The 227,371-nt window shown below is 59.0% G+C and carries 213 protein-coding genes, 3 tRNA genes and 6 pseudogenes (1 of these 222 running past the window's edge); 104 read left to right on the forward strand and 118 right to left on the reverse strand.

What is annotated here, in order from left to right:
* From ubiB to AC1ROI_RS08875, 9 genes and pseudogenes are all read left to right on the forward strand, one after another.
* Positions 1-317: the final stretch of a ubiquinone biosynthesis regulatory protein kinase UbiB gene (gene ubiB, locus AC1ROI_RS08835; RefSeq protein ID WP_010464476.1), read on the forward strand. The gene continues 1,288 nt to the left of window position 1, outside the view; 317 of the gene's 1,605 nt are visible here — the last part of the coding sequence; its start codon lies beyond the left edge, outside the window; it ends in the stop codon at positions 315-317.
* An 81-nt stretch (positions 318-398) separates the two neighbouring features.
* A complete protein-coding gene (gene hisI / locus AC1ROI_RS08840) occupies positions 399-800 on the forward strand; it encodes a phosphoribosyl-AMP cyclohydrolase (RefSeq protein ID WP_010464478.1) in 402 nt (133 codons plus the stop codon).
* Positions 793-1,125: a phosphoribosyl-ATP diphosphatase gene (locus AC1ROI_RS08845; protein ID WP_008047820.1), complete on the forward strand. Its 333-nt coding sequence runs from the start codon at positions 793-795 to the stop codon at positions 1,123-1,125. The genes hisI and AC1ROI_RS08845 overlap by 8 nt, the downstream gene beginning before the upstream one ends.
* Positions 1,126-1,150: 25 nt before the next feature.
* Positions 1,151-1,429: a twin-arginine translocase TatA/TatE family subunit gene (locus AC1ROI_RS08850; RefSeq protein WP_010464483.1), complete on the forward strand. Its 279-nt coding sequence runs from the start codon at positions 1,151-1,153 to the stop codon at positions 1,427-1,429.
* A gap of 10 nt (positions 1,430-1,439) precedes the next feature.
* Positions 1,440-1,889 (forward strand): Sec-independent protein translocase protein TatB, encoded by a 450-nt coding sequence (gene tatB, locus AC1ROI_RS08855; protein WP_077747609.1) that lies wholly within the window; start codon positions 1,440-1,442, stop codon positions 1,887-1,889.
* Positions 1,886-2,692 carry a twin-arginine translocase subunit TatC gene (gene tatC, locus AC1ROI_RS08860; RefSeq protein ID WP_010464487.1) on the forward strand — a complete coding sequence of 269 codons (807 nt, stop codon included), beginning with the start codon at positions 1,886-1,888 and terminating at the stop codon, positions 2,690-2,692. Before tatB ends, tatC begins: the two co-directional genes overlap by 4 nt.
* Positions 2,689-3,396 (forward strand): 16S rRNA (uracil(1498)-N(3))-methyltransferase, encoded by a 708-nt coding sequence (locus tag AC1ROI_RS08865; protein ID WP_010464490.1) that lies wholly within the window; start codon positions 2,689-2,691, stop codon positions 3,394-3,396. Before tatC ends, AC1ROI_RS08865 begins: the two co-directional genes overlap by 4 nt.
* A gap of 367 nt (positions 3,397-3,763) precedes the next feature.
* Positions 3,764-4,645: pseudogene (locus tag AC1ROI_RS08870) on the forward strand (methyl-accepting chemotaxis protein); the annotation flags it as partial.
* Positions 4,646-4,846: 201 nt separating this feature from the next.
* Complete coding sequence (locus tag AC1ROI_RS08875) at positions 4,847-5,551, forward strand: methyl-accepting chemotaxis protein (protein ID WP_371918554.1); 705 nt, start codon at positions 4,847-4,849, stop codon at positions 5,549-5,551.
* Positions 5,552-5,677: 126 nt separating this feature from the next.
* On the opposite strand, the pseudogene AC1ROI_RS08880 reads toward AC1ROI_RS08875, so the two are convergent.
* The 18 genes and pseudogenes from AC1ROI_RS08880 to hutC all read right to left on the reverse strand — a co-directional run.
* Positions 5,678-5,845, reverse strand: a pseudogene (locus AC1ROI_RS08880) (peptide ABC transporter ATP-binding protein); the annotation flags it as partial.
* Between the two features lie 84 nt (positions 5,846-5,929).
* Positions 5,930-8,500, reverse strand: coding sequence for a glucans biosynthesis glucosyltransferase MdoH (gene mdoH / locus AC1ROI_RS08885; protein WP_010464496.1), 2,571 nt, complete (start codon positions 8,498-8,500; stop codon positions 5,930-5,932).
* Entirely contained in the window at positions 8,493-10,322 is a 1,830-nt protein-coding gene (locus tag AC1ROI_RS08890; RefSeq protein ID WP_102593475.1) for a glucan biosynthesis protein, read from the reverse strand. The genes mdoH and AC1ROI_RS08890 overlap by 8 nt, the downstream gene beginning before the upstream one ends.
* Before the next feature lie 276 nt (positions 10,323-10,598).
* Positions 10,599-11,036 (reverse strand): D-aminoacyl-tRNA deacylase, encoded by a 438-nt coding sequence (gene dtd, locus AC1ROI_RS08895; protein ID WP_010464499.1) that lies wholly within the window; start codon positions 11,034-11,036, stop codon positions 10,599-10,601.
* Positions 11,033-12,004, reverse strand: coding sequence for a prolyl aminopeptidase (pip, locus tag AC1ROI_RS08900; RefSeq protein ID WP_010464501.1), 972 nt, complete (start codon positions 12,002-12,004; stop codon positions 11,033-11,035). Before pip ends, dtd begins: the two co-directional genes overlap by 4 nt.
* 105 nt (positions 12,005-12,109) lie before the next feature.
* The gene (locus AC1ROI_RS08905; protein ID WP_102593474.1) at positions 12,110-13,027 is read right to left on the reverse strand and encodes an alpha/beta hydrolase; all 918 of its coding nucleotides are present in this window, start codon (positions 13,025-13,027) and stop codon (positions 12,110-12,112) included.
* A gap of 137 nt (positions 13,028-13,164) precedes the next feature.
* A complete protein-coding gene (locus tag AC1ROI_RS08910) occupies positions 13,165-14,121 on the reverse strand; it encodes a choline ABC transporter substrate-binding protein (protein WP_077747605.1) in 957 nt (318 codons plus the stop codon).
* 310 nt (positions 14,122-14,431) lie between these two features.
* Entirely contained in the window at positions 14,432-15,235 is an 804-nt protein-coding gene (gene hutG, locus AC1ROI_RS08915; protein ID WP_102593473.1) for an N-formylglutamate deformylase, read from the reverse strand.
* Positions 15,236-15,245: 10 nt separating this feature from the next.
* A complete protein-coding gene (hutI, locus tag AC1ROI_RS08920; protein WP_102593472.1) occupies positions 15,246-16,451 on the reverse strand; it encodes an imidazolonepropionase in 1,206 nt (401 codons plus the stop codon).
* Positions 16,452-16,583: 132 nt separating this feature from the next.
* Positions 16,584-18,116: a histidine ammonia-lyase gene (gene hutH / locus AC1ROI_RS08925; protein WP_102593471.1), complete on the reverse strand. Its 1,533-nt coding sequence runs from the start codon at positions 18,114-18,116 to the stop codon at positions 16,584-16,586.
* A 120-nt stretch (positions 18,117-18,236) separates the two neighbouring features.
* A complete protein-coding gene (gene hutH / locus AC1ROI_RS08930; RefSeq protein ID WP_102593470.1) occupies positions 18,237-19,760 on the reverse strand; it encodes a histidine ammonia-lyase in 1,524 nt (507 codons plus the stop codon).
* A gap of 167 nt (positions 19,761-19,927) precedes the next feature.
* Complete coding sequence (locus AC1ROI_RS08935; RefSeq protein ID WP_010464516.1) at positions 19,928-20,758, reverse strand: quaternary amine ABC transporter ATP-binding protein; 831 nt, start codon at positions 20,756-20,758, stop codon at positions 19,928-19,930.
* A complete protein-coding gene (locus AC1ROI_RS08940; protein WP_010464518.1) occupies positions 20,755-21,606 on the reverse strand; it encodes an ABC transporter permease in 852 nt (283 codons plus the stop codon). The genes AC1ROI_RS08935 and AC1ROI_RS08940 overlap by 4 nt, the downstream gene beginning before the upstream one ends.
* Before the next feature lie 70 nt (positions 21,607-21,676).
* The gene (locus AC1ROI_RS08945) at positions 21,677-22,645 is read right to left on the reverse strand and encodes an ABC transporter substrate-binding protein (protein ID WP_010464521.1); all 969 of its coding nucleotides are present in this window, start codon (positions 22,643-22,645) and stop codon (positions 21,677-21,679) included.
* Positions 22,646-22,714: 69 nt separating this feature from the next.
* Complete coding sequence (locus tag AC1ROI_RS08950; RefSeq protein ID WP_010464523.1) at positions 22,715-24,187, reverse strand: purine-cytosine permease family protein; 1,473 nt, start codon at positions 24,185-24,187, stop codon at positions 22,715-22,717.
* Between the two features lie 107 nt (positions 24,188-24,294).
* Positions 24,295-25,983 carry a urocanate hydratase gene (hutU, locus tag AC1ROI_RS08955; RefSeq protein ID WP_010464525.1) on the reverse strand — a complete coding sequence of 563 codons (1,689 nt, stop codon included), beginning with the start codon at positions 25,981-25,983 and terminating at the stop codon, positions 24,295-24,297.
* 399 nt (positions 25,984-26,382) lie between these two features.
* The gene (locus AC1ROI_RS08960) at positions 26,383-26,952 is read right to left on the reverse strand and encodes a HutD/Ves family protein (RefSeq protein ID WP_010464527.1); all 570 of its coding nucleotides are present in this window, start codon (positions 26,950-26,952) and stop codon (positions 26,383-26,385) included.
* On the reverse strand, positions 26,949-27,659 hold the full coding sequence (gene hutC / locus AC1ROI_RS08965) for a histidine utilization transcriptional repressor HutC (protein ID WP_154505298.1): 711 nt from the start codon (positions 27,657-27,659) through the stop codon (positions 26,949-26,951). Before hutC ends, AC1ROI_RS08960 begins: the two co-directional genes overlap by 4 nt.
* Before the next feature lie 146 nt (positions 27,660-27,805).
* Here hutC and AC1ROI_RS08970 point away from each other — a divergent pair, with 146 nt between their 5' ends.
* Entirely contained in the window at positions 27,806-29,170 is a 1,365-nt protein-coding gene (locus AC1ROI_RS08970) for a formimidoylglutamate deiminase (protein ID WP_102593469.1), read from the forward strand.
* A gap of 119 nt (positions 29,171-29,289) precedes the next feature.
* Here the strand turns inward: AC1ROI_RS08970 and AC1ROI_RS08975 are convergent, their stop codons facing one another.
* Positions 29,290-29,859 (reverse strand): lipocalin family protein, encoded by a 570-nt coding sequence (locus AC1ROI_RS08975; protein ID WP_010464533.1) that lies wholly within the window; start codon positions 29,857-29,859, stop codon positions 29,290-29,292.
* Positions 29,860-29,890: 31 nt separating this feature from the next.
* Complete coding sequence (locus AC1ROI_RS08980; RefSeq protein WP_010464535.1) at positions 29,891-30,145, reverse strand: hypothetical protein; 255 nt, start codon at positions 30,143-30,145, stop codon at positions 29,891-29,893.
* A 297-nt stretch (positions 30,146-30,442) separates the two neighbouring features.
* Between AC1ROI_RS08980 and AC1ROI_RS08985 the strand changes: the two are divergent.
* Positions 30,443-31,465: pseudogene (locus AC1ROI_RS08985) on the forward strand (HAMP domain-containing protein); the annotation flags it as partial.
* Positions 31,466-31,558: 93 nt separating this feature from the next.
* Complete coding sequence (locus AC1ROI_RS08990) at positions 31,559-32,323, forward strand: methyl-accepting chemotaxis protein (RefSeq protein WP_371857857.1); 765 nt, start codon at positions 31,559-31,561, stop codon at positions 32,321-32,323.
* A 116-nt stretch (positions 32,324-32,439) separates the two neighbouring features.
* Here AC1ROI_RS08990 and AC1ROI_RS08995 read toward each other — a convergent pair whose 3' ends face one another.
* The 5 genes from AC1ROI_RS08995 to AC1ROI_RS09015 form a co-directional block, all read right to left on the reverse strand.
* Entirely contained in the window at positions 32,440-33,042 is a 603-nt protein-coding gene (locus AC1ROI_RS08995; RefSeq protein ID WP_102593467.1) for a DUF924 family protein, read from the reverse strand.
* A 3-nt stretch (positions 33,043-33,045) separates the two neighbouring features.
* Positions 33,046-34,056 carry a class 1 fructose-bisphosphatase gene (locus tag AC1ROI_RS09000; protein WP_010464542.1) on the reverse strand — a complete coding sequence of 337 codons (1,011 nt, stop codon included), beginning with the start codon at positions 34,054-34,056 and terminating at the stop codon, positions 33,046-33,048.
* Between the two features lie 249 nt (positions 34,057-34,305).
* The gene (locus tag AC1ROI_RS09005; RefSeq protein ID WP_102593466.1) at positions 34,306-35,679 is read right to left on the reverse strand and encodes a DUF3999 domain-containing protein; all 1,374 of its coding nucleotides are present in this window, start codon (positions 35,677-35,679) and stop codon (positions 34,306-34,308) included.
* Positions 35,676-39,275 (reverse strand): DUF2339 domain-containing protein, encoded by a 3,600-nt coding sequence (locus tag AC1ROI_RS09010; protein WP_102593465.1) that lies wholly within the window; start codon positions 39,273-39,275, stop codon positions 35,676-35,678. The genes AC1ROI_RS09005 and AC1ROI_RS09010 overlap by 4 nt, the downstream gene beginning before the upstream one ends.
* Before the next feature lie 271 nt (positions 39,276-39,546).
* Positions 39,547-41,997 carry a glycogen/starch/alpha-glucan phosphorylase gene (locus AC1ROI_RS09015; protein ID WP_077747594.1) on the reverse strand — a complete coding sequence of 817 codons (2,451 nt, stop codon included), beginning with the start codon at positions 41,995-41,997 and terminating at the stop codon, positions 39,547-39,549.
* 259 nt (positions 41,998-42,256) lie between these two features.
* Between AC1ROI_RS09015 and AC1ROI_RS09020 the strand changes: the two genes are divergently transcribed.
* Complete coding sequence (locus tag AC1ROI_RS09020; protein WP_102593477.1) at positions 42,257-42,697, forward strand: YkgJ family cysteine cluster protein; 441 nt, start codon at positions 42,257-42,259, stop codon at positions 42,695-42,697.
* 209 nt (positions 42,698-42,906) lie between these two features.
* On the opposite strand, the gene typA is transcribed toward AC1ROI_RS09020, so the two are convergent.
* Together typA and thiI are read right to left on the reverse strand one after the other, a co-directional pair.
* A complete protein-coding gene (typA, locus tag AC1ROI_RS09025; protein ID WP_010464551.1) occupies positions 42,907-44,727 on the reverse strand; it encodes a translational GTPase TypA in 1,821 nt (606 codons plus the stop codon).
* A 139-nt stretch (positions 44,728-44,866) separates the two neighbouring features.
* Positions 44,867-46,321, reverse strand: a complete 1,455-nt coding sequence (gene thiI, locus AC1ROI_RS09030; RefSeq protein ID WP_042932446.1) for a tRNA uracil 4-sulfurtransferase ThiI — start codon at positions 46,319-46,321, stop codon at positions 44,867-44,869.
* Positions 46,322-46,651: 330 nt separating this feature from the next.
* On the opposite strand from thiI, the gene glnA reads away from it, so the two are divergent.
* From glnA to ntrC, 6 genes are all read left to right on the forward strand, one after another.
* Positions 46,652-48,058 carry a glutamate--ammonia ligase gene (glnA, locus tag AC1ROI_RS09035; protein ID WP_010464555.1) on the forward strand — a complete coding sequence of 469 codons (1,407 nt, stop codon included), beginning with the start codon at positions 46,652-46,654 and terminating at the stop codon, positions 48,056-48,058.
* A gap of 61 nt (positions 48,059-48,119) precedes the next feature.
* Positions 48,120-48,383 carry a hypothetical protein gene (locus AC1ROI_RS09040; protein ID WP_146014236.1) on the forward strand — a complete coding sequence of 88 codons (264 nt, stop codon included), beginning with the start codon at positions 48,120-48,122 and terminating at the stop codon, positions 48,381-48,383.
* Positions 48,362-48,871 carry a DUF4124 domain-containing protein gene (locus AC1ROI_RS09045; RefSeq protein WP_102593464.1) on the forward strand — a complete coding sequence of 170 codons (510 nt, stop codon included), beginning with the start codon at positions 48,362-48,364 and terminating at the stop codon, positions 48,869-48,871. The genes AC1ROI_RS09040 and AC1ROI_RS09045 overlap by 22 nt, the downstream gene beginning before the upstream one ends.
* Positions 48,868-49,488: a DUF4124 domain-containing protein gene (locus AC1ROI_RS09050; RefSeq protein ID WP_102593463.1), complete on the forward strand. Its 621-nt coding sequence runs from the start codon at positions 48,868-48,870 to the stop codon at positions 49,486-49,488. The genes AC1ROI_RS09045 and AC1ROI_RS09050 overlap by 4 nt, the downstream gene beginning before the upstream one ends.
* A gap of 231 nt (positions 49,489-49,719) precedes the next feature.
* A complete protein-coding gene (gene glnL / locus AC1ROI_RS09055) occupies positions 49,720-50,805 on the forward strand; it encodes a nitrogen regulation protein NR(II) (RefSeq protein WP_010464561.1) in 1,086 nt (361 codons plus the stop codon).
* The gene (gene ntrC / locus AC1ROI_RS09060) at positions 50,802-52,238 is read left to right on the forward strand and encodes a nitrogen regulation protein NR(I) (protein ID WP_010464563.1); all 1,437 of its coding nucleotides are present in this window, start codon (positions 50,802-50,804) and stop codon (positions 52,236-52,238) included. Before glnL ends, ntrC begins: the two co-directional genes overlap by 4 nt.
* 540 nt (positions 52,239-52,778) lie before the next feature.
* Here the strand turns inward: ntrC and AC1ROI_RS09065 are convergent.
* Positions 52,779-53,219: a hypothetical protein gene (locus AC1ROI_RS09065; RefSeq protein WP_010464565.1), complete on the reverse strand. Its 441-nt coding sequence runs from the start codon at positions 53,217-53,219 to the stop codon at positions 52,779-52,781.
* On the opposite strand from AC1ROI_RS09065, the gene AC1ROI_RS09070 reads away from it, so the two are divergent.
* A complete protein-coding gene (locus AC1ROI_RS09070; RefSeq protein WP_007949025.1) occupies positions 53,218-53,673 on the forward strand; it encodes a tRNA (cytidine(34)-2'-O)-methyltransferase in 456 nt (151 codons plus the stop codon). The two genes, AC1ROI_RS09065 and AC1ROI_RS09070, sit on opposite strands and share 2 nt — an antisense overlap.
* 122 nt (positions 53,674-53,795) lie before the next feature.
* Here AC1ROI_RS09070 and secB read toward each other — a convergent pair whose 3' ends face one another.
* From secB to AC1ROI_RS09085, 3 genes are read right to left on the reverse strand one after another with little or no spacing between them, the layout of a single operon-like run.
* On the reverse strand, positions 53,796-54,281 hold the full coding sequence (gene secB / locus AC1ROI_RS09075; protein WP_007949026.1) for a protein-export chaperone SecB: 486 nt from the start codon (positions 54,279-54,281) through the stop codon (positions 53,796-53,798).
* Positions 54,282-54,322: 41 nt separating this feature from the next.
* Entirely contained in the window at positions 54,323-54,577 is a 255-nt protein-coding gene (gene grxC, locus AC1ROI_RS09080) for a glutaredoxin 3 (RefSeq protein WP_010464569.1), read from the reverse strand.
* Position 54,578: 1 nt separating this feature from the next.
* Positions 54,579-54,992, reverse strand: a complete 414-nt coding sequence (locus tag AC1ROI_RS09085) for a rhodanese-like domain-containing protein (RefSeq protein ID WP_010464571.1) — start codon at positions 54,990-54,992, stop codon at positions 54,579-54,581.
* 153 nt (positions 54,993-55,145) lie between these two features.
* On the opposite strand from AC1ROI_RS09085, the gene gpmI reads away from it, so the two are divergent.
* The 4 genes from gpmI to AC1ROI_RS09105 all read left to right on the forward strand — a co-directional run bounded on the left by gpmI (position 55,146) and on the right by AC1ROI_RS09105 (position 60,338).
* A complete protein-coding gene (gpmI, locus tag AC1ROI_RS09090; RefSeq protein WP_102593462.1) occupies positions 55,146-56,675 on the forward strand; it encodes a 2,3-bisphosphoglycerate-independent phosphoglycerate mutase in 1,530 nt (509 codons plus the stop codon).
* Between the two features lie 241 nt (positions 56,676-56,916).
* Complete coding sequence (locus AC1ROI_RS09095) at positions 56,917-58,209, forward strand: murein hydrolase activator EnvC family protein (protein ID WP_010464574.1); 1,293 nt, start codon at positions 56,917-56,919, stop codon at positions 58,207-58,209.
* Between the two features lie 31 nt (positions 58,210-58,240).
* Positions 58,241-59,560 (forward strand): S41 family peptidase, encoded by a 1,320-nt coding sequence (locus AC1ROI_RS09100; protein WP_010464576.1) that lies wholly within the window; start codon positions 58,241-58,243, stop codon positions 59,558-59,560.
* Position 59,561: 1 nt separating this feature from the next.
* Positions 59,562-60,338, forward strand: a complete 777-nt coding sequence (locus AC1ROI_RS09105) for a divergent polysaccharide deacetylase family protein (protein ID WP_077747589.1) — start codon at positions 59,562-59,564, stop codon at positions 60,336-60,338.
* Between the two features lie 116 nt (positions 60,339-60,454).
* Here AC1ROI_RS09105 and AC1ROI_RS09110 read toward each other — a convergent pair whose 3' ends face one another.
* The 7 genes from AC1ROI_RS09110 to AC1ROI_RS09140 form a co-directional block, all read right to left on the reverse strand.
* Positions 60,455-61,210 carry a substrate-binding periplasmic protein gene (locus AC1ROI_RS09110; protein ID WP_010464581.1) on the reverse strand — a complete coding sequence of 252 codons (756 nt, stop codon included), beginning with the start codon at positions 61,208-61,210 and terminating at the stop codon, positions 60,455-60,457.
* 78 nt (positions 61,211-61,288) lie between these two features.
* On the reverse strand, positions 61,289-62,059 hold the full coding sequence (gene hisF / locus AC1ROI_RS09115; RefSeq protein WP_007972752.1) for an imidazole glycerol phosphate synthase subunit HisF: 771 nt from the start codon (positions 62,057-62,059) through the stop codon (positions 61,289-61,291).
* Positions 62,060-62,068: 9 nt separating this feature from the next.
* Positions 62,069-62,806 (reverse strand): 1-(5-phosphoribosyl)-5-[(5-phosphoribosylamino)methylideneamino]imidazole-4-carboxamide isomerase, encoded by a 738-nt coding sequence (gene hisA / locus AC1ROI_RS09120; RefSeq protein WP_010464588.1) that lies wholly within the window; start codon positions 62,804-62,806, stop codon positions 62,069-62,071.
* Between the two features lie 103 nt (positions 62,807-62,909).
* Complete coding sequence (locus AC1ROI_RS09125) at positions 62,910-63,167, reverse strand: DUF2164 domain-containing protein (protein ID WP_010464590.1); 258 nt, start codon at positions 63,165-63,167, stop codon at positions 62,910-62,912.
* Positions 63,168-63,806 carry an imidazole glycerol phosphate synthase subunit HisH gene (gene hisH / locus AC1ROI_RS09130; protein WP_010464592.1) on the reverse strand — a complete coding sequence of 213 codons (639 nt, stop codon included), beginning with the start codon at positions 63,804-63,806 and terminating at the stop codon, positions 63,168-63,170.
* Positions 63,806-64,399, reverse strand: a complete 594-nt coding sequence (gene hisB / locus AC1ROI_RS09135; protein WP_003218037.1) for an imidazoleglycerol-phosphate dehydratase HisB — start codon at positions 64,397-64,399, stop codon at positions 63,806-63,808. The genes hisH and hisB overlap by 1 nt, the downstream gene beginning before the upstream one ends.
* 264 nt (positions 64,400-64,663) lie before the next feature.
* Complete coding sequence (locus AC1ROI_RS09140; RefSeq protein WP_010464600.1) at positions 64,664-66,328, reverse strand: OFA family MFS transporter; 1,665 nt, start codon at positions 66,326-66,328, stop codon at positions 64,664-64,666.
* Between the two features lie 224 nt (positions 66,329-66,552).
* Here AC1ROI_RS09140 and AC1ROI_RS09145 point away from each other — a divergent pair, with 224 nt between their 5' ends.
* The 6 genes from AC1ROI_RS09145 to AC1ROI_RS09170 all read left to right on the forward strand — a co-directional run bounded on the left by AC1ROI_RS09145 (position 66,553) and on the right by AC1ROI_RS09170 (position 71,573).
* Entirely contained in the window at positions 66,553-66,957 is a 405-nt protein-coding gene (locus AC1ROI_RS09145; protein WP_010464602.1) for an acetyl-CoA sensor PanZ family protein, read from the forward strand.
* Positions 66,958-67,035: 78 nt separating this feature from the next.
* A complete protein-coding gene (locus AC1ROI_RS09150; protein ID WP_102593461.1) occupies positions 67,036-69,267 on the forward strand; it encodes an AsmA family protein in 2,232 nt (743 codons plus the stop codon).
* A complete protein-coding gene (gene mutY, locus AC1ROI_RS09155) occupies positions 69,264-70,331 on the forward strand; it encodes an A/G-specific adenine glycosylase (RefSeq protein WP_077747586.1) in 1,068 nt (355 codons plus the stop codon). The genes AC1ROI_RS09150 and mutY overlap by 4 nt, the downstream gene beginning before the upstream one ends.
* Positions 70,328-70,600 (forward strand): oxidative damage protection protein, encoded by a 273-nt coding sequence (locus tag AC1ROI_RS09160; protein ID WP_010464608.1) that lies wholly within the window; start codon positions 70,328-70,330, stop codon positions 70,598-70,600. The genes mutY and AC1ROI_RS09160 overlap by 4 nt, the downstream gene beginning before the upstream one ends.
* Positions 70,601-70,703: 103 nt before the next feature.
* Positions 70,704-70,779 (forward strand) — tRNA-Phe (locus AC1ROI_RS09165).
* A gap of 332 nt (positions 70,780-71,111) precedes the next feature.
* Positions 71,112-71,573, forward strand: coding sequence for a DUF4234 domain-containing protein (locus AC1ROI_RS09170; protein WP_010464610.1), 462 nt, complete (start codon positions 71,112-71,114; stop codon positions 71,571-71,573).
* Positions 71,574-71,610: 37 nt separating this feature from the next.
* Here AC1ROI_RS09170 and AC1ROI_RS09175 read toward each other — a convergent pair whose 3' ends face one another.
* Positions 71,611-72,060: a hypothetical protein gene (locus tag AC1ROI_RS09175; protein WP_102593460.1), complete on the reverse strand. Its 450-nt coding sequence runs from the start codon at positions 72,058-72,060 to the stop codon at positions 71,611-71,613.
* Between the two features lie 262 nt (positions 72,061-72,322).
* Between AC1ROI_RS09175 and AC1ROI_RS09180 the strand changes: the two genes are divergently transcribed.
* The 6 genes from AC1ROI_RS09180 (at position 72,323) to vapC (ending at position 76,151) form a co-directional block, all read left to right on the forward strand.
* A complete protein-coding gene (locus tag AC1ROI_RS09180) occupies positions 72,323-73,378 on the forward strand; it encodes a PDDEXK nuclease domain-containing protein (protein ID WP_102593459.1) in 1,056 nt (351 codons plus the stop codon).
* Between the two features lie 72 nt (positions 73,379-73,450).
* On the forward strand, positions 73,451-74,425 hold the full coding sequence (locus AC1ROI_RS09185; RefSeq protein ID WP_102593458.1) for an alpha/beta hydrolase family protein: 975 nt from the start codon (positions 73,451-73,453) through the stop codon (positions 74,423-74,425).
* A 37-nt stretch (positions 74,426-74,462) separates the two neighbouring features.
* Positions 74,463-74,879, forward strand: a complete 417-nt coding sequence (locus AC1ROI_RS09190; protein ID WP_010464618.1) for a hypothetical protein — start codon at positions 74,463-74,465, stop codon at positions 74,877-74,879.
* A 5-nt stretch (positions 74,880-74,884) separates the two neighbouring features.
* Positions 74,885-75,337 (forward strand): hypothetical protein, encoded by a 453-nt coding sequence (locus AC1ROI_RS09195; protein WP_010464620.1) that lies wholly within the window; start codon positions 74,885-74,887, stop codon positions 75,335-75,337.
* Between the two features lie 176 nt (positions 75,338-75,513).
* Positions 75,514-75,744, forward strand: a complete 231-nt coding sequence (gene vapB, locus AC1ROI_RS09200) for a type II toxin-antitoxin system VapB family antitoxin (RefSeq protein WP_083375253.1) — start codon at positions 75,514-75,516, stop codon at positions 75,742-75,744.
* Positions 75,744-76,151, forward strand: coding sequence for a type II toxin-antitoxin system tRNA(fMet)-specific endonuclease VapC (gene vapC / locus AC1ROI_RS09205; RefSeq protein ID WP_010464625.1), 408 nt, complete (start codon positions 75,744-75,746; stop codon positions 76,149-76,151). The genes vapB and vapC overlap by 1 nt, the downstream gene beginning before the upstream one ends.
* Positions 76,152-76,230: 79 nt before the next feature.
* Here vapC and AC1ROI_RS09210 read toward each other — a convergent pair whose 3' ends face one another.
* Positions 76,231-76,557, reverse strand: coding sequence for a hypothetical protein (locus AC1ROI_RS09210; RefSeq protein WP_010464627.1), 327 nt, complete (start codon positions 76,555-76,557; stop codon positions 76,231-76,233).
* A 345-nt stretch (positions 76,558-76,902) separates the two neighbouring features.
* Positions 76,903-78,294 carry a GABA permease gene (gabP, locus tag AC1ROI_RS09215; protein ID WP_077747581.1) on the reverse strand — a complete coding sequence of 464 codons (1,392 nt, stop codon included), beginning with the start codon at positions 78,292-78,294 and terminating at the stop codon, positions 76,903-76,905.
* 553 nt (positions 78,295-78,847) lie between these two features.
* Here gabP and AC1ROI_RS09220 point away from each other — a divergent pair.
* The 10 genes from AC1ROI_RS09220 to AC1ROI_RS09265 all read left to right on the forward strand — a co-directional run bounded on the left by AC1ROI_RS09220 (position 78,848) and on the right by AC1ROI_RS09265 (position 88,040).
* Entirely contained in the window at positions 78,848-79,621 is a 774-nt protein-coding gene (locus AC1ROI_RS09220; protein WP_007897462.1) for an ABC transporter ATP-binding protein, read from the forward strand.
* A 13-nt stretch (positions 79,622-79,634) separates the two neighbouring features.
* Entirely contained in the window at positions 79,635-80,381 is a 747-nt protein-coding gene (locus tag AC1ROI_RS09225; RefSeq protein ID WP_102593457.1) for an ABC transporter substrate-binding protein, read from the forward strand.
* A gap of 78 nt (positions 80,382-80,459) precedes the next feature.
* On the forward strand, positions 80,460-81,155 hold the full coding sequence (locus tag AC1ROI_RS09230; RefSeq protein ID WP_010464638.1) for an ABC transporter permease: 696 nt from the start codon (positions 80,460-80,462) through the stop codon (positions 81,153-81,155).
* Positions 81,152-81,841 (forward strand): ABC transporter permease, encoded by a 690-nt coding sequence (locus tag AC1ROI_RS09235; protein WP_010464640.1) that lies wholly within the window; start codon positions 81,152-81,154, stop codon positions 81,839-81,841. Before AC1ROI_RS09230 ends, AC1ROI_RS09235 begins: the two co-directional genes overlap by 4 nt.
* On the forward strand, positions 81,822-83,051 hold the full coding sequence (locus AC1ROI_RS09240; protein ID WP_102593456.1) for a methyltransferase: 1,230 nt from the start codon (positions 81,822-81,824) through the stop codon (positions 83,049-83,051). Before AC1ROI_RS09235 ends, AC1ROI_RS09240 begins: the two co-directional genes overlap by 20 nt.
* Positions 83,052-83,394: 343 nt before the next feature.
* Entirely contained in the window at positions 83,395-84,219 is an 825-nt protein-coding gene (locus AC1ROI_RS09245) for an FkbM family methyltransferase (protein ID WP_102593455.1), read from the forward strand.
* 78 nt (positions 84,220-84,297) lie between these two features.
* A tRNA-Thr gene (locus AC1ROI_RS09250) sits at positions 84,298-84,373 on the forward strand.
* Between the two features lie 165 nt (positions 84,374-84,538).
* Entirely contained in the window at positions 84,539-85,864 is a 1,326-nt protein-coding gene (locus AC1ROI_RS09255) for a tyrosine-type recombinase/integrase (protein ID WP_102593454.1), read from the forward strand.
* Positions 85,865-86,766: 902 nt separating this feature from the next.
* Positions 86,767-87,747, forward strand: coding sequence for an integrase domain-containing protein (locus AC1ROI_RS09260; RefSeq protein ID WP_102593452.1), 981 nt, complete (start codon positions 86,767-86,769; stop codon positions 87,745-87,747).
* The gene (locus AC1ROI_RS09265; protein WP_102593451.1) at positions 87,744-88,040 is read left to right on the forward strand and encodes a hypothetical protein; all 297 of its coding nucleotides are present in this window, start codon (positions 87,744-87,746) and stop codon (positions 88,038-88,040) included. Before AC1ROI_RS09260 ends, AC1ROI_RS09265 begins: the two co-directional genes overlap by 4 nt.
* Positions 88,041-88,095: 55 nt before the next feature.
* Here AC1ROI_RS09265 and AC1ROI_RS09270 read toward each other — a convergent pair whose 3' ends face one another.
* From AC1ROI_RS09270 to AC1ROI_RS09290, 5 genes are all read right to left on the reverse strand, one after another.
* The gene (locus AC1ROI_RS09270; protein WP_146012938.1) at positions 88,096-89,073 is read right to left on the reverse strand and encodes a hypothetical protein; all 978 of its coding nucleotides are present in this window, start codon (positions 89,071-89,073) and stop codon (positions 88,096-88,098) included.
* The gene (locus AC1ROI_RS09275) at positions 89,074-90,078 is read right to left on the reverse strand and encodes a DGQHR domain-containing protein (protein WP_102593450.1); all 1,005 of its coding nucleotides are present in this window, start codon (positions 90,076-90,078) and stop codon (positions 89,074-89,076) included.
* A 692-nt stretch (positions 90,079-90,770) separates the two neighbouring features.
* The gene (locus tag AC1ROI_RS09280) at positions 90,771-91,169 is read right to left on the reverse strand and encodes a hypothetical protein (protein ID WP_102593449.1); all 399 of its coding nucleotides are present in this window, start codon (positions 91,167-91,169) and stop codon (positions 90,771-90,773) included.
* Entirely contained in the window at positions 91,169-91,726 is a 558-nt protein-coding gene (locus AC1ROI_RS09285; protein ID WP_256580096.1) for a Panacea domain-containing protein, read from the reverse strand. Before AC1ROI_RS09285 ends, AC1ROI_RS09280 begins: the two co-directional genes overlap by 1 nt.
* A 633-nt stretch (positions 91,727-92,359) precedes the next feature.
* A complete protein-coding gene (locus tag AC1ROI_RS09290; protein ID WP_102593448.1) occupies positions 92,360-92,590 on the reverse strand; it encodes a hypothetical protein in 231 nt (76 codons plus the stop codon).
* Between the two features lie 634 nt (positions 92,591-93,224).
* Between AC1ROI_RS09290 and AC1ROI_RS09295 the strand changes: the two genes are divergently transcribed.
* Positions 93,225-94,919 carry a GmrSD restriction endonuclease domain-containing protein gene (locus AC1ROI_RS09295; RefSeq protein ID WP_256580095.1) on the forward strand — a complete coding sequence of 565 codons (1,695 nt, stop codon included), beginning with the start codon at positions 93,225-93,227 and terminating at the stop codon, positions 94,917-94,919.
* A gap of 518 nt (positions 94,920-95,437) precedes the next feature.
* Positions 95,438-95,644 carry a hypothetical protein gene (locus AC1ROI_RS09300; RefSeq protein ID WP_027922195.1) on the forward strand — a complete coding sequence of 69 codons (207 nt, stop codon included), beginning with the start codon at positions 95,438-95,440 and terminating at the stop codon, positions 95,642-95,644.
* A gap of 152 nt (positions 95,645-95,796) precedes the next feature.
* Here the strand turns inward: AC1ROI_RS09300 and AC1ROI_RS09305 are convergent, their stop codons facing one another.
* The 6 genes from AC1ROI_RS09305 to AC1ROI_RS09330 all read right to left on the reverse strand — a co-directional run bounded on the left by AC1ROI_RS09305 (position 95,797) and on the right by AC1ROI_RS09330 (position 99,905).
* Entirely contained in the window at positions 95,797-96,639 is an 843-nt protein-coding gene (locus AC1ROI_RS09305; RefSeq protein WP_102593445.1) for an oxidoreductase, read from the reverse strand.
* Between the two features lie 66 nt (positions 96,640-96,705).
* Positions 96,706-97,416 (reverse strand): SDR family NAD(P)-dependent oxidoreductase, encoded by a 711-nt coding sequence (locus AC1ROI_RS09310; RefSeq protein ID WP_077747532.1) that lies wholly within the window; start codon positions 97,414-97,416, stop codon positions 96,706-96,708.
* A gap of 43 nt (positions 97,417-97,459) precedes the next feature.
* On the reverse strand, positions 97,460-98,116 hold the full coding sequence (locus tag AC1ROI_RS09315; protein WP_010464653.1) for a DsbA family oxidoreductase: 657 nt from the start codon (positions 98,114-98,116) through the stop codon (positions 97,460-97,462).
* Complete coding sequence (locus AC1ROI_RS09320; RefSeq protein WP_010464654.1) at positions 98,113-98,334, reverse strand: tautomerase family protein; 222 nt, start codon at positions 98,332-98,334, stop codon at positions 98,113-98,115. The genes AC1ROI_RS09315 and AC1ROI_RS09320 overlap by 4 nt, the downstream gene beginning before the upstream one ends.
* Positions 98,335-98,745: 411 nt before the next feature.
* Positions 98,746-98,973 carry a hypothetical protein gene (locus tag AC1ROI_RS09325; protein WP_102593444.1) on the reverse strand — a complete coding sequence of 76 codons (228 nt, stop codon included), beginning with the start codon at positions 98,971-98,973 and terminating at the stop codon, positions 98,746-98,748.
* The gene (locus tag AC1ROI_RS09330; RefSeq protein ID WP_102616816.1) at positions 98,970-99,905 is read right to left on the reverse strand and encodes a GAF domain-containing protein; all 936 of its coding nucleotides are present in this window, start codon (positions 99,903-99,905) and stop codon (positions 98,970-98,972) included. Before AC1ROI_RS09330 ends, AC1ROI_RS09325 begins: the two co-directional genes overlap by 4 nt.
* 539 nt (positions 99,906-100,444) lie before the next feature.
* On the opposite strand from AC1ROI_RS09330, the gene AC1ROI_RS09335 reads away from it, so the two are divergent.
* The gene (locus AC1ROI_RS09335; RefSeq protein ID WP_010464659.1) at positions 100,445-100,741 is read left to right on the forward strand and encodes a DUF3077 domain-containing protein; all 297 of its coding nucleotides are present in this window, start codon (positions 100,445-100,447) and stop codon (positions 100,739-100,741) included.
* Between the two features lie 144 nt (positions 100,742-100,885).
* On the opposite strand, the gene AC1ROI_RS09340 is transcribed toward AC1ROI_RS09335, so the two are convergent.
* Genes AC1ROI_RS09340 through AC1ROI_RS09355 form a run of 4 tightly spaced genes read right to left on the reverse strand, consistent with a single transcriptional unit; the run spans position 100,886 to position 105,018 of the window.
* The gene (locus tag AC1ROI_RS09340; RefSeq protein WP_102593443.1) at positions 100,886-101,665 is read right to left on the reverse strand and encodes a DeoR/GlpR family DNA-binding transcription regulator; all 780 of its coding nucleotides are present in this window, start codon (positions 101,663-101,665) and stop codon (positions 100,886-100,888) included.
* A gap of 55 nt (positions 101,666-101,720) precedes the next feature.
* Entirely contained in the window at positions 101,721-102,722 is a 1,002-nt protein-coding gene (gene pdxA / locus AC1ROI_RS09345) for a 4-hydroxythreonine-4-phosphate dehydrogenase PdxA (protein ID WP_102593442.1), read from the reverse strand.
* A gap of 5 nt (positions 102,723-102,727) precedes the next feature.
* Positions 102,728-104,008 carry a four-carbon acid sugar kinase family protein gene (locus AC1ROI_RS09350; protein WP_102593441.1) on the reverse strand — a complete coding sequence of 427 codons (1,281 nt, stop codon included), beginning with the start codon at positions 104,006-104,008 and terminating at the stop codon, positions 102,728-102,730.
* The gene (locus tag AC1ROI_RS09355; RefSeq protein ID WP_077747522.1) at positions 104,005-105,018 is read right to left on the reverse strand and encodes a 2-keto-3-deoxygluconate permease; all 1,014 of its coding nucleotides are present in this window, start codon (positions 105,016-105,018) and stop codon (positions 104,005-104,007) included. The genes AC1ROI_RS09350 and AC1ROI_RS09355 overlap by 4 nt, the downstream gene beginning before the upstream one ends.
* 476 nt (positions 105,019-105,494) lie before the next feature.
* On the opposite strand from AC1ROI_RS09355, the gene AC1ROI_RS09360 reads away from it, so the two are divergent.
* A complete protein-coding gene (locus tag AC1ROI_RS09360; protein ID WP_042932449.1) occupies positions 105,495-106,421 on the forward strand; it encodes a LysR family transcriptional regulator in 927 nt (308 codons plus the stop codon).
* On the opposite strand, the gene AC1ROI_RS09365 is transcribed toward AC1ROI_RS09360, so the two are convergent.
* The 6 genes from AC1ROI_RS09365 to AC1ROI_RS09390 all read right to left on the reverse strand — a co-directional run bounded on the left by AC1ROI_RS09365 (position 106,338) and on the right by AC1ROI_RS09390 (position 110,922).
* On the reverse strand, positions 106,338-106,655 hold the full coding sequence (locus AC1ROI_RS09365) for an AzlD domain-containing protein (protein WP_010464672.1): 318 nt from the start codon (positions 106,653-106,655) through the stop codon (positions 106,338-106,340). The genes AC1ROI_RS09360 and AC1ROI_RS09365 overlap by 84 nt on opposite strands.
* Positions 106,634-107,350: an AzlC family ABC transporter permease gene (locus AC1ROI_RS09370; RefSeq protein ID WP_010464674.1), complete on the reverse strand. Its 717-nt coding sequence runs from the start codon at positions 107,348-107,350 to the stop codon at positions 106,634-106,636. Before AC1ROI_RS09370 ends, AC1ROI_RS09365 begins: the two co-directional genes overlap by 22 nt.
* The gene (locus tag AC1ROI_RS09375; protein ID WP_169857613.1) at positions 107,347-107,760 is read right to left on the reverse strand and encodes a GNAT family N-acetyltransferase; all 414 of its coding nucleotides are present in this window, start codon (positions 107,758-107,760) and stop codon (positions 107,347-107,349) included. The genes AC1ROI_RS09370 and AC1ROI_RS09375 overlap by 4 nt, the downstream gene beginning before the upstream one ends.
* A gap of 46 nt (positions 107,761-107,806) precedes the next feature.
* On the reverse strand, positions 107,807-108,556 hold the full coding sequence (locus tag AC1ROI_RS09380) for a 2OG-Fe dioxygenase family protein (RefSeq protein WP_102593439.1): 750 nt from the start codon (positions 108,554-108,556) through the stop codon (positions 107,807-107,809).
* 231 nt (positions 108,557-108,787) lie between these two features.
* Positions 108,788-110,074, reverse strand: a complete 1,287-nt coding sequence (locus AC1ROI_RS09385; protein WP_010464680.1) for an OprD family porin — start codon at positions 110,072-110,074, stop codon at positions 108,788-108,790.
* A 233-nt stretch (positions 110,075-110,307) separates the two neighbouring features.
* Entirely contained in the window at positions 110,308-110,922 is a 615-nt protein-coding gene (locus AC1ROI_RS09390) for a DsbA family protein (protein WP_102593438.1), read from the reverse strand.
* 254 nt (positions 110,923-111,176) lie between these two features.
* Between AC1ROI_RS09390 and AC1ROI_RS09395 the strand changes: the two genes are divergently transcribed.
* Positions 111,177-113,270 (forward strand): TonB-dependent receptor, encoded by a 2,094-nt coding sequence (locus AC1ROI_RS09395; RefSeq protein ID WP_083375265.1) that lies wholly within the window; start codon positions 111,177-111,179, stop codon positions 113,268-113,270.
* A 206-nt stretch (positions 113,271-113,476) separates the two neighbouring features.
* On the opposite strand, the gene AC1ROI_RS09400 is transcribed toward AC1ROI_RS09395, so the two are convergent.
* From AC1ROI_RS09400 to AC1ROI_RS09415, 4 genes are all read right to left on the reverse strand, one after another.
* Positions 113,477-113,689: a hypothetical protein gene (locus AC1ROI_RS09400; protein ID WP_010464685.1), complete on the reverse strand. Its 213-nt coding sequence runs from the start codon at positions 113,687-113,689 to the stop codon at positions 113,477-113,479.
* A 245-nt stretch (positions 113,690-113,934) separates the two neighbouring features.
* The gene (gene aguA, locus AC1ROI_RS09405; protein WP_077747519.1) at positions 113,935-115,041 is read right to left on the reverse strand and encodes an agmatine deiminase; all 1,107 of its coding nucleotides are present in this window, start codon (positions 115,039-115,041) and stop codon (positions 113,935-113,937) included.
* 4 nt (positions 115,042-115,045) lie between these two features.
* Positions 115,046-115,924, reverse strand: coding sequence for an N-carbamoylputrescine amidase (gene aguB / locus AC1ROI_RS09410; RefSeq protein WP_102593437.1), 879 nt, complete (start codon positions 115,922-115,924; stop codon positions 115,046-115,048).
* A gap of 296 nt (positions 115,925-116,220) precedes the next feature.
* Complete coding sequence (locus AC1ROI_RS09415) at positions 116,221-119,133, reverse strand: aminotransferase (RefSeq protein WP_102593436.1); 2,913 nt, start codon at positions 119,131-119,133, stop codon at positions 116,221-116,223.
* Positions 119,134-119,309: 176 nt separating this feature from the next.
* On the opposite strand from AC1ROI_RS09415, the gene rfbB reads away from it, so the two are divergent.
* The 7 genes from rfbB to AC1ROI_RS09450 are packed head-to-tail and all read left to right on the forward strand — an operon-like array spanning position 119,310 to position 126,404.
* Positions 119,310-120,392: a dTDP-glucose 4,6-dehydratase gene (rfbB, locus tag AC1ROI_RS09420; RefSeq protein ID WP_102593435.1), complete on the forward strand. Its 1,083-nt coding sequence runs from the start codon at positions 119,310-119,312 to the stop codon at positions 120,390-120,392.
* Complete coding sequence (gene rfbA, locus AC1ROI_RS09425; protein ID WP_042932450.1) at positions 120,389-121,264, forward strand: glucose-1-phosphate thymidylyltransferase RfbA; 876 nt, start codon at positions 120,389-120,391, stop codon at positions 121,262-121,264. Before rfbB ends, rfbA begins: the two co-directional genes overlap by 4 nt.
* A complete protein-coding gene (gene rfbC, locus AC1ROI_RS09430) occupies positions 121,261-121,806 on the forward strand; it encodes a dTDP-4-dehydrorhamnose 3,5-epimerase (protein ID WP_102593434.1) in 546 nt (181 codons plus the stop codon). The genes rfbA and rfbC overlap by 4 nt, the downstream gene beginning before the upstream one ends.
* Complete coding sequence (rfbD, locus tag AC1ROI_RS09435) at positions 121,803-122,672, forward strand: dTDP-4-dehydrorhamnose reductase (protein WP_102593433.1); 870 nt, start codon at positions 121,803-121,805, stop codon at positions 122,670-122,672. The genes rfbC and rfbD overlap by 4 nt, the downstream gene beginning before the upstream one ends.
* Before the next feature lie 36 nt (positions 122,673-122,708).
* The gene (locus AC1ROI_RS09440) at positions 122,709-124,517 is read left to right on the forward strand and encodes a sensor histidine kinase (RefSeq protein WP_010464701.1); all 1,809 of its coding nucleotides are present in this window, start codon (positions 122,709-122,711) and stop codon (positions 124,515-124,517) included.
* Complete coding sequence (locus AC1ROI_RS09445; protein ID WP_102593432.1) at positions 124,514-125,908, forward strand: sigma-54-dependent transcriptional regulator; 1,395 nt, start codon at positions 124,514-124,516, stop codon at positions 125,906-125,908. Before AC1ROI_RS09440 ends, AC1ROI_RS09445 begins: the two co-directional genes overlap by 4 nt.
* A 40-nt stretch (positions 125,909-125,948) precedes the next feature.
* Positions 125,949-126,404, forward strand: coding sequence for a YiiD C-terminal domain-containing protein (locus AC1ROI_RS09450; protein WP_010464706.1), 456 nt, complete (start codon positions 125,949-125,951; stop codon positions 126,402-126,404).
* A 170-nt stretch (positions 126,405-126,574) separates the two neighbouring features.
* On the opposite strand, the gene cysQ is transcribed toward AC1ROI_RS09450, so the two are convergent.
* Positions 126,575-127,402, reverse strand: a complete 828-nt coding sequence (gene cysQ, locus AC1ROI_RS09455; protein ID WP_010464708.1) for a 3'(2'),5'-bisphosphate nucleotidase CysQ — start codon at positions 127,400-127,402, stop codon at positions 126,575-126,577.
* Positions 127,399-127,965 carry an ADP compounds hydrolase NudE gene (gene nudE, locus AC1ROI_RS09460; RefSeq protein WP_010464710.1) on the reverse strand — a complete coding sequence of 189 codons (567 nt, stop codon included), beginning with the start codon at positions 127,963-127,965 and terminating at the stop codon, positions 127,399-127,401. Before nudE ends, cysQ begins: the two co-directional genes overlap by 4 nt.
* 90 nt (positions 127,966-128,055) lie before the next feature.
* On the opposite strand from nudE, the gene yrfG reads away from it, so the two are divergent.
* Positions 128,056-128,718: a GMP/IMP nucleotidase gene (gene yrfG, locus AC1ROI_RS09465; RefSeq protein WP_010464712.1), complete on the forward strand. Its 663-nt coding sequence runs from the start codon at positions 128,056-128,058 to the stop codon at positions 128,716-128,718.
* 139 nt (positions 128,719-128,857) lie between these two features.
* Here yrfG and lysM read toward each other — a convergent pair whose 3' ends face one another.
* On the reverse strand, positions 128,858-129,298 hold the full coding sequence (gene lysM / locus AC1ROI_RS09470; protein WP_102593431.1) for a peptidoglycan-binding protein LysM: 441 nt from the start codon (positions 129,296-129,298) through the stop codon (positions 128,858-128,860).
* 137 nt (positions 129,299-129,435) lie between these two features.
* On the opposite strand from lysM, the gene AC1ROI_RS09475 reads away from it, so the two are divergent.
* From AC1ROI_RS09475 to AC1ROI_RS09490, 4 genes are all read left to right on the forward strand, one after another.
* The gene (locus tag AC1ROI_RS09475) at positions 129,436-130,323 is read left to right on the forward strand and encodes a LysR family transcriptional regulator (RefSeq protein WP_102593430.1); all 888 of its coding nucleotides are present in this window, start codon (positions 129,436-129,438) and stop codon (positions 130,321-130,323) included.
* A 93-nt stretch (positions 130,324-130,416) separates the two neighbouring features.
* Complete coding sequence (gene fdhD / locus AC1ROI_RS09480; protein ID WP_077747511.1) at positions 130,417-131,256, forward strand: formate dehydrogenase accessory sulfurtransferase FdhD; 840 nt, start codon at positions 130,417-130,419, stop codon at positions 131,254-131,256.
* Positions 131,253-133,601 carry an FdhF/YdeP family oxidoreductase gene (locus AC1ROI_RS09485; RefSeq protein WP_102593429.1) on the forward strand — a complete coding sequence of 783 codons (2,349 nt, stop codon included), beginning with the start codon at positions 131,253-131,255 and terminating at the stop codon, positions 133,599-133,601. Before fdhD ends, AC1ROI_RS09485 begins: the two co-directional genes overlap by 4 nt.
* Positions 133,602-133,959: 358 nt before the next feature.
* Positions 133,960-134,448 (forward strand): glycine zipper domain-containing protein, encoded by a 489-nt coding sequence (locus AC1ROI_RS09490; RefSeq protein ID WP_010464721.1) that lies wholly within the window; start codon positions 133,960-133,962, stop codon positions 134,446-134,448.
* Positions 134,449-134,516: 68 nt separating this feature from the next.
* Here the strand turns inward: AC1ROI_RS09490 and AC1ROI_RS09495 are convergent, their stop codons facing one another.
* From AC1ROI_RS09495 to AC1ROI_RS09510, 4 genes are all read right to left on the reverse strand, one after another.
* Positions 134,517-134,948, reverse strand: coding sequence for an acyl-CoA thioesterase (locus AC1ROI_RS09495; RefSeq protein ID WP_102593428.1), 432 nt, complete (start codon positions 134,946-134,948; stop codon positions 134,517-134,519).
* Positions 134,949-135,121: 173 nt separating this feature from the next.
* Positions 135,122-136,348 carry a 3-hydroxyacyl-CoA dehydrogenase gene (locus AC1ROI_RS09500; RefSeq protein WP_102593427.1) on the reverse strand — a complete coding sequence of 409 codons (1,227 nt, stop codon included), beginning with the start codon at positions 136,346-136,348 and terminating at the stop codon, positions 135,122-135,124.
* A 231-nt stretch (positions 136,349-136,579) separates the two neighbouring features.
* Positions 136,580-138,514, reverse strand: coding sequence for a RecQ family ATP-dependent DNA helicase (locus AC1ROI_RS09505; protein ID WP_102593426.1), 1,935 nt, complete (start codon positions 138,512-138,514; stop codon positions 136,580-136,582).
* A gap of 259 nt (positions 138,515-138,773) precedes the next feature.
* On the reverse strand, positions 138,774-139,277 hold the full coding sequence (locus tag AC1ROI_RS09510; RefSeq protein ID WP_102593425.1) for a polysaccharide deacetylase: 504 nt from the start codon (positions 139,275-139,277) through the stop codon (positions 138,774-138,776).
* A 270-nt stretch (positions 139,278-139,547) separates the two neighbouring features.
* On the opposite strand from AC1ROI_RS09510, the gene AC1ROI_RS09515 reads away from it, so the two are divergent.
* The 5 genes and pseudogenes from AC1ROI_RS09515 (at position 139,548) to AC1ROI_RS09535 (ending at position 142,513) form a co-directional block, all read left to right on the forward strand.
* The gene (locus tag AC1ROI_RS09515; RefSeq protein WP_083375276.1) at positions 139,548-139,811 is read left to right on the forward strand and encodes a hypothetical protein; all 264 of its coding nucleotides are present in this window, start codon (positions 139,548-139,550) and stop codon (positions 139,809-139,811) included.
* An 88-nt stretch (positions 139,812-139,899) separates the two neighbouring features.
* A complete protein-coding gene (locus tag AC1ROI_RS09520; protein ID WP_102593424.1) occupies positions 139,900-141,027 on the forward strand; it encodes a hypothetical protein in 1,128 nt (375 codons plus the stop codon).
* A 446-nt stretch (positions 141,028-141,473) separates the two neighbouring features.
* The gene (locus tag AC1ROI_RS09525; RefSeq protein ID WP_010464752.1) at positions 141,474-141,773 is read left to right on the forward strand and encodes a hypothetical protein; all 300 of its coding nucleotides are present in this window, start codon (positions 141,474-141,476) and stop codon (positions 141,771-141,773) included.
* 129 nt (positions 141,774-141,902) lie between these two features.
* Positions 141,903-142,058 (forward strand): annotated as a pseudogene (locus AC1ROI_RS09530) (YhfG family protein); the annotation flags it as partial.
* Positions 142,059-142,147: 89 nt separating this feature from the next.
* Positions 142,148-142,513, forward strand: coding sequence for a DUF1493 family protein (locus AC1ROI_RS09535; protein ID WP_077747503.1), 366 nt, complete (start codon positions 142,148-142,150; stop codon positions 142,511-142,513).
* 130 nt (positions 142,514-142,643) lie between these two features.
* Here the strand turns inward: AC1ROI_RS09535 and AC1ROI_RS09540 are convergent, their stop codons facing one another.
* Positions 142,644-144,185 (reverse strand): phosphoenolpyruvate carboxykinase, encoded by a 1,542-nt coding sequence (locus AC1ROI_RS09540; protein WP_077747502.1) that lies wholly within the window; start codon positions 144,183-144,185, stop codon positions 142,644-142,646.
* A gap of 182 nt (positions 144,186-144,367) precedes the next feature.
* Positions 144,368-145,270, reverse strand: a complete 903-nt coding sequence (gene hslO / locus AC1ROI_RS09545; RefSeq protein WP_083375279.1) for an Hsp33 family molecular chaperone HslO — start codon at positions 145,268-145,270, stop codon at positions 144,368-144,370.
* Positions 145,271-145,372: 102 nt separating this feature from the next.
* Between hslO and AC1ROI_RS09550 the strand changes: the two are divergent.
* Positions 145,373-145,591: pseudogene (locus AC1ROI_RS09550) on the forward strand (phosphatase PAP2 family protein); the annotation flags it as partial.
* Between the two features lie 173 nt (positions 145,592-145,764).
* Here AC1ROI_RS09550 and AC1ROI_RS09555 read toward each other — a convergent pair.
* Positions 145,765-146,172 (reverse strand): RNA-binding S4 domain-containing protein, encoded by a 408-nt coding sequence (locus AC1ROI_RS09555; protein WP_077747501.1) that lies wholly within the window; start codon positions 146,170-146,172, stop codon positions 145,765-145,767.
* Positions 146,173-146,288: 116 nt separating this feature from the next.
* Between AC1ROI_RS09555 and rimA the strand changes: the two genes are divergently transcribed.
* From rimA to rimK, 3 genes are read left to right on the forward strand one after another with little or no spacing between them, the layout of a single operon-like run.
* On the forward strand, positions 146,289-147,068 hold the full coding sequence (gene rimA / locus AC1ROI_RS09560; protein WP_102593423.1) for a S6 modification regulatory phosphodiesterase RimA: 780 nt from the start codon (positions 146,289-146,291) through the stop codon (positions 147,066-147,068).
* A gap of 17 nt (positions 147,069-147,085) precedes the next feature.
* The gene (gene rimB, locus AC1ROI_RS09565; protein WP_010464766.1) at positions 147,086-147,565 is read left to right on the forward strand and encodes a retropepsin-like aspartic endopeptidase RimB; all 480 of its coding nucleotides are present in this window, start codon (positions 147,086-147,088) and stop codon (positions 147,563-147,565) included.
* The gene (rimK, locus tag AC1ROI_RS09570; protein WP_007949201.1) at positions 147,562-148,467 is read left to right on the forward strand and encodes a 30S ribosomal protein S6--L-glutamate ligase; all 906 of its coding nucleotides are present in this window, start codon (positions 147,562-147,564) and stop codon (positions 148,465-148,467) included. Before rimB ends, rimK begins: the two co-directional genes overlap by 4 nt.
* A 131-nt stretch (positions 148,468-148,598) precedes the next feature.
* Here rimK and AC1ROI_RS09575 read toward each other — a convergent pair whose 3' ends face one another.
* Both AC1ROI_RS09575 and ompR read right to left on the reverse strand, forming a co-directional pair.
* Positions 148,599-149,912, reverse strand: a complete 1,314-nt coding sequence (locus AC1ROI_RS09575; RefSeq protein ID WP_010464772.1) for an ATP-binding protein — start codon at positions 149,910-149,912, stop codon at positions 148,599-148,601.
* Between the two features lie 101 nt (positions 149,913-150,013).
* Positions 150,014-150,754 carry an osmolarity response regulator transcription factor OmpR gene (gene ompR / locus AC1ROI_RS09580; RefSeq protein WP_010464774.1) on the reverse strand — a complete coding sequence of 247 codons (741 nt, stop codon included), beginning with the start codon at positions 150,752-150,754 and terminating at the stop codon, positions 150,014-150,016.
* Positions 150,755-151,114: 360 nt separating this feature from the next.
* Here ompR and AC1ROI_RS09585 point away from each other — a divergent pair, with 360 nt between their 5' ends.
* The 7 genes from AC1ROI_RS09585 (at position 151,115) to tauD (ending at position 159,529) form a co-directional block, all read left to right on the forward strand.
* Entirely contained in the window at positions 151,115-153,439 is a 2,325-nt protein-coding gene (locus AC1ROI_RS09585) for a Tex family protein (protein WP_010464777.1), read from the forward strand.
* Positions 153,439-153,822, forward strand: coding sequence for a PaaI family thioesterase (locus AC1ROI_RS09590; protein WP_010464779.1), 384 nt, complete (start codon positions 153,439-153,441; stop codon positions 153,820-153,822). The genes AC1ROI_RS09585 and AC1ROI_RS09590 overlap by 1 nt, the downstream gene beginning before the upstream one ends.
* A 280-nt stretch (positions 153,823-154,102) precedes the next feature.
* Positions 154,103-155,686, forward strand: coding sequence for a glutamate--cysteine ligase (gene gshA, locus AC1ROI_RS09595; protein ID WP_010464781.1), 1,584 nt, complete (start codon positions 154,103-154,105; stop codon positions 155,684-155,686).
* A gap of 242 nt (positions 155,687-155,928) precedes the next feature.
* On the forward strand, positions 155,929-156,906 hold the full coding sequence (gene tauA / locus AC1ROI_RS09600) for a taurine ABC transporter substrate-binding protein (protein ID WP_010464783.1): 978 nt from the start codon (positions 155,929-155,931) through the stop codon (positions 156,904-156,906).
* A gap of 16 nt (positions 156,907-156,922) precedes the next feature.
* Positions 156,923-157,717, forward strand: a complete 795-nt coding sequence (gene tauB / locus AC1ROI_RS09605; protein WP_102593422.1) for a taurine ABC transporter ATP-binding subunit — start codon at positions 156,923-156,925, stop codon at positions 157,715-157,717.
* The gene (gene tauC / locus AC1ROI_RS09610; RefSeq protein WP_010464786.1) at positions 157,714-158,547 is read left to right on the forward strand and encodes a taurine ABC transporter permease TauC; all 834 of its coding nucleotides are present in this window, start codon (positions 157,714-157,716) and stop codon (positions 158,545-158,547) included. The genes tauB and tauC overlap by 4 nt, the downstream gene beginning before the upstream one ends.
* A 139-nt stretch (positions 158,548-158,686) precedes the next feature.
* Positions 158,687-159,529, forward strand: coding sequence for a taurine dioxygenase (gene tauD / locus AC1ROI_RS09615; protein WP_102593421.1), 843 nt, complete (start codon positions 158,687-158,689; stop codon positions 159,527-159,529).
* Between the two features lie 144 nt (positions 159,530-159,673).
* On the opposite strand, the gene mgrA is transcribed toward tauD, so the two are convergent.
* The gene (gene mgrA, locus AC1ROI_RS09620; protein ID WP_102593420.1) at positions 159,674-160,711 is read right to left on the reverse strand and encodes an L-glyceraldehyde 3-phosphate reductase; all 1,038 of its coding nucleotides are present in this window, start codon (positions 160,709-160,711) and stop codon (positions 159,674-159,676) included.
* Between the two features lie 163 nt (positions 160,712-160,874).
* Positions 160,875-161,765, reverse strand: coding sequence for a LysR family transcriptional regulator (locus AC1ROI_RS09625; RefSeq protein ID WP_077747495.1), 891 nt, complete (start codon positions 161,763-161,765; stop codon positions 160,875-160,877).
* Positions 161,766-161,889: 124 nt separating this feature from the next.
* Between AC1ROI_RS09625 and AC1ROI_RS09630 the strand changes: the two genes are divergently transcribed.
* Both AC1ROI_RS09630 and AC1ROI_RS09635 read left to right on the forward strand, forming a co-directional pair.
* Entirely contained in the window at positions 161,890-162,630 is a 741-nt protein-coding gene (locus AC1ROI_RS09630; RefSeq protein WP_083375285.1) for an SDR family oxidoreductase, read from the forward strand.
* A gap of 63 nt (positions 162,631-162,693) precedes the next feature.
* Positions 162,694-162,954 (forward strand): hypothetical protein, encoded by a 261-nt coding sequence (locus tag AC1ROI_RS09635; RefSeq protein ID WP_083375286.1) that lies wholly within the window; start codon positions 162,694-162,696, stop codon positions 162,952-162,954.
* An 18-nt stretch (positions 162,955-162,972) separates the two neighbouring features.
* On the opposite strand, the gene betT is transcribed toward AC1ROI_RS09635, so the two are convergent.
* Positions 162,973-164,928, reverse strand: coding sequence for a choline transporter BetT (gene betT / locus AC1ROI_RS09640; protein WP_167362289.1), 1,956 nt, complete (start codon positions 164,926-164,928; stop codon positions 162,973-162,975).
* Between the two features lie 426 nt (positions 164,929-165,354).
* Complete coding sequence (gene epsC / locus AC1ROI_RS09645) at positions 165,355-166,281, reverse strand: serine O-acetyltransferase EpsC (protein ID WP_010464798.1); 927 nt, start codon at positions 166,279-166,281, stop codon at positions 165,355-165,357.
* A 190-nt stretch (positions 166,282-166,471) separates the two neighbouring features.
* Between epsC and AC1ROI_RS09650 the strand changes: the two genes are divergently transcribed.
* The 12 genes from AC1ROI_RS09650 (at position 166,472) to AC1ROI_RS09705 (ending at position 179,140) form a co-directional block, all read left to right on the forward strand.
* Positions 166,472-167,470 (forward strand): D-cysteine desulfhydrase, encoded by a 999-nt coding sequence (locus AC1ROI_RS09650; RefSeq protein WP_102593419.1) that lies wholly within the window; start codon positions 166,472-166,474, stop codon positions 167,468-167,470.
* 350 nt (positions 167,471-167,820) lie between these two features.
* Complete coding sequence (gene tcyJ / locus AC1ROI_RS09655) at positions 167,821-168,621, forward strand: cystine ABC transporter substrate-binding protein (RefSeq protein WP_010464802.1); 801 nt, start codon at positions 167,821-167,823, stop codon at positions 168,619-168,621.
* On the forward strand, positions 168,621-169,286 hold the full coding sequence (tcyL, locus tag AC1ROI_RS09660; protein WP_010464804.1) for a cystine ABC transporter permease: 666 nt from the start codon (positions 168,621-168,623) through the stop codon (positions 169,284-169,286). Before tcyJ ends, tcyL begins: the two co-directional genes overlap by 1 nt.
* Positions 169,287-169,290: 4 nt before the next feature.
* Positions 169,291-170,046, forward strand: coding sequence for an L-cystine ABC transporter ATP-binding protein TcyN (gene tcyN / locus AC1ROI_RS09665; protein WP_102593418.1), 756 nt, complete (start codon positions 169,291-169,293; stop codon positions 170,044-170,046).
* Between the two features lie 491 nt (positions 170,047-170,537).
* Entirely contained in the window at positions 170,538-171,302 is a 765-nt protein-coding gene (locus AC1ROI_RS09670) for a hypothetical protein (protein WP_102593417.1), read from the forward strand.
* 323 nt (positions 171,303-171,625) lie between these two features.
* Positions 171,626-172,867, forward strand: a complete 1,242-nt coding sequence (locus AC1ROI_RS09675; protein ID WP_102595591.1) for an SfnB family sulfur acquisition oxidoreductase — start codon at positions 171,626-171,628, stop codon at positions 172,865-172,867.
* Between the two features lie 23 nt (positions 172,868-172,890).
* Positions 172,891-174,084 (forward strand): SfnB family sulfur acquisition oxidoreductase, encoded by a 1,194-nt coding sequence (locus AC1ROI_RS09680; protein WP_102595592.1) that lies wholly within the window; start codon positions 172,891-172,893, stop codon positions 174,082-174,084.
* Positions 174,084-175,442: an LLM class flavin-dependent oxidoreductase gene (locus AC1ROI_RS09685; protein ID WP_083375291.1), complete on the forward strand. Its 1,359-nt coding sequence runs from the start codon at positions 174,084-174,086 to the stop codon at positions 175,440-175,442. The genes AC1ROI_RS09680 and AC1ROI_RS09685 overlap by 1 nt, the downstream gene beginning before the upstream one ends.
* A gap of 143 nt (positions 175,443-175,585) precedes the next feature.
* Positions 175,586-176,395 carry a MetQ/NlpA family ABC transporter substrate-binding protein gene (locus AC1ROI_RS09690; protein WP_102595593.1) on the forward strand — a complete coding sequence of 270 codons (810 nt, stop codon included), beginning with the start codon at positions 175,586-175,588 and terminating at the stop codon, positions 176,393-176,395.
* Between the two features lie 2 nt (positions 176,396-176,397).
* Positions 176,398-177,519 (forward strand): methionine ABC transporter ATP-binding protein, encoded by a 1,122-nt coding sequence (locus tag AC1ROI_RS09695; protein ID WP_102595594.1) that lies wholly within the window; start codon positions 176,398-176,400, stop codon positions 177,517-177,519.
* On the forward strand, positions 177,509-178,153 hold the full coding sequence (locus AC1ROI_RS09700) for a methionine ABC transporter permease (protein WP_077747487.1): 645 nt from the start codon (positions 177,509-177,511) through the stop codon (positions 178,151-178,153). Before AC1ROI_RS09695 ends, AC1ROI_RS09700 begins: the two co-directional genes overlap by 11 nt.
* A gap of 357 nt (positions 178,154-178,510) precedes the next feature.
* Positions 178,511-179,140, forward strand: a complete 630-nt coding sequence (locus AC1ROI_RS09705) for a class I SAM-dependent methyltransferase (RefSeq protein WP_010464822.1) — start codon at positions 178,511-178,513, stop codon at positions 179,138-179,140.
* A gap of 114 nt (positions 179,141-179,254) precedes the next feature.
* Here AC1ROI_RS09705 and AC1ROI_RS09710 read toward each other — a convergent pair whose 3' ends face one another.
* From AC1ROI_RS09710 to AC1ROI_RS09740, 7 genes are all read right to left on the reverse strand, one after another.
* Positions 179,255-182,308, reverse strand: a complete 3,054-nt coding sequence (locus AC1ROI_RS09710; RefSeq protein WP_010464825.1) for an efflux RND transporter permease subunit — start codon at positions 182,306-182,308, stop codon at positions 179,255-179,257.
* Positions 182,305-183,372 carry an efflux RND transporter periplasmic adaptor subunit gene (locus AC1ROI_RS09715; protein WP_010464827.1) on the reverse strand — a complete coding sequence of 356 codons (1,068 nt, stop codon included), beginning with the start codon at positions 183,370-183,372 and terminating at the stop codon, positions 182,305-182,307. The genes AC1ROI_RS09710 and AC1ROI_RS09715 overlap by 4 nt, the downstream gene beginning before the upstream one ends.
* The gene (locus tag AC1ROI_RS09720) at positions 183,369-184,472 is read right to left on the reverse strand and encodes an efflux RND transporter periplasmic adaptor subunit (RefSeq protein ID WP_083375297.1); all 1,104 of its coding nucleotides are present in this window, start codon (positions 184,470-184,472) and stop codon (positions 183,369-183,371) included. Before AC1ROI_RS09720 ends, AC1ROI_RS09715 begins: the two co-directional genes overlap by 4 nt.
* Positions 184,473-185,157: 685 nt before the next feature.
* Positions 185,158-185,940: a MetQ/NlpA family ABC transporter substrate-binding protein gene (locus tag AC1ROI_RS09725; protein ID WP_010464830.1), complete on the reverse strand. Its 783-nt coding sequence runs from the start codon at positions 185,938-185,940 to the stop codon at positions 185,158-185,160.
* Between the two features lie 174 nt (positions 185,941-186,114).
* Positions 186,115-187,047 carry a sigma 54-interacting transcriptional regulator gene (locus AC1ROI_RS09730; protein ID WP_102595595.1) on the reverse strand — a complete coding sequence of 311 codons (933 nt, stop codon included), beginning with the start codon at positions 187,045-187,047 and terminating at the stop codon, positions 186,115-186,117.
* A gap of 59 nt (positions 187,048-187,106) precedes the next feature.
* Positions 187,107-187,688 carry an alpha/beta hydrolase gene (locus AC1ROI_RS09735; protein WP_010464834.1) on the reverse strand — a complete coding sequence of 194 codons (582 nt, stop codon included), beginning with the start codon at positions 187,686-187,688 and terminating at the stop codon, positions 187,107-187,109.
* Between the two features lie 385 nt (positions 187,689-188,073).
* Positions 188,074-189,147 carry a fatty acid desaturase gene (locus AC1ROI_RS09740; RefSeq protein WP_102595596.1) on the reverse strand — a complete coding sequence of 358 codons (1,074 nt, stop codon included), beginning with the start codon at positions 189,145-189,147 and terminating at the stop codon, positions 188,074-188,076.
* A gap of 100 nt (positions 189,148-189,247) precedes the next feature.
* Between AC1ROI_RS09740 and AC1ROI_RS09745 the strand changes: the two genes are divergently transcribed.
* Positions 189,248-190,252, forward strand: coding sequence for an AraC family transcriptional regulator (locus tag AC1ROI_RS09745; protein ID WP_010464838.1), 1,005 nt, complete (start codon positions 189,248-189,250; stop codon positions 190,250-190,252).
* A gap of 156 nt (positions 190,253-190,408) precedes the next feature.
* Here AC1ROI_RS09745 and AC1ROI_RS09750 read toward each other — a convergent pair whose 3' ends face one another.
* Positions 190,409-190,774 carry a response regulator gene (locus tag AC1ROI_RS09750; protein ID WP_102595597.1) on the reverse strand — a complete coding sequence of 122 codons (366 nt, stop codon included), beginning with the start codon at positions 190,772-190,774 and terminating at the stop codon, positions 190,409-190,411.
* A 70-nt stretch (positions 190,775-190,844) separates the two neighbouring features.
* Positions 190,845-191,531, reverse strand: a complete 687-nt coding sequence (locus AC1ROI_RS09755) for a Crp/Fnr family transcriptional regulator (RefSeq protein ID WP_102595598.1) — start codon at positions 191,529-191,531, stop codon at positions 190,845-190,847.
* 84 nt (positions 191,532-191,615) lie between these two features.
* Between AC1ROI_RS09755 and AC1ROI_RS09760 the strand changes: the two genes are divergently transcribed.
* Positions 191,616-192,134, forward strand: coding sequence for an Mpo1 family 2-hydroxy fatty acid dioxygenase (locus tag AC1ROI_RS09760; protein ID WP_102616876.1), 519 nt, complete (start codon positions 191,616-191,618; stop codon positions 192,132-192,134).
* Positions 192,135-192,226: 92 nt separating this feature from the next.
* Here the strand turns inward: AC1ROI_RS09760 and AC1ROI_RS09765 are convergent, their stop codons facing one another.
* From AC1ROI_RS09765 to dibA, 6 genes are all read right to left on the reverse strand, one after another.
* Complete coding sequence (locus AC1ROI_RS09765; protein ID WP_010464846.1) at positions 192,227-193,216, reverse strand: sulfate/molybdate ABC transporter ATP-binding protein; 990 nt, start codon at positions 193,214-193,216, stop codon at positions 192,227-192,229.
* A 3-nt stretch (positions 193,217-193,219) separates the two neighbouring features.
* The gene (gene cysW / locus AC1ROI_RS09770) at positions 193,220-194,089 is read right to left on the reverse strand and encodes a sulfate ABC transporter permease subunit CysW (protein WP_010464848.1); all 870 of its coding nucleotides are present in this window, start codon (positions 194,087-194,089) and stop codon (positions 193,220-193,222) included.
* Positions 194,090-194,101: 12 nt separating this feature from the next.
* Positions 194,102-194,920, reverse strand: a complete 819-nt coding sequence (gene cysT / locus AC1ROI_RS09775) for a sulfate ABC transporter permease subunit CysT (RefSeq protein WP_007899634.1) — start codon at positions 194,918-194,920, stop codon at positions 194,102-194,104.
* 69 nt (positions 194,921-194,989) lie between these two features.
* Complete coding sequence (locus AC1ROI_RS09780; protein ID WP_102595056.1) at positions 194,990-196,003, reverse strand: sulfate ABC transporter substrate-binding protein; 1,014 nt, start codon at positions 196,001-196,003, stop codon at positions 194,990-194,992.
* 75 nt (positions 196,004-196,078) lie between these two features.
* Positions 196,079-196,261, reverse strand: coding sequence for a sulfur starvation response protein OscA (gene oscA / locus AC1ROI_RS09785; RefSeq protein ID WP_102595055.1), 183 nt, complete (start codon positions 196,259-196,261; stop codon positions 196,079-196,081).
* A gap of 206 nt (positions 196,262-196,467) precedes the next feature.
* The gene (gene dibA, locus AC1ROI_RS09790) at positions 196,468-198,387 is read right to left on the reverse strand and encodes a phosphodiesterase DibA (RefSeq protein WP_102595054.1); all 1,920 of its coding nucleotides are present in this window, start codon (positions 198,385-198,387) and stop codon (positions 196,468-196,470) included.
* 146 nt (positions 198,388-198,533) lie between these two features.
* On the opposite strand from dibA, the gene desA reads away from it, so the two are divergent.
* Entirely contained in the window at positions 198,534-199,718 is a 1,185-nt protein-coding gene (desA, locus tag AC1ROI_RS09795; RefSeq protein WP_010464859.1) for a delta-9 fatty acid desaturase DesA, read from the forward strand.
* Between the two features lie 255 nt (positions 199,719-199,973).
* Positions 199,974-200,963, forward strand: coding sequence for a GGDEF domain-containing protein (locus AC1ROI_RS09800; RefSeq protein ID WP_102595053.1), 990 nt, complete (start codon positions 199,974-199,976; stop codon positions 200,961-200,963).
* 71 nt (positions 200,964-201,034) lie between these two features.
* Here AC1ROI_RS09800 and AC1ROI_RS09805 read toward each other — a convergent pair whose 3' ends face one another.
* The 3 genes from AC1ROI_RS09805 to gabD all read right to left on the reverse strand — a co-directional run bounded on the left by AC1ROI_RS09805 (position 201,035) and on the right by gabD (position 205,290).
* The gene (locus AC1ROI_RS09805) at positions 201,035-202,249 is read right to left on the reverse strand and encodes a response regulator (protein ID WP_077747475.1); all 1,215 of its coding nucleotides are present in this window, start codon (positions 202,247-202,249) and stop codon (positions 201,035-201,037) included.
* A 135-nt stretch (positions 202,250-202,384) separates the two neighbouring features.
* Positions 202,385-203,662 (reverse strand): 4-aminobutyrate--2-oxoglutarate transaminase, encoded by a 1,278-nt coding sequence (gabT, locus tag AC1ROI_RS09810; protein ID WP_010464866.1) that lies wholly within the window; start codon positions 203,660-203,662, stop codon positions 202,385-202,387.
* A gap of 185 nt (positions 203,663-203,847) precedes the next feature.
* Positions 203,848-205,290, reverse strand: coding sequence for an NADP-dependent succinate-semialdehyde dehydrogenase (gene gabD, locus AC1ROI_RS09815; RefSeq protein WP_010464868.1), 1,443 nt, complete (start codon positions 205,288-205,290; stop codon positions 203,848-203,850).
* Between the two features lie 349 nt (positions 205,291-205,639).
* Here gabD and AC1ROI_RS09820 point away from each other — a divergent pair.
* Positions 205,640-205,716, forward strand: a tRNA-Arg gene (locus AC1ROI_RS09820).
* Between the two features lie 179 nt (positions 205,717-205,895).
* Positions 205,896-206,048, forward strand: a pseudogene (locus AC1ROI_RS09825) (integrase arm-type DNA-binding domain-containing protein); the annotation flags it as partial.
* Positions 206,049-206,353: 305 nt separating this feature from the next.
* Here AC1ROI_RS09825 and AC1ROI_RS09830 read toward each other — a convergent pair.
* From AC1ROI_RS09830 to AC1ROI_RS09840, 3 genes are read right to left on the reverse strand one after another with little or no spacing between them, the layout of a single operon-like run.
* Complete coding sequence (locus AC1ROI_RS09830) at positions 206,354-206,920, reverse strand: hypothetical protein (RefSeq protein ID WP_146012972.1); 567 nt, start codon at positions 206,918-206,920, stop codon at positions 206,354-206,356.
* Positions 206,921-206,926: 6 nt separating this feature from the next.
* Complete coding sequence (locus tag AC1ROI_RS09835; protein WP_102595052.1) at positions 206,927-207,571, reverse strand: hypothetical protein; 645 nt, start codon at positions 207,569-207,571, stop codon at positions 206,927-206,929.
* A complete protein-coding gene (locus AC1ROI_RS09840) occupies positions 207,568-208,398 on the reverse strand; it encodes a TIGR04255 family protein (protein WP_102595051.1) in 831 nt (276 codons plus the stop codon). The genes AC1ROI_RS09835 and AC1ROI_RS09840 overlap by 4 nt, the downstream gene beginning before the upstream one ends.
* A 1,151-nt stretch (positions 208,399-209,549) precedes the next feature.
* Between AC1ROI_RS09840 and AC1ROI_RS09845 the strand changes: the two genes are divergently transcribed.
* Together AC1ROI_RS09845 and AC1ROI_RS09850 are read left to right on the forward strand one after the other, a co-directional pair.
* Entirely contained in the window at positions 209,550-210,476 is a 927-nt protein-coding gene (locus AC1ROI_RS09845) for a hypothetical protein (RefSeq protein WP_102595050.1), read from the forward strand.
* A gap of 68 nt (positions 210,477-210,544) precedes the next feature.
* Complete coding sequence (locus AC1ROI_RS09850; RefSeq protein ID WP_102595049.1) at positions 210,545-211,123, forward strand: HNH endonuclease; 579 nt, start codon at positions 210,545-210,547, stop codon at positions 211,121-211,123.
* Between the two features lie 306 nt (positions 211,124-211,429).
* On the opposite strand, the gene AC1ROI_RS09855 is transcribed toward AC1ROI_RS09850, so the two are convergent.
* The 5 genes from AC1ROI_RS09855 to AC1ROI_RS09875 all read right to left on the reverse strand — a co-directional run bounded on the left by AC1ROI_RS09855 (position 211,430) and on the right by AC1ROI_RS09875 (position 215,237).
* Positions 211,430-211,696, reverse strand: coding sequence for a hypothetical protein (locus tag AC1ROI_RS09855; RefSeq protein WP_154502514.1), 267 nt, complete (start codon positions 211,694-211,696; stop codon positions 211,430-211,432).
* Between the two features lie 20 nt (positions 211,697-211,716).
* Positions 211,717-212,319 carry a hypothetical protein gene (locus tag AC1ROI_RS09860; RefSeq protein ID WP_102595048.1) on the reverse strand — a complete coding sequence of 201 codons (603 nt, stop codon included), beginning with the start codon at positions 212,317-212,319 and terminating at the stop codon, positions 211,717-211,719.
* The gene (locus AC1ROI_RS09865; RefSeq protein WP_102595047.1) at positions 212,316-212,882 is read right to left on the reverse strand and encodes an RNA polymerase sigma factor; all 567 of its coding nucleotides are present in this window, start codon (positions 212,880-212,882) and stop codon (positions 212,316-212,318) included. Before AC1ROI_RS09865 ends, AC1ROI_RS09860 begins: the two co-directional genes overlap by 4 nt.
* A 1-nt stretch (position 212,883) precedes the next feature.
* The gene (locus tag AC1ROI_RS09870; protein WP_102595046.1) at positions 212,884-214,587 is read right to left on the reverse strand and encodes a vWA domain-containing protein; all 1,704 of its coding nucleotides are present in this window, start codon (positions 214,585-214,587) and stop codon (positions 212,884-212,886) included.
* Between the two features lie 89 nt (positions 214,588-214,676).
* Positions 214,677-215,237 (reverse strand): YbhB/YbcL family Raf kinase inhibitor-like protein, encoded by a 561-nt coding sequence (locus AC1ROI_RS09875; RefSeq protein WP_010464881.1) that lies wholly within the window; start codon positions 215,235-215,237, stop codon positions 214,677-214,679.
* Positions 215,238-215,376: 139 nt separating this feature from the next.
* On the opposite strand from AC1ROI_RS09875, the gene AC1ROI_RS09880 reads away from it, so the two are divergent.
* Positions 215,377-216,906 carry an FAD-dependent oxidoreductase gene (locus AC1ROI_RS09880; protein WP_102595045.1) on the forward strand — a complete coding sequence of 510 codons (1,530 nt, stop codon included), beginning with the start codon at positions 215,377-215,379 and terminating at the stop codon, positions 216,904-216,906.
* A gap of 75 nt (positions 216,907-216,981) precedes the next feature.
* On the opposite strand, the gene AC1ROI_RS09885 is transcribed toward AC1ROI_RS09880, so the two are convergent.
* The 10 genes from AC1ROI_RS09885 to AC1ROI_RS09930 all read right to left on the reverse strand — a co-directional run bounded on the left by AC1ROI_RS09885 (position 216,982) and on the right by AC1ROI_RS09930 (position 225,792).
* Positions 216,982-218,487: a YdgA family protein gene (locus AC1ROI_RS09885; protein WP_102595044.1), complete on the reverse strand. Its 1,506-nt coding sequence runs from the start codon at positions 218,485-218,487 to the stop codon at positions 216,982-216,984.
* A 284-nt stretch (positions 218,488-218,771) separates the two neighbouring features.
* Positions 218,772-219,407, reverse strand: a complete 636-nt coding sequence (locus AC1ROI_RS09890; protein ID WP_083375310.1) for an NADH:ubiquinone oxidoreductase subunit N — start codon at positions 219,405-219,407, stop codon at positions 218,772-218,774.
* Between the two features lie 81 nt (positions 219,408-219,488).
* On the reverse strand, positions 219,489-220,937 hold the full coding sequence (locus tag AC1ROI_RS09895; RefSeq protein WP_102595043.1) for an efflux transporter outer membrane subunit: 1,449 nt from the start codon (positions 220,935-220,937) through the stop codon (positions 219,489-219,491).
* Positions 220,934-221,821: an efflux RND transporter periplasmic adaptor subunit gene (locus AC1ROI_RS09900; RefSeq protein ID WP_010464891.1), complete on the reverse strand. Its 888-nt coding sequence runs from the start codon at positions 221,819-221,821 to the stop codon at positions 220,934-220,936. The genes AC1ROI_RS09895 and AC1ROI_RS09900 overlap by 4 nt, the downstream gene beginning before the upstream one ends.
* Positions 221,818-222,027, reverse strand: coding sequence for a DUF1656 domain-containing protein (locus tag AC1ROI_RS09905; RefSeq protein WP_010464893.1), 210 nt, complete (start codon positions 222,025-222,027; stop codon positions 221,818-221,820). Before AC1ROI_RS09905 ends, AC1ROI_RS09900 begins: the two co-directional genes overlap by 4 nt.
* On the reverse strand, positions 222,024-224,096 hold the full coding sequence (locus AC1ROI_RS09910; RefSeq protein WP_077747464.1) for an FUSC family protein: 2,073 nt from the start codon (positions 224,094-224,096) through the stop codon (positions 222,024-222,026). The genes AC1ROI_RS09905 and AC1ROI_RS09910 overlap by 4 nt, the downstream gene beginning before the upstream one ends.
* Complete coding sequence (locus AC1ROI_RS09915; protein WP_010464897.1) at positions 224,093-224,521, reverse strand: MarR family winged helix-turn-helix transcriptional regulator; 429 nt, start codon at positions 224,519-224,521, stop codon at positions 224,093-224,095. The genes AC1ROI_RS09910 and AC1ROI_RS09915 overlap by 4 nt, the downstream gene beginning before the upstream one ends.
* Before the next feature lie 135 nt (positions 224,522-224,656).
* A complete protein-coding gene (locus AC1ROI_RS09920; protein WP_256580107.1) occupies positions 224,657-224,785 on the reverse strand; it encodes a hypothetical protein in 129 nt (42 codons plus the stop codon).
* 161 nt (positions 224,786-224,946) lie between these two features.
* Positions 224,947-225,192 carry a DUF2789 domain-containing protein gene (locus AC1ROI_RS09925; protein ID WP_010464900.1) on the reverse strand — a complete coding sequence of 82 codons (246 nt, stop codon included), beginning with the start codon at positions 225,190-225,192 and terminating at the stop codon, positions 224,947-224,949.
* A gap of 138 nt (positions 225,193-225,330) precedes the next feature.
* The gene (locus tag AC1ROI_RS09930) at positions 225,331-225,792 is read right to left on the reverse strand and encodes an aminoacyl-tRNA deacylase (RefSeq protein ID WP_010464901.1); all 462 of its coding nucleotides are present in this window, start codon (positions 225,790-225,792) and stop codon (positions 225,331-225,333) included.
* A 199-nt stretch (positions 225,793-225,991) separates the two neighbouring features.
* Here AC1ROI_RS09930 and AC1ROI_RS09935 point away from each other — a divergent pair, with 199 nt between their 5' ends.
* Positions 225,992-226,525, forward strand: coding sequence for an NfeD family protein (locus AC1ROI_RS09935; RefSeq protein ID WP_010464902.1), 534 nt, complete (start codon positions 225,992-225,994; stop codon positions 226,523-226,525).
* Between the two features lie 2 nt (positions 226,526-226,527).
* Positions 226,528-227,286, forward strand: a complete 759-nt coding sequence (locus AC1ROI_RS09940) for a slipin family protein (RefSeq protein WP_010464903.1) — start codon at positions 226,528-226,530, stop codon at positions 227,284-227,286.
* The last annotated feature ends 85 nt before the right edge of the window (positions 227,287-227,371 follow it).

A 227,371-nucleotide genomic window follows, 5' to 3' on the forward strand; every position in this document is an offset into this window, starting at 1 on the left:
AGCCATTCCTCGAACGCTGGATGCGTGAGCGCGTCAGCCCCAAAGCCTTGCTCGGCAACGTGCAGAGCCAGTTCGAACAGATTCCGCACCTGGCCAACATGGCCCGTGACCTGCTCGAACGCATGTCCCAGCCCCACGCCAACGATCCGCCGCCACCGTGGCACAAGCGCAAGGACGACTGGTTCCTGCGCCTGCTCGGCTGCGCTCACCTGGCGGGCGGCGCCATTCTGCTGGCCGGCGGGCCATTGAGCGATATGGGTCATTGGCCGGCCGGAATCATGGTGGCCGTCGGTTTGTATCTGGTCGTTCGCCGATAGCCAGCGCCCCCGCACGCTGGCACACTGTTTGAACGCTTGGGTTCTGCTCATGAAGTGTGGAACCCGCTGTCGGAGTCGAAGATGAAAAACTGGCTGGACGAGATCAAGTGGGACGCAGACGGCCTGGTGCCGGCGATTGCCCAGGATCACAAGACCGGGCGCGTCCTGATGATGGCCTGGATGAACCGCGAATCACTGGAACTGAGCGCTGCCGAGAACCGTGCCATTTACTGGTCACGTTCCCGTGGCAAGCTGTGGCGCAAGGGCGAGGAGTCCGGCCACGTGCAAACGCTGCATGAGATGCGCCTGGACTGTGACGCCGACGTGATCATCCTGATGGTCGAGCAGATCGGCGACATTGCTTGCCATACCGGTCGGCAGAGCTGCTTCTACCGCGTCTTCGAGAACGGCGACTGGAAAACCGTCGATCCCGTGCTCAAGGACCCGCACGCCATTTATTCCGCAGGACACAGCCATGAGTGACACCCTGACCCGTCTGGCCGAGGTGCTGGAAGAGCGCAAAGGCGCTGCCGCTGACAGCTCGTATGTCGCCAGCCTGTACCACAAGGGCTTGAACAAGATTCTGGAAAAAGTCGGCGAAGAGTCGGTCGAAACCATCATTGCCGCCAAGGATGCCGCCATCAGCGGCGACTGCAGCGATGTGATCTACGAGACCGCCGACCTGTGGTTCCACAGCATGGTCATGCTCGCCCAACTGGGGCAGCATCCACAGGCTGTACTCGATGAACTGGACCGTCGTTTCGGTCTGTCCGGACACGCCGAGAAAGCCTCGCGCCCGTCCGCCTGAACAACTATTAGAGAGGAGCAGCAACATGGGCATTTTTGACTGGAAACACTGGATCGTCATCCTGGTTGTTGTCGTGCTGGTGTTCGGCACCAAGAAACTGAAAAACCTCGGTACAGACGTGGGCGAGTCGATCAAGGGTTTCAAGAAAGCCATGAACGATGACGAGAAACCGGCCGATCCTACCGTGACTCCGGCGCAACCGGTTCCACCTGTTCAGCCACAGACCACGCAGTCCGTGAACCAGCCGCACACCATCGACGTGCAGGCGCAAAAAGTCGAAGAGCCGATCCGCAAAGACGTGTGAGCACTGACTAATGTTTGGTATCAGCTTCTCTGAACTGCTGCTCGTCGGCCTCGTCGCCCTGCTAGTGCTGGGCCCCGAGCGCCTGCCGGGCGCTGCGCGCACCGCCGGCCTGTGGGTCGGTCGCCTGAAGCGCAGCTTCAACGCGATCAAACAGGAAGTTGAACGTGAAATCGGTGCCGACGAGATTCGTCGGCAACTGCACAACGAGCACATCCTGTCGCTGGAACAGGAGGCGCGGAAGATTTTCACGCCGACCCAGCAGGAGGCCACGCCCGTTCAGCCTGTTGAACCGATCGCGGAGCAAACGATTCATGCCCCCGCCGCCGAGCCAGCACCTGTCGTCGCCGTAGAAGCACCTGCACCCGTTGTTGCAACGCCACCGGTTGAACCTGCCACGCCTGCGGCTGCGCCTGTTGCGCCGGCCCCTCATGACCCAACACTGGCGCCGCGAGCCCCATGAGCGATCTTCCTGAAAACGACCAGCACATGCCGCTGGTTTCGCACCTCACCGAGTTGCGTACCCGCCTGCTGCGTTGCGTAGCGGCGATCTTCATCATCTTCGCCGGGTTGTTCGCCTTCACCCAGCAGATCTATACCTTCGTTTCGACGCCGCTGCGCCAGTATTTGCCCGTGGGCGCAACGATGATCGCCACCGACGTGTCGTCGCCGTTCCTGACGCCATTGAAGCTGACCATGATGGTCTCGCTGTTCCTGGCAATCCCGGTGATCCTGCATCAGATCTGGGGCTTCATCGCGCCGGGCCTGTACAAGCATGAGAAGCGCATCGCCGTGCCGTTGCTGGTGTCCAGCATCATGCTGTTCTATGCCGGCATGGCATTCGCCTATTACCTGGTGTTCCCGCTGATCTTCAAATTCTTCGCCGCCGCCACCCCGGCCGGCGTGGAAATGATGACTGACATCAGCAGCTACCTCGACTTCGTCATGACGCTATTCTTTGCCTTCGGCGTGGCGTTCGAGATCCCGGTGGCTGTGGTGCTGCTGGTATGGATCGGCGTGGTCGACGTCAAATACCTGAAGAAAATCCGCCCCTACGTGATCATCGGCTGCTTCGTGGTCGGCATGATCCTGACACCACCGGACATCTTCTCGCAGACGCTGTTGGCTGTACCGATGTGGCTGCTGTTCGAGATCGGCATCCTGTTCGGCGGTCTGATCAGCAAGCGCGGCGATCATCCAGACGATCAGCCGGACAACCAGCCGGCAGACGATCACAACGACCAGCCGCCAGCGACCCAGCCGTGAACCTGCTGCTCCTCGAAGAGGCCGATTTCATTGCGGCCGACCGGGTGATCCTGCGTGATCGCCGGTTGACGCACATGCAGGAAGTCCACCGCTGTGAAGTGGGTGACAGCATGCGCGTCGGGCGTATCGGCGGCCTGATGGGTGCGGCCGAAGTTCTGCGCCTGGACGCTGATGAAGCCGAATTGCGCGTCACCCTTGACCAGCCGCCGCCGACCAAGCTGCCCCTGACACTGATATTGGCCCTGCCACGGCCGAAAATGCTGCGCAGGGTGTTTCAGACCGTGGCGGCCATGGGTGTGCCACGAATCATCCTGGTGAACAGCTATCGCGTCGAGAAGAGCTTCTGGCAGACGCCGTTTCTGGAACCTGAAGCGATTCGCGAGCAATTGATCCTCGGCCTGGAACAGGCCCGGGACAGCGTGCTGCCGGAAATCGTCATCGAGAAGCGCTTCAAGCCGTTCGTCGAAGATCGGCTGCCGGCCATTTCTCAAGGCACCCTCGGCCTGGTGGGTCACCCGGGCAATTACCCGCCCTGCCCTCGCGGCCTGAATGAACCGGTGACCCTGGCCATCGGCCCCGAAGGTGGCTGGATCCCTTACGAAATCGACCTGCTGGCCAAGTCTGGCCTGCAACCGGTACAACTCGGCGAGCGCATCCTGCGCGTCGAAACCGCCGTCACCGCCCTGCTCGCCCGCCTCTTTTAAGATCAAGCACGGTCACTGTGGCGAGGGAGCTTGCTCCCGTTTGGGCGCGCCGCGGCCACCGCTTTATTCCTGCAAAACCATCTCAGCCTGATTTGCGACTGCTTCGCCGCCGAACGGGAGCAAGCTCCCTCGCCACAGGGATTTACTCGACCTGAATACCGCGCTGCACCTACAGATTCCCGGCCGCCGGCCGATACAGCTCCCATAAAACCAATTTGTAGTCCGAGGGAGTAGCAGCATGTACCGTTGGCTAACCGAGAGTCTGGGAAACGTAAGCGTCAATCGCAAACTGGGGATCGGTTTCGGTCTGGTGCTGCTGCTGACGCTGCTGATCACCTTCACCGCCTGGACCGGCCTGACGGGCGTGATGAGCCGGGGCGACAAGCTGGGGTTCATTGCCAGCCTCAACGACCAGACCAAAGACCTGCGCCTGGCCCGTCTGGACTACGAAATGCGCCGAGGCGAACAAGGCCCGGGCGCCGTCAACGATCTGTTGAGCCAACTCGACACGGGCCTGCAAACCGCACGCAAATTGATCGAACAGCCTGCTGATGCGGCGATGATCGACCAGCAATTGGCCGCCGTCAGCCAGTACAAGCAAGCCTTCATCGCGATGACCCAGGCCGGCGCCAACCGCGAAGACGCCCGCAGCAAACTGGGCGCGACCGCCGATAACGCCGTGGCCCGCGTCGCTGAAGTCGAAAAGTCCATGCTGCAAGGCGACAGCGTCGCCGACTTCAACAGCGTGATCGACCTGAGCAAACTGATTCAGCAGGCACGCTTCCAGGTGCGCGGCTACACCTACAGCGGCAAGACCGAGGCCGAGCAACCTGCACTGGACGCCATCGACAACGCTCTGAAGAACCTCGAAAGCCTGCCCTCCAAACTGCCGGAACAGCACATTGCCAACCTGCAGCAGGCCAGCGATTCGCTCAAGGCCTATCGCGCCGCCGTCAGCCAGTTCCGCGACTCGCAAGTGGCCAGCGCCGCCGCCCTCAAGCGCATGGCCGCGCAAGGCGATATCTTGCTCGACGTCAGCAAAAAACTCACCGTGTCACAAACCATCGTCCGCGACACCGACGCCGCACACGCCAAGAACCTGCTGCTGATGGCTACCGTTCTGGCCCTGGCGTTTGGCTTGCTGGCGGCATGGGCGATCACTCGCCAGATCGTGGTTCCGCTGAACCAGACCCTCAAAGTCGCCGAACGCGTGGCGGCTGGTGACCTGACGCAAAACCTTGTTTCCGAACGTCGCGACGAATTGGGCCAGCTCCAGCGTGCCATGCAGAACATGACTCTGGGCCTGCGCGAACTGATCGGCGGTATCAGCGATGGCGTAACGCAAATCGCCAGCGCCGCCGAAGAACTGTCCGCCGTCACCGAACAGACCAGCGCCGGGGTCAACAGCCAGAAGGTCGAGACCGATCAGGTGGCCACGGCGATGAACGAAATGACGGCCACCGTGCAGGAAGTCGCGCGAAACGCCGAAGAAGCCTCCGAAGCCGCCGTCGCCGCCGATCAGCAGGCCCGCGAAGGTGACAAAGTGGTCGGAGAGGCCATCGCTCAGATCGAGCGCCTGGCCCTTGAGGTCGGCAATTCCACAGCGGCCATGGGTGATCTGAAACGCGAGAGCGACAAGATCGGCAGCGTGCTGGACGTGATCAAGTCCGTGGCCCAACAAACCAACCTTTTGGCCCTCAACGCCGCGATTGAAGCCGCCCGTGCCGGTGAGGCCGGACGTGGTTTCGCGGTGGTCGCCGACGAGGTGCGCAGCCTGGCCCAGCGCACTCAGAAGTCCACCGAGGAAATCGAAGAGCTGATCGTCGGCCTGCAAACCGGCACCCAGCAAGTGGCGACCATCATGGACAACAGCCGCAGCCTGACCGACAGCAGCGTCGAACTGACCCGCCGCGCCGGTAGCTCGCTGGAAAGCATCACCCGCACGGTGTCGGCGATTCAGTCGATGAACCAGCAGATTGCCGCCGCTGCCGAGCAGCAAACCGCAGTGGCCGAGGAGATCAACCGGAGCGTGCTGAACGTGCGCGATGTGTCCGAGCAGACCTCGGCAGCCAGTGAAGAGACCGCGGCGTCCAGCGTCGAGCTGGCGCGCCTTGGGACGCATCTGCAGATGCTGGTGGGCAGGTTCAAGGTTTGAAACCGAGGTGATGCCTTCGCGGGCAAGCCTCGCGCCTACAGGACTTTGCGTATCGCTCGATTGAGCCACGACACAATACTGTAGGCGCGAGGCTTGCCCGCGAAGGCGTCACGACAGGCGCTAAAGCTACAAAACCTGGCACAAGAAGGCCTGCGCCCGCGGATCCTTCGGCGCATCGAAGAACTCGGCCGGCGAGGCATCTTCCAGCAATTTGCCGTGATCGAAGAACAGCACTCGATCCGCGACTTCCCGTGCAAAGCCCATCTCGTGGGTGACGCAGACCATGGTCATGCCTCCGTTTGCATAAGGGTTTAAGCAGGAATTGTTGCTCTAACGATCAGCAGCGCAAAAAAAACCCCGCTTTCGCGGGGTTTCTCGTCAGGCCAACTGAGGCTGCGCACTCAGTGGTTTGAGCGGTAGCAGCGGCGCATGGGGATCGGCTTTCACCGATTTGCGCCAGGCCGCCAGCCACTCGGGATGGCCTTCATTCCAGATCTGCTCATGCAAGCGAGCCAATGCCACCGGGTCGCTCAGCAATTGCACACGCTCATTGTTGTTCAGGCCGTCAGGCCCGACTTTCAATGCGTGACGCACCCGCTCGATGCGCAACCATTCGATCGGCTCGGCCTGACCGTGACGCGAGGTCGCCAGCGAGCACGCCAAGGCGTTCTGCTGTGGATCGACCACCGCACGGATGAAACCGTCGTTCAGTGCATGCCAACGGTTTTCGTGGGTGTACTGATCGGTTGCCAGCAACGCCTGCGGCGGATTGTATTCCTCAGGGATCAGGAACAGGCTTTCGTCACGGGACTTGAGGCCCAGGCCGACACGACTGGAAATCACCGATACCGGGATCGACAGCATCAACGAACCGACGATCGGCACCAGCCACCACAGGAAGCTCGGGTTCAGCCAGACCACCAGCAGGGCCCAGAAGAAGCCCAGCAAGGTTTGCGGACCGTGGCGCTTGACCGCTTCGCTCCATGGCGTGGAGTCGTCGTCACGTTGTGGCGAATTCCAGGTCGCGGCCCAGCCGAGGAACGCGGCGAGGACGAAACGGGTGTGGAAAATCATCCGCACCGGCGCCAGCAGCATGGAGAACAGCATCTCCAGCAGCATCGACAAGGTCACCTTGAACTTGCCACCGAACTCTTTCGCGCCCTTGGCCCAGATCAGGATGATGCTCAACAGCTTCGGCAGGAACAACAGCACAATCGTCGTCGAGAACAGCGCAATTGCTTTGTCCGGGTGCCATTGCGGCCACAGCGGATAGAGCTGACGCGGCTCAAGGAAGTACTGCGGTTCCATCAAGGTGTTGACCGCCAGCAGCGCCGTCGACAACACCAGGAAGAAGAACCATAACGGCGCCGACAGGTAAGACATCACGCCGGTCAGGAATACCGCACGGTGAACCGGGTGCATGCCCTTGACCAGGAACAGGCGGAAGTTCATCAGGTTACCGTGGCACCAGCGACGGTCACGCTTGAGTTCGTCCAGCAGGTTCGGCGGCAGTTCTTCGTAGCTGCCCGGCAAATCGTAGGCAATCCACACGCCCCAGCCGGCACGGCGCATCAGCGCAGCTTCGACGAAGTCGTGGGACAGAATCGCACCGGCAAAAGCACCTTTACCCGGCAACGGCGCCAAGGCGCAGTGCTCGATGAACGGCTTCATGCGGATGATCGCGTTGTGGCCCCAGTAGTGGGATTCACCCAACTGCCAGAAGTGCAGGCCGGCGGTGAACAACGGACCGTACACGCGGGTAGCAAACTGCTGCATACGCGCATAAAGGGTGTCCATGCCCGACGCACGCGGCGCGGTCTGGATGATCCCGGCGTCCGGCGTGGCTTCCATCAAGCGCACCAGGCTGGTCAGGCAGTCACCGCTCATCACGGAGTCCGCGTCGAGCACGACCATGTACTTGTAGTCACCGCCCCAGCGACGGCAGAAGTCGTCGAGGTTGCCGCTTTTACGTTTCACACGACGGCGACGACGGCGATAGAAAATCTTGCCGAAACCCTTGGCTTCACGGCAGACGTCCAGCCAGGCTTGCTGCTCGGCCACGCAGATGTCCGCGTCATTACTGTCACTGAGGACGAAGAAGTCGAAGCGATCCAGGTCACCCGTGGCTGCAACCGACTCGAAGGTCGCACGCAAACCGGCAAACACCCGTGGCACGTCTTCGTTGCAGATCGGCATCACCAGTGCAGTGCGCGCGTCCTTGGCAATCGGCTCGTTGCCGGCGCTTTTACCGGAGATCCGGTATTTGTCGTGGCCAGTGAGCAATTCGAGGAAGCCCATCAGCGCCGTCCAGAAACCGGCTGACACCCAGCAGAACAGAATCCCGAACAGAATCAGAATGCTGGTTTGCAGCGCATACGGCAGCACTTGCGTGACGGTTTTCAGGATCGGTTGGTGCAGAACCTCGTTCAGGTCGACGAACGACCAGCCCTGGTACGGCATGATGCCTTTCATGTACCAGCCGGCGACGATGGTCTGGCCAAGCATCAGGACCAGCAGAATGTAACGGCGGATCGAACCGACGGTGCGCCAGCGAGCCGCCGGCAGCACATTCTCGTCCTTCGGCGGGGCCGGGGGATTGGTGCGACCGGTCAGACGCCGCCAGCCACGCACCAGAATGTTGGTGCGCCACGGCTCCGGCACGACTTTGGTCCGACGGATCGGCGGGGTGGCCTTGAGGCAAACCCGACCACTGGCGTCGACCGCCAGCATTTCCGCTTCTTCCAGTTCTTCAGCAGTGCTCAGGGTCAGGCGACGGCCCACCGAGGCTTGGGCAGCCTCGGTCGGAGCGTCGAACGTCGAAGACGACAGGCGTTGGTGCAATTCGCTGAAGGACTGGCAGCCCGCGAGTTCCGCGCGCTGCTGGTCGGTCATCGGTAGATGCGCCAGATACTCGGCAAGAGTCTCTGGCTGTAGTTGAGAATTACTCATCGGCAGGCAACTGGTAGCTCCAGGTCTCGGTCAGGACTTCTTGCGTCGCTGCCGATTCCGGTGTGGCTGGGGCCGCGTCCGCAGCAACAGGCTGCTTGGCGTCTTTGTTGTCCTTGTCCTTTTCCTTGGTATCGGCAACTGGCTTGGCGTCAGCCTGCTTGGCTTCGGCTTGCTTGGCGTCCTTGGCTTCCTTGTCCGCCTTCTCTTGTTGCTTGGCGGCCACTTTATCGGCCTTGGCAACCGAAGAGTTGGAGACTGGCAGCGAGTTCTTGGAGAGGTCGCCCGGCACGATGTTCTCGACCAGTGCCGCACGCATCTCGGTAGGCTTGCCCGGATCCTTGATTTTCATCCGCAGGGTCAGGCGCCAGCCCTTGGTTTCAGGGTTGTAACGCACGCTGTTTTCGACCAGCTCGGCATTGTCGCCCACGCTGACCTGGCTGCGAACGTCCGCGGTTTCCGGCAGTGCTGCCAGGGACGGACCTTCGAAGTCCACCAGATAGGCAACGCTGCCATCCGGCTGACGGATCAGGTTGGACTGTTTCACGTCACCCGTGGAACGCAGGGTCTGTTGGACCCAGGCGCTGTCCGGTGCGTGAAGGGCTGCTTCGTCGATGGTCCAGTGCATGCGATAGGCGACGTCCAGCGGCTGACCAGGCTCAGGCAGCTTTTCCGGGCTCCAGAACGCAACGATATTGTCGTTGGTTTCGTCGGCAGTCGGAATCTCTACCAGATCGACGGAACCCTTGCCCCAATCGCCTTTTGGTTCGATCCAGGCACTTGGGCGCTTGTCGTAGCGGTCGTCGAGGTCTTCATAGTGGCTGAAGTCGCGGCCACGTTGCAGCAAGCCGAAACCACGCGGGTTTTCGATCGAGTAGTTGCTCACGGCCAAGTGTTTTGGATTATTCAGTGGACGCCAGATCCATTCGCCGTTGCCGGCATGAATCGACAGACCGCTGGAATCGTGCAGTTCACGACGGTAGTTCAGCACTTTCGACGGCTGGTTGGCGCCGAACAGGAACATGCTGGTCAGCGGCGCAACGCCGAGCTTGGTGACCTTGTCACGCAGGAACATGCGGGCCTTGACGTCGACAATGGTGTCGCTGCCAGGACGCAGGGTCAGACGATAAGCACCGGTGGCACGTGGCGAATCCAGCAGCGCGAAGATCACCAGGTGTTTGTCACCCGGTTTTGGCCGTTGAATCCAGAATTCGGTGAAGCGCGGGAATTCTTCGCCGGACGGTAATGCGGTATCGATGGCCATGCCGCGAGCGGACAAGCCATAGGTGTGACCCTTGCCGACAACGCGGAAGTAGCTCGCGCCGAGCATGGTCATGATTTCGTCTTGCTTGTCGGCCTTGTTGATCGGGTAAAGCACTCGGAAACCGGCATAACCCAGTTGTTCGGTAGCTTTAGGATCGAACTTCACATCGCCGAAATCGAAACGAGTTGGGTCGTATTTGATCTCTTCGACGGTGTTAGCCGTGATTTCGTTGATTTTCACCGGCGTGTCGAAGTGCATGCCCTGGTGATAGAACGAAAGCTTGAACGGGGTTTTCTGATCGGCCCACTCGGCTTTTTCAGTGCGGAAACGAATTTTTTGATAGTCCGCGAATTTCATTTCGCGGAATTCGTTCGGCAGGTTACTGCGCGGGGCTTCGTATTTTTGTCCGGCCAGCTCTTTCGCCTTGACCGATACATCCTCCAGATTGAATGCCCAAATCTGGCCGGCGCTGAGCAGGCAGAGCAGTGCTGAGCCCGCTACCAGAGCGCTTCGGAACCGTTTGGCAGTCAATTTTGGTGCATTACAGGGACTAACAATCACGAGCAACCCTCGCCGAAAACAGATCAAAAAACCAACGGCCAGCTATCTATATGCCAGGTTGGCGAGCATTGTTCCGACTCCTATGGGGCTAAATGATTCCCCAACAGGTCTCGGACAAGTCTCTACCTAAGTCAAAATGGACCAACGAACGCTGATCCCCGTAGCGCGCGATTATCTAGTAGGCCGCGTTACAACGCATCAGGGGTAACAAAGTATTTATCGCGAAAAACCCCTGTTTTCAGTCGAAAAGCCCTGAAAAACATGTTTCAAGTGCTTTCACGTCTGTAACAGGAAGGTGACCGGGCCATCGTTGACCAGGTGCACCTGCATATCCGCGCCGAATCTACCTGATGCCACAGTGCCATGCACCTGTTTCGCTTTGCTTAATAAATAGTCGAAAAGCTCCTCGCCCAGGGCTGGAGGGGCAGCGGTCGAAAAACTCGGGCGCAACCCGCTCTTGGTGTCTGCGGCCAGGGTGAACTGCGAGACCAGCAGCAACCCGCCGCCTACATCCGCCAAAGACAGATTCATCTTGCCCTCGGCGTCACTGAATACTCGATAGTTAAGCAGTTTATGCAGAAGTTTGTCGGCGCTGGCACGAGTATCCTCGGGCTCTACCGCCACCAGCACCAATAATCCCTGATCGACCGCCCCCACCACCTCCCCCGCTACCTCGACTCGCGCGCCATGCACGCGTTGCAGCAGGCCTTTCATGCTTCTTCGGGCGGCAGGTCGAGCAGGCGGCGAGCCATCTGCCCGGCGGCACGCACCAGTGCATCGGTGATGCCCGGCTCGGACGCGGCGTGGCCGGCGTCGCGGATCACCTGGAGTTCACTGTTCGGCCAGGCCTGATGCAGTTCCCAGGCGTTGTCCAGTGGGCAGATCACGTCATAACGACCGTGGACGATCACGCCAGGCAAATGGGCGATCTTGCCCATGTCGCGAATCAGCTGGTTCGGCTCGAGGAAGGCATTGTTGGTGAAGTAGTGACATTCGATACGTGCGATGGACAATGCGCGCTGCGGCTCGGAGAAGCGATCGACCACCAGCGGATTCGGACGCAAGGTCGCGGTCCGGCCTTCCCAGGTGGACCAGGCCTTGGCCGCATGCATCTGGGCGATCTGATCGTTGCCGGTCAGGCGCTTGTGGAAAGCGCTGAGCAAGTCGCCGCGCTCATCCAATGGAATCGGCGCGACATAGTCCTGCCAGTAATCAGGGAACAGACGGCTGGCGCCACACTGGTAGAACCACTCGATTTCCTGCGGCCGGCAGAGAAAAATCCCGCGCAGGATCAGACCGTGTACACGCTCCGGGTGGGTTTGCGCGTAGGCCAGCGCCAGGGTCGAGCCCCAAGAGCCGCCAAACAGCACCCATTTTTCGATGCCCAGGTGTTTGCGAATGCGCTCAAGGTCGGCGACCAGATCCCAGGTGGTGTTGTTTTCAAGACTGGCGTGGGGCGTGGAGCGCCCGCAACCGCGCTGGTCGAAGGTCACGATGCGGTACATGTTCGGATCAAAGTACCGTCGACTCTGGGCATCACACCCGGCACCGGGGCCGCCGTGGATGAACACCACCGGCAAACCTTCCGGTGAACCGCTTTCGTCGACATACAGGGTGTGAGTTTCATCGACGGCCAGATCGTGCCGGGCGTGGGGTTTGATCTGCGGGTACAAAGTCTGCATTGCGCGCTCCGTAAGGGGTCGAGGTCATCCCTGGGGGGACTTCTATTATTCTGCCGTCCGGCATCATAAACCCGAATTACGCCAATGAGCATGCCCCTTGCAGCGTCATAACCTGTCAGCCAAAAACCCGAGCAGCGTTTCATACAGCAAGTCGACCTCGGCGACCTGGCCCCGGGCCCGCAAACAGCCATGAACCAGCCCTTCTCCATAGTAAAGCGTGGTGGGCACACCCGCGGCCTGGAGATGCTCGGCATAGAGCACGCCGTCATCGCGCAGCGGGTCGAATTGCGCCACGGCAATCAATGCCGGCGGCAGCCCGCCGAAGTGTCCGGCGAGCAACGGCATCGCATAGGCGCCCGGCTGTCGGGTGCCGCGCAAGTACAGGGCGTGATAACAATCCACATCACTGCTGGCGAGCAATGGCGCGTCGATGCATTCGCTGCGCGACGGCAACGAGCGATCACCGCCCAGCCCCGGATAGATCAAGACCTGCGCCGCCGGGACCGGCTCGCCCGCATCCCGCAGCGCCAGACACAACGCAGCAGCCAGATTGCCACCGGCGCTGTCCCCCGCCACCAGCGTTCGTCCGGGATCAAGCCGAAAAGGTCCGCTTCGCAGCGCGCGCCAGACACCCAGGCAATCATTGAACGCCGCCGGAAAAGGATGTTCCGGTGCCAATCGGTAATCGACCGCGATCACCAGTACGCCGAGTGTCGACGCCAGTTCGGCGCAGATGAAATCGTGGGATTCCAGATCCCCTACCACCCAACCACCGCCATGCAGATACACGATGCACGGTCCACCGCCGGTCGGAGGTGAAACCGGCGGCTGATAAGACCGCACCGGCACGCCGGCCAACTCGAAATCGACCACGTAGAGCCCGGCGGGACGTGGCGGAGTGAACGCCCGGCACATCGCGCTGTAGGCCTGGCGCAAACCGTCGAGGCTGCTGTCGGTGCTGTTGAAGCTGACGGTTTTCTCGACGAATGCCGACATTTGTTCAGAAATCGGGTAAGGCTTCATGGGTCTGGTGCCCGTTCAGGAGATGGGGCCAACCCCTGTGAGAGCGAGCCCCGCTCGCGAAAGCGGAGTGTCAGTCAACATTGATGTCGACTGACACTCCGTCTTCGCGAACAGGCTCGCTCCCACAGGTTTTGCGTTTAGGGCTTCAAGCTGGCCAAAACGGTCGCCGCGCCCTCCTTGCCCTCAAAGCTGGTCACACCGGCCAGCCAGCGCTGAAGGTCTTCGGGATGATCACGCAGCCATTGCCGGGCAACGTCCTGAGGCGTCTTGCGCTCCATGATCGGCACCATCAACTGGCTTTCCTGAGCGGCGGTGAAAGTCAGGTTCTCCAGCAAACGGTTCACGTTCGGGCAACGTTCGGCATAGTCCGGGGACGTCACAGTCGAGACCGTCGCTGCGCCTTCGTTGGGGCCATAAACGTCTTCGCTGCCGGTCAGGTAGGCGATTTTCATGTTGATGTTCATGGGGTGCGGGGTCCAACCGACGAACACCACGAACTCCTTACGGTTCACCGCCCGCTGAACGGCCGCGAGCATGCCGGCCTCACCGGACTCGATCAGCTTGAAGTCTTTCAAGCCGAAGTGATTGGTCTCGATCATGGTTTTGATCGTGGTGTTGGCGCCACTGCCGGGCTCGATGCCATAGATCTTGCCGCCGAGCTTGTCTTTGAACTTGGCGATGTCGGCGAAGGTTTTCAGCCCGGCGTCCGCAACGTACTGAGGCACCGCGAGCGTTGCCTGCGCGTCGGCCAGGCTCGGCTTATCCAGGACCTTCACTTGTTTGGCATCAAGGAACGGCGCGATGTTCTTGTCCATCGCCGGTTTCCAGTAACCGAGGAAGATATCGAGGCGTTTGTCGCGGATGCCGGCAAAGATGATTTGCTGCACGGCGCTGGTTTGCTTGCTTTCGTAGCCGAGGCCGTTGAGCAATACGTCAGCCATGCCGCTGGTGGCGATCACGTCGGTCCAGTTGACCACGCCCATGCGCACGGCCTTGCAGGACGCGTCGTCACTGGCCAGGACGCTAGTGCTCAGAAGAGCGGTGCCGCAGAGGATTGAGAGACAGCGGGTGAACAAACCTTTGGTGCTTGTCATAGAGAGCGTTCTCGTGCGGCAGATTATTGTGAGGGCCGGTGTCTTCTTGCACCGTGACCAGCACATTACGCAGCGTGGAGAGGGTAAAAGCGAACTGTAGCGACCGAGATTTGCACGGTGGCGACCGTTCCACTCAGGTAGCGAGACCAACCCCACCCTGTGGCGAGGGAGCTTGCTCCCGCTGAGTTGCGAAGCAGTCCCCAACCCATTCAACCGAGTTTAATCAGAACACCCGACTCGCCGGGTTTACGAGGGCTTCACCGCCGAGCGGGAGCAAGCGCCCTCGCCACAAAAGCGCGCTCCCACAGGGTTATGCGTTGTAGTGCTTTTGGCCCCAGGCCAGCAGGCCTTGCAGCAATTCCTTGAGCACACCCTGCGTCGGCGCCGCGAGGTCCGGGCGATAGCGAAACGGCTCAAACTCTTCCATGTACGTGCACTGCCCTAGTTCCAGTTGCACCGCATGAATGTTTTCGGCCGGGTTGCCGTAATGCCGGGTGATGTGGCCGCCCTTGAAGCGACCGTTCAGCACGTGGCTGTAATCGGTGTGCCTGGCGCAGATCGCTTCCAGCTGAGTGGCCAACTGTGGATCGCAACTGGCGCCGTTGAAGGTGCCGAGGTTGAAGTCCGGCAGCTTGCCGTCGAACAGGTGCGGGATGATCGAGCGGATCGAATGCGCATCGAACAGCAGCGCGTAGCCGAACTCGGCTTTGAGTCGCGCCAGTTCGTTCTGCAGGGTGGTGTGATACGGCGTCCACACCTGCTCCAGATACGTCGCTCGTTCCGCCGCCGACGGTTCCATCCCTTCACGGAACAACGGAATACCGTCGAACAGCGTCGCCGGATACAGACCGGTGGTGGCGCCGACATACAGCGGCTTGTCGTCAGACGGACGGTTCAAGTCGATGACGAAGCGCGAGTACTCGGCAGCCAATGTACTGGCGCCCAGTTCGGCAGCGAACTCATAAAGTTGTGGAATGTGCCAGTCCGTGTCCGGCAGGCTGCGCGCATCGGGGATCAACCCGGCTTCCACCGCCGGAGTCAGGCGCAGGCCGGCGTGGGGCATGCTGATCAGCAGCGGCACGCGACCTTGTTTGAAGTTCAGAACCTTATCCACAACTGCTCTCCTAAACGCTCGTTTCGACGCCGTGACGCACGACGCGTTTTTCCAGGTCACCGCCCAGCCAGTACGACAGATCGGCGGGACGATCGATTTGCCAGGCGACGAAATCCGCGACCTTGCCGGCTTCCAGCGAACCGTGAGTGTCAGCCATGCCCAGCGCGGTGGCGGCATGAATGGTCGCGCCCGCCAAGGCTTCTTCCGGGGTCATGCGGAAACAGGTGCAGGCCATGTTCAGCATCAAGCGCAACGACAGCGCCGGTGACGTGCCGGGGTTGAGGTCGCTGGCGATGGCGATTTTCACGCCGTGTTTGCGCAGGGCATCCATCGGTGGCAACTGGGTTTCACGCAGGAAGTAAAACGCACCGGGTAGCAGCACCGCGACGGTGCCGGATCTGGCCATGGCGATGGCGTCGTCTTCGGTCATGAATTCCAGGTGATCGGCCGACAGAGCGTGGTAACGCGCCGCCAGGCTCGAACCGTGCAGCGACGACAATTGCTCGGCGTGCAGCTTCACCGGCAGACCCAGTTCTTGTGCGGTGATGAACACCCGCTCGACCTGTGCCGGCGAAAAGGCCAGGTATTCGCAGAACGCGTCCACCGCATCCACCAACCCTTCGGCGGCCAGGGCCGGGAGCATTTCAGCGCAGATGTGATCGATGTAGTCGTCGGCGCGATCCGCATATTCCGGTGGCAACGCATGAGCGGCGAGGCACGTGCTGCGCACGCTGACCGGCAGTTCGGCGCCGAGACGACGGATGACTCGCAGGATCTTGCGTTCACTGGCCAGGTCGAGGCCGTAGCCGGATTTCATTTCGACCGTGGTCACGCCGTCGCGCATCAGGCTTTTCAGACGCTTGGCGGCGCTGGCGAACAGCTCATCTTCGGTCGCTGCACGGGTGGCGCGCACGGTGCTGGCGATGCCGCCACCGGCTGCTGCAATTTCCGCGTAGCTGACACCTTTCAGGCGCTGTTCGAATTCACCGCTGCGGTTACCGCCGAACACCGTGTGGGTGTGGCAGTCGATCAGGCCCGGGGTGACCCAGGCCCCTTTCAAATCATTGACCGCCGGGTACTCACCCGACGGCAGCTCACTGCGCGGGCCGACCCACTCAATGTGCGCACCGGACGTCACGATGGCCGCATCCTCGATGATCGAGTAGACGCCTTGCGCCATGGTTGCGACGTGGCAGTGTTGCCAGAGAGTTTTCATCCCGAGTTCCTCGTCTTTGATCGTTCCCAAGCTCCACGTGGGAATGCCTCTAGGGACGCTCTGCGTCCAGTGACGCGAAGCGTCACGAGCGGCATTCCCACGCAGAGCGTGGGAACGATCGGTGGGTGGGGGTTAAAGGCTCGGCAAAACCCTGGCCGTCACCAGTTCATTCAGGCAACGCGTGGCCAACAACTCAGTCGCCGCATTGATGTCCGGCGCAAAGAAGCGGTCCTTCTCATAGAACGGCACTTCTTTACGCAGAATCCCACGGGCGTTTTCCAGCTTCGCCGAAGTCTTCAGACCTTCACGCAAATCCAGCCCCTGAACCGCCGCCAACCATTCCACCGCCAACACACCGCGCGTGTTTTCAGCCATTTCCCACAAGCGCTTGCCGGCAGCCGGTGCCATCGATACGTGATCTTCCTGGTTCGCGGAAGTCGGCAGGCTGTCCACCGAATGCGGATGGGACAACGCCTTGTTCTCGCTAGCCAGTGCCGCCGCAGTCACCTGGGCGATCATGAAACCGGAGTTCACCCCGCCATTGGCCACCAGGAACGGCGGCAGTTGCGACATGTGCTTGTCCATCATCAGCGAGATGCGACGTTCGCTCAGGGAACCGATTTCAGCGATAGCCAGGGCCATGTTGTCAGCGGCCATGGCCACCGGTTCGGCGTGGAAGTTACCGCCGGAGATCACGTCGCCTTCAGCGGCGAAGACCAGAGGGTTATCGGAAACGGCGTTGGCTTCGACGGCCAGCACTTCGGCCGCCTGACGGAACTGAGTCAGGCAGGCGCCCATGACTTGCGGCTGGCAGCGCAGGGAGTACGGGTCCTGGACCTTTTCGCAGTTCTGGTGCGAGTCGGACACTTCACTGCGCTCGCCCAGCAGATCACGGTAGGCGGCAGCGGCGTCGATCTGGCCTTTCTGGCCACGGGCGGCGTGGATGCGTGCGTCGAACGGCGAACGCGAACCCAGCACGGCTTCGACCGTCAGGGCACCAATCGCCACGGCACCGGCGAACAGATCTTCGCCTTCGAACAGACCGCGCAGCGCATAAGCGGTCGACACCTGAGTGCCGTTGAGCAGCGCCAGGCCTTCTTTCGCCGCCAGGGTCAGCGGCGTCAGGCCGGCGACTTTCAGTGCTTCAGTCGCTTCCATCCACTCGCCTTTGTAGCGGGCCTTGCCTTCACCCAGCAACACCAGGGACATGTGCGCCAAAGGCGCCAAATCGCCGGACGCACCGACTGAACCTTTCAATGGAATGTGCGGGTAAACCTCGGCGTTGATCAGTGCGATCAACGCGTCAATCACGACGCGGCGAATGCCGGAGAAACCACGGCTCAGGCTGTTGACCTTGAGCACCATGACCAACCGCACCAGCGCGTCGCTGATCGGCTCGCCGACACCGGCGGCATGGGACAGCACCAGCGAGCGCTGCAGGTTTTCCAGGTCTTCGCTGGCGATGCGGGTCGAAGCCAGCAGGCCAAAACCGGTGTTGATGCCGTAGGCGGTGCGGTTCTCGGCGAGGATCTGTTCCACGCAGGCAACGCTGGCTTCGATCTGCTTTGATGCACTGTTGTCGAGGGTGATTTTGACCGGCTGCTGATAGATATCACGCAGTTGGGCAAGGCTCAGTTGGCCGGGAATCAAATTTAGCGCAGTCACTTTTATTCTCCTTTTGAGAGTCTTTTTGTTAACTAACCAGACGCTCCGGAAATGTCCGTTGTCCGTCGCTTCCCGCCTCGTGGGGGGCTGGCGCCTTGGCACGCTGGTTTGATGTAGGAATCAGTTGAGGTTCGGCAAAGCCTTATGCAGCAAAATCGGATCTTTCAACACGCCGGCAGCGGCGGCGATGTCCGGCGCCAGCCAGCGGTCCTGGTCGTAGGCCGGGACGCGTTCACGCAGCAGACGCCAAGCGGCATCGGTGCCTGCGCCAAAACGCTGTTCCTTGAGAAATTCAAACGCCTGGGCCGCCAGCAGGTACTCGATGGCGAGGATCTGCGTGCAGTTTTCCAAGGCACGATGCAGCTTCAGCGCCGCGTTGGTACCCATGCTCAAGTGGTCTTCCTGCAAGCCCGAGGTAACGTAGTTGTCGAGCACGGCCGGTTGCGCCAATTGGCGATTTTCCGCGCACAGCGACGCGGCGACGTACTGGACAATCATCATCCCGGAGTTCACCCCGGGGTTGGCCACCAGAAACGCTGGCAGGCCGCTGACGTGCGGGTTGATCAAGCGGTCCAGGCGACGCTCGGCGATGGAGCCGATTTCGGCCATGGCGATGGCCAGCAAGTCCGCCGCCAGCGCGACCGATTGGCCATGCGGGTTGGCTTGGGACATGACACGGAAGTTGTCTGGCGTACCCAGCAGCAACGGGTTGTCGGTGCAGCCGTTGAGTTCGGTTTCGATCTGGCGGATCGCGTGCGCCAGTTGATCCCGTGCAGCACCGTGGACTTGCGGGATTGAACGGATGCTCAGCGCATCCTGCGTGCGAATGCCTTTGCTCGATGCAATCACTTCACTGCCATCCAGCAACGCTCGCAGATTGATGCCGACCTGCTGCATGCCCGGATGCGCTTTGAGCGCGATGATCTCGGCATCGAACGCCGCGATCTGGCCACGCTGGGCTTCGAAGCTCATGGCGCCGATCACGTCGGCCCATTGCACCAGACGCGTCGCATCGGCAATCGCCAGACAGCTGAGGCCGGACATGCACGGCGTGCCGTTGACCAGGCACAAGCCATCTTTGGCACCCAACTGAACCGGTTGCAGACCTTCTTCGGCCAGGGCTTGCTGGGCGGTAACGATCTGCCCGCGATAACTGACATTGCCGACACCCAACAGCGCGATGCTGATATGGGCCATGTGGGTCAGGTAACCGACCGAACCCTGGGACGGCACTTGCGGGGTGATGCCGCGATTGAGCAGTGCCAGGAGGGCTTCGACCACCCGGCGATGAATGCCGGATTTGCCATGGCTGTAATTCAGGATCGCTGCGCAGAGAATTGCACGGGTCTGCTCGTCGGCCAGCGGAGCGCCAACGCCACAAGCGTGGCTGAGCAAGGTGTTGCGCGACAACTGGCTCAGTTGTTCGTCTTTGAGCGAGACGTTGCACAACGCACCCAGGCCCGTGTTGACGCCATACGCTCGCTCGCCGCTGGCGACGATGCGCTGAACGATCGCCTGGGCATTCTCGATCCGCGCCCAGGCCTGGGCCGACAGCTCAAGCTGAGCGCCATGACGGGCGACGGCAACCACATCCTGCCAACGCAACGGGGCGTCGGCGATAACGATTTTTTCAGCCTGGGACATCTTTGACCTCTTGCGTAAAACCTGAATATTGTTGCGGCTCTACCGGCCTCTTCGCGGGCAAGCCTCGCTCCTACAGGATTCAGGTTTGCCGTCCAATGCAGGAACGACACAAAACCTGTAGGAGCGAGGCTTGCCCGCGAAGGGGTCAGCACAACCGCCGCAAACCTTTAAACCACCGCCGCCCGACGCTGGACGAACCGGTCCACATACTCATCCGCCGGCGAATGCAGGATCTCTCTCGGCGTGCCCACCTGAATCAGGCGGCCGTCCTTGAGGATCGCGATGCGGTTACCTATGCGCACGGCCTCATCGAGGTCGTGGGTGATAAAGACGATGGTCTTGTGCAGGGTCTTTTGCAGTTCCAGCAACTGGTCCTGCATCTCCGCGCGGATCAACGGATCGAGCGCACTGAAGGCCTCGTCCATCAGGATGATGTCGGTGTCTGCCGCCAGGGCGCGAGCCAGGCCAACACGCTGACGCATGCCGCCCGAGAGCTGGTGCGGGTATTTGTTTTCGTAGCCTTTCAGGCCCACGGTATTGATCCAGTGCAGCGCACGCTCGGAGCACATTTGCTTGCTCTCGCCACGCACTTTCAGGCCGTAGGCGACATTGTCGATCACGGTCTTGTGCGGCAGCAGGCCGAAGCTCTGGAACACCATGCTGATCTTGTGCCGGCGAAATTCGCGCAGGGCTTCCATGTCGTATTGCAGGATGTCCACGCCGTCCACCAGGATCGCGCCGCTGGTGGGGTCGATCAGGCGGTTGAAGTGGCGCACCAGGGTCGATTTGCCGGAACCCGAAAGGCCCATGATCACGAAGATTTCGCCGGTGCCGATGCTCAACGACAAGTCGTTCACGCCGACCACGCAGCCGGTTTCGGCCAGCACCTGATCCTTGGTTTTGCCCTGGCCAATCATGCCCAGCGCGTCCTTGGAGCGGTTGCCGAAAATCTTGAAGACGTTTTTGACTTCGATTTTGCTCACGGTTGCGTCGTTCATTTGCTCACCTCATGCCGTGGCCGACCATACGCCTGAGTAATGCGGTCGATGACCACTGCCAGAATCACGATCGCCAGACCGGCTTCCAGGCCACGTCCGACGTTGAGGGTCTGAATCCCCACTAACACGTCTTCACCCAAGCCACGGGCGCCAATCATCGAGGCAATCACCACCATCGACAGGGCCATCATGGTGGTCTGGTTGATCCCGGCCATGATGCTCGGCAGGGCCAGCGGCAGTTGCACGCCAAACAATTGTTGCCAGCGGTTGGCACCGAAGGCGTTGATCGCTTCCATCACTTCACCGTCCACCTGGCGGATGCCCAGGTCGGTCAGGCGGATCAGCGGTGGCGCGGCGTAGATCACGGTAGCGAAAATCGCCGGCACCTTGCCCAGGCCGAACAGCATCAGCACCGGGATCAGGTACACGAAACTCGGCATGGTCTGCATGATGTCCAGCAACGGCATCAGCACCGAACGCAGGCGATTGCTGCGTGCCGAGAGAATGCCCAGCGGGATGCCGATCAACACCGAAATGACCGTGGCCACCATCATCAGCGCCAGGGTCTGCATTAGCTTGTCCCAGAGGCCGACCGCACCCACCAGGAACAGCAGGCCGACGATGACTGCCGTGGTCACCACTTTACGAGTCGCGTGCCAGGCAACGCCCGCCACGATGGCCAGCATCAGCCACCAGGGCGCCGCACGCAGCAACCCTTCAAGATTGACGATGGCCCACAACAGGGTGTCGGAGATATGCCGGAACACATCGCCGTAGTTGGTGACCAGCGAATCGACCCAACCGTTGACCCAGTCGGCGATGGAAAAGGTAAAGCTTTCGGGAAACATAAGAGACTCTCAATCAAGGGGTTGCGATCAAGCACCCGACTGCCGTTGCCGACAGTCGGAGAGGCTCAACCTACAAGGCCGCGTCGATTTTCTTGGCTGCGTCTTCGCTTACCCATGCGTGCCAGACTTCAGGATGTTCCTTCAAGAAGATCTTGGCCAGTTTTGGCGACTCGATCCGCTCTTTGGCCATGCGCCCGAGGTTCTGGTTGAGCAGGTCGATCGGCAGGTTGACCTTTTCCAGCACCGCCACTAGTTCCGGGGCTTGCTCGTGGAACGTCTTGGACAGGCCGACCTTGATGGTCACTTCCTTGTTCACGCCTGGTTTCTCTTCAAGTTTGACCAAGTCAACCTGGCCCATCAGCGGGGTGGGCGACCAGTAGTAGAACAGGATCGGCTCGCCACGCTTGTAGCTCGACAGCACCGCAGCATCCAGCGCCGGGCCGGTGCCCGGACGGAAGTTGGTGTAGGTGCTTTCCAGGCCGTAGCTTTTCAGCATTTCGCTGTTGTCGAGTTCACAGGTCCAGCCGGCCGGGCAGTTGTAGAAACGGCCCTTGGAAGGCTCTTCCTGGTCCTTGAACACGGCGGCGTATTTACCCAGGTCGGCGATTGCTTTCAGGTCCGGGGCCTTGGGCTCCAGCTTGCGCTTGGCGTCGCCTTCGATCACGTAGCGCGGCACGTACCAGCCTTCGATTGCGCCAACGACCGGAGCGCCGACACCGACAACCTTGCCGGCCTTCTCGGCCTTGTTCCAGACTTCGCTGCGGCCAACCCACTCTTCGGCAAACACTTGAATGTCGTTGCTGCTCAGGGCGTTTTCCATGGTGATGGAGTTGCCCGGCAGGCTGTCGGTCTTACAGTCGTAGCCCTTCTCCAACACGATTTGCATCACGTCGGTCAGCAGCATGCCGCTTTCCCAGTTCAGGCCGGCGAACTTCACCGGTTTGCCCGACTCGCACCAACCGGCAGCCTGAGTGGCGCCGGCGCTGGCGAGCAGGCCCATGGACAGCAATGTGGTCAGCAGGGTCTTGTTCGATTTCATTGTAGTGACGCTCCTAATCATGAATTGGCTTACGGCAGTCAAGAGGCATCCAGCCCTGTCCACGTCCAATCAGGCCTGCGCCGCAGCGCGACCAGCCCCACTTGTTTTTTGTTGTACAACGCTGTCCTGCTCAACCGGCAGAATCAGGTGATCGGGTACCGAGCCGTGCCATTTTTTCGCACAGACGTAGTACAGGGCTGCGGGAAGCACCAGACCGATGATCCAGGAAATATCCACACCACCCAGGGTTTCCACCAGCGGACCGGTATAGAACTTGGTGGCGATGAACGGCAGTTGTACCAGCACACCGAAGACATAGATGCTGATGCCGAGTGGGTTCCAACGGCCATAGCGACCCTTCGGATCGGCCAGCGCCGGCACGTCATAGCGCTCGCGAGTGATGCAGTAGTAGTCCACCAGGTTGATCGCACTCCATGGCGTAAAGAACGCCAGCAGGAACAGGATGAAGGACTTGAACGCACCGAGGAACGAGTGCTGACCGAGCAACGCGATCAGGGTGGCGGTACCGACGATGAACAGCACGAACACCAGACGTTGCAAGCGCGATACCTGCAGGTGACCGCGGAAACCGCTGATGATGGTCGCAATGCACATGAAGCTGCCGTAGGAGTTCAGCGTGGAGATGGTGACCTTGCCGAACGCGATGCTGAAATACAGCAGCGCAGCGGTGGCACCGGTGCCGCCCAGACCCACGATATAGGCCACTTCGTGGCCGGCGAATTGTCCGTTGGCCGAAGCGGCGGCAAACACGCCGAGGATCATCGCCACCTGTGCACCAATCACCGAACCCGCGCCAGCGGCGAAAAAGGTTTTCACCGAGGAAGTCTTGCTCGGCAGGTAGCGCGAGTAGTCAGCCACGTAAGGACCGAAGGCGATCTGCCAGGATGCCGCGAGGGACACCGCAAGCAGGAAGCTGCTCCAGCTGAAGTGGCGGATTTGCAGGAGTGCACCCACATCAGTCTGGCTCATCAGACGACTGAACAGATAAACAAAGGCAATCACGCCGATGACGCTGGCGACACGGCCGATGAAATGAATCACCCGATAACCGAGCACCGTGACCAGCACGATGACACTGGCGAAGATGAGGATGCCGACGCTGTCGCTGACGCCAAACAACTGGCCCAGCGCCTGGCCGGAAAGCACGGTTCCCGTTGCGGTGAAGCCCAGGTACATCAGGCAGACCAGCACGATTGGGATGGCCGCACCATAAACGCCGAACTGTACGCGGCTGGAGATCATCTGCGGCAGGCCAAGTTTTGGCCCTTGCGCTGCATGCAACGCCATCACGCCACCGCCCAGCAGTTGACCGATCAGCAGACCGATCAGCGACCAGAACACATCACCGCCCAGCACCACGGCGAGCGCCCCGGTGACAATCGCGGTGATCTGCAGGTTGGCACCCATCCACAGGGTGAACTGGCTTAACAGACGACCGTGTCTTTCCGCTTCCGGGATGTAGTCGATCGAACGTGTCTCGATCAACGGTTTACTGCCTGCACGATCGTCATTAACAGCCATTGTTCAACCTCTGTGGATTGTTTGTCGGTGTTGGTGATCCCTGTAGGAGCGAGCAATGCGGGGCGCCGCATCGCTCCTACAGGTTTTGCATCAGGCCAAAGCCTGTTTTATTTGCCGGTAATCATCGGCAGGTTCAGCCCTTGTTCCTTGGCGCAGTCGATCGCGATCTGGTAACCGGCATCGGCGTGACGCATGACACCGGTGGCCGGGTCGTTGTGCAGGACGCGAGCGATACGCTCGGCCGCTTCGTCAGTACCGTCGCAGACAATCACCATGCCCGAGTGCTGGGAGAAGCCCATGCCGACGCCGCCGCCGTGGTGCAGGGAAACCCAGGTCGCGCCGCTCGCGGTGTTGAGCAGGGCGTTGAGCAGTGGCCAGTCGGACACGGCGTCGGAGCCATCCTGCATCGATTCGGTTTCGCGGTTCGGGCTGGCGACCGAACCGGAGTCCAGGTGGTCGCGACCGATCACGATTGGCGCGGACAACTCGCCGCTGCGCACCATTTCGTTGAACGCCAGACCCAGCTTGGCGCGCTGGCCCAGGCCAACCCAGCAGATTCGGGCCGGCAGACCCTGGAAGCTGATGCGCTCGCGGGCCATGTCCAGCCAGTTGTGCAGGTGGGCGTCGTCCGGGATCAGCTCTTTAACCTTCGCGTCGGTCTTGTAGATGTCTTCAGCGTTACCCGACAGTGCAGCCCAACGGAATGGACCGATGCCGCGGCAGAACAGCGGACGGATGTAAGCCGGTACAAAACCCGGGAAGTCGAATGCGTTCTCGACGCCTTCTTCTTGCGCCATCTGACGGATGTTGTTGCCGTAGTCGAAGGTCGGAATACCCATCTTCTGGAATTCGAGCATCGCTTTTACGTGCACGGCCATCGATTGCTTGGCGGCTTTGACCACGGCAGCAGGCTCGGTCTTGGCGCGAGCGCGGTACTCTTCCCAGGTCCAGCCGGCCGGCAGGTAACCGTTGAGCGGGTCGTGGGCGCTGGTCTGGTCGGTGACCATGTCCGGGCGCACGCCGCGCTTGACCAGTTCCGGCAGGATTTCTGCCGCGTTACCCAGCAGCGCGATGGAAATCGCCTTGCCTTCCTTGGTGTACTTGGCGATGCGGGCCAGCGCGTCGTCGAGGTCGGTGGCTTGTTCATCGACATAACGGCTGTTCAGGCGGAAATCGATGCTCACCTGCTGGCATTCGATGTTCAGCGAGCAAGCACCGGCCAGGGTTGCAGCCAGAGGCTGAGCGCCACCCATGCCGCCGAGGCCTGCGGTCAGGACCCAACGACCTTTCAGGTCATCGTTGTAATGTTGGCGACCGGCTTCGACGAAGGTTTCGTAAGTGCCCTGGACGATGCCCTGGCTGCCGATGTAAATCCAGCTGCCGGCGGTCATCTGGCCGTACATGGCCAGGCCTTTGGCGTCGAGTTCGTTGAAGTGCTCCCAGCTCGCCCAGTGTGGCACCAGGTTGGAGTTGGCAATCAGCACGCGCGGAGCATTGGTGTGTGTCTTGAACACGCCGACCGGCTTGCCGGATTGCACCAGCAGGGTCTCGTCGTCATTCAGGTTGGTCAGGCTTTCGACGATCTTGTCGTAGCATTCCCAGTTACGCGCCGCACGACCGATACCACCGTAAACCACCAGTTCTTTAGGGTTCTCGGCAACTTCCGGGTCGAGGTTGTTCATCAGCATGCGCAGCGGTGCTTCGGTCAGCCAGCTCTTGGCGGTCAGCTTGTTACCGCGGGCGGCACGGATTTCAACATCACGGTATTTAGTAGGTTTCTGGGTATTGTCAGTCACGAAAAAGACTCCTCAGCGATCAATCCAAACCAACCCTGGCGGTGGGTAAGCCAGCCTGTGCGCACTGTTGCGCCACAAGCGAATCAGTGGACGTTGCGAGGAGTCTCGGTCGACTCATACGCATACGTCTTTACTTGTACATACAAGCATATGCAATCAAGCGGCCAACTTGTTGGAAGGGCGTTCAAGAAAAGTTTTAAACGGGCTGGAACGCGCCTGGATCAAGGGTTCTGGCAACGATGAAATTTTTCGGGGGATTTTGCGAGGGGGGGGGTGACTGCTGTTACTTGGGCATGGTTTTGCGCCACGCTGGGGCGTTCGGTAACAAAGTGGTGCGCAGTTTCGAATCAGTTGATCGCTCCCAAGCTCTGCGTGGGAACGATCAGTGGTGGTATTGGATCAGCGTGCAGTCAGCTCGATCACACAGCACGGGCCGTTACTGGAAACTTCCAGCAGGCCGGTGTTACCACCGAGTTGCAGGCAATCATGGCGACCGAGTTGCGAGGCGCTGTTGCCGACCTTCACGACAAGCTCGTCAGTGACACTAAATATGAGCACGGTGCCAGCCGAGCTGAAAAACTGCTGCTCACCGGCCAGCCACTGCAACCGCGCGTAGTAACGCTGGGGCGCATAAATCAGGTTGAAGTCGCGAATCGGCCCGCCCAGCAAGGTGCAGGTCACGTGGCTTTCGCCGCTGAACGCAAAAGGCTCCAACGGTAACAATGGAGGCGTGTCCTGGCCGTCAACCCGCAAGGTCATACCGTCGCCTTGCAACACGGTGATCACCCGCTCATAGCCGGCGAACGTCGAGAATCCGCCGGACTCGCCGATATCGGCAATCGACAGGCGCCAGCCGAAGCCGTCAAGCCCGGTCCCCGCATCGCGGGTGATTTCTTCGGTGCTGCCACCGCCGTTTTTCCACGGCATTCGCGGGTAATCTTTTGCGCGTAGAACCTTCGTTACATTCATTTATGAAACCGACCTTCCAGACGATGACGGGAACCAGGGTGGATCAAACGGGCGGCGGTTACCGGCTGGCGGCCGGACCAGGTGCGGCGACGAATCAGCAGGCACGGCTCGCCCTTTTCAATCTGCAGCAATTTGCACTCTGAGGCCTCGGCCAGAATCGCCTCGACCACGTGCTCGCCTTCGGTCAGCGGCGCGACCTGGTTCAGATAGGCGTAAGGCGTTTGCAGGGTGAAGTCCTGCTTGAGGTAGTCCGGCGCCACCAGCGCGTTGACGAAACGGTCTTCGATTTGCACCGGAATGTCGTTTTCGAAATGCACGATCAGCGAATGGAAAACCCGCTGGCCTTCGCGCATGTCCAGCGCCAAAGCGCGCTCGGAACCGGCGGCCTCTTCTTCGAGGGTGATCACCTTGCAGGTATGGCGATGGCCACGGGAGGCGATTTCGTCGGCGATGTTGTGCACTTCAAACAGCGCGGACTGGCTTTTCGGCTCGGCGACGAACGTGCCGACACCTTGCATGCGCACCAGCAGACCGTCGGCGGTCATCTCGCGCAGGGCGCGGTTGATGGTCATGCGGCTGAAACCGAGTTGGCTGACCAGCTCGCTTTCCGACGGAACGCGGTAGTGCGGCGGCCAGTTTCCACTGTCGATTTGCTGGGTGATCATCTGTTTGACGCGGGCGTACAAGGGCGCCGGACTGTCGCCCATGTTCGCGGCCAACGGTGACACTGGGGGCGGAGTCGGCACGGTTAATCCTTGGTCGTCTGTTAGAAGTCGCTAGCTTGCCGGAGTTTACCGAGCAGGCAAACGTCTGTATATGTATATACAAATAACACACGATGGGGTTCTGAACCATGTCCGCCTTCTTTGCCGAACGCGCGCTGCTGCCTAGTGGATGGGCCAACAATGTACGTCTTGAGGTCAGCGCCGAGGGCGTTTTGACCCATATCCAGGCCGATTCCAACGCAGATGGCGCCGAACGGCTGAGCGGTCCGCTGCTGCCGGGGATGCCGAATCTGCATTCCCACGCCTTCCAGCGGGCCATGGCCGGGCTGGCGGAAGTGGCGGGCAATCCGAATGACAGTTTCTGGACCTGGCGCGACTTGATGTATCGCCTCGTCGGAAAAATCAGCCCGGATCAACTCGGCGTCATCGCCCGTCAGCTGTACATCGAAATGCTCAAGGCCGGTTACACCTCGGTCGCGGAATTTCATTATGTGCATCACGACACCAACGGCCAGTCTTACGCAGATCCCGCTGAACTGGCGCTACGCATCAGCCAGGCGGCCAGTTCCGCCGGTATCGGTCTGACCTTGCTTCCGGTGCTTTACAGCCATTCCGGTTTCGGCGGCCAGGCGCCGAACGACGGTCAGCGCCGCTTCATCAACAGCACCGAGAATTACCTCACGCTTCAGTCGCGTTTGCAGCCGATCCTGGCGCAGCAACCGGCGCAGTCGCTGGGTTTGTGTTTCCACTCGTTGCGCGCGGTAACGCCGCAGCAGATCAGCGAAGTGCTGGCGGCCAGCGACAAGCAGTGCCCGGTGCACATTCATATCGCTGAACAGCAGAAGGAAGTCGATGACTGCCTGAGTTGGAGCGGTCGTCGTCCTCTGCAATGGCTGTACGAAAACACAGAAGTCGATCAGCGCTGGTGCCTGGTCCACGCAACCCATGCCAATCCGGAAGAAGTCACGTTGATGGCCAAGAGTCGCGCTATCGCCGGTCTGTGCCTGACCACCGAAGCCAACCTCGGCGACGGGATTTTTCCGGCGGTGGATTTCCTCGCGCAGGGTGGACGCATGGGTATCGGGTCCGACAGCCATGTGTCATTGAGCGTTGTGGAAGAGTTGCGTTGGCTGGAATACGGCCAGCGCCTGCGCGATCAGCGGCGTAATCGGCTGTATGGCGCGGATCAGCCGATGGTTGGCCGCACGCTATATGACGCTGCGCTGGATGGCGGCGCTCAGGCGCTGGGGCAGCCGATCGGTGCACTGGAAGTTGGTAAACGTGCGGATTGGCTGGTGCTGGACGGCAACGATCCGTACCTGGCAACGGCCAGCGGTGACGGGATTCTCAATCGTTGGTTGTTTGCCGGCGGCGATCGCCAGGTGCGCGATGTGCTGGTCAATGGCCAGTGGGTAGTGCGTGACGGGCGTCATGCAGCAGAAGAAGAAAGCAATCGGGCGTTTACCCAAGTCCTGCGCGACCTCCTGGGCTGACACAAACGAAATGTGGGAGCGAGCCTGCTCGCGACAGGGCGATCAAATTCAACAGAAGTGTTGACTGATACTCCGCTATCGCGAGCAGGCTCGCTCCCACATTTGTTCTTTACTAGCCGTCAGTTCGAGGTCTTGGCCATCTGCGTATCCGACGCGCGCCAGATCAGCCGCGTAGTGTCGTAGCCTTGCTGACGCGCCTTGCTCAGCAGTTCTTCACGCACTACACCGTTGACCGTCGGCGTGCGCGACAGCAGCCACAGGTACTTGCGGCTCGGGTCACCGACGATGGCGGTCTTGTAATCGTCGCTGACGTAAAGCACCCAGTATTCCCCCTTCGCCACACCTGGCAGCAAGCGCGAGAACCAGGTATCGAACTCGACCCACAACTTGTCGGTCTTGCCCGGCACTTGTGGATAAGCCGTGCCCTTGGCCTCTTCCCATTGCCAGTCCGCCGTCAGGCAGCGGTTCAGCACCTGCACCTTGCCGTCAGGATTGAGCGTGTAATGGGCTTCGGATTGTGCGCAATTGCGTTGGAAATACATCGGCAGGCGGGCCAACTCGTACCAGGTGCCCTGGTATTTCTTGAGATTGACGCTGTTGACGGTTTTCGGCGCCAACGGATCTGTGCCAGAAGTGGCGCAGCCGGCCAATACCAGGCCGGCAAAAAGGAGTATCAATAACCGCTTCATTGTTTTTCTCCCGTGGGCGCGTAGCCCCGGATTACTTCAGGCCTTGGCCGGAAAACATCAGTACTTTGTCACCGGCATACTGCACGCTGATAAAGCTGTTCTTGTCACCCCAGGTGCAACTGGACATGCCGAGCGCGCCCGAGCAATCAGTGGCTTTACCCAACAAGGCTTCAACCTCTGCCTTGGGCATGCCGGCCGACAGTTTCGAATAGTTTTCCTGATTGACCTTGCTGCATGCGGCCAACAACACGCAGAACGAGAGCAGGGCGATAGAACGCAGCGACATGGTGTAGCTCCTGGTGCGAGGGGGGAATGGCATGGCTGCCAAGCAGAAGCTTAGAAGAGAAAACCCCCATCTGGTTCCCCGACCGCCCGGCTATTTATCGGGCCGCTCGTCTGCCTTTTTTCGAAAAATCAGCAACTTTCCTGCGCCGCTGAGTATTTCATCGGTTTTCGCAAAAACACGCCTAATCTTTGGCGCTGGCCAGTCGACATAGAAGCAGCGCAAAGCCCTCGACTGTGGCAAATTGACGCCCCCTCGCTGACCAGCCCCTCCGCGGTAGTGCACTTAATGACCAGAAACATGAAATTCAGCCACAAGATCCTGCTGGCAGCCGCCCTCGTGGTCGCTGTTGCGTTTGCCTGCTTCATCCTGTTCAACGACTACCGTCAGCGCCAGACCTTGCGCAGCAGTACCGAATCCTCGATGCAGGAACTCGGCAGCCTGACCACCCGCAACATCCAGACCTGGCTGGAAAGCCGCATCCAGTTGCTGCAATCGTTGTCCCAGCAGATCACAGTGGACGGCAGCACACCCGCCAGCCTCAAACGCGCCATCGACTTGCCGGCCTACACCGGCAACTTCCAGCTGAGCTACTTCGGTGGCACTGACGGCGTGATGTTCTCGATCCCGGCGGGCAATCGTGCGGCAGACTACGATCCTCGCGCACGTGGCTGGTACAAGGCGGCCAACAGCGCGCAACAGACCATCGTCACCGAACCGTACATCGCCGCCTCGTCCGGCAAACTGGTGATCACCGTGGCCACGCCGGTGCAGCATCAGAGCCAGATGATCGGCGTCGCCGGTGCGGACATCGACCTGTCGAGCGTCAGCGCAATCATCAACTCGCTGAACTTCGGCGGTCACGGCCACGCGTTCATCGTCAGCGCCGACGGCAAGATCCTGATCCACCCGGACAGCAAACTGGTGCTCAAGAGCCTCGCCGAGGCCTACCCGAACGGCGCACCAAAAGTCAGCCCGGGCATGAAAGAAGTCGAGCTCGACGGCAAGACCCAGTTCATCTCCTTTACCCACGTCAACGGTGTGCCCTCGGCCGACTGGTACGTGGCGCTGGTGCTGGACCAGGACACCGCGTTCTCGATGCTCAGCGAATTCCGTACCTCGGCGATCATTGCCATGGTCATCGCCGTAGTCATCATCATCGCGTTGTTGGGCATGTTGATCAGCTTTCTGATGCAGCCGCTGCTGACCATGGGCCGCGCCATGCATGACATCGCCGAAGGCGAAGGTGACCTGACCAAACGCCTGACCATCCACGGCCACGATGAATTCGGTGCCTTGGGCACCTCGTTCAACCGCTTCGTGGAACGTATTCACACCTCGATCCGCGAAGTGTCCTCGGCCACCGGCCAGGTCAACGAAGTTGCCTTGCGTGTGGTTGCCGCGTCGAATTCGTCAATGTTCAATTCCGATCAGCAAGCCTCGCGCACCAGCAGCGTGGCTGCAGCGATCAACGAACTGGGCGCTGCTGCACAGGAAATCGCCCAGAACGCCGCCCTCGCCTCCCAGCATTCGAGCGATGCCCGCGCGTTGGCCGAAGAAGGTCAGCAAGTGGTGGATAAAACCATCGCGGCGATGCAGCAGCTCTCGGCGAAGATCAGCGATTCGTGCGGCAACATCGAAACGCTCAACAGCAACACGGTGAACATCGGGCAGATTCTGGAAGTGATCACCAGCATCTCGCAGCAGACCAATTTGCTGGCATTGAACGCCGCCATCGAAGCTGCCCGCGCCGGTGAAGCCGGACGTGGTTTTGCCGTGGTTGCGGACGAAGTGCGCAACCTCGCCCATCGCACTCAGGATTCGGCGCAGCAAGTGCAGAAGATGATCGAGGAACTGCAAGTCGGCGCCCGGGAAGCGGTGAGCACCATGACCGACAGCCAGCGCCAGAGCGAAAGCAGCGTCGGCATCGCCAACCAGGCCGGTGAGCGTCTGGGCAGCGTGACCCAGCGTATTGGGGAGATCGATGGGATGAACCAGTCCGTGGCGACCGCGACTGAAGAGCAGACCGCTGTGGTGGAGTCGATCAATGTCGACATTACCGAGATCAATACCTTGAACCAGGAAGGGGTGGAGAACTTGCAGTCGACATTGCGTGCATGTGTGGACCTTGAGCAGCAGGCGGCACGGTTGAAGCAGTTGGTGGGCAGCTTCCGGATTTAAGCGGCTTTCACTGGCCCCATCGCCAGCAGGCTGGCTCCCACAGGGGATTGTGAACGACACAAACCCAATGTGGGAGCCAGCCTGCTGGCGATGGCGGCATCAGCTACAGCAGAAAACTAAAAGCGAGAACCGGGCCCGGAAAGAAACGCCAGCTCTTCAGCCGTAGACTCCCTTCCCAACACCGCATTCCTGTGCGGAAACCGCCCAAACCGCGCAATCACCTGCTGATGCTTCTCGGCATAGTTCAGATAGTCGATAAACAGTGCCCGATCACTCTCAGGCTGTTGCGCAACCAGATCGATGTACCGCGAAACCGCCTCGTTCTGCACCGCCAGATTCTCGCAATGCTCAAACACCAGGTAGATAAACACCCGTTGAATCGGCCGCAACTGCCGATCGAAATCCGCAGCAATGCCTTGCGCCACCAGTGCCTGAGCCCTGAGATCGCCTGAAAAGGATTTGGGGGTGTCGCGAAAGATCATTCGCGGGAGCTGATCGAGCAGCAGCACCAAGGCCAGCCAACCTTCGGGGCGTTGCGCCCATTCAGTCAATCCGCCGGCCAGTGCCTGCTCGACCCAGTCCCCGAAACGCGTCTGCGCTTCGAGGTCCTGGCTGTCGCGCTTGCCGAACCATAACTTGCCCTTGTCAGCCGCTATGTCTTGGGGGGATTCGAAGGTTCCGAACCACCACTCGAGCAACGGCTGCCAGGGCGCGGTCATGGTTTATTCCTTGTGGTAAGCCGTGACGCGTTCGACTTCTTCTTTCGAACCGAGGAACACCGCAACACGCTGGTGCAAGCCCTCAGGCTTGATGTCGAGGATGCGCTGATGGCCATCGGTGGAAGCGCCGCCAGCCTGCTCAACCAGGAACGACATCGGGTTGGCTTCGTACATCAGACGCAGTTTGCCCGGCTTGGACGGCTCGCGGTTGTCGCGTGGGTACATGAACAGACCGCCACGGGTCAGGATACGGTGTACGTCGGCAACCATCGCCGCGACCCAGCGCATGTTGTAGTTCTTTTTCAGCGGGCCTTCATCGCCAGCCAGCAATTCGTCGACATAACGTTGTACCGGCGCTTCCCAGTGACGCTTGTTGGACGAGTTGATCGCAAATTCCTGCGTGGACTCAGGGATCGTGATGTCTTCATGGGTCAGCACGAAGCTGCCCATTTCACGGTCCAGGGTAAAGCCCTTCACGCCATTGCCCAGGGTCAGCACCAGCATGGTCTGTGGACCGTAAATCGCATAACCGGCGGCAACCTGCTGAGTGCCTGGCTGCAGGAAGGCCTTTTCGTTCAAAGGCTCGTTCTGGGTCAGGTATTCGTTCGGGCAACGCAGCACCGAGAAGATCGTACCGACCGGCGCGTTGATGTCGATGTTCGACGAACCATCCAGTGGGTCGAATACCAGCAGGTACGCGCCTTTCGGGTATTTGCCCGGGATCTGGTAGGCATTATCCATTTCTTCGGATGCCATGCCGGCCAGGTGACCGCCCCATTCGTTGGCTTCGAGCAGGATGTCGTTGGACATCACATCAAGCTTCTTCTGCACTTCGCCTTGGACGTTTTCAGTGCCCATGCTGCCCAGAACGCCGCCCAGGGCGCCCTTGGACACGGCGTGGCTGATTTCCTTGCAAGCACGCGCCACCACTTCGATCAGGAAACGCAGATCGGCAGGGGTGTTGTTGCTACGGGTCTGCTCAATCAAATAGCGACTCAGGGTAACGCGGGACATGGAAGGCTCCGGTGGAATTGGGGGCTAAAAACCCGCGCAGTTTAACGCGAGTCGAGGCGCATTTCCTCCTATCAGACGTGATACGCCCAATAGAGTTCATGCGCGGGGTTGAGCGTAGCCGTAAATGAACTCTATGGCGGCGAGGGAGCTTGCTCCCGTTGGGGTGCGAAGCGGCCCCCTGAAGCATTCGCCGCCATTTGTCCGAGAAAATGCAGCAGTCGAACGGGAGCAAGCTCCCTCGCCACAGGTTCAGGGTTTAGCGGGGGGCTTGCGCAGCAAACTGAAGGCCATCGCTGCGAGAAACAGCACGCTCAGCAGCAACACCCCCCACAACCCGAACTTCTTCCAGTCCGTGTCCGCTGTCGCGGCCGCCGTCACCGTGGAGGAGTTGCTCACCACCGCCGCACCCTCCACCGAAGCCTTGCCCAGCGCCGCCCACTTGGCCGCGCTGTAATCCGGGATCAGCGTCGACAACGGCAGGTTCGCCGCCCTCACCGTCGCACTCCCCAGCGCCAGCGTATAAGGCCCCGCCCCACGCGCCAGGAACACCAATTGCGTCGAGCGCACAGCAAACTTCAACGTCGGCGCTTCAGCACCCAAGCCACCGCCGCGCTCATCCACGACCAGCTTCAACTGCTGCACGGTCTGCCCCGACAGCTGCAATTCGTTCTGCACCACGTCCTGGCCACTCTGGGTCAGGCGATAGAGCAATCCGCTGGTCAGCGGCTGCCACGGCAGGCTGCTTTCGCGACGACCGGACAACGTCACCGGCGCCAGGCTGTTGGGCTGACTCAGCTCGACCTGGACCCGCTCGACATTCAGCCCCATCGGCAACTGCCAGGTGTACTCACCCGCCTTCACGCTGCTGCCCGCCAGCGGCTGCGACCAGACCAACGGCAGCGGCAGACTGCGGGGACTCGCGCTTTGCAGCTGCGCAGACGTCAGCGTCGGTGCCAATTGCGGTGAATTCCACAGCAGGCGCAGATAACGCGCCGATTGCCCCGGCAAGCCGACTTCATGCTGCTCGACCCGTTCATCGGCAAACGTCAGCCGCGCCACCTGGCCTTCGCCCCACGACTGCCAATGCTGCAAGTCGTCGCTGGCCTCGATGGTGAAACGCTGAAAGCCATCGCGCTCGCTGGTCCAGTCGAGGATCAACTGCTGCAACGGCGCCTTGATGGCGCTGGCGTCGAGCAACCAGCCGCGCAGCACTTCTTCGCCCGCCTCCAGCTGACTCGACGGTTGCACTTCGACCAACGTGCCGTTCGCGCTCGATTGCACGCGGATGCCCGGCGCGCGCTCCGTGGCGTCCGCCGAGGTGTACAGCGGGAACCACTTCACATCGGTCAGCGTGCGATTTTCCCGGGTTGACGCCGCCTCGCGCGCCAAGGCGTAGGCCTGGGCCTCACCGGCAGCGTTGAACACGCGAACATCGCTGAGGTCCGTTTGCCGCGCATTCAGTTGCACGTTCAAGGGCAATTCGAGGCGATACCAAGGCCCTTCGCCGCTCACCGACAACGGCACGTGCGAGGCAAAGTCCGCCGGTTTTTCCTGAGCGCTGGCGGACAGCGCCACACCCAACGCAACAGCGCCCAACCAGCCCAGGTTCAACTTCTGACTCAAGACGACACTCCTTCGGTTTCAGGGGCCGGCCTTTCAGCGTCGGCTCCGCCTTGGCGCGCAGCCTCGGCGCGCTTGGGCGGCAGCGGCGCGAAATAGCCCACCACCAGCAGCAACACGCCGACGCCGATAAACGACACAATCCGCGCAAGGCCGCCACGGTTACTCAGTTCGACAAAGAACAGTTTGGCCACCACCACGCCAATCAGCGCGGCGCCGATCAGCCAGACTTCACGGCGATGACGCAGATGGCCGCCGATCATCAGGCTCAGCGCCATCAGGGTCCAGACAATAGACAGCCCCGCCTGCACCAGCATCGATTCAAGCAACGCATCGAGCTCGAACGGCACACCGCCCCAATGGTGCGCGGTGCGCATCACCAGTGCGGTGAAGAACGCGAACAGCGAGACCCCGGCGATCAGTTGCGTGGCGTGCGCTATGTAAACTTTGCGAATCGCCAGTTGCGTCACGGCGCTGCGGGACCAGACGTAGACGCCGAACAGCGCAAACAGCAGACCCAACTCCAACGGATTGACCAGCGGCACATAGGGCAGCGGCTCGGCCGTGCCGTCGCTGACGATATTCGCCAGCCAGAACCAGCCGAGCATCAGCAGCGCCAAAGGTGCCGCCGCATAAAAACGGTACTCGCGTGGATACGCCGAAACAGGCCAAGGCCCATTGCGTGGCGCCGCCATCAGCACCAGATACAGACTCGGCAGGATCGCCCAACCCAACCAGCGCCAGGCGTTGTACTGCTCGGACAACAGCAGCAAACCGTAACGCAGCTCCAAGGCCAGCACACCGATCAACAGCCAGCAGCCGAGCACATGAGCGGTGCTCAGGGCACGCGCCGGCAACATCGGCGCCAAGCGTCGCAGGGAGATGAAATGCACGACGAACACGGCCGCCCACACCAGCCAACCGAAATTGGCCGCCGGGTGATATCGCGAGTGCCACGCGGCGAGCAGTACCAGACCGGCAGCGGGCATCAGCAAGGTGCAAAGCAGGCCCAGCGACGACCAATTCAAGCGCAGCGCCAACACCGCCCACAGCGCCACGCTCAAGGCGGCAACCGCCAGCAACAAGGTTGCTTGCAGATTCAGCGGTGCAAAACGCAGCACTTCACTGATCCACGCCAGCGCCCACCAGCCTGCGCCCCACACCAGCAACACTTCGGACAAACGCTGCAAGCTCAGCACATCAAACGCCGAGGCATGGTTGCCAAGTTGCAAGCGCCACGCTCCGACCATCGCGGCCAGGCCCAACACCAGCGGCGTCCAGAAACCGCTGTGGGCCAGAGGTTTCAACCCTTCGCTGGCCAGCGGCCCGAGCAGGTCCGGCCCCGCGAACAGGAACGCCGCGCCGCCAATCAACTGCAAAAGCAAACCGAAGACAAAACTCACGCGCTGCTTGAGGTACAGGCTCAGCCAAATGATGAACAAGCCACTGGCCGCCCACACCGCACTCGCGGTCTGCCAGGGCAGCACGAACAGCACCGCCAGATTGATCAGCACCAGACCCGCCAGCAACACCACCGACAAGCCGCGCAGCAGCCGGACATCGCTGCGCACCATTTCATCACGCGCGGCGAGCAACATGCCGGCGATCAGCGCGAGGCCGATCAAAGACGCACTGAGCAAACCGCTCCAACCCGCGCTAAACACGGCGCCAGACTCACCGCTGGAACCTTGCAAGCGCAGCAGGAACAGCGCACCGCCGAGCAACTGGACAGCAAACGCGGTGAACAGGAACGTGCGCGATTGCAGGCGCAAGCCGACAAACAACGTCGCCAACCCCGCCAGCGCCCAACTGATGGCGGTGCCGTGGGTCAGGAAGAACAATGGCGCCAACAGATAGAGGAAGGTCAGGCCCAGGCAAGCCAACACCGGCCGCCCTTTGCGCTCCCATTCCGATGTCTGTTCGGGCAGGGCTTTGCGCAATTGATAGAAGCTGAACAACAACGCCACGCCGAGCATCAACGCGCCAAGCGGAGCGCCGTCGAGCAAACTGCCGTCGCCGATGCGCAATTCGCTGACAAACGCGATGGCCGAGCCCAGTTGCAGCAGCAAGGCAAACGCACGAGCCAGCGGTCGTTGCTGACGCAGGCCGAGCCAGAAAATGCCCGCGCCCTCGACCGCCCAAGCGGCAGCCGTCCAGCGCGCGTCGAGCCCCAGCGGAATCGCCAGGCTGGCGAAGATCACGCCCAGCGCCAGGCAGGTTTCCGCGAGCAGCAATGCGCGGCCGCCCATCAGGAAACGCGCCAGGCCCATGTAGATCATGCCCAAGGCCAAGGCACTGAACGCTGCGGCAAACTCCAAATGCTGAACCAGCGCGAACTGCAATCCGAAGCCCACCAGCGGCGGGCCGAACAGCATCGTGCCGTCGACGTAATCGCCCTTGCGCGCCGACCAGCGCAGCAGCGCCTCGCGGCTGTCGTCCTCGGGGGCGTCGCTCATCTCCAGCAGCTTGCGACGGGCAAACAGCAGGCCGATGGCCAGGTACATCAGGAAGAACAGCACCAGGAACGGTTCGGTGCTCCACAGCAATTCCGGTGTGTAGGAGCGCAGGCCCCAGGCGAAACCGATGCCGAAGGTGCCGACGAAACCGATCAGGTTCAGCAGTCGCCAGGCCTTGAACCAGGCGATGGCGAGGATGCCGGCGTTGAGCAAGGCGAAGTAGCTGAACAGCGCGACGTGGTTGCCGGCGCCGGTGGAAGTCAGGATCGGTGCCGCGAAGCCGCCGAGTGCAGCGGCCGCGGCCAGGCCCAACGCATCCTGGGTGATGGCGAGAATCGCCGAGAACACCGTGACCGCGACCAGCAGGCCCAGGGCGGCGCTTGGATCGAGCAGCGGGTGCAGGCGCATCGCGGCAAACACCGTCAGGTACAACACGGCGATGCCGGTGCCTTGCAGCATCAGCGCGTAATTGCTGTTGCGTGTCCTGAGCCACCAACCCAGACCAAGCAGGCCCAACGCAGCGGCCGCAACCCCGGCGTAACGCAGTTCGATCGGCACCACCATGCCTTCGGTGGCATACCGCAGCAAGAACGCCAGACCGAGGAACAACAGCACCACGCCGACCCGCAGCACGGTGTTGCCGCCGAACAGCCAGTTGCGAGCGCCGCTGATGGCCCGCTCGATGAAGCTCGGGCCACGCGGGACGGCGGGTTGTTGCGGTTCGCGGGTAACAGGCTCGGGTTTCCAGACATCGTCGGGCAGCGGACGGCTGGTTTGCGCTGCCGTTGCGCTCACCGGCTCGAGTTCGGGCGGAAGATCCCAGATCAGCTCGGGGGTTTCGACAGGAATGTCATCGAGGGTGAAGTCAGGCGACGGAGCGGCTTCGCTGGCAACCGGCTCGCTGGTTTCAGGCGTTGTGACGCCCGGCACCTCCAACAATGCCAGGCGTTGCTGCACGCCATTGAGCGCAACCTGCGCCTGCTCCAGCAGTCGACGCTGCTCGGTCGCTTCTGAATCCAGGCGGCCGATACGAATGGCCTGCCCTACTCCCAACCCGAGCAGCGCACCCAATAGCGCATCGCTGAATGACTCATCGAGTATCCAGCCCAGCACCAGCCCAATCAGCATGAACATCCATTGCATGGTCGATATCCCTAAGCGGCCCCGCTGCGGGGCGAATCCGGGTGAAGCAGTCTCTGGCTGAGTCTAGTGTGAAACCACACAAACCTGTGGGAGCGAGCCTGCTCGCGAAGGGGCCATGACATTCAGCATTGACGTTGAATGTCAGACCGCTTTCGCGAGCAGGCTCGCTCCCACAATGGATTGCCAGTGCCTGCTGCCCGGTGAAACTGGGGCTTAGTATATCGATCAGGCCCAACAACCGACGGGCCTTGCTCGCAATTATTGCTAAAAGTTACTCCAATGCCTTCCAGATATCCGTGGCGTACTCGCGAATGGTCCGGTCGGACGAGAACCAGCCCATCCGGGAAGTATTCAACACCGCCGAACGCCACCAGGCTTGCGAATCGTGCCAATGGGCTTCCACGCGCATCTGCGCGTCCCAATAGGAATCGAAATCGGCGCAGACCAGGAAGCGGTCGTAATCGATCAGCGAGTCGATCAACCCGGTGTAACGGGCCGGATCATCCGGCGAGAACACCCCGCCGCGAATCGCTTGCAGCACGTCATTCAAACGGTGTGATGCGGCAATATCCGGCGTCGCATTGAACTCATGGTTCTGCTTGCGCGCCTCAACCTGCTGGGCACTGAGACCGAAGATGAACATGTGCTCGGGGCCGATGAACTCGCACATTTCAACGTTGGCGCCATCGAGGGTGCCGATGGTCAGCGCACCGTTGAGGCCGAACTTCATGTTGCTGGTGCCCGAGGCTTCAAAGCCCGCGGTGGAAATCTGCTCCGACAAATCCGCCGCCGGAATGATGCTTTCCGCCAGGCTGACGTTGTAGTTGGGCAGGAACACCACTTTGAGCAGACCGCGCACCGTCGGGTCGTTGTTCACCACCCGGGCGATGTCGTTGGTCAACTTGATGATCAGCTTGGCCTGGTGATAACTGGCCGCCGCCTTGCCGGCGAAGATCTTCACCCGCGGCACCCAGTCGATTTCCGGCTCGGCGCGAATCGCCTGGTACAACGCCACGGTGTGCATCAGGTTGAGTAACTGGCGTTTGTATTCGTGGATCCGCTTGACCTGCACGTCGAACATGGCCGCCGGGTTGACCGCGATCCCCAGTCGTTCATGAATCAGGTACGCCAGGGCTTTTTTGCTGTGCAGCCGCTGCTCGGCGAAGGCTTTGCGGAACGCAGCTTTCTCGGCAAACGGCTCCAGTTCCTTCAGGCGTGCTTCAGCGTTGTCCAACAGGTCCGGGCCGAGGGCGTCGACCATCATCGACGTCAGCTCGGGGTTGGCCTGGTAGAGCCAGCGGCGGAAGGTGATGCCGTTGGTCTTGTTGTTGATCCGCTCCGGATAGAGCTTGTGCAGTTCGGAGAACACGGTTTTGCGCATCAGCTGCGTGTGCAGCGCGGACACGCCGTTGACGCTGTGGGATCCGAGGAACGCCAGGTTGCCCATGCGCACTCGGCGGCCGTTGTCTTCCTCGATCAGCGACACCGCGCGCAGCACGTCGAAGTCGTGAATGCCTTTGGCGCGCAGCGAATCGATGTGCTGGGCGTTGATCTGGTAAATGATCTGCATGTGCCGCGGCAGCATCCGCTCCATCAAACCGACCGGCCAGGTTTCCAGCGCTTCCGGCAACAGCGTGTGGTTGGTGTACGAGAGCGTGTCGACGGTGACCTGCCATGCGGCATCCCACGCCACGTCGTAGACGTCGACGAGCTGACGCATCAATTCGGCCACGGCAATCGAGGGGTGCGTGTCGTTGAGCTGGATCGCCGCGTGGTCGCCCAGGGTCAGGACCGAGGTGTGCATGTTGCGATGGCGGCGCAGCAAGTCCTGCAAGGACGCGGCGACAAAGAAGTATTCCTGGCGCAGGCGCAGTTCCTGGCCGGCTTCGGTGCTGTCCGCCGGGTAGAGCACGCGGGAGATGCTTTCTGCCCGGGCGACTTCGGCCACAGCGCCCAAGTGGTCACCGGCGTTGAAGCGCTCCAGGTGCAGATCTTCCATGGCGCGGGCACGCCACAGGCGCAGCGTATTGACGCTCGCCCCGCGCCAGCCGACCACCGGCGTGTCGTAGGCAATGGCCCGCACGGTTTCCGCCGGGGACCAGACTTGCTTGGACTTGCCGTTTTCATCGGTGACGGTTTCGACACTGCCGCCGAAGCCGATCGGGTACACGACTTCAGGCCGTTCAAATTCCCACGGGTTGCCGAAGTCCAGCCAGTGTTCGGTCTGCTCCTGCTGCCAGCCGTCGACGATGGCCTGGCGGAACAAGCCGTGTTCATAACGAATACCGTAGCCGTGGCCAGCGATGCCGAGGGTCGACATGCTTTCCATGAAGCACGCTGCCAGACGACCGAGGCCGCCGTTGCCCAGCGCCGCGTCGGGCTCCAGCAGGCGGATACGTTCCAGGTCGACGCCGAGTTCGGTCAGCGCTTCGCGGGCGACGTCGAGCAGGCCAAGGTTGCTCAGGCTGTCGTAGAGCAGCCGGCCGATGAGAAATTCCAGGGAGAGGTAGTAAACCCGTTTCTGACCTTTGCGGTAGATCTGCCGGGTGTGATCCATCCAGTGCTCGACCATGTGATCGCGCGCTGCCAACGCAATAGCTTCGAACCAGTCGTGGTCGAAGGCGTGATCCGGGTCTTTGCCCACCGCGTAGGTGAGTTTGGTCAAGACGGCATCGCGAAATGCGGCCACCTCTGCTTCGCGAACAAGTGGTTCTTGAGTCATCGATAGGACCTCGAGCGAGCGTGGAGTTGTTGAGCCTAGACGGTCTGACAGGCCGTTGGGACTCTGGTTCGGCAGTTTTTCCTGATAGTGCGAGATAGGGCGGCATTACATTGTCATGTGCCTGAATCAATGCAGGGGCCGTGCCGGATTAACGGTGTTATTTGAGCGAAGGAGAAAAAATCTGGCGAAAGGTTGTTCAAAAATCCACCAGTCCCGGTATGATCGCGCGCCCTGATGCACACGCTGGTAACAACCGATGATGAAGTCCAACCTGATCGCCGCTGCGGAGATCGATCGCCTCGATACCTGGGCCAAATATTCTGCACCGATGTGCGGCTCGTGTGTATCCAGCTGCTGCACGCTGCCGGTCGAGGTCAAGATCAAGGACCTTATCCGCATCGGCATCGTCGACGAGTTCGAGCGCGGCGAGCCGCCAAAGAACATTGCCAAGCGCTTGCAGAAGGAAGGGATCGTCGAGCGTTACAACCAGAAGTCCGAGATCTTCACCCTCCAGCGCATGAGCAACAACGATTGCCTGTACCTGGATCGTAAGAGCCGTCTGTGCACTATTTATGAAAAGCGCCCGGACACTTGCCGCAATCACCCGAAAATCGGGCCACGGCCGGGGTATTGCGCATACAAGCCTAAAGAAGTAGTGCGCGAGAGCAGCGCCAGCCGTAGGACGCTTGAGAAGTTCTGATCCGCAATCACGCTGCCGGATAGATCGCCTTCGCGGGCGAGCCTCGCTCCTACAAGTCATGCGCCGTTCTTGTGACGCGTGCAAAACCCGTAGGAGCGAGGCTTGCCCGCGAAGGGACCCGAACTGACACCGCACAAACCCCAGACAAACAAAAACGCCCCCGACCTTGCGGTCGGGGGCGTTTTTTTAGCAGCTAACTAAGTCGAGACTCAGTTACCGGCTTTCTTGGCAGCGCGGGTACGCTCGCTTTCGCCCAGGATCTTCTTGCGAAGACGGATGGACTTAGGAGTGACTTCGCACAATTCGTCTTCTTGAACGAATTCCAGAGCTTGTTCCAGGGTGAAACGGATAGGCGGAACCAGAGCGATGGTTTCGTCTTTACCCGAGGCACGCATGTTGTCGAGCTTCTTGCCTTTGGTTGGGTTGACGCCCAGGTCGTTGTCGCGGCTGTTGATGCCGACGATTTGACCTTCGTACACGTCTTCACCGTGACCCAGGAACAGTTTGCCGCGAGCTTGCAGGGTTTCCAGCGAGTAAGTCAGAGCCTTACCGGTAGCAACCGAAACCAGCACGCCGTTTTGACGGCCGGACATGTCGCCGGACTTCATCACGTCGTAACGGTCGAAGATCGAGGTCAGGATGCCTGCACCGGAGGTCAGGGTCAGGAACTCGTTACGGAAACCGATCAGGCCACGAGCCGGGATGTTGTACTCAAGGCGCACACGGCCCTTGCCATCCGGAACCATGTTGGTCAGGTCGCCTTTACGGATACCGATCTGTTCCATGATCGAACCTTGCGATTCTTCTGGCAGGTCGATGGTCACGTTTTCGTACGGTTCGTGCTTCACGCCGTCAACCATGCGGATGATCACTTCCGGACGACCAACACCCATTTCGAAGCCTTCGCGACGCATGGTTTCGATCAGTACCGAGAGGTGCAGCTCACCACGGCCGGAGACTTTGAACTTGTCGGCGGTGTCGCCTTCTTCAACGCGCAGGGCAACGTTGTAGAGCAGTTCCTTGTCCAGACGTTCCTTGATGTTACGGGACGTCACGAACTTGCCTTCTTTACCGCAGAAAGGCGAGTCGTTTACCTGGAAGGTCATGGAAACGGTTGGTTCGTCAACGGTCAGCGGCTTCATCGCTTCGACGTTCAGTGGGTCGCACAGAGTGTCGGAGATGAACAGCTGGTCGAAGCCGCTGATGCAGACGATGTCGCCGGCAGCTGCTTCTTCAACGTCGATACGGTGCAGACCGTGGTGACCCATCAGCTTCAGGATACGACCGTTACGCTTCTTGCCGTCGGCGTCGATAGCAACAACCGGAGTGTTCGGCTTGATGCGGCCACGAGCGATACGGCCAACGCCGATAACACCCAGGAAGCTGTTGTAGTCCAGAGCGGAGATCTGCATCTGGAACGGACCTTCACGGTCGACTTTCGGCGCAGGTACGTTGTCGACGATCGACTGGTACAGCGGGGTCATGTCTTCAGCCATGTCGGTGTGTTCCAGACCGGCAATGCCGTTCAGGGCCGAGGCGTAGACGACTTTGAAGTCCAGCTGTTCTTCGGTAGCACCGAGGTTGTCGAACAGGTCGAAGATCTGGTCCAGAACCCAGTCCGGACGCGCGCCTGGACGGTCAACCTTGTTGATCACCACGATTGGACGCAGGCCGGCTTCGAAAGCCTTCTTGGTCACGAAACGGGTTTGCGGCATAGGGCCGTCTTGAGCGTCAACCAGCAGCAGAACGGAGTCAACCATCGACATTACGCGTTCAACTTCGCCGCCGAAGTCGGCGTGGCCCGGGGTGTCCACGATGTTGATGTGGTAGCCGTTCCAGTTGATGGCGGTGTTTTTCGCCAGAATGGTAATACCGCGTTCTTTCTCCTGGTCGTTGGAGTCCATCACGCGCTCGTCGTTGAGCTCGTTGCGCTCCAGGGTGCCGGATTGACGCAAGAGTTTGTCTACCAGGGTGGTCTTACCATGGTCAACGTGAGCAATGATGGCGATGTTGCGTAGATTTTCGATCACTTGTGTATCTCGATCAGAGGATTCGGTGTGCTGACAAGTCTTGGCAGCGATTAACAGTAGAGTCCGGCAAAGCCGTTACAGCTTGACGGCGGCGTCGGGGGGCCGGTGACGCAGGCCACAGGCAAACAGCCCCGGGCACTTAGCTCGGTCGATAAACGCGCACATTGGCATGCCCCTCACTGAGCAAATGGTGGGCATGCAGGCGACTCATCACGCCTTTGTCGCAATACAGCAGGTACTGGCGAGTAGGGTCCAGTTCCTTGAAACGAGCGTTCAATGCATAAAACGGCATCGTTTGTACCTCAATGCCAGCAAGGCCCAGCGGGTCGTCTTCAGCGGCATCCGGGTGACGGATGTCGATGACGATCTGACCAGCCAACGCTTCGCTGACTTCTTCGATCTGCAAGTCCTGGCCCAATTCGTCGATCACGCGATCGATCGGCACCAGTTTGGCGTTCTCGAGCGCACGCTCAAGTACTGCCATGTCGAACTGTTGTTCTTCGTACTCCACGCGCGGACGCTTGGCGTGGGTCTTGGGGTTCACCGAGATGACCCCGCAATATTCCGGCATGTGCTTGGCGAAGTCGGCAGTACCGATTTCGTTGGCCAGGTCGATGATGTCCTGCTTGTGACTGGCGATCAGCGGACGCAAGACCAGCTTGTCGGTCACGCAGTCGATCACGGACAGGTTCGGCAGTGTCTGGCTCGACACCTGGGAAATCGCCTCGCCGGTAACCAGCGCTTCGATGTCCAGCCGATCGGCAATACGGGAAGCAGCGCGCAACATCATACGCTTCAAAACTACACCCATATGACTGTTATCGACTTTCCCGAGAATTTCTCCCAGTACTTCCTCGAATGGCACACTCACAAATAACACGCGTTGGGAGCTGCCGTACTTCTTCCAGATGAAGTGCGCGACTTCCATGACGCCCAGTTCATGGGCCCGCCCGCCCAGATTAAAGAAGCAGAAATGGCTCATCAGGCCGCGGCGCATGATCTGGTACGCAGCCACCGTGGAATCGAACCCACCTGACATCAGCACAAGCGTCTGTTCCAGGGCGCCCAGCGGATATCCGCCGATGCTGTTGTGCTGGCTGTGGATCACGAACAACCGTTTGTCGCGAATTTCGAGGCGGACTTCGATTTCCGGCTCTTTCAGCGAGATTCCCGCGGCGCCGCACTGACGACGCAGTTGGCTGCCGACGTATTTCTCGACGTCCATCGAACTGAATTCGTGCTTGCCGGCACGCTTGCAGCGCACCGAAAAGATCTTCCCGGCCAGCGCATCACCGAAGTGCTGCTTGCACTTGGCGACGATGTCGTCGAAGTCGCCCAGCGGGTATTCGTCGACTTGCAGGAAATGCGCGATGCCCGGCATGCAGCTCAGGCGCTCGGTCATCTCCTTCAGGGCCTTGGGCTCGCTGACGCGGGTTTCCAGCTCGAGATTGTCCCACACACCGTTCACCACCACAGCCGGGTCCAGGTCGCGGAGCACGGTACGGATATTTTTGGCCAACTGGCGGATGAAACGCATCCGTACCGGGCGGCTCTTGATGGTGATCTCGGGGAAGACTTTTACGATTAATTTCATGAAAACAGCGCGCGCAGGCCCAGCCGAAAAAGGGGGGCGCGGATTATAGCGGAAATTGCTCAAGGTTTAACCAGTTAATGTGCAGAAGGTTTTGCGCGCACCAAAACAGGTCATTTGATGATTTTAACGCTACATTGTAGGGCGAGATTTTCCGCCTACAGACGCTTTGTGCCTTTATAAGCGTGATATTGGGGCAAAAAACCCATGCTGGGGCACTGGCATGCAATTTGCTCCCTTGTGAGGCAGGTTGCCTTGGCAGAGTATTCGCGCCGGCATCACCCACATTCTAAGGGCATCCACTACTAAGCCCGAAGCCACCCGGAGGACACTATGTCGAAGTCGGTTCAACTCATCAAAGATCATGACGTCAAGTGGATTGATCTGCGCTTCACGGACACCAAAGGCACTCAGCACCACGTGACCATGCCGGCTCGCGACGCGCTGGATGAAGCTTTCTTCGAAGAAGGCAAAATGTTCGACGGTTCCTCCATCGCTGGCTGGAAAGGCATCGAAGCCTCCGACATGATCCTGATGCCGGACGACAGCACTGCCGTTCTCGACCCGTTCACCGAAGAGCCGACCCTGATCCTGGTTTGCGACGTGATCGAGCCTTCGACCATGCAAGGCTACGACCGTGACCCACGTGCGATCGCCAAGCGTGCCGAGGAATACCTGAAGTCGACCGGTATCGGCGACACCGTATTCGTAGGTCCAGAGCCAGAATTCTTCATCTTCGACGAAGTGAAGTTCAAGTCCGACATCTCCGGTTCGATGTTCAAGATCTACTCCGAACAAGGTTCGTGGATGTCCGACCAGGACGTGGAAGGCGGCAACAAAGGCCACCGCCCAGGCGTCAAAGGCGGCTACTTCCCGGTTCCGCCGTTCGACCACGACCACGAAATCCGTACCTCCATGTGCAACGCCATGGAAGAGATGGGCCTGGTTATCGAAGTTCACCACCACGAAGTGGCCACTGCCGGCCAGAACGAAATCGGTGTGAAGTTCAACACCCTGGTGGCCAAGGCTGACGAAGTTCAGACCCTGAAGTACTGCGTACACAACGTGGCTGATGCCTACGGCCGCACCGCGACCTTCATGCCTAAGCCGCTGTACGGCGATAACGGTTCGGGTATGCACGTTCACCTGTCCATCGCCAAAGATGGCAAGAACACCTTCGCTGGCGAAGGCTATGCCGGCCTGTCCGACACCGCCCTGTACTTCATCGGCGGCATCATCAAGCACGGTAAGGCCCTGAACGGCTTCACCAACCCGTCGACCAACTCCTACAAGCGTCTGGTCCCAGGTTTCGAAGCGCCGGTAATGCTGGCCTACTCGGCTCGTAACCGTTCCGCTTCGATCCGTATTCCTTACGTGTCCAGCCCTCGCGCTCGCCGTATCGAAGCCCGCTTCCCGGATCCAGCAGCCAACCCGTACCTGGGCTTCGCTGCACTGTTGATGGCTGGCCTGGACGGCATCCAGAACAAGATCCACCCTGGCGACGCAGCTGACAAAAACCTGTACGACCTGCCGCCTGAAGAGGCGAAAGAGATCCCACAAGTTTGCGGCAGCCTGAAAGAAGCCCTGGAAGAGCTGGACAAAGGTCGCGCGTTCCTGACCAAAGGCGGCGTGTTCTCCGATGACTTCATCGACGCTTACATCGCTCTGAAAAGCGAAGAAGAAATCAAGGTCCGCACCTTCGTACACCCACTGGAATATGAGCTGTACTACAGCTGCTGATCCGGTAGCGCCTGCGCAAGCGGCGTGACAAGAAAGAGGCCTCCTTCGGGAGGTCTTTTTTATGCCCGCGATTCAACAAGCGCTGAAAAAACCCTGTGGGAGTGAGACCGGCTTCCCGGCGATGGCATTTTTTCATTCAATATTGATGTTGGCTGATCCACCGTTATCGCGAGCAGGCTCACTCCCACAGGGTTTTGTTGCGTTGGGAGATCCCTGTAAATCATGCCCGGATGTTTTTGAATTGGGTCAACCGCCACCCCTGACCTATGCTGCACCCCAACGCTTTTGTTTCTGGTCGATTTTATGGGTCGTGGTTTTCTTCTGATGTGGCTGCTGATCGCCCTGCCCGCCGCAGCGCAGATCTATAAGTACACTGACGCCTCCGGCAACACCGCCTACAGCAATCAGCCACCCGATGGCGTCAAGACGCAGCCGGTCGAGTTGCCACCGCTCAACAGCGTTGCGCCTCAGGCACCTTCCGCACCCGCTGGCGAAGCCAGCAACCGCGAGCCGCCGCGCAGCGCCTATGAGGTGCTGGAGTTGACCGGTTTGCCCACCGACGAAGCCCTGCGCGCCAACAACGGCACGTTCACAGTCAGCGTCCTGATCAAACCGCGCCTGCAAGCGCCGCATCTGTTCAGGTTGTTGCTTGATGGCCAACCCTATGGGCAATCGAGCAACGTGCCGATCCTGCAACTGGTGAATATCGATCGTGGCGAACACAGCCTGGCGGTGCAGGTGATCGATGGCGAGAACATCATCCAGCAAAGCCTGACGCAGACATTTACCGTGCAACGGGTGCACAAGCGATGAGGATGTGGCTGCTGATCGCCTGCCTGATCGCACTGCCGGTCACGGCCGAAGTGTTCACCTACGTCGACGCCCAGGGCAACCGGGTCTACACCGACCAGCCAGGCTCAGGCAACGCCAAGCGTGTGCCGCTGGCGACGAGCAATCGCATGTCTGCCAACCCCAGCGGGGCCGCGCCGGTGACCGCTACGCAAAAAACCGAAGACAAACCCTTGTTCCACTACGACATGCTCCGCGTGCTTGTCCCGGAACCGGACGCTACGGTCCGTAGCAATGCCGGTGAGCTGATCGTCAGTGTCACCAATGAACCAGGCCTGCAACGAGGGCACCGCTACCGATTGCTGCTCGACGGCCAACCCACCGCCGAGCCCGGCGCCAGTCCGGTGTTTGCCCTGAGCAACATCGACCGCGGCCGCCACAACCTGTCCGTGGAAATCCTCGACGAACAGGGTCGCACCGTCGAACGCACGGCCAATCAACCCTTCCAGATGCTGCGCATCTCCCTCGCACAGAAGCGCAAAGTCAAACCTTGCGCCCTCACCGACTATGGCCAACGGCCGGAATGTCCGCTCAAAGACAAACCCGAAGAAGAAAAAAATCCCTTCCTGCGTTTCTTCTAACGCCGTTCAGCTTTGCGCACTATATTGGTGCAATAGGGTGCACCGTACCCACATCTCAACCCATTTTGGTTCGAAAGTACCCGCAAAAGCTGGCAGAACGCCACGCAAACGAGCGTCAAACGCCCGTTTCAGGCTTTAAACGCTTCTTTTCGGAGCCTTGGTTTGGTTTTTGCATTTTCCTCATATCGGCGCGTTATTCGCGCGCATGCCCTGCTCCAAAAGAGGTCCTAAATGACCATCAGTGACGCACTCCATCGTCTGCTTCTCGACAATCTGACCACCGCTACCATTTTGCTCGATGCCGAATTGCGCCTCGAGTACATGAACCCGGCGGCGGAGATGCTCCTGGCCATCAGCGGTCAGCGTAGCCATGGGCAGTTCATCAGCGAGTTGTTCACCGAATCCACTGAAGCGCTGAATTCCTTGCGCCAGGCGGTCGAGCAGGCGCACCCGTTTACCAAGCGCGAAGCGATGCTCACCGCCCTCACCGGCCAGACGCTGACCGTCGACTACGCGGTAACGCCGATCCTGGCCAACGGCGCCACGATGCTGCTGCTGGAAGTCCACCCCCGTGACCGTTTGTTGCGGATCACCAAGGAAGAGGCGCAACTGTCGAAACAGGAAACCAGCAAAATGCTGGTGCGCGGTCTCGCTCACGAAATAAAGAACCCGCTGGGCGGGATTCGCGGCGCGGCGCAATTGCTCGCCCGTGAACTGCCGGAAGAGAGCCTGCGCGACTACACCAACGTGATCATTGAAGAAGCCGACCGCCTGCGCAATCTGGTCGATCGCATGCTCGGCTCCAATAAGCTGCCGTCATTGGCCATGTGCAACGTCCACGAAGTTCTGGAACGCGTTTGTCATCTGGTCGAGGCCGAAAGTCAGGGCTGCATCACTTTGGTGCGCGACTACGACCCAAGCATTCCCGACGTCTTGATCGACCGAGAACAAATGATCCAGGCCGTGTTGAACATCGTGCGCAACGCGATGCAGGCCATCAGCAGCCAGAACGAGCTGCGCCTGGGCCGCATCAGCCTGCGCACCCGCGCCATGCGCCAGTTCACCATTGGCCACGTACGCCATCGCCTGGTGACCAAGATCGAAATCATCGACAACGGTCCCGGCATTCCCGCGGACCTGCAAGAAACCATCTTCTTTCCCATGGTCAGCGGCCGCCCGGACGGTACCGGGCTGGGCCTGGCCATTACCCAGAACATCATCAGCCAGCACCAGGGCCTGATCGAATGTGACAGCCACCCAGGCCATACCACTTTCTCGATCTTTCTGCCCCTGGAACAAGGAGCCACATCGACATGAGCCGTAGTGAAACCGTGTGGATCGTCGATGACGACCGTTCTATTCGTTGGGTCCTGGAAAAAGCCTTGCAGCAGGAAGGCATGACCACGCAAAGCTTCGACAGCGCCGATGGCGTGATGAGCCGCCTGGCGCGCCAGCAGCCGGACGTGATCATCTCCGACATCCGCATGCCGGGTGCCAGTGGCCTGGACCTGCTGGCGCGGATTCGCGAGCAACACCCACGGTTGCCAGTGATCATCATGACTGCGCACTCCGATCTGGACAGCGCTGTCGCGTCTTATCAGGGCGGCGCGTTTGAGTACCTGCCAAAACCGTTCGACGTCGACGAAGCGGTGTCGTTGGTCAAACGCGCCAACCAGCACGCCCAGGAACAGCAAGGCCTGGAAGTCCCGGTCGCCTTGACCCGCACCCCGGAAATCATCGGCGAAGCGCCGGCGATGCAGGAAGTGTTTCGCGCCATCGGGCGCTTGAGCCACTCCAACATCACCGTGCTGATCAACGGTGAATCCGGTACCGGTAAAGAATTGGTAGCCCACGCCCTGCACCGCCATAGTCCACGGGCTGCGTCGCCGTTCATCGCGTTGAACATGGCAGCGATCCCGAAAGACCTGATGGAATCCGAGTTGTTCGGCCATGAGAAAGGCGCGTTCACCGGCGCAGCCAACTTGCGTCGCGGGCGCTTTGAGCAGGCGGACGGCGGCACGCTGTTCCTCGATGAAATCGGCGACATGCCGGCCGACACCCAGACCCGTTTGCTACGCGTACTGGCCGACGGCGAGTTCTATCGCGTCGGCGGTCATACGCCGGTAAAGGTCGATGTGCGCATCATCGCGGCGACGCACCAGAACCTGGAAACCCTGGTGCACGCCGGGAAATTTCGTGAGGACTTGTTTCACCGCCTCAACGTGATCCGCATCCACATTCCACGGCTGTCGGACCGTCGCGAAGACATCCCGACCCTGGCCAAGCACTTCCTCAGCCGCGCTGCGCAAGAACTGGCGGTAGAACCGAAGCTGCTGAAAAGCGAAACCGAGGAATACCTGAAGAACCTGCCGTGGGGCGGCAACGTGCGTCAGCTGGAGAACACCTGCCGCTGGATCACGGTGATGGCTTCGGGTCGCGAAGTGCACATCAGCGACCTGCCGCCGGAACTGCTGAGCCTGCCGCAGGATTCGGCGCCTGTGACCAATTGGGAGCAAGCGCTGCGTCAATGGGCTGATCAGGCGTTGGCTCGCGGTCAATCGAGTTTGCTCGACAGCGCGGTACCGGCGTTCGAGCGGATCATGATCGAGACCGCCCTGAAACACACCGCCGGGCGACGTCGCGATGCGGCGGTCTTGCTGGGCTGGGGACGTAATACCCTGACGCGCAAGATCAAGGAATTGGGGATGAAGGTTGATGGCGGGGATGATGATGAGGGGGAAGAAGGCTAAGCAGCCTCTAGCTCTTCGCTGACAGTTACATCCATTCGCGGGCAAGCCTCGCTCCTACAGGTCACGCGCTAATCTTGAAATAGCGCAAACCCTGTAGGAGCGAGGCTTGCCCGCGAAGCTTTTGGGGCCAACGTGCACCGACTGAATGCACCGTGAACCGCAATCGCGCACAAAAACAAATCCAGAACCCCGCCGGTTTTCGAAATTGAACCCCTATCGAAAAAACACGAAAGCCCCGTAATACGGGGCTTTCGGCATTCCAGCGCAGCTTTCTGTTTCAACTTGTTAAAACCTGGCACGCCCCCTGCAATAGTCCATTCAGTGATTCAGTTCACTACCCGGTTTCGGGGACCTTGGTACAGGCAGGCCGGGGATTCCCCTCTTTACATCGGGCTCATACCGCACTCGCGACGAGCCCCCCAGTTTTGGGGCCCTTGATACAGGCAGGTCAGGGGTTCCTTCTTTACACCGGGCTCGACGCCATGCGCGAGCCCTGCCGTTTTGGGAACCTTGGTACAGGCAGGCCGGGGATTCCCTCTTTTATTGCTCCCGGAGATGGATCTCCAGCCGCCAGCGGTCATCGACCTCGCTACCGGTCCACTCGCCCAGCAGTGGCCGGGCCGCTACTACCGTCAGCAACAACCCCCCATCACTCAAGCGCGTCCGCCAGTTCACGACCTTATCGTTGAGCTTGAGCTGACCTTTCTGCGCCTTGCCTTGCGCCTCGAACAGCAGCGCGAGGCTGCCGTCCACGAATTCGCCATGGGATTTGGGTTCGTTGTTGAACCACACCACCAGCCCATCGTCCGTCACCTCGATCTGTTGCAATTCGCTGGGGTCAGGCGTGGTCAGGCGACCGATCATCAGCCCCACCATCAGTCCGACAATCGCCAGCGAACCCATCACCCGCGGTAATAGTTTCGAACGTGGATCGATGGGCGGCGTAGAATGCCGCTCATCTTTACCTTCGGAGCCGTGCATGTTTCACGTCATCCTCTTTCAACCAGAAATTCCGCCGAATACCGGCAACGTTATCAGGCTGTGCGCCAACAGTGGCTGCCACCTGCATTTGATCGAACCGCTGGGCTTCGAGATGGACGACAAACGCCTGCGCCGGGCCGGCCTCGACTACCACGAGTATGCCACCCTGCAACGCCACGCGGACCTCGCCAGTTGCCTGGAAAGTCTTGGTCATCCACGGCTGTTCGCGTTCACCACCAAGGGCTCGCGCCCGTTCCACGATGCCAGCTTCGCCGAGGGCGACGCGTTCCTGTTCGGCCCCGAAAGCCGTGGCTTGCCGGCGGAAGTGCTCGATGCCCTGCCCGGCGAACAACGCCTGCGCTTGCCGATGCGCGAAGGCTGCCGCAGCCTGAACCTGTCGAACACCGTGGCGGTCGCCGTCTACGAAGGCTGGCGTCAACTCGGTTTCAAGTAACCCCCCATAACAAATGTGGGAGCGAGCCTGCTCGCGAAGAGGGCGTGTCAGTCGACATCAATACCGACTGAAACACCGCTTTCGCGAGCAGGCTCGCTCCCACATGGGTGTTGCTGAACCGCTTACTGAACGGTCGGAGTCTCGCCAGCCGCCTGCATGCGTTGCAGTTCTTGTGCGTACAGCGCGTCGAAGTTCACCGGCGCCAGCATCAGGGCCGGGAACGAACCGCGGGTCACCAGGCTGTCCAGGGTCTCGCGAGCATACGGGAACAGGATGTTCGGGCAGAACGCGCCGAGGGTGTGGCTCATCGAAGCGTCGTCCAGGTTCTTGATCAGGAAGATCCCGGCCTGTTGCACTTCAGCGATGAACGCCACTTCGTCACCGTTTTTCACGGTCACGGACAAGGTCAGCACGACTTCGTGGAAGTCGCCTTCCAGGGCCTTTTGACGGGTGTTCAGATCCAGACCGACGCTTGGCTCCCACTGCTGGCGGAAGATCGCCGGGCTTTTCGGGGCTTCGAACGACAAGTCACGTACGTAGATGCGCTGCAAGGAGAATTGCGGTGCGGTTTCTTCTTCGCTAGCTGCAGTGTTCTGTTGGTCAGTCATCTCAGATCCTTTCTGATCTTGGGGTCTTATAGGGAAGGCGTTCAGGCCTTGAGCATGGCGTCGAGCTTGCCGGCGCGCTCAAGGGCAAACAAATCATCACAGCCACCAATGTGGCGCTCGCCGATCCAGATCTGCGGCACGGACGTACGTCCGGCCTTCTGGGCCATGGCGGCGCGCACCTGCGGCTTGCCATCGACCTTGATCTCTTCGAAGGCCACGCCTTTGTTCTCAAGCAGGTATTTGGCTCGCGAACAGTAAGGGCAGTAATCGCTGGAATAGACGACGACGTTGCTCATATCACTTCACCAGCGGCAGGTTATCGCCTTTCCAGCTGGAAATACCGCCGGACAGCTTGGCGGCGGTGTAGCCGGATTTCATCAGTTCGCGGGCATGGGTGCCGGCGGTCTGGCCCATGGCATCGACCAGGATGATGGTCTTGGCCTTGTGCTTTTCCAGTTCGGCAATGCGAGCGGTCAGCTTGTCGTGAGGAATGTTCAACGCGCCAACAATGTGACCGGCGGCGAAATCCTTGACCGGACGGATGTCGATTACAACGCCCGCGTCCTTGTTGACCAAGCCGGTCAGTTCACCGGTGCTCAGGCTGCGGCCGCCGCCTTGCATCTGATAAGCGATCAGCAACGCCAGCAGTACGACGAAGATACCGACGAGCAGATAGTGGTTAGTGGCGAATTGAATCAGGTTAGCAACCATCGAAGGAGGTTCCAGGGCGTTAAAATGTCGGCCAGTATACACAGCCACTATGGTGGGCCAAACCCCGTCCGGCGGTGACGGCGCAGGAACTTCGCTTTAAACTGCCACTCCCTTTTCCATCGCCCTCTTTTAATTCAGCCACGAGTGGAATCCATGACTACCACGCCTAAACCTTTGGTCCTGATTATTCTCGACGGCTTCGGTCACAGTGAGAGCCCTGAATCCAACGCCGTGTTTGCGGCGAAGAAGCCCGTACTGGACCGCTTGTGGGCCACTGTGCCAAACGGCCTGATCTCCGGCAGCGGCATGGACGTCGGTCTGCCGGACGGCCAGATGGGCAACTCCGAAGTCGGCCACATGAACCTGGGTGCCGGTCGCGTGGTGTATCAAGACTTTACTCGCGTGACCAAATCGATCCGCGACGGCGAGTTTTTCGAAAACCCGACCATCTGCGCCGCTGTGGATAAAGCCGTTGCTGCCGGCAAAGCCGTGCACTTCATGGGCCTGCTGTCCGATGGCGGCGTTCACAGCCACCAGGATCACCTGGTCGCCATGGCCGAACTGGCTTACAAGCGCGGCGCCGAAAAAATCTACCTGCACGCCTTCCTCGATGGCCGCGACACCCCGCCGAAAAGCGCCCAGTCGTCCATCGAACTGCTCGACGCGACTTTCCAGGCGTTGGGCAAAGGCCGGATCGCCAGCATCATCGGCCGTTATTTCGCCATGGACCGTGACAACCGTTGGGACCGCGTATCCCAGGCCTACAACCTGATTGTCGACGGCAACGGCGAATTCAACGCCGCCACCGCACAGGAAGGGCTGCAAGCTGCCTATGAGCGTGGCGAGAGCGACGAATTCGTCAAAGCCACCTCCATCGGCGAGCCGGTGAAAGTCGAAGATGGCGACGCCGTGGTCTTCATGAACTTCCGCGCCGACCGCGCCCGTGAGCTGACCCGCGTGTTCGTCGAAGACGATTTCAAGGAATTCGAACGTGCGCGCCGGCCGAAACTGGCCGGTTTCGTGATGCTGACCCAATACGCCGCCAGCATCCCTGCGCCATCGGCCTTTGCCGCCGGCAGCCTGGACAACGTGCTGGGCGATTACCTGGCGAAAAACGGCAAAACCCAGCTGCGCATCGCCGAAACCGAGAAATACGCCCACGTGACCTTCTTCTTCTCCGGCGGTCGCGAAGAACCGTTCCCGGGCGAAGAACGCATCCTGATTCCGTCGCCGAAAGTCGCCACCTACGACTTGCAGCCCGAGATGAGTGCCCCGGAAGTCACCGACCGCATCGTCGAGGCCATCGAAAACCAGCGTTACGACGTGATCGTGGTCAACTACGCCAACGGCGACATGGTTGGCCACAGCGGCGTGTTTGATGCGGCGGTGAAAGCCGTTGAATGCCTGGACCTGTGCGTCGGCCGTATCGTCGAAGCGCTGGACAAGGTTGGCGGTGAAGCGCTGATTACGGCCGACCACGGCAACGTCGAGCAAATGTCCGATGCCTCCACTGGCCAGGCACACACTGCTCACACCACCGAGCCAGTGCCGTTCATCTATGTCGGCAAGCGGAACTTCAAGGTGCGTGATGGCGGCGTGCTGGCGGATGTCGCGCCGACGATGCTGATGCTGCTGGGGATGGAAAAACCATCTGAAATGACCGGCACGTCGATTCTGGTGTAACCAGATCCATCTGACGACGCCAAACCCTGTAGGAGCGAGCCTGCTCGCGATAGCAATCTGACAGCCAACATCATTGTTGAATGTCAGGGCGCCATCGCGAGCAGGCTCGCTCCCACAGTGGTTTTGGAGTGTTTTCAGAGGCAACGCTGCTCCGGTTATCACACAACCCCAATTGGGCGTTTTTTTTGCGGCGCTTGGCGGGCATACTAGGCCGTCCCTTTCCCTGGTGTCGCCCGCCTCTATGCTTCGCGTCCTGATAGCCCTTGCCCTGACTTGCCTGCTCCAACCGGCCTTCGCTGATGAGCGCGCGCAAACCCAACAACAGTTGGACGCCACGCGTCAGGATATTGCCGAGCTGAAAAAACTGCTGGGCAAGCTGCAGGAAGAAAAATCCGGTGTGCAAAAAGACCTCAAAGGCACCGAGACCGAGATGGGCAAGCTCGAGAAGCAGGTCGAAGCCCTGCAAAAAGAGCTGAAGAAAAGCGAATCCGAGCTGCAGCGACTCGATGCTGAGAAAAAAAAACTCCAGAGCGCGCGCACTGAACAGCAACGACTGATCGCCATTCAGGCCCGTGCGGCCTATCAGAACGGCCGTCAGGAGTACTTGAAGCTCCTGCTGAACCAGCAGAATCCGGAAAAATTCGCCCGAACCCTCACCTATTACGACTACCTGAGCCAGGCCCGCCTGGAGCAGCTGAAGAATTTCAACGAAACCTTGCGCCAACTGGCCAACGTCGAAAAAGACATCGCCCTGCAACAGGCACAATTGCTGGTGCAGAAGAGCAGCCTCGACAGCCAGCGCGACGAACTCGACAAGGTTCGCAAGGAGCGCCAGCAAGTCCTGGCCAAGTTGAGCGACGACGTGAAGGCGCGCGACCAGAAGCTGGCCGCCCGCGAGCAGGATCAGGCAGACCTGTCTAAAGTCCTTAAAACCATCGAAGAAACCCTGGCCCGCCAGGCACGAGAGGCTGAAGAGGCGCGACAAAAAGCGCTCATCGCCCAGCAGGAAGCCGAAAAAAAGCGTTTACGTGAGGCTCAGGAGCAGGCGAATGCCACTGACGCCCCACGCAAACCGGTCAAGTCGAACCCTGGCGCATTGGTTTCCAGTTCAGGCGAGACCTTTGGCGGCCCTTTTGCTTCAAGCCGGGGAAGACTTCCGTGGCCGGTTGATGGTCGACTGCTGGCACGCTTCGGTGAATCCCGTGGCGACGACGCCCGAACCAAGTGGGACGGCGTGATGATCAGCGCCTCCGCCGGCAGCCAGGTGCACGCCGTGCATGGCGGTCGCGTGGTATTCGCCGACTGGTTGCGTGGCGCCGGGCTGCTGGTGATTCTCGACCATGGCAACGGTTTTCTGAGTCTTTATGGTCACAACCAGACGCTGCTCAAGTCTGCGGGTGACGTAGTAAAAGCCGGTGAGTCCATCTCCACTGTCGGTAACAGTGGCGGGCAGGACACACCAGCGCTGTATTTCGCTATTCGTCAGCAGGGTCACCCGAGTGATCCGGCGCAATGGTGTCGTGCGCAAGGATAAGTACGCCATCTACTTCAGGAGTTCGTTAGACATGCTGCATTTGTCCCGCCTTACCTCGCTGGCCCTGACGATCGCCCTGGTGATCGGCGCGCCTCTGGCGTTTGCCGCTCAACCGGCCCCGGCGGTCGCGCCTGCGGGCACTGCTGCGACCACCAAGGCGCCGTTGCCTCTGGAAGAGTTGCGCACCTTTGCCGAGGTCATGGATCGGATCAAGGCCGCCTATGTCGAACCGGTGGACGACAAGACCCTGCTGGAAAACGCCATCAAAGGCATGCTCAGCAACCTCGATCCGCACTCCGCCTATCTGGGCCCGGAAGACTTCGCTGAATTGCAGGAAAGCACCAGCGGCGAATTCGGCGGCCTGGGCATCGAAGTCGGCGCTGAAGACGGTTTCATCAAAGTGGTTTCGCCCATCGATGACACCCCGGCGTCCAAGGCTGGCATTCAGGCTGGCGACTTCATCGTGAAGATCAACGGCCAGCCGACTCGCGGCCAGAGCATGACCGAAGCCGTCGACAAGATGCGCGGCAAGATCGGCCAGAAAATCACCCTGACCCTGGTGCGCGACGGCGGTACGCCGTTCGACGTGACCCTGACCCGCGCCATCATTCAGGTGAAGAGCGTCAAGGCGCAGCTGCTGGAGTCGGGCTACGGCTACATCCGCATCACTCAGTTCCAGGTCAAGACCGGTGAAGAAGTGTCCAAAGCCCTGGCCAAATTGCGCAAGGACAACGGCAAGAAGCTCAACGGCATCATTCTCGACCTGCGCAACAACCCGGGCGGCGTGCTGCAATCGGCAGTGGAAGTGGTCGACCACTTCATCACCAAGGGCCTGATCGTTTACACCAAGGGCCGCATCGCCAACTCTGAACTGCGCTTCTCGGCCACCGGCAAAGACGAAAGCGAAGCCGTGCCAATGGTTACGCTGATCAACGGCGGCAGCGCCTCGGCCTCGGAAATTGTCGCCGGCGCCTTGCAGGATCAGAAACGCGCGGTGGTCATGGGCACCACCAGTTTCGGCAAAGGCTCGGTACAAACCGTGCTGCCACTGAACAACGACCGCGCGCTGAAGATCACCACGGCGCTGTACTACACGCCGAACGGCCGCTCAATCCAGGCCCAGGGCATCGTCCCGGACATCGAAGTGCGCAGGGCCAAGATCACCAACGAGCAGGACAGCGAATACTTCAAGGAAGCCGATCTGCAGGGTCACTTGGGCAATGGCAACGGCGGCGCCGACAAACCGAGCGGTTCCAGCAGCAAGGCCAAGGCAATGCCGCAGGATGACGACTACCAACTGGCCCAGGCGCTGAGCCTGCTCAAAGGGCTGAGCATCACCTCCGGTCGCTGAGGTGCGCCTGCGGCTGCTGATCGGTCTGCTGTGCTGTCTGGCGGGCGTTGCCCACGCAACGCCCGCTACCGCTGCGCCGCAGAAAGCCTATCTCACGTTGATCATCGATGACCTGGGGCAGAACCTGCCCCGGGATCGTCGCGTGCTGGCCCTGCCCGGCCCGGTGACAGCGGCGATCATGCCCGACACGCCCCACGCCACCGAATTCGCCCGCGAGGCCCATCGCGCCGGCAAGATCGTCATCCTGCACATGCCCATGGACCCGGCCACCGGCCCGTTTGCCTGGCATCCCGATTTGCCCATCGACGAACTTGAGAAACGCCTGAGCGCGGCGTTCAAGGTCGTGCCTTACACCGCCGGCATCAACAACCATATGGGCAGTCGCATGACCGCTCAGCAACCGGCCATGGCCTGGTTGATGGCGGACTTGCAGCGCCGGCACAAGCTCTTCGTCGACAGCCGCACCAGCGCACAGACCGTCGCGGCAGCCGAGGCACAGAAGATTGGGTTGGCAAGCGTCTCGCGGGATGTGTTTCTGGATGACGAGCGCACCGAAGCGGCGATTTTCACGCAGTTGCAGACGGCGATTAATTTGGCGCACAAGCAAGGCTCGGCGGTGATGATCGGGCATCCGTATCCGCAGACGCTGGCGGTGCTGGAGAGGGAGCTGCCCAAGCTCAAGGCTCAGGGCATTGAGTGGATCGACATCAAGCAGATGATCAGCGTGCGCAGCAATCGCGCGACAGCTGCGCATGGAAAGGATGGCGTGTACCGCTAATCCGCAACAACACAAAACCACTGTGGGAGCGAGCCTGCTCGCGATGGCGGTGAATCAGCCAACAGTGATGTTGACTGACACTGCCTCATCGCGAGCAGGCTCGCTCCCACACTTGATCAGAGATACCGCGCCATGATGTCGTCCACCACGCCTTCTTTGCGCAGCTGATCCAGCGCGGCTTGCAGCTTGGCCACCACGTCATCTGGAACGTCTTTGTTCAACGCCAGATAGAGTTCGGCGCTATTGAACCGCAACACCGTCTTGAGACCGTTAACGCCCTCCTGACGCGCCAGATAGCGCCCGGCCGGGTCGCCCGTGGCCCACAAATCAATCTGACCACTCACCAGCTTCTTTGCGTTGTCCTGATCGCGCAGCACGACAATGGGCTTCAACCCTTGCTTGGCCAGCGTCTCGGCAATCGCATCGCCCTTGTATGCGCCGATCTTGTATTTGCGCGCCTGATCCAGCGTCTCCAGGCTGATCTTGCTGTCAGCCTTGGCCAGCATGATCCAGTCGTCCGGGCCAATCGGGCCGACCCACTTGAACAGCTTTTCGCGGTCCGGCAAGCGCGCCATCACGAACACGCCGTAACCGGGTTTTTCGAGGGCGAGCTTGTAGATTCGCTCCCAAGGGAAGCGCAGTGTCAGGCTGTAGGTGACGTCGGCACGTTTGAACATCTCGCGGACGATGTCCACGGCAATGCCATTGATGTTCTCGTCCTGAGCGAAGTTCTTGCCGTTCTTCGCCATGTTGTATGGCGGGAAATTTTCCGTCAGTAACACCAGGTCGGTGTCGGGACTTTCTTCAGCGTGGGCTCCATTGATGAGCAACAGAGAAGCGCTGGCGAGGACAAGAAGCAGGCGTTTGATCATGTTGGGCTACCGAAATCCATGGCGTGCCCAAGAGTGCCTTGAGCCCGCCATGCTGTCCACTGGCCTTCATGGATTTGTTTAGCGCATGACGATTCCGCGATGCGCCATGTAGGCCTTGGCTTCCTGCACCGTGTATTCGCCGAAGTGGAAAATACTCGCCGCCAATACGGCGCTGGCGTGACCTTCGATGATGCCGTCGGCCAGATGCTGCAGGTTGCCGACGCCGCCGGAGGCAATCACCGGGATACCCAGCGCATCGCTGATGGCGCGGGTGACGCCCAGGTCGAAACCGTTTTTCATGCCGTCCTGATCCATGCTGGTCAGCAGGATTTCACCGGCACCCAGGCCTTCCATCTTCTTCGCCCACTCAACGGCGTCGAGGCCGGTTGGCTTGCGCCCGCCGTGGGTGAAGATCTCCCAGCGCGGGGTTTCGCCCGGACCGGAGACTTTCTTGGCGTCGATAGCGACGACGATGCACTGCGAGCCGAAATGCTGGGCCGCTTCGCCGACGAATTCCGGGTTGAATACCGCTGCGGTGTTGATCGAAACCTTGTCCGCACCGGCATTCAGCAAGTTGCGAATGTCCTGCACCGTGCGCACGCCACCGCCCACCGTCAGCGGGATGAACACCTGGCTGGCCATGCGCTCGACGGTGTGCAGCGTGGTGTCGCGGCCATCGACGCTGGCGGTGATGTCGAGAAAGGTAATCTCGTCAGCGCCCTGCTCGTCGTAGCGACGGGCGATTTCCACCGGATCGCCGGCATCACGAATGTTCTCGAACTTGACGCCCTTGACCACCCGGCCGTTGTCCACGTCCAGGCAAGGGATGATGCGTTTGGCCAGCGCCATGGTCAGTCCTCAGCCTTTGTACGAATCGCAGAAAGCTTGCGCTTCAGCGACATCGAGGGTGCCTTCATAGATCGCCCGGCCGGTGATGGCGCCGATGATGCCTGGCGCCTTGGCGTCCAGCAGCGACTTGATGTCACCCAGATTGTGGATACCGCCGGAAGCGATGACCGGAATGCGCGTGGCAGCGGCCAGGGCAGCGGTGAACGGTACGTTGCAACCCTGCATCATGCCGTCTTTGGCGATGTCGGTATAAACGATCGCGGACACGCCATCGGCTTCGAACTGCTTGGCCAGGTCGATCACCTGAATGGTGCTGATTTCCGCCCAACCGTCAGTGGCGACGAAACCGTCTTTGGCGTCCAGACCGACGATCACTTTGCCCGGGAACGCACGGCACGCTTCAGCGACAAAGGCCGGATCTTTCACGGCTTTGGTGCCGATAATCACGTAGCTCACGCCTGCTTTGACGTAGTGCTCGATGGTTTCCAGGGAACGGATACCGCCACCGATCTGGATCGGAAGGTTCGGGTAGCGCTTGGCAATGGCTGTGACCACTTCGCCGTTGACCGGTTGGCCTTCGAAGGCGCCGTTCAGGTCGACCAGATGCAGACGACGGCAACCGCCCTCCACCCACTTGGCAGCCATGCTCACCGGGTCATCGGAGAACACCGTGGAATCTTCCATGCGGCCCTGGCGCAGACGAACACAGGCACCGTCTTTAAGATCGATAGCGGGAATAATCAGCATGCTTTTTCCTTCGTCCAAAGAGCTGCAAGCTGCAAGCTATAAGCTGCAAGCACGCACGCGTTTCTACTTCTTGCAGCTTGCAGCTTAAAGCTTGCAGCTGCTCCTATGCTTTCTCGAGCGCCCACAAGTCGCTTTCGATGCTTTCGAACCTCTCTTTGAGGTGCGTCTGCACATCGAAAATCGCCCTGTTGTAATAGTGCGGCGCAATTTCGCGAGTAAACAGCTCAAGGATTTCAGCCGCTTCGAACGAACCCAGGTCCAGTTCGAAGCGATCTTCCATGAAGCGTTTGATCTTGTGATTGGCCTCGTTCTCCTGTTCGGGAGTGAGGGTCAGGATCGGCGGCTTCTTCTTGGCAGCCATTTACCAGCGACCATCCCACGCGGCGAAGTTCTGCAGCAATTGCAGGCCATGGGTATGGCTCTTCTCCGGGTGGAACTGCACGGCGAATCGCGAGCCATCGGCCAGCGCTGCGGCGAAATCGACACCGTAGTGACCGCCACCCACCACCTGCCGCGCATTGCCGGCGGCGATGTAGTAGCTGTGCACGAAGTAGAAACGCGCCAGGTCCGGAATGTTGTGCCACAGCGGGTGACTCACCGTCTGCTTCACTTCGTTCCAGCCCATGTGCGGGACTTTCAGGTGTTCGCCGTCTTCGTGCAGGTCCTTGCCGAAGAACTTCACCTGGCCTGGAAACAGACCGATGCAATCGACGCCGTCGTTCTCTTCACTGCTGTCGAGCAAGGCTTGCATGCCGACACAGATGCCGAGAAACGGACGGTCCTGGCTGACTTCACGCACCAGCGAGTCGAAGCCCAGGCGACGGATCTCCGCCATGCAATCGCGAATCGCGCCGACGCCGGGGAAAACCACCCGGTCGGCTTCGCGAATCACATCGGCATCGCTGGTGATCAGGACCTTGCCGGCACCGACGTGCTCGAGGGCCTTGGCCACCGAGTGCAGGTTGCCCATGCCGTAATCGATAACCGCGACCGTCTGCATTACAGAACGCCTTTGGTCGACGGCATCTGACCGGCCATGCGGTCATCGAGCTCTACGGCCATGCGCAGGGCGCGGCCGAATGCCTTGAACACGGTTTCGATCTGGTGGTGGGTGTTGGTGCCACGCAGGTTGTCGATGTGCAGGCTGACCAGCGCATGGTTGACGAAGCCCTGGAAGAATTCCTGGAACAGGTCAACGTCGAAGCCGCCAACGGTGGCGCGGGTGTAGGGAACATGCATCTGCAGGCCAGGACGGCCGGAGAAGTCGATCACCACACGCGAAAGCGCTTCATCGAGCGGGACATAGGCGTGGCCGTAGCGACGGATGCCTTTTTTGTCGCCGATGGCTTTGGCGAAGGCCTGACCCAAAGTGATACCAACGTCTTCCACCGTGTGGTGGTCGTCGATATGCAGGTCGCCTTTGCTGACAATATCCAGGTCGATCAGCCCGTGACGGGCGATCTGGTCCAGCATGTGCTCAAGAAAAGGGACACCGATATCAAATCGGGCCTTTCCGGTGCCATCCAGGTTGATCGAGGCTTTGATCTGGGTTTCCAGAGTGTCGCGCTCGACTGACGCCTTACGTTCGGCCATCACCAGCTCCGCAAAATCATTGGGCGAAAAAGGCAGCCATTATAGGGGCGCGGGCGCGAAACAGAAACACGGGAGGTGATATCACTGACGGAGTGAATCCGGGAGTATCGGGGATAGACATGTCCATACAAGCGGATTTGATGGCGCCTCAAACAAATGTGGGAGCGAGCCTGCTCGCGAAAGGGCCTTCACATTCAACATCTCTGTCGACTGTCAGACCGCATTCACGAACAGGCTCGCTCCCACAGGGGCAGTGCGTTTTACTTAGTGGAACAGAACCGCCGTCTTCTGCAGGGTCACCCAGACACCCCACGCCAACGGAATCCCCACCACCAGCCACGCAGCAATCGCCAACGGCTTGGTACCCGGCGCCGCTTTCCACTCCAGCACAGTGCTGGCGTCAGCACCCTTGTCGTGGCCCAGCGCCTGTTCGGCAGCCAGTTCGGCGTCGGTCATGAAGTACTTGTCGGCCACCGGGCGAACCATCAGGTTGCACAGGAAACCCAGCACCAGCAGGCCCGCGAGGATGTACAAGGTGATGTCGTAAGCCGCGGCGCGCTCAACGCCGATGCTCAACTGATACTCACGAATGTAGTTCACCAACACCGGACCCAACACGCCCGCCGCCGCCCACGCTGTCAGCAGACGACCGTGGATCGCACCGACCATTTGCGTACCGAACAGGTCTGCCAGGTAAGCCGGCACGGTCGCAAAACCACCGCCGTACATCGACAGGATGATGCAGAACGCCGCCACGAACAGCGCAACGTTACCCAGGTGACCGAGGTTCGGGATCAGCGCGTACAGAGCGAAACCGAGGGCGAAGAACACGAAATAGGTGTTTTTACGGCCCAGGTAATCCGAGAACGACGCCCAGAAGAACCGACCACCAATGTTGAACAGGCTCAGCAAACCGGTGAAACCGGCCGCAATCGCCGCGATAGAAGCCAGTTGCCCGGCGTCCAACTGACCGAACGGCAGATCAACACCGATCAATTTACCGCCGAACACTTCCTGCAACAGCGGCGAAGCCATGCCCAGGATGCCGATACCCGCCGACACGTTCAGGCACAGCACCAGCCACACCAGACGGAATTGCGGGGTTTTCCACGCCACATTCACGTGGACGTGACGGTGAGTGATCATCGCGTTCGAAGCTTTCTTCGCCGGAGCGGTCCAGCCTTCAGGTTTCCAGCCGGTTGGCGGCACGCGGTAGGACAGTGCACCGCCGATCATGAACACGAAGTAGATCGCGGCCATCACCAGGAAGCTCTGCCACACACCGACGCTGTCTGCCGAAGCGAAGTGGCCCATCAGGGCTGCGGCCAGCGGAGCACCGACCATCGCACCACCACCGAAGCCCATGATCGCCATGCCGGTCGCCATGCCGCGCTTGTCCGGGAACCACTTGATCAGGGTCGACACCGGCGAGATGTAACCCAACCCCAGGCCGATACCGCCAATGACCCCGGAGCCGATCCACATCAGCCAGATCTGGTGGGTATAAATCCCCAGCGCCGAAATCAGCAGACCACCACACCAGCACAGTGCCGATACAACGCCAGCTTTGCGAGGCCCGGCGTGTTCCAGCCAGCCGCCCCAGATCGCTGCCGAGCAGCCGAGGAAGATGAAGAACAGGGTGTAGATCCAGCCGAGCATCGAGATCGGCCAGTCACATTGCGACGAGAAGACTTGCGAGATGAAGCTCATGTCCGGCGCGCAGGCTACCGGCTTGGTCACGCCCAGGGCTTTGGACAGTGGCAACCAGAACACCGAGAAGCCGTAAGCCATGCCGATGCACAGGTGGATGGCCAGTGCGGCCGGTGGTACCAGCCAACGGTTGAAACCGGGCTTGGCGATGATGCGTTCCTTGGACAGGAACCCGGGCTGATTGGCTGTAAAGCCATCCGCCGTGATACTCGTGGTCATTGTGTATCCCCCAATTATTAGTATGGTTCGCCAGCCACTCTTCACCCCCAGCCTTATGCGCACGCATGACTGTCTTTTTCAGGGTGAAGCTCCATTTTGGTGCGACATCACGTCGCAGAAGGACGGACGAACCGGCAGAGGTTACCATCTGTACGTGACAGAAAAACCAAAGTGATATCACCTTTGTGTAAGTCATCTGTTCTCGTACCACTGAAGGAACCGCCATGCCGATCATTGTCGAGCTGCTGCACGAAGCCACTTATCAGGATCAGCAAGACCTGCAAAAAATTTACCGCGACGCTCCGGACTGGCTGTTCGCCCCGTTTTCAGGGGGTTTGCAGCTGATCGAAAGCTGCCTGGAAGACGGTTCGCTGATCGCCGGACGCTTCAATGATCGGCTGCTCGGCGCGGCTCGCTTGCAACGAAACCACGACGTTTGGCACTTGTCCCAAATCTGTGTGCGAAAAATTACCCGTCGCCGTGGCGTTGCCGAACGAATGGTGAACGAAGCGCGGAAAATGGCCTCGCAATCGGGCGTGACCTTGCGTCTGCTGGCACCTGCCGGGCATCTCGAAGCTCAGGCACTGGCCGCCAAGCTGAAAGTGCCGCTGGATGTGCTGCCGACGTGATCGCTGACCGGTCGTCCGCTTCGGAGCGCTATACTCCCCGGCTAAATTTCGAATTCGACTAACTACAAGGACTCGCCCATGAAAGCGTTCGGCAAAATCCTGGGTCTGGTGCTTCTCGGGCTGTTGCTGATCATTGTGGCGCTGGGCTTTGCCCTGACCCACCTCTTCGATCCCAACGACTATAAAGACGAGATTCGCCAGATTGCCCGCGACAAGGCCCACATCGAGCTGACGCTCAATGGCGATATCGGCTGGAGCCTGTTCCCGTGGCTTGGCCTGGAATTGCACGAAGCCAGTGTCGCGACCCTGGCCAAACCCACCGAACCGTTCGCCGACTTGCAGATGCTGGGTCTGTCTGTGCGCGTGCTGCCGCTGCTGCGCCGCGAAGTGCAGATGAGTGACGTGCGCGTCGAAGGCCTTAACCTGCGCCTGAACCGCGACAAGGACGGCCACGGTAACTGGGAAGACATCGGCAAGGCCCCGGCGCCAGCCACCCCGACCACGCCAGCCGCTACTGCTGGCGAACCTGCGCCTGCGCCGACCACCACCGCCCAGGCGGAAAAACCGGCCCAACCGATTCGCCTGGACATCGACAGCCTGACCGTCAACAACGCCCGCGTTGAATACAACGACGAGAAGACAGGCAAGCAGTTCAGCGCCGAAAGCATCCAGCTGAGCACCGGCCCGGTCCACGACTCGACCAACATTCCGGTCAAACTCACCGCGTTCCTCGGCACCAATCAGCCGGTCCTGCGGGTACGCACCGAGCTCAATGGCGAGTTGCGTTTCGAACGCGCCTTGCAGCGCTACAAATTCGAGGACATGAAGCTCTCCGGCGAAGTCGCCGGCGATCCGCTGCAAGGCAAGACCATGACCTTCGCTGCCCAAGGCCAGTTGCTGCTGGATAAAGCCGCGAACGTCGCCGAATGGACCGGTATCAAGATCTCTGCCAACCAAATGCGCGCACTGGGCGAGTTGAAGGTCAACGACCTCGACAAGACGCCGCAAATCAGCGGCGGCATTTCGATTGCCCAGTTCGACCTGGCGAAATTCGTCGACAGCATCGGCCAGACACTCCCGGCCATGGCCGAAGGCAGCCTGAGCAAAGTCGAGCTGGTCAGCCGTCTGGCGGGCACGCCTGCGAGCCTGTCGCTCGACAACATCAACCTGAAAGTCGACGACAGTAGCTTCAGCGGCCGCATCGCCGTCGAGGACTTCGCCAAGCAATCGCTGCGCGCAACCCTCAAGGCCGACACCTTCAACGTTGACCGCTATCTGCCACCCAAGTCCGCCGAAGCCAGTAGCGCGACGCAAGTGCGTCAGGCCGAAGTCGCCAGCACCGAAGCCGACGCCATGGCGGGTGCCGGCAGCACACCGTTGCCCGCCGCACCGACCAAAACTGCGTGGAGTACAGAACGCCTGTTGCCGGTAGAACGCTTGCGCAAACTCGACGTGCAGGCCGACCTGACCTTCGGCCAGTTGACCCTCGACAAACTGCCGATTCAGAACGCAACGCTCAAGGCCGCTGGCCAAGGCGGCCTGCTGACTCTGGAGGAACTGCGCGGCGACCTGTACGGCGGCAACTTCGAAGCCAAGGGCACCCTGGACGTGCGCCCGGAAGTACCGGCGCTGAACATGCAGACGCGCATCACCAAAGTGCCCGTGGAAAAAATCCTTGAAAGCCAAGGGAAGAACCCACCGGTCAGAGGCCTGGTGACGCTCAACAGCGCGCTGACCGGCAGCGGCAACAGCCAGCAAACGCTGATCGAGACGCTCAACGGCAACGCCAGTTTCGTCATCAACAACGGCGTGCTGCTCAACGCCAACCTTGAACAACAACTGTGCAAAGGCATCGCCACACTCAACCGCAAAAGCCTCAGCGGCGAGCCACGGGGCAAGGACACACCGTTCCAGGAGCTCAACGGTAACCTGACCTTCCGTAACGGCGTGGCCAGCAACCCGGACCTGAAAGTGCGCATCCCGGGCATGACCGTCAAAGGTGACGGCGACGTCGACCTGCGAGTACTGGGCATGGATTATCGCGTGGGCGTGATCGTCGAAGGCGATAAGAGCGACATGCCGGACCCGGCCTGCCAGGTCGGCGAGAAGTTCGTCGGCATCGAGTGGCCGCTGCGCTGCCGTGGCCCGCTGGAACTGGGCGCCAAGGCGTGCCGTCTCGATAACGAACGCATGGGCGAGGTCGCGAGCAAACTGGCGGGCGAGCGGATCAGTGAAAAAATCGACGAGAAGCTTGGCGACAAGGTCAGCCCCGAACTGAAAAATGCGCTGAAGGGGCTGTTCAAGCGATGAGAGCCGAGCAGTTTTCAACGGCGGTGCTGGACTGGTACGACCGCCACGGCCGCCACGATTTGCCCTGGCAACAAGGCATCACGCCGTATCGGGTGTGGGTCTCGGAGATCATGCTGCAACAGACCCAGGTCAGCACCGTGCTGAATTACTTCGACCGTTTCATGGCTTCGCTGCCGACGGTCGAGGCCCTGGCCGCCGCGCCGGAAGACGAAGTGCTGCACCTGTGGACCGGCCTGGGTTACTACACTCGCGCACGCAATTTGCAGAAAACCGCAAAGATCGTTGTGGCCGAGTACGGCGGCGAGTTTCCGCGAGATGTCGAAAAGCTTGTCGAGTTGCCGGGCATCGGCCTGTCCACGGCTGGCGCCATCGCCAGCCTGAGCATGGGCCTGCGGGCGCCGATCCTCGATGGCAACGTCAAACGGGTGCTGGCGCGCTTTACCGCGCAAGAGGGATATCCGGGCGAGCCGAAGGTCGCCAAACAGCTGTGGGCGAACGCTGAGCGCTTCACGCCGCATGATCGGGTCAACGCCTACACCCAGGCGATGATGGATCTGGGCGCCACGCTCTGCACCCGCAGCAAACCGAGTTGCCTGCTCTGCCCGCTGGAAAAGGGCTGCGAAGCGCACATGCTTGGCCTGGAAACCCGCTACCCGATCCCGAAGCCGCGCAAGACCGTGCCACAGAAGCGCACGTTGATGCCGATGCTCGCCAACGGTGAAGGCGCGATTCTGCTTTACCGCCGGCCTTCTACGGGCTTGTGGGGCGGTCTGTGGAGCCTGCCGGAACTCGATGACCTCGACGACCTGCAACATCTGGCCTCGCAGCACTCGCTGGAACTGGGCACGCAACAAGCGCTGCCGAGTCTGGTCCACACCTTCAGCCACTTCCAGTTGTCCATCGAACCCTGGCTGGTTCAGGTCCAGGAGGCCGGCCATCACGTGGCCGAGGCCGACTGGCTCTGGTATAACCTCGCCACCCCGCCGCGCCTGGGCCTTGCCGCCCCGGTCAAAACCTTGCTCGAACGCGCGGCCGCCGTATTGAACGCAGGAGAGTTGTCATGACCCGCACCATCATGTGCCGCAAGTACAAAGAAGAATTGCCCGCCCTGGAGCGCGCTCCATTCCCGGGCGCCAAAGGTCAGGACATTTTTGACCATGTCTCGGCCAAGGCCTGGGCCGACTGGCAGAAACACCAGACCCTGCTGATCAACGAAAAACGCCTGAACATGATGAACGCCGAAGACCGCAAATACCTTCAGGGCGAGATGGACAAGTACTTCTCTGGCGAGGAATACGCCAAGGCTGACGGCTACGTTCCGCCGGCGGAATAATCCCGATTTATCGGGGGTCGGAACGTAAGCGACGGTAATAGTTAAATTTTTTTTGAAAACTTGCTTGACGACCCCCTGAAAAACCCGTTTAATGCGCCCCGTTGCCCAGATAGCTCAGTCGGTAGAGCAGGGGATTGAAAATCCCCGTGTCGGCGGTTCGATTCCGTCTCTGGGCACCAAATACCGAAAACCCTGAATCGCAAGATTCAGGGTTTTTTTATGCCTGGGATTTGATAACGACAATCCACCGCAGCACAGCTGCCGGAAAACAATCACGCTTTAGTACGCCGCCTCGATGATGGCACCATGCTATTATTTTCCCCGTGCATGGAATAAAGCCGACATTGATCCCGATGCCCCGCATCCGAATCAGCCGATACAGGATAGAGACAGCGCAAGGAGTGCGTGCATTTCACCCCTCCCCGCAAAACACTGCCCTCCCCTGTTCGACGACACGAAGCCAGCCTTCCAGGCACGCTCCCTTCTCGAAAGTCCTGAACATGGAACAGTTATGTCTGACATCAATGAACTGAAAGACAAGGTCAACACCAAAACCTTGAACATGGTCCTGCTGTCGATTGCGACCGCCGGGATCTACTTGCTGTTGTGGTTGTACAAGAGCAACCAGAAGATCAACGAAACCACGAAAATCAAAGTGGTCGACGACACCTACGTCATCTGGGTCGCCGTCTGCCTTGGCTGGAGCGGCGCGTTGTCGAACCTGGGCGACGTGTTGTTCGACTCGCTTTCCGGCATTTTGCTGATCGCATTGAACGCGCTGTACATCGTATGGGCCTTCAAGGCAAAAAACGCACTGTCGGAATACGCCCTCAACGAGCACAAAATCGACCTGCGCATGAACGGGTTCTATACCTTCTTCCTGAACATTTTTTACGTGAACTACTGCATCAACGACTTGCCTGAAGAGCAGCGTAAACAACTGATCCTGCGTGGCCAGACGACGCAAGCCTGATCAACTGGCGAGGGGCAGTCTCGAAGGACTGCCACCGTCACTCATCACCCTTCCAGTTGAACACCAGATTACGCACGCCAGCGCTGCCGACATCTGTCGTGTCGCGCTTTTCCTCACCATTACGGGTGGCGACCACGGTGTACTTGCCGGCCGGTAACTGGACGTAAACCAGAGGCCCTGCCTGACTGAGTGTCAGCACTGATTGCCCTTGAGCACTCTGAATAACCAATTCCACGTCCGGCACATATTTGCCCTCCGGCCCAATGGAAAAGGTCATGTGCAGGTTGTAGCCGGTCGTTTGCTGAATGGCCTTCGCTTCATCCTCGCCAATACCGCCGGACAGATAGGTAATCCCGTTCTGTTCCTGGCGCTGAATCTGCACGCCTGTACTGTCGATGGGCTCCAGGCTCGCGGCCCCTGACATGGCGGGAAACATCAGCACACCGATGGTGGCGATGGAAAACATGAGGGAATGGATGGACTTCATGATGGTGGCTCCCGGGTTCCACGGAACCCAATCGTTACTCCTTTTGGATTTCTCGCTGGATGCTCAAGTTTTAGATTGATTGGTACTTGGGCTCACTGCGAAATGGACTACACGTTGTATTCCTCAAGCACGCATTTCAGTCAGATCGCTCCTGCAAAACGAATCCGGCATTTCCTGCGGATATCCCGGCCGCGCCCTGCATCGCCGCCCTGCCTTCTCTTGGCATGCTCTTTCGCCGTTTCTCCAAGCCGCGGAAGACTTCATGAGCATCGTCAAAACCGAAATCACTAAAGATCCCCAACTCGCCTCTCTGGTGGGAAACCTTGGGGAACTGATACGTCAGGCACGCCAGAAGGTGTTGCGAGCGGTCGATACCGTTCAGGTGCAAACCTGCTGGCAGATTGGTAGGCATATTGTCGAGTTCGAGCAGGAGGGGGCTCGGCGGGCGGGTTATGGCAAACAGCTTCTGTCGACGCTGGCGAAGGCACTGACAGCGGAGTTCGGGAAAGGCTTTGACGAAACCAACTTGCGAAAAATGCGGCTGTTTTATCAGGCGTTTCCAATTCGAGACGCACTGCGTCTCGAATTGAGCTGGACCCACTACCGCAGGCTGCTGCGAGTCGACAGTGATAAGGCGCGCAAGTGGTACATGGACGAATCTGCCAACCAAAACTGGTCAAGCCGCGCCCTGGAACGCCAAATCAGCACCCTCTACTACGAACGCCTGCTTATGAGTCGGGACAAGTCTGCCGTCATGACAGAAGCCATTACGAATATCCACGCGATGAACGACAATCCCAGGGAGTTCGTTAGAAATCCCGTGATGCTGGAGTTTCTTGGTTTGCCCGATACCGGGGTGATACTGGAGACCGAACTTGAACAAGCACTCATCAAGCAACTTCAGGGCTTCCTGCTTGAGCTGGGAAAAGGTTTTGCATTTATCGCTCGACAACAACGAATAAGCACCGAAGGCAGAGACTTCTATATCGATCTGGTGTTCTACAACTACTTGCTCAAATGCTTTGTCATCTTCGATCTCAAGCGAGGCGAATTAACTCATCAGGATGTTGGACAGATGGACATGTATGTACGCATGTACGACGACCTCAAGCGAAACGATGAAGACGGACCGACCGTCGGCATCATTCTTTGCGCGCAAAAAAACGAGTCAGTGGTGCGCTACTCAGTGTTACAGGGCAATGACCAACTGTTCGCCAGCAAATACAAACTAGTGCTGCCGAGCGAAGATGAACTACGTGCTGAGCTGGATCGAGAACGGGCGGCAATCGAGGAGCGACTGCTTGATCTGATCCCCTGATAAATACGGGCGGATTGTTCACACGCGGTGTGAGGACTATCGTTGGCAACTACCCGCAAAGGTCCAAAGCCGATGAATTTGCAGGACATGCCTTCACTGGCACCGACTCAGATCGAATTGTCGCTGACCACCGATACTGCTGGCGAACCGTTCAAGGAGCCCGCCGCAGACGCCTTCATCCTCGGCGGCTTCACTTGGCGGCACGCCTCTCAGGACCGCGCCCGCCCGGTCGTCATCATCAACGCGGCCACCTCGGTTCGTTGCCGGCATTATTCGCGCTTCGCCGACTACTTGTTCGCCAACGATTTCGATGTCATCACCTATGACTACCGCGGCATCGGCGAGTCGCGCCCAACGTCGTTGAAAGGGTTGCAGGCGTCATGGTCCGATTGGGGCGCGCTGGATTTCGAGGCGATGCTCAAGCGCGCGCAGCGCGAATTCCCTGGCCAGCCCATTGATGTCGTCGGTCACAGCTTTGGAGGCTGTGCAGCAGGTCTGGGAGCGTCCGGGCATTTGATTCGGCACTTGGTGACAGTCGGCGCGCAATTCGCTTACTGGCGCGACTATGCGCCCGCCCATCGCTGGCGGATGTTCGGCAAGTGGCATGTGGTGATGCCGTTGATGACCCTGCTTTACGGCTACTTCCCCGGCAAACGCCTCGGCTGGCTGGAGGACACGCCCGCTGCGGTGGTTCGCGACTGGAGCACCCCCACGGCTCGCTACGAAACGCGGCCCAGTGGTCGCCTCATGCACGCAAAAACCGGCCGGCTTCCCTTTGCATCAGTCACCGCAAAAACCCTGGCCATCAGCATCAGCGATGACCCATACGGTACGATTGCCGCCATCGAGCGCCTGCTCGGCTACTTCACCCACAGCACAAATACCCACCTGCGAATCGCCCCCGAAGACATCGGCGAAGAAGAAGTCGGACATTTCGCCTTTTTTCGCAGCGCATACCAAGCCACACTATGGCCCATTGCATTGTCCTGGTTGCAGACCGGCGAACTGGCCCCCGACACACCCGGGCGGCGCGTGCCACGCAGCTGATGGACTTGCCCACTCAACGAAATACGGAACGACGCCCATGGCCTCCGCCAACAAGCAGCAAAAACGCGCCACACGCGCCAAAGCCAAGGCCAAGCAGAACCGCACCCAACGGGCCGCTGCGCCGGTCGAGCTGGACCCGAATGACGATCGCATCGACTTCGAATCGGTGGACCTGACCGAACTGTTCAAAAAAATGATCGACGCCGAAAAAATCAGCCAGCAAGCAATGTGCATGGCCTTCCTCGAAGACCCGCTGCTGGAACTGGTGTACGAGCAGGAAGGCGAAGAAGGTGCGATGGATTTCATCCTCGCAGCGCTGATCGAATATCGCCAATGGTCCACCGAAGTCGATGAAGCCGGCGCCCTGGCGTGGATCGAATCGCCAGCCTTCCAGGCTGACTATGTCGCGGCGTCCGACGTCATTGCGGCCCAAACCCAACAGAAAGCGAACTGAATTTAATGGCATCCCTGAACAAGCAGCAAAAACGCGCCAAGCGGGCCAAGATCAAAGCCAAACAAATCAACATCCATGGCCGCAAACCCGCCGCACTGGACGATGATCTGGGCGAAATCGGCGAGCCGATCCCGGAATACACCCTGGCGATGTTCAGCAAAATGCGCGACGCCGAAGCCATCAGCCGCAATGACATGCTGCTGGCCCTGCTGTCGGACCTCGCCGGGATCATCAGCGACCACCCCGAACTGCTGGACATGGAAAACGCCGACAACGAAGCCATGGCCGCCACTCACCTGGCCGCCGACATGCTGATCGACTACCGCATGTGGACCGACGGCATGGACCGCGATGCCGCACAGGCGTGGCTGACCGATCCGCAGTTCATCACTGATTTTGGCGATGCGCTGGACAGCTATCGTCAGTCGCTGGATGCGCAGGAAGACAAGAGCGAATAAATACTCGCCCTTGAAAGCAAAAACGGCCGCTTGTCATCACTGACAGCGGCCGTTTTTTTATGTCCATTTCCAAAGCTCATCGACCTCTCGTCATCGGATAGGTATATCCCATTGACATATCCCAATAGAGATCTATTCTCTGGACTCAGACACCAGTAAAAACGCAGGAGGCCACAATGGAACAGACTACCCTTTTCATGAGCAATCGAAGCCAGGCTGTCCGTCTGCCGAAAGCTGTGGCGATGCCAAGTGACGTCAAACGGGTCAACGTATTTGCCATCGGTCGGGCTCGCATCATTACGCCTGCAGACGAGACATGGGATAGCTGGTTCGATGGAGATAACGTCAGCACAGATTTTATGACTGATCGCCAACAACCCGCCGATCAGGAGCGTGAGTCGTTCTGATGATCAAGTTCATGCTCGATACCAATATCTGTATCTTCACCATCAAGAACAAACCGCAAATAGTCAGAGAAGCTTTCAACTTGCATGACGGACAGTTATGCATCAGCGCGATTACGCTGATGGAGTTGATCTACGGTGCCGAAAAATCAGCGACCCCCGAAAAGAACCTCGCGGTAATTGAAGGCTTCACAGCCCGCCTTGAAGTTTTCCCTTTCGACAATGAAGCAGCCGCGCATACCGGAATGATACGGTCCGAGCTAGCGAAGGCCGGAACGCCCATTGGTCCCTATGACCAAATGATTGCCGGACATGCGCGCTCACGAGGGTTAATTGTCGTCACCAACAATCTGCGTGAGTTCGAACGGGTGCCAGGATTACGTGTAGAGGATTGGGTTCATCCCGATTGAATCGAATAAAGCTAACGAAAAAAAACGGCCGCTTGTCATCACTGACAGCGGCCGTTTTTTTTAAACCTTCAAACAACAATCAGGCAGCAACACCTTCCAGACGCGGAATATCAAAACCCAGCTTGGCGCTGGCATAACCCAGTTCGCCTTTGGCGATGGACTGAGCCTTGTAGCCGGCATCGATCAGGTCCTTAACGTACAGCTTGTTGTAGATGAACATGAACACCAGGTTGCTGAGGCTGAACGTGAAGCAGGCCACGACGAACATGATCGCCGCCCACTTGAAATCACCACGGAACAAAGCCGGGAAAAAGCCAAAGAAAAACACGGTCCACGAGAAGCCGATTGGCGCTTCTTTCATGGCTCCGGTGTTAGGGTTTTTGAACACAACCGATGTAAACGCCATGCCTGTCTCCTTGATGCCCCAATGGGTTGGCTGGATGGCCGGGCTCTCCATGCAGCGCTTTAAACGGCAAGCACACGCAAATGCATCTGTGACTCGCGTCAGATGAGGGAGCAGGCAAGAGAGGGTCGGGGCTTTAGCCAGGAAGGCTGGGGGCGTCGAACAATCCGTGTCCTGAAACTCCATCGCACCCCGCAACAGCGAGATACACATTCGGCGAGAAGGCTACTATCTAGCCATCACTGTGTCCATCAGGTAAACGCCCGATCACTCGTCTGAATGAAAACAAAAACGACCGCGATCATTTCTGATGGCGGTCGTTTCTGTGTTTCTACAGTGTCAGAACACTCAGCGCGCAACCGCTGCGATCAACTGCTCGTTGCGACGACGGCGCGCTACGAACAAGCCCGCAGCCACGACCAACAAGCTCAGCAGACCTGTCGCGAGGATCTCGACGCGGTGGGCTTCCTGGAACAGCATGATGGTCAGGGCCGCGACGATGAAGATGATCACCGCATAGGTCAGGACCGGGAACAGCCACATGCTGAAGGCGATTTTTTCGCCGCGAGCCATACGTTGTTTGCGCATACGCAGCTGCGAAATCGCGATCACCAGGTACACCAGCAGCGCGATGGCGCCGGAACTGGCCAGCAGGAATTCGAACACCGCAGCCGGGGCTACGTAGTTGGCGAACACGGCAAGGAACGCTGCGCCAGTCGACAACATGACGGCCCAGTACGGCGTGCCGCTCTTATTGGTGCGTTGGGAAACGGCCGGCGCATCACCGCGCTTGCCCAGGGAGAACATCATGCGTGAAGCGGTATAGAGCGCCGAATTCAAACAGCTGGTCACAGCGACCAGCACCACGATGTCGACGATCAGCTTGGCATTCGGGATGCCCATACGCTCAAGCACGGTCTGGTAGGAACCGACAGCGGCCAGTACCGGATCATTCCATGGCACCAGGGCCACGACGATGAAGATCGACACGAGGTAGAACAAACCAATCCGCCAGATCACCGAGTTGGTGGCCTTTGAGATTTGCTGGCCCGGGTTCTTCGATTCCGCGGCCGCGATGGTCACGATCTCGGTACCCATGAAGGAAAACATGGTGGTCAGAATAGCGCCCAACACCGCGCCCATGCCGTTTGGCAGGAAGCCCTGGGTGTCGAACAAATGCGAAACGCCGCTGACCTGGCTGTTCGGCAGATAGCCGAAGATCGCCATGATGCCAAGTGCGATGAAACCGATGATCGCGATGACTTTGACCAGGGCGAACCAGAATTCGAATTCACCGTAGTTCTTCACGCTGAACAGGTTGGTCACTGTCAGCAGCAAAGTGATGACCAAAGTGAAGGCCCAGATCGCCACGTTGGGAAACCAGGCATGCAGGATGGTCGCGGCGGCATTGGCCTCCAACGGAATCACCAATACCCAGAACCACCAGTACAACCAGCCGATGGTGAAACCGGCCCAGTGACCGATCGCACGATCGGCGTAGGTCGAAAAGGAGCCCGTGTCTGGCGAGGCGACAGCCATCTCGCCGAGCATGCGCATGACCAGCACCACCAGAGCACCGGCGGCGGCGTACGCCAACAGCACGGCCGGGCCTGCGGCAGCAATGGCGTGGCCGGAGCCCACGAACAGGCCGGCGCCGATAACCCCGGCGATCGACAGCATGGTCACATGACGCGGTTTGAGCCCCTGTTCGAGGCCATTGGAGCTTGGGGTACTGCTCATTGAAACTACCTTTGTAAGGGAAAGCGATTTGCATCCATCCCGTCCGGCGTTCCTTCTCGTAAAAAGAAACCAACAGGGCGTTCCATATTCTGCACGCAATAATTGCGCCAAAATGTTTCAAACTCCCGAAGCACGGGGCCTGCGGCGTGACCGGACAGTCATCGCAAGTCATTGAGATTAATGGCAATTCGCCAGAGCGTTACCCTGCGACCCACTTTGAGAACGAAACAACGCACCAGAAACACACCCAAAAATGAGTCGACGCACAATAAAAGTGCAGATCAGGAACGTTTGGCCGGTTAGCGCTTCCAACACCCCGTCAAAGCTGGCAACATCGCGCCCTTTTTTACGCGACACCCGCGGGACAGCTGGTTCAAACGGCTGTTCGGTTGATAGCAGCGCGACAGTCTGCTGTACCGATGCGACAACCTGCCACATGCCACCCGTTTACCGCCCGTAGCGCTGTTGGCTGCCATTCGAACGCTATGCTAGCTTGGCCGCCTCGCCAGGAAGGCCAACCAACAGCAGGAGCGAAACACTATGAGGAACGCACATGGCTGAGGCCACGCCCGCGCTTGAAATTCGCAACTTGCACAAACGCTACGGACAGCTCGAGGTGCTCAAAGGCATCTCGCTGACCGCCCGCGACGGCGACGTGATCTCGATCCTGGGTTCTTCCGGTTCCGGCAAGTCCACATTCCTGCGTTGCATCAACCTGCTGGAAAACCCGCACCAGGGCCAGATCCTGGTGGCCGGTGAAGAACTCAAGCTCAAAGCCGCCAAGAACGGCGAACTGGTGGCTGCCGACGGCAAGCAGATCAACCGTCTGCGCAGCGAGATTGGTTTTGTGTTTCAAAACTTTAATCTGTGGCCGCACATGAGCGTGCTCGACAACATCATCGAAGCCCCGCGCCGGGTGCTCGGCCAGAGCAAGGCCGAAGCCATCGAAGTCGCCGAAGCCCTGCTGGCCAAGGTCGGCATCGCTGACAAGCGTCACGCCTATCCGGCGCAACTGTCCGGCGGCCAGCAACAACGCGCGGCCATCGCCCGCACGCTGGCCATGCAGCCCAAGGTGATCTTGTTCGACGAACCCACCTCTGCCCTTGACCCGGAAATGGTCCAGGAAGTACTTAATGTCATCCGCGCACTGGCCGAAGAAGGCCGCACCATGCTGCTGGTCACCCACGAAATGGGCTTTGCCCGTCAGGTGTCCAGCGAGGTGGTGTTCCTCCACCAGGGCTTGGTAGAAGAGCAAGGATCGCCACAGCAGGTGTTCGAAAACCCGCTTTCGGCACGCTGCAAACAATTCATGTCCAGCAACCGCTAACGGAGCTACCCGCATGCAGAACTTCAAAAAAGTCTTCCTGGCTGCCGCCGTCACCCTGGCGTTCAGCGCCGGTGCCATGGCTGAAACCCTGAAGATGGGCATCGAAGCGGCCTACCCGCCGTTCAACAATAAAGATGCCAGTGGCAATGTCGTCGGCTTCGACAAAGAAATCGGCGACGCCCTGTGCGCCAAGATGAAAGTCGATTGCACCGTGGTCACGTCCGACTGGGACGGCATCATCCCGGCCCTGAACGCCAAGAAGTTCGACTTCCTGATCTCCTCGATGTCGATCACCGACGAGCGCAAGCAAGCGGTCGACTTCACCGAGCCGTACTACTCGAACAAATTGCAGTTCATCGCGCCGAAAGACAAAGAGTTCAAAACCGACAAGGATTCCCTGAAAGGCAAAGTGATCGGCGCACAACGTGCGACCCTCGCCGGCACCTGGATGGAAGACAACATGGAAGGCGTCGAAGTCAAACTCTACGACACCCAGGAAAACGCTTATCTGGACCTGACTTCCGGTCGCCTGGACGGCATCCTGGCCGACAAATACGTCAACTACGAATGGCTGAAAAGCGACGCCGGTCGTTCGTATGAATTCAAGGGCGACCCGGTGGAAGAAAGCGACAAGATTGGTATCGCTGTACGTAAAGGCGACACCCTGCGCGCGAAGCTGAACCTTGCCCTGAAAGAAATCGTCGAAGACGGCACTTACAAGAAGATTAACGACAAGTACTTCCCGTTCAGCATCTATTGATTCTGACTTGCCTGGCCGGCGCCGTTCTTTGACGGCGCCAGCCCTTGGCATTGCCTGCTGCACATTGAAAAGAAATCCATGACTATCGATCTCTACGGATTCGGCCCGGCACTCGCCGCTGGCGCGCTGATGACTGTGAAACTGGCACTCTCGGCCCTGTGCCTGGGGCTGGTGCTCGGTCTGCTCGGCGCCTTGGCCAAGACTTCCCCGTACAAGCCGTTGCAATGGCTTGGCGGCACTTATTCGACACTGGTTCGCGGCATCCCGGAATTACTGTGGGTGCTGCTGATCTACTTCGGCACGGTCAACCTGATGCGTGCCCTGGGCGAGTTTTTTGGCAATCCCGACCTCGAACTCAATGCCTTCGCCGCTGGTGTGATTGCGCTGGGGCTGTGCTTCGGCGCCTACGCCACGGAAGTGTTTCGCGGGGCAATCCTGGCGATTCCCAAAGGTCACCGTGAGGCCGGCGTGGCGTTGGGCCTGTCGAAGTTTCGCATCTTCACCCGGTTGATCATGCCGCAGATGTGGCGCATCGCCCTGCCCGGCCTGGGCAACCTGTTCATGATCCTGATGAAGGATACCGCGCTGGTGTCGGTGATCGGCCTGGAAGAAATCATGCGTCATGCGCAAATCGGCGTGACCGTATCCAAGCAGCCGTTCACCTTCTATATGGTGGCCGCGTTCATGTACCTGGGCCTGACCATTCTGGCCATGACGGGCATGTACTTCATGGAAAAACGCGCCGCTCGCGGCTTCGCGAGGAGCACCCAATGAACTGGGAAGTCATCATCAAGTGGCTGCCGAAGCTGGCCCAGGGCGCCACACTGACCCTGGAACTGGTGGCCATCGCCGTCATTGCGGGTTTGCTGCTGGCCATTCCGCTGGGCATCGCGCGCTCATCGCGGCTCTGGTACGTGCGGGCATTTCCCTACGCCTACATCTTCTTTTTCCGTGGCACGCCGTTGCTGGTTCAGCTGTTCCTGGTCTATTACGGCCTGGCGCAGTTCGATGCGGTCCGTAACAGCTCGATGTGGCCATACCTGCGCGATCCGTTCTGGTGTGCCACGGCGACCATGACCCTGCACACGGCGGCCTACATCGCCGAAATCCTGCGTGGTGCAATTCAGGCGATCCCGCCGGGCGAGATCGAGGCCGCGCGGGCGCTGGGCATGTCCCGACCGAAAGCGCTGTTCTACATCATCCTGCCCCGTGCCGCGCGCATCGGCCTGCCGGCCTACAGCAACGAAGTGATCCTGATGCTCAAGGCCAGCGCACTGGCCAGCACCGTGACCCTGCTGGAACTGACCGGCATGGCCCGCACCATCATTGCCCGGACCTACCTGCCGGTGGAGATCTTCTTCGCCGCGGGCATGTTCTACCTGCTGATGGCTTACGTGCTGGTGCGTGGCTTCAAGCTGCTGGAGCGCTGGCTGCGCGTCGATGCCTGCCAAGGGCGCTGATTCTCCTGTGCTGACGGGCGAGGCCCTGCTCGCCCGTTTCACGGCGCTGGATGCTTTTCTGATAAAGCATCAGGCGTTGTGGAAACCTCGTCCGTTTACTCATCTGCAACTTCCTTGGGAAGCGTCCTACCCGGAACTGGCACTTTGGCTACGGGGACGGTCGCTGGAGGATGCGGAAAGCAGCCATAACCAACCCGGTTTGCTGGATGCGCCGCAGCCATTTGCTGCGTTGGCGGCGCTTTCCCTTGAGCTGGATTCGGTGGGCGAGTTGCCGGCGCATGCACTGGAAGCGGCCGGGCATCGATTGAATGTCGATGTGCCGGGCCGTAAGTGGCAGCAGATTGAAGCGTTCGCCAGTCGTTTGTCGTTTACCACGCCGCCCAGGCATTGGCTGGACTGGTGTTCAGGCAAGGGCCATTTGGGTCGACGGTTGCTGCAACACGGCCAACAACTGACCTGCCTGGAATACGACCCTGCGCTGGTTTCCAGCGGCCAGGCGCTCAGTCAACGCCATCACCTGCATGCGCTGCATGTCGAACAGGATGTGCTCGCGGCGGATACCATTGCGATGTTGAATGCCGATCACACGCCCGTTGCGCTGCATGCTTGTGGTGATCTGCACGTGCGGCTCATTCAATTAGCCAGCGCCGCAGGCTGCAAACAATTGGCCATCGCGCCCTGCTGCTATAACCGAATCAGCCTTACTGCGTACCAACCGCTTTCCCCGGCCGGTTTGCGATCCGACCTACAACTCTCCCTCGACGATCTCTCATTGCCGATGAGCGAAACCGTCACCGCCGGGGCTCGCGTCAGACGTCAGCGCGACATTTCCATGGCCCGGCGCCTCGGCTTCGACCTGCTGCAAAGACAACTGCGTGGCGTTGACGAGTACCTGCCAACTCCCTCCCTACCGAGTGCCTGGCTGGATAAATCCTTCGCCGACTACTGCCATCATTTGGCCGCGTTGAAAGAGTTATCCACAACCGGCCCGCAAGATTGGTCAGCACTCGAAGCCGCTGGCTGGCGGCGACTTGCCGAAGTGCGCAATCTGGAATTGCTGCGTGGCCTTTTCCGACGCCCGCTGGAGCTTTGGCTGGTACTCGATCGGGCACTTTTCCTAGCCGATCAGGGCTACACCGTTCGCCTCGGCACCTTCTGCAAAACCCCGATCACGCCGCGCAATTTCCTGCTCCTGGCAGAACGTCCGTAAAAAGCCCCAGCCTGTGGATAACTCTGTTGATGGAATTATCATGGATCCAATATACCCGCCTGTTTCAGGGGTGAAACGCTACTGTTCAATTTTCGTACACATGATAAAAAACCGAGAAAAACAGGCATTTGCGCACAAATGAGAATGGGTCCACAAAAAAGTCATGAGCGCCCCTCCTGAGTGCGGCCGTTGTGCATAAGCGTCCGACGAAAAGGACATAACCGCCGAAACCCGGTCGCGCTCGGCGGAAAATTGCGTGCCGCGATCACCCTTGTTATACAGGCAGGCAAGAGCGCCAAAGTGCGCCCACGAACAAGAAATCTCTGACAGACAGGAAGCCACAGTGACGTTCATTTCTTACGCACAGAATTTCGAAGACATACGCCTGTGGCGCGCCCTCAAAACCGTCGAAAACGGCTTCTATATCGACGTCGGTGCCAACCACCCCACACACGACTCCGTGACCAAAGCTTTCTATGACCGTGGCTGGACCGGCATCAACGTTGAACCGATGCCCAATTATTACGAAGCGCTATGCCAGGAACGCGCCAAAGACACCAACCTGCAATGCGTGGCCGGTGAAAGCGCCAACGACCTGACTTTCTATGGCATCGCCGGCACCGGCCTATCCACCCTCGATCCGGCCATGGCGCAAATGCACAAAGACGCCGGCATGGACGTGCGCAGCCAGACCGTCCAATCCCGCACCCTGACCTCCATCTGCGAAGAACACGCCCCGGGCCGCGAGATCCACTTTCTGAAAATCGACGTCGAAGGCCACGAAGAAACCGTCCTGCGCGGCATGGACTTCAGCCAATGGCGGCCGTGGGTCATCCTCATCGAAACCCCATGGGACCGCGACCAGACCTGGGAAACCCTCGTCACCGACGCCGGCTATCAGTCCATCCTGTTCGACGGCATCAACACCTACTACCTGGCCAACGAACACCTGAACCTCAAACCCGCCTTCGACATCCCGCCGTGCAACCTGGACGAGTTCCAGTTCTGCAAAGGCCACAACTTCAGCCACCCCGTCAGCGACGCCGAACACCAACTCGCCGCCGCCCTGCAACGCGCCGAACAGGCCGAAGCACAGCTGCGTGCGATGCAAAACAGCCGCACCTGGAAAGCCCTTCAGAAACTCAAGAAAACCCTCCTTCGCGCCTGACCTGACGCCTGCGCAAAAATAGTCTGAATTCAGGGGTTTACAGAACCAACCCAATCGCTATAATCGTCGCCCTAACACGCCGGTATAGCTCAGTTGGTAGAGCAACTGACTTGTAATCAGTAGGTCCCGGGTTCGACTCCTGGTGCCGGCACCACATTAGGCTCCACTGCATTCCAGCGAATGCTCTGGAAGCCCAGAAAACCCGCCCTTTGGCGGGTTTTTTCGTTCCAGAACCCTCTGTCGGGATCCAACAAAATCCCCCTTCCCCGAGGGGTATGTTAGGGGTACTGCGATTTTCCGGTCAGGAGCGCGTACCCCTATGCCACGTCTAGCGATCCCTCTCAGCGACCTGCAATGCCGCACGGCCAAAACCCGCGAGCGCGCCTACAAACTGTTCGACGGCGGCGGCATGTACCTTTTCGTCAAACCCAATGGCGTGAAGACCTGGCGCTTGAAGTACACCAAGCCCAGCGGCAAGGAAGGTACGCTCATCATCGGCAATTACCCCATCGTTACCCTTTCCGTCGCACGACGTAAGCGAGACGAAGCCAAGGCGTTGCTGCTCGACAACCTCGACCCAATGGAAGAAAAGAAGAAGGCCAAGATCGTAGCCCAACGGGCGGCACTGCTTTTCGAAACCGTTGCTCTGGAGTGGCACGCCGACATGTCCCGTCGCGGGACCGAAGGACACGCAAAAACCGTGATGAGCCGACTGCGTACCCACGTCTTCCCGCTGATCGGTCAACGACCCATCGCTGAACTCGATACCCACCTGCTAGAGATCACCCAGCGCATCAAGGAACGCGGCACCATGGATGTGGCGTTAAGGGTACAGAACTACTTGTCCACCATCATGCGCGGGGCCAAAAGGGCTCGGCAGATCACCATGAATCCTGCACTGGATCTGGCAGGCTCGATTCACGCGCCGCGCACAGTCCATCGCCCGGCCCTATCCCTCAACCGCCTACCCGAACTGCTACACCGTATCGACAACTACAACGGCCGCGAGCTGACGCGCCTTGCCGTGCTGCTGACTCTCCATGTGTTCGTCCGCTCCAGCGAGTTGCGCTTCGCTCGATGGAGTGAGCTCGACCTCCAACGCGCCATGTGGGAAATCCCCGATACGCGCGCACCGATTGAAGGGGTACGCAACTCCACACGCGGGACCAAGATGAACGGCGACATTCAAATGGTTCCGCTATCACCGCAGGTCATCGAAATACTGGAGCGCCTGCGCAGCCTCAGTCGCTTTTCAGAGTTGGTGCTACCGGGCGACCACAAGTATTGGAAGCCCATGTCCGAGAACACGGTGAACACCATGCTCCGCAACGTCGGCTATGACACCAGCAAGGACGTATGCGGCCACGGCTTCAGGACCATGGCCTGTAGCGCCCTACTAGAGTCCGGGTTATGGACCGACGCAGCCATCGAAAGACAAATGAGTCACAAGGAACGCAACCGCGTGCGCGCCGCTTATATCCACAAGGCCGAATTCCTCGAACAGCGCAGGCTGATCATGGCGTGGTGGAGCAACTACATCGACGCCAACCGCCATGGGCATGTGACACCCCACGAATTCGCTCACCCAGTCGGCGACAACATCACAGCCCTACAAATTAGCCGTGGCGCATCCAAACGTGGGTAAGCCTGTGAGATCACCGTTGTCCGCCCTTCCACGCGGGTCCATCCAAGCGGGGCTGCAAAGCCGCCCTGCTTGGATGGACCTCACTTAAAAAATCTAAAGCCCACGCAACTGTCTGTGGAAAACCACTGATTTCCACCGGTGGATAATTTCATCCACAGCCGCAGAATCCCCGACTACCCGAGCCTTGACCAAAATTATCCACAGGCGTAGAAAGATCGGGCAAAGCGCTGTCGTTGACAGCAACCCAGGTAGCCAGGACCTTTAAGGCTACGCCACACCGTGGTAGTTTCCCCAAAGTGCGATTAGCGTCCGGCGGCTCGCGCGGTCACAGCGATGTGATGGATGCCTACTTTTATCAGTGTGCCCACTGCGGCAACTCTTCCCCTTTCATCGCTGCCCTGCAGCAACCTATCCGCTTGGCCATTTCCTTGCGCCAACCTGCGCCCGTCTCTTTCTTCCGGAAAGAGACGGGCGCTCGTACCGCTGCTGCAGCCCAACTCGTACAAAGCTTTGCGGCATTCTCCCTCGTGACAATCGGCGTGACAAACACCGAAGTCACCAGCAACAGCGATGCAGATGATGGTGCCGCAGTCCACGGAATGGACTGCACCTGACTGACAGTCAGGTATGCCCCGGTCATCGCATCCCTGCCTTCACCTGATTCAGGATCTCGCGGCATTGGCCTCGTCAGCCAATGCAGTCTCCACCCGCCCACCGGAATCGGTGTTCAGGAGGCCAGATCATGAGATGCCCAAGCTCCCGGTCGTAAAGAGCCGTCAGTCCCGCGTTAGTGGACAATCCTCACAGGTCGCAGGGGCCTTGATCCCTGATAACACTCAACATTCTTGGCGGGATGACGTGAGGAAGGTTTTAAAAGTTTTGGCTTCGAGAGGAGTTCGATCATGGCATTGGTCGGTAGACGGGATGGGCGCAATTTTGGCTATGGCCGGCAATTGAGCTATGCCGGGCCGCAGGCATTGCGCGATCTATTTGGCGGCGGGCATTACGGCACGGTCAAAGCACACAGTGATCGCTGGCAGGCGTTTGTACGCTGGTGTCGGGCGGAGGAAGGGCCGGGGTTTAACGATGCGCGGCAGATTAATTGGCAGACCTTGCTGGACTACGCCGGACATCTGCGCCAACAAGTTGAACAAGGTGAGCTGGCCATCGCCACTGCGCAAAACCGGTTGTCCAGTGTGAATCGGACCATGGCCGCGCTTCGCGGTGATCAGTATGTGAAAGTGCCGAGCCCGAGTAAGGCGCTGGGAATGCGGCGCACCAGTGTTCGTCGTTCAGCGCCGCAAGGCCAAGATCGCGAACAGGTGAAGCGGATCGTCGACGTGCTTTGCGAAAACCAGCAGCCGCGCGCCGCGGCCATCGCTCAGTTAGCGCGAGCCACCGGTATGCGCTTGCGCGAGGCGATTTTGGCCGACCTTCCCCGTCTAAAACGTGAAGCCAAGCAATTCGGCAAGATCAACATCCAGGACGGCACCAAAGGTGGCCGTTCAGGCGCGTCAGCACCTCGTTGGATTACGGTAGATGATCATATTCGTGATGCACTGAGGTTTGCCGAAAAGGTCTCGCCCGACGATAGCAGCAACCTGCTTGCACCGAACGAACGCTACCTCGACTTCTTGCAGGGAATCGTCCGCCCCGCACGGGACATCCTCCATAAGCACAACCTCAAAGGCTTCCACGAATTGCGGGCAGCCTATACGTGCGAACGCTATGAGCAAATCACCCACCATCCCGCCCCCATCAACGGTGGCCATTGCTATCAACTCGACCGACGCCTAGATCAGGATGCCCGAGTACAAATCAGCTATGAGCTGGGGCATAACCGTATCGTCGTGGTGTCGGCTTATATTGGTGGTCGAGCATGAGCAAGCCATTCGATATGGAGCTGTTCCTGGGGGGTGTTCTAACTGGGTCGCACGCCACTCGCCAACGTCACCTTCGCCAAGCGAAAGCCATTCAAGCGGCGATTTCAAATCGCTGGCACCGAGATAATCCATGGACCTGGCAGCGAAAGCATCTCGTCTGGTTTCTAAATCAGCACGTGAAGGAGCGAACTAGGTCAACGCGCTATTACTATCTGCTGACGGTGCATTTACTCACTCTTCGTTTAGGTAAGCCCTGGCAGTTAAACGTGCTAGGCAAGGGGCAAAATCCATAGCGGAATATGGTAGCGACTGAGAGGTGCCCCTCGTGGGCGCGCGCAAAGAGCCAGATCATTTATGCCTATGTTTTCTACCTCTTGCTTTTACACGACGCTTTTCACTTCGAGACGAATGCTTACGAGGATTTCGAGTTTTAATGTCTACTGCTGGTATCAAATTCTGATAGGAGGAAATTACCGAGGACGAAAAAACCTCGCAAATAACAGCTATGGAGGTGGCCAGAGATTTCTCGGTGGGCACTAAGCTCATTGATCTCTCAAGCCAGCGACATGCCGAACTTGAGTTTTCTATTAACGAATAGAACTCAGAAGTTAGAGGCTGACTAATCTCGGAATAAAATTCAGTTTTTTTGTAATTCCAATTATTGCGAATATCACTAGGCTTTGACCAGTTATTGGCCCCGCATACTATCAAATTCAACGTATGTATTTCTTTCCAGTCAGGATATTTTGCCGCCAACGGCCTTGTTATTACCTCGTGTACATTTTTCCAGACTGATTGATGCGGCTTTTGACCGTTACTGGTAAAGAGTATTTCCTCTCCACAGGCCGAAAGTTTTCCCGTAAAATTTTGTGTCTCCTCTAAAAAACTTGAGTCCCCTTTGACCTTTGCAAGCAAAATAGAATGATCTTGCGAATCAAAACTGACCTGAAATAACCCTTGCAGCCTTAATAGTTCTATAGCTGAGAAAAATGCACAATAATACGCTGTTGTTAAATCCCAAGGCGGAGCTATCTTTCCTAACTTTAGCGATTTCAGAGTCTGGTGTTGAGCCTTGACTCGTATATGGCCACAATAGAAGTCTCTTAAAGTTGCCTCTTTAAAAAGACTACCATTATTAGTGAATACTTTGAATATACCTTTTGAAATGGCCGTCACCTCAACAAACGGCTCATCTAGGATAGCCTGCTTAAGGCTATCAGCAGACATAAGTTCAGGTGACAACGCAAGGGAAACCTCATCCAAGACTTCTTGGATTTTTTTTGTGGCATTGGTCGCAATTATATCAATCAGTCTACCGTTATTCATCTAGAACAAATCGTTAGGTGTTTTGGTTTTGTATTGAATATCAAGAAGATGCGAAATATCCTCGGCTAACTTACTAATAGCTTCTTCGTTTGTACCGGTGTGGCGATCTTCAAAATCAAGGTTTTGGAGACATTCGAACACTGTTGCAAAAGCTTCAGCGCTGTACTTTTGCCCGAACATTAATGCCTGATCGCACGCCTTAGCATAAACTCGGAATATTGCTTGAAAGAATGCTGATTGAGTCAGTTTTCTTTCATGACCTATTTCAACAAGATTTTTCCCCACGCCAATAAGATAATTTTTTATCAGTTTCTTCTTATGCTCGTAACTAAAGTCCTTCAAAGGACTTGAGGCGAGGGTTTTATTCAAGGCAATCTCAAAAGGCACGTGTGACAGATAACCAGGGGCGCGCTGTATTGCACTTAACTTTGTATATAGAGGGGAATCGGCCTCAGAATTCAAATCCTCAAAAAGCTGAAGTCTAATTTGATCTATGGAGTCCGGCTCCGCTATAAACTTTGTCAGCTCGATACGTAGGGTTTTTGGCACCCCTTTTTGATTTGAGTTTATATCAATAAAGTACTCAACTTCCTTTGTTAGATTTAAATTACTCAAAATACATACGGGAAGCTTTATATTTACCTGACCTGCTTGCTCAGCTAAATGGGAGCCATAAAGACGGTGCTGTCCATCGATCACGAGAAAGCTACCTTCTACGATTGGGAAGGTAATCTTTGAGGTGCTCTCATCAAATTCTATATTAAGTGATTCCTGCGCACTTAATATAATGGCGCCGGGCAACACATGCCCATCCGCGATGTAATTGGAAATTTTCTTTGCACGAGAAATTTCGAGTGTCCGTTGAAACCCCCTGACAAGATCCTCCGAGACTCGAGAGACGCGTGCAAATTGTAAAATATCGCTCGGCGTCATTGCGGTCACATAAAACCCTATATCACCACGGGTTAAATTCAAAGCGGTGTTTTCGAAGTAGTCCAAGGGCATTGTACATCCTGTAATTTTCAGAGAACAAATATAAGCTTGTGGTCATGGCAGCTAATTCTAGCTCTGATTAAGCCCACTCTGCAAGCTGAACCAATTCTTTAAATTAAGCTCGAGTCGTAGCACTTCATCTTCAGCCAAAACAATGCAATGCATAATTGGATTTATCCGCGCATTAAGATTAAACATTATTTTTTCAAACGCTTTTATATCATTATCTTGCCCAATCGATGCCATTCTGGGTAAGCGATACATTCAGATAATTGGACGTGGACCACTGGATCGCCGGCAACCGAATATTTTCCGGTAACCGCGTATTTATTTGTGTTGGCTTTATTCCGTACGCTTCAGGTATTTACAAGATAAGAGTCGCCCGTAGGCAGTCTTACTTGATGAACGCATTTGAGATTCAGGTCGTGGATACCCCGAGCGGGGCGAACAACTTGCCGCATGAACTGTACTTAGCTTTCGTTGCGCACCAGTAGATTGCGGCGGCTGGAAGAGATAGCGCGAGCGATCTGCAGCGCGCTTTTTTCCAGTCCAGTCGTTGAAAAGGTGACTATCAATGAAGGCAGACGCTAGATGCCTTGAAGGTCATTGCTCTTGCGAAAGAAACCAGCCATCGAAATAGACCGATATCTATGGCATGAGCATGAATAGGTGATCGAACACCTTATCCTTAAACTGAAGCTGTATTACAAACCATAGGTTCGAAGGAATCGCTTGATTTTAATCGGAACGTCCTGAGAGGCATCAAAGCCTTGGCGGACCCGGTCAAAGTCTGGAGATGAAATTGGAAGTCTCGGATGAATCGTACGAGCCAAAATCCCATCTTCAATGCCACTAACCCTGCTCACAACAGCTTGGCGATAAACGATCCAGCTATCGTTCAAAATAAATGGATGAGAGCCCGGCGCAAGAATGCAGGTCTGATCAGAGTATTTCTCTGGATAAACAGTTGAGATATTTACGAGCAAAACGACCACATGTCCATGAACTGGACAATGGAGCGGGTCGTTCATGACGATATGGAGATGCTGCGAACCACCGGTCGGGATTAATAAAGTTCCCTTCTGAAAAACATTCCCTTGCATTAATTCAACTCAGAAATAGTTCGTCCTAGCATTGCCCGATCCAACAAATCTCGAGCTTTGCTTTCTGCCAGTTCTTCTCTTTGCCCCAAAGCCATGAAAGTGGTTTTGGGATTAATCGTGAACGAAGACCCATTGGGATCTTCCCATTCTGGCAAGTGCTTATGAGTGTAATCTCGAAGCTGGTACTTCGACATATGGCCAAACTCCTGCCATACCGCATCAAGCACATTCATTTCCGAATGGCTGAGCTCTTCAAGATCTTCCAAATCGGTAAACGCTTTCACCAAGCGAACCTCGTGATTCTCAAGAGGTGAAATCCACTCACTCCAAGGACCAGACCGATTTTGACTTTTGATCAGGTCAAGAGTCGCAGACAGCACCGGACCATGCGGCATAGCTACAGCACGGTCTTCCGACATCGGAACGTCGAACCGAGCCATTGATTCACGGTCAGCTAAATACAGCAGCTTGATGAGTTTCAAGTGAGGCAACGGAGCTTGCGCCCGCGCCAAAAAGAAAGCTGCCATGTGAGCTACTTTCTGTTCACTGAAGATCACTTTTTACCTCTCTATCCCATTCCATGGGGTGGCGTTGCAAATGGTTGCGGAGTATGAGCTTGATCATTATTTAGTCAATACCCTTCGCGTAACGTTCCGCTAAGCGGTTCTCCACTCTCATCCAGACATCTATCAGGAAACCTATACTGGATATGCATACAGCATAACGTAATCCCGCATTTCTCGTACATCACTACAGCTTCAGCTATAGCACCAGTGGCACCACTACGCACGAATCCTTACGTAGATGTGGATGGTGTACCCCACGCCAGGTGCGTCTCTGGGCATCTACAATGCAAAACATATCTATCAACCATTTGATTTATATATTAAATATTTATTCCCAGCTCCGTGGGTATAACGACATTAATTAGACGAATACCCTCCGGCAGCCGAGGGCTCGGATTCGATTCCACTCGAGTCCATAACTAGCTGATTTATTTATAGTTACTCGTTGGGGGACGACAAATTTTCCACCGACTTCAGACCCGCAGAAAACCTAGCCTCGTCGAAAGCTACCGTTCGTCTGGTGGCGGCACCATACGCAATATCGAAAAAGGTTCACTTAAAGGTGGGCTTTTTTTGTTTGTGTGTCTCCCAGCGTCAAATTTTCCCCGTTCCTACCGACTCGACCTAAACCGACTTGCCGTCGATCCGCACACTCGCCTTGCCGCCAGAGTTAGGTATCCGCAGTTCAACCAGCTTGCCCGACTCTGTCGTGACCTTAATGACCAAACTGGTGGGAGGCGGTCGCAAGTCGTCTCCACATATCAGCGCAACAACATCCTCACATGAGGCGCCTGCATCGAGCGGATCCCACAAGTCGCCATTCACGAGCGGCGCAGCTAAAGTAATGATCGGCATTCCATATCTCCTGGCCGGTTCGGTTGGCATCGACATTACCAGACGCGCCGCAAACATTCCCACCACAAACATCGCCGCAAGGCCGCGTATCTACCTCACCAACTTGTCGTTCCTCCCGCCAAACCTTCATGCCACTATCGCCAATGTCCACGTAGGTGAACATCAGCCATCGCAGAAGGATTGAAAGCATGGAACGGTACGGAAACAGAGGTGGTGATTCAGGCGTCGCTGGGTACGAGATTGGACCAGGATCAATAGTCGTCGCATTCAGCGATGGATGGAAATATCTCTACGATGGCACGCAACCTGGCGCAGCCGTGGTTTCCGAGCTGCAGCGGCTCGCCCGATCTGGCCACGGGCTCAATAGCTACCTAACCAGGGTAGTAAAAAGAAGGTTTGCCAGGAAGTTCAGGTAGCGTTTACGGGGGTAGTGAAACGCTACCCCTCCATCAAAGGTAGGCGGAGGCTTCCTCAATTTGAGGGGGTGTAAATTTCCCTCCACGAACAAAAAATGGGTATTCCCCTTCTTAGAACTTAGCGAGCCACACAGCCAAAAAACGGTGTGGAAAAGTAGGGATTCAGGGATCATGCGGCCCATGGCCATCATTTTTGGCAGCCTATAAGGACATTACCCGTGGAACCTTCAACAACCATCCAAAAAATGATGGCCAACAACCGCATCGTGGTTCCCGCATACCAGCGTGCCTATTCCTGGGAGACACCCACCGATACTAGTAGCCGCAGCACCCAGACTGACGTCTTCCTTTCGGACTTGGAAGAGTACCGAGCCAGCAATACCCGAAGCCCTTACTACTTCGGGCATTTTCTGTTTGAGGAAGCCGGACAACTCTTTCGGGTGATCGACGGCCAGCAGCGTCTGACTACCCTGACCTTGTTTCTAGCAGCGCTGTTCACCCGACTCAAATCCCTTCGCGAATTGACCGACCCCGAGCATATTTGTTTCGAAGACATGATAAGGCGGCGCAGCGAAATCCGCTTCAACACAGTCGACTATGACAATCAATTGTTCGTCGACTACGTAATTGACCAATCCAAAACCGATCACCATGGCCTTGAAACCGCATCCGCCCAGCGAATCGTTCGGGCATTCGACTACTTCAAGGTGCAACTTCGAGATAAATCGGAAGATTATTTGACCGAAATGTTAGCAATCGTCTGCCAGGCGGTTTGCACCACGCACCCGGTGCGAGATGAGTCAGAAGCGATTCAGATGTTCATCTTTCAGAACAACCGCGGTAAACGCCCCTCGAACCTTGAAGTCGTCAAGGCGCAGTTTATGTATACCGTGCACTTGCATGGTTATGACGACGATCATAAGGCGCAGTTAATCGCCGAAATCAAAGGGCGGTTCGAGAACATCTACAAATCCATCTCCTCCATTGAATACCGAATCAACGAGGATGATGTATTGCTATACACCCTTCGTGTTGATTTCAATTCTCTATGGGAAAGCAATACTCTAGAAAAAATAGGGAAAATGCTCGCTGGCAAGGAACCCATCGAGTTCATTCAGTCTTTCACCCGATCGTTGTCTGCTAGTTTCCTCCACCTGTCCGATTTTTTTGGCAAGCACGAGAAGGAACATTTCCAGATCCATTCGTTGGTGACGCTCAGTGGGATTGCGATCACTCTGCCGTTTATCATCAAGGCCTATCGCTACGCTTTGCCGATCACTGACATTGGTGCACTGTGCAGCGCTTTTGAAGGTTTGATCGTGCGCCATCGACTGATTGGTACTCGTGCCGACATTACCGCTCGAATCAACGGAGTTTATGAAGCCTTCACCACTAAAGACAGTAGTATCACCCCGATACTTGAGCACATCGATTGGTTGAAAAACACGGATCAATCCTGGTGGGCCTATTGGAATACCGAGAAATTGGAAGAGGCGCTGCAGGGGGAAATCAACCATGCAACAGCCAAGCACCTGCTTTGGAAATATGAGATTCACCTAGAGCGTCGCGGCCAGCGGGGCTACATGCCAAAGCGTTTTGACACCATCCAGAGTCCAGAACTCGAGCACATTGCACCTAGGAATGAACCCACAGGCATGCCCCACGGATACGATGAATACGATGAAACGTTCACCTCTGAATATCTGAACTGCCTCGGCAATTACCTACTGCTTTCCAAATCCCATAACTGTGCCGTGGGCAATATCGTATTTGCCAGAAAGCTGGCTACCTACACACACAACGCACAGCAGCGAGAAATAGCCACGTTCGTCACCAACATGCAGATTTGGGGGAAGGACGCGATTCAGTTAAGACACGACAAAATAATTGAAGCGTTGATGACTGAGCTATGAAGCGGTGCTCACCCTAGGACGCGCTAGCAGGCCCTAGGTCAGGCTGAATGTGAATATTTGGTACTCGCCGGTGAAGCCCCAGTTCGATTCCACTAAGCGCCATAACTAGCTGATTTATTTATAGTTACTAGTTGGGGTACGCCAATTTTTCCACCGACTTCCAGACCCGCAGAAAACCTAGCCTCCCCGAAACATACCGTTCGTCTGGTGCCGGCACCATACGCAGTATCGAAAAAGGCTCACCGAAAGGTGGGCCTTTTTCGTTTATGGGTCTTACGCTCCTGGGTTTTCTCTGCTGGCTCCCCGTTCCCTGTTCGCCCCTTTTTGCGCCCCGCTCGCTGAAGGGTGGTTACATTCATCAAAGGTGCGGAATCGACGCAGCCAATTCTGGTACCGCGCATCTACATATCTCACCGAAACGATGAGCGGTTACGGTCGAAAATCAGTGAGGCGGCATAATGACAGCAGTGCTTATGCACAACCTGCCACTTCACTCCGCCGTTGCGAGCCTCTTTGTAATGAACACCGAACGACGTTACTCGATCATCTTGGAGCGCAGCGCCGAGGTGCTGCTTGAACATGCACCCATGTCACAGATAGAGGCATTTTGGGACGCCAACGATACCCGCTACTTCGGGTTGCGCATGGAGGACGAGCACAGCGCACACGCACGAGTGATTGTTACGGACGAAGTCCCCGACGACGAAGATGTGGCGCTTTTCTGACTGTAGCGAATGGAATCACTCGCCTCCTACGAGAGGAGGGGGGCGCCCAAATGATTTTCAGATCTATTGCCGACACCACAAAACAAAGCCCTCGTAGAAATACGAGGGCTTTGTTGTTTCTGGGTTCTGGATATTTATACACCGGCCATCAATCACTCAAACTCCGTAGAAACCGAAAGATGCTCCCAAGCATCAATCTCCCCCTGCAACCGCGCAATCTTTTCACGCACCAACCTCACCGCATCCTTACCCAGCAACAGATGAACCGGCGGCTTTTCAGCGGCGACCAAGGTCAGCAACGCCTGCGCAGCCTTTTGCGGATCGCCAGCCTGCTTGCCACTCTTCTCTTCCCGCGCCTTGCGCACTGGATCGAACACCGGGTCATAGTCACTCAAGGTGCGACCGGATCGGATCATCGAGCGCCCAGCCCATTCGGTGCGAAATGAGCCAGGTGCCACGGCGGTCACGTGGATGCCCAGGCTTTCGACTTCTTTGGCCAGCGCTTCGCTGACGCCTTCAAGGGCGAATTTGCTGCCGCTGTAGTAAGCGATGCCGGGTAAGGTGATGAAGCCGGCCATGGAGGTGATGTTGACGATATGCCCGCTGCGCCGTTCACGCATGCCGGGCAGGACTGCTTTGATCATTGCCACCGCGCCAAACACGTTGACGTCGAACTGGCGCTGCATTTCAGTCAGTGGCGATTCCTCGAGAATGCCTTCGTGCCCATAGCCGGCGTTGTTCACCAGCACGTCGATCTGCCCCACCTCGCGCAGGATGTCAGCCACCAGTGGTTCGATGGCTGGGAAATCGGTGACGTCGAGCACGAACGCTTTAGCGCGATGGGCGTCCAGCGCTTCGAACGCGGCGCACTCGGATTCGCGCCGCACCGTGCCAACCACCGTGTGCCCCGCCGCCAGCGCTGCTTGCGAAAAGGCCAGGCCGAAACCTGAACTGACGCCGGTGATCAGGAAAACCTTGTGAGCGTGGGTGTTCATCCTGCGTTCTCCAATAAAAACGCCGTCGATAGTGATCGACGGCGCTGTGGACAAGTCAAAGAGGTCTTAGTGACCGGCGCTCTGACCGCCATCGACGTGCAGGATTTCGCCAGTGACGAAGTTGGCGTTGTCCAGATACACAACCGCCTGAGCGATGTCGTTGATTTCGCCCATGTGGCCGACCGGGTGCAGACTGCCCAGCGCTGCATGGGTTTCCTCACCATGCATCGGGGTCTTGATGATGCCAGGGGAAACCGCATTCACCCGAATCCCGCGCTTGGCGTACTCAATCGCCAAGGACTTGGTCGCAGCGTTCAAACCACCTTTGGTCAGCGAAGCCAGTACCGACGGCACACCATCAATCGCGTGGTCTGTCAGGCTGGTGGTGATGTTGACGACGTGGCCTTTGCCTTGCTTTTCCATCTCGTTGATCGCGAGTTGGGTGATGTAGAAGAAGCCGTTCAGGTTCACCGACAGCACGTTGGCGTAGTCTTCGGCGGTGTACGCGGTGAACGGTTTGGCGATGAAGATGCCGGCGTTGTTGACCAGGGTATCGATGCGGCCAAAACGTGCGATGGCTTCACGAATCACTTGCTGCGCAACAGCCGGGTCGCCGATGTCGCCTGCCACGGTGAGGATGTCCGGATCGGTGGACGGTTTGATCGAACGCGAAGTGGCGACAACTTTGTAATCCAGATCGCGGAAGGCTTTGACCATGCCGGCGCCCAGGCCTTGGGATGCGCCAGTGATAACGATGACTTTTTTCGAATTGCTCATGATGAACCTCTACTAATAAATGATGGTTTGAATAAGTAAGTAATCAGGCTTCGGCGGGGGCCTTGGCCATTTGTCTCAACATTTGTTCGTAGTACTCGACCGACTGCGAACCGGACACCAGGTGGCGACCGTTCAGCACCATGGCCGGGACCGAGTTGATGCCGTGCTGGCGGTAAAACGCTTCAAGCTCACGCACTTCTTTGGCAAATGCGCCGGACGCCAACACCTCTTGAGCCGCCGCCGCATCCAGTCCCGCTTCAGCAGCCAGACTCACCAGCGTCTCGCGATCGCTCGGGTTCTGGCCGTCGGTGAAGTAAGCGCGCAACAGGATTTTCTTGAGTGCGACCTGCCGCCCTTCCTGCAACGCCCATAACAGCAGCCGATGCGCATCAAACGTGTTGTAGAAGTGAGTGCGCTTGTCCAGATCGAACTTGAACCCCAGGGCCGCGCCACGTTCGATCTGCATCGCTTTGCCGGCGGCGACGTCTGCGGCGGTGCGTCCATATTTGCGCATCAAATGCTCAACCGCTTTTTCGCCGACTGCCGGCATGTCCGGGTTCAGTTCGAAAGGCTTGTAGGTCAGCTCCACCGAAATCTCACCGGCCACGTTCTCGATCGCTTGCTCCAGCGCCGTCGCACCCAATGCACACCACGGGCACACCACGTCGGAGATGAAATCGATGGAGACGGACGCCGTCATGACTTGCCCTCCGCCTCAGCCAGTTGCTTGCGGTACTTAGTGGTACTGATGCCGGCGTAGCCCCAGTTATCGGTGTCGACTTCTTCGATCACGATGTGGGTCAGGTGCGGATCCTTCTTCAGGACGCGTTCCAGGGTTTCAGTGATTTCGGCGATCACCTGAGCTTTCTGCTCAGAGGTAACGCCATCGCGGGTGATGCGTACGCTTACGAAAGGCATGAGGAATCTCCAAGCGACCTTCCCTTCGGAATGAATGGGTCGGCGTTGGAGTTCAATGTATGGAGTTCGCTGGAGGGGATAAAGGTGGGGGCGGGAACATCATTAGTTACGCGGTGTAATTATTACAATCCGAGCTCGACGTGACTTCTTCGCTAATCAGGAAGCTCTCGCAGAGATTTAAGAGATCTGTTGTTAGGGGCACATTTTCCTGGGCGCCCAGTACCTTTCCGGACGTAAAAAAGCCCGAACAGGTCGGGCTCTCGTCAACAAATCGTAATTTCATAATTCCACTCAGGACGGCCTCTAATTAGAGCCCTCGACACCTAAGTTCATTATAGTGATGCTACATTGGACCGAAGTAAGCATATAAACTCAAAAAACTCTTACTTAGTCATTAACAAATACAAGACTCTACTCTTTTGAAGCTGATGACCTCAGCTCATTATTAAAATAATCTTCGCTATTTTTTATTTCAGAATCAACCCAGCTCGCTACAAACGAATTTTTCTCTTCGGAGCCCTTTAAAAGCTCGTCTTCAAAAAACATAGATATCGACGAATGATATATATCATTTCCACCAGCAACTCTATTTTTATCAATTTCGCTGTTTTTCTTTGAAAGAAAATTAAATATTCTCATGGTCTTGCTCCAAATCGTTTATCCAGATAAATCGATAAGAGTTTAGCTATTGTCAGGCCTAACATCTTATCTCTCTCCAAGGAAAATTGATTAGATTCATTACTAGTGAATACTAGCACACCCAACGGTTTGCTGCCAGAGCTGAGTTTTGCAGAGTCTTTTATTGGCATAGAAAGAAATGACTTATATTTATGCTCATCACCGATAGTACTTGAGCTTACCGAAAGCTCCGTACTCCTAGTAATATCATGGCAAATTTTTATCTCATCCAAAATGTATGTTAATCCTACATGGCCGAATCCCGGTTTCCAGCTCCTCCCCGTGGTAACGAGCCTGTCATCATGGCTTCTCCATTTAAGCTCAAGCTGAGCTGTGCTCTCATTATAAAGGTATAATGCAAAGTTATATAAAGCCGTCGAGCTATAACCAAAAAGCTCCGCTCTATATTTGACTAGAGGCGAAAGTATCTTTCCTAAATCAGCAGATACCCGAGCGCTTGTGCAGTCAGTATTATTAGAATCATTGATTTCATCGATTAAATTCTCCAACTCCAACGTGGAAATATACGACACAGTTTGTTGAAACTTTAGGTTTTGATACATTTGGGAAGCTTTCGGAATCACTATCTTTCTGAAAATCTTATTCTGCTTAATAAGCTTCTCTACTTCTTGAGTCACGGATTTACGAGTGCTCGACGACAATAAAACACTGGTAAACACTAGATGCAGAAAAGCGCTTAATGAAAAAAGTACCGTTTCACCCAACGTAAACTTAGATAATTCCCCAGTCGCAAAATATTTACTAATAAACGCACCAATGATAACGGGAGAAATTAGCGTCATCCAAAAATTGGAAAACATTACAGAAAAATAAAAAACCCTACCTTCAATCGATCTGTTTTCTGAATTGTTTTTTGTTATTTTTTTCAACATACACCCGCATTTTTTCAAGGCTCGATCCAAGCCATAAATATAGCTGACTTTTTTAGTTCAGTGACACAGCGCTCCTACAAAGCCCTCCTAAAAAGTCGAATGAATTTTCCGACGTAGGTGTAATTTAAAATTCTTATTAATCTCCTTTGTTAAATTTGCACACAAGCCACCACCTAGCCACGATTGCGCATCCGTCGCCCTCAAGCTACCTTCAGACCGTCGCTGCCAATTCAGCGACCGGGCCTGAGAACCCGGGTAATATGCGCGCGCACCAGCGCCCTAAATCACGATTGCCGGCGTTTTTTTGTGCCTGCATTTCCGTGCAATGGCGGCTGTGCGTGGGAGACCTTCGGGTCTGCCGGGTCGTGCATACCGGTTTCTCAGCCTGCGCACAGCTGCCACCCATTCGCCTGAGAACGAACGCGGCAGCTCTACTTTGATTTTGGAGTATTGCAAATGCACGCTATTGATCCGTTCAAAACTTCCCTCTTTGCTACGCCTGCCATCACCCACCACCGCCCAAAAACCGGAGGTGCCCAATGACCAACCCCAAAGACCTTAAAACCATCGGCCTCACCCCCTTCTCCTACCACGCCAACGAACCGCTCTTCCGCATCAACGCCGGCGTCCCGGTCATTGCAGCCCTCTCCCACGCCTCCGATCTGCTCCACGTCGCCAAACTGCTCGCGTCAGACGCGGCCATGGTTCGCGACACCGACCGGCACGCCTGGGCATCGCATTACTTGCAGGATATGAGCAAGGCGATCATTGATGATGTGGTGAAGGTGTTGGACGCGCCATGTAACAACCGAGCCAGTAACGTCGTACCTATCTAAATCGCATGCATAAAAAAGCCCCGAATCAATCGGGGCTTTTTGCGTCAATGAGAGGGTGTTGGCATATGCTTTGTGCGTAAAAACGAATCTACGTGCACAAAAACGATCATAAAATGGGTCTTTTGCATAAAAACGTTCACAACCTTAAGCGTTGTCGACGCTCACAGTTTCCACAGTGATCTGCTTCAGCGCATAAAACGGCGCAAGCGCTGCTTCATCCGCGGTGGAGCCGGTAATCAACCGCCACTCCCGCTCAATCGGCGTCCAATGCTGTTGCCGCGCTCGCCCGAGCTTGTCGGTGTCAGCTAGCACAACAATCTGCGCCGCCCGCTTGATGATGCATTCCTTCAAATACGCCTGCTGCGCACTCGCTTCACACAACCCAAACTCCGCCACCACACCATCAGCCCCCAGAAACGCCTTGTCGACACTGAGCCGACTCAACGTCAGTTCCGCCAGCGGCCCCAGCGTGCTCATGCTCGAACCGCGCAGATCGCCGCCGATCAAAGTCAGCCGCACGCCCGGCGCATTGGCCAGGGTCATTACGGCGAGCAAATTGTTGGTCACCACATGCACGTCTTGTCGCGAGCAAAGATGATGGGCCAGTGCGGCGCACGTGGTGCCGCCGTCGAGCAGCACAGTATCGCCATCCTGAACGTGGGCCGCCGCTGCCTGGGCGATGGCATCTTTCTGCTCCCACTGCGATGTCTTGCGCTCTTCAAGCGAAGCTTCCGGTTCGTGAACGCCTACAACTGAAGTGGCGCCGCCATAGGTCCGCACGAGGTGCCGCTGTTTGGCGAGCATGGTCAGGTCGCGCCGTACCGTGGCTTCCGAGACTCCGAGTGCCGCGCTCAATTGCTCGACGTTGGCATCGCCAATGCGTACGAGATCGAGGATGGCGCGGTGGCGTTCGGAGGCTTTCATGGCGGGTCTCGTTGTGTGGACGGTGGTCGATCTTACACGACCGCGCCCCTGCGCCTCATCCCCGTCGCGTGGCAAGCTCGGCGCCCTGGCGCAGTGCTTCGAGCAGGCTGCGTTCATCGGCGATGCCTTTACCGGCGATGTCGAACGCGGTGCCGTGGTCGACCGAGGTACGGATCACGTCCAGGCCGACGGTGACGTTCACGCCGGCTTCCAGACCGAGCACTTTGACCGGGCCGTGGCCTTGGTCGTGATACATCGCCACCACCAGGTCGAAGTCACCGCGACCGGCGCGGAAGAACAGGGTGTCAGCGGGCAGCGGGCCGGTGACGTCGAGGCCGCGTTCTTGCAGCAGCTTCACCGCCGGGATGATTTTTTCTTCTTCTTCGCCATAACCGAACAGTCCGTTTTCACCGGCATGGGGGTTGATCCCGCAAACTCCAATTCGCGGGCGAGCAATGCCGGCCTTGATCAGTGTCGCGTTGCCGCGCTCGATGGTGCGCTGGACCAGGCCCGGTTCGATCTTGCGGATCGCGTCGATGATGCCGATGTGGGTCGTGACGTGAATCACCCGCAGTTGAGGCGCCACCAACATCATCGACACTTCGTCGACGTTGGTCAGGTGCGCGAGCATTTCTGTGTGGCCGGGGTATTTGTGGCCGCCGGCGTGCAGCGCTTCCTTGTTCAGCGGTGCGGTGCAGATCGCGTCGATCTGGCTGGCCTCGGCGAGTTGCACGGCGCGGGCGATGTATTGATAAGCAGCGTCACCGGCGATGGGCGACAACTCGCCGAACGGCAGGTCGTCGGGGATCAGGTTAAGGTCGATGCAGTCAATGGTACCGGCCTCGTACAAGGCTTGGGATGCGTCCTCGATACGGCGCACTTTGGCACTTCCGCCGACGATGACGTTGGCTTGTTCGAGGCGACGGGCATCGCCGATCACCAGGGGCCGGCATTGTTGGTAGACGATGTCGTGAGTCAGGCTCTTGACGATGATTTCCGGGCCGACACCCGTGGCGTCGCCCATGGTGATGCCGATGATGGGGAGGTAATTGCTCATAGTGTTCATTCGAGTCCTTGGATTCGTGTGCGTTGGGGCGGGGAGCGATCGGCGCTGTCGCTCAGGTGTTGCCATGCCGCATATAAGGCGTTGTCGGTACCGAACGCGCCGGCCTTGGTAACGATGCCGGGACGATGGCCCTGGCGGGAAACGGTCGGGCGGGCGAAGGCGACGCCGGCTTCGATTTCGGTCAGCAGTTGCAGGCTGTCGATGCCGACGGTGGTCAATATGGCCCGCGCCGTCTCGCCGCCCGTGGCGATCAGGCCGCCGACCTTGGCGAAGTGCGGTTCGACCAGCACGGCGAGCATGGTCGAGAGTTGCCCGCCCTCTTGGGGATCGAACGCTTCATCGCGGCCGATGCGCAGCAGCAGGTCACTCCAGCCGTCCAGTTGCTCGCCAATGCGCGATTGCCAGAGCGACCAATCGCCGTGGGTTGTGCCCTGACGAAGGACTTCAGGCGGTATAACCAGTTCGCTGACGCCGCCACGCTCTTTGAGCCGCTCGCATTGTCGCTCGCAGACGCCGGAGAGGCTGCCGACGAGGATCAGAATCGGCGCCTGGCTTTTTTCGAGGGTCGCAGGTTCGATAGTCGTAAACCTTGCTTCGGATAAATCAGGAAGACTGGCGATTTCCCGTGCCAGACCACCCGAACCGATCCAGAACAGCGGCTGATCCATCGACGCGGTCAAGCGAGCGAGGGTCAGCAGGTCGTCTTCGGTCTGCGCATCGACGATCAGCGCCTGCGTGCCATTGCCGGCAATTTCAGCAATGTGCCGCTCGAGCGCTTTTTCGTTGCCGCGCAAGGTGTCGAGATCGAGCGTCGCAGTGCTCAGGCCTGCGGCAATCAGCATCGCTTCGACATCGGCCGGACGGTCGGCGTTTTCCAGTTTCCAGGTGTCGGTGTTTTCCAGCGGCTGGCCGTTGACGAACACGCGACCGCCGCGCAACGTGCGCCCGGTGGCCGGAAACGCCGGGGCGACGATGGCCAGGCCGGCCAACGGTTGCAGGGCGGCAACCTCAGCCGCCCAGTTGCCGCGCAGCGTCGAATCGATTTTTTTGTACAGCCGTTGCCCGGGTTTGTGCAGTGCTTTGAATGCCGCGACCGTGCGCTCGGCAGCCCGTGCGGGTGGGAGGCGCCGAGTGTCCGTATCAGCGGCAATCACTTGAGCGTCAGCCTCGTCATTCAGGGGGTCGAGGGTAACGACCGTTTGCATCCCCACGCTGGCAAAGCCGATGGCGCAATCTGCCGCGCCGGACAGATCGTCAGCGATGATCAGAATCCTCATCGCAAAGCCTCCTGCTTTTGAGGTTCGATCCCCGGTTCAGGTATGACGACAGGATTGCGCTGCTGCACGCGTTTGGCGACGGCGGCGGTGAGTAACGGCGCGAGGATCGCGGTGACCACGACGCAGGCGGCTACCAGTATGGTCGCGCTCTTGGCCGCTTCTGCGTACACCGGGTTGGCTGCCGCAATCAGTGCAGGGACGGCGGCGGCATTCCCGGCGGTGGTGGCTGCGGCAACACCCGCGACGCCCGTGCCACCGGTCAAACGATCGGCGAAGAACAGCGGAATGCCGGTCAGCACAACCACCGCAACGCCCATGCCGAGACCCAGCAACCCGGCCTGCCAGACGTTATGCAAGTCCAGGCTGGCGCCAAGTGCAAGGGCAAAAAACGGGATCATCACCGGGACGGCCTTGGCCAGAAAGTCGCGCATGTCACGGTCGAGGTTTCCCAGCAACATACCGAGGGCCAGTGGCAGGATGCTGCCCACCAGCGTCGGCCAAGGGAAAGCCGACAGGCCGGCGATGCCCAAGGTGACCATCGTCAGAAAAGGCCCGGACTCCAGGGACATGACCGAATAGGCGCCGACGTCTTCGGATCGACCGTATTGCCCCATCAGCGCCATGTACAAGCCGCCATTGGTGTCGTTCATCGCGGCGACGACCGCCAGCGTTGAAATGCCGGCGAAGAGGCCAGACGAGATCGGCTGCTCGCCGAGAAAATGCCCGAGCACAATGCCGATAAGCACGGCGATGCCGACTTTGGTGATAAGCAGCGTGCCGCCCTTCTTCAGCAGATACGGCGTGGCCTTGATATTGATGCTCGCGCCCATGCAGACGTAGAACACCGCGAGGATGGGTAACGCCCCGGTGAACAGCGCATTGGTGAAAGAGCCGAAAAACTTCGGTGTGTCAGGAAGGAATGTAGCCACCAGTGAGCCAATCAGCAGCGGGACAATCATCATGCCGCCAGGGATGCGTTCAATGGTGCGCTTGATAGGAATTTGGGCCACGAGGGTCTCCTTTTATAATTGTTTGGTAAGACGTACTTCACCTCGAAACTGACTGATTCGATCATTTGGTGATTGAGTCAGTCAAAATAATCTTAGGCTTTCGTTCTTAATTGCGCAAACCAATCATTCAAATGATCGTTTTGATCATTTATGGAGGAAACCTGTTTTTTCACAAATACCTTTGCCAGCCACCGCAGTAGCCGCCCCCCAGATACAGAAAAGCGGCAAGGTCGAGCATTCACACACCCCAAAAAAAATGCCCAAACCTCCCGGCCTGAGCATTTTTTTGACCCTGATCACCCAACATTCCCAAAAAACCTCGACTCTATGTAAGCCTCCAACCATCGGACGCAGCATCAATTCGCTACTAAACTCGGGACAAGCGTGTTCAGGTGCAGGATTATAGCCAGCACGTATCGCCCAACCGGCGGCCAGGTACTCAACAATAGCCAGCCCACTTTAGAGGGCATTACCCAATGGATAGCAGAACCCTACGCAACCTCATGCGCATTGTTCAGACCGGCTCTTTGTCGGCGGCGGCAGAGCATTCCTGTTTAACCGTGCAGGCGTTGGCCGCGCAGTTGAACAAGGTCGAAGAACAGTTCGGTTTTCGGTTGTTTCGTCGCTCCAACAAGGGGTTGACCCTGACCACGCAGGGCACGGAACTCACGCCTTACATGGACAAGGTGTTGGTTGCCACGCGGCAACTGGAAGAAAAAGTCGCCGCGTTGAAGGTGCCTGGGCAGCGCACGCTCAAGGTAGCGCTGAACACGACGCTGTCGGCTGACTTCAATCGGCGAATGATCGGACGCTTGATTGAGGTGTTTCCCGACTATCAGCTGGAATTCAGCTACGCCGAGTCGATGGAAAACCTCAGCAAGCTGAAGAACGAAGACTTTGACCTGGCGGTGCTGATTGGTCCGCAGAAGCCGGGATTGCCCAGCATCATCCTGCCCGAGGTCCAGGTGCAGGTGGTCGGTGCGCATTGCGGTCAGGAACATGATCCGCTGGTGCTGCTCGGCAACAAGTTTCAGGTGCGTCCGGCAGACGATTGTCCGTATTCCCACAGCTTCTTGCGCTTTCTCGACGCGGGTCTGGGCAATTACGAGTCGGGCAAGCGGATGGTCTATTCGTGCAGCGAAACCCTGACGCTGTCGTTGATCACCCAGATGGACGGCCTTGGCATGGTTTCGCGGGATGCAGCCCAGCGCAATGGCCTGACGATTTTCCCCGGCTTCGAGGATGCCCTTGAAGTGCGGCTGGCGATCAATAATCCTGAGTTGTCGGGCCAGGCTTTGCACGATGTGGTCGACCTCCCGCTACATGAACGAGCCGAGCGCAATGTACGCAGCCGTTCCCACCGCAACGGAGAGAAAGAGGTTTTTGCTGAAATACGCACATAACAACGTCGGAATCGCGGCATAAAATTCCGGGCGATCGAGCTGCACGTGCTGATCCTTGATCAACAACGGCGTGAGGCTGATTGCAGCGACGATCGCCACCGGCAGGTATTCCAGCGCCCGGGCGACGAAGGGCGGCCAATGGTCAGTGTTCACTTGCAGCGGCAATGCGCGCGGCAGGAAGGTCACGGCCATCATCAGCACAACGACCAGAATCAGGAACGTTTGGTCAGGCATACGCCCACCCCGCAGCCCACAAATGTGGCGATGAATACGTTGAAGGGCGAGCTGCCGACCAGGCTCAGCACGCCCATGCAGGCGACGGCGGCCAGTGCGGCGATGAGTTTGTTACGCGTGTTGCACAGCGACACCAGCACGTAGAGCATCATCGCGGTCAACGCGTAGTCGAGCTGATACTGGATCAAGTGCGCCGCATACTGCGCGCAAATCGCCCCCAGCAAACCGCCGAGCACCCACGAGGTGTGGCAATACAGATTGAAACCGATCAGGTAACGCACGTTGACGGGCGAGCCTTTGCCCAGTTTGACGCTGTGAAAAGCGAATGACTCATCGGTCAGCCCACCCGCGTAACACCAGCGCTCCATTCGGCTGAGGCCCATCGCCTGCAACGCCTTGGCCATGTAGACCGACATCAGCATGTGCCGCGCGTTGATCAGAAACGTGGTGAGGATGATGGTGGTCAGCGACGCACCGCTGGAAATCAGCGCCAGGGCGGCGAACTGCGAAGCGCCGGCATACACGAACAGGCACATGGCGACCGGCAGCCACACAGGCAACCCGGCATTCACCGCCATCAAACCGAACACAAACGACACCGTGAAGTAACCCGCAACCACCGGGCTGGCTTCGGCGAAGGTGCGCGAAGCGTGCGGCTCGACCATCAGCGGCTGGCTGCTGGACGTCTCATTCATAGGTCCCTCTCAAATGTTCTTTCGCCGCGCGGCTCGCAAAAACCCTGGGCACTCCAGAAGCGCTGGCCGGCAAGGTTAGCATCGTCGACAAACAGGAACATCCGCAGCACGCCCACGCGCTTCATGTCTGACGACGCTGCTTCAACCAGGCGTTGACCGACGCCTTGGCTGCGGTAATCCGGGCTCACGGCGAGGTGGTTGATCGTGCCGCGACTGCCGAGCATTCCGCCCAGCACTGCGCCGACGATTTCACCGCTGACATCCAGCGCGATAAACGCGGTGGTGGTCTTCTGCACCAGCACACTGCGCAGGCATTTGGCGTCCTGCCATTCACAGAAAGACACTTCTTCGAATTGCCGAAAGAAGCGTTCCAGGCGCTGTGCATCCTTGGCCGTGGTGCGCCGCAGCATCACCGGTGCGGGGCACTCGGCGAGGCTGGTCACGGTGTTGTACTGTTCAGCGAACAATGTCGAAAGCGGTCCCGGGCCGCGAGAAAGAGATCGCCAGAATCTGCCGGTACGCCATGTCGTGAGAATGGGTATTGCGTGCCGGTGTCACGTAGTGACGCATGTCGCGATCGAGAAAGTAGGTGGTGTCGAGGATTTCCTGATACGTCGTCGAGGCCAGGTGCTCCTGGTTTTCCGTGTCGTACAAACGGCTCTCTGCCCCTTCAACGTTATTGCGTCCCCAGAAGTGCACGCCGCTGAACGGATAACCGTCGCAGTGAATACCTTCCGGGGTGATTTCCAGTTGTTTGCCAGGCTTGATCTCGATGCGGATCTGATGAATCTGGCACTGCCAGATTTCGTCGTGCAACTCAGGTGGCAAAACGTTTTTGTACACTTCGAAGTCGGTGTCGATCAGGCTGCGCATCACCGGCGAACTGATGATTTCATCAGAGAAGTCCTGGAAGTGCCGAACCATCCCGCCAACGTAACTGTTGTTCGCCTTGGACTGAACATAGGCGCGGTGTTCCAGTTGCTTCAGATCGCGCGTGACCGGGTTGTACTCGAAATCGCTGTAGCGACGGTAGCGCATGCCCGCCTCGGACTGTCCGTAGTAACTGTCCGGCTCCATGTTTTCCCAGCTATTGGTCAATCTGACGAAATCGTTGAAATGACCGAAAAGATTGAAGTCAGCACCCCGGACGTTCGCATATTTGTCACGCCGTAGAAACTCGCCCACTTCTTTGTTCAAAACGATCATTTTAAAAATCTCCGTGCATTTAGCTGCCTAATCTAGAGAGCACAGGATTTACGTCCATGAGAAAGAATTTGAGGCATATCAAGCGCTGCTTGAAACGGAGCATGACGTTGCATTAGTTTGACTTTTTACGATCGAAAATGGCCTTTTTATGCGTTTTTCAACGGATCTCAGGCGAAAAAAACCCCGAGCCAGTCGGGGTTCTTTAGTGAGTGTTGAACACTCAGTCGATCATCAGAAGATGTTGATCGGGTAATCCACGAACACACGCACTTCGTTACCGCTGACGTTGTACTCGCTGGATTTCTGCGAGACACGCAGGATCGAGCTGCGCAGTTTCACGCTCAGGTCTTTGGCCGGGCCGCTTTGCACGACGTACTTGAACTGGTTGAAGATTTCACGCTCGGTGCCGCCTTCGCTGGTGGACGTGGTGATGTTGTCACCGCGCACGTAGGCGAAGTTGTAGCTCAGGCCAGGAACGCCGAATGCGGTGAAGTCCAGGCCGTAGCCCAACTGCCAGCTGCGCTCGTCTTCGGCGTTGAAGTCAGACCAGTAGGAGTTCGCCAGGTAGATGGTGTTGCCGCCGTCGCCGACACGACCTTGATCCTTCTGGTAACCGCCGTAGGCGTAGCCCAGATTGCTGTCGCCGGTGCTGCGCTGGTGCGCGAGGGTGAACGAGTGCGGGCCGGTGGCGAAGGTCGCCGCCAGGCTCCAGATTTTGTTGTCGTCGCCGGTAGCGCCACTTTCGCGGACGTAGGAATCATCCAGCTTGGTGCGATAGCCGTTGAAGTCCAGGGTCAGGGACTGATCCTTGTCGATCGGGAACACGTAGTTGGCGTTCACGTATTGCTTCTTCAACACGTCTTCAACGTCGGATGCGTACAGCGCCGCTTTGAATTGTTCGGTGAACTGGTAGCTACCGCCCAATACGTTGATCGACTTCAGGCCACCACTGTCACGGCCTTCAGCGCTTTTGCGCGATTCGGCGGTGAAGCGACCGGCGTTCAGCTCCAGGCCTTTGATCTCCTTGGAGGTGATCAAGGTGCCGGTGTAGCTTTCCGGCAGCAGGCGCGAGTTGTCGTAGCTCAGCACCGGCAGGGCCGGCATCTGGTCGCCGTAGGTCAGCGTGGTGCTGGAGACACGGAATTTGACTGCTGCACCGCCTTTGGACAAGTCGTCAGCCGCGTTGCCGCTGTCGCCCTTTTTAAAGAAGTCGATGCCTTGTGCGCCGGTGCGACCCTTGCCGCCATCCAGACGCAGTGCGTACAGACCGAAAGCATCCACACCGACACCGACGGTGCCTTGGGTGAAGCCGGACGAGAACGTGCCGATGGCCGCTTGGCCCCATTCGGCTTTGTCCGCACGACCGTCTTTGTAATCACGATTGATGTAGGCGTTGCGCAGCAGCACTTTGAGGCTGCTGTCTTCAACAAATCCCTTGGATTCGGCCTGGTCGTTAGCCATGGCCTGTGTAGCGCTCAACATCCCCAGAGCGATCAAGCTGATTCGCTTATTCAACATTTTGTTTTTTTCCTTATTACCGGTTGATACGCGCTGTGTCGAACGGCTGAAACGGCGCTATCGCACTCTTTTTTCACCCCAAAACAAAAAGGCCCGCCCACGAAGAAATCGTGGCGGGCCTTTTTATTATTTTATGAGTCATGGCGGTTAGCCACAGGCGTTGGGCGCGATCGTAGCCGCGCCCAGAAGGCTGTGTCAATTTGATGAATCGTCTATCCATAGGCGAAAAACATCTAAGCGGACTGAGCAAGCCAGGACGCGAACGCTTGCGGCTTACCAAGCCAAGGGCTGATATCGACCACCGTGAAATGACCATTTTGCTCCAACGCCAAGGTCGGAAAACCTTGACCACCGACACGGGCCAGCAATGCGCGGCTGTCCTTGATGTGGCGATCCGAGTCGGTGCTTATGAAGGCTGACGCAAAGGCATCAGGCTCAAGACCAATCTCTTTTGCCAGCTCAAATAACACCGCCTCATCGGCAATCCGCCTCCCTTCCACGTAATGGGCGGTTTGCAAACGCCCCAGCAACTCAAGCCCACGGCCGGCGATGCGTTCGGCGGCCAGCACCGCAGCGATTGGCGGGGTGGAATCGAACACCGCCGTGTCGTCGCGTAGCAAACCTTCGAAGTACGCTTCGCCAAATGGCTGGCCGGTGTACTCGGCGATTCGGCGGTCGTGGGGCATCACATAGCTGCGCAATTGTGGCGAAACGGCTTGGCGGTTGGCACCGCTCATCATGCCGCCACCGTGGGCGATCACCGGCAACACGCCTTGGGCGGCGTGCACCAGCGGTTTGGCGCCGTAGCACCAGCCGCACAAAGGGTCGTAAATGTAGTGAAGGATCATGGTAAGACTCCGGCAATCAATCAGGGAAACTCAGTGCCGGCAGACTAATCCTCGGACCGTTGCGGAAAAACGCTGGAATGGCGTTCAGTCTGTTTCATGAATCGGTCTAATAGACTCGACGAATCTCTGTAGCAATCTCGACACAACTTGAAACAATCGAACAACGAAGCTTTTCAAGAATAATTAACCGAAGCAAATAACAAGCATTACCATTCGCGCCCTCGAATTCTTCTACCCTTTCGGATGCGCTTCAGATGCCTGCCCCCTTCCGCCTTATGCCCGTCACCCTTGGGTTTTCTGCTTTTCTGTCTGCCGGATTCACCTGCGCCGCGACCACCGTTTTACCCGAAACCTCGATCAGTGCCGAAGCGGAGGCCGACGATCCGCGAGTAAAGGAAACCAGCACCGCCACCCGGACTGCGACTCCGGTGCGCTACGTGCCACAAGCCATCGACTCGATTAAAACCTCGAACGTCTCGGATTACGGCACCAATGATCTGGGCACTGCATTGAGCGGCATCCCCAACGTCAGCAGCGGTGCAGACACTCGTTTCGACAGCCTGCGTATCCGCGGTTTCGATGCGAGCAACGACTTCTACCTCGATGGCATTCGTGACGACAGCCAATACGTGCGCGACTTGCACAACATCGAGCGTATCGAAGTCCTCAAAGGGCCGGCCGCCGTGTTATACGGGCGTGGCAGCCAGGGCGGAATCGTCAACCGGGTCAGCAAACTGCCCGAGTTCGGCCGCCGTTCGACCATCGAAGCCCAGGGCGGCAGCGATGATTTACGCAGCCTTTATGCCGACCTCAGCACCGATCCGTCCGAGAACATCAGCCTGCGCCTGAACATGGGCAACATGGATCAGAACAGCTTTCGCGAGGGTGTCAGCGGCAACCGCCAACTGTTCGCGCCATCCATGAGCTGGCAATTGACGCCGGACCTGAACTGGTTGGTGCAATACGAATACAGCCGTTACAACCGCACGCCGGATCGCGGTATTCCTGGCGTAAACGGGCGCCCGGCAGACGTAGGACGCGATACGACCTACGGCAGCGAGCACGATTTCATCGACGACAAGTCGCAATCCCTGCGCTCCAAACTCAGCTATGAACTGAGCGACAACTGGCAGCTGCGCCACACCCTGGGCGTGTTCAAGCTCGACAGCGATTTCGACAACACGTACCTGACCGGATACACCCCGGCCACCAACAAGGTCACGCGTCAGCATTGGCAGCAAGACCTGACCACCCGCAATGTCTACAACAACGTCGAACTGGAGGGAGGTTTCGACACCTTCGGCCTGGAGCATCGCCTGCTGACCGGGATCGAGATCGGCAGTCAACGCCGCGATCCGACCCTTTACAACGCGGCCACTTCCGGACCGGGCAGCTCGCCGGTGCCGGCGCTGGACCTGCACAACCCGAATCGCGATCTGCGCCACACCGGCCGCATGCAGGTGTCCAGCGACAACCACACCGAAGTCGAAAGCCGTGCGGTGTACGTGCAGGATCAATTGCGTCTGAACGATCAATGGCAACTGCTGGCCGGTTTGCGCTACGACACGTTCGACATCGAATCGACCAACAAGCTGCGCGACATTTCCGAAGACCGTGACAGCCACAGCACAAGCCCGCGTGTAGGCCTGGTCTGGACGCCGCTGCAGAATCATTCCTTCTATGCCTCCTGGACCAAGACGTTCTCGCCAGTGGGCGGCGGCTTGATCGGCATCACGCCCGGCGCGGCCGGTAACAGCAACGACTTGAGCCCGGAGCTGACCAAGCAGAAGGAAATCGGCGTGAAGAGCGACTGGCTCGACGACCGCCTGAGCACCACCCTGGCAATCTACGAACTGGAACTCTACAACCGCCGCACCAGCGATCCCCTCAACCCGACCGTCACCTTGCTCTCGGGCCTGCAACGTTCCCGCGGGATCGAGCTGACCGGCACCGGTAAAATTGCCGGCAACTGGTACGTGCGCGGTGGCGTGGGCGTACAGGACGCGACGGTCGAGAAGGACAACAACGGCTTTGAAGGCAAACGCATCAGCAACGTGGCCAAGCACAACGGCAGTCTGTTCCTGACCTGGAAACCGGAAATGGGCTGGTATGCGGAAACCGGGTTGACCTTGGTCGGCCAGCGTTACGCCGATAACCTCAACACCGTCGTACTGCCGGGTTATGGCCGTTGGGATGCACTGGCCGGATTCCGGCAGAAGGATTGGGACTTGCGTGCGGCACTGAACAACATCAGCGACAAGACCTATTACTCGTCGGCCACCAGCGCGGCGCAGATTCAACCCGGCGAACCGCGCAGCCTGGTGGTGACGGGGACCTACAGCTTCTAAACACTGCTGATGTGTTCCCACCAATCACCTGTGGGAGCGAGCCTGCTCGCGATGGCGGCGGGTCAGTCAACGTTAATGTGACTGCCAGGCCGCCATCGCGAGCAGGCTCGCTCCTACAATGGTCAGGGTGTAGCTTACAAATCCATCGCCCATAAAAAAGCGCCGCCATCCCGGCAGCGCTCTCATCAATCCTTTGTTTTTTCTTCTTATCCTTCCATCACATCCCACAACGCTTCCAGTTCCGCCTCGCTGAATAAACCAGCGGGGTAGCGCTCGATCATCATCCGGCGCGGATCAGGTTCTCTGATCTGACGCGTTCCATTGGACTTCAACCAGTGCGCCAGGACCTGGAGCGATTCGCTATTAACTGCCAGGGGATGCAACGCCCGCTCTCTCACTACGTTCACTTCGGCGTTCATTTCAGCGCTCTCTCCTGGTTCGTGAGCGGCTAACTTATCCAAGGTTTATGACAGAACATCGAAGTCCTCCCCCTCCCTGTTTCACTCCGTGACAGATACAAGAGCTGTGCCAATGTTTCCCAAGTGTCGACAAGTGGATACAAAGAAGCCCGCAGTCCTTTGGGGCTGCGGGCTTCTGGGTGAAGAGCGGGGATAAACCGGCGTCTTGGTGATTTTTCAGCCGGTTCAGGCTGTTACAACCCCACTCACTCCTTGTGCGGCGCCGGCTGTTGTTGGGTAAGGCAGTGGATGTTACCGCCCCCCAGTAACAGTTCGCGGCCCGGCACCATCACCACTTCATGCTGCGGGAATAGCGCCTGCAGAATCTCTTTCGCAGGACCGTCCAGCGGGTCATCGAAACTCGGCGCGATAATGCCGCCGTTGACGATCAGGAAGTTCACGTAGGAACCGGCCAGACGCACGCTCGGATTACGCTCCTGAGTCCCGTCCACCGGATCCACGCCGGCACACTCTTCCTCGGTCGCATACAGCGGTCCCGGGATCGGCATCTTGTGCACCGTGAATGGGCGACCCTTGGCATCGGTGCTGCTTTCCAGCACTTTCATTGCCGCCTGGCAGCGCGGGTAGTTCGGGTCCTGCGGATCATCGGTCCAGGCCAGCAATACTTCACCCGGACGCACGTAGCAGCAGAAGTTATCCACATGGCCGTCGGTTTCGTCGTTGAACAGACCGTCCGGCAGCCAGATGATCTTATCCACAGCCAGATGAGCACTGAGCACCGCTTCGATTTCCCCCCGGCTCAGGTGCGGGTTGCGATTGCGGTTGAGCAGGCATTCTTCGGTGGTGATCAGGGTGCCTTCGCCATCGACGTGAATCGAACCGCCCTCGAGCACGAAGCCCTGGGTACGGTAGCGCTGGCTGCGCTCGATCTCGAGGATCTTGCCGCCCACCTGCGAGTCGCGGTTCCACGGCGAGTACAAACCGCCATCGAAACCGCCCCACGAGTTGAAGTCCCAGTTCACACCACGGACTTCGCCACTGTTATTGATGACGAACGTCGGGCCGGTGTCGCGAACCCAGGCGTCGTCGCTGGACATCTCGACCACACGAATATTCGGCACGTCGAGACGGGCACGGGCGTTTTCGTATTGGCCGGCAGAGACCGCCACGGTCACCGGTTCGAAACGGGCGATGGCCTTGGCGACGGCCACGTGCGCGGCTTGCGCGGGTTTGCCGCCCAGGCGCCAGTTGTCCGGGCGCTCCGGCCAGATCATCCAGGTCTGGGTTTGTGGCGCCCACTCGGCGGGCATGTAGAAGCCATCGGCGCGCGGGGTGCTGTTTAAAGTGGTCATGCGATCAGGACTCCAGGGAACCGTCGAGGGTTTTGATCGCATTGTATAGGTTCGGGCGACGATCACGGAACGAACCCCACGCGCTGCGAATATGCTCCAGCTCGTCGAGGTCGAAGCTCTGGACCAGCACGCCCTCTTCAGTCTTGTCGAGTTCCTGGACCTTCTCGCCGAACTGGTTGGCGATGAACGATGAGCCGTAGAACGTGATGTCGTAGCCGTCCTGTTCTTCGTTACCGATGCGGTTGCTCGCGATCAGCGGCATCAGGTTGGCGCCGGCATGGCCTTGTTGCACGCGCTGCCAGTGGTCGCGGGACGAAATGGTTTTGTCGTGCGGCTCACTGCCGATGGCGGTCGGGTAGAACAGGATTTCCGCGCCCAGCAACGCCATGCTGCGAGCGCACTCCGGGAACCACTGGTCCCAGCAGATGCCGACGCCGATTTTCGCGTAACGGGTGTTCCAGACTTTGAAACCGGTATCGCCCGGGTTGAAGTAATACTTTTCGTGGTAACCGGGGCCGTCCGGGATGTGGCTTTTACGATAAATCCCGAGGTTGCTGCCGTCGGCATCGATGATCGCGATGCTGTTGAAACGGGCGCGGCCGGCCAGTTCATAGAAGCTGATCGGCAACACCACTTGCAGTTCCTTGGCGACTTTCCGGAAGTGCTTGATGGCGACGTTGTCTTCAACCGTCGTGGCCAGTTGCAGGTAATCCGGGTTCGGTTTCTGGCAGAAGTACGGCGCCTCGAACAACTCCTGGATCAGTATGATCTGCGCGCCTTTGGATGCAGCCTCACGGACCAGCTTCTCAGCGGTCTCGATGTTGGCTTCAAGGTCCCAGGAACAGGCCATCTGGGTGGCGGCGACGGTAACGATACGACTCATGAATCATCTCCGGGCAAGTGCTGATGGGTCGAGTATGGCCTCGACCGATGACAGAAACGGGAAGCACGGGCGCGATGAGGCACGCCGTGAGCAATGGCGACTTTATAGCCGATAAATATCGGCTTTAAAAGCAATTAATCTTCCGACTGTCTAGTTTTACGCACTTAATCCCGATAACAATCGATATTATCGAATACTCCTTCGCGGGCAAGCCTCGCTCCTACAGGCCATGCGCCAATTTGAAATCGCGCAAATTCTGTAGGAGCGAGGCTTGCCCGCGAAGGCGATATCAAGCCTTACAACCCTTCATCCAACACCTTCGAAAGCATGTCGACAAAGAAATCCACACTCCGGCGCGAGGTCACCATCGGCGGTTTGATCTTGAGGACGTTCAGGTAATCCCCTGTCGGCTGCATGAAAATCCCCAACTCCCGCAACCGGTCACACAGCGCCGTGGTTTCTTCGGTCGCCGGCTCCAGGGTCTCGCGGTTGCGGATCAGCTCGACACCCAGATAGAAGCCGGAACCATGCACCGCGCCCACCAACGGATGAATATCGATCAGCGCTTCAAGCCGCTCCTTGAAATACCCGCCCACCACCTGAGCGTTTTCCCAGAGCTTTTCTTCCTCCATCACGTCCAGCACCGCCATGCCGACCTGGCAACTGACCGGACTGCCACCGGCCGACGAGAAGAAGTAACCCTCGGCCTCCAGCGCCTCGGCGATTTCCCGGCGGGTGATCACCGCGCCCAACGGCTGGCCGTTACCCATGCCTTTGGCCATCGTGATGATGTCCGGCACCACGCCTTGCTCCTCGAAGCCCCAGAAGAAGTGACCCATTCGCCCGTAGCCGACCTGCACTTCATCGGCGATGCACACACCGCCTTGGGCGCGAACCAACGCATAGACCTGTTTCAGATAACCCGGCGGCAGCGAGATCCCGCCGGCATTGCCGTACACCGGTTCGCAGATGAAACCGGCCAACTGGCGTTTCTGCTCAGCGATTTTCGCCAGGTTGTGTTCGACGCTGCGCACGTAGTCCGGCGCGCTGCCTGGGCCACGGAATTCGCCGCGATAGGTATTCGGCGCGATCACCGGATGCACCCAATCGGGACGGCTGCTCAAGGCTTGCGGGTTGTCGGCAATCGAGGTCGAAACCGCGTCCGCGCCCACTGTCCAGCCGTGATAAGCCTCCAGCACGCTGAGCATGTCGCGACCGCCGCTGTAGGCCCATGCCAGACGGATCGCCAAGTCATTGGCCTCGCTGCCGCTGTTGACCAGGAACACCCGGTCCATGCCCTCCGGCGACAGCTTCAGCAGGCGCTCGGAAAACTCGGCCACCGCCGCGTAGTTGAAGCGCGAGTTGGTATTGAGCAACGACCATTGACGGCTGGCCACCGCGGCCATGCGCGGATGACCGTGGCCCAGCACCGCGACGTTGTTGAGCATGTCGAGGTAGGAGCGGCCCTGCATGTCGATCAGGTGATTGCGCCAGCCACGCTCGATGCGCGGCGGGTCGACGTAATAATGCTTCTGCGTGCGCGCGAAACTGGCGTCACGGCGCGCCAGCAACGTCTGCGAATCGAGCTCGGCTTCAGCATCGCAAGCCAGCCCCAGCAGCGCCGCAGGTGACGGGCACAACGCTTGCCAGGCCGGTGCGCGAGACGGCGTGCAAAACAACGGCGCATCGAACGAAGCGCCTCGGCACAACTGCACAATCAACGGCCCGCTGACCGCACCCAGCACCTGACCTTTGACCAGCGCCGCGCCGGTGTGCAGCGACGGCGTCACGCCCCACAACCGCACGCTCAGTTGCGGACCGTCCAGTTGCAACACACCCGCCACCGGCTGATGGACCATGCCGGCAAACGGCGATTCGACCGCCGTGCCGTTTGGCACTCGCAACTCCACGTGCAACGGGCAGGTGTCGGGTTCGCCTGAGCTATCTGGACGAGTACGGGACAGCCGGTATTGACCATAACGACTGGCCGCCAATCCATGCGCCGCCGCAGCTTCAGTCAGCAAACGCTGATCAACCCCCTCTTGCTCCCAGTTGCCCGCCTCAAAATGCGGGCTCAGCACACCCAGATCGATCAAGGCAAATTCACGCCCCACCAGGCTCGGCAGCAACGGCGCGAAACCTTCGCTGCCAATGCTCGGCAGTGTCTGGCCGACCGACGTCAGAATCGCCGCTTCCATCAATTCCAGCGGCAGCGACGTGGCCACGCGGAAGATCTCCCACTCGTGGCTCAGGTTGTCGCGGCTGTAATCATTGCCCGGATCGATGCTGACTTGCTGCTCGCCACTGAGCACCAGCACCGCCGCGCGCGCGACGATCAGCGGCCACAGCGCCCGCAGTTCTTCATGGGTGAGCGGATTCACGGCGTGATACGCCTGGACCGCCGGCAAAATATAGAAAGGATCGCCATCGGCGTGATGCAGCAACGCCGCGCAAGTGACCGACAGATCGGTGATGCGCCAGGTACGGATCAGGTCGCCGAAATCGATCACGCCCTGCAACTGCCATTGGCGTTGCGAGTCACGCTGCCAGACCACGTTGTCGTCGGTGATGTCCATGTGAATCGCCTGCACCGGCAGCTTGTCCACCAGCGGCAGCAAATGGCGCTCGGCTCGTTCCGCCGCGTCGGCGATCAACTGGCGTTGCGTGTCGTCCTTGATCACCGGCAGCAAATGGCCGATCAGCGCACTGGCGTGGCGGGCATCCCACTGCAGCGTGCGCTCAAGGCCCGGATGCTCGAAAGCAGCCAGCGCCAGGTCCATTTCGCCGCACAGCCGACCGAAACCGGCCACCACCGGACCGGGCAAATGATCAAGGTGCGTCAGCGACTGGCCTTCGATGTAATCGAGCAGACGCATATGCACGGCCTGCCCCCCGACTTCCAGCGTGAGCAGTTCAGCGCCGTTTATTGCAGGAATCACTCGCGGCACATGCACGCCGGAGTGTTCACCCAACTGCTTGAGTCCGGCATGTTGGGCTTGCAGCTCCAGCGCCGAATAGTCGCCACGGCAGATTTTCAGGACGAAACGCCCGTGATCACTGTCGACCCGAAAATTGAGGTCCTGCTGGCTACCCAGGGCGTGCAACCTTCCACTCAGCCCGTAATGCCCTTCCAGCAGCTCTAGCGCTTGCTCCGCAGACACTTGCGGGCTGGGCAAACTGGCGCGGTGAATCAACGTGGCGAGCGGCATACAACGACCCCTGAAATGTTATTAGGCGCCTATATCGCCACTGCATCGGTCGAGAATCAACCCCCCCCTGGTGCGGCAAATGCCAATTACGACCAACAACCCTCTTGCACCGCCCTGCTCCTGCCGACAAGCTATGCTCATTCGCTTTATCGTCTTACAGAAAAAGGCTGGCCAACATGCGTATTCTCATCACCGGCGGTGCCGGTTTCATTGGCTCTGCCCTGATTCGCCACCTCATTCGGCACACCGGGCATGAAGTGCTCAACCTGGACAAACTGACCTACGCCGGCAATCTCGAGTCGCTGACCAGCATTGCCACCGACACCCGCTACGAATTCGTCCAGGCCGATATCGTCGACCAGGCCACCGTCAGTGCGGTACTGGCACGTTTCCAGCCTCACGCGATCATGCACCTGGCGGCAGAATCCCATGTCGACCGTTCTATTGACGGTCCGTCGGACTTCATCCAGACCAATATCGTCGGCACCTACAGCCTGCTCGAGGCCACTCGCGCCTACTGGCAGACGCTGGCCGAGCCGGAAAAAAGCGCCTTCCGCTTCCATCACATCTCCACCGACGAAGTCTACGGCGACCTGCACGGCGTTGATGATCTGTTCACCGAAACCACACCTTACGCGCCCAGCTCACCCTATTCGGCGAGCAAAGCGGCGTCCGACCATCTGGTCCGCGCCTGGCAGCGCACCTACGGCTTGCCGGTGTTGCTGACCAATTGCTCGAACAACTACGGGCCGTTCCACTTCCCCGAAAAACTGATTCCGCTGGTGATCCTCAACGCCTTGGCCGGCAAGCCGCTGCCGGTTTACGGAAACGGCCTGCAGGTGCGTGACTGGCTGTTTGTCGAAGATCACGCCCGGGCGCTGCTCAAAGTGGTCACCGAAGGCGTGGTCGGCGAGACCTACAACATTGGCGGTCACAACGAGCAAAAGAACATCGACGTGGTGCGTGGCATCTGCGCGTTGCTCGAAGAGTTGGCACCGAACAAGCCTGAAGGCGTGGCTCATTTCGCTGACCTGATTACCTTCGTCCAGGACCGGCCGGGCCACGACCTGCGCTACGCCATCGACGCGAGCAAGATCGAGCGCGAACTGGGCTGGGTGCCCGAAGAAACCTTCGAAACCGGCCTGCGCAAAACCGTTCAGTGGTACCTCGACAACCTGGAATGGTGCCGTCGCGTTCAGGATGGCAGTTATCAGGGCGAACGTCTGGGCGCCCTCAATACCAAGGAGCTGCTCGCATGATGAAAGGCATCGTTTTGGCCGGTGGCTCCGGCACGCGTCTGCACCCGATCACGCTTGGCGTCTCCAAGCAGCTGTTGCCGGTGTACGACAAACCGATGATCTACTACCCGATCTCGGTCCTGATGCTGGCCGGCATCAAAGATATTTTGTTGATCTCCACGCCTCAGGATTTGCCGCAATACCGCAACCTGCTGGGTGACGGCAGTCAGTTCGGCGTCAACTTCAGCTACGCCGAACAGCCGTCGCCGGACGGTTTGGCCCAGGCTTTCCTGATCGGCGAAGAATTTATTGGCGACGATCCGGTGTGCCTGATCCTCGGCGACAACATCTTCCATGGGCAGCACTTTGGCGAACAGTTGAAAAACGCGGCCATGCGCCCTTCCGGCGCCACCGTGTTTGGGTATTGGGTCAAGGATCCGGAGCGCTTCGGCGTGATTGATTTCGACAGAGAAGGCCGCGCCCTGTCGATCGAAGAGAAGCCGAAAAAGCCGAAGTCCAGCTATGCCGTGACCGGCCTGTATTTCTACGACAACGATGTGATCGAGATCGCCAAAGCGGTGAAGCCTTCGCCGCGTGGAGAGCTGGAGATCACCGACATCAACAACGCTTACCTGCAACGCGGCGATCTGCAGGTCGAGCGCTTCGGTCGCGGGTTCGCCTGGCTCGACACCGGCACCCACGACAGCCTGCTCGAAGCCTCGCAATACGTGCAGACCATCGAGCACCGCCAAGGCCTGAAAGTCGCTTGCCTCGAAGAAATCGCTTACGAAAATGGCTGGATCAGCCGCGAGCTGTTGCTGGAGCGCGCCAGCTATTTCGGCAAGACCGGCTATGGCCAGTACCTCTTCAAACTGGCCGGGGAAGAACAATGAATGTGATTGAAACCGCCTTGCCCGGCGTGCTGATCATTGAACCCAAGGTGTTTGGTGACGAGCGCGGTTTTTTCTACGAAAGCTTCAATGCCAAGGCGTTCGAAGAAGCGACCGGCCTGGACACGCAGTTTGTTCAGGATAACCACTCCCGCTCGCAGAAAGGCGTGCTGCGCGGCCTGCACTATCAGCTGGAAAATACCCAGGGGAAACTGGTGCGGGTAACCGTCGGCGAAGTGCTCGACGTCGCGGTGGACATCCGTCGCAGCTCGCCGAATTTCGGCCAGTGGGAAGCGGTGCGCCTGTCTGCAGAAAACCGTCGCCAACTCTGGGTGCCGGAAGGGTTCGCCCATGGGTTTGTGGTGCTGAGCGATTTCGCCGAGTTTCTCTATAAGACTACGGACTATTACACGCCGTCCGCCGAGCGTTGCATTCGCTGGGACGATCCGACGCTTGCCATCGACTGGCAACTGGACGAAGCGCCCAAACTGTCGGCCAAGGATCAGAACGGCAAAAGCCTGAAAGAGGCTGATCTGTTTCCATGAAAATTCTTATCTGCGGTCAGCACGGTCAGGTTTCGCGTGAGTTGCAGCTTCGCCTGGGTGCTGTTGGCGAATGGGTTGTTTTGGGTCGCGATCAGCTCGATCTGACTCAGCCGCAACAGATTCGTCAGCAAGTGCAGCGCGTTCGCCCGGACCTGATCATCAACGCCGCCGCTCACACCGCGGTCGATCAAGCTGAAAGCGAGCCGGAGTTGGCGTTTGCCATCAACGCGACCGGGCCGGGTATTTTGGCCGAAGAAGCGTCGGCGCTGGGTATCCCGCTGATTCACTACTCCACCGATTATGTCTTCGACGGCAGCAAAGCCGAGCCTTACAACGAAGCCGATTTGCCCAACCCGCTCGGCGTTTACGGCAAGAGCAAGCTGGCCGGCGAGCAAGCGATCAGCGCGGTACAAGGCCAGCACCTGATCCTGCGCACCAGTTGGGTCTACTCGACCCACGGTCGTAATTTCCTGCTGACCATGCAACGCCTGCTGCAAGAAAAGCCGGAGATGCGCATTGTCGCCGACCAGATCGGCGCGCCCACCTGGGCCGGCACGATCGCCAGCAGCACCGTCGCACTGATCGAACGCTGGCAAGCGGGACAGGCCGGGGCCTGGGGCACGTATCACTTGACCGCTCAGGGTGAGACTTCCTGGTTCGGTTTCGCCCAAGCCATCGGCCAGGCACTGCGGGATCAGGGCAAGCCTTGCGCAAACCTGCTGCCGATCCCCTCCAGCGACTATCCGACGCCGGCCGCCCGGCCATTGAACTCGCGCCTGGATTGCAGCCGCCTGCAACGCGAATGGGGCGTCAGTCAGCCTGACTGGCAAACCGCGCTGCGCGAGTGTCTTGACGAGCAAGCCTAGGCATAATGCGCCTGTACCCACAGGCGCCCGATGCTCATGACTCCGACCCTTCCCCGCAGACCCCGCTGGCGCAGCCTCGCACTGCTTGCGCTGTGCCTGGCGCCGTTGCTGTGGCCGCTGGAGCATCTGGCCGAGCGTTACTACCGCAGCGAGCTGGCCGGGCAGAACCGTCAGACCCTCGACCTTTACGTTGCCAACCTGCTGGGCACGCTGCACCGTTATGAAGTGTTGCCGCAGATCCTCGGCGACCTGCCGGCCCTGCGCGCGGTGCTCGGGGCGCCGGATGACAGCGTCACCCAAGGCAATGCCAATCGCCTGTTGAAAAACATCAGCGCCCAGACCGGCGCCGAAGTCATGTACCTGATGGACACCACGGGCAAGACCCTGGCCGCATCGAACTGGGACAAACACGACAGTTTCGTCGGCCGCAATTTTTCCTTCCGTCCGTATTTCAGCGAAGCCATGGCCGGGCGGCTCGGGCGCTTTTTCGGCTTAGGCACCACGTCAGCCAAGCGCGGCTATTTCTTCGCCGCCGCCGTGCGCAACGGCGAGAAAATCATCGGCGTACTGGTGGTCAAGGTCGACCTGGACCACACCGAAAGCCTGTGGGGTAAAACCCCGGAACAACTGCTGCTGACCGACCATAACGGTGTGGTCATCCTCACGTCGCGGCCTGAGTGGCGATTCCGCTCGACCCGACCCTTGAGCGAAGAAGAAAGCAAAGCGATCACTGCGATCCAGCCGTACCCGACCCGAGATCCGAAACCATTGAGGCTCAACCCCAACGCCTGGCTGACTCAAACCCAGCAGATCGCCGAAACCGGCTGGAACGTCAGCATCCTCGCCCCCCGCACCCTGATCGACCGCCCGGTGCGTACCGTTGTCGCCATTGGCGGCGCGACGTTGCTGGTCTTGATGTTGCTGCTCGGCCTGATGATGCAGCGCCGCCGCCATTACCTCGAACGCATCGCCTTCGAAGCCAAGGCGCGGCGCGAGCTGGAAGGCCGGGTCGCCGAGCGGACCAGTGACCTCGAAGGCCTCAACCGTCGATTGAAACAGGAAGTGCTGGAGCGCGAACATGCCCAGCAGGAACTTGTGCGCGCCCAGGACGACTTGGTGCAGGCCGGCAAGTTGTCGGCGCTGGGGACGATGTCGGCGAGCATCAGCCACGAATTGAATCAACCGTTGGCCGCCATTCGCAGCTACGCGGAAAACGCCGAAGTGCTGCTCGATCATCAACGCACCGACGATGCCCGCGGCAACCTCAAGCTGATCAGCGAACTGACCGGACGCATGGCGTCGATCATTGCTCATTTGCGCGCCTTCGCCCGGCGCGATCGCCATGCGCCGGAAAGTGTCGCCCTGCAACCAGCGCTGGATGACGCCCTGGCGTTGCTGGCCAAGCGTCGGAGAAGCATGGAAGTCGAACTGATCCGCGATTTGCCGGCGGCCACGTTGTGGGTCGAGGCCGGGGAAACCCGTCTGCGCCAGGTACTCGGCAACCTGTTGGCCAACGCGCTGGACGCGCTGACCGAAAAAGGCCCGCCGCGTAAACTCTGGTTGAGTGCCCAATCCACCGCGGACGGCGTCACGCTGTACATTCGCGACAACGGCCCCGGCTTCTGCATGGAAGCCCTTGGTCGCGCCAGCGAGCCCTTCTACACCACCAAGACCCGCACCCAGGGGCTTGGCCTGGGGTTGGCGATTTGCGAAACCCTGATGCGCGCCTTCGGCGGTGAACTGTCGTTCGCCAACCACAAGGAAGGCGGCGCCCTGATTACCCTGAAGTTGCGCGCAGGCGCACCGGGTGTGAGCCTGCAACCGTCCGAGGACCGAAGTGCATGACCATCGATAACCGTGTCCAGGTCGTGCTGATCGACGACGATCCCCACCTGCGTCAGGCGTTGAGCCAGACGCTGGACCTGGCGGGCCTGAAAATCCTGCCACTGGCCGAAGCCAAGGGCCTGGCCGGGCAACTGGAGCGCGACTGGCCCGGCGTGGTGGTCAGCGACATCCGCATGCCGGGCATGGACGGCCTCGAACTGCTGACCGAACTGCATGCCCAGGACCCTGAGTTGCCCGTGTTGCTGATCACCGGCCACGGCGATGTGCCGCTGGCCGTGCAAGCGATGCGTGCCGGGGCGTATGACTTCCTGGAAAAACCCTTCGCCAGCGACGCGCTGCTGGACAGCGTTCGCCGCGCCTTGGCCCTGCGCCGACTGGTTCTGGATAACCGCAGCCTGCGTCTGGCCCTGAGCGATCGCAATGAACTGAGCACCCGACTGGTCGGGCAATCGGCGCCGATGCTGCGCTTGCGCGAGCAAATTGGTGCGCTGGCGGCAACCAAGGCTGACGTGCTGATTCTTGGCGAAACCGGCGCCGGCAAAGAAGTCGTGGCCCGGGCGCTGCACGATTTGTCGAGCCGCCGTAGCGGTCCGTTTGTAGCGATCAACGCCGGGGCCTTGGCTGAATCTGTGGTGGAAAGCGAGCTGTTCGGTCACGAGCCGGGGGCCTTCACCGGCGCGCAAAAGCGCCGCATCGGCAAATTCGAGTTCGCCAACGGCGGCACGCTGTTCCTCGATGAAATCGAAAGCATGAGCCTGGATGTGCAGGTGAAATTGCTGCGCTTGCTTCAGGAGCGCGTGGTCGAACGCTTGGGCGGCAATCAACTGATCCCTTTGGACATCCGCATCATCGCCGCGACCAAGGAAGACCTGCGTCAATCCGCCGATCAAGGGCGCTTCCGGGCCGACTTGTATTACCGCCTGAACGTCGCGCCGCTGCGTATTCCGCCGCTGCGTGAACGCGGCGAAGACGCGCTGGTGCTGTTCCAGTATTTCGCCGACGAAGCCAGCGCCCGCCATGGCTTGCCGCCCCATGAACTGCAACCGGGGCAACGCGCCCTGCTGCTGCGCCACACCTGGCCGGGCAACGTGCGTGAACTGCAAAACGCCGCCGAACGCTTTGCCCTGGGCCTGGAACTGGCCCTGGACAACAACGCACCGCAGGGCGCTGCCGGCATGACCGTCGAAGTGGTCAGCGGCGGCCTGAGCGAGCAAGTGGAAAACTTCGAGAAATCGTTGATTGCCGCCGAACTGGCGCGCTCTCACAGCTCGGTGCGCAGCCTCGCCGAGGCCCTCGGCATTCCGCGCAAGACTCTGCACGACAAACTGCGCAAGCACGGCCTGAACTTCGCCGACGGCGGCGCCAGTAGCCACACCGACGAACTCGATTGAGCTACCGTCCCATCATCATCTTTAAAAAAGAGACCCGTGAATGAGCCGCGACAGTCGTCACCTGGAATCAGTCCTCCACCGCGATATTCCGTTGACCCGGGACATGGGCCTCAAAGTGCTCGACTGGCACGACCAGCAACTGCGACTGCACTTGCCGCTGGAGGCCAACGTCAATCACAAAAGCACCATGTTCGGCGGCAGCCTGTACTGCGGCGCGGTGCTGGCAGGTTGGGGCTGGCTGCATTTGCGCTTGCACGAAGAAGGGATTGAAGGCGGGCACATCGTGATTCAAGAGGGGCACATCACTTATCCGCTGCCGGTGACCATGGACGCGATTGCGATTTGCCAGGCGCCGAGCGCCGTGGTGTGGAAGAAGTTTCTGGCGATGTATCAGCGCTATGGACGGGCGCGGCTGGCGTTGCATTCGCGGATCGTCAATGCCGATAGTGATGAGGATGCGGTGAGGTTTACCGGGCAGTACGTCTTGCACCGGTAAAGACACAAAACCTGTGGCGAGGGAGCTTGCTCCCGCCGGCCGGTCCGCGCTCGGGCGCAGCAGTCGCACATCAGGCAGCCAGGTTTAACTGATGCTGCGCGGAGTCTAGGTTTTGGGGCCGCTTCGCAGCCCAGCGGGAGCAAGCTCCCTCGCCACAGGTTTGGGTGAACTCAGGATCGGGCCAGTTCCAGTAACTTCTCTCGCCACGCAGCCTTCGCCGGCAGCGCCAGAAAAAACTCATTCAGCAACGATTCCCGCGCCGGATAACAAAAAGGCTTCCCGCTCAAATCCAGCACTTCACCACCCGCCCCTTCCAGCACACCTTGGGCCGCCGCCGTGTCCCACTGCGAGGTCGGCGCCAGGCGCGGATAACAATCCGCCGCCCCTTCAGCCAGCAAACAGAACTTCAACGAACTGCCGATATTAGCCAGTTGCAACTCACCCAGACTGGCGCTCAAACCGGCCAGCAAACGTTCCTGCTCGGGGCTTGAATGCCGGCGGCTGGCGACCACGGTAAACGCCTCGCCCGCAGCAGGAATCTCACGAACCTGAATCGGCAACGCCTCGGCACCTTTATCACCACGCCATGCGCCCAGACCGGCGCCACCGACATAAAACCGCCCGTTGGTCGGCATCGACACCACGCCAAACACCACCCGGCCCTCCTCGATCAGCGCGATGTTGACGGTGAACTCTTCGCTGCCGGAGATGAACTCCTTGGTCCCGTCCAACGGGTCCACCAGCCACCAACGCTGCCAGCCGGCTCGCACGCTTTGGGGAATGTTGGCGTCTTCTTCGGACAGCACCGGAATACTCGGGTCCAGTGCCGTCAGTCCGTCCAGGATCAGATGGTGGGCGGCCAGATCGGCTGCGGTGACGGGCGAATCGTCAGCCTTGGCGGTCACCGCCGTGCCGATGCGCCAGAACGGCAAAATCGCTTCGCCAGCCTTCAGCGCCAGCTCAATCACAGGCGCCATCAATGGATGCGGGAACGTCATGGCAGAAACACCCCACGCTGAGTCAGCAGATCACGGGCCAGATACAGCGCCGCCAAGGCACGGCCCTCGGTGAATCGCGGGTTCTGCGCCAGGGATGAAAGCTCGCGCAGGTTGATCTTGTCCACGCCCATCGGCTCGGGCTCGTCGCCCTCCAGGCGCTCTTCGTACAGATCGGTGGCCAGCACCACCTGGATCTTCTGGCTCATGTAACCGGGCGATAACGACAACTCGGTCAGGTGCTCCAGTTGCCGCGCGCCATACCCGGCCTCTTCCTTGAGTTCGCGCTCGGCCGCCGCCAGCACGTCCTCGCCCGGCTCGATCAAGCCTTTGGGCAACGACAGCTCATAAGCATCGGTGCCGCCACAATACTCTTCGACCAGCACCGCATGATCCGCATCGAGCATCGCCACGATCATCACCGCGCCATAGCCGGCGCCTTTGCCGACCAAGCGCTCGTAGGTGCGCTCCACGCCATTGGAAAAGCGCAGCTTCAGCTCCTCGACGCAGAACAAACGGCTGGTGGCGACGATCTCGCGGGCGAGTACGGTGGGTTTCTGGCGCATGAAAGGCTCCTTGGCGTAAGCGGGTTACTATACCCGGCCTATCCTGATTGTTGACCTCGGATATCTTTTTTACCGCTGGAGAAGTTTTTTATGTCCCTGCTGCCCTGGCGCGACATCGACACCGTTCTGCTGGATATGGACGGCACGCTGCTGGACCTGCACTACGACAACCATTTCTGGATGGAGCACCTGCCTCAGCGTTACGCCGAGTTGCACGGGGTCAGCCGGGCCATGGCCGAGATGGAGTTGCAGCCGCTGTTCGAACGCAACGCCGGCCAATTGCAGTGGTATTGCCTGGATTTCTGGAGCGCCGAGCTGAAACTGCCGGTGCGCGAACTGAAACTGGAAACCGCCCACCTGATCGCCCTGCGACCGGATGCGGACACGTTTCTGGCGGCGATCAAACAGGCGGGCAAGCGCGTGGTGATGATCACCAATGCGCACCGTGATTCGCTGTCATTGAAGCTGGAACGGATTGAACTGGCGCCCTACTTCGAGCGGTTGATCAGCTCGCATGACTATGGTTTTCCCAAGGAGAATCCGCAGTTCTGGGAGGCGTTGCAGGCCGACATCGGTTTTGATCCGGCGCGCAGCCTGTTTATCGACGACACGTTGCCGATCCTGCGCAGTGCGCAGAGTTTTGGGGTGGCGCACCTGTTGGCGGTGAGTGAGCCGGACAGTCGCAAAGGGCCGAAGGACACGGCGGAGTTTGCGGCGGTGGGGGATTATCGGGAGCTTATTGCAGGGCTTTAGACCTTATCGCCTGCTTCGCGGGCAAGTCGGAACGCCGCATCGCTCGCTCCGACAGGGTTTGCGTCGTGCACAAAACCTGCAGGAGCGAGCGATGCGGCGCTCCGACTTGCCCGCGAAGGCCATCAAACGGACTTAAGGATTACTCAGGAATCCGCAACGTCTGCCCCGGATAGATCTTGTCCGGATGCTTGAGCATCGGTTTGTTGGCGTCGAAGATTTTTTGATACTTGTTGGCATCGCCATACACGCGCAAGGAAATAGCGCTGAGGGTGTCGCCCTTCACGACGGTGACAAACTTTGCGGCCACTACCACCGGCCCGGTCACGGTCATCTGATCGTCCACGCTGCCAACTCCAGCGATATTGCCCACCGCCAGCAGAATCTTTTCCTTCTCTTCCTGGCTGCCCACATCACCGGTGACGGTGACTTTGTCGCCGTCCACCGTAGCCTGCACATTCGGGTTACCCAGGCCGACCTTGCTGATGTGTTCCTTCAACTGCTCACTGGCATTGGCGTTGCCCGGTGTCAGTAGATCGATAAGTTTTTCGCCTGCTTCTTTTACAAAGCTAAAAATACTCATGGTGCACGCTCCTTGGGTTTAGGGTTCCAGACGCAAAAGACTAGACCAAGCTTGAAACCCCCGGTTCCAACCCGACCAATGACGCTGATCCGGCACAAGCGCTAGAATCCCGACCTTCACCGCGCCCTGGAGCGAAGATGGACATCAAGCAGCTGAAATTCCTCATCGCCCTCGACGAAACCCGCCACTTCGGCCAGGCCGCGGCGCGCTGTCATATCACCCAGCCGACCCTGTCCATGCGCCTGCGCAGCCTCGAAGAAGAACTCGATCTGCCGCTGGTCAATCGTGGCCAGCGCTTCGAAGGCTTCACCGCGCCGGGCGAGCGCGTGTTGGCGTGGGCGCGCACGGTGATGGCCGCCTACGACGGCTTGCAGGCCGAGGCCGCCGCCTGTCGCGGCAATCTGGTCGGTACGCTGCGGTTGGGCGTGGTGCCGCTGTCGAGTTTCGATCCGCTGCCATTGATGCAACGCCTGCATGCCGAACACCCGAACCTGCGCTTTGAACTCTCGGCCCTGAGCTCCGAACAAATCCTCGAACAACTGGCGAACAATCGCCTGGACCTCGGCGTGTCTTACCTGGAGCGACTGGACAACGAGCGTTTCGATTCCCTGGCCTTCAGCGAAACCCGCATGGGCCTGCTCTACGATCAGCGCTTCTTCAGCTTCGGCGAGGCGCCGTTGAGTTGGGAGTCCTTGATCGAGTTGCCCTTGGGCATGCTCACCAGCGGCATGCACTTTCGCCAGTCCATCGATCACAACTTCCACAGCCGCGGCCTGACACCCCAGCCGCTTCTGCAAACCGACGCGGTCCACCAATTGTTACAAGGGGTGCACGGCGGCCTCTGCTGCGCGGTGATGCCGTTGGATGGCGGCCTGGAAAACCTCACCGATCACTTGCGTCTGCAACCCATCGAAAACGCCAAGACCCTTGCCCGGCTTGGGCTGATCATGCGTCGCAGCGCCCCGCGTTCGGCGCTGGCCGAAGCCTGCTTTGCGATCTATCAGAAATCGCTGACAGCTTCTTGATCGATGTCATCTATCGGTAGATCGGTATAAGCGATTAGACGCGACATGTTGACGCGCCTAGGCTTAAAGCTGACTAAACCGTCGGTGATGCCCATGAAAGCCAAGCGTCCTGCCTGCGCGGCGCCCGCCTCTGAAGCGCCCGCACCCGCCGCCAGCCAGACCTACAGTTACAGCGACCTTCAACAAACCGAATCGGCCAGCACCGCGCTCGCCGAAGAAGTCGCGTTGGCGATCGCTTATAACGGCATCAGTCAGGCGGTGATGCTGGTAACGCCGACGGACCTTGAAGACTTCATCGTCGGTTTCAGCCTCGGCAGCGGCATCATCGAAGCCGCCTCTGACATCTATGACTTGCAACTCAGCGGCTCGGGCTCGGCGCAATACGCGCAAGTGACCATCGCCAACCGCGCGTTCTGGAACCTCAAGCAGCAGCGTCGGCAAATGGCCGGCACCAGCGGCTGCGGGCTCTGCGGCGTGGAAGCGGTTGAACAGGCGTTGCCAGACCTCAAGGTATTGCCCGGCGCGCCCTTGCCCCCCGCCGAATGGCTCGATGGCTTGCGCCAGCGCATCGGTGCGTTCCAGCCTCTTGGTCAGTACTCCGGCGCAGTGCATGCGGCGGTGTTCATGAACGGTCAGGGCGAATTGCTGCTGGGCCGTGAAGACATCGGCCGGCATAACGCCCTCGACAAACTGATTGGCGGGCTCATCCGCCAGAAGATCCCGACTGAAGGCGGCCTGGCGATTGTCACCAGCCGTTGCAGCCTCGAATTGATTCAAAAAGTATTGCGCGCCGGCATCCAGACCCTGGTCAGCCTGTCGTCGCCCACGGGCCTTGCCGTGCAATGGGCCCGTCGCCACAACCTCAACCTCATCCATCTGCCCCAGAAGAATGCGCCGCGGGTCTACAGCCCGGCATTGGAGAATCAAGCGTGAGTCAACACCGTCAAGCCGACCAGAAACCCGTCCCTCGCTACAAGCCCTACAAAGGCCCGGCCGGTGGCTGGGGCGCACTGGCCAGCGTTGCCCGGGCCTGGCTGACCAGTGACAACGCGCTGAAAAACCTGCGCATGATGCTCAAAACCAACAAGAACGGCGGGTTCGATTGCCCCGGTTGCGCCTGGGGCGATTCCAACGAAGCCGGCATGGTGGCGTTCTGCGAGAACGGCGCCAAAGCGGTGAACTGGGAAGCGACCAAACGGCGTGTCGACGGCGCTTTCTTTGCTAAACACAGCGTCAGTTCGTTGCTGGAACAGAGCGACTATTGGCTGGAGTATCAGGGTCGCCTGACCGAGCCATTAAGCTATGACGCCGAAACCGATCGCTACAAGCCGATCAGCTGGGAAGCGGCGTTCGCCTTGATCGCCAAACATTTGCAGGGCCTGTCGAGCCCGAATCAGGCCGAGTTCTACACCTCGGGCCGCGCCAGCAACGAAGCGGCGTACCTCTATCAATTGTTCGTGCGCACCTACGGCACCAACAACTTCCCCGACTGCTCGAACATGTGCCACGAGGCCAGCGGCGTGGCGTTGGCGCAAAGTGTCGGTGTCGGCAAAGGCACCGTGACCTTCGACGACTTCGAACACGCCGACGCGATTTTTGTCTGGGGCCAGAACCCGGGCACCAACCATCCGCGGATGCTCGAACCTTTGCGCGAAGCCGTGAAACGCGGCGCGCAGGTGGTCTGTATCAACCCGTTGAAAGAGCGGGGCCTGGAACGCTTCCAGCACCCGCAGCACCCGATCGAAATGCTCACCAACGGCGACAAGCCGACCAACACCGCCTACTTCCGCCCGGCGCTGGGCGGCGATATGGCGGTGCTGCGTGGCATGGCGAAATTCCTGCTGCAATGGGAGCGCGACGCGCAGAAGGCGGGTGAGCCGGCCGTGTTCGACCACGATTTCCTCAATGAGCACAGCGTCAACGTCCTGGAGTACCTGGGCACCGTCGACGACACTTCCTGGGAGCAGATCGTCGAGCAGTCCGGCCTGCCCCTGGTGGAAATCGAGCAAGCGGCGCGCATGTACGCCAAAGGCAAGAACGTCATCATGTGCTGGGCCATGGGCATCACCCAGCACCGCCACTCAGTGGCAACCATCCAGGAAATCGCCAACCTGATGCTGCTGCGCGGCAACATCGGCCGGCCGGGCGCCGGCCTGTGCCCGGTGCGTGGCCACAGTAACGTGCAGGGTGACCGGACGATGGGCATCAACGAACGTCCGCCAGTGGCGTTCCTCGATTCCCTGGAGCGGCGCTTCCAGTTCAAGGTGCCGCGTGAAAACGGTCATAACGTGGTCGAGGCGATTCATGCCATGGCCGAAGGCCGCGCCAAAGTCTTTATCGGTCTGGGTGGCAACTTCGCTCAGGCAACCCCGGACAGCCCGCGCACCTTCCAGGCCCTGAGCAATTGCGACCTGACCGTGCAGATCAGCACCAAGCTCAACCGCAGCCATTTGGCCCACGGTAAAGATGCGCTGATTCTGCCGTGCCTGGGCCGTACCGACATCGATATCCAGGCCGAAGGCGCGCAAGCGGTGACCGTCGAAGATTCGTTCAGCATGGTCCACGCCTCCAACGGCCAGTTGCAGGCACTGTCGAATCAGATGCGCTCGGAGCCGTCGATTATCGCCGGCATCGCTGCCGCGACCCTGGGCAGCAGACCGGTGGACTGGAACTGGCTCGTGGCCGATTACAGCCGCATTCGCGATCTGATCGCCGATACCATTCCGGGCTTTCGCGACTTCAACGAGAAGATCAAGAATCCGGGCGGTTTCTACCTCGGCAACAGCGCCGGTGCACGCAAGTGGAACACCCCGTCCGGGCGCGCCAATTTCCGCCCGAACGCCCTGCCCAAGGACCTGGTGCACGAACGCACCCGCGCCACGGGCGTGTTGCCGGACCTGATCATGCAATCGATGCGTTCTCACGATCAGTACAACACCACGATTTATGGGCTGGATGACCGTTACCGTGGCGTGAAGGGTCAGCGGGATGTGTTGTTCGTCAATGAAGCGGACATCATTCGTCTGGGGTTCAAGCCTGGGCAGAAGGCTGACATCGTTTCGATCTGGGATGATGGACGTGAGCGTCGAGTGAAGGGCTTTACGCTGCTGGCGTTTGATATTCCTGCGGGGCAGGCGGCTGCTTACTATCCAGAAGTAAATCCACTGGTACCGCTGGAAAGCACCGGAGATGGCAGCCATACGCCAACGTCGAAGTTTGTGGCGATCCGTCTGGAAATGGCGAGTGAGACCGGGTTGATTTTAGCCAAGTCGGCTTAACGGGACGGCAGGTCTGGCCTCTTCGCGGGCAAGCCTCGCTCCTACAGGATCGGTGTCTTACGCATTTTTTTGTACATGACACGAATCCTGTAGGAGCGAGGCTTGCCCGCGAAGGCGTCCGATATGACAACACATGATCGGGCCCCTTTCGGTACTTTCCAATCGCCCACAAAAAAGGCCGCTTTTTCACAAAAACGGCCTATCCGAAGTAGCTAAAGACCGGCGAAAAACCGTTAAGTTCCGCCCAAAAAACAGCAACTTATAGAAATGTGCTCAAGTCGTGTTACTCGTCGGATTTCGATTGTCACAACCCCGACACAGCCTCAGGATCGCGCCGTCATCCCCTTGAGGTTCCTCTATGAAGTTCTCCTCGATTCTCTTGTTGTCCCTTGGCCTGGTCAGTGGCTTCGCTTCTGCCGGAGGCACCACCGAAGCAGGTGTGGGCGGCGCATTGGGCGGGGTTCTTGGCTCGGTCGTCGGTCAGTCGCTTGGCGGTAATACGGGTTCCACCATTGGCGCGGCCCTAGGCGGCGCGGGTGGTAGCGCAGTCGGCGCAGACAAACGCAGCCGTGGCGAAGCCGCCATTGGTGGTGCGTTGGGCGCAGCAGGCGGTAACGTGGTCGGCCGCAGCATGGGCGGCACCACCGGCAGCCTGATCGGCTCCGCAGCAGGCGGCGGCGCCGGTGGCGCGCTGGGTAACTACATGGGCAACAAGAGCGATGAAGACGATGATCGTCGCTCCTATCGCGGCGGCCGTGATGATCGTCGCTACTACCGTGACGGCCACCCGGGCCGAGGTCATGCCTACGGTCATCGCAAACATAACAAGCACTATCGTCATCATTGAGGCCTGAACGGCTTCGCTGATCGATAGATAAAAAATCGCAGCCCATGGGCTGCGATTTTTTTTGTCCGTCAAACCACCAGACGCTCCAATGCACCACGCAATCCGGCAGGGATCGACACCGGCTGATTCGACGTCCGATCCACAAACACATGCACGAAGCGCCCCGCCGCGCAGGCCTCGTCTTCCCCGGCCTTGAATACCGCCAGTTCGTACTGCACCGAGCTGTTACCCAACTTGCCCACCCGCAGACCGATCTCGATCCGCTCCGGAAAGGCGATGGAGGCGAAATAATCGCAAGACGAACTCACCACAAAACCCACCACCTCGCCGTCATGGATATCCAGGCCACCGATTTCGATCAGATAGGTATTCACTGCCGTGTCGAAGAAGCTGTAGTAAGTGACGTTGTTGACGTGACCGTAGGCGTCGTTGTCGTGCCAGCGGGTGGTGATGGGCTGGAAGTGCGGGTAGTCGGTGCGTTGGGGCATCGGGTTGGACATCGTGTCGATTCCTGGAGTTGGATTGCCAGTCTAAGGCGAATACCGCGCTGTATTCATCGAGAGCAGGCTCGCTCCCACATTTGATCTTCTGTGAACACAGAATTTGTGGGCGACCGAGATCCCTTGTGGGAGCGAGCCTGCTCGCGAAAGCGCCGGCACAGGCGCTGCATCAATTACTTGTCAGCAAACCCTTTACCCATCAACTCCAACTCACCAATCAACCGCGCCGGCTTCCAGTGATCGCCCTGGCGAGCCTCCAGCGCCATCAAACGCTGATGAATATCCGCCAGCCCTTGCTGATCCGCCCACGCCATTGGCCCGCCCTTGTCCGCCGGGAAGCCATAACCGTTGAGGTACACCAGATCAATGTCGTGCGCCGACCCTGCAATACCTTCCTGAAGGATCTTCGCGCCTTCATTGACGAGTGCCAGCAGACAGCGCTCAAGAATCTCCTCAGGGCTTATCTCCCGACGCTGGAAGCCAAGCCCTTCGCTAACACTTAGCACCAGCGCATCGACTTCAGGATCGTGTTCAGCCTGTCGACTGCCCGGCTCATAGTGGTAATAGCCATTGCCGCTCTTCTGACCAAATCGGCCCAGTTCGCACAGACGGTTATCCACCTGAACCTCAGGCGCATCCTGGCCTGTGCCTGCCAGTTCCCGAGCCCGCCATCCCAGGTCGACGCCCACCACGTCGTACATGCGAAACGGCCCCATGGCAAAACCGAAGCCTTGCAGCGCCGCGTCCACCTGATAGGGATAAGCGCCCTCAAGCAGCATCTTGCGCGCTTCAAGCACGTAGGTATTGAGCATGCGGTTGCCAATGAAACCCTCACAGTTGCCCGCTACCACGCTGACCTTGCCCATGCGCGTGCCCAGCTCCAGCGCCGCATCGAGTACGGCCGGCGAAGTCTTCGCACCGCGAACGATTTCCAGCAATTTCATGATGTGCGCCGGGCTGAAGAAGTGCAGCCCCAGGACCTGAGCCGGACGGCGAGTCGCCGCGGCGATGGCGTCGATATCCAGCGCTGAAGTGTTGCTGGCCAGAATGGCTTCGGGTTTGAGCAGCCCGTCCAGTTCGCGAAAGATCTTTTGCTTGAGGTCAAGGTTTTCGTAAACCGCTTCGATCACCAGATCAACCTCGCGGATCGCCGCATAATCAGCCGCTGCCGTGACCCGAGCGATGCGCGCATCCGCCTCGGCCTGATCGATGCGACCCTGGCGCACATTGTGCGCGTAGGTGTCCGCCACGGTAATCAGCGCCTGTTCCAGCATCTGCGGGTTGTTATCGACCCATTGCACCGGCACCCCGGCATTGGCCAGGCACATGACAATGCCACGGCCCATGGTGCCCGCACCAATCACGGCGGCGCGCTGAATGTTGAACGGTGTCTGGCTCATGTTTGCTCTCTTGTTGGCGATCCAAAGACAGTCCTCACCATAGTCAGCCGCTGGGCATTTTTGAAATTTATTCCTGTGATGAGGGACATTCAGCGGATGGATCTACCTCAGCCAGACACTGGAGCCCCCTGTAGGAGTGAGCCTGCTCGCGATGGCGTTAGTACATTCAACAACGACAGCGGCTGACAATCCGCTATCGCGAGCAGGCTCACTCCTACAGGGGGGCGCAGTTCAGCCTGCGAGATGTTGTTCAGCCCACTCCCGCACGTCGGCATACGGATAATTTTCCAGCGCCGCAAATCCCGATATCGAACGCGCCTTGAGCTTGGTAAACAGCGGCACGCTGATCCCGCACAAAAATCGCGTTACGCGTTCAGCCGACGGCACATTGCCGGTGTGCTGTTCATGCCTGTGGATAAAATCATCGCACAGCGCTTCAAAGTTTTTATCCACAAGCGCCGGCAATTCCGGCGGCGATGGCAGTCGCGCCACGTGCCCATGACACACCGAACAATGTCCACACTGACGAGGCGCGTTTTCATCGCCGAAGTACTCGGCCAGGCGATAGCCCAGGCAGTGGTCGGTGGCAAACAGATCCAGCATCGCGTGAATCCGAGCAATCTCGGTACGTTCGTGCTGGGTGAAATAGGCGTGCAGTTCGGCGCTCAGTGCCTGACTGTCGACATTCGCTTGCAGCAGGCTGTAGACCTCGGTCATCTGCTTGCTTTCCAGCTCGACCCAGCCTTTCTCCTGGAAATAATCCAGCGCCTTGACCACCCGGTTACGCTCGGCCTGATGCTGTTCATAGAGCGCGTCGAAATTCACCGTAGCCCAGGTCCGCGCACGGCTGGAAGTCTGGATGATGGCTGCAACGAAGTCTCTTCGCTCGCCCTCGAAGCGGGCCAGCAAGGCTTCCGGCTCTTGCAGATACTTGAAGCGGTATTCGGCGTAATAGGCGTAACGCGGGGCAATCAAGCCACGCAGCTCGAGTTGCACCAGCAAAGTCTTGAGCGGCAACTGGCGAATGTTGCTCTGGTCCGACAAGGGCCCCAACAGAAACTCCCACTGCCCCTCTGGCGCGGCAGCTTGCATCTCATCGAGCACACAACGAATGCCGTCCAGTTCCGGCGTGTCGCCGTAGACGAAGTTTTCCAGCACGTTGAGGCTGTCGCGATTGGCCAGCACCAGGCAGTCGGACGGTTGCCCGTCACGCCCGGCACGGCCGATTTCCTGGCTGTAGTTTTCGATGGATTTGGGCAGGTCGAAATGCACGACGTTGCGGATATCGCTCTTATCGATCCCCATCCCGAAGGCAATGGTGGCGACGATGCAATTGGACTGCCCGCCCATGAACCGTTTTTGAATGGCTTCGCGTTGTTCGTGGGGCAAACCGGCGTGATAGGCCTCGGCCTGTATGCCGTTACGGCCCAGGTGTTCGGCGATGTGCTCGGCGGTTTTTTGCAGGGTGACGTAGACGATACTCGGCTGGCCAGGACGTTCGCTCATCCATTCGACCAGACGTCGGCGCTTGTCCTGACCGCGTACCGGCTCGACCAGCAGATTGAGGTTCGGCCTGTAGAAACCGGTGGTCACCACGTCTTCGGGTGCGATGGCGAACTTGGCCTCCATGTCCGCGATCACTTTGGGCGTCGCAGTGGCGGTCAGCAGCAGCGCCTGCGGAATGTTGAACTGGCGCTGGTAGTCGGGAAGCTTGAGATAGTCGGGACGGAAATTGTGGCCCCACTCCGAGATGCAGTGCGCCTCGTCCACCACCAACAACGAGATGGGCACCTGCTGCAGGAAATTGCGAAAGCGCTCGTTCTTCAGGCGCTCCACAGAGATCATCAAAATCTTAAGTTCGCCGGACCTGGCCCGGGCCATCACATCACTTGCGTCGTCCCGACTCTGGGCCGAATCGATGCTGCCCGCCGCAATGCCATGGCGTTGAAGGAACGCCAACTGATCTTGCATCAACGCCAGCAGCGGCGAGACCACCAGCGTCAGGTGCGGCAGCAAAAGCGCCGGCAATTGATAACAAAGGGACTTGCCTGAGCCGGTGGGGAAAATCGCCGCCGCCGAGCGCCCGGCCAACACCGCGCTGACCGCCGCCTCCTGGCCGGGCCGAAACTGTGGATAACCGAAAACCTGTTCCAGGGTGTTGTGCATAAGCTGTCACTCCGTTGACCGCTGCGAAGCCCAAAGCCTAGCCGGCAAACGCAGCGAGTCGAGAAAAGGTCGGGGACCAAAACGATACGGGATGATACAGCGGATGCAACCTGGACACGGCAAGGCATGAGGGTTGGGCAGCGTTCAGATCGCTATCGCGAGCAGGCCCACTCCTAAAGGGAAATGCATTTCAAAATAGTGTGGGAGCGAGCCGCTCGCGAAAAGACCAGAGCAGTCTCCGCAAGACTTTCGAGAGCCCTCAGGGCACTAACACCGCCACACGCAATTGATCATTCAGCGCTTGCTCGTGAACGGTTTGGCTCTTGCTCACCCAAACCGCATGGGCCGGGCTGATTTCACCCGTGAAGGCCGCCGCCAACTGACGCAAATCGGCGACGCTTCGCACGCGAGGGCAGAAGGGTTCGCCGTCGCAGTTCTGACTGGCGCCGCGGTAGGTGATCAGCAACCGATCCCACAACCCGTCACGCACTCGCCTGACCGACTTGAGCTTTACATCCTGCACGCCCAGTCGCTGTTTCAGACTTTGTTCGTCGAGCATTTCGCTGGCCAGCAGCGCCTTACCGAACATCAACACTTCGGCGCGGGATGCAGTGTCCACATTGGCCTGGCTTGTCATCGCATCTGGCCAACCGGTGCGATCCATATTGGCGAGGATCAAAGAGTTATCCGTGTCAGCTGCACCCGCCAAACGACAAACACCTGCCCACAGCAACAAAATCGAGGCCATACGTAGCCATTGCATACCTAATTCCCTTTAAGCATTGAACAGACGTTTTCGAAACGTCCTACAGATTCTGGCGCGCACCATACAGAGGATTGCTGCGTTGCGCCTGACAAACACGTAGGAAATTCGACCTCTAGGGGATTTGCTGAAAAAAGCCTCGGGGTACACGTAGGCAAAAAGCCACAACGCAAGTAAATCCCCTACAAATCCCGTCCATTTTCGCTGTATTGCGACGCCAGGAAGTACGCCTCTATAGTTTGCGTCGCCGCTGAAAACAGGACGGACCTCATGCAAGACCGCTATCGCCCGCTCAAAACCCGCTACAGCGAATCGCCCGTGTTGGTCATCGACACCGAGGCCGACCCTCACGAAATCCTCGACGCCGCCCACCAACGTCTGCGCGCCGCCAGCGACCTGCTCGAAACACTTTACTGCCTGTGCTTCAAACAGGCGGATTTGAAGGATATTCCTCATATAGTGAATGCACTTTATTTATTAACGCAGGACGGCTGCGAACTTCTTGAAGTTGCAAGACAACGAACAGAACTTTAAAAACACAAATACAGAAACAACTAACTTCTTCAACTTGCAAATAACAAACACTAGTCTGCAAGCTCTTAAACCCATCAAGAGCACTACAATGACTACATTAACTATTTTCTTCTGCGGCACCGGCTCGACCAAATTCGACAACCAGAACCCGACTTACTGGAACGGCGAATTGGTCTCGACACTGGCTTCCCATCACGGCGGCCGCGAATTTGCCGAATGGATTGTGATTGACGGCCCCGGCACCAGCAACCTGCAAGCCGACGAGCTGTTCACCAAATCCGGGGACTACGGCCTGAGCGGCACGCTGTTCGGCAAGGGATGGGAAGAAAACGTCAAACACGCCATCAACATCATCAAAGGCAAATGCGACTGGGAACGTGAAAAACTGACCGAGGCTGAATACAACCGTCTCAAGGCTGCCGGAATCCCTATTGAAGATGTGATCGTCGAAGGTTCCTGGTTGTGGCGCAAGTACAACTACGGCGACCGCAGCGTGACCCAACAGAAGTTACAGGAACAAATCATCAAAACATTCCGTAAGGACGGCGTTATTCCAACCAACGTCAACTTGGTAGGCTGGAGCCGCGGCGGCATTAGTTGCCATATGCTGGCCAATGCCATGTTCAAGGACAGCGCACTGAAGAACATTCCGGTGAACATCTTTGCCATTGACCCGGTACCGGGCGTCGGTAACTTCCAGGAAGACAAAGTCAAACTGAATGCCAACGTAAAAGAATACGTTGGCTTCTACGCCCGGGACGAACGCTCCAAAGGCTTCAGCTGCGTCATCCCGCAAACGGCCACCGGCACCCGCACTCACATCTACCCGATGCCCGGCCGCCACGGCACGCTGGTCGGCAACGCCGCCGCCGATGGTGTCAGCGGCCCTAAAGCGCTGGCCGAACCCGGCCTGATCGTCCGCCACTTTGCCGAAGTGTGCTTGAAACGCTGGGGTGTGCCGCTGAACAAAACCACCAACCTGACCCCGACCGACCTGCAAAACCACCACAACGCCATGGCCAGCGCCGCCGCGAAATACAAAGCGATGGAAAAGTGCTCGTACACCTTCTTCACCGAACTGGACCAGGGCGAGCGCTACGTTTCGCTAGGCAGCAACGGGGTCAAGTTCTCGGCGGTGAGAGGCACGATTTACGCGCCGGCGACTGGGTTGACCACTGGCCTGCAGGATGTGGGGGCTTATCAGCATATTGGTTAAGTGATGGGTGTGGGAGCAGGTTCAGGTCAACCTTGATGATTCACGCCGAGCATTTCTGATGAGGACGCGATGAGGCTGATGGCGAAAAAACGCGAGAAATTGCGCCGCGGAAAATTCCTATGGAAAGGGCCTAGCCAAGGTTCGGCCAGGTCCTACAAGCGGAGACTCTTTGTCGTCTATCGCTGCTTGATGGCTCGTATCTATAGTCGTGACTGTCGCTGACAAATCAGCGACCGGGCTTGGTCACCCGATGGAATACATAAACGCGTCCGTTGTATGCTGCCGGCACTCAAGTGTCTGCACGCTATATGGTGGCTGTGTTTGGGACGCCTTTAGGCGTGCCGGCCTTTATGGGTTCCAACGGTTGACCAACCCGAACACAGTCCGCCTCCATCGCTTGGTCACGATGGTAGTGGCTTCATCTAATGCATTTGAGAATACATAAAATGAATACATGGAACCCGTCCACAACCGATCGCTACCTACCACTGCAAACCAACCTAACCGATTCCCCGCCCCTGATCATCGACACAGAGGCCAACCCCCAGGACATCCTCGAAGCCGCCCTCCAGCGCATCCGAGCCTCCAGCGACCTCCTCAAAACCCTGCACTGCGTTTGCTTCAAACACGGCGACGTCGAAGACATCCCCCACATCACCCACGCGCTCTACCTCTTGGCCCAGGACGGCTGCGACCTGCTCCAAGTCGCCCAACAACGCATGATGGGCTGGAAAGCACCGGCCTGACGCCGAGTGAAAAGATCGTTCCCACGCTCCGCGTGGGAATGCCTCCACGGACGCTCCGCGTTCGGCTCTTGGGACGCAGAGCGTCCCGGGCTGCATTCGATCAAGCCTTCAACGCCTGAGACAATCGTGATGTCTGAATTAACGTTCAAACACAAACAAGCGCACTACGAAAAGGTGTGCCGCTCTAATTACCTGGCCAGTCTGCATCTCGCTGGTTTCGACACATCACCGGCAGACCTCGACAAACCACTGCCTACGCGAGAAGAAGCGCTCGCCAAATACCAACAAGACAAACCGTCACAACCCGCTCCCGCCCTTCCCCACAAGCCTGCCGATCAATAAGATCCATCCAAGCCCAACCGGACACCCCCGCAATGAACCTCTCCCCCAACTTCCCCGACGACCAAGTCATGCACCTGCTCATGCAGCTGTTGCACGAAGAGCTCGGCCTGCCCGAACGCAAAACCATCAGCCTCACCACCTCGATCAACTTCGACCTGGGCTGCAATGGCGCTGATGCGCGGCATTTGATGGAATCGCTGGAACAACAGTTCGGGATCGACCTCGATGACTACGACGCCTATCGCTACTTTCAGCCCGAAGGGTTTGATGTGCATCTCAAGCGAAAGGCAAAGGGTCGCGGTGACAAAATCCCGCTGACCATCGGCATGCTTTACCAAGCGATCAAAATGCAACGGTGGGATACGCAGCAACTGGAAGGCATCGAGCCCAACACATAAGTGCCATTATTCTGGTCGTTTAGCGCCAACACAGCTGGAATATTGGCAGTTGTGAGTTGGATGGTGAAACCAAACGCCCACAAAAAAGCCGCCCTCAAAGGGCGGCTTTTTCATTCGCTAAATCCAAGCCTTACAGCTTAGGACCCGCAGCCTTGATCGCGTCGCTCACTTCAAACTTCTTGAAGTTCTCAACAAACAACCCAGCCAACGCCTTGGCCGCTTCATCATAAGCAGCCTTGTCAGCCCAGGTGTTACGTGGGTTCAGCAGGCCAGTCTCAACGCCCGGCACTGCCAACGGCACGTCCAGGTTGATGGTGTCGAGGTGCTCGGTTTCTGCACCGATCAACGCGCCGCTCTGGATCGCTGCAATCACGCCACGAGTGGTCGGGATGTTGAAGCGTTTGCCAACGCCGTAGCCGCCGCCGGTCCAGCCGGTGTTGACCAGGTAAACCTTGGAGCCGAAGCCGCGGATGCGCTTGATCAGCAGCTCTGCGTATTCGCCGGCCGGACGCGGGAAGAACGGTGCGCCGAAGCAGGTGGAGAAGGTCGACTTGATGCCGCTGCCGGAACCCATTTCGGTCGAGCCCACCAGTGCGGTGTAGCCGGACAGGAAGTGGTAGGCCGCTTGTTCTTCGCTGAGGATCGAGACTGGCGGCAGTACGCCGGTCAGGTCGCAGGTCAGGAAGATCACAGCGTTTGGCTCGCCACCGAGGTTCTTCTCGGAACGCTTGGCAACGTGCTCCAGCGGGTAAGCGGCGCGGCTGTTCTGGGTCAGGCTGACGTCGGCGTAGTCGGCGTGCTTGGCATCGTCGATTACGACGTTTTCCAGGACGGCGCCGTGCTTGATGGCTTTCCAGATGACCGGCTCGTTCTTCTCGGACAAGTCGATGCACTTGGCGTAGCAGCCGCCTTCGATGTTGAAGACAACGCCTTCGCCCCAGCCGTGTTCGTCGTCACCGATCAGGTAACGGCTTTCGTCGGCGGACAGGGTGGTTTTACCAGTGCCCGACAGGCCGAAGAACAGGGTCACGTCGCCCGCTTCACCGATGTTGGCAGCGCAGTGCATTGGCAGCACGTCGGCGGCCGGCAGCAGGAAGTTCTGCACCGAGAACATGGCTTTCTTCATTTCACCGGCGTAACGCATGCCGGCGAGCAGCACTTTCTTCTGGGCGAAGTTAATGATCACGCAGCCGTCGGAGTTGGTGCCGTCACGCTCTGGAACGCACTCGAAGTTGGCGACGTTCAGAACTTGCCACTCTTCACGACCGGCCGGGTTGTACTGAGCCGGGTTGATGAACAGGCAACGACCGAACAGGTTCTGCCAAGCCGTCTGAGTGGTCATTTTCACGGCCAAGTAGTGCTCTTCAGCCGAACCTACATGGACGTGGGAAACGAAATGTTCTTGCGCGTTATTGAAGGCCTCGACGCGGTCCCACAGGGCATCGAACTTGTCGGCCGGGAACTTGCGGTTGATCGGGCCCCAGGCAATGGCGGCCTGAGTGGACGGCTCTTCAACGATGAAACGGTCGACTGGCGAGCGGCCGGTACGGTGACCGGTGCGAACAACCAGTGCGCCAGTGTCGGCAAGCTCGCCTTCACCGCGATTCAGAGCTTCTTTTACCAGATCATCAACACTCAGATCGGTGTACACGGCGTTATTGGCTTGCGTCATGAGATTCCCCGTCGGCCAGTGGCCGAGTGTGCTCCAAACGTTTTGTAGTAGAAAGTCGTGCACTACTACCGCGACAAAAAGTGGGCCGGATTATGCCAGAAACGCCCAAAAATAGTAGGGCCCTCCCGTCAGAACGGCGTTATTCCGGCGCTATCCAGTGAATTTACCTGCGCTGAACCGTTTTAGTGCCGGGTATCTGACGGTGTCTCGACACCCGCACCGGCGAACAATTGGGTGATATCGGCCGCGTCAAACAGGTAGCGCTGGTTGCAGAACTGGCAATCGATCTCGATGTTGCCGCCGTGCTCGATGACCAGCGCCTGCGCGTCTTCCATGCCCAAACTGACCAGAGCATTGGCCGAACGTTCTCGCGAGCAGCTGCAACGGAAACGCAATCTCTGCACATCGAACAGGCGCACCTGTTCTTCATGGTAGAGGCGATGAAGCACGGTTTCGTTGTCCAGGCTCAGCAATTCGTCGGCGGTCAGGGTGTTGCCCAGCGCGGTGATGTGCTGCCAACTGTCCTCGCGCTCTTCCTGGTCTTTCAAGCGGTCGGCAGGCAGCTGCTGCAACAACATGCCGCGGGCGCGACGGCCATCGGCGTACAGCCAGAACCGGGTGCCAACCTGTTGCGACATGACGAAGTAGTTGGTGAAGCACTCCGACAGGGTTTCGCCATCCAGGTCGACAATGCCTTGGTAACGCTGACCCTGAGTGGGGTCGACGGTCAGTGCCAGCACGCCATTGGGCATCAGGTCGGCGAGGGTCGCGTCGGGGGCAATCCGGTCGGCTTCGTAACGGGCCAGGCCACGGATTTCACGCTCGCTGGAGCACTCGATCATCAGCAGCGGAATCGGACCGTCGGAACGGGCCTGAAGAATCAGCAAGCCATCGAACTTCAACGTGCCGACCAGCAATGACGCAGCCGCCATCAGTTCGCCGAGCAATTGCGCGACCGGCTCCGGATACGGGTGTTTGGCGAGGACTTCAGCGTAACTCCGTTCCAACGAAACCAGCTCGCCGCGGGTGTCGCTGTCATCGAAGATGAAGCGTTGGGTGTAGTCGGTATCCGGTAGATCGGTCATAGGTCTGGGTTCTGAAGTAATGACAAAATGGTTACAAATCGTGAAAATTGCGCCTTTGCAGCACCACTTTGGTGCGCGACGTTCAGCCATGGGAGGCATTTTATGAACAATCCGGGTTTGTTCCAAGCAAGGTGGAACCTGCGCCGGTTGGCTCTGTGCAATTTCGTGCCTCTGGCGCTGCTGGCCTTTTGGTTATGGCCTACGGGTCAGATGCTGTGTGTGATTTTCGACGAGTGGCTGTTTCATCTGCTGAATGCGCCGCTGGCCAGCAACCCGATATGGCTACGCATCTGGGCGATTGCAAGTCTGCGCCCATTCGATGTGGGGAGTTTCGCGGATGAGTGTGGTGCTTAGGGCCTGATTTTGTAGTGCTGCCGGCGAGTGCTGCGCACTCGATCGCGAGCAGGCTCACTCCCACAAAGGTCTGCGCTATACCTGTGGGAGCGTGACTTGCCCGCGAAGACTTCAGCCCAGACGACACAGAAGCATCTACCTCACTCGTCGTTACTGCTCCCACGAAACTTAAACAAATCCCGCCGCTGTTTCTTGCTTGGCTTGCCATCGGTGCTCATGCCCAACGCGCCCGCCTTGCGCATGGCCGCAGCCGCTTCGCGCTTGGCGATGCTGGCATCGGTTTCCGCATACAACGTCTGAGCCTCTGGCGCGCCACGGCGCACAATCGATAGCGCCTGAACCACCACCGTGCGTTCCTCGAACCCCACACGAATCTGAAACTCGTCGCCCACCCTCGGCTCCTTGCCCGGTTTGCAGCGCTCACCCCGGCAATGCACCTTGCCGCTTTCAATTGCCGCCTTGGCCAAGGCACGTGTTTTATAAAAACGCGCGGCCCACAACCACTTATCGAGACGGACCTTGTCGTCCTCTTCGTTTTTTTGTGCCACTGGAATTCCTCTTTCAGCCCATAGTCGGAACTGTACTACCGTTTCTGTCGGGCGCAAGAACTCGGCCCCCCAGATAGACTGTGATCTTGGCCGGCTCACCGGCATGGAGTGATCGAGTGACTATATTCCCGTCTTCATTGACCTCGCCTCAGGGCGGTTGCCAGGGCTGCCAGCAAAGCGAGCCGCTGGGCTTCGATTTTTCTTTTGCCTACCAACCGATCGTCGATCTGCGCGACCAATCAGTTTTTGCTCACGAAGCGTTGGTGCGTGGCATTGCCGGGGAAGGCGCACTGTCGGTGCTCGACCAAGTCACCGAGGAAAATCGCTACCGCTTCGACCAGCTCTGCCGGACCCGCGCCATTGCAGGAGCGGCCAATCTAAACATGCAGACACACTTGTCCATCAACTTCATGCCCAACGCCGTGTACCGCCCGGAGCTGTGCATCCGCACCACTCTGGAAGCCGCGAAAACACACAACTTCCCCATCAACCGGCTGATTTTCGAAACCCTGGAAAGCGAGCACGTAGATAACTATCGCCATTTGACTAATATTCTGCGTGAATACCGCGAATTCGGCTTCAAGACCGCCATCGACGATTTCGGCGCGGGCTACTCGGGGCTCAATCTGCTGGCTGATTTCCAACCGGACCTGATCAAACTCGACATGGCACTGATCCGCGATGTCGATCGCGACCGTGTTCGTCAGGCGATCGTCCGAGGGGTTGTCACAATGTGTGCGGAGTTGAACGTTACAGTCATCGCCGAAGGCATCGAAAGCGCCGGAGAACGGGATTTCCTGGCGGACTGTGGAATATTTCTGATGCAGGGTTACTGGTTCGCCAAGCCTGCATTCAAAGCGTTGGCCCAGGTAGCACCTGAGGCCTGGACGCGTTAATCGCCGGTTTTTTCCTATTGAAGACATTTGACCATTTGACCGTTATCGGTCTGCGCGAGTGGGTGGCGCTCCCGGATCTGGGAGTCGCGGGCCTGCGCGCAAAAATCGACACCGGCGCCAGCACCTCAAGCCTGCATGCCACCGACATCGAGCCGTTCGAGCGCGACGGTGAAAGCTGGGTGCGCTTCACCGCGCACCTGGGCACGGTGGTGCAGTTGCGCCATCGACGCTGCGAGGCGCCACTGGTGACGCGCAAAACCATCAAAAGCTCCAACGGTCACGCTCAGATGCGTTACGTGGTCAGCACCACACTGGCCCTGGGTGATCGGGTATGGCGGGTCGAATTCACCCTCGCCTGCCGCAAGTCCATGCGTTATCGCCTGCTCCTCGGCTCCAAAGCCCTGATCGACGGCCAACTGGTGGTCAATCCGGGCATCAAATATGTACAAGACAAGCCGGTGTTCCCGGTATCTACCTCTTCCACAGGTGTTGCATGAAGATCGCTGTGCTGTCGCGGAACCCGCGTCTGTATTCCACTCGTCGTCTGGTCGAAGCCGGTACCGAGCGTGGACATGAAATGGTGGTGATCGACACCCTGCGCGCCTATATGAACATTGCCAGCCACAAACCGCAGATCCATTACCGCGGCAAGCCGCTGGAAGGTTTCGACGCGGTGATCCCGCGGATCGGTGCGTCTGTGACGTTTTATGGCTGCGCGGTGTTGCGTCAGTTCGAAATGATGGGGGTTTTCCCGCTCAATGAATCGGTGGCCATCGCCCGTTCGCGGGACAAACTGCGGTCACTGCAATTGCTCTCGCGCCGCGGCATCGGCTTGCCGGTGACCGGGTTTGCGCACTCACCGGATGATATTCCCGACCTGATCGACATGGTCAACGGCGCACCGCTGGTGATCAAGGTGCTGGAAGGTACGCAAGGCATCGGCGTGGTGTTGTGTGAAACGGCGACGGCGGCAGAGTCGGTGATTGAGGCCTTCATGGGCCTGAAGCAGAACATCATGGTTCAGGAATACATCAAGGAAGCCGGGGGCGCGGACATTCGCTGCTTCGTGGTGGGCGACAAGGTGATCGCGGCGATGAAGCGCCAGGCCAAGCCTGGGGAGTTCCGCTCCAACCTGCATCGCGGTGGCAGTGCCAGCCTGATCAAGATCACCCCGGAAGAACGCATGACCGCGTTGCGGGCGGCCAAGGTCATGGGGCTGGCGGTGGCGGGCGTGGATATCCTGCGCTCCAATCACGGGCCGCTGGTGATGGAAGTGAACTCGTCGCCAGGGCTGGAAGGGATCGAGACCACCACCGGGAAGAATGTGGCGGGGATCATCATCGAGCATCTTGAGAAGAATGGCGGGCCGAATATGACGCGCACCAAAGGCAAGGGCTGACCCACTGAGCATTCCCACGCTCTGCGTGGGAATGCTCTAACGGACGCTCCGCGTTCGGCTGTTGCTGGGACGCCGAGCGTTCAGGGCTGCATTCCCACACAGAGCGTGGGAATGATCGGAGTAGTCAGCTGTTAAACCGCATCCCGCGGCAACATAAGCCCAAGCGGCAACCGCACCCGAGCTTCAAGCCCGCCACCCGGCCGATTGCGCAACTCGACATTCCCGCCATGCATCGAAGCGATCCGCTTCACGATGGCCAGTCCAAGTCCTGTCCCCTTCCCGCCCCTGGCACGATCACCCCGGGTGAACGGGTTGAAGATCGCCTCCAGTTCCGACGGATCAATCCCTGCGCCACGGTCCATGACGCTCAGCACCACATACGGCGCGCTGGTATCACCGGAGACATAAGCCGCCACCTCAACCCCGCTGCCAGCATGGTGCAACGCGTTGCCGATCAAATTGTTCAGCAGCCGCTTCATCGACACCCGACGCAAGGGAAACGCCTGGATCGGTTCCAGGCGCAGACGCACTTTTTCTTCGTTCTGGTTATACGGCGCAGCGACTTCACGAACCAGGTCAATCAGGTCCACTTCCTCGACAGACTCGTCACGACCATCGCGGATAAACGCGAGGAACTGGTCGAGGATCGCGTCCATGTCTTCGATGTCACGCACCATCGCGTCGGTGAGGTCGTTGTGGTCGCCCATCAATTCCAGGGACAAGCGCAAACGGGTCAGCGGTGTACGCAGGTCGTGTGACACCCCGGCCAGCATCAGCTCGCGCTCGCGACCGGCCTGCTCAACGTCTTCAGCCATCTGGTTGAAGGCGCGATACACCTCGGTCATCTCGCTCGGCGTGTCACTGATCGGCAGGCGCACGCTGCGCCCCTGGCCGAGTTGCCGTGCGGCATACACCAGACGTTTCAAGGGTTGATTGAGCTGGCTGACGAAGATCCACGCCGAGGCGGTGGACAGCAAGCCGATAGCAAGGAACCAGCCGAGCACGTTCCAGATCTTCTGGCCGCGCAACGGATGCGGATACAGCGGCACTTTCAACCAGCCATCGCCCAGGCTAGGTGCCCGAACCCACAGGGCCGGCGGTGAGTGCATGCGTAATCGCACTTCGGTGTCGGCACCCAACTCAGCCTGCATCTGTCGCTGATAGATCTCGCTGTAAGGCCAATGTTGCTCGCCTTCCGGCACACCCGCGCCCACGACCCTGATCAGGGTGGCAGCATCAGCGATTTTCTCTCGGTTCTTTTCATCAGCGGCCCAATAAGCGCGCAGCGTCAGGGCGACACCATGGCTGTATTGGCGGTCCACCAGCACGTCTTCGTTCATCAACAGATAAACCAGGGTCAGTGCCTTGGAAAACAGGACGACGATCAGCACCAGCCACAGGGTGCGGGAGAAGAAACTCTGGGGGAACCAAACGGGGGTTTTCATGAATAACCGCTACACACTTGCAGGAGCGAGCGATGCTCGCATATTGCGGATCGCGAGTCTGCGGACGATTGTCCGCAAGACCCGCTCCTACAAATCGCCGATCACTTGGTGGCGGCGCCATCCGGAACGAACACGTAGCCCACGCCCCAGACCGTCTGGATGTAACGCGGTTTGGATGGGTCAGGCTCGATCATCCGGCGCAGACGGGAAATCTGCACGTCGATGGAACGCTCCAGGGCATCCCATTCGCGGCCCCGGGCCAGGTTCATCAGCTTGTCGCGAGTCAGTGGCTGACGCGCATTCATGACCAAGGCCTTGAGCACCGCGAATTCACCGGTGGTCAGCATGTGCACTTCGTCACCGCGCTTGAGTTCGCGGGTGGCCAGGGACAGTTCGTAGTCACCGAAGGTCACGCTTTCGTCTTCGCTGCCCGGTGCGCCCGGCACAGGCGTCGACTGACGGCGCAGGACCGCTTTGACACGGGCCATCAGCTCATCCGGGTTGAAGGGCTTGGCCAGGTAATCGTCGGCGCCCAGTTCCAGGCCCTTGATGCGGCTCAGCTCATCGCCCTTGGCGGTCAGCATGATGATCGGGATCTGATTGTTCGCCGTGCGCAGCCGGCGGCAGGCGGTCAGACCGTCTTCGCCGGGCAGCATCAGGTCGAGGACGACCAGGTTGAACACTTCACGCGCCAGCAGGCGATCCATTTGTTCGGTGTTCGGCACGGCGCGGGCGCGGTAGCCCTTGCTGACGAAAAAGCGTTCCAGCAGGCTGCTCAGCCCTGGATCGTCGTCAACAATAAGAATTTTTTCGCCTTCAGCATTGTTTGCAGTGCTGCTCATTGGATGCTCCTTTGATCTCGGCGCGCATTATGGCGTAGCTGCCGTTATACGCACCGTGTGCATTGTTAGCAGATTTTTCCTTCACTGCCAGAAATCCGGCCCTCGCGCTAATGCCTGCGATGCCCCTGAATGATAGAACGCTGGTTATAATGCGCGGCCTTTTGTGTCAGGCAACGTCTGATCACGGCTACAGGTGGCCGCTTTTTATTTTCATGGCGCCGGCAGTCATTGTTCGATTTCACGGGTCAATGGGATACCTGTTGATCCAGGTAGCGGCGCACGCCAGGCCGCTCAACCAGACTCGCCGAGCCTTTATCCCTGCGCCTGCGAGCCTGCTTTCACAATTTGTCAGGTGGTTTTATGGACAGCATCAACAGCCGCATCGCCGAGGAACTCGGTGTACGCCCACAACAGGTCGAAGCGGCCGTCGCGCTACTCGATGAAGGCTCTACCGTTCCCTTCATCGCCCGTTACCGGAAAGAAGTGACCGGCAGCCTCGATGACATCCAGTTGCGTCATCTGGAAGAGCGTCTGCGCTACCTGCGAGAACTCGACGAACGGCGTATCAGCATCCTTGCCAGCATTCAGGAGCAAGGCAAGCTGACCCCGCAACTCGAACGCGACATCAAACTCGCCGACACCAAGACCCGCCTGGAAGACTTGTACTTGCCGTACAAGCAGAAGCGCCGCACCAAGGGCCAGATCGCCCTGGAAGCCGGCCTCGGCGAGCTGGCCGACGGCCTGTTCAACGACCCGACCCTGACGCCAGACGCCGAAGCCGCACGCTTCGTCGACGCCGAAAAAGGCGTGGCCGATGTGAAGGCGGCCCTCGAAGGCGCCAAATACATCCTGATGGAACGCTTTGCCGAAGACGCCGGCCTCCTGGACAAGCTGCGCAGCTACCTCAAGCAGGAAGCGACCCTCAGTGCCCGCGTCATCGCCGGCAAGGAAGAGGAAGGCGCCAAGTTCCGCGACTACTTCGAACACGACGAACCGCTGAAAAGCATGCCGTCGCACCGCGCGCTGGCGATTTTCCGTGGCCGCAACGAAGGCATCCTGAGTTCGGCGCTGAAAGTCGGCGACGAGCTGCCGGGCACCATGCACCCGTGCGAAGGCATGATCGGCCAGCAATTCGGCATCCAGAACCAGAACCGCGCCGCCGACAAATGGCTGGGCGAAGTGGTGCGCTGGACCTGGAAGGTCAAGCTCTACACCCACCTCGAAACCGATTTGCTCGGCGAGTTGCGCGATGGCGCGGAAACCGAAGCGATCAACGTGTTCGCCCACAACCTGCACGACTTGCTGCTGTCGGCCCCGGCCGGCCCGCGTGCCACCCTGGGCCTCGACCCGGGCCTGCGCACCGGTTGCAAGGTCGCCGTGGTCGATTCCACCGGCAAGCTGCTGGATCACGCCACGGTGTACCCGCACGTGCCGCACAACAAATGGGACCAGACCATCGCGATTCTGGCAGCCCTGTGCGCCAAGCATGCCGTGGACCTGATCGCCATTGGCAACGGCACCGCCAGCCGTGAAACCGACAAGCTCGCCGCTGAGCTGATCAAAAAATACCCAGCGATGAAGATGACCAAGGTCATGGTCTCCGAGGCCGGTGCATCGGTTTACTCGGCGTCGGAACTGGCTTCCAAGGAATTCCCGGACCTCGACGTGTCGATCCGTGGCGCCGTGTCGATTGCCCGCCGCTTGCAGGATCCGCTGGCCGAACTGGTGAAGATCGATCCGAAATCCATCGGCGTCGGCCAGTACCAGCACGACGTGTCGCAGCTGAAACTGGCGCGTGGCCTGGATGCCGTGGTCGAGGACTGCGTGAACGCCGTGGGCGTGGACGTCAACACCGCCTCCGTGGCGCTGCTCGCCCGCATCTCCGGCCTCAACGCGACCCTGGCGCAGAACATCGTCAGCCACCGCGACGAGCACGGCGCGTTCAAAACCCGTGCGGCGTTGAAGAAAGTCGCTCGTCTGGGCGAGAAAACCTTCGAACAGGCGGCCGGTTTCCTGCGCGTCATGAACGGCGACAATCCGCTGGATTCGTCGGCGGTTCACCCGGAAGCCTATCCGCTGGTGCAGCGCATTGCCGCTGAGACCGACCGTGACATTCGCTCGTTGATCGGCGACGCGAGTTTCCTCAAGCGTCTCGACCCGAAGAAGTACACCGACGAAACCTTTGGTCTGCCAACGGTCACCGACATTCTGCAAGAGCTGGAAAAACCGGGCCGTGACCCGCGTCCGGAGTTCAAGACCGCCGAGTTCCAGGAAGGCGTCGAAGACCTCAAGGATCTGCAACTGGGGATGATCCTCGAAGGCGTCGTCACCAACGTGACCAACTTCGGCGCGTTCGTCGACATCGGCGTGCATCAGGACGGTTTGGTGCACATCTCTGCGCTTTCGGAGAAGTTCATCAAGGATCCGCGCGAAGCGGTAAAGGCCGGAGACGTGGTGAAAGTGAAGGTCATGGAAGTCGATATCCCGCGTAAACGCGTGGGTCTGTCGATGCGCATGAGCGACACCCCGGGCGAGAAAATCGACGGCGCTCGTGGTGCACGTCCGGGGTCGGCGCCACGCCAGTCCCAGAACAACGCACCGCGTAAGGAAACCACGGCGGCGGCCCCGGCCAACAACGCCATGGCATCGTTGTTTGCCAACGCCAAGCAGTTGAAGAAACGCTGATGGAGATCCCTGCCGGGCTGACCGAAAGCGCTTTTTTCAAGCTGCTGGGATGTCGCTTGCACAGTCTGGAAGCCGGGGTGGCGCAAGTCGCCCTGGGGCTTGCGCCAGAGCTGCGCAATCGCGGCGGCAAGCTGCACGGCGGGGCCTTGTTCAGTCTGGTGGACATTGCCATGGGGCTGGCCTGTTCCAGCACCCACGGCTTTGACCAGCAGAGCGCGACCATCGAGTGCAAGATCAACTACATTCGCGCCGTTTCCGACGGTGAAGTAATGTGCACGGCGCGGGTGATTCACCCGGGCCGGCGCACGCTGGTGGTCGAAGCCGACGTGATGCAAGGCGACAAACTCGTCGCAAAAGCACAAGGCACGTTCGCTGTCCTGTAGCTAGAAGTCATCGATTTGAGTTAATTTCGGCGCTGTGACTGCAGCGCCGAAGTTTCCTGTGGGAGCGAGCCTGCTCGCGAAGGCGATGTATCAGACAACATCAATGTTGACTGACACGCCCTCTTCGCGAGCAGGCTCGCTCCCACAGGGAATTCCTTGGCTGCTGTCAGCAGCCGTGTACGGTCCAAAAACCAGGCGAAAACGCCAGTTTCAACTTCACCCTTGTAGACCGTCTTGCCCACCCCCATATTGGGGCGACTGACGCGTGAAGGAATCCAACTTGAGCGAACTTCTCAACCGCCGCCTGGCTCTGCTTGGCGAGCGCGCTAACCTCTCTCTGCTCGAACAGTGCCTTCACGGCATCGAACGTGAATGCCTGCGCGTGACCGGCGAAGGTCGCCTGGCGCAAACGCCGCACCCGGAAGCATTGGGTTCCGCGCTGACCAATGAACAAATCACCACCGACTATTCCGAGTCGCTGCTGGAATTCATTACCCCGGCCCTGCCAGACCCAGCCGATACGCTGGCGAGCCTGGACAAGATTCACCGTTTTGCCTACAGCAAGCTCGGCAACGAGTTTCTGTGGAGTCCATCGATGCCGTGCCCGTTGCCGGCCGAGGAAGACATCCCGATCGCCTATTACGGCACGTCCAACATCGGTCAGCTCAAGTACGTCTACCGCAAGGGCCTGGCCCTGCGTTACGGCAAGACCATGCAGTGCATCGCCGGGATTCACTACAACTTTTCCCTGCCGGAAAAGCTCTGGCCACTGCTTAAAGAGGCTGAAGGCTTTGTCGGCACCGACCGCGACTATCAGTCGTCAGCCTACATTGCGCTGATCCGCAACTTCCGCCGCTACAGCTGGCTGCTGATGTACCTGTTCGGCGCCTCCCCTGCGCTGGACGCCGGTTTCCTGCGCGGTCGTTCGCACCAGTTGGAGCAACTGGACCCGGACACCTTGTACCTGCCATACGCCACCAGCCTGCGCATGAGTGACCTGGGTTACCAGAGCAACGCCCAGGCCGGCTTGACGCCGTGCTACAACGATCTGGCCAGCTACACCGACAGCCTGCGCAAAGCGGTCGCCACGCCGTATGCACCGTATGTCGAAATCGGTACGCATCAGGACGGTGAGTGGGTTCAGCTCAACACCAACATCCTGCAGATCGAAAACGAGTACTACTCCAACATCCGCCCGAAGCGCGTGACCTACACCGGCGAACGGCCGATCCAGGCGCTGGTGGCCCGCGGCATTCAGTACGTCGAAGTGCGTTGCCTGGACATCAATCCGTTCCTGCCGATGGGCATCGATTTGCCAGAGTCGCGCTTCCTCGACGCGTTCCTGCTGTATTGCGCGCTGAACGACAGCCCGCTGCTGACCAATACTTCGTGCGGCAACGCGACCTCGAACTTCCTCAGCGTGGTCAAGGAAGGTCGTCGTCCGGGCCTGCAACTGCAGCGTGACGGTCAACCGGTCGACCTGAAGGAATGGGCCGGCGAATTGTTGGAAAAAATAGCTCCGCTCGCGGCGCTGCTTGATCAAAGCCATGGCGGCGATGCCCACAGCAAGGCGTTGGACGTGCAGATGGAGAAGGTCAAGGATTCGTCGCGCACACCTTCAGCACAAGTGCTGGCGGCCATGGCTGAACACAAGGAGAGCTTTGCCCAGTTCTCCCTGCGCCAGAGCCAGGCGCATGCGGAGTTTTTCCGCAGCGAGCCGTTGAATAGCGAAGATCAGGCGAAGTTTGAAGAACGCGCACGCTCCTCGCTGGCTGAGCAGGTGGCGCTGGAGCAGAACGAAGTCGGCGATTTCGATGTGTTTGTCGGGTCGTATCAGGCGAGCATTCTGGCGATCAGCAACTAACATCAGAAGGTCCTTCAGACCTTTTTGCGGGCAAGCCTCGCTCCTACAGTTTTGTGTCGGTCCCCATTTGTGACTCGACCCCGAATCTGTAGGAGCGAGGCTTGCCCGCGATGGCCGCACTGCGGTCTCCCTTAGAATTTTCCGCTCATAAGCTCATTCGAAAAAGTTATTTATTTTCGGATTCTTAGATCATTTAGTCTCCTTTCACGCCGACTCTCGGTCGCCTGACAAGGAGCTTCTCAATGAAACTGAATTTCTCTCTTCGCCTCTTGGTGGCCGCGTCTCTGGCTGCTGCGAGTTTGTTTGCCCAGGCGGCTGACCTGACCGTCGCCTACCAGACCACGGTTGACCCGGCGAAGGTCGCCCAGGCCGACGGCGCTTACGAAAAAGCCACCAACGCCAAGATCGACTGGCGCAAATTCGACAACGGCGCCGACATCATCGCCGCCATCGCTTCCGGCGACGTGCAGATCGGCTACCTCGGTTCCAGCCCCCTGACGGCGGCCATCACCCGCAAAGTCCCGGTAGAAACCTTCCTCATTGCCACCCAGATCGGCGCGGCTGAAGCCCTGGTCGCCCGCGAAGGCTCCGGGATCAAGACTCCGCAAGACCTGATCGGCAAAAAAATCGCCGTGCCGTTCGTTTCCACCGGCCACTACAGCCTGCTGGCGGCGCTCAAGCACTGGAACATCGATCCGTCGAAGGTCACCGTGCTCAACCTCGCTCCGCCCGCCATCATCGCGGCGTGGAAACGCGGTGATATCGACGCCACTTACGTGTGGGACCCAGCCCTCGGAGTCGCCAAGGAAAACGGCAAAGTGCTGATTACCTCCGGCGAGCTGGCCAAGTTCGGCGCTCCGACTTTCGATGCCTGGATCGTGCGTAAGGACTTCGCCGAGAAGCACCCGGAAATCGTCACTGCGTTCGCCAAAGTGACCCTCGACGCCTACGCCGATTACCGCAAAGACCCGAAAGCCTGGCTGGCCAATCAAAGCAACGTGGACAAGCTTGTCAAACTGTCGGGCGCCAAGGCCAGCGACATTCCGTTGTTGCTGCAAGGCAACGTCTTCCCGCTGGCGGCTGACCAAGTGATCACCCTCGGCGCACCGACCACCAAGGCCATTACCGACACCGCCGCCTTCCTCAAGGAACAAGGCAAGGTCGAGGCCGTGCTGCCGGACTACGCCCCTTACGTCAGCGCCAAGTACATCACCAACTGATCGGGAGTTAACTGCGATGGCTTTGCTACAGCTGGAGCGCATCAGCGCACAGTACCCCGGCGCCGCCGAACCGGTACTGGCGGATATTTCCCTGAGCCTGGGCCCCCAGCAGTTGCTGGTAGCTCTCGGCCCGTCCGGCAGTGGCAAGACCTCGCTGTTGAACCTGATTGCCGGTTTCGTCGAACCCAGCGCCGGGCGCATCACCCTTGACGGTGTGCCGGTCAAAGGCCCGAGCGCCGAACGCGGCGTGGTGTTCCAGGACGACGCCCTGCTGCCTTGGCAGGACGTGTTGGCCAACGTCGGTTTCGGCCTGGAGCTGGCCGGCATTGCGCGGGAAAAACGTGAACTGCGCGCTCAGGAAATGCTCGCACTGGTGGACCTTTCCGGCTTCGAAAGTCGCCGCATCTGGCAGCTCTCGGGTGGCCAGAAGCAACGTGTCGGCCTGGCCCGCGCGCTGGCCGCCGACCCGCGCGTTTTGCTGATGGACGAACCCTTCGGCGCCCTCGACGCCTTCACCCGCGAACAGATGCAGGAGCTGCTGCTGCAAGTCTGGCAGCGCACCGCCAAACCGGTTTTCCTGATTACCCACGACATCGAAGAAGCGGTGTTCCTCGCCACGGACCTGATTCTGCTGGCGCCTGATCCGGGAAAAATCGTCGAGCGCCTGAGCCTGGATTTCGGTCAGCGGTATGCGGCCGGTGAGTCCGCTCGCTCGATCAAGTCCGACCCGCGCTTCATCGAAACTCGCGAACACGTACTCGCCAAAGTGTTCTCCCAACGCAGCACCGCCCAGCGGCAGGAGCGCGCATGAGCAGCTATCAAATTCCCGCCGTCGCGGTTAAACCGGGTTCCACGGACATCCCGTCACGTCGCAGCCTCAGCACTCGGTGGATCAGCGTGCTGACGCTGGTGGCGCTGGTTGTCATTTGGTGGGCCGTCACCGCCACAGGGATGATCGAACCGCTGTTCCTGCCACCACCGTCCGCCGTGCTGCAAAAGGGCTGGCTGCTGGTGACCAGCGGCTACATGGATTCAACGTTGTGGCAGCACTTGGGGGCCAGTCTCAGCCGTATCGGTCTGGGCCTTGGTTTCGCGGTGCTGACCGCCGTGCCCATCGGCATCGCCATCGGCCATAACCGCATCGCCCGCGGCGTGCTCGATCCGTTGATCGAATTCTACCGGCCGATTCCACCGCTGGCTTACCTGCCGCTGATCGTGATCTGGTGCGGCATCGGTGAGCTGTCGAAAGTCTTGCTGATCTACTTGGCGATTTTCGCCCCGATTGCCATCGCCACTGCAACTGGCGTGCGCACGGTTGACCCGGCCAAACTGCGCGCCGCGCAGTCGCTGGGTGCGACCCGGGCGCAATTGATTCGCCATGTGATTCTGCCGAGCGCCTTGCCGGATATTTTGACTGGCGTGCGCATCGGCCTCGGTGTGGGTTGGTCGACGCTGGTTGCCGCCGAATTGATCGCCGCCACCAGCGGTTTGGGTTTTATGGTGCAGTCGGCCGCGCAATTCCTGGTCACCGATGTGGTGGTGCTGGGAATTCTGGTGATTGCCTTGATCGCGTTTGCCATGGAAATGGGCCTGCGCGCCCTGCAACGCAAACTGGTGCCGTGGCACGGCCAGGCCCACTGAGTTTTTTGGGATCTTAATGTGGGAGCGAGCCTGCTCGCGATGGCGGTGTATCAGCCACCACCCTGTCGCCTGACTCTCCGCTATCGCGAGCAGGCTCACTCCTACAAAAGCTCGGCACCCCGGATTAAAGAGAATCACCATGAGCAACCTGACCATCGTCCCCCTCAGCTCGGCCCTCGGCGCCCAAATCATCGGCATCGACGTCAGCCAGCCACTGAATCAGGAACAGCGCGACGCCATCGAGCAAGCGCTGCTCAAGCATCAAGTGCTGTTCTTCCGCGACCAGCCGATCACGCCGCAACAGCAGGCGCGATTCGCTGCGAATTTTGGCGACCTGCACATCCATCCGATCTACCCGAACGTGCCGGAACAGCCCGAAGTGCTGATCCTCGACACCGCCGTCACCGACGTGCGCGACAACGCGATCTGGCACACCGACGTGACCTTCCTGCCGACCCCGGCCATGGGCGCGGTGCTGAGTGCCAAGCTGTTGCCGGAGTTTGGCGGCGACACGTTGTGGGCCAGTGGCATCGCGGCGTATGAAGCGTTGTCCGCGCCGATGAAAAGCTTGCTCGAAGGCCTGACGGCCACACACGATTTCACCCGCTCGTTCCCGCTGGAGCGATATGGCAACACGCCGCAAGCGTTGGCCCAGTGGGAAGAAGCACGCCGCAAAAATCCACCGCTGTCGCACCCGGTGATCCGCACACACCCGGTGAGCAGGCGCCGGGCGTTGTTCGTCAATGAAGGCTTCACGTCGAAGATCAATGAGCTGTCGGACACCGAGAGTGAAGCGATTTTGAAGTTGTTGTTTGCTCATGCGACGCGGCCGGAATTCACCATTCGCTGGCGTTGGCAAAAAGATGACGTGGCGTTCTGGGATAACCGCGTGACACAGCATTACGCCGTGGATGATTACCGACCGGCGCGGCGGGTGATGCAGCGGGCTACTGTGTTGGGGGATGTGCCTTTCTTTCGGTGAGTCCTGAGTTCTTTACTGCCTGTTCTGGCCCCATCGCGAGCAGGCTCGCTCCCACAGGGTCTGTGCCTGACACAAATCCACTGTGGGAGCGAGCCTGCTCGCGAAGAGGCAGGAACAGGCGCAGCAAGACCCCGTGCCGAACACTTATTCAGCCGTCGAAGGTTTCTCCCAAAGATTGATCCCGCCTTCCTGGGCAAACCGGTCAATTTCCGCCAGTTCTTCCGCGCTGAAACTCAAATTCTTCAACGCTCCGACGTTCTCGATAATCTGCTCCGGCCGGCTCGCACCGATCAGTGCCGAGGTCACGCGCGGATCGCGCAGCGTCCATGCCAACGCCAGTTGCGCCAGGCTCTGACCGCGACGCTTGGCGATTTCGTTGAGCCCGCGCACGTGGGCGATGTTGGCTTCGGACAGATGAGATTCCTGCAAAGAACCACCGCCCGGGCGATTGACCCGCGCATCCTTCGGAATGCCATTGAGGTACTTGTCGGTCAACAAGCCCTGCGCCAACGGCGTGAACGCAATCACGCCAGTGCCGAGTTCGTCGGTGACGTCCAGCAGATCCTTTTCAACCCAGCGATTAAGCAGGTTGTAGGCTGGTTGGTGAATCAGCAACGGTACTTTCCACTCTTTCAGCAGCGCCGCCATCTCACGGGTTTTCACCCCGGAATAGGACGAGATGCCGATGTACAGCGCCTTGCCCTGCTGCACGGCGGTGGCCAACGCACTGGCGGTTTCTTCCAGCGGCGTGTCCGGGTCGAAGCGATGGGAATAGAAGATGTCCACGTAGTCCAGGCCCAGGCGTTGCAGGCTCTGGTCGAGGCTGGCCAGCACGTATTTACGCGAACCGCCGCCCTGGCCATAAGGGCCGGGCCACATGTCCCAGCCGGCCTTGCTCGAAATAATCAACTCGTCGCGGTACTGCTTGAAGTCTTCACGCAGCAAACGACCGAAGTTGATCTCGGCGCTGCCATACGGCGGGCCATAGTTATTGGCCAGGTCGAAGTGGTTGATGCCCAGGTCGAAGGCGGTGCGCAACAGCGAGCGCTGAGTGTCGATCGGCGTGCTGTCACCGAAGTTGTGCCACAGCCCCAGGGACAGCGCCGGCAGCACCAGACCGCTGCGGCCTACGCGGCGGTAAGGGATAGAGTCGTAGCGGTTTTCGGCAGCGGTGTAAGTCATCGAATCCTCTCTTGTCTGTCTTGAAGTTGGTATCGACTGCTTCGCAAGTTGCCCAGCATACGCCCAGACAAACGCCGATAAACCTCGGACTCGAGAAAAAGCTGAAACGTTTCACAGATGATCGTTCCGACGCGGAGCGTGGGAACGATCAAGAACAGCAAGGTCAAACAGCGCCCGTAAACAGCTCCCCCAACCAATCCACAAACACCCGAACCCGTGGCGACATGTGTCGGTTGTGGGGGTACAGCACCGAAACCGGCATTGACGGTGGCGGCGTGTCGATGAGGACTTCTTGCACCAGGCCTTGGGAAATCTGCGCCTCCATTCGGTAATGCGGACACTGGATCAGGCCGAGCCCGGCAATTGCCGACGCCGCGTAGATTTCCGCGCCGAACACTGAAACCGCGCCTTCGATAGCGACTTCTTTCAGCTCGCCATCGACCATGAATTCGAAGGGGAACAACTTGGCGGTGGTGCGCGAGACGTAGTTCACCGCGCGATGGTGTTTCAGGTCTTCAAGGCTTTTCGGTTCACCGTATTGACGCAGGTAGGCGGGGCTGGCGCAGGTGATCTGGCGCAGGCTGGCGATACGTTTTCCGATCAGCGCCGAATCACTCAAGGTGCCGGCGCGCAGCACGCAGTCGACGCCTTCAGCGATCAGGTCGACAAAACGGTCGGCTTCGCTGATGGACAACTCGATGTCCGGGTAACGCTCCATGAATTGTGGCAATGCCGGGATCACAAAATGCCTGGCCAGGGTGCCATGCAAGTCGACGCGCAAGCGGCCTTTGGGTGCGCAACCGCGAAACGCCAGTTCGGCTTCTTCAAGTTCCGCCAGCAAGTGCACACAACGCTGATAGTAGGCCTCGCCGTCCAGCGTCGGACGCACTCTGCGGGTGCTGCGTTCCAACAAGCGCGTACCGAGCCACGCTTCAAACTGATTCAGCGTATGGGTCAGCGTCGCCCGTGGCAGATTCAGGTCCTCGGCGGCCAGCGTGAAGCTGCTGCGCTCGTAGATCCGCACGAAAACCTTCATTGCTTTGACTTGATCCACGCTCGGCTCCTGCTCCTCGATTGTTGGCGATTATTGAACAGTCAAGGCAACTCTCGTGCATTTATCGGCTTCGGTAAACATGTGAATCTGGCTTCACCCCAACAAACACCTTCAAAGGTTCGCCATGACTACTCAAACTTCGAAAGTTGCCCTCGTGACCGGCGCCTCCCGTGGCATCGGTGCCGTGATCGCCAGACAACTGGCCAGCGAAGGGTTCGCCGTCGCCATCAACTACGCCAGCAGCGCCATCGAAGCCTCAAAACGGGTGGTGGAGTTGCGTCAGGCTGGCCATCAAGCCATAGCGATCAAGGCCGATGTGGCCAATGCCGACGACGTACGCCGGATGTTCGACGAGACCGAAACGCAGCTGGGCAAGGTCGATGTGCTGATCAACAACGCCGGCATTCTCAAAGTGATGCCGCTGGCGCAACACACAGACGAACTGTTCGACCAGACCTTCAACATCCATGCGCGCGGCACCTTCAACACCTTGCGTGAGGCGGCGACGCGTCTGAACAGCGGCGGGCGGATCGTCAACTTTTCCAGCAGCACCGTCGGGCTCAACCTGCCGGGGTACGCGGTGTACATCGCCAGCAAAGCGGCCGTGGAATCCCTGACCCAGGTATTCGCCAAAGAAATGCGCGGGCGCAACATCACCGTCAACGCAGTCGCCCCCGGGCCGGTAGCGACCGAATTGTTTTTGCACGGCAAGAGCGAAGAGCAGATCCAGACCTTCGCCAAGATGCCTCCGCTGGAGCGTCTCGGTCAGCCGGAGGACATTGCTCGTGTGGTGTCGTTTCTGGTCGGGCCGGATTCGGCTTGGGTCAATGGGCAGATTCTGCGGGTGAATGGTGGATTGGTTTAAGCTGGTTTGCAGGCAGGCCAGACGCCTTCGCGGGCAGCACACATCTAAAGGACGGAATGCATCATGCACACCACGATCATCATCACCTTCGGCCTGATCCTGCTGGCGTTGATGCTGTTCATCGGCGAGAAAATCGGCTTCAGCCGCGAGACCCTGACCTACAGTTTTGTGGTCCTGTGGCTGGCCCTGACACTGATCAACGGCGCGGTCGGCATGGTCAATGCCGGCCAGCCGTTGAGCACGGAACTGGTCGTTGGCAGCGCCGTGTTCGGTGTACCGGTGGCGGCGCTGGTGCTGTTCATGGTGTTGACCACCGAAACGTGAACAGCACCGCCACTACGTTCAACGCACCAAGTGCAAGAACTGCAAATGCCGTTCGTACTGATCAAGGATGTCGTTGATGATCTGCTCCTTGGTGTAACCCACCAGATCGTAGTCCTGGCTACCCTCGCTCAAATGCACCTCGGCCCGGTAATAACGGCGGTTGTTAAGTTCCTTGGAACCCATGCCACCACGGGCAAACGATGGCGTGAAGTAGCCGCGCATCTGCACCTGATAGATAAACGGATGCTCCTCGCCGTGTCCGATTTCCAGGCTGACGTTGTCGTTGGCCGGGTCGGGCTGAGTGACCACGTTCAATCCTTTCTCGACGAACACGGCGCTCACTTCTTCGATCGCCGGGCGCACCGTGGTGTCGAGGAAGCGATAGACCTCATCGCGAGACGGGAAATGCACGGCCTGGGTCAAGCGCTGACGCCAACCGCCCCTCCGCGAGCCGGACACCGGCGCCAGGGAATGCAGCTGCGCGATCTGCTTCTGCGACTCCAGAAAGAACGCCTTGTGCAGCCCCCACATCATCAGCAGCAAGATCATCGAGAACGGCAACGACGTCAGCACCACCGCTGACTTCAGCGCATCGATGCTGCCGGAGAACAGCAACGCACTGGTCACCAGCGCGGTCATCGCGCCCCAGAACACTCGCAGCCATTTCGGTCCGTCTTCATCCGGGTTGCCGCCCTTGGCGGAGAGCGTCGACAGCACCACGGTGCCGGAGTCGGCCGAGGTGACGAAGAACACGAAGCTGATGAACACCGTCACCGCGATGACGGTTTTGCTCCACGGGTAGGTTTCCAGCAGCAGGTAGAGGGTCATCGACGGGTTGTCGACGGCCGACATACCGAGCGCGGTCATGCCGTGGTTCAGGACCTGGTCGATGGCGCTGTTGCCGAAGATCGACATCCACGCCAGGGTGAAACCGAGCGGAATCAGCAACACGCCGAAGACGAATTCGCGAATGGTACGGCCACGGGAGATCCGTGCGATGAACAGGCCAACGAACGGCGACCACGCAATCCACCAGGCCCAATAGAACACGGTCCAGCCGCCCAGCCAGTCGCTGGGTTTGTCGTAGGCGTACAGGTCGAAACTCTTCATCGGCAACGCGCCGAGGTAGTCGCCGATGTTCTGGATCAGGGTGTTGAGCAAGTGCTGCGTGGGACCGGCGAACAACACGAACAGCAACAGCGCACAGGCCAGCAGCATGTTGATGTCGGACATCACCCGCACGCCTTTATCGACGCCGGACACCGCAACGATGATCGCCGCGCCCATCATCAACGTGATCAGGCCGACCTGAATCCACTGGGTGTGAGCGATGCCGAACAGGTAGTCCAGGCCCGAGTTGAGGTGCAACACGCCAAAGCCCATGTCGGCGCCGAGGCCGAACACCGTGGCGATGATGCCGAAGCCGTCCACGGCGTAACCGATCGGGCCGTTGATGCGCTTGCCAATCAGCGGATAGAGCGCCGAACGCAAGGCCAGCGGCAGGTTGTGGCGGTAGGCGAAGTAGGCCAGCGCCATGCCGACAAAGGCGAACACGCCCCAGCCGTGCAGGCCCCAGTGCAGAAACAGAATCTGCATCGCCTGACGCGCCGCATCCGCCGTGCCGGCCTCGCCTTGCGGTGGTTGGGCCAGGTGAGTGAGCGGTTCGGACACGCAAAAGAAGAACAGCGTGATGCTGATCCCGGCGGCGAACAGCATGCCGGCCCAGGACAGGTAACTGAATTCGGGCTCGTCGTGGTCGGCACCGAGCTTGATCTTGCCGTAACCAGACAAGGCGGTGACCACCACGAAGACCAGATACAGCGTCATCGCGAGCATGTAATACCAGCCGACCGTATTGGCCGCCCAGTTTTGCGCTTCCAGCAGCCAGGCGCCGGCCTGTTCAGGCATGGCAATGACGACGATGCCGAACAGCAGAATGAAGGTCGCCGCGAAATAAAACACCGGCGGATTCATGCGGACCTGGCCGCTTGGAGGGAGGGACGATGCACTCATGAAAGGTGCACCTCAAGGGGGTGAAACAGGGCAATCAATAACGGACTCGGCAAGGCAAGCCTCCTGTTGTGAACGGGCAGCAAACCGGCGGTTTAACTTGAATGAGCGTTCAAGTTAAACATGAATAGGGTGCTAAGGACTAATCGCAGGGCTCGGCGGTACGTTCTGTACGCTAGCTCAAGGATGGGTATGACGTGGGATTGGGGGGATTCGTTCAGCGGGAAATTAGCTAAATGCCATGATTACCGTGCGCCTTGAAATCCATTCGCGAGCAGGCTCGCTCCCACAGGGAGATGTGTCGTTCAAAATCTGTGGTCCAACACCTATCCACTGTGGGAGCGAGCCTGCTCGCGATGAGGCCGGTGCAGTCAGCAGAAATTTCGAAGCTTACTTCTGCGTCCCGTCATCGTGCTGCAAATTCGCCTGCGTCAGGTTGCACCCCGGCGGTACGCTACGGGTCAGCCAGACGTTGCCGCCAATGGTCGAGCCCTTGCCAATGGTGATCCGCCCCAGAATCGTCGCGCCGGCATAGATCACCACATCATCCTCAACGATCGGATGCCGCGGATGGCCCTTTTGCAACTGGCCGTCCTCATCCGACGGGAAGCGCTTGGCGCCCAACGTCACGGCTTGATAAATCCGCACGCGTTCACCAATGATCGCCGTCTCGCCGATCACGACACCCGTCCCGTGATCAATAAAGAAGCTGCGACCGATCTGCGCCCCAGGATGGATGTCGATACCGGTGGCCGAGTGGGCGATTTCTGCGCTGATCCGCGCCAGCAGCGGCAGCCCCGAGCGGTACAAATGGTGCGCCAGGCGATGGTGGATTACCGCCAGAATCCCGGGATAGCACAACAGCACTTCATCGACGCTACGAGCTGCCGGGTCACCGTGATAGGCCGCCAGCACATCGGTGTCCAGCAAGCTGCGCAGCCCCGGCAACGCGAGGGCGAAATCCTGAATGATCGCAATAGTCTTGGCTTCCACTTCGGTGTCAGCTTCGGCGCTGTGACGAGCGGCGTAACGCAGTTCGAGTCGTGCTTGCGCCAGCAACGCGTTCAACGCGACGTCCAGCGTGTGCCCGACGTAGAAGTCTTCACTCTCCTCACGCAAATCCACCGGTCCCAGACGCATCGGAAACAAGGCACCGCACAGCGCTTCCAGTATCTCCGCCATGGCGGCCCGGGAAGGCAATTCGCGACCGCCCTGCTCGCCGCTGACTCGGCCGTTTTGTGCGCGCCACTGGTCCCGCGCAGTACGCAGTTGACTGACGATGGTCTGCAATTGCCAATGGCTGGAACGCTCGCTCACGGTAAAAACTCCTTACGGGCGGCCGGAGTGTCTGGCCGCGTTGTCGGCGATTACTTTACGGCAAGGTCTGGAGGCCGAATTAAGAACCAATTGTGCTGTGTTCAGTTCTTTTGGCTATAAGCGATTGACGGTTGCCCATGCATATAGCCGTGCCTATAGTCCTGACATCTTCCTTGGCCAGTACGGACCCATGATCAAACAACAGCTTGCCCGCTTTAACCGCCTCGACCTCCTCGGCCACCCTACCGCGCTTGAAAAACTCGAACGGCTGTCGACCTGGCTCGGCCGTGATCTGTACGTCAAACGCGATGACCTGACACCGCTGGCCATGGGCGGCAACAAGCTGCGCAAACTCGAATACCTGGCGGCCGATGCCTTGGCCCAGGGCGCCGACACGTTGATCACCGCGGGTGCGCTTCAGTCCAACCACGTGCGCCAGACTGCCGCCATTGCGGCCAAGCTTGGCCTGGGCTGCGTCGCGCTGCTGGAAAATCCATTGGGCACCGACGACGCCAACTACCTGGGCAACGGCAATCGGCTGCTGCTCGACCTGTTCGATGCCAAGGTCGAGCTGGTGGAAAACCTCGACAATGCCGACGAGCAACTGCAAGCCTTGGCCGACCGTTTACGCAATAACGGCAAGAAACCGTATCTGGTGCCAATTGGTGGCTCCAATGCGCTGGGCGCTTTGGGTTATGTGCGCGCCGGGCTGGAACTGGCCGCACAGATCAAGGACACCGGCCTGCAATTCGCCGCCGTGGTCCTGGCCTCGGGCAGTGCCGGGACCCACAGTGGTCTGGCGCTGGCACTGAGTGAAGTACTGCCGGATTTGCCAGTGATTGGTGTCACGGTTTCCCGTAGCGATGAAGATCAGCGCCCGAAAGTCCAGGGCCTGGCCCAGCGCACTGCCGAGTTGCTGGGCGTGAGCCTGCCGGCGGGTTTCAAGATCGAACTGTGGGACGAATATTTTGGCCCGCGGTATGGCGAGCCGAATGCCAGGACGCTGGCGGCGGTGAAGCTGGTGGCGAGTCAGGAAGGGTTGCTGCTGGACCCGGTTTACACCGGTAAGGCCATGGCCGGGTTGCTGGATGGCATCGGTCGTCAACGGTTCAACGATGGCCCGATCATTTTCCTGCATACCGGCGGGGCACCAGCGTTGTTTGCCTACAAGGACTCGCTGACCAGTTGAAGTACTCCTGTGGCGAGGGCGCTTGCTACCGCTGGGGTGCGCAGCGCCCCCAAGACCTGTTCCCCCGGTTTCTCAGTTGACCGCGGAGACTGATTTTGCGACTGCTGCGAAGCCGAGCGGGAGCAAGCTCCCTCGCCACAGGGAATCGCGCGCATCTCATATGAAATAAAAGAATAACAAACACGATATTTATTATTTTCCTATCTAAAAGCGCCATCATATAGTCACGCCGCAGGCGAATTTGCAGCGAGACGCATACGCTGCTTTAGGGCAGGATATTGCAGTCGTCCAAATCCCGATTTTGCCAACATTCCTAAAAGCGTCTTCATAAGAAAACACAGGGGCTTGTCATGAATTTTTCCGCACTACGTCGAAATCTGCTGGTCGGTTCGCTGGGCCTGGCGCTGAGCGCCGGTCTGCTGGGGCAAGCGGTTGCCGGTGAGCAGCTGCAAAAAATCAAGGACGCGGGCGTGATCAACGTCGGTCTGGAAGGCACTTACCCACCGTTCAGCTTCGTTGACGCCGACGGCAAACTGGCCGGTTTCGAAGTCGAGTTCTCCGAAGCCCTGGCCAAAGAACTGGGCGTGAAGGTCAAACTGCAACCGACCAAATGGGACGGCATCCTCGCGGCGCTGGAATCCAAACGTCTGGACGCAGTGATCAACCAGGTGACCATCTCCGAAGAGCGCAAGAAGAAGTATGACTTCTCCGAGCCGTACACCGTTTCCGGGATTCAGGCGCTGGTGCTGACCAAGAAGGCCGCGGAGCTGAACATCAAGTCTGCCGCCGATCTGGCCGGCAAGAAAGTCGGCGTAGGCCTGGGCACCAACTACGAGCAGTGGCTCAAAGACAATCAGCCAAAAGCCATCATCAAGACCTATGACGATGATCCGACCAAGTTCCAGGACCTGCGCGTCGGCCGCATCGACGCCATTCTGATCGACCGCCTGGCCGCCCTGGAATACGCCAAGAAAGCCAAGGACACCACCGCCGCCGGCGAAGCGTTCTCCCGTCAGGAAGCCGGTATTGCCCTGCGCAAAGGCGAGCCTGAGTTGCTGGCTGCGGTGAACAAAGCCATCGACAAGCTGCGTGCCGACGGTACGCTGAAAAAGCTTTCGGAAAAATACTTCAGCGCTGACGTCACTCAATAATGGAAGAAGCTTTTCAACTCGCACTGGACTCCCTGCCTTTCCTGCTCAAGGGGGCCTACTACACGGTCATCTTGAGCCTGGGCGGGATGTTCTTCGGCCTCATGCTGGGCTTCGGCCTGGCACTGATGCGCCTGTCGCGCTTCAAGCTGGTGAGCTGGATCGCCCGCATCTACGTGTCGTTCTTTCGCGGCACGCCGTTGCTGGTGCAACTGTTCGTGATCTATTACGGCTTGCCGCAATTGGGCATGGAACTCGATCCGCTGCCGGCGGCCCTGATCGGCTTCTCGCTGAACATGGCCGCTTACGCCTGTGAAATCCTGCGTTCCGCGATCAGCTCCATCGAGCGCGGTCAGTGGGAAGCTGCCGCCAGCATCGGCATGACCCGTGCGCAAACCCTTCGCCGGGCCATCATCCCGCAAGCGATGCGCACCGCATTACCGCCGCTGGGCAACAGCTTCATTTCGCTGGTCAAGGACACCGCGCTGGCCGCCACCATCCAGGTGCCGGAACTGTTCCGCCAGGCGCAGCTGATCACAGCACGCACCTTCGAAGTGTTCACCATGTACCTTGCCGCCGCGCTGATCTACTGGATTCTGGCCACGGTGCTCTCGCACCTGCAGAACAAGTTGGAAGAGCGGGTCAATCGGCACGACCAGGAGTCCTGACCCAATGATTGTCGTGGAAAAACTGACAAAGCAGTTCAAGGGTCAAGTGGTGCTCAACGGCATCGATCTGGAAGTGAAGGAAGGTGAGGTCGTCGCGATCATCGGGCCTAGTGGCTCGGGTAAAACCACCTTCCTGCGATGCCTGAATTTTCTGGAAGAACCCACCAGCGGCCGGATCAAGGTCGGTGACATCGAGATCGATGGCAGCCGCCCGTTGAACCAGCAGCAGACCCTGGTGCGGCGCTTGCGTCAGCACGTCGGATTCGTGTTCCAGAACTTCAACCTGTTCCCCCATCGCACCGCCCTGGAAAACGTCATCGAAGGCCCGATCATCGTGAAGAAGATCCCGCACGCCGACGCCGTTGCCCTGGGTAAAAAGCTGTTGGCCAGGGTTGGCCTGGCGGGCAAGGAAGACGCTTACCCGCGACGCCTTTCCGGTGGTCAGCAGCAGCGTGTGGCAATTGCCCGCGCACTGGCGATGGAGCCGGAAGTGATCCTGTTCGATGAACCCACTTCAGCGCTTGATCCAGAGCTGGTGGGTGAAGTGCTGGCGACCATCCGCAGCCTGGCGGAAGAGAAGCGCACCATGGTGATCGTTACCCACGAAATGGGCTTTGCCCGGGACGTGGCCAACCGTGTGGTGTTTTTTGACAAGGGTGTGATCGTCGAGCAAGGCGAAGCCAAGGCGTTGTTTGCCAACCCGAAAGAAGAACGGACGAAGCAGTTTCTCAGCAAGTTCCTGAATAACACCAACCCTTAATATCGCTTCACTATTTGCCAACTTCCATGGATGGAAGTGACAACTTATCCCGCCACCCACATCGCTCGATTCTCTCTTCTCGTTCATTCGAACAATAGATAAATTTTTACAACTGCATGCGGTACATATATATGTTCTGCAACAGATTCAACGCGCCTAAAATCCGCCAGATCCAGTGCCATCAATGAGCACACCGTCGCCGCCACCCACGCCCGAAAATCAATAAATACGCGGCGAAATTCGACAGAGCGGTGCGGCATATTAACTTCAAGGCGTAGGATTTTTCTGAATAGCACTGAATACCCTACTTAACTAGTCAGTTCTATTGACACCTATTCAGGCGCACTCTTATCTAGTCCCCAGCAGGCGTCAACCATCGTTAAAAACCATTATTGAAACTTGCAAATAGTGAACAACTTTGTTGCTCGGTAATACACGCCTTTTGATTTTTTCAGAAACGGACTTCGCTGCAAGGCGTCAAGGAGAAACCCATGACAAGCACCTCGAATAAATCCGGACTTGCGGCCCCTACCCTGGCGCAATCCCACAAGACTGGCATCAATGTCACTTCGGCGGCCCATCTGCTGATCGATGTGGCCCCCTACCCCGGCATGGACGAAGGCGACCTGATCGAACTGTTCTGGGACAACTGCTACGTCGCCTCCCGCGTCCTCATGGCCGACGATGTCGGCGAAGTCGTCAGTCTGCGTGTGCCGCAAAGCTTCATTGCCAATGGCTCCTCCTGCATTCACTACCGCGTCATGCAAGTCGGACAGGGGCCGGCGCTGTCGCTCGCCACACGGGTACAGATCAAGCTCGATTGCCCGGGCGGTCAGCCACTCACGCTGTGCGGCCACGAAAACGAGCACCTGGCGCCAGTGGGCATCCCCGAAACCATTCGCCGTCAGGGGGTCAATCCGAACCAGATCAAGCGGGGCGTGCCGTTGACCATCGAGCCTTACCTGAACATGGCCGTCGACGATGAAATCACCCTGCGCTGGGGTGATGTGCGCATGGACCTGCCGCAGCTCAAGGCCGACGAGGTGGGCCAGCCGGTTCAGGTCTGGGTGCCGCCGGCGATCATTCTCGAAGCCGGCGAAGACCTTCGGCTGGAGGTGACTTACTGCATCCTCGATCGCGTGGGCAACAACTCCGGCTGGGCACCACCGCGCTGGCTCAAGATCGGTTGCAACAATCCCTATCTGAAAGTGCCGTTCAAAGAGCAATTGAAAGCCGCCGAAACGCGCAAAAAGTAAAAACACCGCCGTCTCTGTAGGAGCGAGGCTTGCCCGCGAAGGCGGAGTGTAGGGCGCCTTTGATGTTGGCTGACGCACCGCCTTCGCGGGCAAGCCTCGCTCCTACAGGGGAAGCAACACCCTTCTATGCATATTGCTAAAAGTTAGTTTATTAATTTTTTATACATGTTTAGGGTATATGCACCGGACCACCGGACATTCTTGATTTTCGTTCGCCGCAACCCTCGCGGCGACTCCATGAGATGTGAGGTAGGTATGGTCCGGAACACAATCACCCCAGTGCAGATCGCCAGGGCATTGCGTGCAGCCAAGGAGCGGCACTGATGTCCAGTCTTGCAGATGCAATCGTTCAGAGTGATCTGGACATCGCCCCCCTGTTGTTGCCCGCGCAGGTCCTGCGCAACGACGCACAAGCCATCAAGGCCGCCCATGAGCTGGCGCAAGTCGCCCGCCTGCAAGCGGCCAAACGTGACCGGCAGCGCAAATTGCCATGGTCGCAAATCGAACAGTTCACCCGCAGCGGCCTGGGCAGCATTTCCATTGCGCGCGAGTACGGTGGCCCGCAGGTTTCGTTCGTCACCCTGGCCGAGGTTTTCGCGATCATTTCTGCGGCGGACCCGGCACTGGGACAGATCCCGCAGAACCAGTTCGGCATCCTGCACCTGGTACTCGGCAGCGCCACCGAGGCGCAAAAAAAACAGCTGTTCAAAAGCGTGCTCGAAGGCTGGCGCATCGGCAATGCCGGGCCGGAGCGCGGCACCAAAAACACCCTCGAACTCAAAGCGCGGATCACCGCTGACGGGGATGGTTTTGTCATCAGCGGGCAGAAGTTTTACTCCACCGGCGCACTGTTCGCCCATTGGGTGGCGGTCAAGGCGCTGAACGACGACGGCAAGCAAGTGTTGGCCTTCGTCCGTCGCGGCACACCGGGCCTGCGCATTGTGGATGACTGGTCAGGCTTCGGTCAGCGCACCACCGCCAGCGGCACTATTTTGCTCAACAACGTGCGGGTCGACGCCGAGCTGGTGGTAGACAACTGGAAGATCAACGACAGCCCGAACATCCAGGGTGCCGTGTCGCAACTGATTCAAGCGGCCATTGACGCCGGTATCGCTCGCGGTGCCATCGACGACGCCATCGAGTTCGTGAAAACCCGTGCCCGTCCGTGGATCGACGCCAAGGTCGAGCGGGCCAGCGACGACCTCTACGTCATCGCCGATATCGGCAAGTTGAAAATTGAACTGCACGCCGCCGAGGCACTGCTGCGCAAGGCCGGGCAAGTACTCGATGAGGTCAGCGCCACGCCACTCACTGCCGAGTCCGCCGCGCGCGCGTCGATTGCCGTCGCTGAAGCAAAAGTGCTGACCACCGAGATCTCGCTGCTCGCCAGCGAAAAACTCTTCGAACTGGCCGGCAGCCGCGCGACCCTCGCCGAATTCAATCTCGACCGCCACTGGCGCAACGCCCGCGTGCACACGCTGCACGACCCGGTGCGCTGGAAATACCACGCCATCGGCAGCTATCACCTGAACGGCACGCTGCCCGCTCGCCACTCCTGGATTTAACGACCAGATCTCTGGAGAAACACATGACTCATTCTCACCACGTCGCGGTCATAACCAGCGATGAGCAAGCCCTGATCGTCGCTACCGATCTGGCCGAAGATTTCAAACGCGACAGCGCCCTGCGCGACCGCGAACGCCGTTTGCCGCACCCGGAGCTGGAAGTGTTTTCCCGCTCGGGTCTTTGGGGCATCAGCGTGCCCAAGGAATACGGCGGCGCCGGGGTTTCCAACGTGACCCTGGCCAAGGTCATCGCGCTGATTGCCCAGGCTGACGGCTCGCTCGGACAGATCCCGCAGAACCATTTCTACGCCCTCGAAGTGCTGCGCGTGAACGGCAGCGAAGAGCAGAAAAAACGCCTGTACGCCGAAGTGCTCGCCGGCCAGCGTTTCGGCAATGCCTTGGCGGAACTGGGCACCAAAACCGCCCATGACCGCGTCACCAGCCTGACCCGCGACGCTGACGGTTATCGCATCAACGGTCGCAAGTTCTACGCGACCGGCGCGATCTATGCGCAACGCATTCCGACGTCGGTGGTGGATGAAAACGGCGTGCAGCAACTGGCGTTCGTCCCCCACAACAGCAAAGGCCTGACCGTCATCGACGACTGGAGCGGTTTCGGCCAGCGCACCACCGGCAGCGGTTCGGTGGTGTTCGAAGACGTCTACGTCGCCGCCGAAGACGTCATCCCGTTTCAAAGTGCGTTCGAGCGCCCGACCACCGTTGGCCCGCTGGCACAGATTCTTCACGCCGCCATCGACACCGGCATCGCCCGCGCCGCCTATGAAGATGCCCTGCACTTCGTGCGCACCAAAACCCGACCGTGGATCGACGCCACCCATGAAAAAGCCACTGACGACCCGCTCACCCTCAAGAGTTTCGGCCACCTGAGCATTCGCCTGCACGCCGCCGAAGCCTTGCTGGAACGCTCCGGCGAATTCCTCGACAAAGCCCAGGCCAACACCAACGCCGAGACCGGCGCTGCGGCCTCGATTGCCGTTGCCGAAGCCCGCGCCATCAGCACCGACATTTCCCTCGCCGCCGGCAGCACGTTGTTTGAACTGGCCGGCAGTCAGGCAACGCTGATCGAACACGGCCTCGATCGCCACTGGCGCAACGCGCGGGTGCATACCCTGCACGACCCGGTGCGCTGGAAGTATCACGCCGTCGGCAACTACTACCTCAACGATGAAAACCCTCCGTTGCGAGGGACCATCTGATGGCCGAGGCGAAAAAGAAGATCCTGCTCAACGCGTTCAACATGAACTGCATCGGGCACATCAACCACGGCTTGTGGACGCATCCACGGGACACCTCCACCCAGTACAAAACGATTGAATACTGGACCGAACTGGCGCAGTTGCTGGAACGCGGCTTGTTCGACGGTCTGTTCATCGCCGATATCGTCGGCGTGTACGACGTCTACCAGAACTCGGTGGACGTGCCTCTGAAAGAATCGATCCAGCTGCCAGTCAACGACCCGCTGCTGCTGGTTTCAGCCATGGCGGCGGTGACGAAAAACCTCGGTTTCGGCCTCACCGCCAACCTGACTTACGAACCGCCGTACCTGTTCGCCCGCCGCCTGTCGACGCTCGATCACCTGAGTCGCGGCCGGGTCGGCTGGAACATCGTCACCGGTTACCTCGACAGCGCCGCCAAGGCCATGGGCTTGAGCGAGCAAGTCGAGCACGACCGCCGTTACGACCAGGCCGATGAATACCTCGAAGTGCTCTACAAACTCTGGGAAGGCAGCTGGGAAAACGGCGCGGTGTTGAATGACCCGCAACAGCGGATCTACGCCCAACCCGAAAAAGTGCACAAGGTCGAACACAAGGGTGAGTTCTATCAGGTCGAGGGTTATCACCTCTGCGAGCCATCGCCGCAGCGCACGCCGGTGTTGTTCCAGGCCGGCAGTTCCGATCGCGGTTTGCTGTTCGCCGGGCGTCATGCCGAGTGCGTGTTCATCAGCGGGCAGAACAAACCATCGACCAAGGTTCAGGTGGATAAGGTTCGCGCCAGCGCTGTTGAAGCCGGGCGCAATCCCGAAGACATCAAGGTGTTCATGGGCTTGAACGTGATTGTCGGCGCCACCGAGGAGCTGGCCTGGGCCAAGCACGCCGAATACCTGAGTTATGCCAGCGCGGAGGCCGGTGTCGCGCATTTTTCGGCGTCGACCGGCATCGATTTCTCTGAATACGAGATCGACGAGCCGATCCAGTACGTGAAGAGCAATGCGATCCAGTCGGCGACCAAAAACCTGCAAAACAACGACTGGACCCGGCGCAAATTGCTCGAGCAACACGCCCTCGGCGGCCGCTACATCACGGTGGTGGGTTCGCCTGAGCAAGTGGCGGACGAACTGGAATCGTGGATCGCCGAGACCGGGCTGGATGGCTTCAACCTGACACGGATTGTCACGCCGGAAAGCTATGTGGATTTCATTGAGCTAGTGATTCCGGAGCTGCAGCGGCGTGGGTCGTACAAAACGGCTTATGACAACGGCAGCCTGCGGGAAAAGCTGTTTCACGGCGAAGCGCATTTGCCTGAGCAACATACGGGCTCGGCGTTTCGGCGCTAAAAGCTTCGCGGGCAAGCCTCGCTCCTACAGGTATTGGTCGTTCACAAATGTCCGGTACGGCGCTGAACCTGTAGGAGCGAGGCTTGCCCGCGAAGAGGCCCGCCCAAACACCCAAAATTTATGCACTGACTGGAAACCCCATCATGAAAACGACCTGCCTCTCCCACCCAGTCAAAGCACTGGCCCTGGCCCTCGGCCTCTTCAGCTCTGTCACCTTCGCCGCCGACGCGCCGCTGAAAGTCGGCACCACCGCGGCCTTCGCCATCCCGCTGGAAGCCGCCGTCGAGGAAGCCAAAAAACAAGGCCTGCAAGTCGACCTCGTGGAGTTCAGCGACTGGATCGCCCCCAACGTCAGCCTCGCGGCCGGCGACATCGACGTGAACTATTTCCAGCACGTCCCGTTCCTGGAAAACGCCAAGGCTGCCGCCGGTTTTGACCTGGTGCCGTTTGCGCCGGGGATCATCAACAACGTCGGCCTCTACTCGAAGCAATACAAAAGCTTCGACGAACTGCCACAAGGCGCCAGCGTCGCCATCGCCAACGACCCGATCAACAGCGGTCGCGGTCTTCAATTGCTGGCCAAGGCCGGCCTGATCACCCTAAAACCGGGTGTCGGCTACAAGGCCACCGAAGAAGACATCATCGCCAACCCGAAGAACATCAAAATCCTCCAGGTTGAAGCGGTACAGCTGGTGCGCGCCTATGACGATGCCGATCTGGTGCAGGGCTACCCGGCGTATATACGTCTGTCGAAGACTTTCGATGCCGGTTCGGCCTTGCTGTTCGACGGTCTCGATCACAAGGAATACGTGATTCAGTTCGTGATCCAGCCCAAGAGCAAAACCGATCCGCGCCTGATCAAGTTTGTCGATATCTACCAGCACTCGCCGGCTGTTCGTGCAGCCTTGGATAAAGCCCACGGCAAGCTCTATCAAGCCGGCTGGGAAAGCTGAGGATGACGGCCGCGATCCAACGGCGACTGGAGATTCCAGAGCCACATAAAGCCGAACAGACTGAACTGCACCCGGACCTGAACCGCGCCCATGTGCGCTTCATCGACCTGGGCAAAACCTACACCGGTCAGCAGGGTCCAGTGGCGGCGTTGCACGGCATCGACCTGGCGATCCAGCGCGGTGAAGTGTTCGGCATCATCGGTCGCAGCGGCGCCGGCAAGTCGTCGCTGATCCGCACCATCAACCGTCTCGAACAACCGAGCAGCGGCCGGGTGCTGATCGATCAAGTGGACATCGGCGAGTTCGATGAAGACCGCCTGGTCGCGCTGCGCCGACGGATCGGCATGATCTTCCAGCACTTCAACCTGATGTCGGCCAAGACCGTTTGGCAGAACGTCGAATTGCCACTGAAAGTCGCCGGTGTGCCCAAGGAAAAACGCGATCAGAAAGTCCGCGAACTGCTGGAGTTGGTCGGCCTGCAAGGCAAGCACAAGGCCTATCCGGCGCAGCTGTCCGGCGGACAGAAACAGCGTGTCGGCATCGCCCGCGCGTTGGTGCATGACCCGGAGATCCTGCTGTGTGACGAAGCCACATCGGCACTGGACCCGGAGACCACGCAATCGATCCTCGGCCTGCTGCGCGAGATCAATCGGCGGCATGGTTTGACCATCGTACTGATCACCCACGAGATGGCGGTGATCCGCGATATCTGTGATCGGGTGGTGGTGCTGGAGCACGGAAAAATCGTCGAGCAAGGGCCGGCCTGGAAAGTCTTTGGCGACCCGCAGCATGAAGTCAGCAAGACCTTGCTCGCGCCGCTGCAACACGCGCTGCCGGAAGAACTGCAAAGCGGTTTGCGTCCACAACCTCAGTCCTCGGATGCGGCGGTTGTGTTGCGTTTGCGCTTCACCGGCAGCGCCACAGACGAACCGGATCTGGCAGCGCTGTTCAGCGCCCTCGGCGGTCGCGTGAGGTTGCTGCAAGGTGGCGTGGAACGCATTCAGGGCCATGCGCTGGGGCAATTGCTGCTGGCGGTGACGGGGTCGTCCTTGGGCGCCGAGCAACTGCGTCAGCGCGCCGGCCACTGGGCGCAACAGGTGGAGGTGCTCGGTTATGTGGTTTGATCGCTTGCTGCAAGGCTTCATCGACACGTTTCTGATGGTGGGCGTGTCGTCGCTGATTGCGCTGCTGGCGGGGATTCCGCTGGCGGTCATCCTGGTCACCAGCACCAAAGGCGGCATCTACGAAGCACCGGCGCTGAACCGTGCACTGGGCGCCTTCGTGAACCTGTTTCGCTCGATTCCGTTTCTGATTCTGATGGTGGCGCTGATTCCGTTCACCCGGTTGATCGTCGGCACCACTTACGGGGTCTGGGCCGCGGTGGTGCCGCTGACGATTGCAGCCACGCCGTTCTTTGCGCGCATAGCCGAAGTCAGTTTGCGCGAGGTGGATCACGGCTTGATCGAAGCGGCCCAAGCGATGGGTTGCCGGCGCTGGCACATCGTCTGGCATGTGCTGTTGCCCGAGGCGCTGCCGGGGATTGTCGGTGGTTTCACCATCACGTTGGTGACCATGATCAACTCGTCGGCCATGGCCGGGGCCATTGGTGCGGGGGGGTTGGGGGACATTGCGTATCGGTATGGGTATCAGCGGTTTGACAGCCAGATCATGCTGACGGTGATTGTGTTGCTGGTGGTGTTGGTGGCGATTATCCAGCTGGGTGGGGATCGCTTGGCTCGGGGGCTCAACAAGCGCTGAACACGGTCAAGGTTGTAGCGCTTTTGTGGCGAGGGAGCTTGCTCCCGCTCGATTGCGCAGCAATCGCAAGATCTTTAGACCGGGTTTATCTGACACACCTCATTGAATGGCTGGGGGCTGCTTCGCAGCCCCGCGGGAGCAAGCTCCCTCGCCACAAAAGTGTCCTCGACACGGGCAATTTCCCTCGCAACAGGGGGAACATTTCCCACAGGAAAATCAGTGTGCCTACAGGAGTACGCGTCTGTCGAAACAACTCGATCAACTGTAGGAGCGAGGCTTGCCCGCGAATGGCTGCGAAGCAGCCCCACGTCTTATGGCGTATATTCGGCCATATCCCCATTGCCTGCGCAGCCGACCATGAAGCAAACCCCCGACGACCTCCAGAAGATCACCGCCACCACCCTGGACCATTACAACTCGGTGGCCGAAGGTTTTCGCGAGGGGACTCGCGATCATGATGTCAGCCAGAACATCGATGCCCTGCTGCGGCATATTCAGGGCGAGGCGCCGTTCGACATTCTCGATTTCGGCTGTGGGCCGGGGCGGGATTTGCAGACGTTCACGCGCATGGGCCACAGGGCTGTCGGGCTCGATGGTTCAGAAAAGTTTGCGCAGATGGCGCGTGAGGACAGTGGATGCGAAGTATGGCAGCAGGACTTTCTGAAGCTGGACCTGCCGGATGAACGCTTCGACGGGATTTTTGCCAATGCGGTGTTGTTTCATATCCCGCGCCAGGAATTGCCTCGGGTGTTGAAGGAGTTGCGCAGGGCGTTGAAGCCAGGTGGCGTGTTGTTCAGTTCCAATCCTCGCGGCGAGAATCAGGAAGGGTGGAATGGGCCGCGTTATGGGGCTTATCACGATCTTGCGGCGTGGCAGCAATTACTGACTGAGGCGGGGTTTGTGGAGCAGGAGCATTACTACCGGCCGGCGGGGCTGCCGCGGGAGCAGCAGCCTTGGTTGGCGAGTGTGTGGCGCAAGCCGGTGTAGCCTGACAGGACGCCATCGCGAGCAGGCTCGCTCCTGCAGTTGACCGAGTTGTCCAGACGGACGCGGTCCCCCTGTAGGAGCGAGCCTGCTCGCGATGAGCGCGTAGCGCTCGCCTTACTGCACCTCTTTCTGCGGCTCGCGGATTTTGTACCAGGCGACATAAAGCGCTGGCAAAAACAGCAAAGTCAGCAACGTCGCAATAATGATCCCGCCAATCATGGCGTAAGCCATCGGCCCCCAGAACACTTCCCGGGCAATCGGGATCATCCCCAGGCTGGCCGCCGCAGCGGTCAACAGAATCGGTCGGCGTCGATGCTCCGTGGCCTGCGCCACGGCATCCCAAGGTGAAACGCCCTCTTTCTCCAAGGCGTCGATCTGGGTCACCAGGATCACCGAGTTGCGGATGATGATGCCGATCAGCGCCAGAATCCCCAGGATCGCCACAAAGCCCATCGGCGTGCCCGTCGGGATCAACGCCAGCACCACGCCGATCAGCCCGAGCGGCGCGACACTCGCCACCAGGAACAGCTTCTGCACGCTGTGCAGCTGGATCATGAGGAAGGTCGCCATCAGAAACAGCATCAGCGGCACCACCTTGGCAATCGGCCCCTGGGCCTTGCCGCTTTCCTCCACCGTGCCGCCCGTGGCGACCGAGTAACCCACCGGCAAACCAGCGGCGAATTTATCTATGGCGGGGTTGAGCTGTTTCACCAGGTCAGTCGGCTGAATCTCATCACGCACTGCCGCCTTGATGGTGATGGTCGGTTTACGGTCACGGCGCCAGACCAGCGGTTGCTCGAGTTCATAGCGCACCGTGGCGAACGCCAGCAGCGGAATCGACGTGCCGCTCGGGGTCACGATCTGCAAGTTTTGCAGGGTTTCCGGCGTGCCACGTTCCGCGTCCACCGCGCGCCCCACGACGTTGATCAGGTAGATATCGTCATCGACCTGAGTCACCGGCGAACCAACCACAATGCTGTTCATCAGGTTGGCCACGTCTTCCGAAGAAAGCCCCAGTTGCCGCGCCTTGTCCTGGGCGATCTCGATGCGCAGGACTTTGCCCGGTTCGTTCCAGTCGTAAATGATCTCGCCGATGTGCGAGTTCTTGTCCAGCTCGGTGGCCAGGGCGATGGCGTGCTTGCGCACCTGATCGATGTCCTTGCCGCTGACCCGGTACTGAATCGGGCGACCCACCGGCGGGCCCATTTCCAGCGCCTGGACGTAGCTGCCGATCCCGACGAAATCCTTGCGCAGCCGTTCGCGCAAGCGCTGACTGAGGGCGTTGCGCGATTCCAGGCCTTTGCTGACGATCACCAGTTGCGCGTAGTACGGGTTCTGTAATTGCTGGTCGAGGGGCAGGTAGAAACGGATCGCTCCCTCGCCGATGTAAGTGCTCCAGCGCACGATGTCCGGGTCATCCTTGAGCGTCGCTTCGAGCTTGTCCACCGCCTTGCGGGTTTCGGCCATCGAGGCGTTTTGCGGCAGGTTGAGGTCGACGAGGATTTCCGGGCGGTCCGACGACGGGAAGAACTGGTTCTGCACAAACTGCATGGAAAACACCGAGGCCACGAACAGCGCAATGGTGATACCGATCGCCCACCAGCGATTGCGCATGGCCCAAAACATCCCGTAGTTGAATGCACGGCCGATGCGCCCGGGCTCGGCGTCATGGGGTTTCACCTTGGCGCTGAGAATGTGCACGCCGATCACCGGGGCAAACAACACAGCGACAATCCACGACACCAGCATCGCCACCGCGATAACGGCAAACAGGGTGAAGGTGTACTCGCCCGCCGAGCTGGCGTTCAACCCGATGGGCACGAAACCGGCGACGGTCACCAATGTGCCGGTGAGCATGGGGAACGCCGTGGAGGTGTAGGCAAACGTCGCCGCCTGCTCCTTGGTCTCGCCCATTTCCAGGCGTGTGACCATCATTTCGACCGTGATCATTGCGTCGTCCACCAGCAGGCCGAGGGCGATGATCAATGCGCCGAGGGAAATCCGCTGCATGGTGATGCCGCTGTATTCCATGAAGATGAACACCATGGCCAGCACCAGCGGGATCGAGCACGCCACCACCAGCCCGGCGCGCACACCGAGGCTGACGAAGCTGACGATCAGCACGATCACCACCGCTTCGAACAAGGCACTGGTGAAGCCTCCGACGGCTTTTTCCACCACTTCGGCCTGATCGGACACAGTGTGTACACCAACGCCCACCGGCAAGTCTGCGGTCAGGTCGGTCATGCGCTGGTGCAACGCCTTGCCGAACTCCTGGATGTTGCCGCCCTTCTTCATGGCGATGGCAAGGCCGATGGCCGGGTGGCCGTTGAAACGGAACTCCGGGGTCGCCGGGTCAACGTAGCCACGGCTGATGTCGGCAATGTCGGCCAGGCGGTAGAAGCGGTCATTGAGCCGCAGGTTGACGTTGGCCAGGTCTTTCTCGGAAGCGAACTGCCCCGAGGTGCGCACCGAGATGCGCTCCGGACCGGACTCGATCACACCGGCCGGGGTCACCGAGTTCTGGGTTTGCAGGCTTTGCACCACCTGGCGTTGATCGATCCCCAGCGCCGCCAATTTACGGGTGGAGAAATTCAGGTAGAGGACTTCGTCCTGCTCACCGACCATCTCGACCTTGCCCAGCCCCGGCACTTCACGAATTTCAGCGCGAACCTGTTCCACGTAATCGCGCAACTGGCGCATCGACAAGCCGTCGGCGGTAAAGGCGTAGACCGAACCGAACACATCACCGAATTCGTCGTTGAATCCCGGCCCTTGCAGGCCTTGGGGGAAGTCACCGCGAATGTCGTTGATCTTCTTGCGCACCTGGTACCAGATTTCCGGGATGTCCTTGGCACTGGTGGTGTCGCGCAGGTTGACGAACACCGTGGACTCGCCGGGCCGCGTATAGCTTTTGACGTAATCGAGGGAGTCGAGCTCTTCGAGTTTTTTCTCGATGCGATCCGTGACCTGCTTGAGGGTTTCTTCCTGGGTCGCGCCCGGCCAGCGGGTCTGGATGACCATGGTTTTGATGGTGAACGACGGGTCTTCCTCGCGCCCCAGGTTCATGTACGAGAACACGCCCATCAGCAGCGCGACGAACATCAAATACCAGACAAACGACTGATGCTTGAGGGCCCATTCGGATAAGTTGAAACTCCCTTTCATTGGGGGCTGTCCTCGTCGATTTTCACTTTCTGTCCGGGTTTCAGGCTGTTCACACCCGCGCTGACCACCCGCTCACCCGACTTCACACCGTTGGCCAGGACCATGGTCGAATCGGTGCGGCTGAGAAGGTTGACGTCCCGTGGGGCAACGGTCTGGGTCTGCGTATCGACGACCCAGATGCGCGATTGCCCACCGACCTCCTGTAGCGCACTCAAGGGCAGTTCGATGCGGGGTTTGATCGCGGAGCTGAGGGTGACGCTGATCGCGGTGCCCAGGCGAAAGCCGGGCGGTGTGTCTGTCAGGGTCAGGCGGGCTCGACGGGTACGCGTCGCACTCTGGGCCTGGGGCTCGATTTCACGAACAGTGGCCGTCGTGTTGATACTCGGGTCCAGTTGCGCCGCAACTTGAAAGACGACGTCGCTCGGGAGTTGGTCGACCAGGGTGTCCGGCAGGTCGATCACCGCTTCCTTGATGTCCGGCTGCGCCAGGGTCACCACTTGCTGGCCGGCGGTGACGACTTGCCCGGCTTCGGCATTCCACGCGGTGACGATGGCTTTGTGGTCCGAGCGCAATTCGACATAGTTGAGCTGATCCTTGGCCTGATCGACCGCCGCCTTCGCTTGATCGAGAGAGGCCTGGGTGGTCTTCAGGTCGGTCTGCGCGACATCGAGTTGCGCCTGGGCGCCGACGCCGCGATCGAACAATTCCTGCTGCCGCCGGGCGCTGGCCTGGGCGTTGATGTATTGCGCCTGGACGCTGGCCAGATCGCCCTGGGCGGAACGCAGCTGATTCTGCTGATCGGTAGGGTCCAGGGTGGCGAGCAGCGCGCCCTTTTCCACTTCGGCACCGACATCGACGTTACGGCTGGCGATGCGCCCCGGCACGCGGAACCCGACATTGCTTTCATAGCGGGCCTGGATGCTGCCGGCAAAGCGGCCGAGATGTTCCTCGTCCAGCGATTCGACCTTGACCGACAGCACCGGACGTATCGGCTCCGGCGGCGGTTCCTCTTTCGAGCAAGCCGCCAGCATCATCGCCGTGCACACCAGTAACAGACGCTTCATGGCTGAGCTTCCACAGCAAGATCCTTGTAGGTGTTTTCGGCGATTTCAACTTTCACGCCGGGGTGCAGCAACTGACCGCCCGCGATGACGACTTTTTCGCCGCTCTGCAGGCCGGCGCTGATGATCACTTTGCCGGTCAAGTAACGACCGACCGTAACATTGTGCAGTTGCGCCTTGCCCTCGCCATCCACCAGCCATACCGCCGGATCGCTGAGGTTTTTGGTCAGGGCCGACCACGGCAATTCCACGGCGGACTTGCCGGGTGTCTTGGCCGTAGCGCTTACCACCGAGCCCAGTTGCATGCCCTCGGGCAGGCTGTCGAGGGTGACTTTGACTTGCACGGTGCCGGTCTGCGCGGACACCGCCGGGGTGATCTCCCGCACGGTGCCAGTGGTTTTGATCGACGGGTTGTCGAGCAGGCTGACCACGATGGTTTTATCCTCCGGCGCCTCGGCCAGCAGCGATTCGTAGACGTTGAACACCGCGTCACGCTCACCATCGCGCGCCAGGCTGAAAATCGGCACCGTCGCCTGCACCACCTGGCCGACCTCGGCCTGACGCGCCGTAATCACGCCTGGCGCCTCGGCAATCAGCGCGGTGTAGCCGAGTTGTTCGCGAGCGTTGGCAAGCTGCGCCTGAGCAGCGGTCAGCGCGCTCTGACTGCTGCGCAAGGCGGCTTGCGCGGAATCGTATTCGCTTTGGCTGGTGTAGCCCTTGGGCAGGAGTTTTTGCTGGCGGACAAACGCGGCGGCGGTCTGCTTGACCCGGGCCTGCTCGGCGGTGACTTGGGCCTGGGCCGAATTGACGCTGGTCTGCAGGTCTTTGGGATCGAGTCTGGCCAGCACTTGTTTGGCCGACACTCGGTCACCGACATCGACCATGCGCTGAATGATCTTGCCGCCCACGCGGAACGACAACTCAGTCTGGACCCGGGCCTGAACATCGCCGGTGAGCGTCACCGACGCGGCGTAATCCAAGGGTTTGACCTCCTGGACGAAGACCCGTGGACGGTCCTTCTCGACCGGTTTTTTATCGCCACACGCGGTCAGTAGTGCAAGGAGGCTCAGACCAACCGCTATTTTCAATCCGGGACCAGCCATGCAGACTCCTTTGCGTTGTACGGACGTGCCAATGGCGATACGACTGTGAGCTTAGAACAGGGTTCCATGGGTGCACCTGACGCCCTCAAATAAAGCCATCAAGTCACAAATCTTGTAGCACCTGGCGGAGTCCACTGAGAGCCAGCTTGAGGTTCGGATGACGGTCGTGTTGGCCAGCTTCACGTCGACCTTGTCGCATCACGCAAAAAACTATCCCGCGGATTTGTCGCGGCGAAAGAAGACGACTATTTTCCTTGCAGCTGTAGGAGGGATCTTTTTTTCAAAAAGCCCCTCCAAGGACGCACAGCTTTTGGCCAGACTCCCTGGCTGAACCCTCACAAGGAAGAGAAAAATGGCTGAGATGAAAGTGCCACAGCGGTTGGATCCGCAAGAAATCGTGAAGTTATTGGTGGCATTGCGCCGGGCGCTGGAGGCCAGGGTAGCCTGAATGCGCGGGCGCTTTTGTGACGAGGGAGCTTGTCGGACCGCCGCACCGTCCCGCTCGACTGCGCAGCAGTCGCAAAATCAGTCGAAACGGTGTGCCTGAAGAAGCGCATGTGCAGGATTTAGGGTCGCAACCCAGCGGGAGCAAGCGCCCTCGCCACAGGTTTCTCGCAGGCAAAAAAAACGCCGACGCTTTACCAGCCGTCGGCGTTCGAAACCTTGAAGGGGTTTACCTCGCGAATCAGAACGCCGGCAGTACCGCGCCGCTGTACTTCTTCTCGATGAATGCTTTCACTTCCGGGCTGGTCAGGGCTTTGGCCAGTTTCTGGATGGCAACGCTGTCCTTGTTGTCCGGACGAGCCACCAGGAAGTTCACGTAAGGCGAATCGGCACCTTCAATCACCAGCGCATCTTTAGCCGGGTTCAGACCTGCTTCCAGCGCGTAGTTGGTGTTGATCATGTCCAGGTCGACCTGATCCAGCACACGCGGCAGCATGGCCGATTCCAATTCCTTGAACTTGAAGTTGTGCGGGTTCTTGGCGATGTCTTTCGGCGTAGCCAGAGCGTTTTTCGGGTCTTTCAACTCGATCAGGCCAGCCTTCTGCAGCAGGATCAGGGCACGGCCGCTGTTGCTGCCTTCGTTCGGGATGGCGATGGTCGCGCCGTCTTTCAGCTCAGCCAGGGTTTTGACTTTCTTCGAGTAGCCGCCGAATGGTTCGACGTGCACGCCGATCACGGTTACCAGATTAGTGCCTTTGCCTTCGTTGAAGCTTTTCAGGTACGGCAGGGTCTGGAAGTAGTTGGCGTCCAGACGCTTCTGATCGACCTGTACGTTCGGCTGAACGTAGTCGGTGAACACTTTGATTTCCAGGTCCACGCCTTCTTTGGCGAGGGTTGGCTTGATCAGTTCCAGAATCTCGGCGTGTGGAACCGGGGTCGCCGCCACCACCAGTTTCTCGCCAGCCTGGGCCAGGCCCGCGGTCAGGGCAGCCGCCAGTGCGGTGAACAACAGAACCTTTTTCATGCAGTGTCCTTATCGAAAATCACGGTCGTCAGCGACGACGGCTAAATAGTACGTGTGCCAGTGAAGTGCTATCGCTGGCGTGAGGCGGACAATACCGGGATTTTTTATTCCCGAACAATATCTTTTATTCACTCTCATATTCCATTTTGTTCATACAGCTCTAACCCACACGGGTTACAGCATTCGGCTAAAGCTTTCGAGCAGATCCTTTAGCGCCGAACGCTCGCCAGCCGTGCCGTTTTTGCTCACCTGCGCGATCTGCTGCTCAATCTGCACCAACGACACAGGCACTTCAGGCAGATTCAAATGCTCCGGCAAAATCTCGTCGCCGGTACTGACCAGCAGCGCAAAGTGAATGACATTCTCCAGCTCCCGGGTATTGCCCGGCCAACTGTGCCGCTCCAGCACCAACTGCGCGGCCTCACTGATCAGCGGCACCGGCAGGTCGAGGCGCTGGCTGTAGATGCCGAGGAAATATTCTGACAGCGACAAAATATCCCCGACCCTGTCACGCAATGCCGGCAGTTCGAGTTGACCTTCGCTGAGGTAGTGATAAAGCCGCTCATGGAATTTCCCGGCCGCCACCGCCTGGGCCAGATCGATGCTGGTGGCCGCCACCAGGCGCACGTCCACCGGGCTCGGTTGCTGAGCGCCAACGCGGGTGACTTCGTGGTTTTCCAGGGCGGCGAGCAATTTGATCTGGATCGGCAGCGGCAAGTCGCCGATCTCATCCAGGTAGAGCGTGCCGCCATTGGCCGAACCGAACCACCCCGCGCGGCTGCTGGCCGATCCGCTGTAACTGCCGGCGGCATAGCCGAACAGTTCGGCGTCAGCATAGGTCGGGCTGATGGCGCCGCAGTTGACCGAGACGAATAACCCGCCGCGATCACTGGCACGATGGATGTGCCGCGCAAGCAATTCCTTGCCGCTGCCGGTTTCACCACGGATCAACACCGAGACCGAGCGCGGCGCCAGTTGTTCCAGCTCCTGGCGCAACTGCCGGGAACGTGGATCGACAAACACCAGCGCCTTGGCACGAATACTCAGGGGACTTTTTTCTGCGTCGGGAAAGGTCAGCAGTGGCTGACCGAAGGCTTCGAAACTCATGGCAGACTCCCGCCCTGAACCGCCGGGAGACGGGTTGGCGTTCTAAAAAAGAAAAAGGTTCAAGCGCGTCGCAGGGCGTGGTGTTCCATTCGATTTTGCAGGCGATAGAGATAGGCAAATCCCTGCTCCCAGCGCTGGTGACCGGACTTCACGTTGATGTGTCCGGCACCCGGCAGAATCCCCGCCTCGGCGCCCCAGTTGCGAGCCAGCTCCAGGGCTCGCGGCGCACTCACGGCGCTGTCGTTGTCGGAGCTGACGACCTGGCTCGGGAAGGGCAAAAGGGTTGTGGGAATCGGTGCGAAGTTGCGCAAGGCCGGGGCACATGCCGGACGTTCAACGTCCGCCGGCGCGACCAGCAAGGCACCGCGAACCTGTCGCAAAAAATGCAGCGATGCCGTGGCCGCCCAATGGGCGACCGTAATGCAACCCAGACTGTGCGCAATCAAGATCACCGGCGTGCTGTCGGCAGCAATCGCTTCTGCCAGCGCGGCAACCCAGTCTTCACGACGCGGCGTCAGCCAGTCGGCCTGCTCCACCCGAGCGCTATTGGGCAGGCTGTTCTGCCAGTGACTTTGCCAATGATCTTCCGGCGATCCTTGCCAGCCCGGCACAATCAGGTAGCGAATTGATTCGTTGCGCATGGGGGAGCTCTCCTGCTGCGTGTCTGTTCCCGGTCGAGTATAGGGAGGAGAGCTATGTTCGTTAAGGAATAAGAAGCTATTTATTAAGACCTATAAGGAATATGCGGTGGTTTTGAAAAGACAAAAAAAGGGACCGCACCCTGCCAAGGAGACGGCCCCGGAAACTCAAAATCTGCTAGCGCTAATCAACATCACTGGATGCGATGATTAACTTCAATACTTATCCAATAAAGGAATATTTAATTACTTTATTAGATCCGAAACGCATAAATGGGTCAGCGATACAGTAACTACCAAGTCATCCTGCTTGGGTCATAACGTACCGCCCCTTTGGGTCAGATTGATGACGGGCGCCTTTGCCGTGTTGAGTTTCCGAGAACATCGATCACGCCTGAGCGGCACGCACCTCCTGCGCCTCTGCTGTTTCCTCGCGTACAAACCGGTTCGCCCGCCCAAACGTCCCGAAATCATTGAACCGCACGCCCATCTCGCGCATCACCTTGTGCGCCACCGGCACGGTCATCTGGCGGATGTAAAACGGTTCCTTCACCACGAAGTGATGAATCCCGTGGCTGCTGCCGAAGTTGAAGCAGAACGCTTGCATCGGCCACATCCACCAAGGGTTCAGCACCTGGGTTTGCTGAATCACATTCCCCGGCTCCACGTCCCCGTAGTAATGCATGTTGGAGCTGACAAAATGCAGGCAAAACGTGCGCAACACGTTCGGGCCGATGATCACCACCGCCGCGATGTCGATGACCGTCATCACCGACAGCGTGGTCGCCGACCATTCGATGGGTGACCCCATCAGGTAGGCAATGCCATTTGCCCCATGGAAACCGAGGAACATGTACCAGGCGCCCCAATGCACCAGCGCCAGCGGCGCGTAGACCTTCAACGAGCGTTTGATGATGCTGAATTTATGCGCCCAGGTCCTGGCGCGCAGCATGCGAATGAACGCCGACATCACGTTGTCGCCGACCATCAACAACCGCGCAAATCCCCAAGGCTCGCCGTTGGTGATCGCGCGCTCTTCCATGTCGGCTTCCGTACCGGACACCTTGTGGTGATTGAGGTGCAGATGCCGGCGAATCCATGGATTGATCGTGCTCGGGCGCGCCAGCCACACCAGGCCCATCATCAGGTTGTGCGGCACCCGTTGTTTGCGGAAGTACATGCTATGAATCAGGTCGTGTTCCAGCTCGTGAGTCAACGAGGCGAAAAACGCGTTGAGCAACAGGCACGCCCACCAGGCCAGGTGCCCGGTCAGGTAGAGCGCCGCTGAACCGATCATTCCGGCCAGCGCGAAGGCCAGAATGCCCGCGCCCAAGGCGTCCTGATGGTTGAGAATCGGGTAGCGTTTGCGCAGTTCGACCCCTCTGGCCAGCACCACTTCGCGAATATGCGCTGATCGTTGGGCTGCATTCAGTCGCTGGGGACTTGCAGAAGTACCGTCCATGCTTCCATCCTCTGGTTATTGATGTTCGCATCCTGCCTTGTGAACCCTCACACCGTGGTAGCCGTGAACGCCAACCTGTTGACCGGAAGCGCCAATCAGCATGACTGAACCGACCTCCCTCGCCAGCTGGACCCGCGCCCTGCGCAAGCAACTCGATGCGCTGGGCCTCGACAGCACCGCTCTGTGCCAGCAGGCGGGGCTCGACCCGCAATTGATGGACGACCCGAACGCCCGTTACCCGTTGTCGGGCACCACGCGCCTGTGGGAAATCGCGGTGCAGGTCAGCGGCGACCCGGCGATCGGTCTGCGGGTGTCACGTTTTGTCAGCCCGACCACGTTCCATGCACTCGGTTATGCGCTGGTGGCCAGTGGCAGCCTGCGCGAAGTGTTCGAGCGCATCGTGCGTTATCACCAGGTGGTCAGCGATGCGCTGGAACTGGAACTGACCCGCGCTGAAGATCGCTACCGCTTCCGCCTGAAAATTCCGCAAGGCAATCCCGCACCGGCGCTGGAGGCCATCGACGCGTTTGCCGCGATTTACGTGCGCACCTGCCGCAATCGCCTGGGCCGCGAATATGCCCCGCTGGCGGTGTATCTGCGCCGCCCGGAACCGGCCGACCCGCATCAATGGCACAAAGTCTTTCGTTCGCCGGTGCACTTCGCCGCCGACGAGGACCGACTGGAATTTGCCCTCGTGGACTTCGACAGTCACCTGGACGATGCCAATCCGGAACTGGCTGAACACAACGAAGCAGTGCTCAAGCGTACTTTGGCGCAACTCAAGCCGCTGACATGGGAACGCAAGGTCCGCGATGCCATTGAAGAACAATTGCCCGAAGGCGAACCGAGCGCCGAACACATCGCCAAGGCCCTGCACCTGAGCTTGCGCAGCCTGCAACGGCATCTCGCGGACGAAGGTTGTCGATTCGACGCGCTGCTCAATGAAAGCCGCGAAAACCTGGCGCTGCTGCACCTGCGTGACCCGCAATGCTCGTTGAGTGAAGTCAGCTATATGCTGGGGTTCGCCGATACCAGCAGCTTCAGCCGCGCGTTCAAGCGCTGGACCGGGATGACACCGGGGCAGTTTCGGGATGGGTTGCGGTGAAACATCGGAAAGATGGTTTGCCAGAACCGGCCTCTTCGCGGGCAAGCCTCGCTCCTACAGTGGTTCCATATGGACCACAATATCGCGGCAAATCGAAAAACCTGTAGGAGCAAGGCTTGCCCGCGAAGAGGCCAGGCCAGACACCGCAGTAACGCCCTAACGCCCCCGATCCCGCCGCAACAACTTGCGCACCCGCGTCACCAGCTCGCTCACAGCAAACGGCTTGAGCAGGTAATCATCTTCATGCAGCTCCAGACCGCGCAGGCGATCTTCGATGCCGTCCTTGGTGGTCAGCAACAGCACCGGCGTGTCGCCGAGTTTGCGGATCTGTTGCAGCAACTGCCAGCCGTTGAGCCCCGGCAGCATCACGTCGAGGATGATCAGATCGTATTCGCCGGACTCGATAAAGCGACGCCCGTCCATACCGTTGAGCGCCACATCGACTGAATAACTCGCCTCGTTCAGGCCGTTGGCCAGACGTTTGGCGATCTCCTGTTCGTCTTCTACTAGCAGCACACGCATGGCACACCTCGTTTGTCGTCATCACAGGCTAGGCGTCTTCGCGGGCAAAGCCCATCAAAAACGCTGAGTTTCAGAAAATCGCCAATGCCCGCAAGCCCTCGGCGTTGAGGATTTCGATCTCGCCATACTTCAAATTCAGAATGCCCTGCCCCTGCAAGTCCTTGAGGATCTGGTTGGTGGTCTGGCGCGACAGCGACAGCATTGACGCCAGTTGCTCCTGCGGCAGTTGCAGCACTTGGCGCGGCGGATCGTATTCTCCGTAGCCCTCGGCGATCATCAGCAGGCGGTGAGCCAGGCGTGCCGGGGCGGGCATAAGGCTCAGATGTTCGAGGTTGATGAAGGTCAGGCGCAGTTTGTGGCTCATCAGCAATGCCAGCTGCCGCCAATACACCGGTTGTTCGTCGAGCAACGCCAGCAAAGCCGCCTGCGGGATGTGCAACAGGGTGCACTGGCCAACGCCAAACGCATCGTGGGTGCGTGGCTGGCCGTCGAACAGGCAGATTTCGCCGAACCAATGGGGCGATTCCACCAGGCTCAACAGCGCTTCCTTGCCCTGCTCGCTGACCGCGCCGATGCGTACCGCGCCTTCGATCACCGCATACAACCCGCACGGCGGGTCACCGCGTTTGAACAACAGCTGCCCGGTCGACAACCGTCGCACCCGGGCCGCAGCCAGCAGACTATCCTGTAAGGGAACCGGTAAATGACTGAACCACTGCCCCGACTCCAGGCGCGAACGCCAAACCTGCATGTTCATGAAAACTCCTGGAGATTGTCGCCTGCCTGACAGAGCGAAAGGTGAACCCGAGGCATGATCAATCACCCTACAGGAGGAGTAACAATGAAAAGCCTCGTTGACCATCTCAGTCAATACGCCGCTTACCACCGTGACCCGCGCAATATCGCCAGCCACTTTATCGGGATTCCGCTGATTGTGGTGGCGGTGGCGGTGCTGCTGTCGCGGCCGCAATGGGTCGGGGGCTGGGTGTCGCCGGCGGTGCTGCTGGCACTGGCCTCGGCATGGTTTTACCTGCGCCTGGAGGTACGCCTCGGGGTGTTGATGACGGTGCTGCTGGGGCTGTGCGTCTGGGCGGGTCAGGTTCTCGCGCAGCAAAATACGCTGGTGTGGCTCTCGAGCGGGATCGGGATGTTTGTGGTGGGCTGGGCGATTCAGTTTGTCGGTCATCACTATGAAGGACGCAAACCGGCGTTTGTCGATGATGTGACGGGGTTGATTGTCGGGCCACTGTTTGTGGTGGTTGAACTGGCGTTTTTACTAGGGATGCGGCGGGATTTGAAAGAGCAGATCGAGGCGCGGGTGGGTGGGGTGCGGGTCAATCCGAAGCGCGCTGCTGCGTAGATTGCTTTCGCGGGCAAGCCTCGCACCTAAAGGGGATCTATGTACGCCATAGATCCCCTGTAGGAGCGAGGCTTGCCCGCGAAGCTTTTGCCTTAGATGTTGGCGAGTTTCTGCCAGACCTTGGGCTTGAAGAACAGCGTATCGCCCTTCGCCAGGTCGATCAGGCTGTCGTGATCCTTCACCACTTCAGCTTCGATCAACTCGCTCTGGCCTTCGACCTTCAACGTCACCCGAGTGGTCGCGCCCAACGGACGGATATCCCGCACTTGCGCCGCGTGATGGTCTTCCAGCTCATGCCGCGACAGCGACACTTCATGCGGGCGGAACAGCACGTGGTTGTCTTCGCCCAGATGCAGGCGGTTCGAATCGCCGAGGAAGTGATAAACGAAATCGCTGGCCGGGTTTTCGTAGACGTCGCCCGGTGAGCCGATCTGTTCGATCACGCCTTTGTTCATCACCACGATACGGTCGGCGACTTCCATGGCCTCTTCCTGGTCGTGGGTCACGAACACCGAGGTCAGGTTGATGTCTTCGTGCAGCCGTGCGAGCCAGCGACGCAGCTCCTTGCGGACCTTGGCGTCGAGCGCCCCGAACGGTTCATCGAGCAGCAGGACTTTCGGCTCCACCGCCAAGGCACGGGCCAACGCGATACGCTGACGCTGGCCGCCGGAGAGTTGCTCCGGGTAGCGATCCGACAGCCAATCCAGTTGCACCATGTTCAGCAGTTCATGAACCTTCACCGCGATCTGGCTTTCGCTTGGGCGCTGGTTTTTCGGTTTCATGCGCAGGCCGAACGCGACGTTGTCAAACACCGTCATGTGACGGAACAGCGCGTAGTGCTGGAACACGAAGCCGACATTGCGATCACGCACGTCATGGCCGGAGACGTCTTCACCGTGGAACACGATGTTGCCCTGATCCGGGGTTTCCAGGCCGGCGATGATCCGCAGCAGCGTGGTCTTGCCGCAACCCGAAGGGCCGAGCAGGGCCACGAGTTCGCCGCTTTGGATGTCCAGGCTGATGTTGTCCAGCGCCTTGAACGCATTGAAATTCTTGCTGACGTTACGCACTTCGATCGACATGACTTATTCCTCCGCGGCGCTGGCGCGCAGGCGGTTAATACGGTTTTCGCTCCACTGCTTGAGCAGCAGGATGCAGAGCGCCAGGATCAGCAACAGGCTCGCCACAGCGAACGCGGCCACGTGGTTGTATTCGTTGTAGAGGATCTCGACGTGCAGCGGCAGGGTGTTGGTCACCCCACGAATGTGCCCGGAAACCACCGACACCGCACCGAATTCACCCATGGCCCGCGCGGTACACAACACCACGCCGTAGATCAGGCCCCATTTAATGTTGGGAACGGTGACGTGCCAGAACATCTGCCAGCCATTGGCCCCGAGCAAGCGCGCAGCCTCTTCTTCCTGGGTGCCTTGTTCCTGCATCAGCGGGATCAGTTCACGCGCCACGAACGGCACGGTGACGAAAATCGTCGCCAGCACGATGCCCGGCAAGGCGAAGACGATCTGGATGTCGTGATCCTGCAACCACGGCCCGAACAGGCCCTGGGCGCCAAACATCAGCACGTAGACCAGACCGGCGATAACCGGCGATACCGAGAACGGCAGGTCGATCAGCGTGACCAGCATACTTTTGCCACGGAACGAGTATTTGCTCACGCACCATGCAGCGCTGACACCGAACACCAGGTTCAGCGGCACTGATATCAGCACGGCAATCACCGTGAGTTTCAGGGCCGACAACGCGTCGGGTTCGAAGATCGCGGTGAAGAACGCACCGATTCCGAGCTTCAGGCCCTGAGACACCACGATCACCAGCGGCAGCAACAGGAACAGTACGAACACCAGCCAGCCAAGGCCGATCAGGATTCGCCGCGACGAAGCACTGCCACGGCGGGCGGCGTTCGAGGAAGCAGCAGCAATAGACGATTGGGACATTTCTGCGCCTCCTTATGGGGTTTCGATGCGCCGCTGCAGCAAGTTGATCAGCAGCAACAGGACGAAGGAAACCACCAGCATCAGTACACCAATGGACGTGGCGCCGGTGTAATCGTACTGGTCGAGTTTGACCATGATCAGCAGCGGCAGGATCTCGGTTTTCATCGGCATATTGCCGGCGATGAAAATCACCGAACCGTACTCGCCGACCCCGCGGGCAAAGGCCAACGCGAAACCGGTCAGCCAGGCTGGCAGCAGCGCGGGCACCAGAATATGGCGGAAAACCTGTAGCGGTTTTGCACCCAGGCACGCTGCCGCTTCTTCCACTTCACGCGGGATATCAGCCAATACTGGCTGTACGGTACGTACCACGAATGGAAGTGTCACAAAAGTGAGGGCGAGGGTGATGCCGAGGGGGGTATACGCGATCTTGAAACCCAGGTCCGCTGCAAACTGACCCACCCAACCATTGGGCGCGTATAGCGCAGTCAGCGCGATACCGGCCACGGCGGTGGGCAAAGCGAAGGGTAAGTCGATCATCGCATCGATGACTTTGCGTCCTGGGAAGGTATAGCGCACCAGCACCCAGGCCAGCAGCGTGCCGATGATGCCGTTGATGATCGCGGCATAGAGCGCGGTGCCGAAGCTCAGCTTCAACGCCGCCAGCACCCGTGGCGCCGAGATAATCGCCCAGAACTGATCCCAGGTGAGTTGAGCGGCATGCACAAACATCGCCGCCAGTGGAATGAGCACAATCAGGCTGAGGTACACCAAGGTGTAGCCCAGCGTCAGCCCGAAGCCGGGTATGACGGGGGAGATACGACGCGACATAAAAGTCCTTGGTTGAGAACGCGCAAAGCCCCGAACTTAAATCCGGGGCTCGTTGATGGCTATTTAAAACTACTGCGCCTGGTAGATCTGGTCGAACACACCGCCATCATTGAAGAATTTCGGCTGAGCGCTTTTCCAGCCGCCGAAATCCTTGTCGATGGTCACCAGGTCCAGGGTCGGGAACTGCTTGCTGTACTTGGCGGCCACATCCTTGTCACGTGGACGATAGAAGTTTTTCGCCGCAATTTCCTGGCCGGCCGGGCTGTACAGGTGCTTGAGGTACGCCTCGGCGATCTCGGCGTTGCCCTTTTTCTCGGCATTCTTGTCGACCACAGCCACCGGTGGTTCGGCGAGGATCGACAGCGAAGGCACAACGATTTCGAACTTGTCCGCGCCGCCGTCTTCTTTCAAAGCCAGGAACGCTTCGTTTTCCCAGGCCAGCAACACGTCACCCTGACCGTTGTTGACGAAAGTAATGGTCGAACCGCGAGCGCCGGTGTCCAGGACCGGCACATGCTTGAACAGGGTCTGCACGTATTCCTTGGCCTTGGCTTCGTCACCACCGTTGGCTTTCAGGCCGTAGGCCCAGGCCGCGAGGAAGTTCCAGCGCGCACCGCCGGAGGTTTTCGGATTAGGAGTGATGACCGACACGTCGTTTTTGACCAGGTCGCCCCAGTCCTTGATGCCTTTAGGGTTGCCCTTGCGTACCAGGAACACAATGGTCGAGGTGTAAGGCGTGCTCGCCTCGGGAAAACGCTTCTGCCAGTCGGCCGGCAGGGTCTTGCCGAGTTTTGCGATTTCGTCGATGTCACCGGCCAAGGCCAGGGTCACCACGTCGGCGCGCAGACCATCGATCACGGCACGGCCTTGTTTGCCGGAACCACCGTGGGACTGCTGGATTTTCACGTTATCGCCAGCGTGGTCCTTCTTCCAGAAGTTGACGAACTCGGCGTTGTAATCCTGATACAGCTCGCGAGTCGGGTCATACGACACGTTGAGCAACTCGTAATCCTTGGCAACCGCAGAACCAGCAAAAAATGCACTGGCCAGGGCGGCCAAAGCGAAATGACGAATCGACGACATGGTGAAATCTCCTGGAATTCTTGGATGTGTTGGCTTTTTTTATGGAGTGCTGGAAGCGCGGGCTGCCGGTTTTTTTCAGCTCGGTTTGTTGCTCGGGCTTTGCAGACGGAATTTTTCTTTGCGTTCGATCTGGACCACCTGGGCGTTGTGCACGGTGATCTCGACTGCGCCAAAACGCAGGTCGCGCAGTGCGGTCTGGATCTCACGCAAGATGGTGGCTTCGTCTTGACCCTCAACGCTACGTAGGGATGCGCTCATGGTGCTGCTCCTTCAACTGAGAGATTGCCTGGCAGTGGCGGCACTGCTTGCGGCGTGAGAGCAATACTAGAGACGCGTAGATATTCTTAAAAAGACTATTTAAGAATGTTTATATAACCAGAAAGCAGATCGCTTCGGCGCTATGCGCGAAGGGGGGGGAAGTATCCGGTGACGCTTTGCGTCACGGATTAAGGGGGGACCTGCGCTTAGCGAATTTCCGGCGCATGCGCCCAATCGAGCTGCTCGGCCGAAACCGGTCGCCCAAACCAGTAGCCCTGGCCCAGATCGCAATCGTGTTCGAGCAGGAAACGCGCCTGCTCGACCTGCTCGATCCCTTCGGCGTGCACCTGCATCCCCATGCTTTGCGCCAGCGCGATAATCACCCGCACGATCGCCACGTCGTCCTCATCCCACGGCAATCCTGCGACGAAGCCCTGATCGATCTTGAGCTTCTGCACCGGCAAACGCTTGAGCCGCAGCAGCGACGAATAGCCGGTGCCGAAATCATCGATGGCCAGCCGCACACCCAACTCGCGCAGTCGATGCATCTGCTCCAAGGCCACTTCCGGGTCTTCCATGACCGCGCTCTCGGTGACTTCCAGTTCCAGAAACGCTGGATCGAGCCCGGTTTCGTGAAGCACTTTCGCCACTTGCTGAAACAGCTCACGGCGAGCGAACAGTCGAGACGAGACGTTTACCGCGATAAACGACAACGCCACACCGGCCTGCTGCCACGAGCACATTTGCTGACAAGCCTGGCGCATCACCCACGCATCGATCTCCGCGATCAACCCGGTGCGTTCGGCGATGGGAATGAATTCTGCCGGCGGCACCAGCCCCCGTTGCGGATGCTCCCAGCGCACCAGCGCCTCGGCGCCCACCAGGCGACCGGTCCTGAGGTCGTGAACCGGCTGGTAATAAACGCGCAGCTCCTGGTGCTCCAGCGCTCGGCGCAGTTCAACAGCCGTTTCGACCCGATTCTGGGCATGGGCGGTCAGCTCTTCGGTGTACAAGGCGTAGCCATCGCGACCGGCGCTTTTGGCCTTGAACAGCGCCGAGTCAGCGTTACGCAATAATTGTTCGGCGCTCAAGGCATCGCCGGGGAACAGACTGATACCGATGCTGGTATTGATGAACAGTTGATGCCCGCCGATCAGGAACGGCTCTTTGAGAGCATCAATGATCCGTTGCGCAAGCGCCGCCGCCTGCATCAACTGCGGACAGCTTTCGGCGAGCACCGCGAACTCATCGCCACCGAGCCGCGCCAGCGTGAGCTCCGGCCCGAGCATGGCCTGCAATCGCTCGGCCACGGCCTTGAGCAGTTCGTCACCGATGGTGTGCCCAAGGCTGTCGTTGATCATTTTGAAATGATCCAGGTCGATCATCAGTAATGCACAGCCACGCTTGTGCAGTTGCGCCGACGTCAGCGCCTGCTCGGTACGGTCGGTGAACAGCAAGCGGTTAGGCAGATCCGTCAGCGGATCGTGATGAGCCAGGTGCTTGAGCTCATGTTCGGAATTCTTGATTGCGCTAATGTCGGAAAACACCGCGACGTAATGGCTGAGCTGGCCCTGATCGTCGCGAATGACGCGGATCGTCTGCCATTGCGGGTAGATCTCACCGCTTTTGCGGCGGTTCCAGATCTCCCCGCTCCACTCGCCGAGGCTCTTGAGTGTCACGAACATCGTCTGGTAAAAATCCGCGGGGTGATGGCCCGACTTGAACAGGCTCGGTCGCTGACCCAGCACTTCCGCCTGCGAGTAGCCGGTGATTTCCATGAACGCCCGGTTAACGTGGACGATCAGGCCGTTGCTATCGGTGACCAGCACACCTTCACGTGTGCAATCGAACACCGCAGCCGCCTGGCGCAAACGCTCGCGCTCTTCATGACGCTCACTCAATGTATTGCCGATCCCCAGGCAACGGAGCAATCGCGCTCTGGCAACGAAGATCAGGCCGGTGCTCAGCAGGATCCAGGCATAACCGTTGATCAGTTGCCAACGTACCAGCTCGTCGGAGCCATCGAAGAAACTGTTCAATAAATAGCCGCTGAGCTGCAACCAGACGATGGAAATCAATAGATAGAGCAGCGCTGCTCGCGACGCGTCGCGATAGGTGGCAGACATTAGCCGTCCTTGTCCCTGCGAAAAGGATGGGATTATAGGTTAAAGAAACATCCAGCCACTCTTATCTGAAAGGGTGACTGGTTTTATCTGTGGGCTTAGTGATAATGCAACGGCTGTTTTTTTCTTTATCGAGGGCCCTATAGCCTATGTGGTACGAAGGTTTTCTCGGCTTGTCGCCCTGGTCACTGGTGGCAGTCACCCTGCTGATGACCCACGTGACGATCGTCGGCGTCACGGTCTATCTGCACCGTTATTCAGCCCATCGCTCGCTTGAGCTCAATGCTGGCCTGAAACATTTCTTCCGCTTCTGGCTGTGGCTGACCACGGCGCAGAACACCCGCGAGTGGACCGCTATCCACCGCAAGCATCACGCCAAATGCGAAACCGTCGATGACCCGCACAGCCCGGTCATCAAGGGCCTGTCCACCGTTCTGCGCAAAGGTGCCGAGCTGTACCGCGCCGAAGCGGAGAACCCGGAGACCCTGCGCATCTACGGCAAGAACTGCCCTGAAGACTGGATCGAGCGCAACCTCTACAGCCGTTTCCCGCTGCTGGGTGTGGCGATCATGGGCGTCATCGACCTGCTGCTGTTTGGCACCATCGGCATCACCATCTGGGCGATCCAGATGATGTGGATCCCGGTGTGGGCCGCCGGCGTGGTCAATGGCCTGGGCCATGCCATCGGCTACCGCAACTTCGAATGCCGCGACGCGGCGACCAACCTGGTGCCTTGGGGCATCCTGATCGGCGGCGAAGAACTGCACAACAACCATCACACCTACCCTAACTCGGCAAAATTGTCGGTGAAGAAGTGGGAGTTCGACCTCGGTTGGGCCTGGATCCAGGTCTTCAGTTTCTTCCGCCTGGCCAAGGTCCAGCGGGTTGCACCGATCGCCCACCGCGTCGAAGGCAAAGGCAGCCTGGACATGGACACCGCCATGGCGATCCTCAACAACCGCTTCCAGATCATGGCCCAATACCGCAAATTGGTCATCGCGCCGCTGGTCAAGCAAGAGCTGGAAAAGGTCGATCACTCGGTCCGTCACCAGTTCCACCGGGCCAAGCGTCTGCTTTCGCGGGAAACCAGTCTGCTGGACGATAAGCACCACCTGCGCATCCAGACCATGCTCGAGCACAGCCAGGCGCTGAAGGTAATTTACGAGAAACGCCTGGCCTTGCAGCAGATCTGGGTCAAGACCAGCTCAAATGGTCACGACATGCTGGCTGCCATCAAGGATTGGGTACACGAAGCGGAGGCCAGCGGGATTCAATCCCTGCGCGACTTCGCCGACCAGCTGAAAACCTACTCCCTGCGCCCTGCCGCTGCCTGACCCTGCCGAAGCTCTTCCCTGTGGCGAGGGGGCTTGCCCCCGTGCGGCGACAACGTCGCCGCACAATCTGACGACGCGTTTTAACTGAAAAAACGCGCCTCAGATACCGCCCGGCGGGAGCAAGCCTCCTCGCCACGTAGTGCGGGAACCAATCTCCAAATCCCCTATCTCAAAGACACTTCGCCATACCCCGGCGGGCTTCGTTGTTGCTGCTTTCGAACCTCAAGCGGCGCACGCCCTTTGAGAGTTGTCCCAATGGTCCCAAAAAACCTGCAAGACGCACCCTTCGCTCAATCGCCCGACACTGCTCAAACCCTGATGGCGCTGATGCACGCCCAGAGCGAAGTCGCGCGCCTGAGCGAACGCGAACAGCTGTTCAGCTCCCTGCTGGTGAGCGTCAACGCTGTGCTTTGGGCCTTCAACTGGGAAACCCGTCAGGTGCTCTACGTCAGTCCGGCGTATGAACGGATTTTTGGCCGATCGGCTGGCAGCTTGCTGTCCGACTACAACGAATGGCGCGACAGCATTTACCCCGATGACCTCGACTACGCCGAGCGCAGCCTCGCCGAAGTGCTGGTCAAAGGCGCCGTTGAAGACCGCGAATACCGCATCATCGCCGCCGACGGCCAGGTGCGCTGGCTCAGCGACAAATGCTTCATCAACCGCCAGGCCGAGCCGGGCCAACCGGTGATCATCGTCGGCATTGCTGAAGACATCACCGAAAAGAAACGGATGGAAGCCGAGTTGCAGCGCCTGGCGACCACCGATGTGCTGACGCAAAGCAGCAATCGCCGACACTTCTTCGAATGCGCCCAACGCGAGTTTGCTCAGGCGCGCAAGCAAGGCGCACCGATGGCGTTCCTGTTGCTGGACATCGATGACTTCAAAGGGGTCAACGACACTTACGGTCATCAAGCGGGCGACAACGTACTGCAACGAATCGCCGAGAGCGGTCGAGCCGCATTACGCCGGGGAGATGTATTCGGGCGGATCGGAGGCGAGGAATTCGCAGCGGTGTTTCCCGGCTGTGCACCCGACATGGCCATGCAAGTCGCCGAGCGCCTGCAATGGCAGATTCAGCAACTGAGCTTCAGCCATGATGACCAGACGTTCGGCATCACCGTCAGCCAGGGCTTGACCAGCCTGACGCCGGAGGACGACTCCCTCGACAGCGTGTTCGCCCGCGCGGATGCCGCCATGTATGAAGCCAAGCGCCAGGGAAAAAACCGCATTATTTCCGGGTGACACCCATCCAAAATCCAACACAACTCCTGTGCGAGCGAGCAGGCTCGCTCCCACAGGTTTTTGTGTGAAGTTTACTTTTTGCGCAGCCGCATCAACTCCGGCAAGCCGATCTTGAGCAACCGCGCAGTCCGGCTCTTCGCCAAGGCCTCAATGCCCTCGTGCTCGGTCAGGCGCGCCAGTTGCGCGGCCATGTTCATCACCAACGCTTCGCGAGAATAAACGCCGCCACCGAGCTGATAGGCCGCTGCAATCAACTCCCGCAACTCCAGCGGCAGCCGCCAGCGAGTCCGCAGCGACGAACCGTAGGCTGCGCCGAACTCGGCCAAGGCATTGCCGACCTCCTCCCGTTCATCCAGCTCGCCACCGGCCTGCTTCCATTCCTGCAAACACCTCAGCAACGCAAGGTCGCCGAGGCAATGCAGAATGCCTGCGCAATAACAACGCTCTTGATCCAGATCCAGCAACCGCGCCAGCGTGCGGGCGTATTCGGCAGTGTGCAGAGACAAGTCCCAGAAGCGCTCGGCATAGTCCGCCAGGAACGGATCGCTGAGCCGGGCACTGTGCTTGAGTGCCAACCCGAGGATCAGGTTCATGCTTTGCGCGGAGCCCAAGCGGTGCAGCGCCTGAGACAAGGTCTGGACCGCATCGCCAACGTGCAGCGCCGCGCTGTTAGCCGCCGCGATCAGAACGGCGGTGATGTGCGGGTCGGTGCGGATTTCCTCTTCCAGCCGCACCAGGTCAAGACCGCGGGTGTTCAGGCTGGCGTTGACCGCCATCTGCACATCGGCCATCAATGGCGCACCCTCCGCCAGTTCGCGACGGCGCTGCAGATACACCGACAAGGTCATGCCGGCCGCCAGTGTCGGCATTTCACAGAAAACCTCTTCACCGGCGTTCAGCAGCAGATCCTGCAGACGCTGGGTCAGGCTTTCCATGTTCAGGGGCTTGGTCAGGTACGCCGTAGGCGCCAGGGGCAAGGCTTCGCGCACACTGGCGCTGTCGTTGCGGCTGCTCATCAGGATGAAAGGCAGTGGCGGATTGCGTTTGCGCTGACGGACGTTGCGCAAGACATTCAGACCGTCGACGCCGGGCAGCTCCCCGTCGACGATCACCAGGTCATACGGATTTTCCGCCAACAGCCGCAACGCTTCCTGACCATCGGCACACAGATCCAGCCGTGCGTCACAGCGCACGCTCAACAGCACTTGTTTGATCAGGTCACGAGACCAAGGGTCAGCCTCGGCAACCAACACACGCGGTACAGCCGGTAAAACCACAGCGGTCATCTGCACGCTCCCTTTGCGATGCTTGTACCTTAGTCAATGCTGATCATGGACGGTGCAGTTTGTCTCGGGGACAAAAAAACCCGCCGAAGCGGGTTTTTTGTCGATCAGCTCACACATTCATATGAACATTTTAGATCAGAGTTCCGAGAAGCACTCTTCGATAATTGCCAGACCTTTGTCCAATTGCTCATCCGGCGCGGTCAGCGGAACCAGGACGCGCAGAACGTTGCCGTAAGTGCCGCAGGACAGCAGGATCAGCCCTTTGTCGCGAGCCTTGGCCACCACCGATGCCACCGCGGCAGCGTTCGGCTTGTGGCTGTCACCGTCGACAAACAGCTCGACCGCGATCATCGCGCCCAGGGCACGGACTTCGCCGATGACCGGGTATTTGGCCTGGATGGCTTTCAGGCCAGTGACCAGACGCTCGCCGACTGCCTTGCAGCGATCCAGCAGGTGCTCTTCTTCGAACACTTCCATCACGGCCAGGGCCGCAGCGCAAGCAATCGGGCTACCGGCGTAAGTACCGCCCAGGCCGCCTGGAGCAATGGCGTCCATGTATTCGGCCTTGCCGCACACACCGGCCAACGGGAAACCGCCAGCGATGGATTTGGCGAAAGTGGTCAGGTCGGCGCAAACGCCCATCTGTTCCATGGCGAAGAACGTGCCGGTACGGCCAGCGCCGGTTTGCACTTCGTCAGCGATCAGCAGGATGCCGTGCTGGTCGCACAGGGCACGCAGACGCTTCATGAACTCTTTAGGCGCGACGTAGAAACCGCCTTCGCCCTGAACCGGCTCAATGATGATGGCAGCGATGTCACGCGGCTCGGCGTCATTCTTGAAGATGCGTTCGATGCTGGCGATCGAGTCGTCGACGCTCACACCGTGCAGTTCGTTCGGGTACAGCGCGCGGAAGATGCCGCCTGGCATCAGGCCCATGCCGGCCGAGTAAGGCACGACTTTACCGGTCAGGCCCAGGGTCATCATGGTGCGACCGTGGTAAGCGCCGGTGAACGCGATCACGCCGGCACGGCCAGTGGCGGCACGGGCGATCTTCACAGCGTTTTCAACGGCTTCGGAACCGGTGGTGACCAGCAGGGTTTTCTTGGCGAAATCACCTGGCACCTTGGCGTTGATTTTTTCGCACAGCTCTACGTACGGTTCGTAGGCCAGCACCTGAAAGCAGGTGTGGGTCAGCTTGTTCAGCTGCTCGGTCACCGCGGCGATGATTTTCGGGTGCACGTGACCGGTGTTCAGCACGGCAATACCGCCGGCGAAGTCGATGAACTCGCGACCTTCAACGTCGGTCACGGTGGCGTTCTTCGCGTGGTCGGCGAAGATCGGGTGAATCTGGCCAACACCGCGCGGTACAGCGGCTTCGCGGCGTTTCATCAGGGATGCGTTAGTCTTGCTCATAAAGTCCTCATTCACCGCTCATCGGGCGGCGTGGTTCAAGGAAAATGCGGCGGGGAGGCAACTACGGCAGCATGCGATGATCGACTGCCACAGCTTTCCCGGCCACAGAGAAAATTCCGTTTGAAGCGCAGAAAGGGACAGCGCTCTCGTGCCCTTTCCGCTTGTTGCATTCCCGTCTGCCGAGCTTAGATGCCCAGGCAGAGGTATTTGATTTCCAGGTAATCTTCGATGCCGTACTTGGAGCCTTCACGGCCCAGGCCCGACGCCTTGATGCCGCCGAACGGCGCGACTTCGTTGGAGATCAACCCGGTGTTGACGCCGACCATGCCGTATTCCAGAGCTTCGGCCACACGGAACACACGACCCAGGTCGCGAGCATAGAAATACGAGGCCAGGCCGAACTCGGTGTCGTTGGACATCGCGATCACTTCGGCTTCGTCTTTAAAGCGGAACAGTGGCGCCAATGGACCGAAGGTTTCTTCCTTGGCCACGGCAGCGTTTTTCGGCACGTTGGTCAGGATAGTCGGCTCGAAGAAGTTGCCTTCCATGACCTTGCCACCCGCCAGAACGGTTGCACCTTTGCTGATTGCGTCAGCAATGTGCTCTTGAACCTTGGCCACGGCTTTTTCGTCGATCAGCGGGCCAGTGGTGGTGCCTTCTTCCAGACCGTTGCCGATCTTGAGTTTGGCTACGGCCACTTTCAGCTTCTCGGCAAACGCGTCGTAGACCGAATCCTGAATGTACAGACGGTTGGCGCAGACGCAGGTCTGGCCGTTGTTGCGGTACTTGGAAATGATTGCGCCTTCGACGGCCTTATCCAGGTCCGCGTCGTCGAACACGATGAACGGCGCGTTGCCGCCCAGTTCCAGGGACACTTTCTTGATGTCCTTGGCGCATTCAGCCATCAACTGACGACCGATTTCGGTCGAGCCAGTGAAGGACAATTTACGCACGATCGGGTTGCTGGTCAGCTCGCTGCCGATGTCGCCGGCACTGCCGGTGACCACGCTGAACACACCGGCAGGGATGCCGGCACGCTGGGCCAGTTCAGCCAACGCGAATGCGGAGAATGGAGTTTGCGAAGCAGGCTTGAGCACCATGGTGCAACCGGCGGCCAGGGCCGGGCCGGCTTTACGGGTGATCATCGCGGCCGGGAAGTTCCACGGGGTGATGGCTGCGGTCACGCCGATCGGCTGCTTGATCACGATCAGGCGCTTATCTGGCTGGTGGCCCGGAATCACGTCACCGTAGATGCGCTTGGCTTCTTCGGCGAACCACTCGATGAAGGAAGCGGCGTAAACGATTTCGCCCTTGGCTTCAGCCAATGGCTTGCCCTGTTCCAGGGTCATCAGTCGAGCCAGGTCGTCCTGGTTTTCGATGATCAGTTCGAACCAGCGACGCAGCTTGTTCGCGCGGTCCTTGGCGGTCAGTGCACGCCAGGCCGGCAGCGCCTTGTCAGCGGCTTCGATCGCACGGCGGGTTTCGGCAGCGCCCATTTTCGGCACAGTGCCCAGAATTTCGCCCGTTGCCGGGTTGTTGACCTTGATCGTCAGACCATTGTCCGCATCAACCCAAGCGCCATCGATAAAGGCTTGCTGGCGGAACAACTGGGTATCTTTAAGCTGCATGTCGGCTTTCCTTAACAGCACCGCGACCAGCGCGGAGCGAATTATGATTGTAGAAAGGCGCCTTGTAGGCTGCCGTCAGGGAAATCATTCACCGGGCTGAAGCACATAAATAGCGCACTGTTCGAAACTCGTGCGGTTCAGCACCCAGACAAGAGCGTTTGAAATCTCAAACGAATCCTAGGATCAAAGGGGGTAAAGGACAATAGTCTGTTCGAAAAAAAGAACGAAAACGCCGCATTTGCCTACTTTTTCTGATCAACGTAGCAAACGGTTGTTACGCTTGCGAAAACCGCAGTCGATTCAGCAGCATGGACGCCCGCAGTGCATATGAGTATCATGGCGCCCGCTTGCACCAGTAGCTCAGCTGGATAGAGTACTGCCCTCCGAAGGCAGGGGTCGTGGGTTCGAATCCCGCCTGGTGCACCATATAGCAGTCTAGACCTGTCTCAGACAGTCTACGAAACACCCCAAGATGCCCGCCCTGTGCGGGCTTTCTTGTTTCTGGCTATCCCTCCCTGCCTACCCCTATAACTTCACGCCGTGTATGCCCACGTGTATGCCCACGTGTATGCTTTGAGATTCATTGAACTGGAGGCATACACGCAGTGAAGCGTACTGAAATCAAACGCCGCCCACTGGCCGACACTACCCTCGCAGGATTGGAGCCGGAGAGTGCGACGTACCGGGAGCAAGACGGCAACGGCTTGTACTTTCGGGTCAAGGCAAATGGGCAGAAGTCGTGGGAGTTGCGCTACAAAACCTCCTTACGGAGGGCTGCCCCCTTGAGCTGCCTACACAGCAGGACAGCAGAAGATGTGAACATCTATTGCTTACGTAACCCGCCATCCATGGGTAACAGAAGACTACTGGGCGAAGAAGTTTCCGGAGTGGCTGGAAAGACTTAGAAAACCGGAATACAAACGGGTTCATTCATTCGACCCAATGTCGGCTATGGAAAATTCAGAGCAACTCGAAATATAAATATAAAAATCAAGCGAATCGACTTCAACCAAATTAGAGTTCAAGCTTAATGCTGCGTCAATTCAACATTGATTGACGCGCTTTAATCGCCTTTGCTATCAGAAAGTTTAATCTCATCTGGGATTGTTTCGCCAATTATTGTACCGTTAGGATCCACTGCATACACATGCAAGGCTTTTGACAACATACGGCTATACCCAAGTGAAACTGAACTTTTTTCTTCCGTACATTCTTTATTCGAATATGGCACGATTTCAGCGTGGTGCTCGTTACCTTTATGAGTTTCTGAGGCTTTCACCTTTTCCTCCCACACTTGAAGGTATATTACCGGTCCAGGCTTCCTTATCGGGATCGGCGTCTCTCCCACCGCTTTGATTATTTCCACACTAATCCGTCCAACACCTTTGACGTCTCGCGTTGGCCGACCTGGGCGCTCGACATCTCGCTTTACTAATTCTATGCCAGCCTGAAGTCCGATAGCGTCTATACGTGTTACAGATGTGTTGGGTCGTTGAAAAATCCCGGGGGATCCTCTGTTTGTAGAGGCCTCCCACTCCTCCTCGACAATTGCTCGTATTACCAGTTCATGGTCTTCAACCAGTACTTTCCTAGCCGGATATTCTTCATCCGGCGCTGTTTCAGAAGTCATGATGTATTAAAGCTCAGCAATTAGTTTAAACAGATCTTCATCGCCATTGGCAAAGATGCATTCATACTCATCAGTTACCAGCTCTATCTGATGCTCACCAAAAGACATATCAATAGATGCACCATCCTTTAGCGACCAAGTAGTAAGAATCTCACCATAATAATTTAGAAAAATACTCAGATCCGAAGGCTTTAAATTGGTTCTTTCAAAAAAACCAGTAAAGTTGACTAATGCGGATAGATTCATTGCTTTCGCACCTTCTCCATCCCAGTTATCTTCGGAACGAACAAGACGGGATAGCCGGGCAAATGAGTTCTCGCTTAAGTTTTTGCGAGCCATCGCAAGATATGCGGCCATAACTGTAACCTCCTTGGTCGACATTCCCTCAAGACTTTGATGAGCCTTAAGTGCCTTTACACTTTCCGAGTAAGCGTACTCAATCACCGCAGTCAAATTCGGCTTGGCGTTAATCTCAGCCGGACTAACCCAGCCGACCTTTAGCAAGTCCCATAAGTAGCCGAGAGCGTCATAGCTTTTCCGAACAACACCAGGATCCGATTTCGCGATCTTAACTGAAGTAGCTGTGGTGTTATAGCTCGCCACGCCGGTAGTAAAGTGAGCGGCACTAGCATTCACGCTATACGCAATCATTGCAGTACCTCCACAGGTTTCATTTTCTCTTTAAGAGGCTTAGTGAGATTCACAAAAACGTCATGGATCACATCTCGCGCCATTGAGAAATTCGCCATTATCTCTTCGACGCTCGGTCCTATTAACCCATCAATAACAATAACATTTTCTAGAATGTAACCAGACGCGCCTTCAATTTCACCTTCAGCCATTTGCAATTGTAATTTACCGAACTTAAGCGGGACGGTAATTTGCAATATAGGCAATGCTACTTCACCACTGATCGAGTGATTACGCAGAAAGTCTGGCGCCTCTATTTTGAATCCGAACACATCTTTCAGGAATTGCAGGTGAGTAGTATCCCCTGTTAGATCATTCCTAAATGCATCTATATAACGAAGTACTAGAGAATAACCTTCAATACTAGCAGTTTGGGAATCCAATAAAATTTTGATGCCTTTTTCCACGATCGGACTGAAGTCATCCCAAGATTTGTAAGGTTTCACCGCATTGGCGGTGAAAATGCCTGTACCTATCTGAAAAAGAGTGGATGGCAAATGCTCACGACCGGGCTCTGCACAGTCGTTGCCTGAATAACGGTAACGGACGATTGGGACCTCTGTGGGAACAGGGAAACCTACCGGGACCAAACGTTCGGAAGCTCCATACCCGATCGATGTCATTGCATTCGTCACGACTGGTAACTGCTTATCAAAAGCGTCGTTGATGGGCGGGAATGCAAATCCAGCAGGGAATCCAGGGGGGACACCCGCAGGTACAGACAAATCCTTCCAACGGAGCTCGGCAACAAGCTCTACGAGGGGTGGATTGTCGAATCGTTCTTTCATGAGGGCTTTGACTTGTCCAAAGCGATTTGAGGTCGCTTAAAATTTACGGGAGTTGACCGTTGCTGCCGAGAAAAAAGGCCCTTACGTCAGTCGTCAGTACCATCCAGCGAAGCACTTCGTTAGCTTCGCTGGATGGTACTAGAACCATAGCACTGCCTCTCTTCAGCTGCTATAGGCCCTATTTATAAATTGAAGATGCATCCTCTGTTCGCTGCTAGCTGTCAGCCAACTCTTGCAGTTCGGAAAGCCTCTATAACTGTGGGCCTACGTCGCGCTGTAACACGACCAAGACCAGTAACACTGACCTGACACCACTTCAGCCTAATGTGTAACGCAGAATATTTCCTTTAAATTCAACAGGTTAATTATTAACGTAACACCTGTAACACTTGTAACACGTCTTTTAGCTGATCCTGCCCCTTTAACCCCTATACGAGCATGCCGTCAGCGATGGAAATATTTCGAGGCCAAAGAAGGGCCCTCGCCATTACCCTGGTCCCATAGGACAAGTATCAGACACGGGTTGGGACATCGTACCGTTAGGGATCTGTTCGTGAAAAATCGATAAACGGTTCACTCAGGTTAACCGGCACCCACATTGTGCCGGGGCCCCTGAAGGTTGCCTTTCGACACGGGGCGAGTAACCCGCCCGATCTTGTTAGCGGAAAGGTGCCCATCTTAGTGAACAGGTGAACTTGGTGAACTGCTGTTTACCTGTGCATCTGCCCTATAGCTTTGGAGGTGGTCGGGGCCCCTGGGCAATTGCGATTGGTACGGGGCAAAGAACCCGCGCGTTCGTGTTAGCGGCTGGATTTTTTAAGTTGGTTGACAGGTTGACGGAGTTGACTCGGTTGACCAACGCCTAGCGTGCGTTATCAACAACACAAAGGGGCATCATTACCGACACGGTAACGATGCCCCTTTTTCTCCAAGATCCTTTCAATTTCAACGTTTGAAATTTCAGTAAGCTGCGTAGCCAGTCGCTAACACGATGTCGCGGGTTTCCGACCCCGTGTGGCGTTAAATATGCCAGGGTCCCCGGTGCCTTTTCAGCATTCAGGCAGTATCAAATTGGTCGATTCTCGGATACATCTGGGTGTCACCAACCCGAAACAGGTTGCCAGCTCATTTCCACCAGGGAGAGGTATCGAGTGCTGAACATCAAACCCACCAAAGCTTTTTTTATCAAACTGGGGCCCAGTGGACTATGGGAAAAGGAGTGTATAGAAAACGGAACCTTGAGAATCGGCTACCGCGACGTACCACATCAGCAATGCGTGGATGGGGACTGGGAACCGGCACGAAACTCCTTTCCCTCTGACTCAGATCAGGGCAGCGTCACCAGACACATCAACCAGGTAAGGCAATTCTACGAAGAGCCAGAGACAACGCTCTGGATAACCTTTTTTTCTGACCGTCTGTGGTGGTGCTTCGCTACACCTGGGATCAGCCAGCTTCCAGATAACACAAAGACCCGAGCGGTCGCAGGCCAATGGCGTGACACCGACATCAACGGAAAGCCCCTTATCAAAGGCCAACTGAGTGGCAAGCTTCTCGCCGTACAAAGCTTCCAAGGTACGATTTGCACGGTCAGAGAACTCGATTACTTGATTCACAAGATCATGGGGACGTCTGAACCTCATATTGCAGAAGCTCAGCTAGCAGTAGAAAACTTGGTCGCAGCAGTCATACCCATCATAAAAAACTTGCACCCCAAGGATCTTGAAACACTCACGGACTTGATTTTCCGGCAGGCAGGTTGGCAGCGAACTGGAGTAGCTGGCGAGGTAGAGAAGGATATAGATCTCGACCTACTGTCTCCCATTACTCAAGAGCGAATTGGCATTCAAGTGAAGTCAAAAGCGTCAGCTTCGGTCTATCGCTCCTATCAGGATAAATTTGCTGATATGAGTGGCTTTACGCACTTCTACTTCGTAACGCACTCTCCAGATTCAAGCCTTAAGGCTGTAGCGACCGAGAGCAGTGATGGTTCATTTATTTACTGGGGACCAGAGAAGCTAGCTCAGCAAGCCGTTCGGAACGGGCTTGTAGGATGGCTGATAGACCGAGCGTCATAACCTGCAAACGGCACTTGCTATCAAAGAACGCTAATTGACCTACCCCTGCCGCACGAAGGAATGTTTTCATGTCGTCGAAACTCTTGACCAAATCATCCATAGAAAAAGCGATCCGGGATTACGACAACGGAGAACGGCCTTTCAGGTACACGAAGCCAAAATCTTGGTACATCAAAGGATCAAAAAAAACCCTTTATCCTCTGAAGTACATTTATGCGATGGCGATCGGTAGCCCACCAAGCTCGTTTAAGAGTTCCAAACCGATTAGCGAATTTCCCGCATATGGTTTTCAACCGACCCGCAAAACAGTGGATCCGAATGAGGAATTCGAAAGGAAGGTTCTTGCGTCCTTAAAAGATTCGAAGGGCCGGGCAGCTAGGCTCAAGGAAGCTGCCGCGATTCCCGTGACACGAATTGTCAGCACCATGGTTTTCATCCGGAATCCTGATGTCGTGGCAGAGGTGTTAGCTCAAGCAAACGGTGTATGCAGTCTTTGCAACCAAAAAGCGCCCTTCAAACGCAAGAAGGATCAAAGCCCATATTTAGAGGTTCACCACCGAAAGCGCCTAGCCGATGGAGGGGAGGACACAGTCGCGAATGCCATTGCTGTCTGTCCGAACTGTCATCGCAAAGCCCATCATGGCTAAGGTCTCTCCCCATCTTAGGAGGCTCCAAGCAGGCAGCGTCGGGTTCGCTAGTAAACGTCTCCGTGTATGCCCACGTGTATGCCTAATAGAAATAGTGCCAACAAAACCCTTATAAAACAGGCCCCATAGCATTCAGTTCAAACGACGCCTGGGCACCATATAGTAGAAACGAGAAAGCCTCAGGCCTTAGGGCCTGGGGCTTTTTTGTGGGTGCTGGTTTGCTCTGAACAAGGGGAGCTGAGTAAAAATTCAGTTGTTCGGTTTAACCGAACTACTGCACCGGAAAAAACCGTCGAAGCAGTTTTTTCATTCAGTCGTCCAATCAAACTCGTCGTATTCATCATCCTCTTCGTCCTCAACCTCTTCATCATCAAGGACGTCTTCCTCCAGCGCTTCCTCTGCCTGCTTCGCCAGCAGAAACTCCTTACGACTCTCCGTCACAGCGCGCCGCAATACCTCACCCTTTTCCGGGCAGTTGAGCATTTGGGCGATGCGGTCGATTTTTTTTGCCACGGCATCCTCCAACGCATCGGCTATAGGCCGATAGTGCGCGCTTTCGGGGCTCGTTGCCAAATGGACGACCGCCCTGCTGCTCAGTTTTTCTGCAATTCCTTGAGCCGAGCCGCGAGATTTTCCTTGGGAAAGCGTTTGTGCAAGGTCGCCATCAGCTCATCAGCCGCCTTGGTCTGACCGGCATTTTGCAAGCGAATCACTTCACGTAACTGGTCGTCGATAAACTTCGCCGGAGCCTCCCCTGGGCGTTTGCTCACTTTTGCTTCTTCCACCATGTCAGCGCTGATCGATTCGCTCTGCGCGGGCGCAGGCGCGGACATCGCGCCGGCCGGGGCCGCCATTGAGCGGGCAACCGATGCCGGCGCTTCTGCAGCTTCTTTCTTGGCCGCAAAAGACGAGGTTTTGGGTGCAGGGCTGGAATCCAAAGTTGGCACTTGCTCAGGCGTACGCTGCACCAGCGCCAACATGAAGGCGACGCCAACGAGGCTGGCGAATGCGACCTGCCAACGAGGTTTTTGGCAAGCCTGGACCCAGCGTTGCCACAGGTTCGGTTTGTGCGCAGGTATTTCACGGTGTGCAGCAGCCAGGATGAATGCATCCAGATGAGCCGGTGGTTCGCCAGCCACGTGTTCACGGTAATGCTGAAGCACTTGGTCTTCCGGTGTTTTACGGGCGTCAGTCATGTCAGTACCTCCTCGGCCAGCAGCCGACGCAGTTTTTGCTGGGCATAGCGCAAGCGACTCTTGACGGTTTCCAGGGGTGTTTCGGTGAGGGCGGCGATCTGCGGCAGGTCGAGATCGCCGTGGGCGCGCAGCAGGAACACTTCGCGCTGGTCGGCGGGCAGGTCGTGCAACGCGGTTTCGAGGCGTTGGCTGTCGCGGCTAAGGCTCAGCAGTTGTTCGGGATCGGTCGCCTCATCAATCACGGCGTGGGTTTGTTCGTCGTAGCTATCGTGCAAAGGGTTGTGAATGCCATGTTTGCGCCAGTGATCGATCAATCGGTTGCGGGCAATCTGATAGAGCCATGTACGAAAATTCGCCCGGCCTTGTGGCTGACTGGTGCTGCGGATCAGGCTCAGCCAGGTGTCCTGGTAAACCTCTTCGGCCAGTTCAGGCCTGCCACTCAAACCTAAGAGGAATCGGTAGAGGCCCTGGCGATGACGGGCGTACAAGATCTCGAACGCTGGCCCGTCGCCTGCGCGGTACCGGGCCAGTAGCGATTCGTCGCTCGGTTCAGGCGCGGACATGTCAGTTATAAGCTCCTTTATGCGACTCAGTGTTGGAGGCGGTGGTAGTGGTTCGCAGACTCTGCGCCAACTCAACCAATTGCACGAACTCGGCGCGCAGACCGAATGGGTCGTCGCCCCGTGCACCGCGCGCCAAGGCTTCGGTGTCTTTCAGGCTGAAATCACCGGTGTAACGCCCGTCCTTGAGCTGCTGGGAAAAGGCCGCCACGGCCGACGCAAAGCGCAGGTCATCACTGGCTTTGCCGACCGAATCACCCGCAATCGGCCGTTCGATCAAGCGACTTTTCCCACCTTCCGGCAGCTGATATCGCACACGCAGCATCGCCAACTCCCCAGTTGTACCGGAAGCCACCGGCTCAGCCTTGCCATACCGCAGCGGCTCCAGCCAGCCCTTCTCGCCCTTGGGCACGATTTCGTACAACGCCGTCACCGTGTGTCCTGCACCAATTTCACCGGCATCGACTTTGTCGTTGCTGAAATCCTCACGCTTCAGCGCCCGGTTCTCATACCCCAGCAGCCGATATTCGCTGACCTGCGCCGGGTTGAACTCCACTTGCAGCTTCACGTTTTTCGCCACCACCGCGAGGGTTGAACCGAGTTGATCCACCAGCACTTTGCGCGCCTCGCGCAGGTTGTCGATGTAGGCGTAGTTGCCATCGCCGGCGTCGGCCAGTTGTTCCATCAGATGTTCATTGTAGTTATCCACACCAAAACCCAAGGTGGTCAGGGAAACGCCAGTCTTGCGTTTATCCACAGCCATTTGCTTGAGGCTGTCGAAGTCGCTGATGCCGACGTTGAAGTCACCGTCCGTGGCCAGCAGGATGCGGTTGATGCCTTGGGGAATGAAGGCTTGTTGCGCCATCTGATAGGCCAATTCGATGCCCGAGGCACCCGCCGTCGAGCCACCGGCGGTCAATTGATCAATCGCTGTACGAATCTTCGCTTTTTCCCGCCCAGAAGTCGGCTCAAGAACCACACGCGAATCGCCGGCGTAGACCACCAAAGACACCCGGTCCTGCTCGCGCAGTTGATCGACCAGCAATTTCAGGGTGCTTTTGACCAGTGGCAAACCTTCGCGACGGTCCATCGAGCCGGAGACGTCCACCAAAAACACCAGGTTGGCCGGGGCCAGTTCCGCGACTGCGCGGTCCGAGGCTTTGATACCGATGCGCAGCAAACGGGTATGCGGATTCCATGGCGATGGCGCCAGTTCAGTGGTCACGCCAAAAGGCGAGCCGTCCGTGGGCAGCGCGTAGTCGTAGGGGAAGTAATTGACCAGTTCTTCCAGCCGCACAGCGCCTTCGGGCGGCAGGCGTCCCTGATTCAGCAAGCGGCGGATATTGGCGTAAGCGCCGGTATCGACGTCGGCGCTGAAGGTCGAGACCGGCGCCTCGGCCACACTGTGAATCGGGTTATCCGCCAATGCCTGATATTGCTCGCGCTGCTCATCCCGATAACCCGGCGCAGCCACCTCAGGCGCAAAGCTCGCCATGGGGGCTGGACGGGCGGTGCGTTTGGCCATCGAGGCATCCGCGGCAACGGACTCGCTGCGCACCAGCGCCTCAGTCTTCAGTGCACCTTGAGCCGGTGGCGACACAGCGGCGGACTCAGGTTTAGAGGAAGCGCCGCAACCGGCAACGGCCAACAGCAACCCGACGGTGAAACCCTGGGCGGCCGGGCGGAGGAAATGCAGAGGGAGGGACATGGGGGCTGACCTCAGGAGGAAATTGATCCATTCATCCTCTGAGACGAGCCCCCGTCCAGGTTCGGGTTAAGCCGGCTGAAAAATTAATCTCAGCGGTGATAACGCCGCACCACACTGCTGTTTTTCAGCACATGGCCTTTGATTTTCTCCAGCAGCTGCGCACGCGTCAGGCCGGCGGGCAAGGCGTCCGGAGCGAGGTCCAGGGCGTAGAGCTGGATAATGTAGTGGTGGGAGCTGTCGCCGACGGGTGGACAAGGACCGATGTAGCCGGTGGTGCCTTTGCTGTTGCTGCCGCCCATACCTTCTAGCGCGGATTTGGCGCCCACCCCGGCCGGGATCTGACGGGTCGTGGCCTTGATGCCGTAGTGAATCCAGTGATCGACCCCAAGGCCTTTCTGGCCGTCCGGGTCGTGCATGACGATGGCGTAGCTCAAGGTGCCCTGGGGGCCGGCGTTCCAGCTCAGGGCCGGGGACTGATTCTTGCCGCCGCAGCCGCTGGCGTCGCTGGCCGCCGCCGAGGTGAACAGGCGGTTATCCGAAACACCGGGAATGCTGACGGTGAAACGCTCCTGGGCCTGCGCCGGAAACTGCACGCAAAGGGCGACTGCAACGGCCGCCAGCCAAGGGTTCAGAGAGGTCAATCGGGTCATTCCGGAGCACCTTGTGCGGATGGGGCCTTCGTCGGCCTGCGAACTATAGCCGTACCGTTGGTGCGGTGGCAGTGGGAATTGGCTGAACCTCGGGACTAAGGCCAAACTCTTAAGTGAAACGCCCGCCTGGAGAATGATCATGGCCCTGCACCGCGTCGCCCGTTTTGCCGATGTGCCCGAAAACCGAGGCCTGGAAGTACGGATCGCGGACACCAAGATAGTTTTGCTAAGGGTCGGCGATCAATTGCGCGCCTATCAAGGTGAATGCCCCCACGCCGGGGCGCCGCTGGCCGAGGGTGCGCTGTGTCATGGGCGTCTGATCTGTCCGTGGCACAAAGCCGCGTATCGGATCGAGGATGGCGGGCTGTGTGATCCGCCGTCTCTGGACAGCCTCAAGCGCTATCCCCTGGAGATGCGTGATGACGAGGTCTGGGTCGACGATCAGCCGCTATCGGATCCCCACACCCCGCCAGCCGATGATGAGCGCACGTTTGTGATCATCGGAGCCGGGGCCGCCGGCACGGCGGGAGCAGCGGCATTGCGCGAGAAAGGCTTTGGTGGCCGTGTCGTGCTGATCGACCGTGAAGCCGATGCCGGTTACGACCGCACAGTGCTGAGCAAATTCGTGATTGCCGGGGAAATGCCACCCGAAGAAGTCCCGCCGCTACGGGATGAACGCTTTTACCGCGAGCAGCGCATCGAGCGAATAAACGGTGAAGTGGCGAGCCTGGATACAGCCAACAAAACACTGCGACTGGCCGACGGTCAGTCACTGACCTATGACGCTGCGCTGCTCGCGACCGGCGGCACACCCAACCCCCTCACGTTGCCAGGCGCCGACTTGCCGCAAGTCTTCCTGCTGCGCTCCAAAGATCAGGCGACGCGGATTCTGAACGCGGCAAAACCCGGCCAACGGGTGGTGATCATCGGCGATAGCTTCATTGCCTTGGAGTCCGCGTCGGCCCTGCGCCAATACGGTCTGGAGGTCACCGTGCTGGCGCGCCACGCAGTGCCGTTCGTCAAGCAGTTTGGCGAAGCGGTCGGCAAGGCGATTCGTGCCCGGCACGTGGCCAACGGCGTGGTGTTTCATAGCGACAGCGAAGCCGCGCAGATCGAAGGCACGGGCAAGGTCGAAGCGGTGAAACTGGAAAACGGTCAACGTTTGCCTGCCGATCTGGTGCTCGTCGGCATCGGCGTCAGCCCGGCGACGGAACCGTTTGCCGACCTGCCCAAGGAAAAAGACCGTTCACTGCAGGTCGATGGCGGCATGCGCGTGGCCGAAGGGCTCTGGGCGGCGGGTGATATCGCGACCTTCCCGCTCAACGGCCAGCCCCAGCGCATCGAGCACTGGCGCCTGGCCCAGCAACAGGCGCGGATCGCGGCGGCGAACATGCTGGGCGGCGACGAGCACTACCTCGACGTGCCGTATTTCTGGACCTGGCACTTCGGCAAAAATTACGACTACCTCGGCCACGCTGAAAGCTGGGACGAAGTCGAGTTCAAGGGCAACCCTGACCATCCACCCTTTATCGGCCTGTTCAGCAAGAACGGCGTGGTGGCCGCGGCTGTTGCCTGCGACAAAGAGCGGGCGATGGCGATGCTCGCGGAGCGGATGAAGCAACCGCTGCCGGTGGATGAGGCGTGGCTGTTGATTCGGGATGTGGATTAGGTTTTAACCAGCGGACAGCAAAACGCCCGGTGCCTGCGTTCGCAGAGACCGGGCGTTGCCATGAAGCGAGCGGTATTACTGAATCGGTGCAACGCCGCCGAGTTTGCTCATCACGAAGCCGACAAATTGTTCAACGGTCATTTTCTGGCCATTGAATTCCACCTGATTGTTGGCGTAATGCAATTTGGTGACGACATCGCTGCCCTCCAGCTTGGCCAATTGCGTACCGACCGCCATGCTGCTGAACATGTCAGCAGTCGCCGTTGCCTGATCGGCGATGAGCTTGGCGTCGGTCTGACCGTCGATCTGCGATTGCACAATGAACAGGTCAACGAGCATTGGCTTGGACACTTTCAGATTGAAATCCAGCAGCGCAATCAGTTGTTGGGTCAACTGGTCTGGCGGCAGGTCCATGGACTGCGGTTTGGTCAGGTCGAGCACCAGGTTGGCGCGGCTTTCACCGTTGGTGGATTTGAACGACAGATTCTCCAGGGCGACCTGCGGGCCAGCCGCGAGCAGTTTTTCCAGACCGATTTTGACCTGTGCTTCTTCTTCCGGGGTCAACACCAGTTCTGGCGCCGGTTCACCGGCGGCAGCGGCTTCGGCGGCGGCCTTCTCGTAGGGCTGCAATTTGGTCTGGTAGATCTGCATCAGCGACATGGTCGCCGGGATGTCGAGGTTTTTCAGGCTCATGGCCATCTGCGCAGAACCGAACGTTTTGCCATTCAACGACACCTCGCCCACCTTGTAATCGGCGCGCCCCGAAGCGCTGGTGCCCGACTCTTCGGTGTGGTTTTTCATTTCAAATTTCTTGAAGCCCAGTACCGACTGTTTGGCGCCGAAGGTGGTTTTGCTGTCGGTCACCTCCAGGGTGTTGTCGCCGACGTAATAACCGTAGGTGCTTTTGGTCAGGTTGCTGGCCACGGTCAGGCCGTTCAGCTCGACCTTCACGGGTGTCTGGTCTTCAGCCACCGTGGTCAGCGTCAGGCTGTCCATGTAGCCGTCAGCCTTGACCTTTTGGGCTTGGGCGCTGGCGGCGACGTCGAGGTTCAGACCGGAAAACTTCAGGTGGGAGGTGGCGTCCAGCGCCACGTCCAGCGGCAGCAATTCGAGCGTGCCGTTGGTGGAATTGTCGTACCCGATATTGACCAGGCCCTTGAGAGGCGACTGGTCCTTGGCAGCGGCGAACCATTTCTCGGTGGTTGGCGTTCTTTCCAGTTCGTAGTGACTGGTGGCCATGACCGGCAGCCATTTCAGCGACATCAGACGCGAGAACGGCAGCGGTCCGTGTTCGATGTGGTCGACGAACAGCAACTCGACCGGCGCTTCGCCAAACATTTCACCTTCACCCTTGAGGCGATAGTGCGCGGTGCTGCTGAACACGTGGCGCTCCAGCGAGACCAGTTCCAGCGATGCCGTGCCGTTGGAACCCACCAGCGCGGCTTTCAGCTCTTTGTTGGCGTCAGCGATCGAGGTATTCAGCACGCCTTCGATTTTGGTGCCGGTGTACCAGGCACCACCGGCGCTGATTGCACCGATGGCAACGACGATCCCAAGAAGCACGCCTGCTGATTTATTCATGAATTACCCGATCAATGTCCGTTGTTGAAAATGTGGTCGTCTTCCCTGAACCCTTGACGGGTTGCGGTCACGACTGCGCTGAAAGTGCGAGGGAGATTAGCATCAGGCGCACCGGGTGGCCCAATGTTTAAAGGTTAAAGAGTGTCTATGGACCGCGTGCACGGGCCGAGAGTTTCGGCGGTCATGAAATCGCGTTCGCGGGCAAGCCTCGCTCCTACAGGTATCGCATGATCCTTGTAGGAGCGAGGCTTGCCCGCGAAGGCGTCAATACCGACAACATCAATTCAGGAATACTGAACTTCCATCTCATCCAGCTGGTGATCAAAGCTTTTGAGCCGCGCCGTCCACGTATACACCAGCACTTCAAAATCGCGATTGATTACCGCCCCGCCCGCCACGTCCGCACGGGGATCGCAGAAGTCCAGCTGATAGCGTTCGCGGGCCATGGCGGCGGCGACATCGGAGAGTTCGCGGGCGTTGTTCAGCCAGTGCCTGCCGTCTTCGGAGACTTGCTTGTCCAGTTCAAGGCATTGTTTCTTCAACGTATCGAGGCTTTTTTCCAGTGGCGTGCCGGTGAGTTCGCCCATGACTTCCTGGAACGTGCGCCCCGGTTGCCAGTAACTGCCCCAGAAATAGCGGTCAAACACCGTTTCGACCCGACGCAAAGCCACCTTGGTGTCCCAGATCAGCACCCGGGTCTTGCCTTGTTCGAGTTGTCTTTTCTTGATGCGCTGGCCCTGGACTGAGGCCCAGGCCACTACGACGATTGCCATCACGGCAATCAGCGCGGCTGCGCTGTCGAGGAACACCAGAGCCTTGTCGATCTGGTGGGCCAGCATGATGCCGTAGAAATAGGTGGCCGACAGCAGAACCAATGCCGCAATAGCGCACCAGAAGCCGGGAGCATAAGGGTTTTTCATTATTAGATCCCCATGACCAACGCGAGCCTTGATCGATGAAATCGACGCGCGACTTCATCAAATCAAAGCATAGCAACGGCCTCAGGGTTTGCCGGGTTGTGACGCTTGCGTTCGTCCGCTTTCCCAGCCACCGCCCAACGCGAGGAACAGATCGATCTGGCTCATGGCAACTTGCGTGTTCGCGGAGGCCAATTGCGCCCGTACATCGGTGTAGGTGCGGGTCGCTTGCAGATCCGCCAGGAACGATGCGCGGCCAGCCTGGAAGAAGCGGTGGGTCTGGTCGGCGGCCAGTTGTGCCGATTGTTCGGCATCGGCCAACGCATCGCGGCGTTGCAGCAGCGCGGAGTATTGCGCCAGGCTGGTCTGGGTTTCGCGGATGGCGTTGAGCACCACGCCGTCGAAATGCGCAAGCGTGCCTTGGGTCGCCGCTTCTGCCTCACGGATTCGCGCCCGGGAACCATTGGACGGCACAGTCCAGGTCAACAACGGACCAAAGCCCCAGCGGTTGGTCGCCGGTTTGCCGAGGTTTTCCAGGATGCCGACGGTGCCGACGGTCGCGCCGATGCTGATGTCCGGGTACAACTCGCCGGTGGCGATGCCGATGCCAGCGGTCGCGGCGGCCAATCGGCGCTCGGCCTGGCGCACATCGGGCCGGCGCTTGAGCAAAGTGGCGCCGTCACCGACCGGCAATAATTGAGTGATTTTCGGCAGTTCGTTGCAGGTGGCGGTCCCGGCCGGCAACTGATCGACCGGTTTGGCCAACAGCATCGACAAACGGAACAAACCCGCCTGGCGCGCCGCTTCATAGCGCGGCATGTCGGCGCGCAAGGATTTGAATTGAGTTTGCGAGCGCGTGACCTGGGTTTCATCGCCGCGCCCGGCGTCGCGCAGACGCTGGATCAGGGTCGTGCCTTGGGCTTGCAGGTCGAGGGAATGCTGAGCGATTTCCTGCTCTCCATTGGCCGCACACACTTGGGTGTAGGCCCGAACCACATCGGCCACCAAGGTGATGCGTGCGGTATCGGCGGCAGCCTGGGTCGCGTCGGCATTGGCCTTGGCCGCTTCGATGCCGCGCTGCAAGGTGCCAAACAGGTCGAACTGATACGAGGTCGTAATGCCGATGTCGCCAACGTTGGCCACGGGTACTTTATCCGCCAGCAAGAAGGCTTCGCCGGACTCCTGCAAACGCTGGGCGCCCATTTTCACGCCGCCGCTCCAGCCGCCCGCCGCCTGCGCTTCGTCAACCTGAGCACGGGCCCGGGAAAGGCTCGCCGCCGCCACGCGCAAATCGGTATTGGTGACCATGGCCTGCTGCACCAATTGGTCCAGGCGCGGATCCTGATACAGGCGCCACCAATCGGCGGGCACCGGGGCCGAAACGACATTTTTACCGTTCACCGCCAAGTCACCCTGCAAGTCGTCACGGTGGATGGCCGCGTCGTCCGGCAGGTGATAGTCCGGCCCGACCACCTGACAGGCCGACAGCAACACGCCTAATCCGACGACAGCCAAACCCGAGGCCCTGCTCATTTCGCGGGCTCCTGCGGCTGGTCTTCCATGATCGATACCGTGGCGGTGCGCCCGGCGATCATGCGGAAATCCGCCGGTACGTCGTCGAAGGCAATCCGCACCGGAATCCGCTGGGCCAGGCGCACCCAGCTGAACGCCGGATTGACGTTGGGCAGCAGGTTGCTGCCGCTGCTGCGGTCGCGGTCTTCGATGCCGGCGACGATGCTTTCCACGTGGCCACGCAAACGCGCGCGGTCGCCGACCACGCGGATGTCGACCGACTGGCCGACATGAATGCCGTCGAGTTTGGTTTCTTCGAAATAACCGTCGATGTGGAACGAATTACTGTCCACCACCGACAACACCGGACGCCCGGCGGTGACGAATTCCTGCGCACGCGGCGCGCGGTCGTTGACATAGCCGTCCACCGGGCTGCGAATGGTCGAGCGGTCCAGGTTGAGCTGGGCGCTGTCCACCGCCACCTGAGCTTCCATCAGCGCAACTTCGGCGCGAGCGACCCGCGACTGGCTTTCTTCCAGTTGCTCGCCCGGCACCAGATTGCCGAGGCCGCGGTTACGCTTGGCTTCCCGTTGCGCCTGGGCCAGGGTTTCCTGACGGTCGGCGACCGCCGCTTTCGCCTGACGCAAGGCCAGTTTGAATCGGTCCTGGTCGATGCTGAACAGCACCTGGCCGCGTTTCACCAATTGGTTGTCACGCACCTGCACCTGCTGGATCAGCCCGGAAACGTCCGGCGCGATCTGCACGATGTCGGCACGGATGTGCCCGTCCCGGGTCCAGGGCGCGAACATGTAATACATCACCATGCGCCAGACCACGACGACGGCGAAGGTCACGATCAGCAAGGTCAGGACCACGCGACCGAGGGTCAAAAAAGGTTTTTTCATGTCATCAGGTATCGACTGAGTGAGTCCACGGCGCCAAGCAGCAAGGCGTAGAGAGCCACGTTAAACAATGCCCGGTGCCAGACCAGACGGTAAAAGTGCAGGCGTGTCAGCAGCCCGTGCACCAACAGGAACAACAGATACGTAATGCCCATCAGCACCAGCAACGTGGGCAGGAAGACCCCGCTGATATCCAGATCACCGATCATAAAGGCGCTCCATCGATGCCATGGGGAAGCGGTTCTTCGAGTTCGCCCAAGGCGACGAATTCCACCCCTGGCAGCAGCGACAGGCGCAGGCCGCTCAGGGCATGCAACAGGTGCAGACGCGCGCCGTCATCGCACTCGGTGTTGAGGGCGCGGCGGGTGCGGTCGAGGGTCATCAGCAGCGGGCTCGGTGCCGGCAATCGCTCGCCCGCCTTCAGGCACGCCTTGAAATACTCGCCAACCTCGGCCACCACTTGATGCAGCAGCACTTGCGGGGCGCCGAGCACTCGCGGCGTGTAAGCCAGCAAGTCGAGCAGGTTCAGCGCTACGCGCACTTCCCGCAGCGCGATGCCGGTGTCTTGCCCGGTCATGGCCAGGCGCGGCAGATGCTGCATCAGGCGATCGAGCATCTGCACGCCCAGGTGCCGGTGTTCGGCCAGCGTGGCCGGCTCGGTCAGGCTGACAATGTCGCGCCAGCTGAAACGGGTCAGGCGCTTGGCCGCCAGTTCCGCACCGAATGGCCGGGCGATCAGGGTCCAGACAAAGGCAAACAGCAAGCCGACGGGGCCGGCGAGGTTGGAGTTGGCGAAGCTGAGGAAATCCGCGTCGTAAGCGCCCTGAATGCTGATGAACGACGAGGTGTTGACCAGCGTCAGCAGCATGCCCAGGTAAAACTGCGGCTTGACCGTCAGGGTGCCGATGCAAATGAACGGCACAGAAAACGCCAGCACCAGCATCGGAAAATCATGCAGGTTGGGCAGGACCAGGAACAGATAAAGACTGGCAAACAACACCGACATCGCGGTCCAGAAAAAGAACCGGAAAATCTGCGGCGCCGGGTCGTCCATCGAGGCGAAGAAGCTGCACGCCACCGCCGCCAGAATCACCGCAGCGCCGCCATCCGTCCAGCCGAGCAGGATCCATAGCACCGAGGCGACAATAATCGCGGTCACCGTGGACGCCGCCGAATAAAGCATCAGCCCCCGGTCGAGAAACGGCGACAGGCGGCCCAGGCGCCAGTGCCGATACACCGCGCGCCAGCTGTCCTGGCTTTCGCATTGAATGGCGTATTGCAGGCTGCGGCAGTCTTGCCACAAGTCGATCCACTCGCCGAGGCGATACAGGGCGTTGGAAAACAGCAGTTGCTTGCGGTCATTCAGCGCTTCGGCGGACGGTTGCAAGGCCTCAAGTTGATCTTTCAGCGCCTGCCAGCGGCCGAGGTCGGCATCCTTGTGATTCAGCCATTCGGTGGTCGCCGTCAGCAGCGGCGCGAACTTATCCACAAGCTCGGGCGTTCTGCGTTCGAGGGCATAGAGCGCGTCGTCGAGGGCATCGATCACGGGCAGCAGATGAATCATGCGGCCGCGCAGTTCCTTGGTATTACGCACCGTCTGCGGCCGCGCGCCTTCGTGGGGCAGCTGGCCGATCATCAATTCCAGGCTGTTGAACGTCGCCACCATCGCCGAGCGCAATGCGCTGACTTCATCAGGTTGCACGTCGCGGCTGAGGAAACGCAGGCTGTAAGTCGAGGCATCGGCGAACCATTTGTTCACCGAATCGTTGAACACCGGCGCCAGCCGCCGGGGCCAGAACATGGCACCGACCACGGCCGCCACCGCGATGCCGAGAAAGATTTCTTCGGTTCGCGCTTCCGCGACATCCCACACCGCCAACGGGTTATCCACAACCGGCAGAGCGATCAGCGGCAGGGTGTAACCGGCAAGCATCAGCGCATAACTGTTGGCCGTGCGCAGATGCAAAGACAGGAACAGCAACGTCCCGGTCCACAACGCGATCACGACCACCAGCACATACGGGCTCTGGACAAACATCGGCACGAAAAAAACCGCGGCCGCCGCACCGAGCAAGGTGCCGACCGCCCGGTACAACGCCTTGGAACTGGTGGGGCCGACAAAAGGGCTGGAAACGATATACACCGTGGCCATCGCCCAATACGGACGCGGCATTTGCATGAGCATGGCGATGTACAGCGCAATCATCGACGCCGCGAACGTGCGCACTCCGTAGAACCAGTCCCGCGCCGGAGGAACGCCGGTGAAAAATCCGCTCAAGGGTTGGCCACCGATGGCGCGTTCGCGGCTTCAAAGGCTCTCAACACCCGCAGTGTTGCTTCCAGATCACTGCGGTCGATCCCTTCGAGCACTTCATGGCGCAAACGCACCAGCTCGATTTCGACAGCCTGCACCAGCTCCCGACCGGTTTCGGTGAGGCTCAGGCATTTGGCGCGGCGGTCATGGACGTCTTCAGTGCGACAGACGTAACCGGCGTGACACAGCTGATCGAGCAGACGCACCAGCGACGGACTCTCCATCCCAGCCGCCTGCGCCACCGTCACCTGTCGCACACCCTCGCCCAGGCGCCCGATCATCAACAACGGGACGGCGCAGGCTTCGGAAATCCCATAGTTGACCAGCGTGGTCTGGCAGATCTTCCGCCAATGCCTCGCGGCCACCACCATGGAGCTGCTGATGTTCATCTGGAGAGCGTCGAGGTTTTTCGGCACGAGGGGAAATGCACACTGTTAGTTTGCTAACTATCAATATGGCATTGGAGGGGAAAGTTGGTCAAGTTTTGAAACAATTCTGTAGCCGGACGGACCGTTTTACGACATTCAACCGGACCCCTGGTTGAAATCGCCCAGACGCACCAGCATCGTTTCGAAAAGCTCTGCCGAAACCAGAGAGGCCTTGATCTGATTTTTTTCAATCACCGCCACAGGCCTGTCTTGCGCCTCACGCACTATAGTTCCTGCGTTTTTCGCGAGTTCAGAGATGCTGATGACTCTTTCTGCCAAACACGCTGCATGACTCGGTCTCATGGCTGGACTCAACGCCATGAAAGCTACTTCAGCTCAGGTAACACCTTTCAGAAAAGCTGTGACAAGGTCTTGCGTTCAGATGGTTACACCCCCCGCCCCTTCCTCATCAGCACATCCAGCTGATCCACCACCTCCGCCCAATCCGCATCATCCAGAATCTCCTCCCGCAATAACTGAGCCTGGCTCTCGTTCCAGAAAAACGCATCGGCCAGATGCAATTCGGGCTTGAGCGGTGAGTGAGTGGCGATGAATTTATCGATGCTTTCGGCGTCGTCCGGCAGGCCTAGTTGCTTGAACAGCGAGGGGAGGTTGTGGGTTGGGGATTCCATGTCGGGCTCCTTTTTATGGCAAATGATGGGGTGACTGCTGCGCAGTCATTCGCGGGCAAGCCTCGCTCCTACAGGTGCCGCGTGATCCTGTAGGAGCGAGGCTTGCCCGCGAAGGCGATGTCACTGACTCCACAAAACTCATTGGCTCAATTCACGCACCTCGGCGTGCGGCACCATTTTCAGAAACTGCGGCATTTCCATGCGCAACAGATTGGTGTGGTTGCCGGCTTCCAGATAGATGTCTTTCTGCCGGGTCAGTAGCGGGTCGATGACCACGTCCAGGCCATAGGCTTCGCCCAGGGCGGGCACAGCGCCGCGTTCGCAATCATCGAACAGGTGCGGCAGGTTGCTTTCCCGGGAGATCTGCCATTCGCCGCTGCTGCGAACTTTGCTCAGGTCCAGATGACGGCTGGCGGGCAGCACAGCCATCAGGAAATGCCCATGTTGGTCGTCGAGGATAACTGACTTGGCCACCCGTTCGGCAGGAATGCCCGCGAGTCGCGCGGTTTCAAGGCTGCTGGCCGAGTGCGGGTGGGACACGATGTCATATTCGCAGTGCGCCTTGTCCAGGCTGCTCTGCAGGGTTCTTGCCATACGCATGATGCACCTCGGTGTCCGCAAACACTGTTTGGCGGACGATGGTTAACACTTTTCTTCGTACTGAAAGTCTAGGCCCGCTGACGCATTCCGGAGTGAAATCCGCCCGCCGGGCCAAGGTCAACAACTGGTCAAAATTCGTACAACCCACAGCTCAGCTAGACTGTATAAAGAACCATCAATGACTCTCCCGGAGGGTCGCGTGAACATTCGTTGCTGTGCAGTTGCGCTGCTGTTGGCCTTGAGCGGATCGGTCTTCGCGTCGGACACCATTGTCTTGCTGGCCCCCAACCCCATGGGGATCTGGCTGATCACGCTCGGTATCGCCTTTTTGATCGCCGAGGCGGCGCTGCCCAATTACGGCGTGATCGGGCTCGGTGGCATTGTGATGTTCGTCATCGGCGCGGTGATTCTGACCAACACCGAGGTGCCGGTGCCGTTGATGATCGGCCTGGGACTGATCAGTGCGCTTTTGTTGATCTTCCTGCTGATCCGCGCCCTGAAAACCCGACCGCGGCACAACGTCAGTGGCGATGCCGGACTTGTGGGCAGCGTGACGCCGGTGATTTCGTTGAACGCCGACAACGCCTGTAACGGCTGGGTGCACCTGCAAGGCGAACAGTGGCAAGTGCTCAGCAGCACGCCGCTGCAACCGGGGCAAAAGGTCCGGGTGGTGGCACGCAAGGGATTACTGCTGAAAGTGGCCGCGGCTGACGCGGCGTCGAAGGGAGAATAGCCATGGGCCTGCAACTGGGTTTTGCCGCGCTGCTGTTACTGCTGATCGCGCTGGCGGGGTCGACCTTCCGCATCCTGCGCGAATACGAGCGCGGGGTGGTGTTCCAGCTCGGGCGCTTCTGGCAAGTCAAGGGGCCAGGCCTGATCCTGCTGATTCCGGTGGTCCAGCAAATGGTTCGCGTCGACCTGCGCACCGTGGTGCTCGACGTGCCGACACAAGACGTGATCACCCGCGACAATGTCTCGGTCAAGGTCAACGCCGTGCTGTATTTCCGCGTGCTCGATCCGCAGAAAGCCATCATCCAGGTCGAAGACTTCCTCATGGCCACCAGCCAACTGGCCCAAACCACGTTGCGGGCAGTGCTGGGTAAACATGAGCTCGATGAACTGCTGGCCGAACGGGAACGGCTGAACATCGACATCCAGCAAGTGCTCGACGCCCAGACCGATGCCTGGGGCATCAAGGTGGCGAACGTCGAGATCAAGCACGTAGACCTCAACGAATCGATGGTCCGCGCCATCGCCAAACAGGCCGAAGCCGAGCGGGAACGCCGGGCCAAGGTGATTCACGCCGAAGGCGAATTGCAGGCCTCGGAAAAACTCATGCAAGCCGCCGAGATGTTGGGGCGTCAGCCGGGGGCCATGCAGTTGCGCTACATGCAGACGCTGAGCTCGATTGCCGGGGACAAGACAGCGACGATTGTCTTCCCGCTGCCGATCGAATTGCTCAAGGGGATGGCGGATTTGTCGTCGAAATCCTGACCTTCCGCGAAAACACCAACGTCTGGTAACTCCGTCGGAGATTTCCTTCAAGTTGTAGTGGTGTTGGTGAACTTGTTCCGGCCTG

Source organism: Pseudomonas sp. GW823-FHT02C02 (genome assembly GCF_058797635.1).

What these genes read in the sequence shown, in the direction of transcription:
- AC1ROI_RS09340 (WP_102593443.1), bottom strand. Translation starts at nt 101,665, where the DNA reads ATGAAAGCCTCCGAACGCCACCGCGCCATCCTCGATCTCGTACGCATT.
- glnA (WP_010464555.1), top strand. Translation starts at nt 46,652, where the DNA reads ATGTCGAAGTCGGTTCAACTCATCAAAGATCATGACGTCAAGTGGATT.
- AC1ROI_RS08905 (WP_102593474.1), bottom strand. Translation starts at nt 13,027, where the DNA reads ATGAAGCCTTACCCGATTTCTGAACAAATGTCGGCATTCGTCGAGAAA.
- tauA (WP_010464783.1), top strand. Translation starts at nt 155,929, where the DNA reads ATGAAACTGAATTTCTCTCTTCGCCTCTTGGTGGCCGCGTCTCTGGCT.
- AC1ROI_RS09415 (WP_102593436.1), bottom strand. Translation starts at nt 119,133, where the DNA reads ATGCCGCTCGCCACGTTGATTCACCGCGCCAGTTTGCCCAGCCCGCAA.
- AC1ROI_RS09495 (WP_102593428.1), bottom strand. Translation starts at nt 134,948, where the DNA reads ATGTCCAACCCGATGCCCCAACGCACCGACTACCCGCACTTCCAGCCC.
- AC1ROI_RS09125 (WP_010464590.1), bottom strand. Translation starts at nt 63,167, where the DNA reads ATGGCTGCCAAGAAGAAGCCGCCGATCCTGACCCTCACTCCCGAACAG.
- AC1ROI_RS09440 (WP_010464701.1), top strand. Translation starts at nt 122,709, where the DNA reads ATGACTCCGACCCTTCCCCGCAGACCCCGCTGGCGCAGCCTCGCACTG.
- AC1ROI_RS09590 (WP_010464779.1), top strand. Translation starts at nt 153,439, where the DNA reads ATGGAGATCCCTGCCGGGCTGACCGAAAGCGCTTTTTTCAAGCTGCTG.
- AC1ROI_RS09360 (WP_042932449.1), top strand. Translation starts at nt 105,495, where the DNA reads ATGGATAGCAGAACCCTACGCAACCTCATGCGCATTGTTCAGACCGGC.
- hutC (WP_154505298.1), bottom strand. Translation starts at nt 27,659, where the DNA reads ATGGGCGACAGTCCGGCGCCCTTGTACGCCCGCGTCAAACAGATGATC.
- AC1ROI_RS09710 (WP_010464825.1), bottom strand. Translation starts at nt 182,308, where the DNA reads ATGAAAGGGAGTTTCAACTTATCCGAATGGGCCCTCAAGCATCAGTCG.
- AC1ROI_RS09300 (WP_027922195.1), top strand. Translation starts at nt 95,438, where the DNA reads ATGAACACCGAACGACGTTACTCGATCATCTTGGAGCGCAGCGCCGAG.
- AC1ROI_RS09365 (WP_010464672.1), bottom strand. Translation starts at nt 106,655, where the DNA reads ATGCCTGACCAAACGTTCCTGATTCTGGTCGTTGTGCTGATGATGGCC.
- AC1ROI_RS08945 (WP_010464521.1), bottom strand. Translation starts at nt 22,645, where the DNA reads ATGAAATCGAACAAGACCCTGCTGACCACATTGCTGTCCATGGGCCTG.
- AC1ROI_RS09755 (WP_102595598.1), bottom strand. Translation starts at nt 191,531, where the DNA reads ATGAACATGCAGGTTTGGCGTTCGCGCCTGGAGTCGGGGCAGTGGTTC.
- AC1ROI_RS08970 (WP_102593469.1), top strand. Translation starts at nt 27,806, where the DNA reads ATGTCCGCCTTCTTTGCCGAACGCGCGCTGCTGCCTAGTGGATGGGCC.
- AC1ROI_RS08875 (WP_371918554.1), top strand. Translation starts at nt 4,847, where the DNA reads ATGACGGCCACCGTGCAGGAAGTCGCGCGAAACGCCGAAGAAGCCTCC.
- AC1ROI_RS08995 (WP_102593467.1), bottom strand. Translation starts at nt 33,042, where the DNA reads ATGACCGCGCCCTGGCAGCCGTTGCTCGAGTGGTGGTTCGGAACCTTC.
- ntrC (WP_010464563.1), top strand. Translation starts at nt 50,802, where the DNA reads ATGAGCCGTAGTGAAACCGTGTGGATCGTCGATGACGACCGTTCTATT.
- AC1ROI_RS08935 (WP_010464516.1), bottom strand. Translation starts at nt 20,758, where the DNA reads ATGAACGACGCAACCGTGAGCAAAATCGAAGTCAAAAACGTCTTCAAG.
- AC1ROI_RS09280 (WP_102593449.1), bottom strand. Translation starts at nt 91,169, where the DNA reads ATGCAAGGGAATGTTTTTCAGAAGGGAACTTTATTAATCCCGACCGGT.
- AC1ROI_RS09685 (WP_083375291.1), top strand. Translation starts at nt 174,084, where the DNA reads ATGGCCGAGGCGAAAAAGAAGATCCTGCTCAACGCGTTCAACATGAAC.
- AC1ROI_RS09745 (WP_010464838.1), top strand. Translation starts at nt 189,248, where the DNA reads ATGACTGAACCGACCTCCCTCGCCAGCTGGACCCGCGCCCTGCGCAAG.
- AC1ROI_RS09895 (WP_102595043.1), bottom strand. Translation starts at nt 220,937, where the DNA reads ATGAGCAGGGCCTCGGGTTTGGCTGTCGTCGGATTAGGCGTGTTGCTG.
- gabD (WP_010464868.1), bottom strand. Translation starts at nt 205,290, where the DNA reads ATGCAGCTTAAAGATACCCAGTTGTTCCGCCAGCAAGCCTTTATCGAT.
- AC1ROI_RS09535 (WP_077747503.1), top strand. Translation starts at nt 142,148, where the DNA reads ATGAACCTCTCCCCCAACTTCCCCGACGACCAAGTCATGCACCTGCTC.
- AC1ROI_RS09870 (WP_102595046.1), bottom strand. Translation starts at nt 214,587, where the DNA reads ATGTCCCTCCCTCTGCATTTCCTCCGCCCGGCCGCCCAGGGTTTCACC.
- secB (WP_007949026.1), bottom strand. Translation starts at nt 54,281, where the DNA reads ATGACTGACCAACAGAACACTGCAGCTAGCGAAGAAGAAACCGCACCG.
- AC1ROI_RS09700 (WP_077747487.1), top strand. Translation starts at nt 177,509, where the DNA reads ATGTGGTTTGATCGCTTGCTGCAAGGCTTCATCGACACGTTTCTGATG.
- mgrA (WP_102593420.1), bottom strand. Translation starts at nt 160,711, where the DNA reads ATGACTTACACCGCTGCCGAAAACCGCTACGACTCTATCCCTTACCGC.
- mutY (WP_077747586.1), top strand. Translation starts at nt 69,264, where the DNA reads ATGAGAGCCGAGCAGTTTTCAACGGCGGTGCTGGACTGGTACGACCGC.
- AC1ROI_RS09800 (WP_102595053.1), top strand. Translation starts at nt 199,974, where the DNA reads ATGGTCCCAAAAAACCTGCAAGACGCACCCTTCGCTCAATCGCCCGAC.
- thiI (WP_042932446.1), bottom strand. Translation starts at nt 46,321, where the DNA reads ATGAAATTAATCGTAAAAGTCTTCCCCGAGATCACCATCAAGAGCCGC.
- AC1ROI_RS09255 (WP_102593454.1), top strand. Translation starts at nt 84,539, where the DNA reads ATGCCACGTCTAGCGATCCCTCTCAGCGACCTGCAATGCCGCACGGCC.
- AC1ROI_RS09445 (WP_102593432.1), top strand. Translation starts at nt 124,514, where the DNA reads ATGACCATCGATAACCGTGTCCAGGTCGTGCTGATCGACGACGATCCC.
- AC1ROI_RS09705 (WP_010464822.1), top strand. Translation starts at nt 178,511, where the DNA reads ATGAAGCAAACCCCCGACGACCTCCAGAAGATCACCGCCACCACCCTG.
- fdhD (WP_077747511.1), top strand. Translation starts at nt 130,417, where the DNA reads ATGAAAGCCAAGCGTCCTGCCTGCGCGGCGCCCGCCTCTGAAGCGCCC.
- AC1ROI_RS09190 (WP_010464618.1), top strand. Translation starts at nt 74,463, where the DNA reads ATGGCCTCCGCCAACAAGCAGCAAAAACGCGCCACACGCGCCAAAGCC.
- AC1ROI_RS09850 (WP_102595049.1), top strand. Translation starts at nt 210,545, where the DNA reads ATGTCGTCGAAACTCTTGACCAAATCATCCATAGAAAAAGCGATCCGG.
- AC1ROI_RS09150 (WP_102593461.1), top strand. Translation starts at nt 67,036, where the DNA reads ATGAAAGCGTTCGGCAAAATCCTGGGTCTGGTGCTTCTCGGGCTGTTG.
- desA (WP_010464859.1), top strand. Translation starts at nt 198,534, where the DNA reads ATGTGGTACGAAGGTTTTCTCGGCTTGTCGCCCTGGTCACTGGTGGCA.
- ompR (WP_010464774.1), bottom strand. Translation starts at nt 150,754, where the DNA reads ATGAGCAGCACTGCAAACAATGCTGAAGGCGAAAAAATTCTTATTGTT.
- AC1ROI_RS09265 (WP_102593451.1), top strand. Translation starts at nt 87,744, where the DNA reads ATGAGCAAGCCATTCGATATGGAGCTGTTCCTGGGGGGTGTTCTAACT.
- hutH (WP_102593470.1), bottom strand. Translation starts at nt 19,760, where the DNA reads ATGTCCCAGGCTGAAAAAATCGTTATCGCCGACGCCCCGTTGCGTTGG.
- rfbD (WP_102593433.1), top strand. Translation starts at nt 121,803, where the DNA reads ATGAAAATTCTTATCTGCGGTCAGCACGGTCAGGTTTCGCGTGAGTTG.
- AC1ROI_RS09765 (WP_010464846.1), bottom strand. Translation starts at nt 193,216, where the DNA reads ATGTCGATCGAAGTGCGTAACGTCAGCAAGAATTTCAATGCGTTCAAG.
- AC1ROI_RS09095 (WP_010464574.1), top strand. Translation starts at nt 56,917, where the DNA reads ATGCTTCGCGTCCTGATAGCCCTTGCCCTGACTTGCCTGCTCCAACCG.
- oscA (WP_102595055.1), bottom strand. Translation starts at nt 196,261, where the DNA reads ATGAGCGCATCCCTACGTAGCGTTGAGGGTCAAGACGAAGCCACCATC.
- AC1ROI_RS09375 (WP_169857613.1), bottom strand. Translation starts at nt 107,760, where the DNA reads ATGCTGCGGCGCACCACGGCCAAGGATGCACAGCGCCTGGAACGCTTC.
- AC1ROI_RS09180 (WP_102593459.1), top strand. Translation starts at nt 72,323, where the DNA reads ATGAGCATCGTCAAAACCGAAATCACTAAAGATCCCCAACTCGCCTCT.
- AC1ROI_RS09310 (WP_077747532.1), bottom strand. Translation starts at nt 97,416, where the DNA reads ATGAGCAATTCGAAAAAAGTCATCGTTATCACTGGCGCATCCCAAGGC.
- cysW (WP_010464848.1), bottom strand. Translation starts at nt 194,089, where the DNA reads ATGTCCCAATCGTCTATTGCTGCTGCTTCCTCGAACGCCGCCCGCCGT.
- AC1ROI_RS08990 (WP_371857857.1), top strand. Translation starts at nt 31,559, where the DNA reads ATGTTCAATTCCGATCAGCAAGCCTCGCGCACCAGCAGCGTGGCTGCA.
- AC1ROI_RS08940 (WP_010464518.1), bottom strand. Translation starts at nt 21,606, where the DNA reads ATGTTTCCCGAAAGCTTTACCTTTTCCATCGCCGACTGGGTCAACGGT.
- AC1ROI_RS09235 (WP_010464640.1), top strand. Translation starts at nt 81,152, where the DNA reads ATGAACTGGGAAGTCATCATCAAGTGGCTGCCGAAGCTGGCCCAGGGC.
- AC1ROI_RS08960 (WP_010464527.1), bottom strand. Translation starts at nt 26,952, where the DNA reads ATGAATGTAACGAAGGTTCTACGCGCAAAAGATTACCCGCGAATGCCG.
- yrfG (WP_010464712.1), top strand. Translation starts at nt 128,056, where the DNA reads ATGTCCCTGCTGCCCTGGCGCGACATCGACACCGTTCTGCTGGATATG.
- AC1ROI_RS09715 (WP_010464827.1), bottom strand. Translation starts at nt 183,372, where the DNA reads ATGAAGCGTCTGTTACTGGTGTGCACGGCGATGATGCTGGCGGCTTGC.
- tauD (WP_102593421.1), top strand. Translation starts at nt 158,687, where the DNA reads ATGAGCAACCTGACCATCGTCCCCCTCAGCTCGGCCCTCGGCGCCCAA.
- AC1ROI_RS09015 (WP_077747594.1), bottom strand. Translation starts at nt 41,997, where the DNA reads ATGACTCAAGAACCACTTGTTCGCGAAGCAGAGGTGGCCGCATTTCGC.
- grxC (WP_010464569.1), bottom strand. Translation starts at nt 54,577, where the DNA reads ATGAGCAACGTCGTCGTCTATTCCAGCGATTACTGCCCTTACTGTTCG.
- AC1ROI_RS09350 (WP_102593441.1), bottom strand. Translation starts at nt 104,008, where the DNA reads ATGAGGATTCTGATCATCGCTGACGATCTGTCCGGCGCGGCAGATTGC.
- AC1ROI_RS09225 (WP_102593457.1), top strand. Translation starts at nt 79,635, where the DNA reads ATGCAGAACTTCAAAAAAGTCTTCCTGGCTGCCGCCGTCACCCTGGCG.
- AC1ROI_RS09540 (WP_077747502.1), bottom strand. Translation starts at nt 144,185, where the DNA reads ATGACGCAAGCCAATAACGCCGTGTACACCGATCTGAGTGTTGATGAT.
- AC1ROI_RS08975 (WP_010464533.1), bottom strand. Translation starts at nt 29,859, where the DNA reads ATGAAGCGGTTATTGATACTCCTTTTTGCCGGCCTGGTATTGGCCGGC.
- hisH (WP_010464592.1), bottom strand. Translation starts at nt 63,806, where the DNA reads ATGCAGACGGTCGCGGTTATCGATTACGGCATGGGCAACCTGCACTCG.
- dtd (WP_010464499.1), bottom strand. Translation starts at nt 11,036, where the DNA reads ATGAAAGGCCTGCTGCAACGCGTGCATGGCGCGCGAGTCGAGGTAGCG.
- AC1ROI_RS09145 (WP_010464602.1), top strand. Translation starts at nt 66,553, where the DNA reads ATGCCGATCATTGTCGAGCTGCTGCACGAAGCCACTTATCAGGATCAG.
- AC1ROI_RS09720 (WP_083375297.1), bottom strand. Translation starts at nt 184,472, where the DNA reads ATGGCTGGTCCCGGATTGAAAATAGCGGTTGGTCTGAGCCTCCTTGCA.
- hisB (WP_003218037.1), bottom strand. Translation starts at nt 64,399, where the DNA reads ATGGCCGAACGTAAGGCGTCAGTCGAGCGCGACACTCTGGAAACCCAG.
- hisF (WP_007972752.1), bottom strand. Translation starts at nt 62,059, where the DNA reads ATGGCGCTGGCCAAACGCATCATCCCTTGCCTGGACGTGGACAACGGC.
- AC1ROI_RS09630 (WP_083375285.1), top strand. Translation starts at nt 161,890, where the DNA reads ATGACTACTCAAACTTCGAAAGTTGCCCTCGTGACCGGCGCCTCCCGT.
- AC1ROI_RS09335 (WP_010464659.1), top strand. Translation starts at nt 100,445, where the DNA reads ATGACCAACCCCAAAGACCTTAAAACCATCGGCCTCACCCCCTTCTCC.
- AC1ROI_RS09735 (WP_010464834.1), bottom strand. Translation starts at nt 187,688, where the DNA reads ATGCGCAACGAATCAATTCGCTACCTGATTGTGCCGGGCTGGCAAGGA.
- AC1ROI_RS09270 (WP_146012938.1), bottom strand. Translation starts at nt 89,073, where the DNA reads ATGAATAACGGTAGACTGATTGATATAATTGCGACCAATGCCACAAAA.
- gabP (WP_077747581.1), bottom strand. Translation starts at nt 78,294, where the DNA reads ATGAGCAGTACCCCAAGCTCCAATGGCCTCGAACAGGGGCTCAAACCG.
- rfbB (WP_102593435.1), top strand. Translation starts at nt 119,310, where the DNA reads ATGCGTATTCTCATCACCGGCGGTGCCGGTTTCATTGGCTCTGCCCTG.
- rfbC (WP_102593434.1), top strand. Translation starts at nt 121,261, where the DNA reads ATGAATGTGATTGAAACCGCCTTGCCCGGCGTGCTGATCATTGAACCC.
- AC1ROI_RS09860 (WP_102595048.1), bottom strand. Translation starts at nt 212,319, where the DNA reads ATGACTGACGCCCGTAAAACACCGGAAGACCAAGTGCTTCAGCATTAC.
- AC1ROI_RS09695 (WP_102595594.1), top strand. Translation starts at nt 176,398, where the DNA reads ATGACGGCCGCGATCCAACGGCGACTGGAGATTCCAGAGCCACATAAA.
- AC1ROI_RS09230 (WP_010464638.1), top strand. Translation starts at nt 80,460, where the DNA reads ATGACTATCGATCTCTACGGATTCGGCCCGGCACTCGCCGCTGGCGCG.
- AC1ROI_RS09835 (WP_102595052.1), bottom strand. Translation starts at nt 207,571, where the DNA reads ATGATTGCGTATAGCGTGAATGCTAGTGCCGCTCACTTTACTACCGGC.
- AC1ROI_RS09650 (WP_102593419.1), top strand. Translation starts at nt 166,472, where the DNA reads ATGATCAAACAACAGCTTGCCCGCTTTAACCGCCTCGACCTCCTCGGC.
- AC1ROI_RS09185 (WP_102593458.1), top strand. Translation starts at nt 73,451, where the DNA reads ATGAATTTGCAGGACATGCCTTCACTGGCACCGACTCAGATCGAATTG.
- hisA (WP_010464588.1), bottom strand. Translation starts at nt 62,806, where the DNA reads ATGCTGATTATTCCCGCTATCGATCTTAAAGACGGTGCCTGTGTTCGT.
- AC1ROI_RS09260 (WP_102593452.1), top strand. Translation starts at nt 86,767, where the DNA reads ATGGCATTGGTCGGTAGACGGGATGGGCGCAATTTTGGCTATGGCCGG.
- AC1ROI_RS09070 (WP_007949025.1), top strand. Translation starts at nt 53,218, where the DNA reads ATGTTTCACGTCATCCTCTTTCAACCAGAAATTCCGCCGAATACCGGC.
- AC1ROI_RS09275 (WP_102593450.1), bottom strand. Translation starts at nt 90,078, where the DNA reads ATGCCCTTGGACTACTTCGAAAACACCGCTTTGAATTTAACCCGTGGT.
- tcyN (WP_102593418.1), top strand. Translation starts at nt 169,291, where the DNA reads ATGATTGTCGTGGAAAAACTGACAAAGCAGTTCAAGGGTCAAGTGGTG.
- AC1ROI_RS09475 (WP_102593430.1), top strand. Translation starts at nt 129,436, where the DNA reads ATGGACATCAAGCAGCTGAAATTCCTCATCGCCCTCGACGAAACCCGC.
- rfbA (WP_042932450.1), top strand. Translation starts at nt 120,389, where the DNA reads ATGATGAAAGGCATCGTTTTGGCCGGTGGCTCCGGCACGCGTCTGCAC.
- pip (WP_010464501.1), bottom strand. Translation starts at nt 12,004, where the DNA reads ATGCAGACTTTGTACCCGCAGATCAAACCCCACGCCCGGCACGATCTG.
- AC1ROI_RS09380 (WP_102593439.1), bottom strand. Translation starts at nt 108,556, where the DNA reads ATGATCGTTTTGAACAAAGAAGTGGGCGAGTTTCTACGGCGTGACAAA.
- AC1ROI_RS09040 (WP_146014236.1), top strand. Translation starts at nt 48,120, where the DNA reads ATGCCCGCGATTCAACAAGCGCTGAAAAAACCCTGTGGGAGTGAGACC.
- AC1ROI_RS09140 (WP_010464600.1), bottom strand. Translation starts at nt 66,328, where the DNA reads ATGACCACGAGTATCACGGCGGATGGCTTTACAGCCAATCAGCCCGGG.
- mdoH (WP_010464496.1), bottom strand. Translation starts at nt 8,500, where the DNA reads ATGAGTAATTCTCAACTACAGCCAGAGACTCTTGCCGAGTATCTGGCG.
- aguA (WP_077747519.1), bottom strand. Translation starts at nt 115,041, where the DNA reads ATGACCACTTTAAACAGCACCCCGCGCGCCGATGGCTTCTACATGCCC.
- gpmI (WP_102593462.1), top strand. Translation starts at nt 55,146, where the DNA reads ATGACTACCACGCCTAAACCTTTGGTCCTGATTATTCTCGACGGCTTC.
- AC1ROI_RS09740 (WP_102595596.1), bottom strand. Translation starts at nt 189,147, where the DNA reads ATGGACGGTACTTCTGCAAGTCCCCAGCGACTGAATGCAGCCCAACGA.
- AC1ROI_RS09240 (WP_102593456.1), top strand. Translation starts at nt 81,822, where the DNA reads ATGCCTGCCAAGGGCGCTGATTCTCCTGTGCTGACGGGCGAGGCCCTG.
- AC1ROI_RS09330 (WP_102616816.1), bottom strand. Translation starts at nt 99,905, where the DNA reads ATGTTGAAAAAAATAACAAAAAACAATTCAGAAAACAGATCGATTGAA.
- AC1ROI_RS09010 (WP_102593465.1), bottom strand. Translation starts at nt 39,275, where the DNA reads ATGCAATGGATGTTCATGCTGATTGGGCTGGTGCTGGGCTGGATACTC.
- AC1ROI_RS09885 (WP_102595044.1), bottom strand. Translation starts at nt 218,487, where the DNA reads ATGAATAAATCAGCAGGCGTGCTTCTTGGGATCGTCGTTGCCATCGGT.
- AC1ROI_RS09450 (WP_010464706.1), top strand. Translation starts at nt 125,949, where the DNA reads ATGAGCCGCGACAGTCGTCACCTGGAATCAGTCCTCCACCGCGATATT.
- AC1ROI_RS09760 (WP_102616876.1), top strand. Translation starts at nt 191,616, where the DNA reads ATGAAAAGCCTCGTTGACCATCTCAGTCAATACGCCGCTTACCACCGT.
- cysT (WP_007899634.1), bottom strand. Translation starts at nt 194,920, where the DNA reads ATGTCGCGTCGTATCTCCCCCGTCATACCCGGCTTCGGGCTGACGCTG.
- AC1ROI_RS09525 (WP_010464752.1), top strand. Translation starts at nt 141,474, where the DNA reads ATGAATACATGGAACCCGTCCACAACCGATCGCTACCTACCACTGCAA.
- tatC (WP_010464487.1), top strand. Translation starts at nt 1,886, where the DNA reads ATGAGCGATCTTCCTGAAAACGACCAGCACATGCCGCTGGTTTCGCAC.
- AC1ROI_RS09160 (WP_010464608.1), top strand. Translation starts at nt 70,328, where the DNA reads ATGACCCGCACCATCATGTGCCGCAAGTACAAAGAAGAATTGCCCGCC.
- AC1ROI_RS08950 (WP_010464523.1), bottom strand. Translation starts at nt 24,187, where the DNA reads ATGGCTGTTAATGACGATCGTGCAGGCAGTAAACCGTTGATCGAGACA.
- AC1ROI_RS09510 (WP_102593425.1), bottom strand. Translation starts at nt 139,277, where the DNA reads ATGCAATGGCTACGTATGGCCTCGATTTTGTTGCTGTGGGCAGGTGTT.
- AC1ROI_RS09210 (WP_010464627.1), bottom strand. Translation starts at nt 76,557, where the DNA reads ATGGCGTTTACATCGGTTGTGTTCAAAAACCCTAACACCGGAGCCATG.
- AC1ROI_RS09385 (WP_010464680.1), bottom strand. Translation starts at nt 110,074, where the DNA reads ATGTTGAATAAGCGAATCAGCTTGATCGCTCTGGGGATGTTGAGCGCT.
- AC1ROI_RS09110 (WP_010464581.1), bottom strand. Translation starts at nt 61,210, where the DNA reads ATGATCAAACGCCTGCTTCTTGTCCTCGCCAGCGCTTCTCTGTTGCTC.
- AC1ROI_RS09515 (WP_083375276.1), top strand. Translation starts at nt 139,548, where the DNA reads ATGCAAGACCGCTATCGCCCGCTCAAAACCCGCTACAGCGAATCGCCC.
- pdxA (WP_102593442.1), bottom strand. Translation starts at nt 102,722, where the DNA reads ATGAGCAATTACCTCCCCATCATCGGCATCACCATGGGCGACGCCACG.
- AC1ROI_RS09065 (WP_010464565.1), bottom strand. Translation starts at nt 53,219, where the DNA reads ATGCACGGCTCCGAAGGTAAAGATGAGCGGCATTCTACGCCGCCCATC.
- AC1ROI_RS09635 (WP_083375286.1), top strand. Translation starts at nt 162,694, where the DNA reads ATGCACACCACGATCATCATCACCTTCGGCCTGATCCTGCTGGCGTTG.
- AC1ROI_RS09085 (WP_010464571.1), bottom strand. Translation starts at nt 54,992, where the DNA reads ATGGTTGCTAACCTGATTCAATTCGCCACTAACCACTATCTGCTCGTC.
- AC1ROI_RS09220 (WP_007897462.1), top strand. Translation starts at nt 78,848, where the DNA reads ATGGCTGAGGCCACGCCCGCGCTTGAAATTCGCAACTTGCACAAACGC.
- nudE (WP_010464710.1), bottom strand. Translation starts at nt 127,965, where the DNA reads ATGCGCCAGAAACCCACCGTACTCGCCCGCGAGATCGTCGCCACCAGC.
- AC1ROI_RS09780 (WP_102595056.1), bottom strand. Translation starts at nt 196,003, where the DNA reads ATGTCGTCGATTCGTCATTTCGCTTTGGCCGCCCTGGCCAGTGCATTT.
- AC1ROI_RS08845 (WP_008047820.1), top strand. Translation starts at nt 793, where the DNA reads ATGAGTGACACCCTGACCCGTCTGGCCGAGGTGCTGGAAGAGCGCAAA.
- AC1ROI_RS09000 (WP_010464542.1), bottom strand. Translation starts at nt 34,056, where the DNA reads ATGTCCCGCGTTACCCTGAGTCGCTATTTGATTGAGCAGACCCGTAGC.
- AC1ROI_RS09315 (WP_010464653.1), bottom strand. Translation starts at nt 98,116, where the DNA reads ATGACGGCGTCCGTCTCCATCGATTTCATCTCCGACGTGGTGTGCCCG.
- AC1ROI_RS09730 (WP_102595595.1), bottom strand. Translation starts at nt 187,047, where the DNA reads ATGAGTTTCGAAGCCTTCGGTCAGCCACTGCTGACCTTTCCCGACGCA.
- AC1ROI_RS09170 (WP_010464610.1), top strand. Translation starts at nt 71,112, where the DNA reads ATGTCTGACATCAATGAACTGAAAGACAAGGTCAACACCAAAACCTTG.
- tatB (WP_077747609.1), top strand. Translation starts at nt 1,440, where the DNA reads ATGTTTGGTATCAGCTTCTCTGAACTGCTGCTCGTCGGCCTCGTCGCC.
- AC1ROI_RS09805 (WP_077747475.1), bottom strand. Translation starts at nt 202,249, where the DNA reads ATGACCGCTGTGGTTTTACCGGCTGTACCGCGTGTGTTGGTTGCCGAG.
- AC1ROI_RS09690 (WP_102595593.1), top strand. Translation starts at nt 175,586, where the DNA reads ATGAAAACGACCTGCCTCTCCCACCCAGTCAAAGCACTGGCCCTGGCC.
- AC1ROI_RS09725 (WP_010464830.1), bottom strand. Translation starts at nt 185,940, where the DNA reads ATGAAAAAGGTTCTGTTGTTCACCGCACTGGCGGCTGCCCTGACCGCG.
- AC1ROI_RS09880 (WP_102595045.1), top strand. Translation starts at nt 215,377, where the DNA reads ATGGCCCTGCACCGCGTCGCCCGTTTTGCCGATGTGCCCGAAAACCGA.
- AC1ROI_RS09900 (WP_010464891.1), bottom strand. Translation starts at nt 221,821, where the DNA reads ATGAAAAAACCTTTTTTGACCCTCGGTCGCGTGGTCCTGACCTTGCTG.
- AC1ROI_RS09750 (WP_102595597.1), bottom strand. Translation starts at nt 190,774, where the DNA reads ATGCGTGTGCTGCTAGTAGAAGACGAACAGGAGATCGCCAAACGTCTG.
- vapB (WP_083375253.1), top strand. Translation starts at nt 75,514, where the DNA reads ATGGAACAGACTACCCTTTTCATGAGCAATCGAAGCCAGGCTGTCCGT.
- AC1ROI_RS09320 (WP_010464654.1), bottom strand. Translation starts at nt 98,334, where the DNA reads ATGCCTTTCGTAAGCGTACGCATCACCCGCGATGGCGTTACCTCTGAG.
- AC1ROI_RS09830 (WP_146012972.1), bottom strand. Translation starts at nt 206,920, where the DNA reads ATGACTTCTGAAACAGCGCCGGATGAAGAATATCCGGCTAGGAAAGTA.
- AC1ROI_RS09890 (WP_083375310.1), bottom strand. Translation starts at nt 219,407, where the DNA reads ATGAAAAACCCTTATGCTCCCGGCTTCTGGTGCGCTATTGCGGCATTG.
- AC1ROI_RS09305 (WP_102593445.1), bottom strand. Translation starts at nt 96,639, where the DNA reads ATGAACACCCACGCTCACAAGGTTTTCCTGATCACCGGCGTCAGTTCA.
- AC1ROI_RS09290 (WP_102593448.1), bottom strand. Translation starts at nt 92,590, where the DNA reads ATGCCGATCATTACTTTAGCTGCGCCGCTCGTGAATGGCGACTTGTGG.
- vapC (WP_010464625.1), top strand. Translation starts at nt 75,744, where the DNA reads ATGATCAAGTTCATGCTCGATACCAATATCTGTATCTTCACCATCAAG.
- AC1ROI_RS09325 (WP_102593444.1), bottom strand. Translation starts at nt 98,973, where the DNA reads ATGAGAATATTTAATTTTCTTTCAAAGAAAAACAGCGAAATTGATAAA.
- AC1ROI_RS09100 (WP_010464576.1), top strand. Translation starts at nt 58,241, where the DNA reads ATGCTGCATTTGTCCCGCCTTACCTCGCTGGCCCTGACGATCGCCCTG.
- AC1ROI_RS09585 (WP_010464777.1), top strand. Translation starts at nt 151,115, where the DNA reads ATGGACAGCATCAACAGCCGCATCGCCGAGGAACTCGGTGTACGCCCA.
- AC1ROI_RS09195 (WP_010464620.1), top strand. Translation starts at nt 74,885, where the DNA reads ATGGCATCCCTGAACAAGCAGCAAAAACGCGCCAAGCGGGCCAAGATC.
- AC1ROI_RS09925 (WP_010464900.1), bottom strand. Translation starts at nt 225,192, where the DNA reads ATGGAATCCCCAACCCACAACCTCCCCTCGCTGTTCAAGCAACTAGGC.
- AC1ROI_RS09575 (WP_010464772.1), bottom strand. Translation starts at nt 149,912, where the DNA reads ATGAAAACCCCCGTTTGGTTCCCCCAGAGTTTCTTCTCCCGCACCCTG.
- AC1ROI_RS09930 (WP_010464901.1), bottom strand. Translation starts at nt 225,792, where the DNA reads ATGCGTATGGCAAGAACCCTGCAGAGCAGCCTGGACAAGGCGCACTGC.
- AC1ROI_RS09520 (WP_102593424.1), top strand. Translation starts at nt 139,900, where the DNA reads ATGACTACATTAACTATTTTCTTCTGCGGCACCGGCTCGACCAAATTC.
- gabT (WP_010464866.1), bottom strand. Translation starts at nt 203,662, where the DNA reads ATGAGCAAGACTAACGCATCCCTGATGAAACGCCGCGAAGCCGCTGTA.
- AC1ROI_RS09400 (WP_010464685.1), bottom strand. Translation starts at nt 113,689, where the DNA reads ATGAACGCCGAAGTGAACGTAGTGAGAGAGCGGGCGTTGCATCCCCTG.
- tauB (WP_102593422.1), top strand. Translation starts at nt 156,923, where the DNA reads ATGGCTTTGCTACAGCTGGAGCGCATCAGCGCACAGTACCCCGGCGCC.
- AC1ROI_RS09020 (WP_102593477.1), top strand. Translation starts at nt 42,257, where the DNA reads ATGAAGTCCAACCTGATCGCCGCTGCGGAGATCGATCGCCTCGATACC.
- tcyL (WP_010464804.1), top strand. Translation starts at nt 168,621, where the DNA reads ATGGAAGAAGCTTTTCAACTCGCACTGGACTCCCTGCCTTTCCTGCTC.
- betT (WP_167362289.1), bottom strand. Translation starts at nt 164,928, where the DNA reads ATGAATCCGCCGGTGTTTTATTTCGCGGCGACCTTCATTCTGCTGTTC.
- AC1ROI_RS09875 (WP_010464881.1), bottom strand. Translation starts at nt 215,237, where the DNA reads ATGACCCGATTGACCTCTCTGAACCCTTGGCTGGCGGCCGTTGCAGTC.
- lysM (WP_102593431.1), bottom strand. Translation starts at nt 129,298, where the DNA reads ATGAGTATTTTTAGCTTTGTAAAAGAAGCAGGCGAAAAACTTATCGAT.
- hutI (WP_102593472.1), bottom strand. Translation starts at nt 16,451, where the DNA reads ATGAAAACTCTCTGGCAACACTGCCACGTCGCAACCATGGCGCAAGGC.
- AC1ROI_RS09500 (WP_102593427.1), bottom strand. Translation starts at nt 136,348, where the DNA reads ATGAGCCAGACACCGTTCAACATTCAGCGCGCCGCCGTGATTGGTGCG.
- AC1ROI_RS08980 (WP_010464535.1), bottom strand. Translation starts at nt 30,145, where the DNA reads ATGTCGCTGCGTTCTATCGCCCTGCTCTCGTTCTGCGTGTTGTTGGCC.
- glnL (WP_010464561.1), top strand. Translation starts at nt 49,720, where the DNA reads ATGACCATCAGTGACGCACTCCATCGTCTGCTTCTCGACAATCTGACC.
- AC1ROI_RS09050 (WP_102593463.1), top strand. Translation starts at nt 48,868, where the DNA reads ATGAGGATGTGGCTGCTGATCGCCTGCCTGATCGCACTGCCGGTCACG.
- AC1ROI_RS09840 (WP_102595051.1), bottom strand. Translation starts at nt 208,398, where the DNA reads ATGAAAGAACGATTCGACAATCCACCCCTCGTAGAGCTTGTTGCCGAG.
- hslO (WP_083375279.1), bottom strand. Translation starts at nt 145,270, where the DNA reads ATGACCGATCTACCGGATACCGACTACACCCAACGCTTCATCTTCGAT.
- cysQ (WP_010464708.1), bottom strand. Translation starts at nt 127,402, where the DNA reads ATGACGTTCCCGCATCCATTGATGGCGCCTGTGATTGAGCTGGCGCTG.
- AC1ROI_RS09915 (WP_010464897.1), bottom strand. Translation starts at nt 224,521, where the DNA reads ATGAACATCAGCAGCTCCATGGTGGTGGCCGCGAGGCATTGGCGGAAG.
- rimK (WP_007949201.1), top strand. Translation starts at nt 147,562, where the DNA reads ATGAAGATCGCTGTGCTGTCGCGGAACCCGCGTCTGTATTCCACTCGT.
- AC1ROI_RS09675 (WP_102595591.1), top strand. Translation starts at nt 171,626, where the DNA reads ATGTCCAGTCTTGCAGATGCAATCGTTCAGAGTGATCTGGACATCGCC.
- AC1ROI_RS09490 (WP_010464721.1), top strand. Translation starts at nt 133,960, where the DNA reads ATGAAGTTCTCCTCGATTCTCTTGTTGTCCCTTGGCCTGGTCAGTGGC.
- hisI (WP_010464478.1), top strand. Translation starts at nt 399, where the DNA reads ATGAAAAACTGGCTGGACGAGATCAAGTGGGACGCAGACGGCCTGGTG.
- dibA (WP_102595054.1), bottom strand. Translation starts at nt 198,387, where the DNA reads ATGTCTGCCACCTATCGCGACGCGTCGCGAGCAGCGCTGCTCTATCTA.
- AC1ROI_RS09175 (WP_102593460.1), bottom strand. Translation starts at nt 72,060, where the DNA reads ATGAAGTCCATCCATTCCCTCATGTTTTCCATCGCCACCATCGGTGTG.
- AC1ROI_RS09940 (WP_010464903.1), top strand. Translation starts at nt 226,528, where the DNA reads ATGGGCCTGCAACTGGGTTTTGCCGCGCTGCTGTTACTGCTGATCGCG.
- AC1ROI_RS09905 (WP_010464893.1), bottom strand. Translation starts at nt 222,027, where the DNA reads ATGATCGGTGATCTGGATATCAGCGGGGTCTTCCTGCCCACGTTGCTG.
- tcyJ (WP_010464802.1), top strand. Translation starts at nt 167,821, where the DNA reads ATGAATTTTTCCGCACTACGTCGAAATCTGCTGGTCGGTTCGCTGGGC.
- AC1ROI_RS09680 (WP_102595592.1), top strand. Translation starts at nt 172,891, where the DNA reads ATGACTCATTCTCACCACGTCGCGGTCATAACCAGCGATGAGCAAGCC.
- AC1ROI_RS09370 (WP_010464674.1), bottom strand. Translation starts at nt 107,350, where the DNA reads ATGAATGAGACGTCCAGCAGCCAGCCGCTGATGGTCGAGCCGCACGCT.
- AC1ROI_RS09865 (WP_102595047.1), bottom strand. Translation starts at nt 212,882, where the DNA reads ATGTCCGCGCCTGAACCGAGCGACGAATCGCTACTGGCCCGGTACCGC.
- AC1ROI_RS09505 (WP_102593426.1), bottom strand. Translation starts at nt 138,514, where the DNA reads ATGCACAACACCCTGGAACAGGTTTTCGGTTATCCACAGTTTCGGCCC.
- AC1ROI_RS08850 (WP_010464483.1), top strand. Translation starts at nt 1,151, where the DNA reads ATGGGCATTTTTGACTGGAAACACTGGATCGTCATCCTGGTTGTTGTC.
- tauC (WP_010464786.1), top strand. Translation starts at nt 157,714, where the DNA reads ATGAGCAGCTATCAAATTCCCGCCGTCGCGGTTAAACCGGGTTCCACG.
- AC1ROI_RS09045 (WP_102593464.1), top strand. Translation starts at nt 48,362, where the DNA reads ATGGGTCGTGGTTTTCTTCTGATGTGGCTGCTGATCGCCCTGCCCGCC.
- AC1ROI_RS08910 (WP_077747605.1), bottom strand. Translation starts at nt 14,121, where the DNA reads ATGACAAGCACCAAAGGTTTGTTCACCCGCTGTCTCTCAATCCTCTGC.
- aguB (WP_102593437.1), bottom strand. Translation starts at nt 115,924, where the DNA reads ATGAGTCGTATCGTTACCGTCGCCGCCACCCAGATGGCCTGTTCCTGG.
- AC1ROI_RS09670 (WP_102593417.1), top strand. Translation starts at nt 170,538, where the DNA reads ATGACAAGCACCTCGAATAAATCCGGACTTGCGGCCCCTACCCTGGCG.
- AC1ROI_RS09390 (WP_102593438.1), bottom strand. Translation starts at nt 110,922, where the DNA reads ATGATCCTTCACTACATTTACGACCCTTTGTGCGGCTGGTGCTACGGC.
- AC1ROI_RS09395 (WP_083375265.1), top strand. Translation starts at nt 111,177, where the DNA reads ATGCCTGCCCCCTTCCGCCTTATGCCCGTCACCCTTGGGTTTTCTGCT.